Annotated in this window: 203 protein-coding genes, 5 tRNA genes and 2 pseudogenes (2 of these 210 running past the window's edge); 101 read left to right on the top strand and 109 right to left on the bottom strand. The window is 70.7% G+C overall.

Features of this window, described 5'->3' with window-relative positions; all coding sequences use genetic code 11:
- The 5 genes from ACZ4VW_RS12590 to ACZ4VW_RS12570 all read left to right on the top strand — a co-directional run.
- Positions 1-707, top strand: the 3' portion of a protein-coding gene (locus ACZ4VW_RS12590) for an endonuclease/exonuclease/phosphatase family protein (RefSeq protein ID WP_467961343.1). Its footprint begins 274 nt before the window's first position; 707 of the gene's 981 nt are visible here — the last part of the coding sequence; its start codon lies beyond the left edge, outside the window; it ends in the stop codon at positions 705-707.
- 18 nt (positions 708-725) lie between these two features.
- On the top strand, positions 726-974 hold the full coding sequence (locus ACZ4VW_RS12585) for a DUF2630 family protein (protein WP_467961342.1): 249 nt from the start codon (positions 726-728) through the stop codon (positions 972-974).
- Positions 975-1,040: 66 nt separating this feature from the next.
- Complete coding sequence (locus tag ACZ4VW_RS12580) at positions 1,041-2,999, top strand: FUSC family protein (protein ID WP_467961340.1); 1,959 nt, start codon at positions 1,041-1,043, stop codon at positions 2,997-2,999.
- 199 nt (positions 3,000-3,198) lie between these two features.
- Positions 3,199-4,671, top strand: a complete 1,473-nt coding sequence (locus tag ACZ4VW_RS12575) for an APC family permease (RefSeq protein ID WP_467961338.1) — start codon at positions 3,199-3,201, stop codon at positions 4,669-4,671.
- Positions 4,672-4,766: 95 nt separating this feature from the next.
- Entirely contained in the window at positions 4,767-5,747 is a 981-nt protein-coding gene (locus ACZ4VW_RS12570; RefSeq protein ID WP_467961336.1) for a hypothetical protein, read from the top strand.
- A 37-nt stretch (positions 5,748-5,784) separates the two neighbouring features.
- On the opposite strand, the gene ACZ4VW_RS12565 is transcribed toward ACZ4VW_RS12570, so the two are convergent.
- Entirely contained in the window at positions 5,785-7,830 is a 2,046-nt protein-coding gene (locus ACZ4VW_RS12565) for a PhoX family protein (RefSeq protein ID WP_467961334.1), read from the bottom strand.
- A 394-nt stretch (positions 7,831-8,224) separates the two neighbouring features.
- Between ACZ4VW_RS12565 and ACZ4VW_RS12560 the strand changes: the two genes are divergently transcribed.
- The 6 genes and pseudogenes from ACZ4VW_RS12560 (at position 8,225) to ACZ4VW_RS12535 (ending at position 14,759) form a co-directional block, all read left to right on the top strand.
- A complete protein-coding gene (locus ACZ4VW_RS12560) occupies positions 8,225-9,727 on the top strand; it encodes a VWA domain-containing protein (protein WP_467961332.1) in 1,503 nt (500 codons plus the stop codon).
- A gap of 166 nt (positions 9,728-9,893) precedes the next feature.
- The gene (gene metG, locus ACZ4VW_RS12555; RefSeq protein WP_467961330.1) at positions 9,894-11,501 is read left to right on the top strand and encodes a methionine--tRNA ligase; all 1,608 of its coding nucleotides are present in this window, start codon (positions 9,894-9,896) and stop codon (positions 11,499-11,501) included.
- A 182-nt stretch (positions 11,502-11,683) separates the two neighbouring features.
- Positions 11,684-12,312 (top strand): annotated as a pseudogene (locus tag ACZ4VW_RS12550) (RHS repeat-associated core domain-containing protein); the annotation flags it as partial.
- Positions 12,306-12,788 carry a hypothetical protein gene (locus tag ACZ4VW_RS12545; protein ID WP_467961328.1) on the top strand — a complete coding sequence of 161 codons (483 nt, stop codon included), beginning with the start codon at positions 12,306-12,308 and terminating at the stop codon, positions 12,786-12,788. The pseudogene ACZ4VW_RS12550 and the gene ACZ4VW_RS12545, both read left to right, overlap by 7 nt.
- Before the next feature lie 81 nt (positions 12,789-12,869).
- Entirely contained in the window at positions 12,870-13,430 is a 561-nt protein-coding gene (locus tag ACZ4VW_RS12540; protein ID WP_467961326.1) for a hypothetical protein, read from the top strand.
- A 414-nt stretch (positions 13,431-13,844) separates the two neighbouring features.
- Complete coding sequence (locus ACZ4VW_RS12535; protein ID WP_467961324.1) at positions 13,845-14,759, top strand: helix-turn-helix domain-containing protein; 915 nt, start codon at positions 13,845-13,847, stop codon at positions 14,757-14,759.
- On the opposite strand, the gene ACZ4VW_RS12530 is transcribed toward ACZ4VW_RS12535, so the two are convergent.
- Together ACZ4VW_RS12530 and aspS are read right to left on the bottom strand one after the other, a co-directional pair.
- On the bottom strand, positions 14,657-15,304 hold the full coding sequence (locus ACZ4VW_RS12530) for a Uma2 family endonuclease (protein ID WP_467961322.1): 648 nt from the start codon (positions 15,302-15,304) through the stop codon (positions 14,657-14,659). The two genes, ACZ4VW_RS12535 and ACZ4VW_RS12530, sit on opposite strands and share 103 nt — an antisense overlap.
- Positions 15,305-15,437: 133 nt before the next feature.
- Positions 15,438-17,264, bottom strand: coding sequence for an aspartate--tRNA ligase (aspS, locus tag ACZ4VW_RS12525; protein WP_467961320.1), 1,827 nt, complete (start codon positions 17,262-17,264; stop codon positions 15,438-15,440).
- Between the two features lie 135 nt (positions 17,265-17,399).
- Here aspS and ACZ4VW_RS12520 point away from each other — a divergent pair, with 135 nt between their 5' ends.
- Together ACZ4VW_RS12520 and ACZ4VW_RS12515 are read left to right on the top strand one after the other, a co-directional pair.
- Entirely contained in the window at positions 17,400-19,589 is a 2,190-nt protein-coding gene (locus tag ACZ4VW_RS12520) for a SpoIIE family protein phosphatase (protein WP_467961318.1), read from the top strand.
- A gap of 179 nt (positions 19,590-19,768) precedes the next feature.
- Positions 19,769-20,587, top strand: coding sequence for an oxygen-binding di-iron domain-containing protein (locus ACZ4VW_RS12515; protein ID WP_467961316.1), 819 nt, complete (start codon positions 19,769-19,771; stop codon positions 20,585-20,587).
- A gap of 7 nt (positions 20,588-20,594) precedes the next feature.
- On the opposite strand, the gene ACZ4VW_RS12510 is transcribed toward ACZ4VW_RS12515, so the two are convergent.
- From ACZ4VW_RS12510 to ACZ4VW_RS12500, 3 genes are all read right to left on the bottom strand, one after another.
- The gene (locus ACZ4VW_RS12510; protein ID WP_467961883.1) at positions 20,595-21,647 is read right to left on the bottom strand and encodes an AI-2E family transporter; all 1,053 of its coding nucleotides are present in this window, start codon (positions 21,645-21,647) and stop codon (positions 20,595-20,597) included.
- Between the two features lie 349 nt (positions 21,648-21,996).
- Entirely contained in the window at positions 21,997-22,959 is a 963-nt protein-coding gene (locus tag ACZ4VW_RS12505) for a pirin family protein (RefSeq protein WP_467961314.1), read from the bottom strand.
- Between the two features lie 113 nt (positions 22,960-23,072).
- Entirely contained in the window at positions 23,073-23,561 is a 489-nt protein-coding gene (locus ACZ4VW_RS12500) for an SseB family protein (RefSeq protein ID WP_467961312.1), read from the bottom strand.
- 115 nt (positions 23,562-23,676) lie between these two features.
- On the opposite strand from ACZ4VW_RS12500, the gene ACZ4VW_RS12495 reads away from it, so the two are divergent.
- The 5 genes from ACZ4VW_RS12495 (at position 23,677) to ACZ4VW_RS12475 (ending at position 29,881) form a co-directional block, all read left to right on the top strand.
- Entirely contained in the window at positions 23,677-24,108 is a 432-nt protein-coding gene (locus ACZ4VW_RS12495; protein ID WP_467961310.1) for a hypothetical protein, read from the top strand.
- Positions 24,109-24,112: 4 nt separating this feature from the next.
- The gene (locus ACZ4VW_RS12490; RefSeq protein ID WP_467961309.1) at positions 24,113-25,885 is read left to right on the top strand and encodes an alpha/beta hydrolase; all 1,773 of its coding nucleotides are present in this window, start codon (positions 24,113-24,115) and stop codon (positions 25,883-25,885) included.
- Complete coding sequence (locus tag ACZ4VW_RS12485; RefSeq protein WP_467961307.1) at positions 25,878-26,414, top strand: hypothetical protein; 537 nt, start codon at positions 25,878-25,880, stop codon at positions 26,412-26,414. Before ACZ4VW_RS12490 ends, ACZ4VW_RS12485 begins: the two co-directional genes overlap by 8 nt.
- 206 nt (positions 26,415-26,620) lie before the next feature.
- Positions 26,621-28,450 (top strand): acyl-CoA dehydrogenase, encoded by a 1,830-nt coding sequence (locus tag ACZ4VW_RS12480; RefSeq protein ID WP_467961305.1) that lies wholly within the window; start codon positions 26,621-26,623, stop codon positions 28,448-28,450.
- A gap of 141 nt (positions 28,451-28,591) precedes the next feature.
- On the top strand, positions 28,592-29,881 hold the full coding sequence (locus ACZ4VW_RS12475; RefSeq protein WP_467961303.1) for a M18 family aminopeptidase: 1,290 nt from the start codon (positions 28,592-28,594) through the stop codon (positions 29,879-29,881).
- Positions 29,882-29,972: 91 nt separating this feature from the next.
- Here the strand turns inward: ACZ4VW_RS12475 and ACZ4VW_RS12470 are convergent, their stop codons facing one another.
- Positions 29,973-31,766 carry an NHL domain-containing thioredoxin family protein gene (locus tag ACZ4VW_RS12470; protein ID WP_467961301.1) on the bottom strand — a complete coding sequence of 598 codons (1,794 nt, stop codon included), beginning with the start codon at positions 31,764-31,766 and terminating at the stop codon, positions 29,973-29,975.
- Positions 31,767-31,926: 160 nt separating this feature from the next.
- Here ACZ4VW_RS12470 and ACZ4VW_RS12465 point away from each other — a divergent pair, with 160 nt between their 5' ends.
- The 3 genes from ACZ4VW_RS12465 to ACZ4VW_RS12455 are packed head-to-tail and all read left to right on the top strand — an operon-like array spanning position 31,927 to position 34,763.
- A complete protein-coding gene (locus ACZ4VW_RS12465; protein WP_467961299.1) occupies positions 31,927-33,435 on the top strand; it encodes a hypothetical protein in 1,509 nt (502 codons plus the stop codon).
- A gap of 14 nt (positions 33,436-33,449) precedes the next feature.
- Positions 33,450-34,205, top strand: coding sequence for a bestrophin-like domain (locus ACZ4VW_RS12460; RefSeq protein ID WP_467961297.1), 756 nt, complete (start codon positions 33,450-33,452; stop codon positions 34,203-34,205).
- Between the two features lie 30 nt (positions 34,206-34,235).
- Positions 34,236-34,763, top strand: coding sequence for an LURP-one-related/scramblase family protein (locus ACZ4VW_RS12455; RefSeq protein ID WP_467961295.1), 528 nt, complete (start codon positions 34,236-34,238; stop codon positions 34,761-34,763).
- A 147-nt stretch (positions 34,764-34,910) separates the two neighbouring features.
- Here ACZ4VW_RS12455 and ACZ4VW_RS12450 read toward each other — a convergent pair whose 3' ends face one another.
- Both ACZ4VW_RS12450 and ACZ4VW_RS12445 read right to left on the bottom strand, forming a co-directional pair.
- Complete coding sequence (locus ACZ4VW_RS12450) at positions 34,911-36,113, bottom strand: trans-sulfuration enzyme family protein (RefSeq protein WP_467961293.1); 1,203 nt, start codon at positions 36,111-36,113, stop codon at positions 34,911-34,913.
- Between the two features lie 261 nt (positions 36,114-36,374).
- Positions 36,375-37,172 (bottom strand): carbon-nitrogen family hydrolase, encoded by a 798-nt coding sequence (locus ACZ4VW_RS12445; RefSeq protein ID WP_467961291.1) that lies wholly within the window; start codon positions 37,170-37,172, stop codon positions 36,375-36,377.
- A gap of 155 nt (positions 37,173-37,327) precedes the next feature.
- Between ACZ4VW_RS12445 and ACZ4VW_RS12440 the strand changes: the two genes are divergently transcribed.
- The gene (locus ACZ4VW_RS12440) at positions 37,328-38,155 is read left to right on the top strand and encodes a maleylpyruvate isomerase family mycothiol-dependent enzyme (protein WP_467961289.1); all 828 of its coding nucleotides are present in this window, start codon (positions 37,328-37,330) and stop codon (positions 38,153-38,155) included.
- Between the two features lie 106 nt (positions 38,156-38,261).
- On the opposite strand, the gene ACZ4VW_RS12435 is transcribed toward ACZ4VW_RS12440, so the two are convergent.
- The 3 genes from ACZ4VW_RS12435 to ACZ4VW_RS12425 all read right to left on the bottom strand — a co-directional run bounded on the left by ACZ4VW_RS12435 (position 38,262) and on the right by ACZ4VW_RS12425 (position 40,673).
- Entirely contained in the window at positions 38,262-39,575 is a 1,314-nt protein-coding gene (locus ACZ4VW_RS12435) for an MFS transporter (RefSeq protein ID WP_467961287.1), read from the bottom strand.
- The gene (locus ACZ4VW_RS12430; protein WP_467961285.1) at positions 39,572-40,213 is read right to left on the bottom strand and encodes a GntR family transcriptional regulator; all 642 of its coding nucleotides are present in this window, start codon (positions 40,211-40,213) and stop codon (positions 39,572-39,574) included. The genes ACZ4VW_RS12435 and ACZ4VW_RS12430 overlap by 4 nt, the downstream gene beginning before the upstream one ends.
- A 67-nt stretch (positions 40,214-40,280) precedes the next feature.
- The gene (locus ACZ4VW_RS12425) at positions 40,281-40,673 is read right to left on the bottom strand and encodes a winged helix-turn-helix transcriptional regulator (RefSeq protein ID WP_467961283.1); all 393 of its coding nucleotides are present in this window, start codon (positions 40,671-40,673) and stop codon (positions 40,281-40,283) included.
- Between the two features lie 101 nt (positions 40,674-40,774).
- On the opposite strand from ACZ4VW_RS12425, the gene ACZ4VW_RS12420 reads away from it, so the two are divergent.
- Positions 40,775-41,620 carry an NAD(P)H-binding protein gene (locus ACZ4VW_RS12420; RefSeq protein ID WP_467961281.1) on the top strand — a complete coding sequence of 282 codons (846 nt, stop codon included), beginning with the start codon at positions 40,775-40,777 and terminating at the stop codon, positions 41,618-41,620.
- Between the two features lie 98 nt (positions 41,621-41,718).
- On the opposite strand, the gene ACZ4VW_RS12415 is transcribed toward ACZ4VW_RS12420, so the two are convergent.
- From ACZ4VW_RS12415 to pdhA (ACZ4VW_RS12405), 3 genes are read right to left on the bottom strand one after another with little or no spacing between them, the layout of a single operon-like run.
- Positions 41,719-43,113, bottom strand: coding sequence for a dihydrolipoamide acetyltransferase family protein (locus ACZ4VW_RS12415; protein ID WP_467961880.1), 1,395 nt, complete (start codon positions 43,111-43,113; stop codon positions 41,719-41,721).
- 31 nt (positions 43,114-43,144) lie between these two features.
- Positions 43,145-44,125 (bottom strand): alpha-ketoacid dehydrogenase subunit beta, encoded by a 981-nt coding sequence (locus tag ACZ4VW_RS12410; protein WP_329118586.1) that lies wholly within the window; start codon positions 44,123-44,125, stop codon positions 43,145-43,147.
- Positions 44,126-44,127: 2 nt separating this feature from the next.
- Entirely contained in the window at positions 44,128-45,303 is a 1,176-nt protein-coding gene (gene pdhA / locus ACZ4VW_RS12405; RefSeq protein ID WP_467961279.1) for a pyruvate dehydrogenase (acetyl-transferring) E1 component subunit alpha, read from the bottom strand.
- A 336-nt stretch (positions 45,304-45,639) separates the two neighbouring features.
- On the opposite strand from pdhA (ACZ4VW_RS12405), the gene ACZ4VW_RS12400 reads away from it, so the two are divergent.
- The 3 genes from ACZ4VW_RS12400 to ACZ4VW_RS12390 all read left to right on the top strand — a co-directional run bounded on the left by ACZ4VW_RS12400 (position 45,640) and on the right by ACZ4VW_RS12390 (position 47,908).
- Positions 45,640-46,299, top strand: coding sequence for a response regulator (locus ACZ4VW_RS12400; RefSeq protein ID WP_467961277.1), 660 nt, complete (start codon positions 45,640-45,642; stop codon positions 46,297-46,299).
- Positions 46,300-46,459: 160 nt separating this feature from the next.
- Positions 46,460-46,876 (top strand): pyridoxamine 5'-phosphate oxidase family protein, encoded by a 417-nt coding sequence (locus ACZ4VW_RS12395; RefSeq protein WP_467961275.1) that lies wholly within the window; start codon positions 46,460-46,462, stop codon positions 46,874-46,876.
- Between the two features lie 15 nt (positions 46,877-46,891).
- Positions 46,892-47,908 (top strand): phosphotransferase, encoded by a 1,017-nt coding sequence (locus tag ACZ4VW_RS12390; protein WP_467961273.1) that lies wholly within the window; start codon positions 46,892-46,894, stop codon positions 47,906-47,908.
- Between the two features lie 12 nt (positions 47,909-47,920).
- Here the strand turns inward: ACZ4VW_RS12390 and ACZ4VW_RS12385 are convergent, their stop codons facing one another.
- Positions 47,921-49,573 (bottom strand): protein kinase domain-containing protein, encoded by a 1,653-nt coding sequence (locus tag ACZ4VW_RS12385; RefSeq protein ID WP_467961271.1) that lies wholly within the window; start codon positions 49,571-49,573, stop codon positions 47,921-47,923.
- 271 nt (positions 49,574-49,844) lie between these two features.
- Here ACZ4VW_RS12385 and ACZ4VW_RS12380 point away from each other — a divergent pair, with 271 nt between their 5' ends.
- The 7 genes from ACZ4VW_RS12380 (at position 49,845) to ACZ4VW_RS12350 (ending at position 57,526) form a co-directional block, all read left to right on the top strand.
- Complete coding sequence (locus ACZ4VW_RS12380) at positions 49,845-51,470, top strand: protein kinase domain-containing protein (protein WP_467961269.1); 1,626 nt, start codon at positions 49,845-49,847, stop codon at positions 51,468-51,470.
- A gap of 175 nt (positions 51,471-51,645) precedes the next feature.
- Positions 51,646-51,828 carry a hypothetical protein gene (locus ACZ4VW_RS12375; RefSeq protein WP_467961267.1) on the top strand — a complete coding sequence of 61 codons (183 nt, stop codon included), beginning with the start codon at positions 51,646-51,648 and terminating at the stop codon, positions 51,826-51,828.
- 274 nt (positions 51,829-52,102) lie between these two features.
- On the top strand, positions 52,103-52,378 hold the full coding sequence (locus tag ACZ4VW_RS12370) for a hypothetical protein (RefSeq protein ID WP_467961265.1): 276 nt from the start codon (positions 52,103-52,105) through the stop codon (positions 52,376-52,378).
- Positions 52,379-52,484: 106 nt separating this feature from the next.
- Positions 52,485-53,174 (top strand): PadR family transcriptional regulator, encoded by a 690-nt coding sequence (locus ACZ4VW_RS12365; protein ID WP_467961263.1) that lies wholly within the window; start codon positions 52,485-52,487, stop codon positions 53,172-53,174.
- Positions 53,175-53,293: 119 nt separating this feature from the next.
- The gene (locus ACZ4VW_RS12360; protein WP_467961261.1) at positions 53,294-54,028 is read left to right on the top strand and encodes an ABC transporter ATP-binding protein; all 735 of its coding nucleotides are present in this window, start codon (positions 53,294-53,296) and stop codon (positions 54,026-54,028) included.
- Entirely contained in the window at positions 54,025-56,883 is a 2,859-nt protein-coding gene (locus tag ACZ4VW_RS12355; RefSeq protein WP_467961259.1) for an ABC transporter permease, read from the top strand. Before ACZ4VW_RS12360 ends, ACZ4VW_RS12355 begins: the two co-directional genes overlap by 4 nt.
- Positions 56,884-56,980: 97 nt before the next feature.
- A complete protein-coding gene (locus ACZ4VW_RS12350; protein ID WP_355110654.1) occupies positions 56,981-57,526 on the top strand; it encodes a bacterial proteasome activator family protein in 546 nt (181 codons plus the stop codon).
- Between the two features lie 152 nt (positions 57,527-57,678).
- On the opposite strand, the gene ACZ4VW_RS12345 is transcribed toward ACZ4VW_RS12350, so the two are convergent.
- The 7 genes from ACZ4VW_RS12345 to pdhA (ACZ4VW_RS12315) form a co-directional block, all read right to left on the bottom strand.
- Positions 57,679-58,665: an NAD(P)H-quinone oxidoreductase gene (locus tag ACZ4VW_RS12345; protein WP_467961257.1), complete on the bottom strand. Its 987-nt coding sequence runs from the start codon at positions 58,663-58,665 to the stop codon at positions 57,679-57,681.
- A gap of 127 nt (positions 58,666-58,792) precedes the next feature.
- Entirely contained in the window at positions 58,793-59,878 is a 1,086-nt protein-coding gene (locus ACZ4VW_RS12340) for a potassium channel family protein (RefSeq protein ID WP_467961255.1), read from the bottom strand.
- Complete coding sequence (locus ACZ4VW_RS12335; protein WP_467961253.1) at positions 59,875-61,662, bottom strand: molybdopterin molybdotransferase MoeA; 1,788 nt, start codon at positions 61,660-61,662, stop codon at positions 59,875-59,877. The genes ACZ4VW_RS12340 and ACZ4VW_RS12335 overlap by 4 nt, the downstream gene beginning before the upstream one ends.
- Positions 61,659-62,522 carry a DUF6457 domain-containing protein gene (locus ACZ4VW_RS12330; protein ID WP_467961251.1) on the bottom strand — a complete coding sequence of 288 codons (864 nt, stop codon included), beginning with the start codon at positions 62,520-62,522 and terminating at the stop codon, positions 61,659-61,661. Before ACZ4VW_RS12330 ends, ACZ4VW_RS12335 begins: the two co-directional genes overlap by 4 nt.
- A 121-nt stretch (positions 62,523-62,643) precedes the next feature.
- Positions 62,644-64,026: a dihydrolipoamide acetyltransferase family protein gene (locus ACZ4VW_RS12325; RefSeq protein WP_467961249.1), complete on the bottom strand. Its 1,383-nt coding sequence runs from the start codon at positions 64,024-64,026 to the stop codon at positions 62,644-62,646.
- A complete protein-coding gene (locus ACZ4VW_RS12320) occupies positions 64,026-65,057 on the bottom strand; it encodes an alpha-ketoacid dehydrogenase subunit beta (protein ID WP_467961247.1) in 1,032 nt (343 codons plus the stop codon). Before ACZ4VW_RS12320 ends, ACZ4VW_RS12325 begins: the two co-directional genes overlap by 1 nt.
- On the bottom strand, positions 65,057-66,211 hold the full coding sequence (pdhA, locus tag ACZ4VW_RS12315; RefSeq protein WP_467961878.1) for a pyruvate dehydrogenase (acetyl-transferring) E1 component subunit alpha: 1,155 nt from the start codon (positions 66,209-66,211) through the stop codon (positions 65,057-65,059). Before pdhA (ACZ4VW_RS12315) ends, ACZ4VW_RS12320 begins: the two co-directional genes overlap by 1 nt.
- 192 nt (positions 66,212-66,403) lie before the next feature.
- Here pdhA (ACZ4VW_RS12315) and ACZ4VW_RS12310 point away from each other — a divergent pair, with 192 nt between their 5' ends.
- The gene (locus ACZ4VW_RS12310) at positions 66,404-66,937 is read left to right on the top strand and encodes an Lrp/AsnC family transcriptional regulator (RefSeq protein WP_467961876.1); all 534 of its coding nucleotides are present in this window, start codon (positions 66,404-66,406) and stop codon (positions 66,935-66,937) included.
- A 95-nt stretch (positions 66,938-67,032) separates the two neighbouring features.
- On the opposite strand, the gene ACZ4VW_RS12305 is transcribed toward ACZ4VW_RS12310, so the two are convergent.
- On the bottom strand, positions 67,033-67,626 hold the full coding sequence (locus tag ACZ4VW_RS12305; RefSeq protein WP_467961245.1) for a TetR/AcrR family transcriptional regulator: 594 nt from the start codon (positions 67,624-67,626) through the stop codon (positions 67,033-67,035).
- Positions 67,623-69,221 carry a 3-hydroxyacyl-CoA dehydrogenase gene (locus ACZ4VW_RS12300; protein ID WP_467961243.1) on the bottom strand — a complete coding sequence of 533 codons (1,599 nt, stop codon included), beginning with the start codon at positions 69,219-69,221 and terminating at the stop codon, positions 67,623-67,625. Before ACZ4VW_RS12300 ends, ACZ4VW_RS12305 begins: the two co-directional genes overlap by 4 nt.
- Positions 69,222-69,345: 124 nt before the next feature.
- Between ACZ4VW_RS12300 and paaN the strand changes: the two genes are divergently transcribed.
- On the top strand, positions 69,346-71,058 hold the full coding sequence (gene paaN / locus ACZ4VW_RS12295) for a phenylacetic acid degradation protein PaaN (RefSeq protein WP_467961241.1): 1,713 nt from the start codon (positions 69,346-69,348) through the stop codon (positions 71,056-71,058).
- Between the two features lie 22 nt (positions 71,059-71,080).
- Here paaN and ACZ4VW_RS12290 read toward each other — a convergent pair whose 3' ends face one another.
- Genes ACZ4VW_RS12290 through ACZ4VW_RS12280 form a run of 3 tightly spaced genes read right to left on the bottom strand, consistent with a single transcriptional unit; the run spans position 71,081 to position 73,922 of the window.
- Positions 71,081-71,779: a TrmH family RNA methyltransferase gene (locus ACZ4VW_RS12290; protein WP_467961239.1), complete on the bottom strand. Its 699-nt coding sequence runs from the start codon at positions 71,777-71,779 to the stop codon at positions 71,081-71,083.
- Positions 71,776-73,182 carry an HTTM domain-containing protein gene (locus tag ACZ4VW_RS12285; RefSeq protein ID WP_467961237.1) on the bottom strand — a complete coding sequence of 469 codons (1,407 nt, stop codon included), beginning with the start codon at positions 73,180-73,182 and terminating at the stop codon, positions 71,776-71,778. The genes ACZ4VW_RS12290 and ACZ4VW_RS12285 overlap by 4 nt, the downstream gene beginning before the upstream one ends.
- An 11-nt stretch (positions 73,183-73,193) precedes the next feature.
- Positions 73,194-73,922 (bottom strand): DUF5819 family protein, encoded by a 729-nt coding sequence (locus ACZ4VW_RS12280; protein WP_467961235.1) that lies wholly within the window; start codon positions 73,920-73,922, stop codon positions 73,194-73,196.
- 112 nt (positions 73,923-74,034) lie between these two features.
- Here ACZ4VW_RS12280 and paaA point away from each other — a divergent pair, with 112 nt between their 5' ends.
- From paaA to ACZ4VW_RS12250, 6 genes are all read left to right on the top strand, one after another.
- Positions 74,035-75,069, top strand: a complete 1,035-nt coding sequence (paaA, locus tag ACZ4VW_RS12275; RefSeq protein WP_467961233.1) for a 1,2-phenylacetyl-CoA epoxidase subunit PaaA — start codon at positions 74,035-74,037, stop codon at positions 75,067-75,069.
- The gene (gene paaB / locus ACZ4VW_RS12270; RefSeq protein WP_467961231.1) at positions 75,066-75,353 is read left to right on the top strand and encodes a 1,2-phenylacetyl-CoA epoxidase subunit PaaB; all 288 of its coding nucleotides are present in this window, start codon (positions 75,066-75,068) and stop codon (positions 75,351-75,353) included. Before paaA ends, paaB begins: the two co-directional genes overlap by 4 nt.
- A complete protein-coding gene (gene paaC / locus ACZ4VW_RS12265) occupies positions 75,350-76,075 on the top strand; it encodes a 1,2-phenylacetyl-CoA epoxidase subunit PaaC (RefSeq protein WP_467961229.1) in 726 nt (241 codons plus the stop codon). The genes paaB and paaC overlap by 4 nt, the downstream gene beginning before the upstream one ends.
- Positions 76,069-76,566, top strand: a complete 498-nt coding sequence (paaD, locus tag ACZ4VW_RS12260; RefSeq protein WP_467961227.1) for a 1,2-phenylacetyl-CoA epoxidase subunit PaaD — start codon at positions 76,069-76,071, stop codon at positions 76,564-76,566. Before paaC ends, paaD begins: the two co-directional genes overlap by 7 nt.
- On the top strand, positions 76,567-77,655 hold the full coding sequence (locus ACZ4VW_RS12255; protein WP_467961225.1) for a 2Fe-2S iron-sulfur cluster-binding protein: 1,089 nt from the start codon (positions 76,567-76,569) through the stop codon (positions 77,653-77,655).
- Between the two features lie 88 nt (positions 77,656-77,743).
- The gene (locus ACZ4VW_RS12250) at positions 77,744-78,877 is read left to right on the top strand and encodes an acyl-CoA dehydrogenase family protein (protein ID WP_467961874.1); all 1,134 of its coding nucleotides are present in this window, start codon (positions 77,744-77,746) and stop codon (positions 78,875-78,877) included.
- 6 nt (positions 78,878-78,883) lie between these two features.
- On the opposite strand, the gene ACZ4VW_RS12245 is transcribed toward ACZ4VW_RS12250, so the two are convergent.
- The 4 genes from ACZ4VW_RS12245 to ACZ4VW_RS12230 form a co-directional block, all read right to left on the bottom strand.
- Positions 78,884-79,228, bottom strand: a complete 345-nt coding sequence (locus tag ACZ4VW_RS12245; RefSeq protein WP_467961223.1) for a rhodanese-like domain-containing protein — start codon at positions 79,226-79,228, stop codon at positions 78,884-78,886.
- 43 nt (positions 79,229-79,271) lie between these two features.
- Positions 79,272-80,096, bottom strand: coding sequence for a hypothetical protein (locus ACZ4VW_RS12240; protein ID WP_467961872.1), 825 nt, complete (start codon positions 80,094-80,096; stop codon positions 79,272-79,274).
- 147 nt (positions 80,097-80,243) lie between these two features.
- Positions 80,244-81,692 carry a DUF2252 domain-containing protein gene (locus ACZ4VW_RS12235; RefSeq protein WP_467961219.1) on the bottom strand — a complete coding sequence of 483 codons (1,449 nt, stop codon included), beginning with the start codon at positions 81,690-81,692 and terminating at the stop codon, positions 80,244-80,246.
- Positions 81,693-81,908: 216 nt separating this feature from the next.
- Positions 81,909-83,069 (bottom strand): ABC-2 transporter permease, encoded by a 1,161-nt coding sequence (locus ACZ4VW_RS12230; RefSeq protein ID WP_467961216.1) that lies wholly within the window; start codon positions 83,067-83,069, stop codon positions 81,909-81,911.
- 90 nt (positions 83,070-83,159) lie between these two features.
- Between ACZ4VW_RS12230 and ACZ4VW_RS12225 the strand changes: the two genes are divergently transcribed.
- Positions 83,160-83,750, top strand: a complete 591-nt coding sequence (locus ACZ4VW_RS12225; protein ID WP_467961214.1) for a MarR family winged helix-turn-helix transcriptional regulator — start codon at positions 83,160-83,162, stop codon at positions 83,748-83,750.
- Here ACZ4VW_RS12225 and ACZ4VW_RS12220 read toward each other — a convergent pair.
- The 3 genes from ACZ4VW_RS12220 to ACZ4VW_RS12210 form a co-directional block, all read right to left on the bottom strand.
- Positions 83,747-84,406, bottom strand: coding sequence for a response regulator transcription factor (locus ACZ4VW_RS12220; protein WP_467961212.1), 660 nt, complete (start codon positions 84,404-84,406; stop codon positions 83,747-83,749). The two genes, ACZ4VW_RS12225 and ACZ4VW_RS12220, sit on opposite strands and share 4 nt — an antisense overlap.
- 38 nt (positions 84,407-84,444) lie before the next feature.
- Positions 84,445-86,121, bottom strand: a complete 1,677-nt coding sequence (locus ACZ4VW_RS12215; RefSeq protein ID WP_467961870.1) for a sensor histidine kinase — start codon at positions 86,119-86,121, stop codon at positions 84,445-84,447.
- Between the two features lie 267 nt (positions 86,122-86,388).
- Positions 86,389-86,475 (bottom strand) — tRNA-Leu (locus tag ACZ4VW_RS12210).
- Between the two features lie 589 nt (positions 86,476-87,064).
- On the opposite strand from ACZ4VW_RS12210, the gene ACZ4VW_RS12205 reads away from it, so the two are divergent.
- The 6 genes from ACZ4VW_RS12205 to pknB all read left to right on the top strand — a co-directional run bounded on the left by ACZ4VW_RS12205 (position 87,065) and on the right by pknB (position 95,200).
- Positions 87,065-87,931, top strand: coding sequence for an FhaA domain-containing protein (locus ACZ4VW_RS12205; RefSeq protein WP_467961210.1), 867 nt, complete (start codon positions 87,065-87,067; stop codon positions 87,929-87,931).
- A 10-nt stretch (positions 87,932-87,941) separates the two neighbouring features.
- Positions 87,942-88,466 (top strand): FHA domain-containing protein FhaB/FipA, encoded by a 525-nt coding sequence (locus tag ACZ4VW_RS12200; RefSeq protein WP_361849502.1) that lies wholly within the window; start codon positions 87,942-87,944, stop codon positions 88,464-88,466.
- Between the two features lie 176 nt (positions 88,467-88,642).
- On the top strand, positions 88,643-90,121 hold the full coding sequence (locus ACZ4VW_RS12195) for a Stp1/IreP family PP2C-type Ser/Thr phosphatase (protein ID WP_467961208.1): 1,479 nt from the start codon (positions 88,643-88,645) through the stop codon (positions 90,119-90,121).
- Positions 90,122-90,146: 25 nt separating this feature from the next.
- Positions 90,147-91,577, top strand: a complete 1,431-nt coding sequence (locus ACZ4VW_RS12190; RefSeq protein ID WP_355110682.1) for an FtsW/RodA/SpoVE family cell cycle protein — start codon at positions 90,147-90,149, stop codon at positions 91,575-91,577.
- The gene (locus ACZ4VW_RS12185) at positions 91,574-93,040 is read left to right on the top strand and encodes a peptidoglycan D,D-transpeptidase FtsI family protein (RefSeq protein WP_467961206.1); all 1,467 of its coding nucleotides are present in this window, start codon (positions 91,574-91,576) and stop codon (positions 93,038-93,040) included. The genes ACZ4VW_RS12190 and ACZ4VW_RS12185 overlap by 4 nt, the downstream gene beginning before the upstream one ends.
- A gap of 165 nt (positions 93,041-93,205) precedes the next feature.
- On the top strand, positions 93,206-95,200 hold the full coding sequence (gene pknB / locus ACZ4VW_RS12180) for a Stk1 family PASTA domain-containing Ser/Thr kinase (RefSeq protein WP_467961204.1): 1,995 nt from the start codon (positions 93,206-93,208) through the stop codon (positions 95,198-95,200).
- Positions 95,201-95,301: 101 nt separating this feature from the next.
- Here pknB and ACZ4VW_RS12175 read toward each other — a convergent pair whose 3' ends face one another.
- Genes ACZ4VW_RS12175 through ACZ4VW_RS12150 form a run of 6 tightly spaced genes read right to left on the bottom strand, consistent with a single transcriptional unit; the run spans position 95,302 to position 99,510 of the window.
- Complete coding sequence (locus ACZ4VW_RS12175) at positions 95,302-95,976, bottom strand: class E sortase (protein ID WP_467961202.1); 675 nt, start codon at positions 95,974-95,976, stop codon at positions 95,302-95,304.
- 39 nt (positions 95,977-96,015) lie between these two features.
- Complete coding sequence (locus tag ACZ4VW_RS12170; RefSeq protein ID WP_467961200.1) at positions 96,016-97,164, bottom strand: class E sortase; 1,149 nt, start codon at positions 97,162-97,164, stop codon at positions 96,016-96,018.
- Positions 97,161-97,799 (bottom strand): aminodeoxychorismate/anthranilate synthase component II, encoded by a 639-nt coding sequence (locus tag ACZ4VW_RS12165; RefSeq protein WP_467961199.1) that lies wholly within the window; start codon positions 97,797-97,799, stop codon positions 97,161-97,163. The genes ACZ4VW_RS12170 and ACZ4VW_RS12165 overlap by 4 nt, the downstream gene beginning before the upstream one ends.
- The gene (locus ACZ4VW_RS12160; RefSeq protein ID WP_467961908.1) at positions 97,799-97,966 is read right to left on the bottom strand and encodes a hypothetical protein; all 168 of its coding nucleotides are present in this window, start codon (positions 97,964-97,966) and stop codon (positions 97,799-97,801) included. The genes ACZ4VW_RS12165 and ACZ4VW_RS12160 overlap by 1 nt, the downstream gene beginning before the upstream one ends.
- 55 nt (positions 97,967-98,021) lie before the next feature.
- Positions 98,022-98,723, bottom strand: coding sequence for a class E sortase (locus ACZ4VW_RS12155; protein WP_467961197.1), 702 nt, complete (start codon positions 98,721-98,723; stop codon positions 98,022-98,024).
- Between the two features lie 19 nt (positions 98,724-98,742).
- Entirely contained in the window at positions 98,743-99,510 is a 768-nt protein-coding gene (locus ACZ4VW_RS12150) for a DUF881 domain-containing protein (RefSeq protein ID WP_467961195.1), read from the bottom strand.
- A gap of 151 nt (positions 99,511-99,661) precedes the next feature.
- On the opposite strand from ACZ4VW_RS12150, the gene crgA reads away from it, so the two are divergent.
- Positions 99,662-99,916, top strand: a complete 255-nt coding sequence (crgA, locus tag ACZ4VW_RS12145) for a cell division protein CrgA (RefSeq protein ID WP_355110690.1) — start codon at positions 99,662-99,664, stop codon at positions 99,914-99,916.
- A 283-nt stretch (positions 99,917-100,199) separates the two neighbouring features.
- On the opposite strand, the gene ACZ4VW_RS12140 is transcribed toward crgA, so the two are convergent.
- Complete coding sequence (locus tag ACZ4VW_RS12140) at positions 100,200-101,066, bottom strand: rhomboid family intramembrane serine protease (RefSeq protein WP_467961193.1); 867 nt, start codon at positions 101,064-101,066, stop codon at positions 100,200-100,202.
- Positions 101,067-101,244: 178 nt separating this feature from the next.
- Complete coding sequence (locus tag ACZ4VW_RS12135; protein ID WP_467961192.1) at positions 101,245-101,772, bottom strand: peptidylprolyl isomerase; 528 nt, start codon at positions 101,770-101,772, stop codon at positions 101,245-101,247.
- A 168-nt stretch (positions 101,773-101,940) separates the two neighbouring features.
- Here ACZ4VW_RS12135 and ACZ4VW_RS12130 point away from each other — a divergent pair, with 168 nt between their 5' ends.
- Positions 101,941-102,699 carry a DUF5324 family protein gene (locus tag ACZ4VW_RS12130; protein WP_467961868.1) on the top strand — a complete coding sequence of 253 codons (759 nt, stop codon included), beginning with the start codon at positions 101,941-101,943 and terminating at the stop codon, positions 102,697-102,699.
- Positions 102,700-102,930: 231 nt separating this feature from the next.
- Here ACZ4VW_RS12130 and ACZ4VW_RS12125 read toward each other — a convergent pair whose 3' ends face one another.
- From ACZ4VW_RS12125 to ACZ4VW_RS12115, 3 genes are all read right to left on the bottom strand, one after another.
- A complete protein-coding gene (locus ACZ4VW_RS12125; RefSeq protein ID WP_467961190.1) occupies positions 102,931-103,305 on the bottom strand; it encodes a DUF6344 domain-containing protein in 375 nt (124 codons plus the stop codon).
- A 145-nt stretch (positions 103,306-103,450) separates the two neighbouring features.
- A complete protein-coding gene (locus ACZ4VW_RS12120) occupies positions 103,451-104,716 on the bottom strand; it encodes an MFS transporter (RefSeq protein ID WP_467961188.1) in 1,266 nt (421 codons plus the stop codon).
- 178 nt (positions 104,717-104,894) lie between these two features.
- Positions 104,895-104,967, bottom strand: a tRNA-Ala gene (locus ACZ4VW_RS12115).
- Between the two features lie 128 nt (positions 104,968-105,095).
- Here ACZ4VW_RS12115 and ACZ4VW_RS12110 point away from each other — a divergent pair.
- Together ACZ4VW_RS12110 and ACZ4VW_RS12105 are read left to right on the top strand one after the other, a co-directional pair.
- Positions 105,096-105,644 carry a helix-turn-helix domain-containing protein gene (locus ACZ4VW_RS12110; protein WP_467961186.1) on the top strand — a complete coding sequence of 183 codons (549 nt, stop codon included), beginning with the start codon at positions 105,096-105,098 and terminating at the stop codon, positions 105,642-105,644.
- Between the two features lie 61 nt (positions 105,645-105,705).
- A complete protein-coding gene (locus ACZ4VW_RS12105) occupies positions 105,706-107,031 on the top strand; it encodes a serine/threonine-protein kinase (RefSeq protein WP_467961184.1) in 1,326 nt (441 codons plus the stop codon).
- Positions 107,032-107,039: 8 nt separating this feature from the next.
- Here the strand turns inward: ACZ4VW_RS12105 and ACZ4VW_RS12100 are convergent, their stop codons facing one another.
- The 11 genes from ACZ4VW_RS12100 to dnaA form a co-directional block, all read right to left on the bottom strand.
- A complete protein-coding gene (locus ACZ4VW_RS12100; RefSeq protein ID WP_467961182.1) occupies positions 107,040-108,422 on the bottom strand; it encodes a hypothetical protein in 1,383 nt (460 codons plus the stop codon).
- A 293-nt stretch (positions 108,423-108,715) separates the two neighbouring features.
- Complete coding sequence (locus ACZ4VW_RS12095) at positions 108,716-108,850, bottom strand: DLW-39 family protein (RefSeq protein ID WP_003958712.1); 135 nt, start codon at positions 108,848-108,850, stop codon at positions 108,716-108,718.
- A 245-nt stretch (positions 108,851-109,095) separates the two neighbouring features.
- Positions 109,096-109,172: transfer RNA gene (locus ACZ4VW_RS12090), tRNA-Ile, on the bottom strand.
- A gap of 96 nt (positions 109,173-109,268) precedes the next feature.
- A complete protein-coding gene (locus ACZ4VW_RS12085; RefSeq protein WP_467961180.1) occupies positions 109,269-109,856 on the bottom strand; it encodes a DUF3566 domain-containing protein in 588 nt (195 codons plus the stop codon).
- A 105-nt stretch (positions 109,857-109,961) separates the two neighbouring features.
- Complete coding sequence (gyrA, locus tag ACZ4VW_RS12080) at positions 109,962-112,595, bottom strand: DNA gyrase subunit A (protein WP_467961178.1); 2,634 nt, start codon at positions 112,593-112,595, stop codon at positions 109,962-109,964.
- Positions 112,596-112,636: 41 nt separating this feature from the next.
- On the bottom strand, positions 112,637-114,703 hold the full coding sequence (gene gyrB / locus ACZ4VW_RS12075) for a DNA topoisomerase (ATP-hydrolyzing) subunit B (protein ID WP_467961176.1): 2,067 nt from the start codon (positions 114,701-114,703) through the stop codon (positions 112,637-112,639).
- Between the two features lie 460 nt (positions 114,704-115,163).
- Positions 115,164-115,721: a DciA family protein gene (locus ACZ4VW_RS12070; protein ID WP_467961174.1), complete on the bottom strand. Its 558-nt coding sequence runs from the start codon at positions 115,719-115,721 to the stop codon at positions 115,164-115,166.
- Positions 115,722-115,725: 4 nt separating this feature from the next.
- Entirely contained in the window at positions 115,726-116,847 is a 1,122-nt protein-coding gene (recF, locus tag ACZ4VW_RS12065; RefSeq protein ID WP_467961172.1) for a DNA replication/repair protein RecF, read from the bottom strand.
- Positions 116,848-116,901: 54 nt separating this feature from the next.
- Positions 116,902-117,780: a phosphogluconate dehydrogenase (NAD(+)-dependent, decarboxylating) gene (gnd, locus tag ACZ4VW_RS12060; RefSeq protein WP_467961170.1), complete on the bottom strand. Its 879-nt coding sequence runs from the start codon at positions 117,778-117,780 to the stop codon at positions 116,902-116,904.
- Positions 117,781-117,889: 109 nt separating this feature from the next.
- Complete coding sequence (dnaN, locus tag ACZ4VW_RS12055) at positions 117,890-119,020, bottom strand: DNA polymerase III subunit beta (RefSeq protein WP_015034855.1); 1,131 nt, start codon at positions 119,018-119,020, stop codon at positions 117,890-117,892.
- Between the two features lie 977 nt (positions 119,021-119,997).
- A complete protein-coding gene (gene dnaA / locus ACZ4VW_RS12050) occupies positions 119,998-121,764 on the bottom strand; it encodes a chromosomal replication initiator protein DnaA (protein ID WP_467961168.1) in 1,767 nt (588 codons plus the stop codon).
- Between the two features lie 381 nt (positions 121,765-122,145).
- Here dnaA and rpmH point away from each other — a divergent pair, with 381 nt between their 5' ends.
- From rpmH to ACZ4VW_RS12005, 9 genes are all read left to right on the top strand, one after another.
- The gene (gene rpmH, locus ACZ4VW_RS12045; RefSeq protein WP_005482975.1) at positions 122,146-122,283 is read left to right on the top strand and encodes a 50S ribosomal protein L34; all 138 of its coding nucleotides are present in this window, start codon (positions 122,146-122,148) and stop codon (positions 122,281-122,283) included.
- A gap of 21 nt (positions 122,284-122,304) precedes the next feature.
- Entirely contained in the window at positions 122,305-122,676 is a 372-nt protein-coding gene (gene rnpA / locus ACZ4VW_RS12040) for a ribonuclease P protein component (protein ID WP_467961166.1), read from the top strand.
- A complete protein-coding gene (gene yidD, locus ACZ4VW_RS12035; RefSeq protein WP_137994568.1) occupies positions 122,673-122,999 on the top strand; it encodes a membrane protein insertion efficiency factor YidD in 327 nt (108 codons plus the stop codon). The genes rnpA and yidD overlap by 4 nt, the downstream gene beginning before the upstream one ends.
- A gap of 3 nt (positions 123,000-123,002) precedes the next feature.
- The gene (gene yidC / locus ACZ4VW_RS12030; protein ID WP_467961164.1) at positions 123,003-124,307 is read left to right on the top strand and encodes a membrane protein insertase YidC; all 1,305 of its coding nucleotides are present in this window, start codon (positions 123,003-123,005) and stop codon (positions 124,305-124,307) included.
- 13 nt (positions 124,308-124,320) lie between these two features.
- Positions 124,321-124,833 carry a Jag family protein gene (locus tag ACZ4VW_RS12025; RefSeq protein WP_467961162.1) on the top strand — a complete coding sequence of 171 codons (513 nt, stop codon included), beginning with the start codon at positions 124,321-124,323 and terminating at the stop codon, positions 124,831-124,833.
- Positions 124,834-124,948: 115 nt separating this feature from the next.
- Complete coding sequence (gene rsmG / locus ACZ4VW_RS12020; RefSeq protein ID WP_467961160.1) at positions 124,949-125,665, top strand: 16S rRNA (guanine(527)-N(7))-methyltransferase RsmG; 717 nt, start codon at positions 124,949-124,951, stop codon at positions 125,663-125,665.
- Positions 125,666-125,953: 288 nt separating this feature from the next.
- Positions 125,954-127,030: a ParA family protein gene (locus tag ACZ4VW_RS12015; RefSeq protein ID WP_467961158.1), complete on the top strand. Its 1,077-nt coding sequence runs from the start codon at positions 125,954-125,956 to the stop codon at positions 127,028-127,030.
- Positions 127,027-128,136, top strand: a complete 1,110-nt coding sequence (locus ACZ4VW_RS12010) for a ParB/RepB/Spo0J family partition protein (RefSeq protein WP_467961156.1) — start codon at positions 127,027-127,029, stop codon at positions 128,134-128,136. Before ACZ4VW_RS12015 ends, ACZ4VW_RS12010 begins: the two co-directional genes overlap by 4 nt.
- 161 nt (positions 128,137-128,297) lie before the next feature.
- On the top strand, positions 128,298-128,915 hold the full coding sequence (locus ACZ4VW_RS12005) for a GNAT family N-acetyltransferase (protein WP_467961154.1): 618 nt from the start codon (positions 128,298-128,300) through the stop codon (positions 128,913-128,915).
- 92 nt (positions 128,916-129,007) lie between these two features.
- Here the strand turns inward: ACZ4VW_RS12005 and trxA are convergent, their stop codons facing one another.
- From trxA to ACZ4VW_RS11970, 7 genes are all read right to left on the bottom strand, one after another.
- Positions 129,008-129,337, bottom strand: a complete 330-nt coding sequence (trxA, locus tag ACZ4VW_RS12000) for a thioredoxin (RefSeq protein ID WP_467961152.1) — start codon at positions 129,335-129,337, stop codon at positions 129,008-129,010.
- Positions 129,338-129,389: 52 nt separating this feature from the next.
- Positions 129,390-130,364, bottom strand: coding sequence for a thioredoxin-disulfide reductase (gene trxB / locus ACZ4VW_RS11995; RefSeq protein ID WP_467961150.1), 975 nt, complete (start codon positions 130,362-130,364; stop codon positions 129,390-129,392).
- A 123-nt stretch (positions 130,365-130,487) separates the two neighbouring features.
- Entirely contained in the window at positions 130,488-131,402 is a 915-nt protein-coding gene (locus ACZ4VW_RS11990) for an anti-sigma factor (protein ID WP_467961148.1), read from the bottom strand.
- Positions 131,399-132,103, bottom strand: a complete 705-nt coding sequence (gene sigM / locus ACZ4VW_RS11985; RefSeq protein ID WP_467961146.1) for an RNA polymerase sigma factor SigM — start codon at positions 132,101-132,103, stop codon at positions 131,399-131,401. Before sigM ends, ACZ4VW_RS11990 begins: the two co-directional genes overlap by 4 nt.
- A 23-nt stretch (positions 132,104-132,126) precedes the next feature.
- Entirely contained in the window at positions 132,127-133,836 is a 1,710-nt protein-coding gene (locus tag ACZ4VW_RS11980) for a protein kinase family protein (RefSeq protein WP_467961144.1), read from the bottom strand.
- Between the two features lie 118 nt (positions 133,837-133,954).
- Positions 133,955-136,159: a murein biosynthesis integral membrane protein MurJ gene (gene murJ, locus ACZ4VW_RS11975; RefSeq protein WP_467961142.1), complete on the bottom strand. Its 2,205-nt coding sequence runs from the start codon at positions 136,157-136,159 to the stop codon at positions 133,955-133,957.
- A gap of 45 nt (positions 136,160-136,204) precedes the next feature.
- Entirely contained in the window at positions 136,205-138,493 is a 2,289-nt protein-coding gene (locus tag ACZ4VW_RS11970; RefSeq protein WP_467961140.1) for a DUF6049 family protein, read from the bottom strand.
- A 177-nt stretch (positions 138,494-138,670) separates the two neighbouring features.
- Here ACZ4VW_RS11970 and ACZ4VW_RS11965 point away from each other — a divergent pair, with 177 nt between their 5' ends.
- Positions 138,671-140,113: a CCA tRNA nucleotidyltransferase gene (locus tag ACZ4VW_RS11965; protein ID WP_467961138.1), complete on the top strand. Its 1,443-nt coding sequence runs from the start codon at positions 138,671-138,673 to the stop codon at positions 140,111-140,113.
- Between the two features lie 83 nt (positions 140,114-140,196).
- Here the strand turns inward: ACZ4VW_RS11965 and ACZ4VW_RS11960 are convergent, their stop codons facing one another.
- From ACZ4VW_RS11960 to ACZ4VW_RS11950, 3 genes are all read right to left on the bottom strand, one after another.
- Entirely contained in the window at positions 140,197-141,456 is a 1,260-nt protein-coding gene (locus ACZ4VW_RS11960) for an MFS transporter (RefSeq protein WP_467961136.1), read from the bottom strand.
- A 77-nt stretch (positions 141,457-141,533) separates the two neighbouring features.
- On the bottom strand, positions 141,534-142,616 hold the full coding sequence (locus tag ACZ4VW_RS11955; protein ID WP_467961134.1) for an inositol-3-phosphate synthase: 1,083 nt from the start codon (positions 142,614-142,616) through the stop codon (positions 141,534-141,536).
- 49 nt (positions 142,617-142,665) lie between these two features.
- Positions 142,666-143,346, bottom strand: a complete 681-nt coding sequence (locus ACZ4VW_RS11950) for a PadR family transcriptional regulator (RefSeq protein WP_467961132.1) — start codon at positions 143,344-143,346, stop codon at positions 142,666-142,668.
- A gap of 367 nt (positions 143,347-143,713) precedes the next feature.
- Here ACZ4VW_RS11950 and ACZ4VW_RS11945 point away from each other — a divergent pair, with 367 nt between their 5' ends.
- Positions 143,714-146,428, top strand: a complete 2,715-nt coding sequence (locus tag ACZ4VW_RS11945) for a transglycosylase domain-containing protein (protein WP_467961130.1) — start codon at positions 143,714-143,716, stop codon at positions 146,426-146,428.
- Between the two features lie 123 nt (positions 146,429-146,551).
- A complete protein-coding gene (locus ACZ4VW_RS11940; protein ID WP_467961128.1) occupies positions 146,552-148,045 on the top strand; it encodes a glycosyltransferase family 87 protein in 1,494 nt (497 codons plus the stop codon).
- Positions 148,046-148,063: 18 nt separating this feature from the next.
- Here the strand turns inward: ACZ4VW_RS11940 and ACZ4VW_RS11935 are convergent, their stop codons facing one another.
- From ACZ4VW_RS11935 to ACZ4VW_RS11925, 3 genes are all read right to left on the bottom strand, one after another.
- Complete coding sequence (locus ACZ4VW_RS11935) at positions 148,064-149,095, bottom strand: alanine racemase (protein WP_467961126.1); 1,032 nt, start codon at positions 149,093-149,095, stop codon at positions 148,064-148,066.
- A 97-nt stretch (positions 149,096-149,192) separates the two neighbouring features.
- Positions 149,193-150,311 carry a lipid II:glycine glycyltransferase FemX gene (locus ACZ4VW_RS11930; RefSeq protein WP_467961124.1) on the bottom strand — a complete coding sequence of 373 codons (1,119 nt, stop codon included), beginning with the start codon at positions 150,309-150,311 and terminating at the stop codon, positions 149,193-149,195.
- A 113-nt stretch (positions 150,312-150,424) separates the two neighbouring features.
- A complete protein-coding gene (locus ACZ4VW_RS11925; protein WP_467961122.1) occupies positions 150,425-150,739 on the bottom strand; it encodes a hypothetical protein in 315 nt (104 codons plus the stop codon).
- Positions 150,740-151,023: 284 nt separating this feature from the next.
- On the opposite strand from ACZ4VW_RS11925, the gene rpsF reads away from it, so the two are divergent.
- The 4 genes from rpsF to rplI all read left to right on the top strand — a co-directional run bounded on the left by rpsF (position 151,024) and on the right by rplI (position 152,733).
- Positions 151,024-151,314 (top strand): 30S ribosomal protein S6, encoded by a 291-nt coding sequence (gene rpsF / locus ACZ4VW_RS11920; RefSeq protein ID WP_004950685.1) that lies wholly within the window; start codon positions 151,024-151,026, stop codon positions 151,312-151,314.
- A 74-nt stretch (positions 151,315-151,388) separates the two neighbouring features.
- Positions 151,389-151,973 carry a single-stranded DNA-binding protein gene (locus ACZ4VW_RS11915; protein ID WP_467961120.1) on the top strand — a complete coding sequence of 195 codons (585 nt, stop codon included), beginning with the start codon at positions 151,389-151,391 and terminating at the stop codon, positions 151,971-151,973.
- A 58-nt stretch (positions 151,974-152,031) separates the two neighbouring features.
- Positions 152,032-152,268: a 30S ribosomal protein S18 gene (gene rpsR, locus ACZ4VW_RS11910; RefSeq protein WP_005315025.1), complete on the top strand. Its 237-nt coding sequence runs from the start codon at positions 152,032-152,034 to the stop codon at positions 152,266-152,268.
- Between the two features lie 18 nt (positions 152,269-152,286).
- Positions 152,287-152,733 carry a 50S ribosomal protein L9 gene (gene rplI / locus ACZ4VW_RS11905; RefSeq protein WP_315894947.1) on the top strand — a complete coding sequence of 149 codons (447 nt, stop codon included), beginning with the start codon at positions 152,287-152,289 and terminating at the stop codon, positions 152,731-152,733.
- A gap of 87 nt (positions 152,734-152,820) precedes the next feature.
- Here the strand turns inward: rplI and ACZ4VW_RS11900 are convergent, their stop codons facing one another.
- A complete protein-coding gene (locus ACZ4VW_RS11900) occupies positions 152,821-154,158 on the bottom strand; it encodes an MATE family efflux transporter (protein ID WP_467961118.1) in 1,338 nt (445 codons plus the stop codon).
- Positions 154,159-154,583: 425 nt separating this feature from the next.
- Between ACZ4VW_RS11900 and dnaB the strand changes: the two genes are divergently transcribed.
- On the top strand, positions 154,584-156,071 hold the full coding sequence (dnaB, locus tag ACZ4VW_RS11895; protein ID WP_467961116.1) for a replicative DNA helicase: 1,488 nt from the start codon (positions 154,584-154,586) through the stop codon (positions 156,069-156,071).
- An 11-nt stretch (positions 156,072-156,082) separates the two neighbouring features.
- Here the strand turns inward: dnaB and ACZ4VW_RS11890 are convergent, their stop codons facing one another.
- On the bottom strand, positions 156,083-156,856 hold the full coding sequence (locus tag ACZ4VW_RS11890) for a dienelactone hydrolase family protein (protein WP_467961114.1): 774 nt from the start codon (positions 156,854-156,856) through the stop codon (positions 156,083-156,085).
- A gap of 163 nt (positions 156,857-157,019) precedes the next feature.
- Between ACZ4VW_RS11890 and ACZ4VW_RS11885 the strand changes: the two genes are divergently transcribed.
- On the top strand, positions 157,020-158,402 hold the full coding sequence (locus ACZ4VW_RS11885; RefSeq protein ID WP_467961112.1) for a serine hydrolase domain-containing protein: 1,383 nt from the start codon (positions 157,020-157,022) through the stop codon (positions 158,400-158,402).
- A gap of 85 nt (positions 158,403-158,487) precedes the next feature.
- On the opposite strand, the gene ACZ4VW_RS11880 is transcribed toward ACZ4VW_RS11885, so the two are convergent.
- The 4 genes and pseudogenes from ACZ4VW_RS11880 to ACZ4VW_RS11865 form a co-directional block, all read right to left on the bottom strand.
- Positions 158,488-158,940, bottom strand: coding sequence for a GNAT family N-acetyltransferase (locus ACZ4VW_RS11880; protein ID WP_467961110.1), 453 nt, complete (start codon positions 158,938-158,940; stop codon positions 158,488-158,490).
- A 31-nt stretch (positions 158,941-158,971) separates the two neighbouring features.
- Positions 158,972-159,430: a MarR family winged helix-turn-helix transcriptional regulator gene (locus ACZ4VW_RS11875; protein ID WP_467961108.1), complete on the bottom strand. Its 459-nt coding sequence runs from the start codon at positions 159,428-159,430 to the stop codon at positions 158,972-158,974.
- 79 nt (positions 159,431-159,509) lie between these two features.
- Positions 159,510-160,373: a GNAT family N-acetyltransferase gene (locus tag ACZ4VW_RS11870; RefSeq protein WP_467961106.1), complete on the bottom strand. Its 864-nt coding sequence runs from the start codon at positions 160,371-160,373 to the stop codon at positions 159,510-159,512.
- Between the two features lie 5 nt (positions 160,374-160,378).
- Positions 160,379-160,699: pseudogene (locus tag ACZ4VW_RS11865) on the bottom strand (hypothetical protein).
- A 77-nt stretch (positions 160,700-160,776) separates the two neighbouring features.
- Between ACZ4VW_RS11865 and ACZ4VW_RS11860 the strand changes: the two are divergent.
- Together ACZ4VW_RS11860 and ACZ4VW_RS11855 are read left to right on the top strand one after the other, a co-directional pair.
- The gene (locus tag ACZ4VW_RS11860) at positions 160,777-161,430 is read left to right on the top strand and encodes an HAD family hydrolase (protein ID WP_467961104.1); all 654 of its coding nucleotides are present in this window, start codon (positions 160,777-160,779) and stop codon (positions 161,428-161,430) included.
- Between the two features lie 104 nt (positions 161,431-161,534).
- A complete protein-coding gene (locus ACZ4VW_RS11855) occupies positions 161,535-162,716 on the top strand; it encodes a globin domain-containing protein (protein ID WP_467961102.1) in 1,182 nt (393 codons plus the stop codon).
- On the opposite strand, the gene ACZ4VW_RS11850 is transcribed toward ACZ4VW_RS11855, so the two are convergent.
- The 5 genes from ACZ4VW_RS11850 to ACZ4VW_RS11830 all read right to left on the bottom strand — a co-directional run bounded on the left by ACZ4VW_RS11850 (position 162,717) and on the right by ACZ4VW_RS11830 (position 166,392).
- On the bottom strand, positions 162,717-163,196 hold the full coding sequence (locus tag ACZ4VW_RS11850; protein WP_467961100.1) for an NUDIX domain-containing protein: 480 nt from the start codon (positions 163,194-163,196) through the stop codon (positions 162,717-162,719). It abuts the gene before it with no gap.
- Positions 163,197-163,231: 35 nt separating this feature from the next.
- Positions 163,232-164,128, bottom strand: coding sequence for a LysR family transcriptional regulator (locus ACZ4VW_RS11845; RefSeq protein ID WP_467961098.1), 897 nt, complete (start codon positions 164,126-164,128; stop codon positions 163,232-163,234).
- 237 nt (positions 164,129-164,365) lie between these two features.
- Positions 164,366-165,520 carry a cystathionine gamma-lyase gene (locus ACZ4VW_RS11840; protein ID WP_467961096.1) on the bottom strand — a complete coding sequence of 385 codons (1,155 nt, stop codon included), beginning with the start codon at positions 165,518-165,520 and terminating at the stop codon, positions 164,366-164,368.
- Complete coding sequence (locus tag ACZ4VW_RS11835; RefSeq protein ID WP_467961866.1) at positions 165,517-166,005, bottom strand: low molecular weight protein-tyrosine-phosphatase; 489 nt, start codon at positions 166,003-166,005, stop codon at positions 165,517-165,519. Before ACZ4VW_RS11835 ends, ACZ4VW_RS11840 begins: the two co-directional genes overlap by 4 nt.
- A gap of 9 nt (positions 166,006-166,014) precedes the next feature.
- A complete protein-coding gene (locus ACZ4VW_RS11830) occupies positions 166,015-166,392 on the bottom strand; it encodes a phage holin family protein (protein ID WP_467961095.1) in 378 nt (125 codons plus the stop codon).
- 51 nt (positions 166,393-166,443) lie between these two features.
- Between ACZ4VW_RS11830 and ACZ4VW_RS11825 the strand changes: the two genes are divergently transcribed.
- The 4 genes from ACZ4VW_RS11825 to ACZ4VW_RS11810 all read left to right on the top strand — a co-directional run bounded on the left by ACZ4VW_RS11825 (position 166,444) and on the right by ACZ4VW_RS11810 (position 168,732).
- Positions 166,444-166,761 (top strand): cupin domain-containing protein, encoded by a 318-nt coding sequence (locus ACZ4VW_RS11825; RefSeq protein WP_355110745.1) that lies wholly within the window; start codon positions 166,444-166,446, stop codon positions 166,759-166,761.
- Positions 166,762-166,893: 132 nt separating this feature from the next.
- A complete protein-coding gene (locus ACZ4VW_RS11820; RefSeq protein WP_467961094.1) occupies positions 166,894-167,112 on the top strand; it encodes a DUF5326 family protein in 219 nt (72 codons plus the stop codon).
- A gap of 276 nt (positions 167,113-167,388) precedes the next feature.
- Complete coding sequence (locus ACZ4VW_RS11815) at positions 167,389-168,159, top strand: IclR family transcriptional regulator (protein ID WP_467961092.1); 771 nt, start codon at positions 167,389-167,391, stop codon at positions 168,157-168,159.
- 138 nt (positions 168,160-168,297) lie between these two features.
- Positions 168,298-168,732, top strand: a complete 435-nt coding sequence (locus ACZ4VW_RS11810; protein WP_467961864.1) for an SsgA family sporulation/cell division regulator — start codon at positions 168,298-168,300, stop codon at positions 168,730-168,732.
- A 243-nt stretch (positions 168,733-168,975) separates the two neighbouring features.
- Here ACZ4VW_RS11810 and ACZ4VW_RS11805 read toward each other — a convergent pair whose 3' ends face one another.
- Positions 168,976-170,322 carry a YibE/F family protein gene (locus tag ACZ4VW_RS11805; protein ID WP_467961090.1) on the bottom strand — a complete coding sequence of 449 codons (1,347 nt, stop codon included), beginning with the start codon at positions 170,320-170,322 and terminating at the stop codon, positions 168,976-168,978.
- Between the two features lie 212 nt (positions 170,323-170,534).
- Here ACZ4VW_RS11805 and thiC point away from each other — a divergent pair, with 212 nt between their 5' ends.
- Together thiC and ACZ4VW_RS11795 are read left to right on the top strand one after the other, a co-directional pair.
- A complete protein-coding gene (thiC, locus tag ACZ4VW_RS11800) occupies positions 170,535-172,310 on the top strand; it encodes a phosphomethylpyrimidine synthase ThiC (protein ID WP_467961088.1) in 1,776 nt (591 codons plus the stop codon).
- Between the two features lie 164 nt (positions 172,311-172,474).
- Positions 172,475-173,869 (top strand): VWA domain-containing protein, encoded by a 1,395-nt coding sequence (locus tag ACZ4VW_RS11795; RefSeq protein ID WP_467961086.1) that lies wholly within the window; start codon positions 172,475-172,477, stop codon positions 173,867-173,869.
- A 16-nt stretch (positions 173,870-173,885) separates the two neighbouring features.
- Here the strand turns inward: ACZ4VW_RS11795 and ACZ4VW_RS11790 are convergent, their stop codons facing one another.
- From ACZ4VW_RS11790 to ACZ4VW_RS11780, 3 genes are all read right to left on the bottom strand, one after another.
- Positions 173,886-174,731, bottom strand: a complete 846-nt coding sequence (locus ACZ4VW_RS11790; RefSeq protein WP_467961084.1) for a hypothetical protein — start codon at positions 174,729-174,731, stop codon at positions 173,886-173,888.
- A 159-nt stretch (positions 174,732-174,890) separates the two neighbouring features.
- Positions 174,891-176,228 carry a metallophosphoesterase gene (locus ACZ4VW_RS11785; RefSeq protein ID WP_467961082.1) on the bottom strand — a complete coding sequence of 446 codons (1,338 nt, stop codon included), beginning with the start codon at positions 176,226-176,228 and terminating at the stop codon, positions 174,891-174,893.
- A 285-nt stretch (positions 176,229-176,513) separates the two neighbouring features.
- Entirely contained in the window at positions 176,514-177,620 is a 1,107-nt protein-coding gene (locus ACZ4VW_RS11780; RefSeq protein ID WP_467961080.1) for a LacI family DNA-binding transcriptional regulator, read from the bottom strand.
- 378 nt (positions 177,621-177,998) lie between these two features.
- Between ACZ4VW_RS11780 and hisC the strand changes: the two genes are divergently transcribed.
- Positions 177,999-179,096, top strand: a complete 1,098-nt coding sequence (gene hisC, locus ACZ4VW_RS11775; RefSeq protein WP_467961862.1) for a histidinol-phosphate transaminase — start codon at positions 177,999-178,001, stop codon at positions 179,094-179,096.
- Between the two features lie 33 nt (positions 179,097-179,129).
- Here hisC and ACZ4VW_RS11770 read toward each other — a convergent pair whose 3' ends face one another.
- Complete coding sequence (locus tag ACZ4VW_RS11770; RefSeq protein ID WP_467961078.1) at positions 179,130-179,510, bottom strand: cyclophilin-like fold protein; 381 nt, start codon at positions 179,508-179,510, stop codon at positions 179,130-179,132.
- A gap of 207 nt (positions 179,511-179,717) precedes the next feature.
- Here ACZ4VW_RS11770 and ACZ4VW_RS11765 point away from each other — a divergent pair, with 207 nt between their 5' ends.
- From ACZ4VW_RS11765 to ACZ4VW_RS11750, 4 genes are read left to right on the top strand one after another with little or no spacing between them, the layout of a single operon-like run.
- Positions 179,718-181,226: a cytochrome ubiquinol oxidase subunit I gene (locus ACZ4VW_RS11765; RefSeq protein ID WP_467961076.1), complete on the top strand. Its 1,509-nt coding sequence runs from the start codon at positions 179,718-179,720 to the stop codon at positions 181,224-181,226.
- Positions 181,227-181,244: 18 nt separating this feature from the next.
- Positions 181,245-182,249 (top strand): cytochrome d ubiquinol oxidase subunit II, encoded by a 1,005-nt coding sequence (cydB, locus tag ACZ4VW_RS11760; protein ID WP_467961074.1) that lies wholly within the window; start codon positions 181,245-181,247, stop codon positions 182,247-182,249.
- A gap of 5 nt (positions 182,250-182,254) precedes the next feature.
- Positions 182,255-185,809: a thiol reductant ABC exporter subunit CydD gene (cydD, locus tag ACZ4VW_RS11755; protein ID WP_467961072.1), complete on the top strand. Its 3,555-nt coding sequence runs from the start codon at positions 182,255-182,257 to the stop codon at positions 185,807-185,809.
- Between the two features lie 20 nt (positions 185,810-185,829).
- Positions 185,830-187,539 (top strand): sensor histidine kinase, encoded by a 1,710-nt coding sequence (locus ACZ4VW_RS11750; RefSeq protein ID WP_467961070.1) that lies wholly within the window; start codon positions 185,830-185,832, stop codon positions 187,537-187,539.
- A gap of 140 nt (positions 187,540-187,679) precedes the next feature.
- Here the strand turns inward: ACZ4VW_RS11750 and ACZ4VW_RS11745 are convergent, their stop codons facing one another.
- The 6 genes from ACZ4VW_RS11745 to ACZ4VW_RS11720 form a co-directional block, all read right to left on the bottom strand.
- Positions 187,680-188,540: a Cof-type HAD-IIB family hydrolase gene (locus ACZ4VW_RS11745; RefSeq protein WP_467961068.1), complete on the bottom strand. Its 861-nt coding sequence runs from the start codon at positions 188,538-188,540 to the stop codon at positions 187,680-187,682.
- Between the two features lie 102 nt (positions 188,541-188,642).
- Positions 188,643-189,545 (bottom strand): LLM class flavin-dependent oxidoreductase, encoded by a 903-nt coding sequence (locus ACZ4VW_RS11740; protein WP_467961066.1) that lies wholly within the window; start codon positions 189,543-189,545, stop codon positions 188,643-188,645.
- A 31-nt stretch (positions 189,546-189,576) separates the two neighbouring features.
- Positions 189,577-190,119, bottom strand: coding sequence for an RNA 2'-phosphotransferase (locus ACZ4VW_RS11735; protein WP_467961860.1), 543 nt, complete (start codon positions 190,117-190,119; stop codon positions 189,577-189,579).
- Between the two features lie 152 nt (positions 190,120-190,271).
- Positions 190,272-191,192, bottom strand: a complete 921-nt coding sequence (locus tag ACZ4VW_RS11730) for a MerR family transcriptional regulator (RefSeq protein WP_467961064.1) — start codon at positions 191,190-191,192, stop codon at positions 190,272-190,274.
- A gap of 133 nt (positions 191,193-191,325) precedes the next feature.
- Positions 191,326-193,104 (bottom strand): SDR family oxidoreductase, encoded by a 1,779-nt coding sequence (locus ACZ4VW_RS11725; RefSeq protein ID WP_467961858.1) that lies wholly within the window; start codon positions 193,102-193,104, stop codon positions 191,326-191,328.
- A gap of 128 nt (positions 193,105-193,232) precedes the next feature.
- Positions 193,233-194,075, bottom strand: a complete 843-nt coding sequence (locus ACZ4VW_RS11720) for a M24 family metallopeptidase (protein WP_467961063.1) — start codon at positions 194,073-194,075, stop codon at positions 193,233-193,235.
- Positions 194,076-194,325: 250 nt separating this feature from the next.
- Here ACZ4VW_RS11720 and ACZ4VW_RS11715 point away from each other — a divergent pair, with 250 nt between their 5' ends.
- Genes ACZ4VW_RS11715 through ACZ4VW_RS11700 form a run of 4 tightly spaced genes read left to right on the top strand, consistent with a single transcriptional unit; the run spans position 194,326 to position 197,876 of the window.
- Entirely contained in the window at positions 194,326-195,288 is a 963-nt protein-coding gene (locus tag ACZ4VW_RS11715; protein WP_467961856.1) for an ABC transporter ATP-binding protein, read from the top strand.
- Entirely contained in the window at positions 195,285-196,181 is an 897-nt protein-coding gene (locus tag ACZ4VW_RS11710) for an ABC transporter permease (protein WP_467961062.1), read from the top strand. Before ACZ4VW_RS11715 ends, ACZ4VW_RS11710 begins: the two co-directional genes overlap by 4 nt.
- Before the next feature lie 49 nt (positions 196,182-196,230).
- Complete coding sequence (locus tag ACZ4VW_RS11705; RefSeq protein ID WP_467961060.1) at positions 196,231-197,142, top strand: ABC transporter ATP-binding protein; 912 nt, start codon at positions 196,231-196,233, stop codon at positions 197,140-197,142.
- Between the two features lie 14 nt (positions 197,143-197,156).
- Positions 197,157-197,876: an ABC transporter permease gene (locus ACZ4VW_RS11700; protein WP_467961059.1), complete on the top strand. Its 720-nt coding sequence runs from the start codon at positions 197,157-197,159 to the stop codon at positions 197,874-197,876.
- 121 nt (positions 197,877-197,997) lie between these two features.
- On the opposite strand, the gene ACZ4VW_RS11695 is transcribed toward ACZ4VW_RS11700, so the two are convergent.
- Together ACZ4VW_RS11695 and ACZ4VW_RS11690 are read right to left on the bottom strand one after the other, a co-directional pair.
- Positions 197,998-199,257, bottom strand: a complete 1,260-nt coding sequence (locus ACZ4VW_RS11695; protein ID WP_467961057.1) for a CynX/NimT family MFS transporter — start codon at positions 199,255-199,257, stop codon at positions 197,998-198,000.
- Positions 199,254-200,003, bottom strand: coding sequence for a FadR/GntR family transcriptional regulator (locus ACZ4VW_RS11690; RefSeq protein ID WP_467961055.1), 750 nt, complete (start codon positions 200,001-200,003; stop codon positions 199,254-199,256). Before ACZ4VW_RS11690 ends, ACZ4VW_RS11695 begins: the two co-directional genes overlap by 4 nt.
- Positions 200,004-200,129: 126 nt before the next feature.
- Between ACZ4VW_RS11690 and lpdA the strand changes: the two genes are divergently transcribed.
- Entirely contained in the window at positions 200,130-201,533 is a 1,404-nt protein-coding gene (lpdA, locus tag ACZ4VW_RS11685) for a dihydrolipoyl dehydrogenase (RefSeq protein WP_467961053.1), read from the top strand.
- A gap of 345 nt (positions 201,534-201,878) precedes the next feature.
- A tRNA-Ser gene (locus tag ACZ4VW_RS11680) sits at positions 201,879-201,963 on the top strand.
- Between the two features lie 115 nt (positions 201,964-202,078).
- Here the strand turns inward: ACZ4VW_RS11680 and ACZ4VW_RS11675 are convergent.
- The 9 genes from ACZ4VW_RS11675 to ACZ4VW_RS11635 all read right to left on the bottom strand — a co-directional run bounded on the left by ACZ4VW_RS11675 (position 202,079) and on the right by ACZ4VW_RS11635 (position 212,071).
- A complete protein-coding gene (locus tag ACZ4VW_RS11675) occupies positions 202,079-202,891 on the bottom strand; it encodes an HAD family hydrolase (RefSeq protein ID WP_467961052.1) in 813 nt (270 codons plus the stop codon).
- Complete coding sequence (gene serS, locus ACZ4VW_RS11670; RefSeq protein WP_467961050.1) at positions 202,888-204,177, bottom strand: serine--tRNA ligase; 1,290 nt, start codon at positions 204,175-204,177, stop codon at positions 202,888-202,890. The genes ACZ4VW_RS11675 and serS overlap by 4 nt, the downstream gene beginning before the upstream one ends.
- Before the next feature lie 575 nt (positions 204,178-204,752).
- The gene (gene pheA / locus ACZ4VW_RS11665) at positions 204,753-205,688 is read right to left on the bottom strand and encodes a prephenate dehydratase (protein ID WP_467961048.1); all 936 of its coding nucleotides are present in this window, start codon (positions 205,686-205,688) and stop codon (positions 204,753-204,755) included.
- Positions 205,689-205,833: 145 nt separating this feature from the next.
- Positions 205,834-207,093 carry an iron uptake transporter deferrochelatase/peroxidase subunit gene (gene efeB / locus ACZ4VW_RS11660; RefSeq protein ID WP_467961046.1) on the bottom strand — a complete coding sequence of 420 codons (1,260 nt, stop codon included), beginning with the start codon at positions 207,091-207,093 and terminating at the stop codon, positions 205,834-205,836.
- Positions 207,094-207,098: 5 nt separating this feature from the next.
- The gene (locus tag ACZ4VW_RS11655; protein ID WP_467961044.1) at positions 207,099-209,093 is read right to left on the bottom strand and encodes a copper resistance CopC/CopD family protein; all 1,995 of its coding nucleotides are present in this window, start codon (positions 209,091-209,093) and stop codon (positions 207,099-207,101) included.
- Positions 209,094-209,118: 25 nt separating this feature from the next.
- The gene (locus ACZ4VW_RS11650; protein ID WP_467961854.1) at positions 209,119-209,574 is read right to left on the bottom strand and encodes a copper chaperone PCu(A)C; all 456 of its coding nucleotides are present in this window, start codon (positions 209,572-209,574) and stop codon (positions 209,119-209,121) included.
- 38 nt (positions 209,575-209,612) lie between these two features.
- Positions 209,613-210,341, bottom strand: a complete 729-nt coding sequence (locus ACZ4VW_RS11645) for an SCO family protein (protein WP_467961042.1) — start codon at positions 210,339-210,341, stop codon at positions 209,613-209,615.
- 28 nt (positions 210,342-210,369) lie between these two features.
- Positions 210,370-211,164, bottom strand: a complete 795-nt coding sequence (locus tag ACZ4VW_RS11640; RefSeq protein WP_467961040.1) for a YcnI family copper-binding membrane protein — start codon at positions 211,162-211,164, stop codon at positions 210,370-210,372.
- Between the two features lie 106 nt (positions 211,165-211,270).
- A complete protein-coding gene (locus ACZ4VW_RS11635; protein ID WP_467961038.1) occupies positions 211,271-212,071 on the bottom strand; it encodes a hypothetical protein in 801 nt (266 codons plus the stop codon).
- Positions 212,072-212,291: 220 nt separating this feature from the next.
- Here ACZ4VW_RS11635 and ACZ4VW_RS11630 point away from each other — a divergent pair, with 220 nt between their 5' ends.
- Positions 212,292-212,735, top strand: coding sequence for an ATP-binding protein (locus ACZ4VW_RS11630; RefSeq protein WP_467961036.1), 444 nt, complete (start codon positions 212,292-212,294; stop codon positions 212,733-212,735).
- Positions 212,736-212,944: 209 nt separating this feature from the next.
- Here the strand turns inward: ACZ4VW_RS11630 and ACZ4VW_RS11625 are convergent, their stop codons facing one another.
- Positions 212,945-214,402, bottom strand: coding sequence for an aminopeptidase P family protein (locus ACZ4VW_RS11625; RefSeq protein ID WP_467961034.1), 1,458 nt, complete (start codon positions 214,400-214,402; stop codon positions 212,945-212,947).
- Positions 214,403-214,520: 118 nt separating this feature from the next.
- Positions 214,521-216,095, bottom strand: coding sequence for a PP2C family protein-serine/threonine phosphatase (locus ACZ4VW_RS11620; RefSeq protein WP_467961852.1), 1,575 nt, complete (start codon positions 216,093-216,095; stop codon positions 214,521-214,523).
- A gap of 381 nt (positions 216,096-216,476) precedes the next feature.
- On the opposite strand from ACZ4VW_RS11620, the gene ACZ4VW_RS11615 reads away from it, so the two are divergent.
- Positions 216,477-217,157 carry a bifunctional DNA primase/polymerase gene (locus tag ACZ4VW_RS11615; RefSeq protein ID WP_467961032.1) on the top strand — a complete coding sequence of 227 codons (681 nt, stop codon included), beginning with the start codon at positions 216,477-216,479 and terminating at the stop codon, positions 217,155-217,157.
- 295 nt (positions 217,158-217,452) lie between these two features.
- On the top strand, positions 217,453-218,031 hold the full coding sequence (locus ACZ4VW_RS11610; protein WP_467961030.1) for a hypothetical protein: 579 nt from the start codon (positions 217,453-217,455) through the stop codon (positions 218,029-218,031).
- Positions 218,032-218,242: 211 nt separating this feature from the next.
- Here the strand turns inward: ACZ4VW_RS11610 and ACZ4VW_RS11605 are convergent, their stop codons facing one another.
- The 3 genes from ACZ4VW_RS11605 to ACZ4VW_RS11595 all read right to left on the bottom strand — a co-directional run bounded on the left by ACZ4VW_RS11605 (position 218,243) and on the right by ACZ4VW_RS11595 (position 221,131).
- Entirely contained in the window at positions 218,243-219,211 is a 969-nt protein-coding gene (locus ACZ4VW_RS11605; protein WP_467961028.1) for a DUF5926 family protein, read from the bottom strand.
- A 422-nt stretch (positions 219,212-219,633) separates the two neighbouring features.
- On the bottom strand, positions 219,634-220,236 hold the full coding sequence (locus tag ACZ4VW_RS11600) for an ATP-binding protein (RefSeq protein ID WP_467961026.1): 603 nt from the start codon (positions 220,234-220,236) through the stop codon (positions 219,634-219,636).
- A gap of 73 nt (positions 220,237-220,309) precedes the next feature.
- Complete coding sequence (locus ACZ4VW_RS11595) at positions 220,310-221,131, bottom strand: glycerophosphodiester phosphodiesterase (RefSeq protein ID WP_467961024.1); 822 nt, start codon at positions 221,129-221,131, stop codon at positions 220,310-220,312.
- 177 nt (positions 221,132-221,308) lie between these two features.
- On the opposite strand from ACZ4VW_RS11595, the gene ACZ4VW_RS11590 reads away from it, so the two are divergent.
- From ACZ4VW_RS11590 to ACZ4VW_RS11580, 3 genes are all read left to right on the top strand, one after another.
- Positions 221,309-222,775 (top strand): S1C family serine protease, encoded by a 1,467-nt coding sequence (locus ACZ4VW_RS11590; protein WP_467961022.1) that lies wholly within the window; start codon positions 221,309-221,311, stop codon positions 222,773-222,775.
- 126 nt (positions 222,776-222,901) lie between these two features.
- Positions 222,902-222,986: transfer RNA gene (locus tag ACZ4VW_RS11585), tRNA-Ser, on the top strand.
- A 144-nt stretch (positions 222,987-223,130) separates the two neighbouring features.
- Positions 223,131-223,574 carry a hypothetical protein gene (locus ACZ4VW_RS11580; protein WP_467961020.1) on the top strand — a complete coding sequence of 148 codons (444 nt, stop codon included), beginning with the start codon at positions 223,131-223,133 and terminating at the stop codon, positions 223,572-223,574.
- A 134-nt stretch (positions 223,575-223,708) separates the two neighbouring features.
- Here the strand turns inward: ACZ4VW_RS11580 and ACZ4VW_RS11575 are convergent, their stop codons facing one another.
- Entirely contained in the window at positions 223,709-224,608 is a 900-nt protein-coding gene (locus ACZ4VW_RS11575; RefSeq protein ID WP_467961018.1) for a bifunctional DNA primase/polymerase, read from the bottom strand.
- 257 nt (positions 224,609-224,865) lie between these two features.
- Here ACZ4VW_RS11575 and ACZ4VW_RS11570 point away from each other — a divergent pair, with 257 nt between their 5' ends.
- The 6 genes from ACZ4VW_RS11570 to ACZ4VW_RS11545 all read left to right on the top strand — a co-directional run.
- The gene (locus ACZ4VW_RS11570) at positions 224,866-225,177 is read left to right on the top strand and encodes a hypothetical protein (protein WP_467961016.1); all 312 of its coding nucleotides are present in this window, start codon (positions 224,866-224,868) and stop codon (positions 225,175-225,177) included.
- Between the two features lie 169 nt (positions 225,178-225,346).
- Positions 225,347-226,525: an acyl-CoA dehydrogenase family protein gene (locus ACZ4VW_RS11565; RefSeq protein ID WP_467961014.1), complete on the top strand. Its 1,179-nt coding sequence runs from the start codon at positions 225,347-225,349 to the stop codon at positions 226,523-226,525.
- A gap of 77 nt (positions 226,526-226,602) precedes the next feature.
- Positions 226,603-227,631: a bifunctional MaoC family dehydratase N-terminal/OB-fold nucleic acid binding domain-containing protein gene (locus ACZ4VW_RS11560; protein WP_467961850.1), complete on the top strand. Its 1,029-nt coding sequence runs from the start codon at positions 226,603-226,605 to the stop codon at positions 227,629-227,631.
- A gap of 1 nt (position 227,632) precedes the next feature.
- Positions 227,633-228,670 (top strand): acyl-CoA dehydrogenase family protein, encoded by a 1,038-nt coding sequence (locus ACZ4VW_RS11555; protein WP_467961012.1) that lies wholly within the window; start codon positions 227,633-227,635, stop codon positions 228,668-228,670.
- Positions 228,671-228,777: 107 nt separating this feature from the next.
- The gene (locus tag ACZ4VW_RS11550) at positions 228,778-229,236 is read left to right on the top strand and encodes a MaoC family dehydratase (RefSeq protein WP_467961010.1); all 459 of its coding nucleotides are present in this window, start codon (positions 228,778-228,780) and stop codon (positions 229,234-229,236) included.
- Positions 229,233-229,319, top strand: the 5' end (the start) of a protein-coding gene (locus tag ACZ4VW_RS11545) for a lipid-transfer protein (protein ID WP_467961008.1). It continues 1,080 nt past the right edge of the window; only the first 87 of its 1,167 coding nucleotides appear in the window; the start codon lies at positions 229,233-229,235; its stop codon lies beyond the right edge, outside the window. The genes ACZ4VW_RS11550 and ACZ4VW_RS11545 overlap by 4 nt, the downstream gene beginning before the upstream one ends.

Genomic DNA, 229,319 nt, shown 5'->3' with positions numbered 1-229,319 from the left:
CGGACACGACGACCGCCCGCGGACCCGTCGTCGAACGGCTCCGGGTGCTCGCCGCCAACGTCGAGTTCGGCGAGGCCACCGAGGACCTGGTGCGGGCCGTACGGCGGGAGCGATCGCGGCTCGTGTACGTCTCCGAGTGCGATCCCGCCTGTGTCCGCGTCCTCACCACCGCCCTGGTCACGAGCCACCCCCACCGGGCCGTCGTGGACGGGGCCGGGTCGAGGGGCTCGGTGATCCTGAGCGCGTACCCGCTCACCTACCGGCCCGCGATCCCGGCCGCGCTGGGGATGCCCGGCGCCACCGCGCGGATCGGCGGCCGGACCGTGCGGCTCCGGCTCGCGCACCCGCTGCCGCCGGTCCCGCGCCAGGTCCACCTGTGGAAGCGCGAGCTGCGGCGGGTGGCGGAGGCCGCCGCCGCCGACCGCGACGCCGGGCCCGTGCTCCTGGCCGGCGACTTCAACGCCTCCCAGGACCACGCCGCCTTCCGCTCCGTCCTCGACGCCGGCCGGCTGCACGACGCCGCCCGGCTCGCGGGCGCCGCGCGGACCCCGACCTGGCCGAGGGAGAAGCGGCTGCCGCCGTACGTCCAGATCGACCACGTGCTGGTCAGCGACGACTTCCGGGTGCGCGGGGTGCGGTTCCTCGACCTCGTGGGGACGGACCACCGGGCCGTGCTCGCCGACCTCGACCTGCACGCGGGCCGCTGATCCGCCACGCTGGATTACATGGACCACATGCACGACGACGAGCAGATCCTGGCGAACATCGGCGCCCTCGTCGAAGAGGAACGCGCCCTGCGGCAGCGGGTCGGCGGACTGCTCCCCGAGGAGCTGACCCGGCTCGCCGAACTGGAGGTGCAACTGGACCAGTGCTGGGACCTGTTGCGCCAGCGCCGCGCCAAGGCCGAGTTCGGCGAGGATCCGGACACGGCGGCGGTCCGCCCGGCGGCGGAGGTCGAGAGCTACCGCAGCTGAGTCCCGCCCCGGTGACCGTGGGGTCATGGGCAGGGGCTCCGGTCCGGCGCGCCGTAAGTTGGGGGCATGGCGCGCACCCCTCGGCTCTCCCCACCTCCCTGGCTGACCGCCGGACTCCGACCGGCCACCGCGCCCATCCCCTGGGCCGCCGTCGCCCGCGCCTCGATCGCGCTCGCCGCGCCCCTCGCCGTCGGCCTGGCCGTGGACCGGCCCGTCTACGGCGCCCTGGTCTCCATGGGCGCCCTCTCCGGCGTCATCGGCGACACCGCCGACGCGTACCGGATGCGGTTCTACAACATCGCCGTGCCCCAGCTCTTCGGCGCGCTGGGCGTCACCCTCGGCGCCCTCGTCTTCGGCCAGGGATGGCTCGCCGTCGCCGTCCTGACCCTGGTCGCGCTCGTCTCCGGGATGATCTCCTCGATCGGCGCCGTCGCCTCCGTCTCCGGCCTGCTGCTCCTCCTCAACGCCGTCGTCGGCGCCGGACTGCCCATGCCCGACCCCTGGTGGACGGCGCCGCTGCTGCTCACCCTCGGCGGGCTCGTCGTGCTCGTGCTGACCCTGCTCGGCTGGCCGCTGCGCGGCGGCGTCCCGGAGCGGGCGGCCGTGGCCGGCACCTACCGGACCCTCGCCGACCTCTTCGAAGCCGCCGGCACGGACGCGTACGACGAGAAGCGCCAGGCCGTCACCACCTCCCTCAACCAGTCCTACGACCTCGTCCTCGCCCGCCGCGCCCGGGAGCACGGCCGCGCGCCCACCCTGGTCCGGCTGCTGGCCCAGCTGAACGTGGTGATCCCGCTGGTGGAGGCCGCGCCCGCCGCGCACCAGGCGGCGCGGCGGTTCCACCGCCCGCTGCCCGACCGGATCCCGGAGGCCGTGCGCGAGCTGGCCGACGCGATCGAGGAAGGCCGCACGGGCACCCCCGTCCTGGACCTCCCGGTGGCTTCCCGCCCCTCCGAGAAGGCCGTCGACCAGGCCCTGCGCCACGCGGCGACGGTCGTCCACCAGGCGGAGCCGAAGCCCTTCAACGTGGACGACCGGCTCGGCCGGCCCGCCGCGCTGCGCGTACGGGCCCGCCGCGCGACGCGCGCCGTGCTGTTCTCGGGGGCGTCCTGGCGGTACGGGCTGCGGCTCGCACTCTGCATCGGCCTCGCCCAGGCGCTGGTCTCGCTCATCGACGTGCCCCGCTCCTACTGGGTCGCCCTCACCGTCACCTTCGTCCTGAAGCCGGACTTCGGCTCCGTCTTCTCCCGGGCCGTGCTGCGCGCCGCCGGCACCGCGGCCGGTCTGGTCGTCGCCGCGCTGGTGCTCGCCCAGGTGCCCCGCGGGTGGTGGGACGTGCCGGTGATGCTGGTGCTCGCCGCGCTGATCCCGGCCTTCTCCGCGAAGGGGTACGCCTTCCAGACCGCGGCGATCACCCCCGTCATCCTGCTGCTCTCCGACCTCCTCAACCGCCAGGGCTTCGACCTGGTGCTGCCCCGGCTCTACGACTCGCTCATCGGCTGCGCGATCGCCCTGGTCGCGGGATACCTGCTGTGGCCGGAGTCCTGGCACACCCGCATCGGCGACCGGCTCGCGGACGCGGTCGCCGACACGGCGACCTATGTGCGGCGGGCGTTCTGCCCGCCCGAGGAGGAGGAGCCCGCCGCCCGGGTACGGGCCCGGCGCGCGCTCTACCGCGACCTGTCGGCCGTACGGTCCGAGTTCCAGCGCGCCCTGACGGAGCCTCCCCCGACCGGCACCGTGGCCTCCGCCTGGTGGCCGCTGGTCGTCGCCGTGGAGCGGATCGTCGACGCGACCACCGCCGCCCGCGTCCGGGTCGACCACGGCGCCCCGGCGCCCGACCCGGCGGAAGTGGAGGCGGTGGAGCAGCAGTTGCGGGAGCTCGCGGACGGACTGCGCAGCAGCGACGTGCTCGTGGAGGTACGGGCGGAGCTGACCGGCGACGAGGAAGGGGCGTTGGAGCCCCTGCGCCAGGAGGTTCAGGCGGCCCGCGCCATCGCCACTCCCCGCCGCGAGAGGGACTAAACACCCGACGCGGGGCGTACGGATGCCCTTACCGGCGGTCACCGAACGGAACCCTCCATACCGCCGTTACCGGAATCCACGCATGCGACTACGATGCGCTCGATTCACCTTGATCCGTGCTCGTTCCGGCGAACAAGTGACCCGGCGACTCGGTCACTTCGTCCTGCACCACCCCCACGTGCCCCCAAGGACATCCGCCATGCGCACCGCCACCGGCAGAGGCCTTCAGCCCAATGTCCTCGGGACCTTCGACACGGTCGTCATGGCCGTCGCGGGCAGCGCACCCGCGTACTCCCTGGCCGCCACCACCGCCGTCCTCTTCGGCGCGGTCGGTCTGGCCGGACCGGCGGCGCTGCTCTACTGCGCGATACCGATGCTCGGCATCGTCCTCGCCTACGCCCGCCTCGGCCGGATCGACGTCAACGCCGGCGCCGGGTACTCCTGGGTCGGCCGCACCCTCCACCCCTTCCTCGGCTTCCTCTCCGGCTGGGCCCTGGTCGTCTCCGCCACCGTCTTCATGGTCGCCGGCTCACTGCCCGCCGGCGCGATGACCCTCTCCCTGATCGATCCGGACCTCGCCGACAACACCCCGCTGGCCGCCGCAGTCGGCGCCGGCTGGTTCCTGATGATGCTGCTGGTGGTCCTGGGCGGTGCCCGGCTCACCGTCCGGGCCCAACTGCTGATGTCGGGCGTCGAGATGCTGATCCTCTTCGTCTTCGTCCTCGCCGCCGTGCTGCACCGGGGGCACGCCACCGCCTTCGACTGGTCCTGGTTCGGCTTCGGCCATTTCGACGGACCGGCCGGTTTCGCCTCGGGCGCGCTGATCGCCGCGTTCTACTACTGGGGCTGGGACGTCACCAGCAACCTCAGCGAGGAGACCCGCGACAGCCGCCGTACGGCGGGATTCGCCGCCCTCGTCGGCGTCGCCTTCGTCTTCCTGCTCTTCGAGGCGTTCACCGTCGCGGTCAACGTGCTGCTGAGCGCCGGGCGGATCGAGGCCGCCGGGGCGAACGTGCTCGCCGTCCTCGGCCAGGAGATCTGGCCCGGGGTCGGCGGCAAGCTGCTGATCGCGGCGGTCCTGCTGTCCACGGTCGCCACCCTGGAGACCACCCTCATCCAGGTGACCCGCTCGCTGTTCGCGATGGGCCGCGACCGCACCCTGCCGGCCGCGCTCGGGACCGTTCACCCCCGCTGGAACACCCCGTGGGTGGCGATCGCCGCCGTCGGGGCCGCCGCGCTGCTGATGTTCGGCGCGGCGGCGGCCGCGGGTTCCGTGGGGTCGATCCTCCGCGACGCGGTCTCCGCGATCGGACTTCAGATCGCGTTCTACTACGGCCTGGCGGGCATCGCCGCCGTCGTCGCCTACAAGGGCATGCTGCTGACCTCCGTACGGAACTTCCTCGTCGGCGGCGCCTGGCCGCTGCTCGGCGCCGCTTTCATGCTGTGGGCGTTCGTCGAGTCGCTCGGTGAACTGTCCACGACCGCCCTGGTCATCGGCCTCGGCGGGCTGGTCGTCGGACTCGTGCCGATGCTGGTCTACTGGCGGAAGGGAAGCACGTACTACCGCCCTGCCCGGCTCGACGCGGCCCGCGCGCTGGCCGCCGCGGCACCGTTCGGACCGACGGCCCCGCGCACCCGCCGCGCGGACGAATCGCTCGCGACCGACTTCTGACGCCCGACGCCTCACTGCCGACTGCCGACTGCCGACTGCCGACCCTGACTCCTGGAATCCGACTTCTGGTATCCGACTTCTGAGGGAGGACCCGGATGGCCGCTCTTCGCCGACGGTCCCGCCCGGCGCGCTTCACCCCCGGCTTCGACCCGGACTACGGGGACCGTGCGCTCACCGAGGCGCGCCACGACATGGTCATCGGCCGCTGGCAGGGCGTACGGGACCTCCTGCGGGCCACCGGTGAGGACTGGCCCCGCCGTACGCACCGGCTGCGGCTCCTCGCGCACGCCGCCGCCGGCAGCTCCACGGTCGAGGCATGGCGGGCGGCCGAGCCGGACGATCCGGACGCGGCGGTGCTGCGCGCCGCGACCGAGGTGGTCCGGGTCTTCGACACGGCCATCGCGGCCGGCCGGGGCAGCACCGTGGACCGGGGACGGCTCGACGCGACCGTCGACACCTGCCTCGGCGCGGCCCGGGCGGCACCCGCCGACCCGATGCCCTGGGTCTCGCTGCTGTCGGTCGCCCGGCTCTACGAGGGCGGGGTCCCCCGCCGCGAGCTACGGCACTGGTTCGACGAGCTCCGGCGCAGGGACCCGTACAACACCGAGGGCCACACGCAGTTGCTCCGCTACTGGTCGGCGCGGTGGCACGGCACGCACGGCGCGATGTACGACTTCGCCCGGGACGCGGCGGGCGTGGCACCGCCCGGGTCGCCGCTGCCGGTACTCGTCCAGGTCGCGCGCGTGGAGGAGTACCGCTACATCGCGGACGGGGCGCTCGGGCGGGGCCCGGTGCGCGGCTTCGACCAGCACTGGAAGCACGAGCTCGCGGTCACGGAGCTGCGCCGGACGCACGCCCGCTGGATCGGCGGCCGCGAGCCGGGCCGCCCGGTCGCCCCGGAGGAGGTGCCGGACCTCAACTACCTCGCCCATGCCGCCTGTTACGCGGGGCAGGTCGAGGTGGCGCGGGAGGTGCTCGGCATGCTCGGGGCCCGGGCGACGTGGGCGCCCTGGTCGTACACCGGCGACCCGGAAGAGCAGTTCGTACGGTTCCGGGAGGGCCTGGGGGTGGTGTGAGGACGCCCCCCAGGCCCTCACACCACCGCCCTTCGGCTCAGACGCCGATGTCGCGTCCGTCCTTGCGCCAGACGGCGACGACCGACGGGCGGACCAGCTTGCCGGGACCGTCGGGCCACGCCGACTTCGGGTTCTCGACGGAGGCGCCGTCGAGCTCGCCCGGGTGCTGCACGGCGACGACCACGCGGCGGTCCTGGATGATCGGCCCGCAGGTCTCGGCGCCGGCCGGGACCGTCAGGAACTGCTTGAGCTCACCGCGCCGCTCGCCCTGCGTGGCGACACCGAACAGACCGTCGTGCGAGCCGAGCTGGTTGCCGTCGGTGGAGATCCACAGGTTGCCGTACGGGTCGAAGGCGACGTTGTCCGGGCAGGAGATGGGGGAGACCCGCTCCTTGGGGAAGCCGGCGAAGTAGGTGGCCGGGTCGTTCGGGTCGCCGGCGACCAGGAAGAGGCGCCAGGCGAACCCGTCGGAGGCCGGGTCGTCCCAGTGCTCGGCGAGCTCCAGGATCTGGCCGTGCTTGTTGAGGTTGCGCGGGTTGGCCTCGTCGGCGCCCGGGTTGGTGCCCTTGCCGCGGTTGGAGTTGTTGGTGAGCGCGACGTAGACGCGGCCGGAGCGCGGGGACGGCTCGACGTCCTCGGGGCGGTCCATCTTGGTGGCGCCGACCTTGTCACCGGCGAGGCGGGTGAAGACGTACACCTCCTCGGCGGTCATCCCGGGGACGTGCGAGACGTCGCCGGTGGCGAGGGGGATCCACTGGCCGGAACCGTCGAACTCGCCGTCGTTCGGGAGCTTGCCGGTGCCGTCGATGTCCTGCGGGCTGTCGCCGGTCAGCTTGGCGACGTACAGCGTGCCCTCGTCGAGCAGGGTGAGGTTGTGCTCACGGGCGGCCCGCGAGTTTCCCTTCTTCATCCGCTTCGAGGAGACGAACTTGTAGAAGTAGTCGAAGCGCTCGTCGTCACCCATGTAGACGACCGGACGGCCGTCCTCGGTCAGACGGGGCTGCGCGGCCTCGTGCTTGAACCGGCCCAGCGCGGTGCGCTTCTTGGGCGTGGAGTCCGGGTCGTACGGGTCGAGCTCGACGACCCAGCCCTGGCGGTGGACCTCGTTCGGCTCCTGCTTGAGGTCGAAGCGCTTGTCGAACCGCTCCCACTTGCGCTCGGTGGCGCCGGAGCCGATGCCGTACCGCTTGTCGGTGGGGCTGGACCCGTTGGCGAAGTACTGGTTGAAGTTCTCCTCCCCGTGGAGGGTGGTGCCCCACGGGGTGGTGCCGCCGGCGCAGTTGTTGAGCGTGCCGAGGACCGTGCGGCCGGACGGGTCGGCGGACGTCTTGAGCAGGTCGCTGCCGGCGGCGGGCCCGGTCAGTTCGAACTCGGACGTCGTGTGCAGCCGGCGGTTGAGCGGGTGGCGGGTGACCGGGGTCAGCTTGCCGGAGCGGTGCTCCTCCTGGACCACGACGACGGAGAGACCGTGGGCGGCCCAGGCGATCTCGACCTGCTCGCGGGTCGGGTTCTCGGAGTCGTACCCCTTGAACATCAGGATCTCGTCGGTGTACTCGTGGTTGGCGACGAGGACCTGACGGCCGTGCTCGCCCCGGAGGGGGAGAAGGCTCAGGAAGTCGTTGTTGTAGCCGAACTGTCCGGCCTGGGCCGCGGCGGTCTGCTTGTCGGCGTCGAAGGCCGGGGCACCGCGGAGGATCGGCTCGCCCCAGCGGATGACGACGTTCTGCTCGTAGCCGGCGGGGACGGAGACCCGGTCGGCGGTGTTGGGCGCGACGGGGGCGAAGCGCAGGCCGCGGGCGCCGTCGACCCTGCCGGGCCTCTGGCCGTGAGCCGTCCGGGCCTCGGCCACCGGCGCGTTGCCGACGACAGCGCCACCGGCGGCGGCGGCGACGGTCACGACGGCGGCGGCGCGCATCAGGGAGCGGCGGGAGTAGGCACCGGCTATGACGTCGCCGACGTACTCGTTGTCACTGGTGTTGGGCACCTCGTGGAAGCAGGCGTCGCCGCAACGGAACCGGCAGGTGAGGGCGGAACGGCCGCCTCCGTGCGGGTTGGTGCTCAGCAGGGGCAGCAGTTTGCGCACTTCGTCCTCCTCCGGCGCACAGTGCGCCGCCATGGTCCCGACATGGCGTCGGGAATCCGTCGGCGGCGACGCTATGTGCGCACTTCTGCACAGGGGCGGCGCCGGAGTGAACGTCGGATGAATGCGCGGAAACCGGGGGCATTCGGGGGGTGCTTGGGGCGCCGATGGCGACACACCCGGGGCCGCTAACCTTACGTGTCCGCCCTGGCCAGGGATGATTCCTCCCAGTACGGACATTCATCGCACCCAACTCATGCGAAAGGCCTCGCCCATGGGCATTCGGAGCTTGCTGCGCAAGGTGTTCGGACGCGATCGTGCGGACCAGCACGACGAAACTCCGGCAACCTCCGTCCCGCCCCAGGCGGACCGCGCGACGTCTGAGGAACCCCGGTCGGTGACACTCCCGTCGCCGACCCCGGCGGAGAAGACGACGTCCGAGGAGCCCCGGTCGGTGACGCTGCCGTCCCCGACCCCGTCGGAGACCGCGCCCGAGCGCACCACCCCGGACACGACCGACACGACCGACACGCCGGACGTGGCGGCGAAGCGCGCCGCGGACGACCTGGTGGCGGCGGCCTTCGACAACCCGAAGGTCCCGAACGCGAGGCCGGCGGAGCCGAAGGCGCAGAAGGCGCCGGAGGCCGTCGAGGAGGCGGAGACGGCCGAGGAGGCGAAGGCCGTCGAGGCGGAGGCAACCGACGAGGCGCCTGTCGCGGAGGCGGCCGTCGAGGCGGAGGCCGTCGAGGCGCCGGAGGCGGAGGCGGCCGAGGCGGCGGACGCCGAGGCGGCTGTCGTGGCCGAGCCCGAGGCAACCGAGCTGCCGGACACGACGGTGGAGCGCACGGACGCTCCCGAGCCAGCCGCCGAGAAGGTCACGGAGGGCGACGGCGACGCGACGCCGGAGGCGGAGGCCGACGGCGCCGTCACCGAAGCCGCCGAGGACGTCGAGGTCGCCGAGGTCGCCAACCCGGCCGAGGAGACCGAGGCCGCACCGGAGGCGACGGTCGACACCGACGCCACCGCGGCGGACGAGCCGAAAACCGAGGACGCGGACGCGTCCGACGACACGGCCGTGGAACCGGTGGCAGCCGCCGCTGCGGAGCCCGCCCCGGAGCCGGCTCCCGAGCCGGTCGCCGATCCCGCCCCCGAGCCGGTCGCCGCAGCGGCGGAGGCGGAGGCGGAGGCGGAGGCGCCGGACACGGACGCCTCCGAGGCTCAGCCCGCCCCCGCCACGACCGCCACGACCGCCACCACCCTCTCCCGGGTCAAGGCGGACGCCCCGTACCTCGTCGAGGCGTACAAGGCGGCCGGGGCCGTGCTCAAGAAGCAGGGGCTCGTCGGAGCGCGGGCCGCCGTGTACCTCGTCGTCGACCGGTCCGGTTCGATGCGCGGGTACTTCAAGGACGGCTCCGTGCAGCGCCTCGCCGAGCAGACCGTCGCCCTCGCCGCGCACCTCGACGAGGACGCCACCGTCACCGCCGTGTTCTTCTCCACCGACATCGACGGCACCGCCGAGCTCCGCCCCGCGGGCCTCGAGGGCCGTATCGAGGAGATCAACGCGGGCCTCGGCCGCCTGGGCCGTACGAACTACCACCGCGCCGTCGAAGAGGTCCTCGCCCACCACGAGAAGACCGACCCGACCCGGCCCGCGTTCGTCGTCTTCCAGACCGACGGCGCCCCCGAGTCGAAGACCGCGGCCACCCAGGCGCTCGCCGAGGCCGCCGACCGCCCGATCCACTGGCAGTTCGTGGCCTGGGGCGAGGAGGACAACAAGGCCTTCGACTACCTCCGTAAGCTCACCGCTCCCCGTACCGGCCACTTCCTGGCCGGCGCGACCCCGTCCGAGACCGCGCACTCCGCGTTCTACCGCGGACTGCTCGCCGACTGGCAGCTCTGACCCCCGATCCCGTGATCGTGGTGTGGGCGTGACCGTGGACCGACAAGGTCCACGGTCACGACCGGACCGCCCCCTCCCCCTCCCCGCGCACCGCTGTGGGCCCGCCCCGTCCCACCCCGCGTTATCGATGTGAGTGGATCTTGAACTGCCCGTTAGGATTTCGACCATGGCGGCCACTGGATCCGAGAAGCAGGGGGCGAAGGCGTTCTACGTCTCGACCCCCATCTACTACGTCAACGACGCTCCTCACCTGGGCCACGCCTACACGACCGTCGCAGGCGACGTGCTCACGCGCTGGCACCGTCAGCGCGGCGAGAAGGTGTGGTACCTCACCGGCACGGACGAGCACGGTCAGAAGATCATGCGCACGGCCGAGGCGAACGACGTCACGCCCCAGGCATGGTGCGACAAGCTCGTCGAGGAGGCGTGGAAGCCCCTCTGGGAGCACCTGAACATCGCGAACGACGACTTCATCCGTACGACGGAGAAGCGGCACACGGATCGCGTCCAGGAGTTCGTGCAGGACCTGTACGACAAGGGCGAGATCTACAAGGGCGGGTACGAAGGCCCGTACTGCGTGGGCTGTGAGGAGTACAAGCTCCCGGGCGATCTCATCGAGGCCGAGGACGGCACGAAGCTCTGCCCGATCCACAAGAAGCCGGTGGAGATCCTCAAGGAGGAGAACTACTTCTTCAAGCTGAGCGAGTACGGCCCGAAGCTGCTGGAGTTCTACGAGGCGAACCCGGGCTTCATCCAGCCGGAGTCGGCGCGCAACGAGGTCGTGAACTTCGTGAAGCAGGGCCTTCAGGACCTGTCGATCTCGCGCTCGACGTTCGACTGGGGCGTCCCGGTGCCGTGGGACGAGAAGCACGTCATCTACGTGTGGGTCGACGCGCTGCTGAACTACGCGACGGCGGTCGGCTACAACGAGAACCCGGAGAAGTTCGCGGAGACCTTCCCGGCCAACGTGCACCTGGTCGGCAAGGACATCCTGCGCTTCCACGCGGTGATCTGGCCGGCGATGCTGATGGCGCAGGGCCTGCCGGTGCCGGGTCGCGTCGCCGCGAACGGCTGGCTGATGGTCGGCGGCGAGAAGATGTCGAAGTCGAACCTGACCGGCATCAAGCCGCAGGACCTGACCTCGCACTTCGGCGTGGACGCGTACCGCTGGTACTTCCTGCGCGCGATCGCGTTCGGCAGCGACGGCTCGTTCTCGTGGGAGGACTTCACCGCCCGCTACACGAGCGAGCTGGCGAACGACTACGGCAACCTGGCGTCGCGCGTCGCGGCGATGGTCGGCAAGTACTTCGACGGCGCCCTGCCGGCGGCGCCGGCCGCCGGCGACGCGGAGACGGCGATCCACGAGGGCCTGGCGAAGGCCGTCGCCGTCGCCGACGCGAAGATCGGCGAGGAGCTGGACTTCCAGGGCGGCATCCTGGCGATCTTCGACTTCGTGAAGCAGGTCAACGGCTACATCACGGAGCAGGAGCCGTGGAAGGTCGCCAAGGACGAGTCGGAGGCGGGCCGCGCCCGCCTGGCGACGATCCTCTACACGGCGGCCGAGTCCCTCCGGGGCGTCGCGGTCCTCCTGAACCCGATCATGCCGGAGACCTCCCAGAAGCTCTGGGACTCCCTCGGCGCCGAGGCGTCCCTGGGCGCCCTCGCCGCCCAGCCGGTCCAGTCGGCCGGCGAGTGGGGCCGCCTCCCGGCGGGCACGACGGTGACGAAGGGCGCGGTGCTCTTCCCGCGCCTGGAGGAGCCGAAGAAGGACTGACCGCTTTCGGGCGTACGCACGGCCGTGGCCGCTGCCCCCTCCGGGGGGCGGCGGCCACCGTCGTACGCGCACGGACGCGGCGGACCGCGGCGTCCGGCTGCCGAACCAAGACGGTCGCCATGGCGCCCCCACCAGGCCCTTTCGCACACCAGGGCCCCGAGCCCCCGGCGTACCGCCCGCCGACCGCACGGACCCGGGTCCGCTTTCCGGGCCAGTACATCGACCCCGAATCGGGCATCCACTACAACTACTTCCGCTGCTACGACCCGGAATCCGCTCGATATCTCTCCCCGGAGCCCTTGGGCCTCAGCCCGGCCCCGAACCCGGCGACGTACGTCCACAATCCGCACACGTGGAGCGACCCGCTGGGGGATTGGGACCGTGCCCCCAAGGGGGAACGGGACAACCCCTTCGAGCACAGGGCCGACGCGGAGAAGGCCGCGTTCGAGGCAGCCGGCGTGCCTTACGGCACGACTCCTGACGCCGAGTGGATTGTCACAGGTGACGTGACCCGCGCCTATGCGCCGGGATATTTTTATTCTTCGAGCCCCACCCACTGGGGACCTTCAGGCAATTCGAAACCAGCGAGGGTTCGCGGGTCGCCGTAGAGCACACCTTCGACCGGGCCGGCCCTCACTTCCATGCGGGGCAGCCGAAGGTGGACGCAAGCGAGACCGGAGTGAACTTCGGGTAGGACAATTCATGCGGAGATGTTTTCCGCTACACCGATACATGGCGGATGCACGGAGCTATAGACAAGCCCGACGGGGATCACCACTTTTTCTACAGAGAAAGATGGGGAACATGGTGAAGCAACACGAGAACGAAGAGCACGGAAGTCCAGGATGGCTTGGTGCTCTGGGTCAGCAAGGACTGGAGGAGGTGAGCGGTGAGGTGTCCAGCGATGCGCCGCCCCCCAGGAAAGCAGCCCTCCTCGTGGCAGGAGGTCACGTGCGACCGACCGCTACGGTTCCCCATGCCGACCCGAACGCGAGAGATCGGGTCGATACCCTCTGGCATGAGGAGGCGGATCGCATGGCACTCCTTGACCAGGACGGCGAGTTCCTACTTCTCGCCACATATCCCGGAAGCTTCACCAGGGGGTGGATCAAAGTGAGGGACTCCGTCAGGGCCCGCCTCCCTTCACGAATCGCCAGCGTGACCGGGTCCCGAGATTTCATCGCAGTATCCGTGGACGGGAAGTCACTGTGTGCCATTTCGGTCGAAGAATACGAAGACTGGATTGTCACCCACTCCTTCGAGGGCGCCCGGCCAGGAGACCAGTAGTCCGGTGCCGGATACGCCTATTCAGAGGATCCGACCCATTGGGGGCACTTCAGGCAGTACGAAACTGAGCACGAATACCGGGTGATCGTGGAACACACGCATGATCCCGCCGGCCTGCACTGCCATGCAGGAATGCCCAAGTCATGGAAAGATACCTGGAAATCAACAAGGAAGGCGGAGATCATCATTTCTTCTGCACATGACCATGACGGCAGCCGACCCGAATGGCAGCAGAAGCTCGAGGCCAGCGGCCTCACGGTGGTGGATCACGCGGCGCCTACCGGGCTTCCCGATGTCATGTCCGCGATCTACGCTGTAAACGGGGTAGATGTGGAACCCACGGCGTCGATTAGCGATTCGCTTTCTGACGCCCCCGCCCAACTGGACCGCCAGTGGGCGGCTCACGCAACAGCCAATCGTCTCGTAACGAATGGAGGATTCTACATCCTGGCCCCCATTCCTCGCGGACATGAAGTTGGCTGGATCCATGTGAGGGATCCGATCGGAGAGAATCTGCCTTCCCGAATTCGCGCCGGTACCGGAAACTCGGAGTTCCTGACACTATCGGAAGACGGCCGGGTGATGTGCGCGGTCTCCACGGAAGAAGCAGAGACGTGGATCGTCGTACATCGCTTCTCATAACCGGATAGAGATGATCGGCGGCCTCGGTGAATACGCGGATACGGGGATACGCCCGATCGCGGGGGCGGTCGTATGGATAACTCGGCCCCCTGGCCGTGGCCTGCGGTAAAGCACTGGCGCACCGGAAGCCCGTCCGCTGGGCGCCGGTGGCGGGGGTGATTCCATGGACCGAGACATGTGAGGTGAAAGAACCGCGCCAAGCCCCACCCTTCCTCCCCGCAGGCCGGTCTCACTCACCAGAGTGAAAAACAGCAACTCGGCTGGCATTGGGACGGGTTGCTTGATCTACGCTCAGCGCGACACACCACCTCACCGCTGACATGCGTCGGCCCCCGCCGGGACGGCAATCCCAAGGCGAGGGCCTGACCATCAAGGAAGAAAGCCCACTTCCCGATGGATGCCCAGAACACTAGCGTGCGCCCCCACGCCCAGTCCCGTAACGGCGGGAAAAACCACCCCCACCGGCGTTCCGGTGGCGTCATCCACGACAACTCCCGCCACACCAACCGCTTCACGGTGATCGGCAACCACCTGGCCCAGCACGCCGAGTTGTCGCTGCTCGCCATCGGTCTGGCCGTCCACATCCAGTCCCTGCCCAGCGGCGCGTCCATCGACATCAGGACCCTCGCCGCCCGCTTCCCCGAGGGGAAAATGCGGATCGCCGCCGCCCTGCGGGAGTTGGAGGCCCACGGCTATCTGCGCCGCACCTGCGAACGCACCAGCAGCGGACGGATCGTCACCCGCACGGTCTCCTGCAACCAGCCGGGCCGAACGGCCGCCGACGACGACCCGAGACCGAAGCGCAAGCGCCCCGCCCGACGGGAGGACGTGCCGCAGCGGCGCGCCCTGCCCGCCGTACCGCGGCCCGCCTACGCCACGCCCGACCTGCTCCAGACCGCTCTCGGCGTCCTCTCCGGCCTCCGCCGTGAGGACCCGCGCCTGCTGCTCTCCGCAACCGACGCCGAGCACCTCGCCCCCGGCGTCGCCGCCTGGCTCGAACGCGACCTCACCCCGGAGGCCGTCCAACACGCCCTGACCACCGGGCTCCCCGCGGAACCCCTGCACCGCCCGGCCGCGCTCCTGGCCCACCGCCTCGCCGTCCAGCTCCCGCCCCTGCCACCGTTCCGCGCCCCGGTCACCAGGCACCCGCTCCAGAACTGCGACCACTGCGACCGCGCCTTCCGCGCCCCCGAACCGGGCACCTGCGGTGGCTGCGGTATGGGGGTTCAGCGCACCCAGTCCTTCAAGGGCTCGGTGTCCAGCTCGAATCCCACCGGCTCGGGGAGCGTGACGGACTTCCCGAACGGCACGGTCGCGACCAGCTCGTAGCGCTCACCGTCCGGCTGTGAGTGGATTTTGACCTCGCAGGTCGTCCGGTCGATCAGCAAGTACACGGGGATACCGGTCTCCGCATAGGCCCGGGGCTTCTCGACGCGGTCGCGGCGGCCGGTGTCGGAGTCACCGGAGGTGACCTCTACGACCATGAGCACGCCGTCGGCGCTCGCCCACTCGCCCTGGCCCACGAACGTGTCGCTCGGCGCGAGGCAGCCGTCGGGTCGCGCATTGCCTTTGCGGTACTTCTCGATTCTCAGGCCCTGGTCCGGGTAGAGCCACCAGCCCACGTCGGCCTGAATACACAGTCGCGTCAGCCACTCGATGATCCGCCCGTGGTCGCCGTCCGGCAACGCCTTCTCCCCGATCTTCCCGCCGATGAACTCCAGACGCAGCGATTCGTCCACACGTTCGCCAAGACGGGCGAGTTCCTCGAACCCCTCCTGAGACAGGACGCTCACGGCAGACTCCTCCCGGATCGGTGATGCCTCCCACGGTACGTGTTTGCCCGCCGTCTCCGTCGGTTCGGTCGCAGTCGCCATACGACGACCGTGGCATATGCCAACGCCTCCACACCGGCAGATATGTGCTTCTTCATCCCTCTGAGCGACAGCAAAAAGCCCGGGTCCGTCCGAAGACGGGCCCGGGCCCTTCAGTTGCTCAAAAGGTGCGTGACTACCGCGCCGCGTCCGGGTGGACCGCCTCCGTGATCGGGCGGGTGTCCGTCGGCTTCTCGGCGGTCTTCTCGACCGGCTTGCGCAGCTGGATGTTCAGCTCCCGCAGGCGCGCCTCGTCCAGCTCCGTCGGAGCGCCCATCAGCAGGTCCTGCGCGTTGCCGTTGAGCGGGAAGGCGATCGTCTCGCGAATGTTCGGCTCGTCCGCCAGCAGCATCACGATGCGGTCCACGCCCGGGGCGATGCCGCCGTGCGGCGGGGCGCCGTACTCGAAGGCGCGGAGCATGCCCGCGAACTCGTGCTCGACCGTCTCGCGCGAGTAGCCCGCGATCTCGAAGGCCTTGAACATGATCTCGGGCTCGTGGTTCCGGATCGCGCCCGAGGACAGCTCGATGCCGTTGCAGACGATGTCGTACTGCCAGCCGAGGACGTCCAGCGGGTCCTGGGTCTCCAGGGCCTCCAGGCCGCCCTGCGGCATCGAGAACGGGTTGTGCGAGAAGTCGATCTTGCCCGTCTCCTCGTCCCGCTCGTACATCGGGAAGTCGACGATCCACGCGAAGCGGAAGGCGTTCTCCTCGAACTGGCCGGCGCGCTTGGCGGCCTCGACCCGGACCGGGCCCATGATCTTGGAGACCTCGTCGAACTCGCCCGCGCCGAAGAAGACGGCGTGACCGGGCTGCAGGCCCAGACGCTCGGCGAGGACCTTGACGTTCTCCTCGGTGAGGAACTTGGCGATCGGGCCGGTGAGGGCGTTGCCCTCGCCGACGCGGACCCACGCCAGGCCCTTGGCGCCGAGGGAGACCGCGAAGTCGCCCAGCGAGTCGAAGAACTTGCGCGGCTGGTCACCCGTGTTCGGCACCGCCAGCGCGCGCACGTGCTTGCCCGCGAACGCCTTGAACTCGGAGTTCTCGAAGACGTCCGAGATGTCGACGAGCTCCAGGTCGGTGCGCAGGTCCGGCTTGTCGTTGCCGTACTTGAGCATCGACTCGCGGAACGGGATCCGCGGGAACGGGGACGAGACGTGACGCCCGCCGCCGAACTCCTCGAAGATCTCCGTCATGAGCTTCTCGATCGGCTGGAAGACGTCCTCCTGCTCGACGAAGCTCATCTCGACGTCGAGCTGGTAGAACTCGCCCGGCGAACGGTCCGCGCGGGCGTCCTCGTCGCGGAAGCACGGCGCGATCTGGAAGTAGCGGTCGAAGCCGGAGATCATCAGCAGCTGCTTGAACTGCTGCGGCGCCTGCGGCAGGGCGTAGAACTTGCCCGGGTTCAGCCGGGACGGGACCACGAAGTCACGGGCGCCCTCGGGGGAGGTCGCGGCCAGGATCGGGGTCGCCATCTCGTTGAAGCCGAGGGCCACCATCTTGGAGCGGATGGCGGCGATGACGGCCGAGCGCAGCATGATGTTGCGGTGCATGCGCTCGCGGCGCAGGTCGAGGAAGCGGTACTCCAGGCGCCGCTCCTCGTTCACGCCGTCGTCGGTGTTGACGGTGAACGGGATCTGCTTGGCCGCGCCCAGGACCTCGACCTCGGCGGCCTCGATCTCGATCTCGCCGGTGGGCAGGTCCGGGTTGACGTTCTCCGCGCCACGCGAGACGACCTTGCCGTCGACGCGGACGACGGTCTCCTTCGTCAGCTTGTCGAGCACCTCGGCGGCGGCCGTGCCGGGCCGGGCGACGAGCTGCGTGATGCCGTAGTGGTCGCGCAGATCGATGAAGAGGATGCCGCCCAGGTCGCGCCGATTGTGCAGCCAGCCGCTCAGCCGGACGTCGGTGCCGACGTCAGAGGCGCGGAGCTCGCCGCAGGTGTGGGACCTGTACCGATGCATCGTCGTTCATCCAGTCTTCGGAATCGGTGGGGAGCCCGGACGTATCCAGGCCCATCAAGGGTACCGGCCCGGCCAAGATCCCTTTTCGAATACTCTCAGTGGCGACCTGGAGTCCGATATTCATAAAGTAGGGCAATGCGCACCGAGGACGTCCTGGCCGCGATCGCGACCGGCCTGTGGCGCTGGGACAACGCTTCCGGGATCGTCACGCTCGACGCGGAGGCGGCCCGGCTCCTCGGGCTGCCCGCCGAACCCGTCCAGCTGACGGAAGCGGCCGTACGCTCGCGTTTTCATCCCGTCGACTGGAACGAGATCGACGGGGTCGTCAACCTCGCCGTGGCCGAAGGGACCCTCGCCGAGGCCCGGCTGCGGATCATGGACGGGCACGGACGGGTGATCCGTACCGTACGCAGCAGGTCCAAGCCGCTCATCGAGGGGGACGACTACCAGCTGGTCGGCACCCTCCAGGAGGTCGCCGAACCCCAGCCCGGCACCGCGGCCCGTACGCCCATCACCGGCGACTGGCGCCGCTCGCGCGAGGCGTTCCTGCTGGACGCGGGCCGGGCGCTGGCCGAGGCCCGGTCCACGGCCGAGGTGCTGCGGGTGGCCGCCTCGCTCTCCATGCCGGGCTTCTCGCCCGACGGACTCGCCGTCTTCGGTGTCGCCGGCGACCGGCTGACGATCATCGGCCACCACGGACACAGCGCGGGCGACGAGGGGCCGTTCACCTCGATCTCGGTGGACACCGACTACCCGGCGGCGGAGGTCGTACGGACCGGGCGGGCGATCTATCTGCCGACGCCCGAGGAGTACCTGCGGCGCTTCCCGGTGACCTGGCCGCTCGCACAGCGCTTCGGCCGGCAGTCCTGGGCGTACCTTCCCCTCATCGTCGCCGGCCGCACCATGGGCGCCTGGATGGCCGCCTTCAAGCACCCGGTCGCCTTCACCCCCGACGAGCGGTCCGTCCTCACCACCGTCGCCCGGATGCTCGCCCAGGCCCTCGCCCGGGCCGGGGTGGCGGAGTCCGAGCGCGAGCTGTCGCTCGGCCTGCAGCGCACGATGATGCCGGTCCTCGGCCCCGGGATCCCCGGCCTGCACGTCGCCGCGCGGTACGTCCCCACCGGCGGAGGGCTGCAGGTCGGCGGTGACTGGTACGACATGATCCAGCTCCCAGGTGGACGCATCGCCCTCGTCATCGGCGACGTCCAGGGCCACGACGTCCGCGCCGCCGGGCTGATGGGCCAGCTCCGGATCGCCCTGCGCGCCTACGCCTCCGAGGGCCACCGGCCGGACGCCGTCCTGTCCCGCGCCTCGCGCTTCCTGTACGGGATCACCGACGGGGACGGCGAGGGGGACCGGGACGCGGGCGTGAGCGCGGGCCCGGGCGCGGATGCGGGCATGAGCGTGGGTGTGAGGAGCGGTGGCGAGGGGGTGCACCGGGGCGGCGGGGACGTCGTGGGCAGTGGTCCGCGCTTCGCGACCTGCCTGTACCTGGAGATCGACCCGGTGACCGGCGTCGTGGACCTCGCCCGGGCCGGACACCCCGACCCGGCGGTCCGGATGACCGACGGAACGGTTCTCCTGCGTCCTACCGCCGGCGGGCTGCCCCTCGGCATCGTCCCGGACACCGACTATCCGACCACGCGGTTCACCCTGGAGCCCGGCGAGACCCTGATGATGTGCACCGACGGGCTCCTGGAGACCGGAGGCCACGACCTCGACACCGGCTGGGACCGCGTCCGCGCGCTGCTCGAAGGGCACGAGGGGGACTCTCTGGAGGACCTCGCCGACAGCCTCGTCGAGGCGGTCCACGGCCCCGGCTCCCACCACACCACCGGACCGCTCGCGGACCGGCGCGAGGACGACATCGCGCTCCTGCTCCTCTCCCGGCAGGGCGCGGCCGTCCGCGAGGCGCCGCGCCGCACGATGATGACCGTCGCCCAGGCGGAACCGGAGCGGATTGCGGCGGCCCGCCAGCACCTGCGCCAGCTGCTGCACGACTGGACCGACGGGGACCAGGTCGACTCGGCGGTCCTGATGGTCTCCGAGATGGTCACCAACGTGCTCATCCACACGGACGGCGACGCCCTCATCGTCGCGGAGGTGACCTGCGACGACGCCGCCCGCCGCCTGCGGGTGGAGGTCTCCGACGGGAGCGACGAGCTGCCGCACAAGCGGCATCCGGGCGAGATGGCGTCGTCGGGGCGCGGCCTGGTGCTGATGGAGATGCTGGCGCACGCGTGGGGCGTGGACCCGCGGGGCGAGGGCAAGTCGATCTGGTTCGTACTGAACGAACCGGCGTCGGGGCAAGGCTGCTGCGCGTGAGGCGGCGGCGGTAAGGCTCCCTGCGGAGGGCTGGATGGGGCGCAGAGAGGACGCCTGCCGGTGACGGAGCACCCCGAGCCGCCGCAGGGCCGGGGCGGGCCGCGGGGCCGTCTCGCGGGGCGTGCGGCGGCGGAGGAGACTGGTGTCGTACGGCCGCCGGGGGGAGCATGGAGCTTGCCATGGACACCCACAAGGTCGGGAGCGACACCACCGTCCTGGCCGACAGCCTCGAAGTGCCGGGAATCGGCCACATCCCCGCCAACGCGTACGTCCTCACGGCCAAGGAGCCGGTCGTCGTCGACACCGGACTCTCGGTGTCCGACCGGAACTTCGTGAACGCGCTCGGCGCGGTCATGGACCCCGCCGACGTCCGCTGGATCTGGCTCACGCACCCCGACCGCGATCACACCGGCGGCCTCTTCGACCTGCTGGTGGCCGCGCCCCGGGCGAAGGTCGTGACCACCTTCATCGGCGCCGGGATCATGTCCACCGAGCGTCCGCTGCCGATGGACCGCGTCTACTTCCTCAACCCAGGCCAGTCCCTGGACGTCGGTGACCGCATGCTGCGCGCCTTCAGGCCGCCGCTCTTCGACAACCCCGCCACGGTCGGCTTCTACGACGAGAAGACGCGCATCTGCTTCAGCTCCGACTGCTTCGGCGGGCCGATGCCGACCGGGGAACTCGCCGAGAGCGGGCACGCGAACGACCTCAAGCCCGAGGAACTGCGGCAGGCGCAGCTGCTGTGGGCGACCGTGGACAGTCCGTGGGTGCACGTGGTGGACCCGGTCAGGTACCGGGCGACGATCGCCCCGCTGCGGGAGATGAATCCGGAGATCGTCCTGTCCACGCATCTGCCGCCGGCGGTACGGATGACCGATCTGATGATCGACACGATCACGATGGCCCCGGACGCGGACCCGTTCGTGGGCCCGGACCAGGTGGCCCTGGAGCAGATGCTGGCCTCCTTCGAGCCGGGTGGCATTCCGGCGGCGACCTGAGGACCGGTCAGACCGGTTCCGGACCGGGGCCTGGACCGGTGTCGGGCGGTGCCGGTGACGTTCCCGTGCCCGTGCCCGTGCCCTGGGTCTCGTAACGGCTCCGCAGCTCGCCGACCACGCCGAAGAACGCCGCCGTCACGGGGACGGCGAGCAGCATGCCCAGGATCCCCGCGACGGACGCCCCGGCCGTGAGGGCGAGCAGGACGACGGCCGGGTGCATCTGCACGGTCCGGCTCTGGATCATGGGCTGGAGGACGTTGCCCTCGATGACCTGGACGGCCAGGACGACACCCAGGACCCACAGCGCGATGACGAAGCCGCGGTCGGCGAGGGCGACGAGGACGGCGACGGCTCCGGAGAGGAAGGCGCCGAGGTACGGGATGTACGCCGTGACGAAGACGAGCGCGCCGAGCCCGACGGCGCCGGGCACCCGCAGGATCAGCAGTCCGAGGGTGATGAGGACGGCGTCGACCAGGGCGACGATCGTCGTGCCCCGCATGAAGCCCTCGACGGCCTCGAAGGCCCGGCGGCCCATGGCCTCCAGGGTGTCGCCGGTCGAGCGGGGCGCGAGCGAGCGCAGGACGCCGACGGCCTTGTCGGAGTCGCGGAGGAAGAAGAAGATCAGCAGCAGGGCGAGCAGGGCGGTGGCCGCCACCTCGCCGACGACGCTCAGCCCCGAGATCACCCCGGAGGCGGCGGTCCCGCCGAACTTCTCCAGCAGCCGCCGCGCGTTCCTGGCGATGTCGTCGATCGAGGTGCCGGCCGCGCCGAGGTGCTGGGCGATGTCGTCGGCGGCCTGCCGCAGCGAGGCGACGATCTGGTCGCCGGTCTCGATGAGCGCGACGACCACGATGTAGGTGGCGCCGCCGACGAAGGCGAGCACGGCGAGGACGGTGAGTCCGGCGGCGAGCGATGTGCGCACCTTCATCCGTTGCAGGCGCCGGTGGAGCGGCCCGAGGAGCGCGGTGCCGAGGATGGCGAGCAGGACGGGGGTCACCACCGTCTTGAACACGACGCACAGCCAGATGCCGACGGCGGCGACCCCCGCGACGAGCAGCAGGGCGGCGCACCATGCGGCGACCCGGCGGACGGGCTCGGGGAGGAACGGACGGTGCGGGCTCGGGGGGCCCTGCGCGCTCCGGGGCTGCGGCGGTGGGGGCTGCACCCGTCCACCGGATCACGCCGTCCGGTGTGTCGTCCTGCAGGACGGGCCGGACGGGTGACGCTCCGTCAGGCTCGAATGCGCAGAAGGCCCGACCGCGGTGCGCGGAGAAGGTCCTCTCGCGGTGCGCGGAGAAGGTCCTCCCGCGGTACGCGGAGAACGCCCGCCCGAGCGTACGGGCGCGACGACGGGGCCGGGCGTGTGCCCGGCCTCGTACCCGTACCTCTCCCGACCGCTCCGGCGTCCGTTACTCGCCCATCCCGTGGACCGCCGGGATCGTGCCGAGCCGGCCCGCCTGGAAGTCCTCGAACGCCTGGCGCAGCTCGGCCTGGGTGTTCATCACGAAGGGGCCGTAGTGGGCCATCGGCTCGCGGATCGGCCGGCCGCCGAGGACGACGACCTCCAGGTCGGGCGTGTGCCCGTCCTGCGTCTCGTCGGCCCGGACCGTCAGCGCGCCGCCCTTGCCGAAGACCGCGGTCTGGCCGTTGTGGACCGGCCGCCGTTCCGCGCCGACGGAGCCGCGCCCGGCGAGGACGTAGACGAGCCCGTTGAAGTCCTCGCGCCAGGGCAGGGTCACCTCGGCACCCGGCCGGACCGTCGCGTGGATCATCGAGATCGGCGTGTGCGTGATGCCCGGGCCGGCGTGGCCGTCGAGCTCACCGGCGATGACGCGCAGGAGCGCGCCGCCGTCGGGAGAGGTCAGCAGCTGCACCTGGCCGCCGCGGATGTCCTGGTAGCGGGGGGCCATCATCTTGTCGGAGGCCGGCAGGTTCACCCACAGCTGGAGCCCGTGGAAGAGCCCGCCGCTGACGACGAGGTGCTCCGGCGGGGCCTCGATGTGGAGGAGTCCGGACCCGGCGGTCATCCACTGGGTGTCACCGTTGGTGATGGTGCCGCCACCGCCGTTGGAGTCCTGGTGGTCGAAGACGCCGTCGATGATGTAGGTGACGGTCTCGAAGCCGCGGTGGGGGTGCCACGGCGTCCCCTTCGGCTCGCCGGGGGCGTACTCCACCTCCCCCATCTGGTCCATCATGATGAACGGGTCGAGGTACTGGTAGTTGATCCCGGCGAACGCGCGGCGCACCGGGAAACCCTCGCCCTCGAAGCCGGAAGGTGCCGTGGTCACGGCGAGCACGGGGCGGGAGACGGCGTCGGCCGGGGCGGCGACGCGCGGCAGGGTGAGCGGGTTCTCGACAGTCACAGCGGGCATGGCGGGACCTCCTTGTGCGACCAGTTTAGTTGAACAATGAACTTCCTGCCACCCGGAACGCCGAGCGCCCGGGAGGAATTCCTCCCGGGCGCTCTCCCACGTACCAGCGTGGGTCAGCCGTACATCCGGCGCATCGCGAAGTCGACCATCTGCTCGACGGCCTTCGCGTCGAAGACCATCCGGTGGTCGCCCTCCATGTCCAGGACGAAGCCGTAGCCGGTCGGCAGCAGGTCGATCACCTCGGCCCCGGTGATCACGAAGTACTTCGACTCCTTGCCCGCGTACCGCCGCAGCTCCTTCAGGGAGGTGAACATCGGGATGACCGGCTGCTGGGTGTTGTGCAGTGCGAGGAAGCCGGGGTTGTCCCCGCGCGGGCAGTAGACCTTCGAGGTCGCGAAGATCTGCTGGAAGTCCTCGGCCGCGAGGGAACCGGTCGTGAAGGCCCGCACGGCGTCGGCGAGCGACGGCGGCGACGGCTCTGGGTACAGGGGAGGCTGCTGGGCGTAGCCGGCCTGCGCGCCGCCCTGCATGCCGCCCTGCATCGGCTGCTGCGGCGGGCCGTAATGCTGCCCGGCACCCGGAGTCTGGTCATAGCCGTACATGCGACCAGACTATCGACCCGCGAGGCGGCCGCGGCACCGTCCGCACTCCTCTTCGCACCGTACGGCCTCTCTTGCTAGGTTCGCGGAAGCAATCCGGCCACCACGGGGGTGAAAGATGGCGTTGAACGCCGCTTGGCAGGAACTCATCGGGGAACGACCCGCCGGCATGAACCTCGCGGGACTCCCCGACGAAGGCGGAGGCGGCGGAGGCGGCCCCGACCTCAAGGCCGACGTGGGTCCCTGGCACAGCGCGGGCAACACCGCCGGCGAACTGCGCGTCTCCACGTCGACCTCGCTGACCGACCTGGAGACGGCGAACGAGGGCGTGAGCGGCGGCACCGCCGGCTTCACCTCCGCCGCGGCCCTCACCGAGATCCTCGGCACCTGGAAGACCCGTCTCACCAACGTCCGCGAGGAGTGCGGCCGCCTGGAGGGCGCCCTCAAGGCCGCCGGGCGGGACTTCGGCGAGCGCGAGGCGGACACGAAGCGCAAGGTCGCCGCGGCGGACCCGGCCGGCGCAGGACCGGCCGTGAAGAAGGAGAACTAGTCCCGTGCCCACCTGGCAGCAGCTCCGGGACGTGAAGCTCTCGGAATTCACCGACGCCGCCGACGGCTGGGGGAAGGTCAGCTCCCGGTCGAACGCCGACAAGGACCGCGTGGACAACGGCATGTTCGCCAAGATCCACGACACCCAGAAGGGCGACGCCGCCGAGAAGGCGACCGCCGACGTCCAGCAGCTCTCCCGCAACTACCAGTACCTGCACGCGGAGTGCGGCCTCGTCCGTACGGCGCTGAACGGTCTGGCCAGCGAACTGGCCGGTCCCCAGAAGAAGCTGAAGCAGGCCCTGGAGGACGCGGAGAACCTGAAGTTCACCGTGAAGCCCGACGGCTCGGTCGAGTACCCCACCGACTCCTTCGTCCTGGCGCCCGGCACGAACACCGCCCACGAGGGCGCGCCCGTGCCGTACGCCCCCGGCAAGGGTGAGGGCGTCGGTTCCGCCGACGCCAACAAGGGCAAGGCCGAGGACATCGCCGAGCGCATAGGCCAGGCCGTCCGCGAGGCCAACGAGATAGACGGCCGGTACGCCGCCGTCCTGCGCGAGCTCAAGGCCGAGCCGGGCCTCACCGTCAGCGACGCGACCCTCGCCGACGCCGCCAGGGACACCAGGGCGATGCAGCAGGCGGCGGGCACGTACGCCGACGACGGCAAGATCCCCCAGGGCAAGTCTCCCAAGGAGAACGCCGACTGGTGGAACAGCCTCACCCCGGAGCAGCGCGACGAGTACGCGACGCTCTACCCCGCCTCCATCGGCGCCCTGGACGGCATCCCCTCCACCGTCCGCGACGACGCCAACCGCCTGGTCCTGGCCGAGACCCGGGCCCAGGCCCAGCTGGACTTCAACGCCATCCCGAAGCCGCCGCAGGAGTACATCCAGAACCCCAGCGGCCAATACCCGGCGGTCATCAAGAACCCCGCCTTCCTGCAGTGGGACAAGCAGCACGGCGACCGCTACGCCCACCTCGAAAGTTCGCTGAAGGGCATGAACGCCATCGAGGCGCGCTTCGCGCAGACGGGCAAGGAGGGGCTGCCCGAGGCCTATCTGCTGGGCTTCTCCTCGGAGGGCAACGGCCGGGCGATCATCGCCAACGGCAATCCGGACACCGCGAAGCACACGGCGGTGTACGTGCCCGGCACGACGTCGAACCTCGGCAGCATCGGCGGGAACATCGACCGCATGGTCGACCTCTGGCGCTCCACGGACCGCCTGCCCGGGGACGACTCCGTCTCGACGATCACCTGGCTGGGGTACGACGCCCCGCAGGACATCGTGAAGGACGCCCCCTTCGAGCACTACGCGACCGACGGCGCGCCGGCCTACAACAAGTTCATGGAGGGCCTGGAGGTCGCCCAGGGCGGCCCCGACAAGAGCCATACGACCGCCGTCGGCCACTCGTACGGCACGACCCTTCTCGGCGCCGCCGCCCGCGACGGGCATCTGCGCGCCGACGACATGATCGTGGCCGGCAGCCCGGGCGTCCTGGTGGGCTCGGCGGAGGAGCTGGACGTGCCGAAGGGGCACGTGTGGAACCAGGAGGCGGACGGCGACGCCGTACCGGACATCGGCCGGTGGGGTCACGGCGGCAGCCAGTGGCGGCTCGGCGGCGGCGTCTTCCTGATCCCCAGCGACGAGGTGTTCGGGGCCAACCAGATGTCGACGGACACCGAGGGCCACAGCGACTACTGGAAGCGGGACAGCCAGAGCCTGAACGACCAGGCAGCGGTTGTGGCCGGTCAATACGGCAAGGTGAAGCACGATGAATAGGCTCCGGGCCGGCGCCCTGGTGGTGGCGGCGGCACTTCTCACACTCACGGGATGCAGCATGGACGAGTCCAGCGGAACGAAGGTGGTCGGCGTCCGCGACCAGGAGGAGACGAACGCCGAGACCAAGAGGGTATCGAGCGAGATCTACGACCTGATCGGGGTCAAGGGCACCCCGTCCAAGGGCGGCGCGGGGGTCATGTCCTGCGAGGGCAAGGACACCGAGAAGTTCTACGCGATCAAGCACCCGTGGAGCCTCACGGCCGGCACCGACGAGGAGCTGGCCGGGGCCATGGAGCGGCTGAAGACGGAGCTCCCCGAGCGGGGCTGGAAGATCGTGAAGTACGGTCCCGACTCCAGCCCCTCCAAGAACCTCGAGCTCACCGCCGACAACGACGAGCGGAAGTTCGGCGTCCACATCAGCTTCTGGCGCAAGAACAGCGGCGGGGACACCAACCCGCCCTCATTGATCATCGACGTGATCTCGGGCTGTTACGAGGTCCCGGAGGGCCAGAAGGTCGAGCACTACTGAGCCGCACCGTGCCTGCACGGAGAAGGGCCCGGGCGCGCCGCGTCCCGGGCCCTCCCGCGTGCGGCCCGTCACAGAGGGCCGGATAGGGGTTGCTCTTATTACCGGTGGGTAGCATCATCGTAGAGAAGCGTGGGCTACTCACGGGTAGCCGGAGCGCGCTCGCATACCAGGACATCCGCCTCCCCGAGCCTTACGGAGCCGTCGCCATGGGGCACTACAAGTCGAATCTCCGCGACATCGAGTTCAACCTCTTCGAGGTGCTCGGGCGCGACAAGGTGTACGGCACCGGTCCGTTCGAGGAGATGGACGTCGAGACCGCCAAGAGCGTCCTGGAGGAGCTGACCCGCCTCTCCGAGAACGAGCTGGCCGAGTCCTTCGCCGACGCCGACCGCAACCCGCCGGTCTTCGACCCGGAGACGAACACCGCCCCGGTCCCGGCGAGCTTCAAGAAGTCGTACAAGGCGTTCATGGACTCCGAGTATTGGCGCCTGGGCCTGCCCGAGGAGATCGGCGGCACCACCTCCCCGCGCTCCCTCATCTGGGCCTACGCGGAGCTGGTCCTCGGCGCGAACCCGGCCGTCTGGATGTACTCCTCCGGCCCCGCCTTCGCCGGCATCCTCTTCACCGAGGGCAACGAGGCGCAGAAGAAGGTCGCCCAGATCGCCGTCGAGCGCCAGTGGGGCTCCACCATGGTCCTCACCGAGCCCGACGCGGGCTCGGACGTGGGCGCCGGCCGCACCAGGGCGGTCCAGCAGGAGGACGGCTCCTGGCACATCGAGGGCGTGAAGCGCTTCATCACGTCCGGTGAGCACGACATGGAGGAGAACATCCTCCACTACGTCCTCGCCCGCCCCGAGGGCGCCGGCCCCGGCACCAAGGGCCTGTCCCTCTTCCTCGTGCCGAAGTACCACTTCGACTGGGAGACCGGCGAGCTGGGCGAGCGCAACGGCGTCTACGCCACGAACGTCGAGCACAAGATGGGCCTCAAGGCCTCCAACACCTGCGAGATGACCTTCGGCGACCAGCACCCCGCCAAGGGCTGGCTGATCGGCGACAAGCACGACGGCATCCGCCAGATGTTCCTCATCATCGAGTTCGCCCGCATGATGGTCGGCACGAAGGCGATCTCCACCCTCTCCACGGGCTACCTCAACGCCCTGGAGTACGCCAAGGAGCGCGTCCAGGGCACCGACCTGGCGAACTTCATGGACAAGACCGCCCCCAAGGTCACCATCACGCACCACCCCGACGTCCGCCGCTCGCTGATGACGCAGAAGGCGTACGCCGAGGGCATGCGCTCCCTCGTCCTCTACACGGCCTCCGTGCAGGACGCGATCCAGCTCAAGGAAGCGGCCGGCGAGGACGCGAAGGCCCTGCACGGCCTGAACGACCTGCTGCTCCCGATCGTGAAGGGCTACGGCTCCGAGAAGGGCTACGAGCAGCTCGCGCAGTCGCTCCAGACCTTCGGCGGCTCCGGCTTCCTCCAGGAGTACCCGATCGAGCAGTACATCCGGGACGCCAAGATCGACACCCTCTACGAGGGCACCACGGCCATCCAGGGCCAGGACTTCTTCTTCCGCAAGATCGTCCGCGACCAGGGCGCGTCCCTGAACGCGCTCGCCGAGGAGATCAAGAAGTTCCTCGCGGTCGGCACCGGCGGCGAGGAGCTGGCCGGCGCCCGCGACGCGCTCGCCAAGGCGGCCGTGGACCTGGAGGGCATCGTCGGCACGATGCTCACCGACCTCACCGCGACCGGCGAGGACGTCAAGAACATCTACAAGGTCGGCCTCAACACCACCCGCCTGCTGATGGCCTCCGGTGACGTGGTCGTCGGCTACCTGCTCCTCAAGGGCGCGGCCGTGGCCGCCGAGAAGCTGGCCGCCGGCGCCTCCGCCAAGGACCAGGCGTTCTACCAGGGCAAGATCGCGGCCGCGAAGTTCTTCGCCGCCAACGTCCTGCCGGGCGTCGGCACCGAGCGCGCGCTCGCCGAGGCCGTCGACGGCTCCCTGATGGACCTGGACGAGGCCGCGTTCTAGCACGCACCGCGTCCACCGAGGAACGGCTCGCTCCCGGGGAGGGGAGTGGGCCGTTCCGCCTTTTCCGGAGCCTGCCGGGAGTCGTGGTTCCGTCTTCCGGGGTCGCCCGGCCGCATTCCGGGGCGTGCGTAAGGTGAACCCATGACGAGCACCGCCCGCTTCGACCGCGGCCACACCGATGACCTCATGACCTTCCTGGCGGCCTCCCCGTCGCCGTACCACGCCGTGGCCGACGCCGCCGAGCGGCTGGAGAAGGCCGGCTTCCGGAAGGTCGAGGAGACCGCGGCCTGGGACGGGACGTCCGGCGGGAAGTACGTGATCCGCGGCGGCGCGATCATCGCCTGGTACGTGCCCGAGGGCGCCGCCGCCCACACCCCGTACCGGATCGTCGGCGCCCACACCGACTCCCCCAACCTGCGGGTCAAGCCGCAGCCCGACATGGGCGCGCAGGGCTGGCGGCAGGTGGCCGTGGAGACGTACGGCGGGACGCTGCTCAACACCTGGCTGGACCGCGACCTCGGCCTCGCCGGCCGCCTCACCCTCCGGGACGGCAGCCACCACCTGGTGAACGTGGACCGCGCCGTGCTGCGCGTCCCGCAGCTCGCCATCCACCTCGACCGGCAGGCCAACGACGGCCTCAAGCTCGACCGCCAGCGTCACATGCAGCCCATCTGGGGCCTCGGCGAGGTCCACGAGGGCGATCTGATCTCCTTCGTGGCGCAGGAGGCCGGCGTCGACGCCGAGGACGTGGCCGGCTGGGACCTCATGGTCCACTCCATCGAGGCCCCCTCCTACCTCGGCCGCGACCGCGAGCTCGTCGCCGGCCCCCGCATGGACAACCTGCTCTCGGTGCACGCGGGCGTGGCCGCCCTGGCCGCCGTGTCGGCGCGGCCGGACCTCGCGTACATCCCGGTCCTCGCCGCCTTCGACCACGAGGAGAACGGCTCCGAGTCCGACACCGGCGCCCAGGGCCCGCTGCTCGGCCAGGTCCTGGAGCGCTCGGTCTTCGCCCGCGGGGGCGCGTACGAGGACAGGGCCCGCGCCTTCGCCGGCACGGTCTGCCTCTCCTCCGACACCGGCCACGCCGTCCACCCCAACTACGCGGAGCGCCACGACCCGACGCACCACCCGCGCGCCAACGGCGGCCCGATCCTCAAGGTGAACGTCAACCAGCGCTACGCCACCGACGGCAGCGGCCGGGCCCTGTTCGCCGCCGCCTGCGAGAAGGCCGGCGTGCCGTGGCAGACGTTCGTGTCCAACAACGAGATGCCGTGCGGCACGACGATCGGCCCGATCACCGCCGCGCGCCACGGCATCACGACCGTCGACATCGGCGTCGCGATCCTCTCCATGCACAGCGCCCGCGAACTGTGCGGCGCGGAGGACCCGTACCTGCTGGCGAACGCGCTGGTGGCCTTCCTGGAGGGCTGAGCCCTCGACGGGCCCGGGACGCGCGTTCCCGGGCCCGGGGCCGCCCCCTACGGGCCCGGGGGCGAATCCCTACGGGCCCAGGGGCGAACCCCTAGGCGTCCATGCCCGCGAGGATGAGAGGCAGGCGCGAGGCGCCCGCGTCCGTCAGCTTCACCGGGACGCCCCAGTCCTGCTGGTGGACGTGGCAGGCCGGGTACTCGTTGGCCGGGTCGTCGTCGCAGGACGCCGCCATCGCCGAGACGTGCAGCACGCCCTCCGTGATCTCCGGGTTGAGGTCCAGCTCCCGGAAGAGGTCCGAGCCGGTGCCCTCGCCGGTGAGCAGGAGCTCGGGCGGGGTCGCGGAGACGAGCAGCCGGGTCGAGGGGCCGTAGCGCTCGTCGAGCTTCTGGCCCGTCGGCGCCTGGAAGACGACGTCGAGCCGGAGCCTGCCGGGGGCGACCTCGGTGGCCTCGCGCCGGGTGCGGTGGGCGACCGCCTCCACCTGGACGGCCTCCTCGGGCAGCCGCAGCCGGGTCAGCCGGTGCCGGGCCGACTCGACGACGACGATCTCGTCCTCGACGAGCACGGCGTCGCTCGGCTCGCGCAGATCGGTGGCGAGGGTCGTCACCTCGCCGGTCGCCGGGTCGAAGCGGCGCAGGGCGTGGTTGTACGTGTCGCTGACGGCGACCGACCCGTCGGGGAGGGCGGTCACGCCCAGGGGGTGCTGAAGGAGCGCCAGGGAGGCGGCGCCGTCGCGGTGGCCGAAGTCGAAGAGCCCCGTGCCGACGGCGGTGTGGACGACGCCCTCGGTGTCGATCCAGCGCAGGGCGCTGGTCTCCGAGTCGGCGATCCACAGCCGGTCCTCGGTCGCGGCGAGCCCGGACGGCTGCGCGAACCACGCCTCGGCGGCCGGTCCGTCGACGAGCCCCTCATTGGTCGTGCCGGCGGCGACCTCGACGGTCCGCGTGGCGGGGTCGTACGTCCACAGCTGGTGGACGCCGGCCATGGCGATCCACACCTTCCCCTGCCACCAGGCCACGTCCCACGGCGAGGACAGGTCCACCTCCAGGGCCGGGCCGGAGGTGGGGGAGCCCTGCCACCACTGCTTCCCGGTGCCGGCGAGCAGCTCGATCGCGCCGCTCTCCGGGTCGTACGCGCGCAGCGCGTGGTTCACGGTGTCGGCGACGACGACCGTGCCGTCGGGGAGCAGGGTGAGGCCCTGAGGCTCGCGGAACTCGCCGTCCCCGATCCGCCGCACCACGGTCTCCCCGTCCGCCGCGAGCTCCACGAGCTGGTGGCGGGTGGTGTCGGAGACCAGGAAGGTCCCGGAGGGCAGCAGGATCGCCTTGCCCGGGAAGCGCAGATCGGTCGCGACCGGCTCCGGCGGCACGTACGGCCCGTCGCCGCGCCGCAGCGTCCCCTTGGCCTCGTGCTCGGCCTCCAGCTCCTCGACGAGCGTCCGGATCGCGTTGGCGTGTCCCTCGCCCGCGTGCTGGGCGACGACGTATCCCTCGGGATCGATGACGACGAGCGTGGGCCAGGCACGGACCGCGTACTGCTTCCAGGTCGCGAGCTCGGGGTCGTCGAGGACGGGGTGGTGGACCTCGTACCGCTCGACGGCGTCCACGACGGCCCGGTGATCGGCCTCGTGGACGAACTTCGGGGAGTGCACACCGATGATCACGAGCGTGTCGCGGTGCTGCTCCTCCAGTTCACGGAGCTCGTCGAGCACATGCAGACAGTTGATGCAGCAAAACGTCCAGAAATCGAGCAGAACGATCTTTCCTCGCAGATCGGCGAGGGTCAGTTCGTCTCCGCCGGTGTTCAGCCAGCCACCCTTGCCGATGAGCTCGGGGGCGCGGACACGGGCGCGGGCGCGGGGTGCGGCGGGCGCGGAGTCGTTCATGGTTCAAGGGTGCCGTACGGGGAGCGGTGTGGCGGGACCGGGAGGGTGAAACCGGGGGGCGCGGGGTGAGCGGAGGCGTGTCTTGCCACCGGCATGTGACAGAAGGCTGGCAAGCATGGCGGGACGATCATCCGATTTTCGTCTCCGAGTGTGAGGTCTCATGCGCCGTCGATACGCGGTGTCGTTGCCGCTCCTGGCGGCGCTGGGCGCTCTGCTGCTTCCCGGCCCGGGCGCCCGGGCCGGCGGAACGGGGGACGGGGCGCTGCGGCTCACGGTCACCGTCAACACGCGCGGCGGCAGCGGGGCCCGGCCGCCGGAGGTACGGGTCGGGGACGCGGTGGTGAAGCGGTACCGGCTGGTGAACAGCGGGGAGGCGCATCTGTACGGGGTCCGGGTGAGCGAACCGGGAGTCACCGTGCGATGTCCGGCCAAACCGCTGGCCGCGCTCTCCTCGACCGAGTGCACGGCCCGGTTCCCGGCCCGGGCGGGGCACCACGGCGGGACGGCGACGGCCGTGGGGGAGGTTCCGTCGCTACGGATACGGCTCACGGCGACCGCCCGCTCCGGGTACACGGGGGTGGGCGGGGCGCTGGAGCTGACCGAGACGGTACGGGTGGGGCCGGGCCGGACCGCGGCCGTTCAGTACGTCGTCGCCAACCGGGGCGACCGACCGGTCCACGCGATTCGGCTCACCGACACCGCCCTCGGTCTCACGGCGGACGGCATCGACTGCGCGGGGCGGGCCGGCACCGTGCCCGGGCTCGCGCCCGGGGCCTCCGCCCGCTGTACGGCGACCGTCCGCCGCCCCCCGGGTACCCACCACAGCAGCGGACTGGCCTCCGGGAGCGACCGGGTCACGACGGTGAGCGCCTCGGGCAGTCCGGTGGCCCCACCGCTCCTGACGGCCCGCGCCTCGGCGACCTTCACCCTGCGGGCACCGATCGGGACTGATGCGGGAGCGGGGGCTGGAGCGGGAGCGACGGCAGGAACCGGAGCGACGGCAGGAACGGGAGCGGGAGCGGGGGTTACCGCGGGGGCAGGGGCGAGTACGGGCGCGGCGGCAGGGGCGAGTACGGGCGCGGCGGCGGCAGGCGCGGGGAGCGGGGTGCCCGGGGCCGCCGCTGGGGGCCCCGGCACGACGGGCGGGGCAGGGGCGGCCGGAGCGGGAGCGGCCGGAGCCGGAGCGGTGGCGGGAGCCGCTGCTGGAGCTGCGGGAGTCGCCGGGGCCGCTGGGGCGGCCGGGGCGGCCGGGGCCGGCGGCGTCCTTGCCGCGCCCGGGGCCCCGGGGGCGTACGTCATGCCCCTCGGCCCACCTGTCGGCGCGGGCCCGGATGCCGCGGTCGCCGTACCTCCTCCCGTAGCGCCCGTAGCGCCCCCTCCCGTACCCGCGCGTCCGGTACCGCCGGCGCGCGTACCGCCCGCCCTCGTACCGCCCGCCCTCGTACCGCCCGGTCGAGTGCCGTCCGTTCCCGTGCCGCCCGGTCGTGTGCCGTCCGTTCCCGTGCCGCCCGACACCACGACGGCCGTCGACGACGGCGCGGAAGGCGTTCTCCCCCGCCTGCGCCGCCGCGCCCGGGAACTGTCCGAAAACGGGATCGCCCTGACGCTCCTTCTGATCCTGATCCCGGCGGCGGTCGCCGCCGCCCTCCTCGGCTCCCGCATTCGCTGACCACGGAAGAGACCATGGCCCTGCTGGAAACCCTCGTCGTCGTCCTGGGAGTCGCACTGGCCTCCGCCCTCGCCGTGGTCGTCAAGACCAGGCTGTTCCCTGCCAAGGAGGACGAGGAGCCGCGCGAGGACGTCGCCGAGTACATCGCGATGATGGTCTCGGTCCTCTACGCCGTCGTCCTCGGCCTGTGCCTGGTCTCGGTCTGGGACAACCGTTCCTCGGCCGCCGAGCACGTCCAGGCCGAGGCGAGCGCCCTCCACCAGACGTACCTGCTCGCCGACGCCCTCCCCGCCGACCGGCAGCAGCCCGTGCGCGACGCCGCCCGCGCGTACGCCACCCATGTGGTCGACGTCGAGTGGCCCAGGATGGCCGAACGCGAGCCCCTGGGACCCGCGGGCTGGCAGCTCCTCGAAAGACTCCGGGACGCGGGCGAGGCGCACGCCTCGGACCCGATGCCCGACCAGCTCACCGCACAGGAGGTCCTCGCCCAGCTCGGATACGTGGACGAGGCGCGGCGCGGCCGCGAGGCGGCGGCCCAGGACCGGCTGTCGCCCGTGCTGTGGGCGGGTCTGATCCTGGGCGGTGTGCTGACCCTGGCCTTCATGTTCCTCTTCGGCATCAAGCGGAACTTCACCCATGTGGTGATGGTGATGGGCCTGTCGGGCTTCATCGCCTTCACGGTCCTCCTGATCCACCAGCTCGACGCCCCCTTCGGCGCGCTGCTGGGCGCCACCGCCGAGCCCTTCACCCGTTACTTCGCGCCTGCGTGAACGGCGGCCTGCCGGGGAAGCCCTGATCACATGTCGCATCATTCCGGAAGAGAACCCCTGAGCCCCCACAAGTACCTCGTACGGGACAAGATCTTCGCCATCGGCGACGACTACTGGATCGAGGACGAGCACGGCCGTCACGCCTTCCTCGTCGACGGCAAGGCGTTGCGCCTGCGCGACACCCTGGAGTTCAAGGACCCGGAGGGGCGGGTCCTGGTCACCCTGCGACAGAAGATGTTCAGCCTGCGGGACACGATGACGATCGAGCGGGACGACCGCCCGCTCGCCACGATCCGCAGGAAGCGGCTCTCGCTGCTCCGCAACCACTTCCGGGTCACGCTGGTCGAGGGCACGGAGCTCGATGTCAGCGGCCGGATCCTGGACCGGGAGTTCACCGTCGAGTACGACGGCGAACTCCTCGCCCACATCTCCCGGCAGTGGTTCCACGTCCGGGACACCTACGCCGTGAACGTCGTCCGGGAGGACGCGGACGCGGCGCTGCTGATCGCGGTCGCGGTGTGCGTGATCCGGATGTCGGAGCGGGAACGCGAGGACTAGAGGACCGGGCGCCGGCGTTCACCCGACGGGCCGGGGCTCCGGGCCCGAGCCGCAGGCCCGAGCCGCCTACCCGAGCCGCAGGCCGGAGCCGCAGGCCCGAGGCTCGGGCTTCCCGAAGCCGGGCGCCGCGCTCGCTTCACCGCGGCGTCAGGCGGCCTTCGCCGCCGCCTCCAGGGCCTGTTCCAGGTCCGCCCACAGGTCCTCGACGTGCTCGATGCCCGTCGAGAGCCGTACCGTCCCCGGGCCGATGCCCGCCGCTTCCAGGGCCGCCGCGTCCAGCTGGCGGTGGGAGGTGGAGGCCGGATGCATCACCAGGGTCTTCACATCGCCGAGCGAGGCGCTCAGCGAGGCCACCCGGACCGCCCCCACGAAGGCACGGCCGGCCTCCCGGCCGCCCGCGAGGTCGAAGGAGATCACCCCGCCGCCGCCCTTCGGCAGCAGCCGCCGGGCGACGGCCTCGTCGGGGTGCCCGGGCAGAGCCGGGTGGCGCGCCGCCGAGACCGCGGGATGCGCGGCGAGCCGGCCGGCCAGGTCGAGGGCGGTCGCGCACTGCCGCTCGATCCGCAGTGGCAGGGTCTGCAGGCCGCGCAGGGTCAGCCAGGCCGCGAACGGGTCGGTCGAGGCACCCAGTTCGACCGCGTAGTGGCGGACCCGGTCGTACAGCCCGGTGTCCTTGAAGACCGCGATGCCGCCGAGGACGTCCGCGTGCCCGGCGAGGTACTTGGTGGCCGAGTGGACCACGATGTCGGCGCCGTACTCGATCGGCCGGAACAGCAGCGGGGAGGCGAAGGTGTTGTCCACGGCGCTCGGCACGCCCGCCTCGGCGGCGACGGCGATCAGGGCGGGCAGGTCGCCGACCCGGGTGGTCGGATTGGCGATGGTCTCCAGGTACAGCAGGCGCGTCTCGGGGCGCAGGGCGCGGCGCACCTCCTCCGGGTCCGTCCCGGAGACGTACGTGACCTCGACGCCCCATCGCTCGCTGAGGTCGTTGAGGACCGCGTAGGTGCCGCCGTAGAGGCAGCGCTGGGCGACGACATGGCCGCCGGCGGACAGCAGCGCGAGCAGGACGCCGTTGATGGCGCCCATGCCGGAGGCGTACGAGAGCCCGGCGACCCCGCCCTCCAGGCGGGCGACGGCGTCCTCCAGGGCGCGGACGGTGGGGTTGCCGAAGCGGTTGTAGAGGAAGGTGTCGGGCGCGTGGAAGGCGTCCGCCATCGCGTCGGCGCTGTCGAAGGAGAAGACGTGCCCCTGGTACAGGGGGACGCTCATCGGCCTGCTGCCGGTGATCTCCGGCTGCGGCGGGTGGACGGCGAGGGTCTCGGGACGGAGGGCTCCGGTGTCTTCACTCATGGCGTCAGTGAACAGCGGCGGCGCCCGCGGTCCCAGAACCAATCCCGGCGGATTGGTCCGCCGGACGGGCCGCCCTCTCGCCCTGTGGACGACGACCGGCGGCCGCACGGCCGTGGGTGAAGACGGCCCGTCCGCCCCGTGAGCCCGTCCATGCGCCGGCGGCCCCGTCCATGCGCGGGCAGGCCCGTCCGTCCCGTGAGCCCGTCCATGCGCCGGCGGCCCCGTCCATGCGCGGGCAGGCCCGTCCGTCCCGCAGCCCTGTCAGGCCCGTTCGGGCCGTGCCACGCCCAGCATCCGGTCCTTCAGCGCGGGGAACTGCTCCCGGGTCGTCGTCACCTTCGCGGGATCGAGTTCGACGCGCAGGATCTCCTCGTCCGGACCCGCCTCGGCCAGGACCTCGCCCCAGGGGTCGACCACGATCGAGTGTCCCGCCTGCTCCACGCCCGCGTGCGTGCCCGCCGTGCCGCAGGCCAGCATGTACGCCTGGTTCTCCACGGCCCGTGCCCGCGCGAGCAGCGTCCAGTGCGAGCGCCGGCGGGCGGGCCAGCCCGCCGGGACGACGAACGCCTGGGCGCCCGCGTCGACCAGACCCCGGAACAGCTCCGGGAAGCGGAGGTCGTAGCAGGTGCCGACGCCGACCGTCAGCTCCGGCAGCGCGACCGTCACCAGCTCGTCCCCCGCCGCCATCATCACGGCCTCGCCCTTGTCGAAGCCGAAGCGGTGGATCTTCCGGTAGGTGGCGACCGGCTCACCCGCCGGGGAGAAGACGAGCGAGGTGTTGTAGAGGGCTCCGCCGGCCGCCTCGACGATGGATCCGGCGTGCAGCCAGACCTCGGCGTCCCGGGCCGCCGCCGCCATCGCCTCGTACGTCGGGCCGTGCACCGGCTCGGACTCCGCCGCGAACGACTCGTACGCGAACGCGCCCATCGGCCACAGCTCCGGCAGGACGACGAGGTCCGCCGCGCCGCGCTCCTGGCGGATGAGACCGGCCACCCGCACCCGGCGAGATTCGACCGATTCGTCCGGTTCTACTGCGATCTGGATCAGCGAGGCGCGCACACTACCACCGTCCTGGCATTCGAGCCGTCAACACGGGCCTACGATCGTCACACGAAAGCACTGCCGGGGTGCCTTCGGGCAGCGTAACTTAGCGTCCGAGCCTCCCACGCAGTCTTGTTTTCAGCCCGCGCACCGCAGAACCGCCGAGGGGTCCCGTGACCGTCCATCCCAGCCTTCAGACCTACGCCGACGCCTGGACCCACTCCATCGAAGCGATATCCGAGCTGGTTCAGCCGCTCGTGGAAGGCGAATGGAACCGCGCCACACCGTGCCCGGGCTGGTCGGTGCGCGACATCGTGTCCCATGTGATCGGCATGGAGTGCGAGATGCTCGGCGATCCGCGCCCCATCCACTCGCTGCCCCGCGACCTCTACCACGTACGCAGTGAGTTCGCCCGCTACATGGAGATGCAGGTCGATGTGCGGCGGCACCACACCGGCCCCGAGATGACCTCGGAGCTGGAGTACGTCCTCATCCGCCGCGCCCGCCAGCTGCGCAACGAGAACCGCAAGCCCGACCACCTGATCCGCGCCCCGCTCGGCGCCGAGCAGACCCTGGAACTGGCCTACCGGATGCGCGCCTTCGACGTCTGGGTCCATGAGCAGGACCTGCGCCACGCGCTCGGCCGCCCGGGCAACCTGGACTCCCCCGGTGCCCACGTCACCCGTGACGTCCTGCTGCAGGCGCTGCCGAAGGTGGTGGCCAAGGGCGCGGGGGCCCCGGCGAGTTCGGCGGTCGTCTTCGACGTGCACGGGCCGGTCGAGTTCCTGCGGACGGTACGGGTGGACGCGGACGGCCGCGGAACGGTCGACGGAGCGCCCTCGCTGGGCCCCCTGGCGACGCTGGCGCTGGACTGGGAGACGTACGTGCGCCTGGCCTGCGGCCGGGTCCGGCCGGCCGAGGTGGCCGACCGCGTCAAGACCGAGGGCGACCTCGACCTGGCGCAGGCGATCCTCGACAACTTCACGGTGACGCCCCGCTGATCGCCGGCAGGCCGGTTCCGACCGTGCGGTCGGCCCCGTCGGTCCCGTCGGTTCGGCCGGTTCAGCCGGCGAGGCGGGTTCGGCCGGTTACGCCGATCGGGTCCCGCTACGCCGGTACGTGGACGGCCTCGACGCGGCTGGCGACGAGGCGTTCCTTCTCCCGGCGGGCCGTACGGGCCTTCAGCCGCAGGATCTGTACGACGCCGAGCGCCTCCAGGACGAAGACGGAGGAGAAGGCGATCCGGTAGTTGTCCCCGGTCGCGTCGAGGAGGACGCCGACCGCGAGCAGGGTGGTCATCGAGGCGGTGAAACCACCCATGTTGACGATTCCCGAGGCCGTTCCCTGACGCTCCGGCGGGTTGGCGGGACGGGCGAAGTCGAAGCCGATCATCGAGGCCGGGCCACAGGCGCCGAGGACCGCGCAGAGGGTGATCAGCAGCCACAGCGGAGCCCGGTCACCGGGGTACGCGAGGGTGGCGGCCCACAGCAGCGCGGTCGACGCGACCGTGCCGAGCGCCAGGGGGGCCCTGGCCGTGTGGTGCCGGGCGATGATCTGCCCGTACGCGAGCCCCACCACCATGTTGGAGAGCACCACGAGGGTCAGCAGCTCGCCGGCGGCCCCCCGGGACAGGCCCTGGTTCTCCACCAGGAACGGCAGGCCCCACAGCAGCAGGAACACCATGGCGGGGAACTGGGTGGTGAAGTGCACCCACATACCGAGCCGGGTGCCGGGCTCGCGCCAGGACTCGGCGATCTGACGGCGGACGTAGGTGGCACCGGCGTGCGCGACGGGCTGGGGCTCGTGGCCCTCGGGGTGGTCCTTGAGGAAGAGCAGCAGCAGGACGAGGACGACCGCGCCGGCTACGGCGCTGCCCGCGAAGGCGGCGGTCCACCCGACACCGTGCAGGAGCCGGGCGATGACGATCGTGGAGACGAGGTTGCCGGCCATGCCGACCAGACCGGCGAGCTGGGCGATCAGCGGGCCGCGCCGGGCGGGGAACCAGCGGTTGCCGAGCCGCAGCACGCTGATGAAGGTCATCGCGTCGCCACAGCCGAGCAGCGCGCGAGCGGCCAGCGCCATGCCGTACGAGGGGGAGAGCGCGAAGCCCAGCTGCCCGACGGTGAAGAGCACGACGCCGAGGGTCAGCACCTTCTTGGTGCCGAGCCGGTCGACCATGAGACCGACGGGTATCTGCATGCCGGCGTAGACGAGCAGTTGGAGGATGGAGAAGGTGGACAGGGCGGAGGCGTTGACGTCGAAGCGGTCGGCGGCGTCGAGTCCGGCGACGCCCAGCGACGTACGGAAGATGACGGCGACGAAGTAGACGGCGACGCCGACGCCCCAGACGAGGGCGGCGCGCCTGCCACCGGGAGGGTCACCGGGCAGGGTGACGGCCGATCCGAAGCCGCGTCCGCTCACCGGGCCTCACCCCTGACCAGGACCTTGACCCAGCTGAGGTGCTGCCGGACGCAGTGCGCCGCCCCTTCGGCGTCACCGGCGCGGATCCGCTCCAGGATCTCGGCGTGCTCGGTGATGTTCTTGGTGATGCGGTCGGGCTGGGACTGCATCACGGCCACGCCCATCCGCAGTTGTCGGTCGCGCATCTGGTCGTAGAGGCGGGCGAGGATCTGGTTGCCGGCGTGCTTGACGATCTCGGCGTGGAAGCACCGGTCGGTGACGGCGACCTCGGCGAGGTCTCCCGCCTCGGCCTGGCGCTTCTGCTCCTCCAGGAGCTCTTCGAGCCGCTCGATCAGCGCGGCCGGCGCGGGCACGGCGCGGCGGACGGCGAACTCCTCGACGAGCAGCCGGGTCTCGACGACGTCGGCGATCTCCTGGGCGGAGACGGCGAGGACCAGGGCGCCCTTCTTGGGGTACAGCTTGAGCAGCCCCTCCATCTCCAGCTTGAGCAGCGCCTCCCGTACCGGAGTGCGGGACACCCCCACGGCCAGGGCGAGCTCGCCCTCCGTGAGCAGGGTGCCTCCCTCGTACCGGCGCTCGAGGACGGCCTGCTTGACGTGCATGTAGACACGGTCGGCTGCTGGGGGTGCGGATGCCATGCGCACAGCTTAGATACAACAGGGGTGCAACAGCAGGCCCCGTCCGCGATACGGACGGGGCCTGGCTCTAGTGAGCCGGGTCGGAGTCGTAGACCTGGCGCGCCTCGTCGACCTTCTCCAGGTTGTCGGCGGCCCATTCGGCCAGGTGGGCGAAGAGCGGAGCGAGGCTGCGGCCCAGCTCACTGATCTCGTACTCGACGCGGGGCGGCACCTCCGGGTGGTACGTCCGGACGACCAGGCCGTCGCGCTCCAGCTGGCGCAGCCGCTGGGTCAGCACCTTCGGGGTGATCCGGCCGATCGCCCGCTCCAGCTCCACGAACCGCTGCCGGCCGCGGGCGTTGAGGGTCCACAGGATCGGTGTGGTCCACCGGCTGAAGACGATGTCCACCACGGGAGCGACCGGGCAGGCGAGCTCCGGGTCGGTGTCCGGCGGAACCGTCCGTATCGTCTCGGCAGCCATGCGCTCCCCCTCGGGCATAGTCACTTTCCTCTAGGTACCTACTATATCGAGGCTGTTAGCGTCCTCGACATCAACCGCTCGACCTCACAAGGGAGTTGTCCATGCTGGTGGTGACGGGGGCGACGGGTAACGTCGGCCGATCGCTCGTACAGGTGCTCGCGGCGGCCGGGGAGCAGGTGACCGCGACGTCCCGGGGCATTTCGGACGCGGAGGTGCCGCCCGGTGTCCGGCAACTGCGCTCGGACCTGACGGACGCCGACACTCTGCGGCCCGTCCTCGACGGAGCCGACGCGCTGTTCCTGCAGGACGGCGGAACCAGTGCGCATCTGCTGCGTCCGCACGACATCCTCGACGCCGCGAAGGCCGGCGGCGTCCGTCGGGTGGTCCTGCTGTCCTCCCAGGGCGTCGCGACCCGGCCGGAGTCGGCCTCCCACGGGGAGACGGCACGCGCCATCGAGGACGCCGTCCGGGAGTCCGGCATGGCCTGGACGATCCTGCGGCCCGGCGGCTTCGCCTCCAACGCCTTCGCCTGGGCCGAATCGGTCCGTGCGCGCCGGGAGATCGCCGCTCCGTTCGCCGACAGGGGGCTGCCGGTCATCGACCCGGACGACATCGCCGAGGTCGCTGCCGTCACGCTCCGGGAAGACGGCCACGAGGGGCGGATCCACGAGCTGACCGGTCCGGCCCTCAGCACGCCCCGGGAACGGGCCTCGGCGATCGCCGACGCGCTCGGCGAGCCCGTGCGGTTCGTGGAGCAGTCCCGCGAGGAGGCACGGGCGCTGATGCTGCGGTTCATGCCGGAGCCGGTGGTCGAGACGACGCTGAGCATCCTCGGTGAGCCCCGCCCCGCCGAGCAGCGCGTCAGCCCCGACGTCGCGCAGGTGCTCGGCCGCGCGCCCCGGACCTTCGCCGACTGGGCGCGGCGCTACGTCGCCGCGTTCCGGTAGGAGAGGGAGGGACGCGCCGGTAGGAGGCGGGCGGGAACGCGAGAACGCCCGACCGGGGAGCCCGGTCGGGCGTTTCACGTGAAACGGCGCCTTGGCCGTTACGACCAGGTGATGAGGCGCTTCGGCTGCTCCAGGATCGCGGCGACGTCCGCCAGGAACTTGGAGCCCAGCTCGCCGTCGACCAGTCGGTGGTCGAACGACAGCGCCAGGGTGGTGACCTGACGCGGCTTCACCTTGCCCTTGTGGACCCACGGCTGGAGTTTGATCGCTCCGACCGCGAGGATCGCGGACTCGCCCGGGTTGAGGATGGGCGTACCGGTGTCGACGCCGAAGACGCCGACGTTGGTGATGGTGAAGGTGCCGCCCTGCATCGCCGCCGGGGTGGTCTTGCCGTCGCGGGCGGTGGCGACCAGCTCACTCAGGGACCGCGACAGCTCCGGCAGGGTCTGGGCGTGCGCGTCCTTGATGTTCGGCACGATCAGACCGCGCGGGGTGGCCGCGGCGATGCCCAGGTTGACGTAGTGCTTGAGAACGATCTCCTGGTTGGCCTCGTCCCAGGCCGCGTTGATCTCCGGGTTGCGCTTGACGGCGACCAGGACGGCTTTGGCGATGAGGAGGAGCGGGTTGACCCGCAGGCCCGCCATGTCCTTGTCGGACTTGAGCTCCTCGACCAGCTTCATCGTGCGCGTGATGTCGAAGGTCACGAACTCGGTGACGTGCGGCGCGGTGAAGGCCGAGCCGACCATCGCCGCCGCCGTGGCCTTGCGTACGCCCTTGATCGGGATACGGGTCTCCCGGACGCCCGCGCCCACACCAGCACCCGCCGAGGCCGGTGCCGAAGCGGGGGCCTCGGCCGCGGGGGACGGCACGCTCACGGGAGCGGTCACCGGCGCGGGTGCCGCGACGGCTGGCGCCGGGGCGGCCGCCGCGTGGACATCCTCGCGGGTGATGATCCCGTCCGGTCCGGTCGGGGTGACCGTGGCGAGGTCGACCCCGAGGTCCTTGGCGAGCTTGCGCACCGGCGGCTTGGCCAGCGGGCGTGCGCCCACGGGACCATGACCGTTGAGCTGCTCCGGTACGGAGACGGGCGCGGCGGTGACCGGGGCCTCGCCCGTGGACTTGCGCGCCCGGCGCTTGGTGGAGGTCGCGGCGACGCCGTAACCGACCAGGACCGGCTGCCGGCCCTGGGGCTCGGCCTCCTCCTCCGGGGCCTCCACGGTCGCCTGGACCGGAGCGGCCTGGGCGGGGGTCTCGGCCGCGGCCGGAGCGTCACCGCCCACGTTCACCGAGATGATCACCTCGCCGACGTCGACCGTCGTGCCCTCGGGGAAGCGCAGCTCGTGCACCACACCGTCGAAGGGGCAGGGCAGCTCGACCGCCGCCTTGGCCGTCTCGACCTCGCAGACGACCTGCCCGTCGGCGACCGTGTCACCGGGCTGGACGTACCACTTGAGGATCTCGGCCTCGGTGAGGCCCTCGCCCACGTCGGGCATCTTGAATTCGCGGATCGTCACGATGCTCTCCTCAGTACGCCAGCGAGCGGTCGACGGCGTCGAGCACGCGGTCCAGACCCGGCAGGTACTCCTCCTCCAGGCGCGCCGGCGGGTACGGCGCGTGGTAGCCGCCGACCCGCAGGACGGGGGCCTCCAGGTGGTAGAAGCAACGCTCGGTGATCCGGGCGGCGATCTCCGCGCCCGAGCCGTAGAAGACCGGGGCCTCGTGGACCACGACCAGGCGGCGGGTCTTCTCGACCGAGGTCTGGATGGCATCGAAGTCGATCGGGGACATCGAGCGCAGGTCCAGGACCTCCACCGACTTGCCCTCCTCCTGGGCGGCCGCGGCGGCCTCCAGGCAGACCTTCACCATCGGGCCGTACGCGGCGAGCGTGAGGTCGCTGCCCTCGCGCGCCACCCGTGCCTTGTGCAGCTCGCCCGGGATGGCCTCGGTGTCGACCTCGCCCTTGTCCCAGTAGCGGCGCTTGGGCTCGAAGAAGATGACCGGGTCGTCGCTCTGGATGGCCTGCTGGAGCATCCAGTACGCGTCGGAGGAGTTCGACGGCGAGACGACCTTGAGGCCCGCGACGTGCGCGAAGAGCGCCTCGGGGGACTCTGAGTGGTGCTCGACCGCGCCGATGCCGCCGCCGTAGGGGATGCGGATGACGACCGGCAGCTTGATCTTGCCGAGCGCGCGGGCGTGCATCTTCGCGAGCTGGGTGACGATCTGGTCGTACGCGGGGAACACGAAACCGTCGAACTGGATCTCGACGACGGGCCGGTAGCCGCGCAGGGCCAGGCCGATCGCGGTGCCGACGATGCCGGACTCGGCGAGCGGGGTGTCGATGACCCGGTCCTCGCCGAAGTCCTTCTGCAGCCCGTCGGTGACGCGGAAGACACCGCCGAGCTTTCCGACGTCCTCGCCCATGATGAGGACCTTGGGGTCGGTCTCCAGGGCCTTGCGGAGCGACTCGTTGAGCGCCTTGGCCAGGGGAAGCTTCTGTACGGCCATGGTTACTTGCCCTCCTCGGCGCCGGAGTCGGCGAAGGACGCCTGGTACGCGGCGAACTGCACGCGCTCCTCGTCGACGAGCGCGTGCCCGTCGGCGTAGACATTCTCGAAGATCGCCATGTGGTCCGGGTCCGGCATGGCACGGACGGCCTCGCGGACACGCTTGCCGAGCGTCTCGCTCTCCTCCTCCAGGGCGGCGAAGTAGGCCGCGTCGGCGAGCCCCTCGCGCTCCAGGTACGCCTTGAGGCGCAGGATCGGGTCCTTCGCCTCCCAGGCCTCGCGCTCCTCGTCGGCGCGGTACTTGGTCGGGTCGTCGGAGGTGGTGTGGGCGCCCATGCGGTAGGTGAACGCCTCGACCAGCGTCGGGCCCTCGCCACGGCGGGCACGCTCGAGCGCGGACCGGGTCACGGCCAGGCACGCGAGGACGTCGTTGCCGTCGACGCGGACGCCGGGGAAGCCGTAGCCCTGCGCGCGCTGGTAGAGCGGGACGCGGGTCTGCCGCTCGGTGGGCTCGGAGATCGCCCACTGGTTGTTCTGGCAGAAGAAGACGACCGGGGCGTTGTAGACCGCGGAGAAGGTGAACGACTCGGCGACATCGCCCTGGCTGGACGCGCCGTCGCCGAAGTACGCGATCACGGCGGAGTCCGCGCCGTCCTTGGCGACACCCATGGCGTAGCCGGTGGCGTGCAGGGTCTGCGAGCCGATGACGATCGTGTACAGGTGGAAATTGTTGGTGTTGGGATCCCAGCCACCGTGGTTCACACCACGGAACATGCCGAGCAGATTGGTGGGGTCGACACCCCGGCACCAGGCGACACCGTGCTCGCGGTAGGTCGGGAAGACGTAGTCGTCGTCCCTCAGCGCACGGCCCGAGCCGATCTGAGCGGCCTCCTGGCCGAGCAGCGAGGCCCACAGCCCCAGCTCGCCCTGCCGCTGCAGGGAGGTGGCCTCGGCGTCGAAACGCCGGGTGAGGACCATGTCCCGGTAGAGCCCGCGCAGCTCGTCGGCGCTCAGGTCGATGTCGTACTCGGGGTGCTGGACGCGCTCCCCTTCGGGCGTCAGCAGCTGAACGAGCTCGGGCTCTGCGCCCTGGCTCTTCTTGACGCTCGCGCTAGCGGTGCGCTTGGTGCCGCTGCTGCGTCGCGTCGTCTTGCGCGCGGCAGTGCTTTCCACGGTCACGTGCGTGCTCCTCCGTCGGTCCGGCCCCCGGGTTCGCCGGGTGGGCCAGTGCGGCTCCGCCTGTATCCGTACCCGCGCACGGGGTGGGTGCGACGCGGCCGGGGTCAGGCGTGACAGGTGCCCCGGCGAGCGCCCTGTCATAGGCACGTTACCCAGTGCGCCGCATTCCTGCGAAACCCCATTTGACCTGCGATTTTGCTTGGATTTCCAAGTAAATCGAGAAATGCGGGAACACAGCTGGTCAGCGCGGTGCAACGGCCATGAGGCCGCCGGAACACGGGCACGGTATCCCGCCACCCCCGGGCACGGGAAGAGCCAATATGTGAGACTGACCGCGTGCGCGAAGAGGGAAAAATCCGGGTATTTCTGTTGGACGACCACGAAGTCGTCCGGCGCGGCGTCCACGAGCTGCTCACCGTGGAGGACGACATCGAGGTGGTCGGCGAGGCCGGCACGGCGGCAGATGCCCTGGTCAGGATCCCGGCGACCCGTCCCGACGTGGCCGTGCTGGACGTGCGGCTGCCGGACGGCAGCGGTGTCGAGGTCTGTCGCGAGGTCCGTTCGCGGAATGAGGACATCAGGTGCCTGATGCTCACCTCGTACGCCGACGACGAGGCGCTCTTCGACGCGATCATGGCCGGGGCCTCGGGATACGTCCTCAAGGCCATCCGCGGCAACGAGCTGCTGTCGGCGGTACGGGACGTGGCGGCCGGCAAGTCGCTGCTCGACCCGGTCGCGACCGCCCGGGTCCTGGAACGTCTTCGCGAGGGAAACAGTCCGAAGGGTGACGACCGGCTCGCCAACCTGACGGAGCAGGAGCGCAGGATCCTGGACCTGATCGGGGAGGGCCTGACCAACCGGGCGATCGGCGAGCGGCTCCACCTGGCGGAGAAGACGATCAAGAACTACGTCTCCAGCCTGCTGTCGAAGCTGGGCATGGAGCGGCGCTCGCAGGCCGCGGCGTACGTGGCCCGGTTGCAGGCCGAGCGGCGCTGACGGAAGCGCTCCGGCGGGAGCGGCAGGAGCCGGCGGGACGGACCGGCGGGACCGACGACGACCGGCGAGCCGGACGGGGAGCGATTCGGGACCTACGTCCCTCCCGACCGGGGCATGGGCCCCTTTTCGGACTTGGTTCCGGTGACCGAGAGTGGACGCCATGTCCACCGAGGAGATCCGCGCCATCGAGCTGCTGAACCGCGTGTCGTACGGCTGGGTGGCGACGAGCATGCGCGCGATGCCGTTCGTCGCCCCCGCCCGGCACGTCGTGGACGACGGCGGCGTGCTGCTGCGGATGCACCGGGGCCTCGGCTACCACCGCGCCTGCGCGGGCAGCGTGATCGCGTACGGCGCGGACAACTTCGGCTCCGGCGTCGACTCCCTCTGGTCCGTGCAGTTCACCGGCACCGCGGAGATCGTCGAGCCCACCAAGGAGCAGCTGGCGGCGTTCGGCCCCGCCCCGCGCGTCGTGGACGGCGAGCCCTTCGACCCGATCCACCTGCGCCTCGCACCTCGGTTCGTGACCGTGCACCGGCTGGACTACTCCATGGGGCGACAATTCCACCACGTAGCGTGATCTAACATCTGGGGAGTGCCGCGCTCATCTGAAACGCTCGCTCCGCCCGTCGGCGCCCTGCTGCGCCGCTACCGGGAGGCCGGTGAGCCGCTCTCCTGCGAACCGGTCACCCAGGGCCTCCTCAACCGCGGCTACCGCCTCGCCACCACCCGCGGCGCCTACTTCCTCAAGCAGCACCTCGACGCCCCGACCGCCGACCGGGACACCATCAGCCGCCAGCACCGCGCCACGCAGCGCCTGCATGCCCTCGGGCTGCCCGTCGCCCCACCGCTCGCCGACTCCACCGGCCGCACCGTCGCCGTCATCGGCGGCCACTGCTACGCCCTGCACCCCTGGATCGACGGCCGCCACCGCGACGGCGCCCAGCTCTCCGCCGGCGGTTCCCGGCGCCTGGGCGCCCTCCTCGGCCACGTCCACACCTGCCTGGAGCAGGTGATGGAGTGCCCGCCGCCCGGCGCGGAACACGAGAGCGCCCGCCCGGAGGACACGTTCCGGCTCATCGACGAGCTGCTGCGGCTCGCCCGCGCCGGCCGCCCCCGCACCTCCTTCGACGCGCTCGCCGAACACCGGCTGCTCGAACGCCGGGTGCTGCTCTCCGAGCACGCCCACCGCCGCCCGCCGCCCGCCGCCGCGGCCGGCTGGGTGCACGGCGACTTCCACCCGCTGAACCTGCTCTACCGGGGCGCCGAGCCGGCCGCGATCGTCGACTGGGACCGCCTGGGCGTCCAGCCGAGGGCGGAGGAGGCAGTAAGGGCGGCCGCCATTTTCTTCGTACGCCCCGCCGGTGAGCTGGCCCTGGAGAAGGTGCGGGCCTACGCGCGGGCCTACCGGCGGGCGGTCGGCGCGGACGCGGCGGAACTGGCGTCGGCGGTGCACCGCGTGTGGTGGGAGCGGCTGAACGACTTCTGGATACTGCGCTGGCGGTACCAGCTCCACGACCGAAGGGCCGACCCGCAGTTCCCTGCGGCGTCGGCCCTGGCGGTGTGGTGGACCCGTGAGTACGAGGCGGTGCGCGACGCGTTCACGGGGTGAGTCCCGGGTCGGTCAGGGCGTGGTGCCCGCCGTCGTCCCCGTGGTGCTGCCCGCCGCCGTACCGGTGGACGTGCCCGTCGTCGTGCCCGTGTTGGTACTGCCGGTCGACGTGCCCGAGCTGCTCGTGCCGTCCGTGGTGCCCTCGGTGGTGCCTTCCGTGGTGCCCTCCGTGGTCCCCTCGGTCGTGCCCTCCGTGGTGCCCTCGGTGTCCGTGCCACCGGTCGCCGGATCCGTCGACGGCGACGAGGGGTTGTCCGACGGCGTCGACGGGGTCGACGGCCGGTACGACGGCCGGTACGTCGGGGTCTTCCAGGAGTCCTGGGTGCCGCCCGTCGAGGTGTCCGGCTCCTGCGTCTGCTGGGACGGCTCCTGCGAGGGCTGCTCGGACGGGGCCTGCGTCGACGGGGTGTTGCTCACCGTCGGCTTGTCGGTCGTCCCGCCGGACGTGCCGCTCTGCCGGTCCAGCGCGTAGACGACGCCCGCGACGATCGCGATCATCGCCAGCGCCACGAACAGCAGGAGCTTGCCGCGACCCCCCTTGCCGTTCCTCTGGCCGTACGGGCCGGGGTGGCCGGTGCCGTCGTACCCGCCGACGCCGCCGTCGTCCGGGTTCATCGGCGGAAGGATCGGGCGCTGCGCCGTCTCGTGGTGCATGGGGTGACCCATCGCCGTCGTCGCGGCCATGCCGCCGACCGGCGTGTGCCCGCCCTCGTGGACCTCCACCGGGCCGGTGTTCCACGTGCCGGTGTGGCCGCCCTGCTGCTGGAGCATCTGCAGGCCGTACTGGATCAGCCCGCGCATCTCCTCGGCGCTCTGGAACCGGTCGTCCGGGTCCTTCGCGAGCGAGCGCATCACCAGACCGTCGAGCTCCGGCGGCGCCGCCTGGGCCACGTCCGACGGCGGTACCGGCATGTCCTGGACGTGCTGGTAGACCACCGAGAGCGGGGTCTCACCCGTGAACGGGGGCCGCGACGCGAGCAGTTCGTAGAGCAGACAGCCGGTGGCGTAGAGGTCGGACCGGTGGTCCACGGCCTTGCCGAGCGCCTGTTCGGGGGAGAGGTACTGCGGCGTGCCCATGACCATGCCGGTCTGGGTCATCGTCGACTGCGCGCCGTGCAGGGCGCGGGCGATGCCGAAGTCCATCACCTTCACCGCGCCGGTGTGCGTGATGATGACGTTCGCCGGCTTGATGTCCCGGTGCACGATGTTGTGCTGGTGCGAGTACGCGAGCGCCTCGAGCACGCCCGAGACGATGATCAGGGCCTGCTCCGGACCCGGCGCCTCGGCGCTGATCAGCAGGTCGCGGATGGTGCGGCCCTCGACCAGCTCCATCACGATGTACGGCACGGAGTGGCCGCTCACGACGTCCTCGCCGGAGTCGTACACCGCCACGATCGCATGGTGGTTGAGGCCGGCGACCGACTGCGCCTCGCGTGTGAAGCGGGCCTTGGAGACGGGATCCTCGGCGAGGTCCGAACGGAGCAGCTTGACGGCGACCGTGCGGCCCAGGCGGACGTCCTCGGCGGCGAACACCTCGGCCATGCCGCCTCGCCCGAGACGGTGTGTCAGGCGGTAACGTCCGTCACCGACCACTCCGCCGACGCCCCAGGACTCCGCGGCGGCGCCCGACAGGCCGCCGCCGCCTGCTTCGGATTCGGGTGCCATCAGTCCTCGCCGTCGTATGTCTACCGTGCAGTGCCGTACCGCCGTCACGCTACAGGCTTCGTCCGACACCACGGTTCGAGATGGACCGGCCATCCAACCCCGTCCACGTACGCCTGTGCAAATTCCAGGCAGTTCCTGTAACGCTTGCGAGACGCTTCTTGCCAGGAGGGTCACGGAACGGGCACCTGGCTTGACGTGTCACTGCCCTGGGGCAGACTTGGCCAGGAAAATCCGGTGACAGCGCCGCCACGCGCGCGTAGGGGGAGCACGAATGAGCCAGGACGGCGCACAGGGCCGCTATGCGGGCGGTTCGGTCGCGAACGGCCGCTATCAGCTTCGCGACCTGCTCGGCGAGGGCGGCATGGCCTCCGTCTACCTGGCGTACGACAGCGCGCTGGACCGGCAGGTCGCCATCAAGACGCTGCACTCGGAACTCGGCCGGGAACAGTCGTTCCGCGAGCGGTTCCGGCGTGAGGCGCAGGCGGTCGCGAAGCTGTCGCACACCAACATCGTCTCGGTCTTCGACACCGGCGAGGACACCCTCGACGGCGCCGTCATGCCGTACATCGTCATGGAGTACGTGGAGGGGCAGCCGCTCGGCTCCGTGCTGGCCTCCGACGTGCAGCAGTTCGGCGCGATGCCGGCCGACAAGGCGCTGAAGGTGACGGCCGACGTGCTGGCCGCGCTCGAGACCAGCCACGAAATGGGCCTGGTCCACCGGGACATCAAGCCCGGCAACGTGATGATGACCAAGCGCGGCATCGTCAAGGTCATGGACTTCGGCATCGCCCGGGCCATGCAGTCCGGTGTCACCTCGATGACGCAGACCGGCATGGTCGTCGGCACGCCGCAGTACCTCTCCCCCGAGCAGGCCCTCGGCCGCGGCGTGGACGCCCGCTCCGACCTTTATTCGGTCGGCATCATGCTGTTCCAGCTGCTGACGGGCCGTCTTCCGTTCGACGCGGACTCGCCGCTGGCCATCGCGTACGCGCACGTCCAGGAGGAGCCGGTCGCGCCGTCCTCCATCAACCGCTCGGTGACTCCGGCGATGGACGCGCTCGTCGCCCGCGCGCTCAAGAAGAACCCGAACGAGCGTTTCCCGAGCGCGGCGGCGATGCAGGACGAGTGCCTGCGCGTGCTGTCGGCGGGCCAGACCGGCGCCCCGATGATCGTGGGCGGCGGCCCGGTCAGCAGCGGGGCGGGCGTGGGCTCGGCGGTCTTCCCGCCGGTCGGCCAGACCCCGCAGCCCTCGACCCACGGCGTCCAGCAGCCGTACCAGGCCCCGACGCCGCAGCCGGGCCCGTACGGTCCGCCGACGCCGGCCCCGTCCTACGGCTACCCGCAGCAGGCCCCGACGCCCGCCCCCGCTCCGGCGTACCAGACGCCCGCACCCGGGCCGTACACGATGTCGCCGCAGCACTCGTCGGTGGCGACGAGCGGCGGCTCCGGCGGGTCGAAGCGGAACACCCCGATGCTCGTGGGCGCGGTCCTCGTGGCGCTGATCGTGATCGGCGGTGTGATCACGGCGCTCTCCCTCAAGGAGGACGACCCGGGGAACACCGCGGGCGGCGACCCGAGCCAGAGCCAGTCGGCGGCGCCGGGACACAAGGGACCGGATCTCACCAAGACCATCGCGACGAAGAAGTGCACGGAGCCGGTCGAGTCGAGCGACGACCCGTCGAAGTTCGAGATCCCGAACTTCACGTACAAGAACATCCAGTCGGTGAAGGACTGCATCCACGCGGCCGGCTGGAAGATCAAGACGCAGACGCCGGTGGACGAGAACACCTACGGCGAGGGCACGATCCTCAGCCAGTACCCGCCGGCCGGTGAGGACGCGTCCAAGGACGACGCCGAGTTCACGCTCGAGATCTCCACGGGCAACCCGCCGCAGTAAGCACCCTCCGGGCGCCCCGGAACCCGCGCTCTCACCCCCTCCCTTGCACCCGGGATGCCGGATATACCCCGCTGTGTGACGCTGGGCCGACAACGGCGGCTCGGCACGGGAGGGGGTCATCGGTGACTCCAGGACTCCGCGGTACGCGGACGCGGGCCCTCGGCCCGGTCGTCGCGTGCTGGCTGGCGGTGGCTTCCGCGCCGGTGGCGTACGGGGCCGGGACCGGGCCGACGGCGGAGCCGAGGGCCCAGGCGGCGACGGGCTCCCCCGGGGCCTCGGCGGGCACGGCGTCCCGGCCGACGAAGCCGTCACGACCGTCGAAGCCACCGACGTCGCCAGATCCGCGGGAGTGGCGTGATCCGCGGGAGTGGCAGGGGCCTCAGGGGCCGAACGGGCAGCAGGGGCCGTGGGGGCCGTCGTCCTCGTCCGGGAGACCCGGCGACACCGTCATCCCCGGAGCCTCCGGCCCTCCCGCCGCGCGCCCCTCGGCCCCCGCGAAGGCGCCGGGGCGGCCCGGGGTCACCCGTACCGCCGAGCCCTCTCCCACGAGCTCCCTGGCGGGGCGACCCGCCGCCGTGGGACGAGAGCGGCCCGGTCGGCCGCCCTCACCGCCCGGAGCGAGCGCCTCCGCCGTGCCGGAGGACTCCTCACGTACCAAAACGGCAACAGGCGACGACCCCTCCGTCGAGGAGGGCGCGGCGGACGAGGTGCTCGAAGGGGTACCCGAGACGGACCCCCCGGGCGCCACGCGCGCACCCGCGTCCGCACCCGCCGCGGCTCCCCGGCTCCACCCCCGGGCCGGGGCCACCGCCGCTGACCGGCAGCTTCCCGTGCTCACCCTGGGGGCGGGGCTCACGATGATGGGGCTCGGGATCGGTTTCCTCGGCCTCCGGATGCGCCGCCGCTGAGCGGTCCGATCCCTGCGGAACCCCGCCTCGTCCCCCTTGAGACGGACCCGGAGGCTCCGTCTCAGGTCGCTTGTGGGCTCCGGCATACCCGGTATACATACTGAGTATGTCGATCCGCCACGGGCTCCTCGCCCTCCTCGAACGCGGGCCCCGCTACGGCTCGCAGCTCCGCACGGAGTTCGAGTCCCGCACAGGCTCCACCTGGCCCCTCAACGTCGGCCAGGTCTACACGACCCTCAACCGTCTCGAACGGGACGGCATGGTCGCCCAGGGCGGGGAGGACGAGGCCGGCCACGCCCTGTACGCGATCACCGACAGCGGTCGGGAGGAGCTCAGGAACTGGTTCGAGAAGCCCGTGGACCGCTCCAGCCCGGCCCGTGACGAGCTCGCCATCAAGCTCGCCATGGCCGTCGGGGCGCCCGGCGTCGACATCCGCGCCGTCATCCAGTCCCAGCGCCGGCACACCGTCCAGGCGATGCAGGACTACACCCGGCTCAAGGTCCAGGCACTCGCCGCCCTGGAGAGCGGCGGATCCCGGGAACGCGACGACGTGGCCTGGCTCCTCGTCCTGGAGCAGCTGATCTTCCGGACCGAGGCGGAGGCCCGCTGGCTGGACCACTGCGAGGCCCGGCTGATCCGGCTCTCCAGGGCCGCGACGGCCACTTCCACCGCGCCGAACCCGGCCGCCGGGGACACGCGGCCGCCCGAATCCGCCGGCACGTCCTCCCAGGACACCCGGCCGCCCGAATCCGCCGGCACGTCCTCCCAGGACACCCGCCCGGCCCCGCTGCGCTGACCCCGCGGCCCCAGATCCCGCACCACCTCTTCGACCGCTCCGTACCAGACCGCACCGGGCGCGCGCTGACCACACGTCACGCGGCCGTCCGTCGGCGTACGCCCAAGGGGGACCCCTCCATGTCCACACAGCAGCCCGTGCTGCAACTGCAGAACCTGACCCGTGTCCACGGCTCCGGCGAGACCGAGGTGCACGCCCTGCGCGGCATCGACCTCGACGTCTTCCCCGGTGAACTCGTCGCCGTCATGGGCCCGTCCGGCTCCGGCAAGTCCACGCTGCTCACCATCGCGGGCGGCCTCGACACCCCGACCTCGGGCCGGGTCGTCGTCGAGAACACCGACATCACCACCGCCGGCCGCAAGGCGCTCGCGGCCCTGCGCCGCCGCAGCATCGGGTACGTCTTCCAGGACTACAACCTGATACCCGCCCTCACCGCCGCCGAGAACGTCGCCCTGCCCCGCGAGCTGGACGGCACCTCCGCCCGGAAGGCGCGCGGCGAGGCCCTCGCCGCTCTGGAGGAGATGGAGCTGGGCCACCTCGCCGACCGCTTCCCCGACGAGATGTCGGGCGGTCAGCAGCAGCGGGTGGCCATCGCCCGCGCCCTCGTCGGCGACCGTCGCCTCGTCCTGGCCGACGAGCCCACCGGTGCTCTCGACTCCGAGACCGGAGAGTCCGTCCTCGCCCTGCTCCGCTCGCGCTGCGACGCCGGCGCCGCGGGCGTCCTGGTCACCCACGAGCCGCGGTTCGCCGCCTGGGCCGACCGCGTCGTCTTCCTGCGGGACGGGGCCGTCGTCGACCAGACCGTACGCAGCGAGGCCGACTCGCTCCTGACCGGCCAGGCGGCCGAGCGGTGAACAACTGGTTCCATTCCTGGCGCGCCGCGATCCGCATCGCCCGCCGCGACGCCTGGCGCTACAAGGGCCGCAGCTTCCTCGTCCTGGCCATGATCGCCCTTCCCATCCTGGGCGTGAGCGCCGCCGATCTGACCCTGCGCAGCTCTGAGCTCTCCACCGAGGAGAAGCTGGACCGGACGATGGGCGGGGCCGACGCCCGGTTCAGCGACGCCGGCGTGGGCGGCGTGCCGATCCTCCAGTCTCCGGACGGCGAGATGCACGCACCGGCCAAGGACTACGAGGACACGGTCTGGCCGAGCGGTTCGACCGATGTCACCAAGGCCCTGCCGGCCGGCGCCACCGTCCTCACGGACAGCTCCGGAAGCGCCAAGCTCACCACCGTCCATGGCCTGCTCCAGACCGAGATCCGCGAGCTCAAGGCCGCCGACCCGATGGCCCGGGGCATCCTGACTCTGCTGGAGGGACGCTTCCCCGAGAAGGCGGACGAGGTCGCCGCGACCACGCACTTCCTGGAGAGCAGCGGCCTGTCGCTCGGTTCGACCCTCTCGGCGCGCGGTTCCGACCGCACCTACCGGATCGTCGGCTCGTACGAGCTCCCCAACGACCTGAAGACCGACCAGGTCAACGCCCTGCCCGGCGCCTTCCTCGCCCCGTACGCCAAGGTGGCCGAGAAGGCCGGTATGGCCGCGGGAGGAGTCACCACCGTCCACCTGGTGAAGGTCCCCGGTGGTTTCACGTGGAACACCGTCCAGCAGGTCAACACCAAGGGCGTGGTCGTCACCTCGCGCGCCGTGCTGCTGAACCCGCCGGCCGACTCGGAGGTGCCGCTCTACCAGAAGGACGGCTGGGCCAACTTCGGGTCCGGCCGGGGGGCCCAGGCCGCCGAACTCGCCGCCGCCGGCACGGTCGTCGGGCTGGCGATGCTGGAGATCTGCCTGCTGGCCGGACCCGCGTTCGCCGTCGGCGCCCGCCGCTCGCGCCGCCAGCTCGGGCTCGTCGGCGCCAACGGCGGCGACCGGCGCCACATCCGGGCCATCGTCCTCGGCGGCGGCCTCGTCATCGGCGTCGCCGCCGCGGTCACCGGCACGGTCCTCGCCCTCATCCTGACCTTCCTCCTCCAGCCGGTCCTCGAGAACTCGTTCGGGCAGCGCTTCGGCAGCTTCGACGTACGCCCCCTGGAACTCCTCGGGATCGCGCTGCTCGCCGTGCTGACCGGCCTGCTGGCGGCGATCGTCCCGGCCGTCACCGCGTCCCGGCAGACCGTCCTGGCCTCGCTGACCGGCCGTCGCGGAGTTCGCCGCAGCAGCCGTGTGCTGCCGCTGATCGGCCTCGCGGCGCTGCTCCTGGGCGCGGCGATCGCGCTGTACGGGTCGGTGTTCTCCGACCAGTTCGTCATCGTCGCGGGCGGCAGCGCCCTCGCCGAGCTCGGCGTCGTCGCCATGACCCCCGCCCTGGTGGGTCTCTTCGGCCGGGCCGGCCGCTGGCTGCCGCTGTCGCCCCGCCTCGCCCTGCGGGACGCCGTGCGCAACCGGGGTCGTACGGCCCCCGCCGTCGCCGCCGTGCTCGCCGCGGTCGCCGGAACCGTCGCCGTCTCCACGTACGCGGCGAGCAGCGAGGCACAGCAGCGGGCGGAATACCGGGCGAGCCTGCCGCACGGCGCGGTCTCCGCCCTGGTCGTCGAGGAGGGTGGCCGGGACGTTCCGGCCGTCCGGGACGCCGTCCAGCGCCACCTTCCCGTCGACACCCGCGCGGACGTCGACCGGGTGCACGTCGGAAAGCCCGGCTGTTCGCCCTACGAGGAGACCCCGGGCTGCGGCAGGTACGAGATCGTCGTTCCGCGGGCCAACGAGTGTCCGCTGTGGTCCACCTCCGAGCGCGGCGAGGACCCCGCCGCGAAGTTCTCCAAGGAACAGCGGCGCAAGCTCGCCGAGGACTGGCGCTGCAAGCAGGAGGACGAGGGCGGCATCTACGTCGACGGCGGGCTGATGATCGGCGACGCCAAGGTCCTGAAGGTCCTCGGGATCAAGGACCCGGGCGCCGAGAAGGCTCTCGCCGAGGGCAAGGTCGTCTCCTTCTCCAAGGCCCAGGTCGACCGCAGCGGCACGATCGGCATCAAGCTGATCCCCGACACCCTGAAGGCGAGCGAGGCCGAGCAGGCGGGCAAGCCCGCACCGGGCGAGACCAGGACCCTGCCCACCTACCTCGCGCCCGACGAGGAGAAGTCGTACGGCGTCCAGGCGCTCCTCAGCCCGGCGGCCGCCAAGGCGGCCGGACTCACGACGGTGCCGATGGGCTCGCTGTTCTCCACCGACACGATGCCGAGCACCGAGCAGCGCCAGAAGCTCGACGGCGAGATCGCCAAGATCGGCAGCAATGTCGAGCTGCGCGTGGAGGACGGCTTCGTCAACGACAGCAGCATCGTGCTCCTCTCGCTGGCCGTCTTCGCCGGCCTGGTCACCATCGGCGCCGCCGGTATCGCCACCGGTCTGGCGCAGGCCGACGCCGAGGCCGACCTCAAGACGCTCTCGGCCGTCGGGGCGCCCCCGCGGGTCCGCCGCACGCTCAGCGGCTTCCAGTGCGGGGTGGTCGCCGCGATGGGTGTGGTCCTCGGGTCGGCGGCGGGTGTCCTGCCAGCGATAGGTCTGCGGCTCACCGAGGAGCGCCAGCAGCTGCGCTTCTACCAGGAGGCCCTGGACGAGGGCTGGGGCGGGATGTCCGCGCCGCCGTACGTGCCGGTCGTCGTCCCCTGGGAGACGCTGGTGGGGCTGCTGGTGGTCGTGCCGATCGGCGCCGCGCTCCTGGCCGCTCTGGTGACCCGCTCGCGCGGGGCCCTGGCCCGCCGCGCCGCGATCTGACCGGATTCGTTGCCTTGTCGTGCCCCTGGAGGAGGGTGGATCACTCTCCTCCAGGGGCACACCGTGTGGTGAGGCATGCGTGCGAGAGAATGGCGGCATGGAGATGCCGAGGAATGAACGGTCGCAGGAGAGCCCCCAGGTCCTCATCGTGGGACAGGACGGTATGGCGCTCGGCGGCACTCAGGGTGACGACGAATCCCGCGAGGTCCCGGTGACGGAAATGGTCGAGCAGCCTGCGAAGGTCATGCGCATCGGCAGCATGATCAAGCAGCTCCTGGAAGAAGTACGCGCGGCACCTCTCGACGAGGCCAGCCGGGTCAGGCTCAAGGACATCCACGCGAGCTCCGTGAAGGAGCTGGAGGACGGGCTCGCACCCGAGCTGGTCGAGGAACTGGAGCGCCTCTCCCTGCCGTTCACGGACGAGGCGATCCCCTCCGAGGCCGAACTGCGCATCGCGCAGGCGCAGTTGGTGGGCTGGCTCGAGGGCCTCTTCCACGGCATCCAGACGGCGCTGTTCGCCCAGCAGATGGCGGCCCGTGCCCAGTTGGAGCAGATGCGCAGGGCCCTGCCGCCCGGTGCGTCGCACGACGATGACGACGACCAGGGCCCCGGACACGCGGTCCGTTCGGGGCCGTACCTGTAGGCCGTCCACTCGGTACGTACGGAAGGGCCCGGGTGCACATGCGTGCGCCCGGGCCCTTCCGTGTGGCGGAGCCGGATGGTGAGGCGGGGTCAGGTACCGGACGGCGGCCGTGCGGGCCGTGCGGGCCGTGCGAGCCGTGCGGGCCGTGCGGGTCAGACCTCGGGGGCCAGCAGGAGCACCTTGCCGACGTGTGCGCCCGAGTCCAGCGCCCGGTGGGCCTCGGCGGCATCGGGCATCGGCACCGTACGGTCGACGACGGGGCGTACCGTACCGGCGCCGATGAGCGGCCAGACGTGCTCGCGCACCGCGGCGACGATCGTCGCCTTCTCCTCCAGGGGGCGGGACCGCAGCGTGGTCGCCGTGATCGCGCCGCGCTTGGCGAGCAGGGCGCCGAGGTTCAGCTCGCCCTTGACCCCGCCCTGCATCCCGATGATCGCCAGGCGCCCGTTGACCGCGAGGGCCTTCACATTCCGGTCGAGATACTTGGCCCCGACGATGTCGAGGATGACGTCCGCACCGGCCCCGTCCGTGGCCTTGTGCAGCTCCTCGACGAAGTCCTGCTCGCGGTAGTCGATCAGGATGTCCGCGCCCAGCTCGGCGCAGCGCGCCAGCTTCTCGGGGCTGCCGGCGGTCACCGCGACCCGCGCGCCGACCGCCTTGGCCAGCTGGATCGCCATCGTGCCGATGCCGCTGGCGCCGCCGTGCACCAACAGCGTCTCCCCAGGACGCAGATGGGCGATCATGAAGACGTTCGACCAGACGGTGCTGGTCACTTCGGGCAGCGCCGCGGCCGTGACCAGGTCCACCCCGTCCGGAACGGGAAGCAGCTGGCCGACGGGGACGACGACCTTCTCCGCGTAACCGCCGCCCACGAGCAGCGCGCACACCTCGTCGCCGACGGACCAGCCGGACACCCCCGGCCCGAGCGCGGCGATCCGGCCCGAGCATTCGAGACCGGGGTACGGGGACGTGCCCGGCGGCGGGTCGTAGAACCCCTTGCGCTGGAGCAGATCGGCTCGGTTGACGGCGCTCGCCACCACCTCGACGAGCACTTCGCCCTGTGCGGGCACGGGATCGGGCACCTCGGCCCAGACGAGGGCCTCGGGACCACCGGGTTCCGGAATCGTGATCGCATGCATGGCGGCGAGGCTACTCCGCGGCGAGGGCCTGCCTCTCGGGTCAGGCCCTCGGTGTCTTGTCGATCAGGCCGGATCAGTGAGCGGGGCATGGGCACGCGAGCCCGGCAAGATCGGCAAGACACCCTCTCTAGTCGGAGGGAGGGGTCGTCAGCGGAGTGAGGGGTGCCGCGCGCACGATCGTGATCACACGGTCCGTCAACTGCAGCGGGCTTGCGGCAGGGTCGTCGTATCCGAGGAGCCGGTGGCCGCGCAACACGCTCACCACGAGGTCCTCCGTCTCGCGCACGCTCTTGCCCACCTCGGCCTTTATGACCGGCCGTTCCACCAGGTCGAGACCCGAACCCTGCTGGATCAGGTCCTCCATGACCGTGCCGGCGCTGGGGCTGAGCACCGAGAGGCCCAGCAGCCGTCCGGCGGCGCTGGCGCTGGTGATCACGGCGTCCGCACCGGACTGGCGCAGCAGCGGGGCGTTCTCCTCCTCGCGCACGGCGGCGACGATCTTGGCGCCCCGGTTGAGCTGGCGCGCGGTCAGCGCGACCAGGACGGCCGTGTCGTCGCGCTGGGTGGCGATCACGATCTGACGGGCCTTCTGCACCTCGGCGCGGATCAGCACATCGCTCCGGGTCGCGTCACCGACCACGCCGACGAAACCGTCCGCGTTCGCCGTCTCGATCACCTTCGTGGACGGGTCCACGATGACGATCTGCTCCTTGCGCAGCCCGGTCGCGCAGAGCGTCTGGATAGCGGATCGGCCCTTCGTGCCGAAGCCGACGATGACGGTGTGGTCGCGCAAGGTGGACCTCCAGCGGTTCAGCCGCCACTCCTCCCGGGTCCTTTCGGTGAGGACCTCGAGAGTGGTGCCGACCAGGATGATCAGAAACAGCACGCGCAACGGCGTGACCACCAGGATGTTCACGAGCCGCGCCGAGTCGCTGTACGGGACGATGTCGCCGTAGCCCGTGGTGGAGAGGGTGACGGTCGCGTAGTAGGCACAGTCGAGGAAGTCGAGCGACTCGTCGGAGTTGTCGTGGTAACCGCCGCGATCCAGATAGACGATGACGGTCGTGAGGACCAGCACGCCCAGCGCCATCAGCAGCCGCTTGCCCACCTGCCACAGCGGCTTCTCGACGACCTGCCGGGGCATCCGCACCTGGGAGGGCGAGGTCCTCTCGTCCGCGTGCCGGGCCATGACATCCCGACTGGGAAGTTTCACGTGAAACACGCTCCTTGGTCCGTCGCGCCGAGAGCCGGGAACCCGGACCAGGGCAGGTCGAGGATCTCCAGCACGTCGCCGGGGCGGGCGCCTCCGGGCGGGACCACCGCCATCCCGTCCGCGGCGGCGATACCCCGGAGCATCGCCGGGCCGTTGTAGTGCAGCGGCACGAGCTCGTCGCCCTGGTGGACGACGGGTACGAGCCGGGTGTCGTGCGGATGACCGTGGATGCCGTCGCGTACGGGCATCCGGTACGGCGGCGGAGCCGGTGCTCCCGCCAGGGCGCGGAGCAGGGGCTCGGCCAGGGTGAGCAGCCCCGAGACCGCGGCGAGCGGGTTGCCGGGCAGGCCGACCAGGTGCCGGCCGCCGTCGAGGCGTGCGAGCAGCATGGGGTGGCCCGGGCGGACCTTCACACCGTCGACCAGGAGGGTGGCACCCGCCTTGGCGAGGACGGGGTGGACATGGTCGACGGGCCCGGCGGCCGTGCCCCCGGTGGTGATCACCAGGTCGGCGTCGGATCCGGTCACGGCGGTGTGCAGGGCCTCGGCGTCGTCGCCGATCCGCCGGGTGGCGAGCACGTCGGCCCCGAGGGCGTTCAGCCAGGGGCCGAGCATGGGGCCGAGGGCGTCACGGATCAGACCGTCGTGGGGGAGCCCGGACGTGAGGAGCTCGTCGCCGAGGACGAGAACTTCCACACGGGGGCGGTGCGGGGTCGGCAGTGCGTCGTACCCGGCGGCCGCGGCGAGGCCGAGGACGGCGGGGGTCACCGCCGTGCCGGCGGGCAGCAGCCGGTCGCCGGAGCGGCACTCCTGCCCCCGGGGGCGGATGTCCTGGCCGGGCACGACCTCGCGGCGGGCGTGCAGATGGCCGCCGGTGTCCGTGCGGGAGTGCTCGCTGCGGATGACCGCCGTGGTCTCGGGCGGTACGCGGGCGCCGGTGGCGATCCGTACGGCGGTCCCGTCCTCCAGCGCGGGGGCGGCGGCGTGTCCTGCGAGCACCGCTCCCTCGGTCCGGATCTTCCAGGGGCCGGGGCCGGCGACGGCCCAGCCGTCCATGGCCGAGGTGTCGAAGGACGGCAGATCGGTGAGCGCGCGGAGCGGCTCGGCGAGGACCTGGCCGAGCGCCTGCGCGAGAGGCGTACGGCGGGGTTCGCGCGCCGCCCCGGCCGCGGCTCCGGCACGGCCGGCGACCTCCCGGGCGGCGGGCCAGGCGGTGGCGCGGTGGGCCTCGGCGGGGCGCTCGGCGACACGGGGGTCGCTGGGGTGGGCGTCGCCGGGGCGGGACTCGGCGGGGCGGGACTCGACGGGGTGGGAGTCGGCGGCGCGGGGTTCGCCGGGGCGGGACTCGTGGGGGCGGGACTCGTGGGGGTGGGGGTCGGCGGCGCGGGGGTCGCCGGGGTGCCGGTCTCCGGGGCGGGCGTCGCCGGGACGGGCGTCGCCGGGGCGCGGGTCACCAGGGCCGGCGTCGGACCGGGCGCTGCTGCCTCGATGGGACGGGGTGGGCCGGGGGGCGCCCGGCCGGGGTCGGGCGGCACGCGGCCGGGCGACGAGGGCGAGGGCTTCGTCCACGCCGTCGCTCTCGGGTACGGGGGCGCTCTCGGGCACGCGGGCGCCCGCAGTCCCGGTGGTGAGCGCTGCCTCCGGCCCGGTGGCCGGCGCGATGCCCGACCCCGTGGCCAGCTCGATGTCGGGCGCGGTGCCCGAGCGGGTGGCCGGCTCGGTTTCGGTGCCCGTCCCGTGGCCCGCCACCGTGCCGGGCTGGGCCGCGCGCTCCTGCGGTGTCATCCGGCTTCGCCCTGCTCCGTCTCGGCTGCCCAGCGGTTGGCGAGGGCGGCGGCCTTGCGGGCGGCCTCGGCGACCGCCTCGGGGCCGCCCTCTCCACCGGCGGCGCGCGCCGCCGCGTACCCGACCAGGAACGTGGTCAGCGGCGCGGCGGGGCGGGCGACCCCGTGAGCGGCGTCCCGGGCCAGATCGAGCAGGACGCCGGTGTCGACGTCGATCTCGATGCCCAGTTCGTCCTTGACTGCGGTGATCCATTCATCCAGCACGTTCCCATGCTCCCTGATACGGGTCCGGGCCGCGGCAATGTCCTCCCAGGTGTCGCAGTCGAAGGAGGCGAGGGGGTCCGCGGCGACCCGGACGATGCGGAGCTCCCGCGTGATCAGACGCAGCGGGAGGCCGTCGAGGGTGCCGTGCGCGGCGGCGATGAGATCCACCTCACGCCGGAGCGCCTCGGTGCGGTAGGCGGCGACGAGTGGCTGGTCCCGGCCGTCGGGGTCGACCAGCAGCGCGGCCTCGGCGTCCGGCGCCCCGGAGAGGGCTTCGAGAAGCTGCCGGCCGGTCCCTTCGTCGAGGAACGGCAGGTCGGCGGAGAGGACGAGCACCGTGCCGGCCTCCACCGCGCGCACCCCGGCGTCGAGCGCGGCCAGCGGCCCTCCGCCGGGCGGTTCCTCCCTGGCCCACACCACGGGGCGCGCGGTCGTCCGGCGTCCCCCGACGACCACGGTGCGGCCGGCACCCCGGCAGCCCGTCAGGACCCGGTCGAGCAACGCCCGGCCCCCGACCCGTACCCCGGGTTTGTCCGCGCCGCCGAGGCGCTTCGCGGCGCCCCCGGCGAGCACGATGGCGTCATACACGGTCGTCATGCCAGCAGTATGATCCGCGCCCGCCCGGTCCGGCCCGGAGATCGCCGCCCGTCTCATCCATGGAGACGGACGGCGACGGGGGACAGGGCCGGGCGGGCGCGGGCCGGGCCGGGCCGGGCCGTCAGAGCGTGCGGAGCAGGACCGCGGGGTGTTCGACGCAGTCCGCGACATAGCGCAGGAAGCCGCCCGCCGTGCCTCCGTCGCAGACCCGGTGGTCGAAGGTCAGCGACAGCTGGACGACCTTCCGAACGGCCAGTTCGCCCTCGTGGACCCACGGCTTGGGGATGATCCGGCCCACCCCGAGCATCGCCGCCTCCGGGTGGTTGATGATCGGCGTCGAGCCGTCGACCCCGAACACCCCGTAGTTGTTCAGCGTGAACGTCCCACCGGTCAGCTCGGCGGGCGTCAGCGTGCCCTGCCGGGCGGACTCCGTCAGCCGCGCGAACTCCTCCGTCAGCGACTCCGCGGTCCGCGTGCCCGCGTCCCGGACCACCGGGACGACCAGGCCGCGCGGGGTCTGCGCCGCGAACCCGAGGTGCACGGACGGCAGCCGGACGATCTCCCGGGCCGCCGTGTCCACGGTGGAGTTGAGCTCGGGGAACCGGGCGAGGGCGTGGGCGCAGATCCGGGCGAGCAGCGCGAGCAGCGAGATCTTCTGCCCGCCCGCCGCGTTCATCGCGGCCCGCGCCGCCATGAGTTCGGTCGCGTCCGCGTCGACCCAGCAGGTCGCGTCCGGGATCTCCGTACGGCTGCGGGAGAGCTTGTCCGCCACGGCACCACGGACTCCGCGCAGCGGGATCCTCTCGCCCCCGGCCGCGGACGCCGGTGCGGCGGCCGGAGCCGGACGCGCGGCGGCCGACTCGGCGGCGGCCAGGACCGACTCAACGTCGGCCCGCAGGATCAGCCCGTCCGGACCGGACCCGCGCACCTCCCGCAGATCGAGCCCCTTGTCCCGGGCCAGCTTCCGCACGAGCGGCGAGATGACCGGGACGGGACCTTCGGCGGCCGCCGGCTTCACGGGCATGTGCCGGGCGGGCGCCGTCTCCCTGGCCGTCGACTGCGCGGGCGCCGCCGTCACCGGGGTCGCGGCCGCGGGAACGGTGTCCCGGCGGACTCGGCGCCGGCGCGCCGCCGGCCCCGCCGTCCCGTAACCGACCAGCACGTTGCCGGAGTACTCCGAGGACTCGGCGTCCCCGGCCGACGCGGCGGACTTCACCGAGGACGCGGTCGACGCGGGCGCTGTCCCCGTGGCCTCCGCTCCTCCCACGGCGACCGTCAGGAGCGGCGCCCCGACGGGCAGTTCGGTGCCCTCCTCGCCGAAGCGGGCGGTCACCACCCCGCCATAGGGGCACGGGACCTCGACCATCGCCTTGGCGGTCTCGACCTCGACGACCGGCTGGTCGATGGCGACGACGTCGCCGACGTCCACCAGCCAGCGCACGATCTCCGCCTCGGTCAGCCCCTCGCCGAGGTCCGGCAGCTTGAATTCGAGTACCTGGGCCATCAGCTCCCCGCCTCCCACTGGAGCCGCGCCACCGCGTCGAGCACACGGTCCACGCCCGGCAGATGGTGCCGCTCCAGCATCGGCGGCGGGTAGGGGATGTCGAACCCGGCGACGCGCAGCACCGGCGCCTCCAGGTGGTGGAAGCAGCGCTCGGTCACCCGCGCGGCGATCTCCCCGCCCGGTCCACCGAACCCGGCCGACTCGTGGACGACGACCGCCCGCCCGGTGCGCCGCACCGACGCGCAGACCGTCTCGTCGTCGAACGGCACCAGCGAGCGCAGGTCGACGACCTCCAGGTCCCAGCCCTCGGCCCGGGCGGCCTCGGCCGCCTCCAGGCAGACCGGTACGGACGGTCCGTACGTCAGCAGCGTGGCGCTGCTGCCGGGGCGCCGCACCACGGCCTTGCCGATGGGCTCCACCGCCGTCGGCGCCTCGGGCGACCAGTCGGACTTCGACCAGTACAGCCGCTTGGGCTCCAGGAAGACGACCGGGTCGTCGGAGGCGATCGCCGCCCGCAGCAGGCCGTACGCGTCCTCGACCGTCGCCGGGGTGACGACATGGAGACCGGGGGTCGCCATGTAGTACGCCTCGGAGGAGTCGCTGTGGTGCTCGACGCCGCCGATCCCGCCGCCGTACGGCACCCGGATCACCATCGGCATGGGCATCGCGCCGCGCGTGCGGTTCCGCATCCGCGACACATGGCTGATCAGCTGCTCGAACGCCGGGTAGGCGAAGGCGTCGAACTGCATCTCGACGACCGGCCGCAGCCCGTACATCGCCATGCCGACGGCCGTGCCCAGGATGCCGGCCTCGGCCAGCGGGGTGTCCGTACAGCGGTCCTCGCCGAACTCCTTGGCGAGGCCGTCCGTGACCCGGAAGACACCGCCGAGCGTGCCGACGTCCTCGCCCATGACGTGGACGGTCGGGTCCTCGGCCATCGCGTCGCGCATGGCCCGCTGCAGCGCCTGTGCCATCGTGGCCGGCTTGGCCGCGGCCTTGGTTCCACTCCGGGCCGCTGTGCTGGTCGTCATCACGCCTCGCTCTCGGCGTCGAGCTCGGCCCGCAGCTGCGCCGCCTGCTCGCGCAGCTGTGTCGTCTGCTCGGCGTAGACGTGCGCGAACAGGTCCATCGGGTCGAGGACCGGGTCGGCGTTCATCCGCTCGCGCAGCGCCGCCGCCATCGTCTCGGCGGCCTCGGCCGCCGCCCGCCTTCCGTCCTCGTCGAGCATTCCGCGCTCCGTCAGTTCCCGCTCGAGGAGCAGGATCGGGTCATGTGCCTTCCATGCCTCGACCTCGCTGTCGCCGCGGTAGCGGGTGGCGTCGTCGGCGTTGGTGTGGGCCTCGATGCGGTACGTGACCGCCTCGACGAGCGTCGGCCCGCCACCGCGTCGCGCGCGTGCCACGGCCTCGCTCAGCACCTGGTGGACGGCGACGGCGTCGTTGCCGTCGACCAGCCGGCCCGGCATGCCGTACCCGACGGCCTTGTGGGCCAGCGAGGGCGCCGCGGTCTGCTTGGCGAGGGGCACGGAGATCGCGAAACCGTTGTTCTGGACCAGGAAGACCACGGGGGCCTGCCAGACGGCCGCGAAGTTCAGCGCCTCGTGGAAGTCGCCCTCGCTGGTGCCGCCGTCGCCGACCATGGCGAGCGCGACCACGTCGTCGCCCTTGAGCCGGGCGGCGTGGGCCAGGCCCACCGCGTGCGGCAGCTGGGTGGCGAGCGGCGTGGACAGCGGAGCGATGCGGTGCTCACGCGGGTCGTACCCGGTGTGCCAGTCGCCGCGCAACAGCGTCAGCGCCTGGACCGGGTCCAGGCCGCGGGCGACGGCCGCGAGGGTGTCGCGGTAGGAGGGGAACAGCCAGTCCCGGTCCTCCAGGGCCAGCGCGGCCGCGACCTCGCAGGCCTCCTGGCCGGTCGTCGACGGGTAGACGGCGAGCCTGCCCTGCTTGGTCAGGGCCGTGGCCTGCGCGTTGTACCGCCGGCCGCGCACCAGCTCGGCGTAGAGCCGCCGCAGCAGGTCGGGGTCGGCGTCGGCCACCGCGTCCGTACCGAGGACACGGAACGGCTCGGCGTCGGGCAGCAGCGGCGCGGCTTCGGTACGCGGCTTCCACGCCGGGGGCGGGGTGGGCCGGTAAGCAGCGGCGGGCGGCTCTTGGACTGTCGAACTGCGCTGTTGCAACGAGTCCACCTCCTCGTGGGAGCGGGCATAAGACCCGAAGGCGGGTGGCGCGGGTGTGGCGCGCCTCACCTACCGATTGTTCGGTCGTGGAGGCATTTTGGCTACAGGCGCCCTCAGCCTGTGGACAATCGGTTCTCCACAGCCTGGGATAGGAGCATGTCGTCCATGGGAGAGAGGCGGGGGGACATGGCGGATGAACAAATGGCCGAGGGTTGGGAGAGGGCGCTCTCCACGGGCCCGGGCCTGACGGCCGACGGGACGTCCCAGGAGTCCCAGGGGGCCCCGGCGCGCCCGCTGGACGCGATCGACCGCGACATCCTGCGCATCCTCCAGACGGACGGCCGCGCATCGATACGTTCCGTGGCCGAACGGGTCCATGTGTCCCGGGCCAACGCCTACGCGCGGATCAACCGGCTCATCGACGACGGGGTGATCCGGGGCTTCAGCGCGCGGGTCAACCACGAGCGGGCGGGCCAGGGCGCCTCGGCCTACATCACGCTCAAGATCGTCCAGAACTCCTGGCGCACCGTGCGCGAACAGCTCCAGGCCCTGCCCGGCGCCGCGCACATCGCGCTGGTCAGCGGGGACTTCGACGTACTGCTGCTGGTCCACACGCCCGACAACCGGACCTTGCGCGAACTCGTGCTCACCAAGATCCAGTCGATCCCCGAGGTGCTCTCCACCCGCACCCTGCTGGTCTTCGAGGAGACGGACCTCGACCCGGACCACCACTGACCGCTCTCTGAGGCCGCTGCGGGGCGGCCACCGGTCCAGCAAGGCCACCGGTCCAGCAAGGCCACCGGCGCGCCCCAGGGCGCGCCGGAGCGTTCTCAGCGGGCCGTACGCAGCCCGTCGAAGGCGAGATGCACGACGGTGTCGGCGAGCTGCTCGCGCACCGCGTCGGCGCCCGGCAGCGGCCGGTACCACTCCACCAGCGAGTTGATCATGCCGAAGAGCAGACGGGTGGCCAGCTTGATGTCCACGTCCGCCCGCAGGTCCCCGTCGGCCACGGCCGCCTTCAGCAGCTCGGCCACCTTGTGGTCGAACTCCCGGCGCCGCTCCATCGCCCACCGCTCGGTGTCGGTGTTGCCCCGGACCCGCAGCAGCAGCGTCACGTACGGCAGCTCCGCCATCAGCACCTCGACGGTGCGCCGGGTGACGTACTCGACCCGCTCGATGGCCCGCCCACGTCCCGCGCCCGGCTCGTCGAGGATCCCGAAGAGTCCGTCGATCGCCCGGCTCACGGCCCGCCGCAGCAGTTCCTCCTTGCCCGCGACGTGATGGTAGATCGAGGACTTGGAGATCCCGGCGGCCTTGGAGAGGTGCTCCATGGACGTGCCGTCGTAGCCGCGTTCGTTGAAGACCCGCACGGCGACGGAGAGCAGCGTCTCGGGGGTGTACGTGTCGCGCTTCGCGGTGGTCATCGGCCGCCCTCCTGCTCCCCGGCGGCGTACGAGTGACGGAAGAGCGCCAGCGAGGGCGCGTACGGTCCGCTCGGGTCGCGCTGGTGCAGCTCCTCGAGGAGGCCGAAGGCCCAGTTCTTCCCGAGCCGCCGGCTCCATTCGAGGGGGCCGAGCGGGTAGTTGACGCCCAGCCGCATCGCCGTGTCGATGTCCTCCTCGGTGGCCACGCCCTTGGCGACGGCGTCGTGCGCGAGGTCGATGAGCCGGGCCACGGTCCGGGCCACGATCATGCCGGGGACGTCGCCGATGACGCTGACCTTCTTGCCGAGCGCCTGGAACAGCCCGGTCGCCTGGGCAAGCGTCTCGGGCGGGGTGTCCGGCCCGGCGGAGAGGGCGATCCTGGTCGCCTCGCGGTAGTCGAGCGCCAGGTCGAAGTAGACGACGTCGCGGAACTCGACCGAGGTCTGTCCGTCCGCGGGCACGAGCTGGCCACCGCTGGGCAGCACCAGTCGGCTGCCCCTGTCCTCGGGCTCCTCGCGCACCGTGATCCCGGCCTCGCGGATCATGGCCAGCAGCTCGGTGCCGACCGCTCCGAGGTCGCCCTCGGCGATGACATGGGCCGGCGGTTCCGCGGGGTCGGCGGTGTGCGGTTCGGGCCGGTGCGCGCCTTCCTTGTACGTGTACCAGCCACGGCCCGTTTTGCGGCCGAGCATCCCGGACTCGACCAGGCGCCTCTGGGCGAGCGACGGACGGAACTTGGGATCCCGGAAGAAGGCCTCCCACACGGAGTGGGTGACGGCCTCGTTGACGTCGTGGCCAATCAGGTCGGTCAGCTCGAAGGCGCCCATGCGGAAGCCGCCCGACTCGCGCAGGACGGCGTCGATGGTGGCGGCGTCGGCGCCTCGGTCCTCCAGGACCGCGAAGGCCTCCGCGTAGAAGGGCCTGGCTATCCGGTTCACGATGAAGCCGGGGGTGTCCGCGCACCGCACCGGCGTCTTGCCCCAGCCCTTCACCGTCTCGTACGCGCGCGTGGCGGCGGAGGCGTCGGTCGCGAAGCCGCTGACGACCTCGACCAGCGGGAGCAGCGGGGCGGGGTTGAAGAAGTGCAGTCCGACGAACCTGCCGGGCAGCCGCAGCCCTCCCGCGATCGCGGTGACGGAGAGGGAGGACGTGTTGGTGGCAAGGAGGGTGTCGTCGCCGACGATCTTCTCCAGCTCGGCGAAGAGCTGCTGCTTGACCTGGAGGTTCTCGACGATCGCCTCGATGACGAGGGCGGCGTCGGCGAGCTCGGACGGATCGCTCGCGGCGTGCAGGCGGGCCACGGCGGCGTCCCGCTCCGCCCGCTCCATCCGGCCCTTCTCGACGAGGCGGTCCAGGCGGGCGGCAAGGGTGGTCACGGCCTCTTCGGCCCGGCCGGGGGCGCTGTCGTAGAGCCGTACGGGGTGGCCCGCGATGAGGGCGACCTGGGCGATGCCCTGGCCCATGGTCCCCGTGCCGACGACGGCGACGGTCCGGCTCGGGTCGATGACATCGGCGGCAACGGTGCCCTCGGCGCCGGGCCGCGGCGCGGGATCCGGCACGGCGTCCGGCGCGGAGTCGCTCACATTGGCGGTCATACGACTGATCCTCCCCGATGGGTTGTCCACAGCTTCGACAGACCCCCTTGTCCCGACCGATCGTTCGGTTACTCTAACTCTGTCAGTCACTCCCTGCCCAGCTCGACGAGGAGTTGGTCCTGCAATGGCCACCGCTCAGCTGACCACCGACGCCCTGGCCGAGAAGCACCGGTCCACACTCGACCAGGCTCTCGACACCATCCGCACCCGTGCCTACTGGTCGCCCCACCCCGAGCACCCGAAGGCGTACGGAGAGAACGGCTCGCTCGACGCGGCCGCCGGTCTCGACGCGTACAAGGCACTGCTCGACACCCGCTTCGAGCTGGACCAGCCCGGCACCGACGGCTGGACCGGTGGCGAGATCTCGCCGTACGGTCCGGCGCTCGGCGTGGAGTACCCGCACGCCGACATCGACGTCCTGCTGCCCGCGATGCGCGCGGGCATGGGCGCCTGGCGCGAGGCCGGCCCCGAGGGGCGCGCCCTGGTGTGCCTGGAGATCCTCACCCGGATCTCCGCCCGCACCCACGAGTTCGCGCACGCGGTGATGCACACCAGCGGCCAGGCATTCATGATGGCGTTCCAGGCCGGCGGCCCGCACGCGCAGGACCGCGGCCTGGAGGCGGTGGCGTACGCGTACGCGGAGCAGACCCGCACTCCCGGTGGCTCCGCCTCCTGGTCCAAGCCGCAGGGGAAGCGCGACCCGCTGGAGCTGACCAAGGAGTTCACCCCGGTCGCCCGCGGCATCGCGCTGATGATCGGCTGCAACACCTTCCCGACGTGGAACGGCTACCCCGGCCTGTTCGCCTCCCTGGCCACCGGTAACGCCGTCCTGGTCAAGCCCCACCCCCGGGCCGTGCTCCCGCTGGCGCTCACCGTCCGCGTCGCCCGCGAGGTCCTCGCCGAGGCCGGCTTCGACCCGAACCTGGTGGCGCTGGCCGCCGAGCGTCCCGGCGAGGGCATCGCCAAGACCCTCGCCGTCCGCCCGGAGATCCGGATCATCGACTACACCGGGTCGACCGCCTTCGGAGACTGGCTGGAGGCCAACGCCCGCCAGGCGCAGGTCTACACCGAGAAGGCCGGCGTGAACACGGTCGTCGTCGACTCCACCGACGACTACAAGGGGATGCTCTCCAACCTGGCCTTCTCGTTGTCCCTCTACAGCGGGCAGATGTGCACGACCCCCCAGAACCTGCTGATCCCCCGCGACGGCATCACCACCGACGCGGGCCCGAAGTCGTACGACGAGGTGGTCGCCGACCTCGCGGCGGCGGTGGGCGGCCTGCTGGGCGACGACGCCCGGGCGAACGCCCTGCTCGGCGCGCTGGTCAACCCTGACGTGAAGGCGCGCCTGGAGGCCGCGGCCGAGCTGGGCGAGGTGGCGCTCGCCTCCCGCGAGGTGGCGAACCCGGACTTCCCCGGCGCCGTCGTCCGTACGCCGGTCATCGTCAAGCTGGACGGCTCACGGAAGCACTGGGAAGGGGCCGACACGGAGGCCGCGTACTTCTCCGAGTGCTTCGGCCCGGTGGCCTTCGCCGTCTCCGTCGACTCGACCGCCGACGGGCTCGACCTGCTGCGGCGCACGGTCCGCGAGAAGGGCGCGATGACGGTCGGGGCGTACACCACCTCGGCCGACACCGAGCGCGCCGTCGAGGAGGTCTGCCTGGAGGAGTCGGCCCAGCTCTCGCTGAACCTGACGGGCGGGGTCTACGTCAACCAGACGGCGGCGTTCTCCGACTTCCACGGCTCCGGCGGAAACCCCGCCGCGAACGCGGCGCTGTGCGACGGCGCGTTCGTCGCGAACCGCTTCCGCGTGGTGGAGGTCCGCCGCCAGGCGTGAGCCACCCGGCGTCGCGGAGGTCCTACGGGGCCTCCGCGGCAGCTCCGGCCTCCGCGATCGCCCCGGGCTCGCCGATCTCCGCGTACCGCTGCACCCACGCGTGCATCGCGATGGCGGCCGCGGCCCCCGCGTTGATCGACCGGGTGGAGCCGAACTGGGCGATCGAGCACACCATCTCCGCGTGCTCACGGGCCTCCTCGGTGAGGCCCGGCCCCTCCTGGCCGAACAGCAGCACACAGCGCCTCGGCAGCACGGTCCGCTCCAGCGGCACCGCGCCCGGCAGATTGTCGATCCCGATGATGGGCAGACCCTCGGCCGCGGCCCACGCGGTCAGGGACTCGGTGTCCGGGTGGTGGCGCACATGCTGGTAGCGGTCTGTGACCATCGCCCCACGCCGGTTCCACCGCCGCCGGCCCACGATGTGGATCTCCTTCGCCAGGAAGGCGTTGGCGGTCCGCACCACCGACCCGATGTTGAAGTCGTGGCCCCAGTTCTCCACCGCGACGTGGAAGTCGTGGCGGCGGGTGTCCAGGTCGGCGACGATCGCCTCCCGCGTCCAGTACCGGTACCGGTCGACGACATTGCGCCGGTCCCCACCGGCCAGCAGCTCGGGGTCGTAGCGCTCGCCGTCCGGCCAGGGCTCCGGATGCGGCCCGACACCGACCTCGGGGGCGTACCCCTCGTCGTACTGGATCGGCTCGGACTGTTCAGCGATGCTCACCCCACGAGGGTACGGGGGGCCGGTTCCTCACCCGTACGGCGATGGTCGGGCACATCCCCGCGCCCTCGCGACAGCAGCCGGTCCCGGCCACGCACCACCCGTGCGCCCAGCCACACCAGGAACGCCGTCGGAAGGAACACGGCGTCCGCGGAGATCATCGCGAGCGAGAAGAGGGGCAGTCCGAGGAGCACCGCGATCCCGGCGTGCTCCAACATCATCGCCACCAGCAGGACGTTCTTGACCTTGCGGTTGAACAGGGCGAAGGGGAAGGCGACCTGGATCAGCACGGTGCCGTAGGTCAACAGCATGACGATCACGCCGTTGGAGCCGAGGAGATCGGACAGCGCGGGCCACGGCGCGAAGTAGTCCAGCTCGAGCGGGTAGTACAGCGCGGTGCCGTCCTGCCAGCGCGAGCCCTGGATCTTGTACCAGCCGGCCGTGGCGTAGATCAGACAGACCTCGGCCATGATCACGACGAGCGCCGCGTTGTGGGCCAGGTTGGCGAACACGTCGAGGAGGGTGCGCGGCTCGCCGGGGGCGTAGCGGCACACCACCCACCACAGCGCCTGCGACAGCCACAGCACCCACATCAGCACCAGCAGCCACAGCGATCCGGTGGCGTCGAGGAAGGCCGTGGCGGGGATCAGGAAACCGCCGCACACCACCCACAGCAGCGGCCCGACGGCGTCGCGGCGGGGCGGCAGCCCGTCGGAGGCCCGCCGTGCCTCTCTGGCGGCCCGCCGGGCGTCCAGGGACCACACCTGGCCGCAGCGGGTCAGGACGAGGTAGATCGCGGCGAGGTGGATGACGTTGTCGCCGCCGTCGCCCATGAAGACGGAGCGATTCTGCAGGGACAGGACCCCGACCATGAAGACCACCGACACGGCGCGGGTGCGCCAGCCCACCAGGAGCAGGCCCGCGGACAGCACGGCGACCGCGTAGACGATCTCGAACCAGAGCCCGCTGTCCGACCACATCAGTGCCGTGAAGGCGCTGTTGTCGGAGATCAGCCGTCGGCCCATCTCCCACGACCAGGGGCCGTCGGGGCCGTACAGCTCATGGCGGTGGGGCAGCTCGCGGAGCAGGAAGAGCAGCCAGGTGAGCGAGAAGCCGATGCGGATGATCGCGCTCTGGTACGGGCCGAGGGCGTGGGCCGTGACCTGCTGGACGGCCCGGGCGAGCCGCCGGTCGAACGGTTCGCGGGCACGACCACGGCCGGCGGGCCGGTCGGAAGGGCGGTCGGAGGCCCATGCGGAGGCGTGGTCCGGGGCCCGGTCGGAGGCGTGGTCCGGGACGTGGCCGCCAGTCCGGTCGGGGGTCCGGCCCGGGCCGCGGTCCGACGCCCGGTCGGACGTCCGCTCCGGTGCCTGCTCGGGGGGCTGTTCGGCGGATGGCTGGTTCACGAACGGCTGATTCACCGGGCCGCCTCCGTACGGTCGTCCTCGGAGCCGCCGGGCAGATCGGCGGCGGTCACCTTCCACCACGGGAACTCCCGGTGGACGGGCCCCGTGTCGGTCTTCTCGTTGCTCCACGACGGGGGCTGGACGGCGCGGGCGGCGGAGCGGAGCTGAATCTGCTCCACGGTGCCGCCAAGACGCCGCTCGTCGAGGCGGAGCATGACGATCCGGCGCATGTACAGCTCGGAGAGCTCCCCGCGCAGACCGTTGGGCCGGTGATCATCGGTGTGGGAGTTCAGATAGAAGTCCCACGCCCGGCGCAGCTCGTTCTGCTCCGTATGGCTGGGGATCAGGCTGCCGCGGATGGCCTCGACGTCCTGCCCGCTCAGATCGATCCAGCCGGTGGTGCGCCGGGTGCCGTCGTCACCGGTGACCTGCGCCCGGACGTGGACGGCGATGTTCTGCTGCAGCGGGTTGGGCGCGAAGAGCTTCCAGTTCTGTTCGAACTCGGGGTAGATCCAGTCGTCGACGGCCGCTCCGTGCTGCTTGGTCAGCGTGTTCGACGGCGCGACGTGCAGAAACACCATCGCGAGGTGGACGCAGGCGAAGACCCCCACGACAGCGAGCGCGACGGCCGCGGCGACCTGGTAGGGGAGCGAGAGCGAGGCGATTCCGGCGCCTTCGTGTGCCCCCGATCCGGTGACTGGGCGCCCCTCGCGCCCCCTCACGCCGTCGTACGAGTCCATCCCGCCCCGATCCCTATCGGTCCACCCCGGTTATCCACAGGGTTGACACCATACGGGCCGTCGACCGACCATTGAAGTCATTCAACCGAACGATCGGTCGGTAGGGGGTTCGATGACCACAGGGACGTCAGCGACAGCGGTGACCACGGACGCACAGGACGCACCGTCCGCGCGGGACGCGGCCACGGCGGCGACCCAGGCCGCCTACGAGGCGGTGTTCGACGCCGCCGTCGCCGCCGACGAGCGCATCGAGCCACGGGACTGGATGCCGGACGCCTATCGGGCGTCCCTCGTCCGCCAGATCGCGCAACACGCGCACTCCGAGATCATCGGCATGCAGCCCGAGGCCAACTGGATCACCCGCGCGCCCTCACTGCGCCGCAAAGCGATCCTCATGGCCAAGGTCCAGGACGAGGCCGGCCACGGGCTGTATCTGTACAGCGCCGCGGAAACCCTCGGCACCAGCCGCGACGAGCTCCTCGACAAGCTCCACTCCGGCCGCCAGAAGTACTCCTCGATCTTCAACTACCCCACGCTGACCTGGGCCGACGTCGGCGCGATCGGCTGGCTCGTCGACGGCGCCGCCATCACCAACCAGGTCCCCCTCTGCCGCTGCTCCTACGGCCCGTACGCCCGGGCGATGGTCCGCGTCTGCAAGGAGGAGTCCTTCCACCAGCGCCAGGGTTACGAAGCCCTGCTCGCGCTCTCCCGCGGCACCGACGCCCAGCACGCCATGGCCCAGGACGCGGTGAACCGCTGGTGGTGGCCCTCCCTGATGATGTTCGGCCCCCCGGACGACGAGTCGGCGCACTCCGCCCAGTCCATGGCCTGGAAGATCAAGCGCCACTCCAACGACGAGCTGCGCCAGCGCTTCGTCGACATCGCCGTCCCCCAGGCCGAAGCCCTCGGACTCACCCTCCCGGACCCGGACCTGCGGTGGAACGAAGAGCGCGGGCACTACGACTTCGGACCCATCGACTGGGCCGAGTTCTGGGACGTGCTCAAGGGCAACGGCCCCTGCAACGAACAGCGGCTCGACCGACGGCGCCAGGCCCACGAGGACGGCGCCTGGGTCAGAGAAGCCGCCGCGGCATACGCCGACAAGCACGCACAGCACCAGACGAAGGACGGGGAGGCAGGCGCATGACCACCGACGGATGGCCCCTGTGGGAGGTGTTCGTGCGCTCGCGCCGCGGACTGTCCCACACCCACGCCGGCAGCCTTCACGCACCGGACGCCGAGATGGCCCTGCGCAACGCCCGCGACCTGTACACCCGCCGCAGCGAAGGCGTCTCCATCTGGGTGGTGCCCTCCGCCGAGATCACCGCCTCCTCGCCCGACGAGAAGGACCCCTTCTTCGAACCGTCGGCCGACAAGCCCTACCGCCACCCCACCTTCTACGAGATCCCCGAGGGAGTGAAGCACCTGTGACCGCACAGACCACCGTGCCCGCGGCCGCCGCACTCGCCCTCGGAGACGACGCGCTCGTCCTCTCCCATCGGCTGGGCGAATGGGCCGGCAACGCCCCCGTTCTGGAGGAGGAGGTCGCCCTCGCCAACATCGCGCTCGACCTGCTCGGCCAGGCACGCATCCTGCTCTCCCTCGTCGGCGACGAGGACGAGCTCGCCTACCTCCGCGAAGAACGGGCCTTCCGCAACACCCAGCTCGTCGAGCAGCCCAACGGCGACTTCGCCCACACCATCGCCCGCCAGCTCTACTTCTCCACCTACCAGCGCCTCCTCTACGCCCGACTCGCCACCGGCGACGGACCGCTGACCGGACTCGCCGCCAAGGCCGTCAAGGAAGTCGCCTACCACCAGGACCACGCCGAGCACTGGACCCTCCGCCTCGGCGACGGCACCCCCGAGAGCCACGACCGGATGCAGCGCGCCTGCGACGCGCTCTGGCCCTACACCGGCGAGCTGTTCCAGCCCGTCGACGGCCTCGACGTGGACCACGAAGCGATGGAAAGCGCCTGGCTCGACTCCGTCACCACCGTCCTCGAAAAGGCCACGCTCACCGTCCCGAACGGGCCCCGCACCGGCGCCTGGGCCGCCGGAGCCGGCCGACAGGGCCTGCACACCGAGCCCTTCGGACGCATGCTGGCCGAGATGCAGCACCTGCACCGCAGCCACCCGGGGGCGACATGGTGACCATGACGGACCTGGAGCGGGAACTGAGTCGGATCGCCGGCGCCGTCCCCGACCCCGAACTGCCCGTCCTCACCCTCGAGGAACTGGGTGTCCTGCGCGGCGTCCAGGTCCTCGGCCCTGGCCGCGTCGAGGTCGAACTCACCCCCACGTACACCGGCTGCCCCGCCATCGAGGCGATGTCCAGCGACATCGAGCGCGCCCTGCACGAGCACGGCGTGCCCGAGGTCTCCGTCGTCACCGTCCTCGCACCCGCCTGGTCCACGGACGACATCAGCGAGGAAGGGCGGCGCAAGCTCGCCGAGTTCGGCATCGCCCCGCCCCGCCCCCAAGGCCCCGCCGGCGGGCCCGTCCCCCTCACCCTGGCCATCCGCTGCCCGCACTGCGGCTCCACCGAGACGGAACTGCTCAGCCGGTTCTCCTCCACCGCCTGCAAGGCGCTGCGCCGCTGCACGGCCTGCCGCGAACCGTTCGACCACTTCAAGGAGTTGTAGATGCCGTCCTCACAGGCCGGACGGGCTGGATTCCATCCGCTCCGGGTGAGCGAGGTCGAGCAGCTCACGGACGACTCGGTGGCCGTCACCTTCGCGGTCCCGCCCGAGCTGCGCGAGACCTATCGCCACACCCCCGGGCAGCACCTCGCCCTCCGCCGCGCCGGGCGGGACGGCGACGAGATTCGCCGCACCTACTCGATCTGCGCCCCCGCCGCCCCCGCCGGCCAGGAGCCCGTCCTGCGCGTCGGCATCCGGCTGGTCGACGGCGGTGAGTTCTCCACCTACGCCCTCAAGGAGCTGGCCGTCGGCGACACCGTCGACGTCATGGAACCGATGGGCCGCTTCACGCTCACCCCCCGCCCCGGCCACTTCGCCGCCGTGGTCGGCGGCAGCGGCATCACACCCGTTCTGTCGATGGCGGCGACCCTCCTCGCCCAGGAACCGGACGCCCGGTTCTGCCTCGTACGGAGCGACCGCACCGCGTCCTCCACGATGTTCCTCGACGAGGTCGCCGACCTGAAGGACCGCTACCCCGACCGCTTCCAGCTCGTCACCGTGCTCTCCCGCGAAGAGCAGCAGGCGGGCCTCCCCTCAGGGCGCCTCGACCAGGAACGGCTCACCGGCCTGCTCCCCGCCCTCCTGCCCGTCACCGACATCGACGGCTGGTTCCTGTGCGGGCCCTTCGGCCTCGTCCAAAGCGCCGAACGCGCCCTGCGCGGACTCGGCGTCGACCGGACCCGCATCCACCAGGAGATCTTCCACGTCGACGACGGCTCCGCGCCCGCACCCGCGGCCGGCGTCCGCGCCCCCGTCCACGCCACCCTGACCGCGACCCTGCACGGCCGCTCAGGCAACTGGCCCGTGCAGGAAGGCGAGACGCTCCTCGAGACCGTCCTCCGCGCCCGCGCCGACGCCCCCTACGCCTGCAAGGGCGGAGTGTGCGGCACCTGCCGCGCCTTCCTCGTCGACGGCGAAGTGCGCATGGACCGCAATTTCGCCCTGGAGCCGGAAGAGACCGAGGCCGGATACGTCCTGGCCTGCCAGTCCCGTCCCGCCACCGCGGAAGTGGAGCTCGACTTCGACCGCTGACCGCCCCCGCGGCACCACGGCCATTCCCTTCCCCTAGAACCTGTTCTATCTTGACGTCCCGTCAGATGAGCAATGGGAGGGCATGGCCGTGGACTTCACCTTCACCGAGGAACAGCAGGCGGCCGTCGAGGCGGCCAAGGCCGTCTTCGCCGACGTCACACCCGACGGCGTACCGAGCCCCGCGCTCACCGCCCGCGCCGTCGCCGACGACTTCGACCGACCCCTCTGGTCCCGCCTCGCCAAGGCCGACCTCCTCAGCCTCGTCCTCGCCCCCGAACACGGCGGCGCCGGCCTCGACACCATCGCCCTCTGCCTCGTCCTGCGCGAATCAGCCCGCGTCCTCGCCCGCGTCCCCATCCTGGAGACCAGCGCGGTCGCCATGACCATCCAGCGCTACGCCACCGACGACACGGCAGCCGCACTCCTGCCCCGCATCGGCCGCGGCGAACTCGTCCTCACCGCCGCCTCCAACGGACGCACCGGCCACGACCCCGCCGAACTCGCCGTCACCGCCGACCGCGACGACACCCACTGGATCCTCGACGGCCTCCAGAGCGCCGTCCCCTGGGCCCACGGCGCCGACCGCATCGCCGTCCCCGCCCACACCGCCGACGGACGCACCGTCCTCGCCCTGCTCCCCCGTAACCACCACGGCCTCACCCTGGCCGAGCAGTACTCCACGAACGGCGAACTCCTCGCCGAGCTCCACCTCGACTCCGTACGCCTCGACCCCACGGACGTCATCGACTCCGACGTCGCCTGGGAATGGCTCCGCGGCGTCCTCGCCACCGGGACCTGCGCCCTCGCCCTCGGACTCGGCGAGAACGTCCTCGCCATGACAAGCCGGTACACCGGCGAACGGGAACAGTTCGGCCACCCCGTGGCCACCTTCCAAGCCGTCGCCGTCCAGGCCGCCGACCGCTACATCGACCTGCGCGCCATGGACGCGACCCTCTGGCAGGCCGCCTGGCGCATCAGCACCGGAGCCGGCGGCCCCCTGCCCCCCGCCGCGGACATCGCCGTGGCCAAGATCTGGGCAGCGGAAGGCGTCCGCCGCGTCGTGCAGACCGCCCAGCACCTCCACGGCGGCTTCGGCGCGGACACCGACTACCCCCTGCACCGCTACCACGCCTGGGCCAAGCAGCTCGAACTCGCCCTCGGCCCCGCCGCCGCCCACGAGGAAGCCCTCGGCGACCTCCTGGCCGCCCACCCCCTCGGATGAACCGCCCTACAGGACGAAGCCCGGGCTGCCGTCGTTCGACACGACCGGCCGCCCGGCACCGTCCCAGGCGAGCATCCCGCCGTCGACGTTCACCGCGTCGATTCCCTGCTGCACCAGATACTGCGTGACCTGAGCCGAACGGCCACCGACCCGGCACATCACATACGCGCGGCGCCCCTCGGCCACCGCCTCGGTCACCTCACCGAAACGCGCCACGAAGTCGCTCATCGGCACATGCAACGCGTCCACGACATGACCGGCCGCCCACTCGTCGTCCTCCCGGACATCCAGCACCAGGGCATCGGCCGGCACGGAGGCCGCGTCCACGGAGGGAAGCGGGGAGAAATTCATGGAACAGGCCTTCTCTCATCAGAACCGTGGTCTCGCAAAAAACCTACTGCACCAGCGAAGCCAGTTCCGCCTCCCGATCGGAGACCTGCGCCAGCAGCTGCTCCGCGATCTCCTCCAGCAGCCGGTCCGGGTCGTCGGGCGCCATCCGCAGCATCGCGCCGATCGCACTCTCCTCCAGCTCCCGCGCCACCAGCGTCAGCAGCTCCTTGCGCTGTGACAGCCACTCCAGACGCGCGTACAGCTCCTCGCTCTCGCTGAGCCGCTCCTCCTCCGGAACGGGCCCGGCGGCCCACTCCGCGGACAGCTCGCGCAGCAGCGCCACGTCACCGCGCGCGTACGCGGCGTTCACCCGCGTGATGAACGCGTCACGCCGCTTCCGCTCGTCCTCGTCCCGCGCCAGATCCGGATGGGCCTGACGGACCAGTTCCCGGTACAGCTTCCGGGCCTCCTCGCCGGGCCGGACGCGCTTGGGCGGCTGCACCGGCTGCTCGGTCAGCATCGCGGCGGCCTCGGGGGACAGCCCGTCGGAGTCGATCCAGTCGTGGAAGAGTTCCTCGACGCCGGGCATCGGCATGACGATCGAGCGCGCTTCCTCCGCCCGCCGCAGATCCTCCGGATCCCCGGTCCTGGCCGCCCGCGCCTCAGCGATCTGCGCGTCCAGCTCGTCGAGCCGGGCGTACATCGGGCCGAGTTTCTGGTGGTGCAGCCGGGAGAAGTTGTCCACCTCGACCCGGAACGTCTCCACCGCGATCTCGAACTCGATCAGCGCCTGCTCGGCCACCCGCACGGCCTTCTCCAGCCGCGCCTCGGGCCGCTCCGCCCCGGCCTCGCCACCCGCACCCGCGCCCGCGCTCGCGCCCGGGTCCACGTCCTGGTCCACGCCCACGTCCTCGCTCCGGTCCGTCACCCCACCAGCCTACGATCCCCCGGGGGCCCTCCCCCCTCCCTCCCCCGCCCCCATCCCCCCGTGTCCTCCGTGGCTGTCGGCCGCCCGGTGGTGGGCAGGCGTCGGCCTTCACACTCCGAGCTCGGCCGCTATCCGGCCGGTGCGCACCGCCGCGACCAGGTCGGCGTGGTCCGCCGTGGTGCGGTCCGCGTACGCGACGGCGAAGGCGGCGATCGCCTCGTCGAGCTCTTCGTTCTTGCCGCAGTAGCCGGCTATCAGGCGTGGGTCGGCGCTGTGGGCGTGCGCGCGGGCCAGCAGGGCGCCGGTCATGCGGCCGTAGTCGTCGACCTGGGCCGGTGTGAGGGCGGCCGGGTCGACGCTGCCCTTGCGGTTGCGGAACTGACGCACCTGGAAGGGGCGCCCCTGCACCGTTGTCCAGCCGAGGAGGATGTCGCTGACGACCTGCATGCGCTTCTGTCCGAGGACCACGCGCCGTCCCTCGTGTGCCGGTTCGTGGGCGGTGAAGCCGACGGCCGGCAGGTGGGGGAGCAGGGCCGAGGGCCGTGCTTCCTTCACCTGCAGCACCAGGGCCTCGCCCCGGTGGTCGAGGAGCAGTACGACGTAGGAGCGGGTGCCGACGCTTCCGGTTCCGACGACGCGGAAGGCGACGTCGTGGACGGCGTACCGGGCGAGCAGGGGCAGGCGGTCCTCGGAGACGGTGGTCAGGTATTCGCCCAGGGAGGCGGCGACGGCCGCCGCTTCCTGGTCGGGGACGCGCCGCAGTACGGGTGGGGCGTCCACGAAGCGCCGGCCTTCGCCGTCGGTGTCGGTGACGGGCTCGGTCGATCTGGCGGCAAACCGTGCGCTGGTGTTGTTCCTGGCCTTCTCCGAGACCCGGTCGAGGGTGCCGAGCAGGTCTCGGGCGTCGGTGTGCGAGACGAGTTCCTCGTCCGCGATGGCGTTCCAGGCGTCGAGGGCGGGGAGCCGGGCGAGCAGGCGCATCGTGCGGCGGTAGGCGCCGACGGTGTCGAAGGCGGCGGCCCGGCAGGTGTCCTCGCTCGCTCCCGCCTCCCGTCCGGCGAGCACGAGTGAGGTGGCGAGCCGCTTGAGGTCCCATTCCCAGGGGCCGACGACGGTCTCGTCGAAGTCGTTGAGGTCGATGACGAGGCCGCCGCGGGCGTCGCCGTAGAGGCCGAAGTTGGCCGCGTGCGCGTCGCCGCATATCTGGGCGGCGACGCCGGTGACGGGGGAGCCGACGAGGTCGTGGGCCATGAGTCCGGCGGAGCCGCGCAGGAACGCGAAGGGGCCGGCGGCCATTCTGCCGACGCGTATCGGTGCGAGTTCCGGCACGCGGTCGCGGCTCGATTCCTCGACGGCCCGGACGGCGTCGGGCCGGTCGGGGGCGAGTGTGAGGGTGTCGTGGGCGGTGCGGGGGACACGCTCGCGCAGCCGCTTGCCCTGTTCCTTGGGGGTGTTCGTCGCCCCTGCGGCTGCCCGCTGCGCGAACCCGGCCACGTGCGGAACGCGTCCGCCGGCCGTGTCTCGCTGTTCTGGTACCAGTGCGCGGATCTCGCCCATGGGACATCCTCCCCCGACCTCGTGTGACGCTGTGCAACATCAACTGGGCATGACGGTACCGCCGGGCTCGGCGGCCCGTCTTCCCCTGTGGACAACGGGCTGTGGACAACGGGTGCGGCCCGCCGACGCCCGTCGTGCACAGGGCCTCCGCGGACTGGAAGCTGCTGTCGGCGACGGGCGGAGCGGGCTGAGCGGGTGGGGCGGGCTGCCAGGGGCTCAGACGCCTACGGCCTCTTCCATCTCCTCCTCCGTCTGCTCCTCGGCCGGGCCGGCCGCCAGCGAGGGGACGGCCGCCGGTGAGGGGACGGCCGCCGGTGAGGGGATGGCCGCCTGCCGCCGGCGTGCTTCCGCCACGGCCGCGAGGGCCGTCACGGCGACTCCCGCGAGGAACCAGAGCGCGAGGACGAGGAGGTGTCCTCCGAGTGCGTTGTCGTCGAAGTAGACGTGGCTGCGGACGCCTTCGACGAATCCGGCGCCGTTCCAGAAGGCGTGCAGTGCGGCGAAGAAGCCGGGCTGGAGTTCGGGGCGGTAGATGCCGCCGGAGCTGGTGAAGTTGAGCATGACGAACAGCACCATCACGCCGAGGGTGGTCCAGCGGCGCAGGAAGGTGTGGAGGCCGACGCCGATCAGCAGGATGCCGGCCGAGTACAGCCAGGACATGGCCCAGACTCCGCCGAGCCCTCGGTCGACGAGGTGGAACATCGGTCCGGCGAAGACGGTGCCGATGAGGCTGACGACGAGCGACATTCCGGTGGCGAGCAGGGCGCGGATCCTCATGGGGAGGACGGCGCCCGCGCCGCCGATGACGGCGACGGATGCGTAGGAGCCGATGCTGAGGGCGACCAGGAGGAAGAAGATGCCCTGCCCGGTCGGGTCACCGTGGGAGACGGGGGCGACGTCGGTGACCTTCAGGGGCGCGTCCTGTCCGGCCGCGATCTTGGTGAAGACCTTCTCGACGGCCATGGCGCTGGTGTCCGAGGAGGCGGAGGCGACGAGCAGTTCGGGGTGGGCGCCGGGGATGTAGGCGCCGTAGGTGGACTGGTCGTGCAGTGCGGAGACGGCGGTCTCGCGGTCGGTGACGGTACGGACGTCGAGGGCGCCGGCGCTCTTGTCGTGGAGGGTCTGGGCGAGGACCTGAGCGCTGGGCCCGGATCCGACGATGTCGACGCGTAGGTCGTGGGGGTGGGGGGCGTGGAAGGCGCCGAGGTAGGCGAGTCCCATGCCGAGGCACATGAGCAGCGGGGTGAGCAGGTGCCCGAGGACGTGCCGTAGCGCCGTCGCCGGGGGTGATCCGGCCGGTGCCTGTCGCTTCCCTACGGACGGCTCCGGTCCCGCCGATGCCGGTTTCGGCGGTGCCGATCGCGTTTCTGCGGACATGAGCGCTCCATGGTTGGCTTTTACAACTAAACAACCGTTGTACTATACAACTGAAAAGCGCCCAGCACACCCGGGCCCAGAGGAGCGCACATGACCGACGCCCCGACCGACTTCCCGCCGGACGCCCCGATTGGCACCCTCGCCGACACCGCGGCCCGCACCCCGACCGACACCGCGGCCCGCACCCCGACCGACACCGCGGCCGGCAACTCGATCGGCGCCACCCGTGAGACATCGGTCGAGACCATCCAGCGGGAGCTGACGGCGTTCGCCCGTCGGGCCCGCGCCGCGGCCGCCCGGCTCCATCCGGAGCTGCCACTCGTCTCGTACACGCTGCTCGCGCACATCGTGGACCAGCGGGGCTGCCGCGCCACCGACCTCGCCGCCCACTATCTGCTGGACAAGTCGACGGTCAGCCGCCAGGTCGGCGGCCTGGAGAAACTCGGCCTGGTCGAGCGCCGCCCGGACCCCGACGACCACCGCGTCCAGGTGCTGCACCCGACAGAGGCGGGCACCCGCCTGCTGGCCTCCACCCAGGCGAGCCGCCTCGCCGCCTACCAGGAACGCCTCAAGGACTGGCCGGCCGAGGACCTCGCCCGGTTCGCCGCGTACCTGCTCCGCTACAACGCGGCCGGCACCGCCGGCCTCTCCGACGGCCCCACCCCCACGGCCGACCGCTAGAGCCTGGCGTCACGCGCCAGCAGCGCCGCCTGCACCCGGTTCTCGCACCCCAGCTTGGCCAGGATCCGGCTGACGTACGTCTTCACGGTGGCCTCGCTCATGTGCAGGCGCCGCCCCGCGTCCGCGTTCGACAGTCCCTCCCCGAGCACGGCGAGCACCTCGCGTTCCTTCTCGCTCAGCCCCGCCACCCGCCCCCTCGCCTGTTCGGCGCGCGCCACCTCCCGCCCCGAGGCCAGCTGCTCCACCACATGCCGGGTGGCGGCGGGCGAGAGATAGGCGTCGCCCGCCGCCGCGGCCCGTACCGCCCGGATGAGTTCGGCGGGCGCCGTGTCCTTGAGGAGGAAGCCCACGCCGCCGTGCTCGAGGGCGCGCAGCACGTTCTCCCGCTCGCCGAAGGTCGTGAGCACGATCACCTTCGTGGAGGGCGCCGCGCGGCGCAGTTCGGGCAGCGCGGAGAGCCCGTCGAGAACCGGCATCTGGATGTCGAGGAGCGCGACGTCGGCGGCATGGGCCCGCGCCTGCTCGACGGCCTCCCGGCCGTTCGCCGCCTCCGCCACCACCTCGATGTCCTGGTCCGAGGTGAGGATCATCCGGATCCCGGCCCTGATCAGGGGCTCGTCGTCGGCGATCACGACCCTGATGCGCTGCCCTGTCACAGCTTCTCCCCCACGGCTACCGATTCGGGCGGGTCACGCTAGCGCTTGACCTCGTACGACTTCTTCTCGATCAGCTTGCCGTCCTTGAAGCAGAACCGGAAAACCGGCTCGGCCTCCATGGCGTCGCCGACCTCCGAGGACATGAGGACCAGGCACTTCGAACCCTCGGGCTCCTTGGGCCCCTTGCCGTGCAGCCCGGTGGTCGCGATCGTGTCGCCGGAGGGCAACTGGCCGCGCACCTCCTGCTCGGGCGCGCCGACCTGGACGCTGTCGTACTGAGCGGGTTCGATCATCCCCTCCCGCATCGACCCCATGAGGAAGTAGATGCCGAAGCCCCCGGCAACCAGCAGCAGCACCAGCGCGGCGAAGGCGATCCCGCATCCCAGCGCGACCCCGCCACTCTTGCCCCTGCCCCCGCGCAACGCCATCGCCAGCTCCCGTTCCGTGAACGTCCAGTCGGCCGGTCCGACCGTGACCGGACCACGGTCGCCCACCAGGGGCTGCGTCGACTGCTGCCGGAAGTCGTCGGCCGCATCGACCAAAGGCGCTGCTTCCACCACCCCGTAGGGCAGTACGCCGGCCACCCGGAACCCGCCGCCGTCGGCCGGGCCGGCGTGGACCATGCCGCCGACGAGCCGGGCCCGCTCGTACAGCCCGGTCAGCCCCTGTCCGCCGCTCACCACGTCCCGCGGCGGGGTCGCGACGTCCTCGTTGACGATCTCGATGACCAAGGAGTCCGGCTCGTACCGCACTTCGACGTCGATCGGCGCGCCCGGCGCGTACTTGTAGGCGTTGGTGAGGGCTTCCTGGACGATCCTGTACGCGGCGTGGTCGGCGGCCGGTGGCAGGGGCTGGTACTCCCCGCGCCGCCGCAGCTCCACCCGGTTGCCCGCGGCCCGCGCCGCCTCGACGAGCCCCTCGATACCGGCGGTCCCCCGCGCCGCCCGTCCCGATTCGTCGCCGGCCCGCAGCGGTGCGGCGAGCTCCACGGCCGGTGCCTCGACGCCGTCGCGCAGAATGCCGACGACCTCGCGCAGCTCGTGCATCGCGGTCACCGAGGCGTTCCGCAGGACCCCGACGACCTCCCGCTGCCGGTCGGTCAGCTCGCGGTCGACCTCCAGGGCTCCGGTGTGCACGGAGATCAGCGCCAGCTGATGGCCGAGGCTGTCGTGCATGTCCTGGGCGATGCGCTGCCGCTCGCGGAGCCGCGCCTGCCCGGCCACCATGGCACGCTCCCGCAGCAGCTGGGCGTTGCGCTCCTGCAGCGCGTGCAGGAGGCTCCTGCGCTGCGTCCAGTACCGGTTGGCGAGCCCGGGGGCCAGCGTCGTGGCGAGGTAGTACAGCGTCGTGATGAACACGACGGTCAGGGACCGGTGCAGGTCCCCGATGTCCAGCAGGCTCGTGGCGATGTTGAGTACGTACGCGACGGTGAACGCGATCAGAGCCCGCCCGGCACCGGCGATGTACCGGCCGGCCGACCAGCCGACGAGTATCAGGAGCACCAGGAAGCCGGGGACGAGAGGGGCGAGTCCGCCGGTGACGATGAGGACGGTCGAGGGGAGCCTGCGGCGCAGCAGCGACAGCACGGCGGCGGCCGACGCCACCCCGACGAGCTGCCAGCCCTCTCCGCCGAGCAGTTCTTCCGTACCGGCGGCCAGCAGCGCCATGACGACGGCGAGCACCACCTCGCCGGCGGTCCGGCGCCGCGACCACATGACGGGCGTCGCGAACCATGTCCAGCCGGCGCCGATCCGGGCCCTGATCTTCGAAGTCGCGTCCACGCTCGCACCCTAGGCAGCGCCCGGCCCGGCCCGCGGCTCTCTTTCGTCTCGTCCCACCGCGACGAAGGTCTCACCCCCCACCACCGGCACCGTGCCCGCGCCCAGCACCCACCACGCGCGCACCCGCGCCCCCTCGCACGATTCAACGCGCACGCACATACGCGGAAGCCCCGTAGGTCGATGACCTACGGGGCTTCCGTCTGGTGCGCGAGGGGGGAGTTGAACCCCCACGCCCTTTCGGGCACTGGAACCTGAATCCAGCGCGTCTGCCTATTCCGCCACCCGCGCATTGGGTGTGCTCCGGGCTTCCTCACCTTTTCGGTGCGATCGCCTGGCGACATCTGAAGATTAGCACGCCGCAGACCGTGGATTCACATCCGTTTGTTTGGGCGCCTCCCCGAGCGACAAGGACGAGGAGCGGGCCGACGCACCACCGGACCACAGGACGACCGGACCGCCGCGAGGGCCGGACCGCCGGACCGCCGCGAGGGCCGAGGGCGAACAGCGAGACGAACGGGCGGACGAACAGAAGGATGAACGGACGGGCGACCAGAAGCACGGACAGGCGGACGGACGGACAGACGGAAAGACGCACAGACGGACGGACGCACAGGGAAGGAAGGCAGACTCGGCGTGAACGACGAGCCCATGGGTAACGGGAGGAACGGGACGGACGACGCCCGCCGTCCTGCCCCGCTCCCCCTGCTCGCTCCCCGGGTGCGGGACACTGTCCAGGGGCCCCCTCTACGATCCGTGGGGAAGGCTTGTGAGAGGTGACACTCGTCCACAGGGCAGAGAAGGGGAACCAGCCGATTTCCCGACGCGTGGATACGATCAGTAAGCAGTACCAGGACGACAACGACGGAGGAGGTGCCCCATGGGAGTCCTGAAGCGTTTCGAACAGCGGCTCGAAGGTCTGGTCAACGGCACCTTCGCCAAGGTCTTCAAGTCCGAGGTCCAGCCCGTCGAGATCGCGGGCGCTCTCCAGCGCGAGTGCGACAACAACGCGACGATCTGGAATCGCGAGCGGACCGTCGTCCCCAACGACTTCATCGTGGAGCTGAGCGCGCCGGACTACGAGCGCCTCAGCCCGTACTCGGGCCAGCTCGGCGACGAGCTCGCCGGCCTGGTCAGGGACTACGCCAAGCAGCAGCGCTACACCTTCATGGGCCCCATCAAGGTCCACCTGGAGAAGGCCGACGACCTCGACACCGGTCTGTACCGGGTGCGCAGTCGCACGCTCGCGTCGAGTTCGTCACAGCACGCCGCCGCCCAGCCGTCCCCGGTCGCCGGTCCCCAGCCGGGCCGTGCTCCGGGTGGATACGGCTATCCTCCGGCCGGTGCTCCGCCGATGCCCGCCGCCCCGCCGCCGGGTGCGGCCGGTGCGCCGCGGCCCGGCCAGCCGCCCGTCGCGGGCCGACCCGCGGCCGGTGGTCCCGGCCCCATGCCTGCCTCCGGCGCCCAGGTGCGCCGGTGGATCGAGATCAACGGCACCCGCCATCAGATCTCACGCCCGACCCTGGTCCTTGGCCGCAGCACCGACGCGGACGTGAGGATCGACGATCCCGGCGTCTCCCGCCGGCACTGCGAGATCCGGACCGGAACGCCCTCGACGATCCAGGATCTCGGATCCACCAACGGCATCGTGGTGGACGGGCAGCACACCACCCGCGCTACGCTCCGCGACGGCTCGCGGATCGTCGTGGGCAGCACCACCATCGTTTACCGGCAAGCCGAAGGGTGAAGCGGGGGCAATGTCAGAGCTGACCCTGACGGTCATGCGGCTGGGTTTCCTGGCCGTTCTGTGGCTGTTCGTGATCGTGGCCGTCCAGGTCATCCGCAGCGACCTGTTCGGCACGCGTGTCACGCAGCGCGGTTCGCGCCGCCAGGACGCCCGTCCGCAGCAGAACGCACGCCAGGCGGCCGCCGCGCCGCCTCAGCAGCGCGGACAGCAGAACGCGGGCGGTGGGCGGCAACGCCGCGGCGCCCCGACCAAGCTGGTCGTCTCCGAGGGCACCCTCACCGGCACGACGGTCGCCCTGCAGGGGCAGACCATCACGCTGGGCCGGGCGCACGACTCGACGATCGTGCTGGACGACGACTACGCGTCCAGCCGCCATGCCAGGATCTACCCGGACCGGGACGGGCAGTGGATCGTCGAGGATCTCGGGTCCACCAACGGCACGTATCTCGACCGGACCCGCCTCACCACCGCCACGCCGATTCCGCTGGGCGCGCCGATCCGCATCGGCAAGACCGTCATCGAGCTGCGGAAGTAGTGCTACGTCATGTATGAGTGCGAGCGGAGCGAGCGGGCCGGGGCGGTCGCCACGGCGGGCCGCGCGGCGGATCGCCAGGTCCCGGCCGCGTCCCGGCACGGGCTCCCGACCGGAGGGTGGGCAGTGTGGCTCGAGACCGGCTGTACCCCGAGGCGGCGTCGACGGGGCAGGTGCGCATGAGTCTGTCACTGCGCTTCGCCGCCGGGTCGCACAAGGGCATGATCCGCGAGGGCAACGAGGACTCCGGTTACGCCGGTCCCCGGCTGCTCGCCATCGCCGACGGCATGGGCGGCCAGGCCGCCGGTGAGGTCGCCTCCTCGGAGGTGATCTCCACGCTCGTCACCCTCGACGACGACGTCCCCAGCTCGGACATCCTCACCTCGCTCGGTGCCGCGGTGCAGCGGGCCAACGACCAGCTGCGGATGATGGTCGAGGAGGACCCCCAGCTGGAGGGCATGGGCACCACGCTCACCGCCCTGCTGTGGACGGGCCAGCGCCTCGGCCTGGTGCACGTCGGCGACTCCCGGGCGTACCTGCTGCGGGACGGGGTGCTCACGCAGATCACCCAGGACCACACGTGGGTGCAGCGGCTCGTCGACGAGGGCCGGATCACCGAGGAAGAGGCCACGACCCACCCGCAGCGCTCGCTGCTGATGCGCGCGCTGGGCAGTGGCGACCATGTCGAACCGGACCTGTCGATCCGTGAGGTCCGGGCCGGCGACCGCTATCTGATCTGCTCCGACGGGCTGTCCGGAGTCGTCTCTCACCAGACGATGGAGGACACCCTCGCCAGCTACCAGGGCCCGCAGGAGACCGTGCAGGAGCTGATCCAGCTCGCGCTGCGCGGTGGCGGCCCCGACAACATCACGGTGATCGTGGCCGACGTCCTCGACGTCGACGGCGGTGACACCCTGGCCGGTCAGCTCAGCGACACCCCGGTGATCGTGGGCGCGGTCGCCGAGAACCAGGTGCAGCCCGCCGACGGCGGGGCGATGCAGACCCCGGCCGGCAGGGCTTCCGGGCTCGGCCGTCCCGCGCCGCACCAGCAGCCCCCGGCGGGCGGATTCGGCCCGCCCGGCAGCGGCGACGACCACGGCTACGGCGGGATGCCGCCGCAGGGCTCCTTCGGGTCCTACAGCGACGAGGACTTCTCCAAGCCGCGCACCGGCCGCAAGTGGCTGAAGAGGAGCTTCTTCCTGCTCCTGGCGCTGGCCGTGCTCGGCGGCGGCGCGTACGGCGGCTACCGCTGGACGCAGACCCAGTACTACGTCGGCTCCAAGGACGAGCACGTGGCGCTGTACCGGGGCATCAGCCAGGACCTGGCGTGGGTCTCGCTCTCGGAGGTGGAGAAGGACCACCCCGAGATCGAACTCAAGTACCTCCCGCCGTACCAGCGCAAGCAGGTCGAGGACACGATCGCCGGCGGCAGCCTCGGCAAGGCGCAGACGAAGATCGCGGAGCTTTCCGCGCAGGCGTCGGCGTGCAAGAAGGCCGAGCAGCGCCGCGAGGCCGCCGACAAGGCCGCGGACCAGGCGAGCAAGCCGCCCGCCGACGGTTCCACCCCCGACTCCAAGCCCACCACAGCCGCTCCCTCCCCGGGCCCCACCCTCACGGAGGACGAGCAGAAGCTGGCCTCGAACTGCGGCAAGCAGTAAGCACCCGTAGGGGGCCTTCACCACCATGAGCGTTGTCACCAACACGACCACCATCGGCGCGATCGAGGCGCCGAGCCGGCGCAACACCGAGCTGGCGCTGCTGGCGTTCGCCGTCGTCATCCCGGTGTTCGCCTACCTCAACGTGGGCCTGGCGATCGACGGCGAGGTGCCCGCGGGCATGCTCGGGTACGGGCTCGGCCTCGGCCTGCTCGCGAGCGTCGCGCACCTCGTCGTGCGCAAGTTCGCCCCGTACGCGGACCCGCTGCTGCTGCCGCTGGCGACCCTGCTGAACGGCATGGGCCTGGTGCTGATCTGGCGCCTGGACCAGTCGCCGCGCATCATCGCCCGCTACAAGACGTTCAGCCCGGACGCCCCGAGCCAGATGTTGTACTCGGCGATCGCGGTCGCGATGTTCGTGGGTGTCCTGCTGATCCTGAAGGACCACCGGGTCCTCCAGCGCTACACGTACATCTCGATGGTGGCGGCCCTCGTCCTGCTGCTGCTGCCGCTGGTGCCGGGCCTGGGCGCGGACGTCTTCGGCGCGAAGATCTGGATCAACGTCGGTGGTTTCTCCATCCAGCCCGGTGAGTTCGCCAAGCTGGTCCTGGCGGTGTTCTTCTCCGGCTATCTGATGGTGAAACGGGACGCGCTGGCGCTGGCCAGCCGCCGCTTCATGGGCCTCTACCTGCCGCGTGGCCGTGACCTCGGCCCGATCCTCACGATCTGGGCCGTCAGCCTTCTCATCCTGGTCTTCGAGAACGACCTCGGTACGTCGCTGCTGTTCTTCGGCATGTTCGTGATCATGCTGTACGTGGCGACGGAGCGGACGAGCTGGGTCGTCATGGGTCTGCTGATGTCCACCGCGGGCGCGGTCGTCGTCGGCTCCACCGCCACCCACGTCAAGTCCCGTGTGGCCGCCTGGCTCGACCCCTTCGAGTGCCTGAAGACGGCTCCCGAGGGATCGAACATGGCCGCCGCCTGTGACCAGATGACCCAGGTGCTGATGTCCTTCGGCTCCGGCGGCATCCTCGGCACCGGTCTCGGCCAGGGCAACTCCGACCTGATCGGCTTCGCCGCCAACTCCGACTTCATCTTCGCCACCGTCGGCGAGGAGCTCGGGCTGGCCGGTGTGATGGTCTTCCTGCTCCTGTACGGCCTGATCATCGAGCGCGGTGTCCGCACCGCCCTCGCGGCCCGCGACCCGTTCGGCAAGCTGCTCGCGATGGGCCTGTCCGGCGCCTTCGCCCTGCAGGTCTTCGTCGTCGCCGGCGGTGTGATGGGCCTGATCCCGCTGACCGGTATGACCATGCCGTTCCTCGCGTACGGCGGTTCCTCCGTGATCGCCAACTGGGCCCTGATCGGCATCCTGATCCGGATCAGCGACACCGCGCGCCGCCCGGCGCCCGCCCCCGCCCCGTCCCCCGACGCCGAGATGACCCAGGTGGTCCGTCCGTGAACAAGCCCCTGCGCCGGGTCGCCGTCTTCTGCGGCCTGCTGGTCCTCGCCCTGCTGCTCCGCGACAACTGGCTCCAGTACGTCCGCGCCGACGAGCTCAACGCGCACCCGAAGAACCGCCGCGTCACGATCGAGCGGTACGCGAACGAGCGCGGCAACATCATCGTGGACGGCAAGCGGATCACCGGGTCGGTCGACTCCCAGGACCCGTACTACCGGTTCAAGCGGACCTACATCGACGGCCCCATGTGGGCGCCGGTGACCGGCTACGCCTCGCAGGCGTACGACGCCAACCAGATCGAGAAGATCGAGGACGGCATCCTCACCGGCAACGACGACCGGCTCTTCTTCGACCGGACGCTGGCGATGTTCACCGGCGACAAGAAGAAGGGCGGCGACGTCGTCACGACGCTGAGCGGCGCCGCCCAGAAGGCCGCCTTCGAGGGGCTCGGCAGCAAGACGGGCGCCGTCGTCGCCATCGAGCCCAAGACCGGCAAGATCCTCGCGCTCGCCTCCACTCCGTCGTACGACCCCTCGACCTTCGCCGGCTACTCCGCGAAGGACGAGAAGGCGTGGATCGCGCTGGAGAAGGACAAGAACAAGCCGAAGCTCAACCGCGCGCTGCGCGAGATCTACCCGCCCGGCTCCGTCTTCAAGGTGGTCACGGCGGCGGCGGCGCTGGAGAGCGGCAAGGTCACCGACATCAACGCGGCGACGGACACCCCGGAGCCGTACAAGATCCCGCTGTCCACCAAGCCCATGGTCAACCACGCGAGCGGGTGCGAGAACGCCAGCCTGAACAAGGCGCTGGAGGTCTCCTGCAACTCCGTCTTCGCCAAGCTCGGTGACGACGTCGGCCGCGACAAGATGGTCGAGACGGCCGAGAAGTTCGGTTTCAACGCCGAGCAGTTCACCCCGGTCCGCTCGGCAGCCTCCGTCTACGACAAGCAGATGGACCGCGGCGGCAACGCGCTGTCCTCCATCGGCCAGTTCAACACCGCGACCACCCCACTCCAGATGGCCATGGTCACGGCCGCGATCGCCAATGACGGCAAGCTGATGAAGCCGTACATGATCGACAAGCTGCAGGCTCCGAACCTCGACGTGATCAAGCAGAACGAGCCGGAGGAGATGAGCCGCCCGGTCTCCGCGCAGACCGCGCAGCAGCTCCAGCAGATGATGGAGAACGTCGTCTCGAACGGCACGGGCGGCAAGGCCGACCTGAACATGGATGGCGTGAAGGTCGGCGGCAAGACGGGTACGGCCCAGCACGGCGAGAAGAACGCCAAGCGTCCCTACGCCTGGTTCATCTCCTACGCCAAGACCGACCAGGGCTCTCCGGTCGCCGTCGCCGTGATCGTCGAGGACTCCGCCGGCACGGACCGTGAGGACATCAGCGGTGGCGGCCTCGCCGCCCCGATCGCCAAGGCTGTGATGAAGGCGGTTCTGAAGAGCAGGGGCTGACCTTCAAAGGGCGGGCACTGGCCAGTAGCGGCCAGGTACCGGTCCTGTATCAGGTGGCGGTCGCGGGCGGAACGCCTTCCCGTGGCCGGTAGCGTATGCGCGAACAGCACACCGCCGGACCACACACGGGTGCGGTCGGGACAGACGGAGAGGGCTGGATCAGTTATGGAAGAGCCGCGTCGCCTCGGCGGCCGGTACGAGCTGGGCTCGGTGCTCGGCCGTGGTGGCATGGCGGAGGTCTACCTCGCCCACGACACCCGGCTCGGCCGCACCGTCGCCGTGAAGACGCTGCGGGCCGACCTCGCCCGCGACCCGTCCTTCCAGGCCCGGTTCCGCCGTGAGGCCCAGTCGGCCGCCTCGCTCAACCACCCCGCGATCGTCGCTGTCTACGACACCGGCGAGGACATGGTGTACGACAGCGCGTCCGGCGGGGGTTCCGGGGTCTCCATCCCGTACATCGTGATGGAGTACGTCGACGGCTCGACCCTGCGTGAGCTGCTGCACTCCGGGCGCAAGCTGCTGCCGGAGCGCACGCTCGAGATGACGGTCGGCATCCTCCAGGCGCTGGAGTACTCGCACCGGGCCGGCATCGTGCACCGTGACATCAAGCCGGCGAACGTCATGCTGACGCGGACCGGTCAGGTCAAGGTCATGGACTTCGGCATCGCGCGCGCCATGGGCGACGCGGGCATGACGATGACGCAGACCGCGGCGGTCATCGGCACGGCGCAGTACCTCTCGCCGGAGCAGGCCAAGGGCGAGCAGGTCGACGCCCGCTCCGACCTGTACTCCACCGGTTGTCTGCTGTACGAGCTCCTGACCGTCCGGCCGCCCTTCGTGGGCGACTCGCCGGTCGCGGTCGCGTACCAGCACGTGCGGGAGGAGCCGCAGCCGCCGAGCAACTTCGACCCCGAGATCACGCCGTCGATGGACGCCATCGTCCTGAAGGCGCTGGTCAAGGACCCCGACTACCGCTACCAGTCCGCGGACGAGATGCGGGCCGACATCGAGGCCTGCCTCGACGGGCAGCCGGTCGCGGCCGCGGCGGCGATGGGTGCGGCGGGGTACGGCGGCGGTTACGGGAACGGTTACGGCGGCTACCCGGACGACCAGCCGACGACGGCGCTGCGCCAGACCGACCCGGCCGGCCAGACCTCGATGCTTCCGCCGGTGAACCCGGACGACGGCGGCTACGGCTACGACGACCGCCCGGCCCGCCGACGCCAGAAGAAGTCGAACACCTCGACGATCCTGCTGGTCCTCGCGGGCATTCTGGTGCTGGTCGGCGCGGTCCTCATCGGCCAGTACCTGTTCAAGAGCAAGGAAGGCGCCGACCAGGTGCCCGTGCCGCAGCTCGTCGGCCACACGCTCAAGGAAGCCGAGGGCCTGACGACCAACGCCCAGGTGAAGCTCGTCAAGGCGGGCTCCGAGCGCTGTGCCCAGGACGCGGGCAAGATCTGCAGCCAGACCCCGGTGGCCGACGGCGTGGCCAAGATGGACATCGGCGCGACGATCTCCGTCATCGTCTCCGAGGGCGCCCCGCAGGTCGAGGTCCCTGACGTCACCGAGAAGTCCCAGGAGAGCGCGGAGCAGTCCCTCAAGGACAAGGGCTTCAAGGTCAAGATCGAGTACGAGGAGTCCGACGAAGAGGTCGGCCGGGTCCTCAAGCAGAACCCGACGGGCGGCTCCAAGGCGGAGCAGAGCGCCGAGGTCACGATCACGGTGTCGAAGAAGAAGCAGACACCGCTTCCCGACGTCACGGGCCGGGACGTCAACGTCGCCATCCAGCAGCTCAACGCGCTCGGTTTCACCAACATCGCGCGCCAGGAGGTGGACTCGGAACAGCCTGCCGGCCTGGTCATCGAGCAGAGCCCCAAGGGCAACACGGACCAGCCCAAGGACAGCCAGATCACGCTGAAGGTCTCCAAGGGCCCGCAGCAGACCCAGCAGCCCGTTCCGAGCCTCTTCGGTCTGACCGTGGACCAGGCCCGCGCCCAGCTGGCCGCGACGGGCTACCAGCTCGGCAATGTGGACGGCTCGGCGGACGGCAACGCCCGTATCAAGGAGCAGGACGTCGCGGCCGGCACGGTGGGTCAGCCCAACCAGGCGATCAACGTGAAGACGTTCGGCGGCGGCGACGGCGGCGGCTTCTTCGACTGACCACCGGCCGCACCGGCAGGACCACGTGAAGAGCCCCGGCATCCTCCTGGATGCCGGGGCTCTTCACGCTCGGGGCGGCCCGCCCCGTCAGAGGGCGGCCGTCACCGCAGCTCCGCCGGCGGCGTGCGTGCCGCGTCCACCTTCTCCGTGCGCTCCAGTTCGCCCCACACGATGTACCGGTAGTCCGACGTGTACATCGGCGTGCACGTCGTCAGCGTGATGTAGCGGCCGGGCTTGGTCCTGCCCGACTCCTCGGGGACCGGCTGGAGGACGTCCACGTTGTACTTCGTCGTCTGTGGCAGGGACTTGTAGACCTTGTAGACGAACCAGGTGTCCTTGGACTCGAAGACGATCGAGTCGCCGTTCTTCAACTTGTGGATGTTGTGGAACTTCGCCCCGTGCCCGTCGCGGTGCGCGGCGAGCGTGAAGTTGCCCTGCTTGTCCTGCGGGAGGGCCGACTTGACCGGGTCGAGGTAGTAGCCGGCGACACCGTTGTTGAGCGTGTCGGAGTCCGTGCCCTTCTTGACGAGTATCTCGTCGCCGCCCATCGCCGGGACGTGCAGGAAGCCGATGCCGTCCTTGGTGTCCAGGGCGCCCGGGCCGCCCGCCCAGCGGTCGCGGACCTGGTCGCCCTCCTTGTCGGCGGCGCGGTCGGCGAGGACGTTGGTCCACCACAGCGAGTAGACGACGAAGAGGCCGAGGACCAGGCCCGCGGTGATGAGGAGCTCACCGAAGACACTGATGACTCCGGCGATCCGGTTGCGCGCACGTGCCACTGACGTCGTCCCGTTCTGAGGTGTGGGGGTCGTAGGGTCTCAGCCTACGAGCGCGTCCGGCTTTCCCTTGCTCCGCGGGCGTTCCTCGACCATCTTGCCCCACACGATCATGCGGTACGTGCTGGTGAATTCGGGCGTGCAGGTGGTCAGCGTGATGTACCGCCCGGGCTCCTTGAAGCCCGACTGCTTCGGCACCGGATCGATCACCGACACGTTCGACGGCGCGGTCTGGGGCAGGATGCTCGCCATCTCGTACGTGTAGTACGCGTCCCGCGTCTCGACGACGATCGGGTCGCCGGGCTCCAGCCGGTTGATGTAGCGGAAGGGCTCGCCGTGCGTGTTGCGGTGACCGGCCACCGCGAAGTTGCCCTGCTTCTCGTGGGGCATCGCCGTCTTCAATGAGCCCTCGGAGTAGTGACCGACCATGCCCCGGTCCAGGACCTTGGGCTTGTTGATGCCCTCGGCGACCGGGACGACCACGTCCAGCTTGGGGATGTACATGATGGCGAACCCCTCGCCCGGCTCGAACGCGCCCGGGGCGCGGCCCTTGGCCCAGGCGTCCTCGATCTGCTCCTTGGCCCGGTCGGTCTGCTGGCCGGCGCGGACGTTCGTCCACCACAGCTGGTACGTGACGAACAGCAGCATGACCACGCCGAAGGTGATGAACAGCTCGCCCACCACGCGGCTGGCGACGACACCGACGCTTTCCTTGCGGGCCCGGGCGGCCCGGCGCGCCTCGACGCGCGAGAGCGGGGCGGCGGGGACCTCGGAGACCGGCTCCTGCGCTCCTCTGCGGCCCTTGCCCCTGCCCTTGGCGGCCCGGCGGCGTTCGGCCCTTCCCGGGCCGGGAACGGGCGCGGGAGAGGGCTCCACGGTGCGCAGGGCCATCGTCTCGTCGTGCGTGTCGTCCGGCGTCACGGCGGAGGTGCGCGTCTCCTCGGACGGGATGGCGTAGGTGTCGTCGTGCGTCGCGAACGCGGGCTCAGGTGCCGCCATCGGCTCGTAGGCCGCAGGCTCGTACGCAGCCGTCTCGTACCCCGGTGCCTCGTACTGCGGCGCCTCGTACTGCTGCGTCTCGTACCGCGGTGGCACCTCGTACCGCTGCGGCGCCGGCGCCGGTATCGGCTCGGGCTCCGGCTCCGGGTCCGGCACGTTCGTCGCCCGGAACCACGGCGACCCCGCCGTCACGCGACGGCCTTGCCCACCACCGGCGCGAGCCCCGCCGACCGGCCCACCGCCCCCTTGTCGCCGCACTGCTCCAGCCAGTTGGCGAGCATCAGGTGGCCGTGCTCGGTGAGCACCGACTCGGGGTGGAACTGCACGCCTTCGACGGGCAGATCACGGTGGCGCAGCCCCATGATGATGCCGTCGTCCGTCCGCGCGGTCACTTCGAGCTCGGCCGGGAGCTCCGCGGGCTCGGCGGCCAGCGAGTGGTAGCGCGTCGCGGTGAACGGCGAAGGGAGACCGGCGAAGACGCCCTTGCCCTCGTGCGTGACGAGCGAGGTCTTGCCGTGCAGCAGCTCGGGGGCGCGGTCGACGACACCGCCGTACGCCACCGCCATCGACTGCATCCCCAGGCAGACGCCGAACACGGGCACGCCGGTCGTGGCGCAGTGGCGCACCATGTCGATGCAGACGCCGGCCTGTTCGGGCGCGCCGGGGCCGGGCGAGAGCAGGACGCCGTCGAAGCCGTCCTGTGCGTGGTCCGGCCGGACCTCGTCGTTGCGCAGCACCTCGCACTCGGCGCCGAGCTGGTAGAGGTACTGGACGAGGTTGAAGACGAAGCTGTCGTAGTTGTCGACGACGAGAATCCGCGCGCTCACTATCGGTCCACCGTCACATCGTTGAACGGAAGCAGTGGCTCCGCCCAGGGGAACACGTACTGGAAGAGGGCGTAGACGATCCCGAGGACGAGGACGAGCGAGAGGACCGCCCTGACCCACGCGTTGCCCGGCAGATGCCGCCAGATCCAGCCGTACATGACGTCCACTGCCCCTTCCGTTCGTTACGGGCACCAGAGTACGGGGCATCGGCGCCGTGAGGGGTCAGCCGGCCAAAGCCGGTGGCTTGCCCTGCGTCACAGGCAGGGTGGTGTCCAGGCGCGCCCAGGCGATCAGCCGGTGGCTGCTGCCCCACTCGGGTTCGCAGGTGGTGAGGGTGAGGTAGCGGCCGGGCCGGTCGAAGCCGGCGGCGTTCTTCCTCAGGGGGCTCGGCACGGGGTCGATCACGCCGATGTCGGTGGGCACGGTCCGGTACGGCTTCGTGGTGACGCGGTACGTGTACCAGGTCGTGCCGTCGGTGAGGACCACCGCGTCACCCGGGCGCAGCCGGGGGAAGTCCTTGAACGGATCTCCGTACGTGCGCCGGTGGCCCGCCACGGAGAAGTTGCCGGTCTCGCCGAGGCGGGCGGTGCCGGCGTAGTGGCCGAGGCCCTTCTTCAGGACGGCCGGGGAGGTGCCTTCCAGGACGGGCCACTCCCAGTTCCGGCCGAGGCGGGGGATGTACATGACGGCGATGCCCCTGCCCGGTGCGTACGCCTTCGGGGGCGGTGTGGCCGTCGCCGTGGGGCCGGGTGCGGGTACGGGCTGCTCGACCCACTCGCGCTGGAGGGTGTCGATCTGGCCGGCCGTGGCCCCCTCGGCCCGGACGCCGGTCCAGAACATCACGTAGACGACGAAGAGGACGATCAGGGCCCCGACGGTGATGCACAGTTCGCTGAACGCCCTGACGATCAGTCGCACCGCCACCGGCCGGGCCTCCCCGCAGTCAGCTCACAGGCTTCGCGTAGTGGAGATCCACTGTGCCGGAGTAGCCGGGGAGAGTCACTGCCCTGTGCTCGTCCACTTTCCAGCCGAGCCCGTACGCCTTCACGTACAGCTGGTAGTTCTGGACGGCGGGCGAGTCGGCGAGCGCCTTGTTCAGCTTTCCCCGGTCCCCCACAGCGGTGATCTTGTACGGGGGTGAGTAGACGCGGCCCTGGAGGATCAGGGTGTTGCCCACGCAGCGCACGGCGCTGGTGGAGATGAGCCGCTGGTCCATGACCTTGATGCCCTGGGCCCCGCCCTTCCACAGGGCGTTCACGACGGCCTGGAGGTCCTGCTGGTGGATGACGAGGTCGTTGGCCTGCGGTTCGGGGTAGCCGGGGGCGGCCTGGGCGTTCGGCGGAGCGTCGTTGAGGGTGACGGTCAGGCCGGATCCGGAGGTCGGGGTGGTCCCGGCGGCCGTCTCCAGGGCGCGCAGCTTCTCGTCCTCGGCGCGGGTGGAGCCGTCGTCGCGGGCGGCGAGGGCGTCGACCTGGCCGCGCAGGGTGGCGGTGGACTCGTCCAGGCCGGCGTTCTTGTGGCTGCGTTCCTGGATCAGGTCGGAGAGCCTCAGCAGTGAGGCGTCCGTACGGATGTTGGTGCCCTTCGCGGTGTTGAAACTGGTCACGAAGATCAGTCCGGCGAGGGCGAAGACGGCAGCGGTCAGCACCCGGACGGGGCGCCACCTGGCGGGTCGGCCCGGCCCGGGGGCGGAGTCGGCGGAATTGCTCAACGTACCCTGATCCCCTTCGGTGCCGTGGAACCACTACGCTAACGGACGCCCGGGGGACGCAGTGGTCCTCCTACGTCACCCAGCCGTCCCGCCCCGGCGCCAGCCACAGTTCTCTGCGCGGTCACGCAGCGCATCGACAGGAGAGTCCCTCGTGCCGAAGTCACGTATCCGCAAGAAGGCCGACTTCACGCCCCCGCCCGCCAAGCAGGCCACCAACATCAAGCTGACCAACCGCAGCTGGGTGGCTCCCGTGATGCTGGCGCTGTTCGCGATCGGGCTGGTGTGGATCGTCGTCTTCTATGTCACCGACGGCACGCTGCCGGTGAAGTCCCTCAACAACTGGAACATCGTGGTGGGCTTCGGCTTCATCGCGGCGGGATTCGGCGTCTCCACCCAGTGGAAGTAGCCCTCCCGCGTCCCGCTCGTCAAGCCCTGCCCTGAACTTATCCACAGCGTTGTGCACAGCACTGGATAACTTACGAAGATCTGTGGATAACTCCAGGGCAGGTTGACGCCGGTGTGACTGCCGCGCCTCTTCCGAATGAGCACCCCGCCCCTCGCCGCGCTGGAAAAGCCCAGCTCAGCGGCGGGGGGCGCAGTCGTTTCCCCCGGCCTGCACACATCCCGCCACGCGCTGTGGATAACTCTGGGGAAAGCTTTCCCGGCAGCTCGTCCACAGCCCTTGACGCTCAGGTGAGCGCGGCCGAGCGGGCCAGCACCATGCCGAGGTCGACGAGCAGGACCAGTCCGCAGGCCGCGTACTGGATCACGTTCCGCCGGGCCCTCGGCGCGTGCAGCAGGCCGTAGGCCACCAGGGCACCACCGACGAGGCCGCCGATGTGCGCCTCCCAGGAGATGCCGGGGCGGGTGAAGGTCAGCAGCAGCGACAGGCCCACGAAGAGGATCACCGGCCGCATGTCGTACCGCTGCCTACGGGTGAGCACCGCCCAGGCGCCGATCAGGCCGAAGACGACGCCGGAGGCCCCCAGGGAGGGCTGGTTCGGCGCGGCGAGCAGATAGGCGAGCGCCGAGCCGGAGAGGCCCGAGAGCAGGCAGAGCATGGCGTACCGGATCCGGCCGAGCTCCGGTTCCACGATCCCGCCGATGACCCACAGTCCCAGCATGTTGAAGACGAAGTGCGCGACCTCCTGGTGGAGGAAGGCCGAGGTCAGCAGCCGGTACCACTCACCGTCGGCGACGCCGACCACCTCGCCGAGCCCAGGACTGTAGGCGAATCCGATCAGCGTCAGCTCGTCCACGAGCCGGTCGCCGGCCACCTGGACGGCGATGAAGAGGGCGAGGTTGACGGCGATGAGGATCTTGGTGATCAGCCGCCCGTCGGACGCGACGCGGCCACCCGCGAGCGTACGGGGCTGGTTCGCGTCGGGCGCGTGGCCCGTGCCGGAGCCGTTCCGTACACAGTCCGGGCACTGGAAGCCCACGGAGGCGGAGACCATGCACTGCGGACAGATCGGCTTGTCGCAGCGGGTGCAGCGGATGCCAGTCTCGACGTCCGGGTGGCGGTAACAGCGCGGCAGGCCGGACTGCGGCTCCATGGAGATCCCTCCCGAGGAGATGGGGCGGCGAGGCAGCGCCCCGCCCTCCTGATACGGACGGACGGGGCGGAAAGGTTCCCACGGGAACCGGCTGACGGTCGTGCGGGACCGGCTGACGGCCCGATGGCGCCGGACCGGCTGACGGCCCGATGGCGCCGGACCGGCTGACGTCGTGCGGTCAGCGGGTCTCGATGACGACGGACTCCAGGACCACGTCGTCGAGCGGGCGCTTGGTGTTCGCGTTGACCGGCGTCGCGGCGATCGCGTCGACGACCTTCTTGCTCGCCGCGCCGACGACCTCGCCGAAGATCGTGTGCTTGCGGTTCAGCCAGGTCGTCGCCCCGAGGGTGATGAAGAACTGCGAACCGTTGGTGCCCGGGCCCGCGTTGGCCATCGCCAGCAGGTAGGGGCGGTCGAAATAGAGCTCCGGGTGGAACTCGTCGGCGAACTCGTACCCCGGACCGCCCGTGCCGTTCCCCAGCGGGTCGCCGCCCTGGATCATGAAGCCCTCGATCACCCGGTGGAAGACGGTGCCGTCGTACAGGCGGTCCGCGGCGACATTTCCGGTGGCCGGGTGCGTCCACTCCCGCTCGCCCCGCGCGAGCTCGGTGAAGTTTCTGACCGTCTTCGGGGCGTGGTTCGGCAGCAGCCGAATCTCGATGTCGCCCAGGCTGGTCTTGAGAGTGGCGTAGAGCTGCTCGGCCACGGTCCGCCTTCCGTAAGTCTCCACTGACGCGCATCGCATCCTCGCACGGAAGAGACAGGGGTATGCCCCGGATGCCCGCCCCGCATGCCGGACCGCGTCAGGGCAGGCATGATTTCGAAATGGGTGGAAAGGCGAAAAACCGATAAGGCCACCGACGAGGAGGATCCCGTGACCCGGATGGACAGCGTGCGCGCCGCGACCGATTCGGCCAAGGACAGCGTGCTGCACGCCGCGGACGTGGTGGCGCCCTACGCCGGCACGGCCAAGAACCAGGCCGTGCAGTACGCCGGCACGGCCAAGGACCACGCCACGCACTATGCGCACGAGGCACGCGTCCGGCTCGCGCCGAAGGTCTCGAAGGCGGCTCGGCGGGCTCGTAAGCAGGCTCGTAAGCAGTACGCCTGCCATGTCGCCCCGCATGTACCGCCGCGGGTCGACGAGGCCGCGCAGCGCGCCGCGAGCGTCACCCGCAATGCCGCCCGTCAGGCGGCCGACTACACCGTTCCGCGTGTCGAGCACGCGGTCGCCGCGACCGGTCCCGTCCTCGACGAGGCGGGTTCGCGTTCGGTGGCCGCCTGGGCCGCGCTGCGCGGACAGGTGACACCGAAGGAAATTCGGAAGATCGTGAGGAAGCACGAGCGTCGGGCCAGGGCCGGACGCCTCGCCAAGGGCCTCGCGGTCCTCGGCGTACTGGCCGGCGGCGCCTTCGCCGCCTGGAAGTGGTGGGACAAGCAGGCCAACCCGGACTGGCTGGTCGAACCGCCCGCTCCCACCGAGGTCGATGAGGGCATGTCGGAACCGTCGTCCCTGACGCCGCCGCTGTCGTCCGTCGACGGCAGTGGGGCTCTCGATCCTGAGGTGGAGGCCAAGGAGGCCGAAGCCGGAAGCGAGGCCGAGACCGACACGGATCGCGACGATCGTCGCTGACCGCGGGCTGCCTCCGGGTGGTGCGGTGGGGCGTTGTGCGCTGGGACCTCGTACGGCGGGACCTCGTGTGAGGGAGCCTCGTACGGCGGGGTCCCGGGCGGTGAGACCTCGTACGACGGAGCCTCCTGCGGGAGGGCCTCGTACGGCAGGGTCCCGTGCGGTGGCGTCTGCTGCGGTGCGGTCTGCTGCGGTGGTTCGTGGGGCGCGGGGAGCATGTCGACTCCCTGCGCCCTACTTCGCCGTCGCGGCGAGTGCGAGCTCCGACAGCTCCTCCGTCGGGTCCGCGAGAGCGGTCTCGACCGGGGGGTCGGCGCGCAGGTGACGGACGGAGGGCGAGGAGTTGTGCGCCTCGGCCCGGATGCGCTGCTTGATCGTGGGCGGCAGCGCACGGTCTCGCGCGGCGGGCCATTGAGAGGCCCTTCGCTGTGCCGGTACGGCGGCGAGGGTGCGCGCGCCGGTGGTGGCGGAGGAGGCCGGCTCCTCCGGCTGCTGGACGGCGGGAGCCTGAGCGGCGGTGGCGGTGCTCGCCAGGCCGACGGAGGCGAGCAGGGCGAAGAGTACGGAGATGAAGGCGGTCCAGAACTGCTTGACCTTGGCGGTGGCCATGGCCCCTCGCTTTCGTGACGTTCTCGGATGGTTCAATTCGAATTGCGCGCTTTTCGTACCTTCCTCATGATGTGGACGAGCGCCCCGATTTCTCGGAGCGACGCCATCCCCGCGCAGTTCTTCCGATGAACACCACTCGTCCGGCTCAGTGGGCGCCGACGACCTCCGTGACTCCGCCGGTGGCGGGCGCCTGCGCGCGTGTTCTCTCGGCCCAGCGGACGGCGGGCTTCGTCGCCACAGCGGCCACCAGGAAGATCCCGCCGAGAACGAGCCAGCCGGGCATGCCCCAGCTCACCAGGAGCGTCGTGACCAGCAGCGGACCGAGGGTGCGGGCGACCGGGACACCGGTGCCGTAGAAGCCCTGGTACTGCCCGATCCGGCCGGCCGGCGCGAGGGCGAAGCCGATCTGCCAGGACCCGGCGGAGTGGCGCATCTCGGCGGCGACCTGGAGCGCGGCGCCGAGCGCGAGGACCGCGACGGTCGTCCAGGGCCCGAGGCCGGCCCCCGTCACCGCGAACACGGCGCAGGAGGCGAGCATGACGGCCCCTGAGCGGCGCACCGCGCGCGTGGCCTGGGGAAGTCCGGTCACCGCCCTCGCGGTCCGTACCTGGAAGAGCATCACGGCCGCCGTGTTGAGCACGAACAGCGCCGAGACGATCCAGCCGGGCGCCGAGGTCCGCTCGACGATCCACAGCGGCAGGGCGAGGCTGAGCAGCGGGAGCCGCAGGAGGAGCAGCGCGTTGAGGAGGGTGAGCAGCGCGTAGGGGCGGTCGCGGAGCACCGCGAGGCGCGGTTCGCCGCCGGTCACCGCCGGGGCGGCGGGCACGGACGGCAGGCCGCGCAGCACCAGGGCGCAGAGGAGGAAGCCGGCCGCGTCCAGCGCGAAGACGGACAGGTACGCCTGACGCGTGCCCGCGTGCAGGGCGAGGCCGCCGATCCCCGCGCCGACGGCGAGGCCGGCGTTGAGGATGGACTGCAGGCGGGCCAGCACCTCCGTACGGGCCGAGGGCTCGACCAGGCCCGCCAGCAGCGCCTGGCGTGCGGCGGCGAGTCCGCTCTGGGCGGTGGCGTACACCGCTGCCGCGATCAGGAACGGCACGAAGGAGCGGATGAAGAGGAACGACGCGACGGCCGCCGCGGTCGCGAGCGCCAGCAGCACGGCGGTCCCGCGGGGCCCGCGCCGGTCGGCGAGGTGGCCGAGCCAGACGCCCGCGACGGAGCCGACGGCCCAGGCGAGCGTGAGCCCGAGGCCGATCTGCGCGGCGGACAGGCCGACGATCCGGGTGAAGTAGAGCGCCGAGGAGACGTAGAAGGCGCCGTCGCCGATCGCGTTGCTCAGCTGGGCGTGGAGGAGCGCTCGCGGAGCCCGTGAAGCCAGCGGGGCCCCGGCTCGGTGGAGGGGGTTCGGCATGTCCACGACGCTAGGGCGGTATGGCCCAGGCCCACAGGTCCATTGAGCGCCCAGGGATCTGGGCCACTTGCAGCCCCGCGCCCGGCCCGGCGGGGCGTCCACCGGCCGCCGGCCCGCGTCCGAGAACGCAGAAAGCCCCTCCGATCTGCGTTTCCACAGACCGGAGGGGCTTCTCCGGTGGAGCCTAGGGGAGTCGAACCCCTGACATCTGCCATGCAAAGACAGCGCTCTACCAACTGAGCTAAGGCCCCGGAACGAGAACAGAGTACCGGGTCACACCCTCTTTCCCGCAAAAGGATTGGGACTCCCGGTCGGCGACCACGCTCCGTAAGATGCTGACGAGGTTCGCAGTGGCGAACCGCAGGGATGGGGAGAAGTAATGGACGCAGTGCAGCAAGAAGCCACGGCCAGAGCCCGCGAGCTTCAGCGCAGTTGGTACGGGGAGCCGCTGGGGGCGCTCTTCCGTCGCCTGATCGACGATCTCGGGCTGAATCAGGCGAGGCTCGCCGCTGTGCTCGGGCTGTCGGCGCCCATGCTCTCCCAGCTGATGAGCGGCCAGCGGGCCAAGATCGGCAACCCGGCCGTCGTGCAGCGCGTCCAGGCCCTTCAGGAGCTCGCCTCGCTGGTCGCCGACGGTAGCGTCAGCGCCGCCGAGGCCACCGACCGCATGGACGAGATCAAGAAGTCCCAGGGAGGCTCGGTGCTGACCGGCACCAGCCAGACCGCCACCAGCTCGGGCGCGCCGACCGTCCGCCGCGTGGTGCGCGAGATCCAGTCGCTGCTCCGCTCGGTCGCCGCCGCCGGCGACATCATCGATGCGGCCGACTCGCTCGCCCCGGCCCATCCGGAACTGGCAGAGTTCCTCCGGGTGTACGGCGCCGGGCGGACCGCGGACGCGGTCGCGCACTACGAGTCGCACCAGAACTGACGCGGAACAGCAGCCGGTCCGTCGGAGCGGACTCGGGACGACGGGGAGCGGGCGCAGCGCAATGGGTGAGGTCTTCGCCGGTCGGTACGAGCTGATCGACCCGATCGGCCGCGGTGGCGTCGGCGCGGTGTGGCGTGCGTGGGATCACCGGCGCCGCCGCTATGTGGCGGCCAAGGTGCTCCAGCAGAGCGACGCGCACACCCTGCTCCGCTTCGTCCGGGAGCAGGCGCTCCGGATCGACCACCCGCACGTCCTCGCCCCGGCCAGCTGGGCCGCCGACGACGACAAGGTGCTGTTCACCATGGATCTGGTGGCGGGCGGGTCGTTGGCGCACGTCATAGGTGACTACGGTCCGCTGCCGCCGCGCTTCGTCTGCACGCTGCTGGATCAGCTGCTCTCCGGTCTGGCCGCGGTGCACGCGGAGGGGGTCGTGCACCGCGACATCAAACCGGCGAACATCCTGCTCGACGTCACCGGAACCGGGCGGCCGCATCTGCGGCTGTCCGATTTCGGCATCTCGATGCGCAAGGGAGAACCCCGGCTCACCGAGACCAACTACGTGGTGGGGACGCCCGGTTACTTCGCGCCCGAGCAGATGATGGGAGCGGAACCGGACTTCCCGGCCGACCTCTTCGCGGTCGGCCTGGTCGCGCTCTATCTGCTCCAGGGCCAGAAGCCCGACTCGCGCGCCCTGATCGAGTACTTCATGGCGCACGGGACGCCCGGAGCCCCTGAGGGCATTCCGGAGCCGCTGTGGCAGGTCATCGCGGGTCTGCTCCAGCCGGACCCGCAGGCCCGTTTCAAGACGGCGACGGGCGTACGCAAGGCGCTGACCTCGGCGGTCGAGATGCTCCCCGAGGCCCGCCCGGACGAGGAGCCGGTCGAGGTCTTCGACCAGATCGGCCCGCTGCCCCCCGGTTTCGGCCCGAACGGCCCGGAGTCCCCGGCCACCTCCGCCCCGGCCCCCGTACAGCCCCGGACACCGACGCAGCCGCAGCCCCAGCCGCAGCAACAGCAGCCGGTGCCGAGCCCCTCCGAGACGGGCAGCTTCCATCTGCCCCCGCCCCCACGGCCGGTCGCCGCCCCCACGCAGCCCCCGGTCCCCGCCCCCTCCGCGCACACGGCCTCCCCCCATCCCGCCGTCGCGCCGGAATTCGCCCAGGTCCCGACGGCCGCGGTGCCATATCCACAGGCCCCGACGCATCAGTACACCGCTCAGGCCGGACAGGTTCCCGCCCAGGTGACGCCTGCCGCCCCGACGTCGGCGACCGCCCCGGCGCCGGCCCCGGCGAAGCGACCGGGACCGCCCCCGAAGGTGGCGATCCCGGTCCTGGCCGTCGCGCTGATCTGCTTCGCGGTCGGCATCTGGGCGCTCACCCAGATCTGATCCGGGGCCTACCAGGCCGTCGGCGGGCCGAACTGCGGCGGACCGTCCTGCGGCCCGTGGGGCGTCTGTCGCGCCGCCCGGCGCCGCCCGGCGAACGTCCACAGGCCGAGCCCGACGATCAGTACCGTTCCGGCGCCGAGCCCGGCCGCCGCGACCACGACCATGCCCGCGTTCTTCTGTGCCTGCGCCCCGCTCGCTCCACTGGCCGCCGCGTCCCGGTCGTCGTCGGTGACCTTGAAGATCCCGGCGTCCCCGGCGTACGCGGGAGCCGCCTTCGCCGTGCCGGTGACGTTCACCCGCAGCGTCAGCGGCACCGGCTTGTCCCCGTACGCCTTGGTGATCTCCGGGCTGAGCGTGGCCGACAGGTAGTACCAGCCCGCGAACCGCATGGCGTTCGTGTAGCTGTTGGAGGCGTACCGGTTCTCGAAGGCGACCGGCCGGTGCGGGTCGAGCGCCAGCGTCGCCGGCTTGCCGTCGTAGCTGACGGTTTCCTGGTCGACGTGGCCGCGGGCCGGGTTGTCTAGCGACAGCACCAGCGCGTTGCTCACGTACTCGGTGGCACCGGTGGGGCTGCTTCCGAGCTCCGCCGTGGCGAAGATCTGCTGCCCCCAGTCGACGGGCACCCGGTAGAAGAGCGTCTGCCCGGGCTTGATGTCGGCGCGCCACTCTCCCTGCTTCAGCGAGGTGGCGTCGTGGAAGCCCGCGCCGCCCTGCCGCTTCTGCGGGCCGCCGGAGGGCGGCGGAGGTGAGGAGGAGGGCCAGTTCTCGGGCAGCGCCGTGGGGCCGGTCTGCTGCACCCCCGGCTCGGTGAGGTACCGGATCTCCAGCTCCCAGTCCTCGGGCGTGGAGAGGGCCTTGGAGGTCCGCTCGACCAGTACGTAGTAGGCGCCGGCACGCTGGCAGGTGGAGCGGTCGGGCTCGATCGTGCGGTGGGCGTACGCGGTGATGGGCCGGGTGAAGCCGGCGGACTCGAACGACGCGTCCTGGTAGCCGCACTGGGAGCCGGAGCCGTCCTGCAGGCTGACCTTGATGCCGTCGCCGTACTCCGCCTCGCCGCCGGGCCTGGGCACGGCGACCACCGACACGTACGCGTTCTGCTGCGCGTCGAGATCGACCCGGTAGTAGAGCTTGCCGTCCTTCTCGATGCTGTCGCGGTAGCTCTGACCGGCCTTCAACTGCTGCGCGTCCAGGCTCGATGCGGCCCCCTGGACCGGCGTGGCCCCGTCGTCGAAGGTGTACGGGTTCCCTTCGGCCGCCCATGCCGCACCGGGCAGCGCCGCGGCCGTGAACACCGCCGCCGCTGCCAGCGCGGCCACCGCCGTACCCGCCGCCGCGGCCCGGGACCCGGCCGCCCGCAGCCTCCCGCTCCGCCAGTTCACGCGCTTCCTCACGCGCCTCTCCTCGTGTCCGTAGCCGTCCCGCCCCGTGCGGCCGCAATGACGGTCCATCCTGCCCCGCCCGCCCCTCCGCTGTCTGCGCGGGTGGACGATTCGCCCGGCTCGCCGGATCCGAGCCCGACCGACTCCACCCCTTGACCGAGGTCACTCAATTTTGCTCTCGCAACCTCATCATTCGCGGGGGTGAACCCAGGAGGGGGGTGTCACGTGCGGGACGGAGGCCCCTGAACGGCATGAAGCCCCGGCCGCGATCGCGGCCGGGGCTTCACCCTTGGACAAGCTGCGTCTCAGACACCCGAACCTGCGGGCACGGAGTCGGTCGCCTCCGTCCACAGATCCTGCTCGGCGCGATCCGCCTGGATCTGGCGGTACACGAGGAGCCCGCCGATGGCGGCCAGTGCGACCAGGAGAAGCTTCTTCACCGCGCGACCTCGTCTTTCGTTGACGTAGGAGACTTCTGACGCCCACTCTACACACCGACCGATACCGATCGGTGACCTCCCCGAGCAGCCGTTCCCCCGCACAAACCAATCGGCCGCACGACGAACCCTCGCCGGCCGCGCCGCCCCCGACGGAGGGGGCACGCGATCACAGTCGGGACCTACCCCCGCGGACGACCCGTACATGCCGAAGACCCCCAACCATGATCGGTTGGGGGTCTTCGTGCTGGTGGGGCTAACAGGATTTGAACCTGTGGCCTCATCCTTATCAGGGATGCGCTCTAACCAACTGAGCTATAGCCCCGCCGCGCTTTTGCGAGGTGTCCCGCGCGCTGACTCCTGAAGATTAGCGCACGTGGGGGCCAGTCCCAAAATCGGTTCCCCGAGGCCCCCACGCAGCTCATTCGTCCTCCGCCAGCGTGAGCTCCACACCGCCCACGAAACCGGCCGACAGGTTGTAGATGAACGCCCCGAGGGTCGCCAGCGCGGTCATCAGGACCACGTCGATCACGGCGATCACCGAGGTGAACATGAGCACCCGCGGCAGCGAGAGGAACGACTGCAGGTCGAAGCCGTTGGACTCGTTCGAGCCCGTCGCCTCGCTGATCGTTCCGCCGACGGTCGAGAAGACGCCCATGGCGTCCATGACCATCCACAGCACCGACGCGGCCACGACCGTGCAGATGCCCAGCGCGATGGAGAGCAGGAAGCTCACCTTCATCACCGACCACGGATCGGCCTTGGCCACCCGCAGCCGCGCCTTGCGCGTACGGGGCGTCGTGCGGGCCCCCGTGCGCGGGCGACGCACGGCGCCCGTGTTCTGGCCGGCCGTGCCGGCTCCACCGCCCGCCGCGGCGGCCGGCGCCTGAGCGCCGTACGCCTGTGGCGGGTGGTACGGCCCGCTCGGCTGCTGCGCTCCCGCGCGTTCGCCGGGCAGCGGCCCGTTGTACGTCTCGTACGAGGGCTTGGGCCCTCGGGTGTCCGTCACCGCAACCCCCTGGGAGTCCGTGGCGGAACCACGGGCACCGTTCGCTCCAGCACCAGCAGAAGCTCCGGCAGCCGCCGATCCGGCGCCCGTGGCTCCACTCACGCTCTACTCCTCGTGCTCCCCGGCCGAGGACTGCATGCCCTCGGCTGCCTCGGTCGCGGTCGCGACCTCGACGCCTTCCTCGACATCGGCGACGCCGTCGACGTACTCGGCACCGTCGACCTCTTCGGCCTCGCTGCCCGCCTCGGCGTTCCGTGCGATGCCTACGACGGCATCACGCTTGCCCAGGTTGATCAGCTGGACGCCCATGGTGTCACGGCCGGTCTCCCTGACTTCGTTGACTCGCGTACGAATCACACCGCCGGACAGCGTGATGGCGAGGATCTCGTCCGTCTCCTCGACCACCAGCGCGCCCACGAGCGAGCCGCGGTCCTCCACGATCTTGGCGGCCTTGATACCGAGGCCACCGCGACCCTGGACGCGGTACTCGTCCACGTTGGTCCGCTTCGCGTACCCACCGTCGGTGGCGGTGAAGACGAACGTACCGGGCCGGACGACATTCATCGAGAGGAGCTCGTCGCCCTCGCGGAAACTCATCCCCTTGACGCCGGACGTCGCTCGTCCCATCGGACGCAGCGCGTCGTCCGTCGCGGTGAAGCGGATCGACTGCGCCTTCTTGCTGATGAGCAGCAGATCGTCCTCCGCCGACACCAGCTCCGCGCCGATCAGCTCGTCGTCGCTGCCGTCCTCCGTCTCCCGGAGGTTGATCGCGATGACGCCACCGGAACGCGGCGAGTCGTAGTCCTTCAGCGCGGTCTTCTTCACCAGGCCGGCCTTCGTGGCGAGCACCAGGTACGGCGCGGCCTCGTAGTCGCGGATCGCCAGGATCTCGGCGATCTGCTCGTCCGGCTGGAAGGCCAGCAGATTGGCGACGTGCTGGCCGCGCGCGTCCCGGCCGGCGTCCGGAAGCTCGTACGCCTTGGCCCGGTAGACCCGGCCCTTGTTCGTGAAGAAGAGCAGCCAGTGGTGGGTCGTGGACACGAAGAAGTGGTCGACGATGTCGTCCTGCTTCAGCTTCGTGCCGCGCACGCCCTTGCCGCCGCGCTTCTGCGAGCGGTAGTCCTCGGTCTTCGTACGCTTCACATAGCCGCCACGCGTGATGGTGACGACGATGTCCTCCTCGGCGATCAGGTCCTCGATGGACATGTCACCGTCGAAGGGCACCAGCTTGGAGCGGCGGTCGTCGCCGAACTTCTCGACGATCAGCGCCAGTTCCTCGCTGACGATGGCGCGCTGACGCTCCTCGGAGGCGAGGATCGCGTTGTAGTCGTTGATCTTCGCCTGAAGCTCGTCGTGCTCGGCGACGATCTTCTGGCGCTCCAGGGCGGCGAGCCGGCGCAGCTGCATCTCGAGGATGGCGTTGGCCTGGATCTCGTCGATCTGGAGCAGGCCCATCAGGCCCTCGCGCGCGACGTCGACCGTGTCGCTGCGCCGGATGAGCGCGATGACCTCGTCGATCGCGTCCAGCGCCTTGAGCAGACCGCGCAGGATGTGGGCGCGCTCCTCGGCCTTGCGCAGCCGGAAGCGGGTCCGGCGGACGATGACCTCGATCTGGTGCGTCACCCAGTGGCGGATGAACGCGTCCAGCGAGAGGGTGCGCGGCACGCCGTCGACGAGCGCCAGCATGTTCGCGCCGAAGTTCGTCTGCAGGTCGGTGTGCTTGTACAGGTTGTTGAGGACGACCTTGGCGACGGCGTCGCGCTTGAGCACGATGACGAGCCGCTGGCCGGTACGGGACGAGGTCTCGTCACGGACGTCGGCGATGCCGCCGATCTTGCCGTCCTTGACCAGGTCGGCGATCTTCTGCGCGAGGTTGTCCGGGTTCACCTGGTAGGGCAGCTCCGTGACCACGAGGCACTGGCGGTTCTGGATCTCCTCGACCTCGACGACCGCGCGCATCGTGATGGAGCCACGGCCGGTGCGGTACGCCTCCTCGATGCCCTTGCGTCCCACGACCAGAGCGCCGGAGGGGAAGTCCGGGCCCTTGATCCGCTCGATGAGCGCGTCGAGCAGCTCCTCGTGCGTGGCCTCCGGGTGCTCCAGCGCCCACTGGGCTCCGGCCGCGACCTCGCGCAGGTTGTGCGGCGGGATGTTGGTCGCCATACCCACGGCGATACCGGCCGAGCCGTTGACCAGCAGGTTCGGGAAGCGCGCCGGCAGGACCGTCGGCTCCTGGTTACGGCCGTCGTAGTTGTCCTGGAAGTCGACGGTCTCCTCGTCGATGTCCCGGAGCATCTCCATCGACAGCGGCATGAGCTTGCACTCGGTGTACCGCATGGCGGCCGCCGGGTCGTTGCCCGGGGAGCCGAAGTTGCCGTTGGAGTCGACCAGCGGCAGGCGCATCGACCACGGCTGGGCCAGCCGGACCAGGGCGTCGTAGATCGAGGAGTCGCCGTGCGGGTGGTACGTACCCATGACGTCACCGACGACACGGGCGCACTTGTAGAAGCCCTTCTCGGGCCGGTAGCCGCCGTCGTACATGGCGTACAGCACGCGCCGGTGGACGGGCTTGAGACCGTCCCGTACGTCCGGCAGCGCACGCGACACGATGACGGACATCGCGTAGTCGAGGTACGAGCGCTGCATCTCGGTCTCGAGCCCCACGGGCTCCACGCGCATGCCCACGCCCGGAACCATCGGCTCCTCTTCGGGCATCACAGGGGTGTTCTCGTCGGCCATTGCTGGTCTTCAGTCCTTTCGTACGGTCAGCTGAGGCCGACTCAGATGTCGAGGAAGCGAACGTCCTTGGCGTTGCGCTGGATGAACGAGCGCCGTGCCTCGACGTCCTCACCCATCAGCACCGAGAACAGATCGTCGGCCTGCGCCGCGTCGTCGAGGGTGACCTGGCCGAGCACGCGGTGGTCCTGGTCCATGGTGGTGATGCGCAGCTCCTCCGCGTTCATCTCACCGAGACCCTTGAAGCGCTGGATCGAGTCCTCGCGGATCCGCTTGCCGTTCTGCTTGCCCAGCTCGACGAGCGCGTCGCGCTCACGGTCCGAGTACGCGTACTCGAAGTCGTCCCGGCCCCACTTGATCTTGTAGAGCGGCGGGCGCGAGAGGTAGACGTGGCCGGCCTCGACCAGCGGGCGCATGAAGCGGAAGAGGAAGGTCAGCAGCAGGGTGTTGATGTGCTGGCCGTCGACGTCGGCGTCCGCCATCAGAATGATCTTGTGATAGCGAAGCTTCTCGATGTCGAAGTCCTCGTGGACTCCGGTACCGAAGGCCGAGATGAGCGCCTGGACCTCGGTGTTCTGCAGGATCTTGTCGATCCGGGCCTTCTCGACGTTCAGGATCTTGCCGCGGATCGGCAGGATGGCCTGGTACATCGGGTTGCGGCCGGACTTGGCCGAACCGCCGGCGGAGTCACCCTCGACGATGAAGATCTCGCACTTGGAGGGGTCGTTCGACTGGCAGTCGGACAGCTTGCCCGGCAGCGAGGCGCTCTCCAGCAGGCCCTTGCGACGCGTCAGGTCGCGGGCCTTGCGGGCCGCCACGCGCGCGGTGGCCGCCTGGATGGACTTACGGATGATGTCCGTGGCCTCGTTCGGGTTCCGGTCGAACCAGTCGTTGAGGTGCTCGTGCACGACCTTCTGCACGAAGGTCTTCGCCTCCGTGTTGCCCAGCTTGGTCTTGGTCTGGCCCTCGAACTGCGGCTCGCCCAGCTTGACGGAGATGATCGCCGTCAGACCCTCGCGGATGTCCTCACCGGTGAGGTTGTCGTCCTTCTCGCGCAGCAGCTTCTTGTCGCGCGCGTACCGGTTGACCAGACCCGTGAGCGCGGCACGGAAGCCCTCTTCGTGCGTACCGCCCTCGTGGGTGTGGATCGTGTTGGCGAAGGAGTAGACACCCTCGGTGTACTGCGAGTTCCACTGCATCGCGATCTCGACCGAGAGCATGCGCTCCTTGTCCTCGGCCTCGACGTCGATGACGGTGGGGTGGATCAGCTCACCCTTGCGGGAGTTGAGGTACTTCACGAAGTCGACGATGCCGCCCTCGTAGTGGTACTTCACCGTCCTCGCCGGCTGCTCCTCCGCCGCCTCGGCGTCGGGGTCGTCGGCGCCGACCGTGGCCTTCGCGGAGTCGCGCTCGTCGGTGAGCGTGATCGTCAGGCCCTTGTTGAGGAAGGCCATCTCCTGGAAGCGGCGCGACAGCGTCTCGAAGGAGTACTCGGTCGTCTCGAAGATGTCCGGGTCGGACCAGAACGTGACCGAGGTGCCGGTCTCGTCGGTCGCCTCGTGCTGCGCGAGGGGCGCGGTGGGGACGCCCATCTTGTAGTCCTGCGTCCAGCGGTGGCCGTCGGTCTTGACCTCCACCGAGACCTTGGTGGAGAGGGCGTTGACGACGGAGACGCCGACGCCGTGCAGACCGCCGGAGACCGCGTAGCCGCCGCCGCCGAACTTGCCGCCCGCGTGCAGGACCGTCAGCACGACCTCGACGGCCGGCTTGCCCTCGGACGGGACGATGCCGACGGGGATACCGCGGCCGTTGTCGACGACGCGGACACCGCCGTCGGCCAGGATCGTCACGTGGATGGTGTCCGCATGACCGGCCAGGGCCTCGTCGACCGAGTTGTCGACGACCTCCTGCACCATGTGGTGCAGGCCACGCTCACCGGTGGAGCCGATGTACATGCCGGGGCGCTTGCGGACCGCGTCCAGACCCTCGAGCACGGTGATCGCGCTGGCGTCGTACGACGCAGCGTTGGCGGACTGGGGGTTCTCGTTGGGGTTGCCGGAATCGGCCACGAAGCGCCCTTTCTGGCACAGCACAGGCCGTTCTCCGGGCATACGGGAGCGGCTGCGTCGTTCGACATGTTCCGCAGGGTGGCGGGATTGTCTTCCAGTCTACCGGTAGCGCTGACACTCATGGGGGTTTGCCGGTACCTGAGTCCGCATGTGCCGCCCTGAGCGGGAGCGAGACGACTCCCCATATCCAGGGAGGGGCTCCAAAGGGCTCTGACGGCCACCCAGCGCTTCGGGCGGTGACGCCCCGCTGTGGGCGATCGGTCCGCCGGGAAGGTCAGGGTGAAGCCCTGGGGAAAGCACCGCGCGGGCACCGCGGAACGGCGCCTTCTCGGGCGCGCTCCGCACCGGTACTCACCGGTACTCGCCTTCCACCACGTGCGCACGCGCGCGTGACCCCTGACAGCCGTGGGTGCGCGTGCGCCCGCGCAGGCGCGCGTGGCCCTCGACCCGGCCCTGCACCCCGTGCGCACGCGCGCGTGGCGCCCGAACCCACCCGGGCGTCCTACCCGTACGTGTCTCCCGGGCCGACGGACCCAGGCGCCCGCAGGGGCCCGTACCCCCGCCGGGGCCCGGCCGACGGCCCCAGGACCTTGATCACCCGTACCGTCCCGTGCCCGAGGTCCTCGTTCAGCCGGGCCACCAGCCTCGGCGCCAGCAGGCGCAGCTGCGTCGCCCACGCCGTCGAGTCGCACTGCACGGTGAGCACCCGCTCCTCCGGCGCCTCGTCGTACTTCAGAGGCACGCAGTGTTTCGCCAGGTCCTCGCCCACGATCTGCGGCCAGCGCCCCATGACCCCGCCTACCGCCGCCGGCGTCTCCCAGCCGCGCTCGGTGATGAGCCGGTTGATCGCGGCACCGAGCCCGACCGGGTCCCGCCCGTCGGCGTGCGCGCCCGAGCGCAGCCCGCCGCCCCGCCGGGCCTGCTTCTTCTGCTGGGCCGCGGCGCCCCGCGCCTTCGCCTGCTCCTTGGCGGCCCGCAGCGCGACCCGCGCGAGGTCCACCCCCGAAGGTTCGGGGGCCTTGGGGGCCGGGGCGGCCTGGGGGCTCTCGTTCTCGCTCACGACCTCACAGCCTCTCCACCGAACCCCCCGCGACCGTGTACCGGGCGCCCGCCAGCACCCCCGGCACGTCGTCGTCGACCGCCGCCGTCACGAGCACCTGCTCGCCCGGGGCCACCAGCTCCGCGAGCCGCTCCCGCCGCCGCGCGTCCAGCTCGGCGAAGACGTCGTCGAGGACCAGCACGGGCTCGTTCCCTTCCGCCCGCAACAGGTCGTACGAGGCCAGCCGCAGTGCCAGCGCGTACGACCAGGACTCCCCATGACTCGCGTAGCCCTTCGCCGGCAGCTCACCGAGTTTGAGCAGCAGCTCGTCCCGGTGCGGCCCGACCAGCGTCACGCCCCGCTCGATCTCCTGCTTGCGCACCTCCGCGAGCGCGGCGATCAGCTGCTCGTACAGCTCCTCGCGCGTGTGCCCGGGGCCCGGGGCCGACGGCCGGTACTCCAGCAGAATCGGTCCGCCTGCCGGCGCCAGCTGCTCGTACGCCTTGTCGGCCAGCGGCTGCAGAACGGCGATCAGGTCCAGCCGCTGCGCCAGCAGCTCGGCACCCGCCCTCGCGAGGTGTTGGTCCCACACGTCCAGCGTCGACAGGTCCATGCCACGGCCGCCGTGCCGTCTGGCCATGGCGGCCGACTTCAGCAGGGTGTTGCGCTGCTTGAGCACCCGCTCGTAGTCGGAGCGGACACCCGCCATGCGCGGTGAGCGCGCCGTGATCAGTTCGTCGAGGAAGCGCCGGCGTTCTCCGGGATCGCCCTTGACCAGGGCCAGGTCCTCCGGCGCGAACAGCACGGTCCGTACGATCCCCAGCACGTCACGGGGTCTGACCTGCGAGGATCGGTTGATACGAGCACGGTTGGCACGGCCCGGGTTGAGTTCGAGCTCGACGAGCTGCGAGCGCTCGCCCTGGGTGACGGCGGCCCGGATGACCGCCCGTTCCGCCCCCATCCGTACGAGCGGGGCGTCCGACGCGACGCGATGGCTGCCGAGGGTGGCGAGATAGCCGACGGCCTCGACCAGGTTGGTCTTGCCCTGGCCGTTCGCGCCCACGAACGCCGTGACGCCCGGGTCGAGCGGGACCTCGACCCGGGCGTAGGAGCGGAAGTCGGCCAGCGACAGATGCGTGACATGCATGGTGGGCGCCGACCTCCCCCGGCCGCTGTGCACCGAGGATGCACAGCCTGTGGATTACTTCTTGGACTCGACCGCGTGGCCACCGAACTGGTTGCGCAGCGCGGCGATCATCTTCATCTGCGGGGAGTCGTCCTGACGGGAGGCGAACCGCGCGAAGAGCGACGCGGTGATCGCGGGCAGCGGCACCGCGTTGTCGATCGCCGCCTCCACCGTCCAGCGGCCCTCACCGGAGTCCTGCGCGAAGCCGCGGAGCTGGTCCAGGTGCTCGTCCTCGTCCAGCGCGTTGACCGCCAGGTCGAGCAGCCAGGAACGGATGACCGTGCCCTCCTGCCAGGAGCGGAAGACCTCGCGCACGTCGGTGACGGAGTCGACCTTCTCCAGAAGCTCCCAGCCCTCGGCGTACGCCTGCATCATCGCGTACTCGATGCCGTTGTGGACCATCTTCGCGAAGTGGCCGGCGCCGACCTTGCCCGCGTGGACGGAGCCGAACTCGCCCTCGGGCTTGAGGGCGTCGAAGATCGGCTGGACCCGCGCCACGTTCTCGGCGTCGCCGCCGTACATCAGCGCGTAGCCGTTCTCCAGGCCCCAGACGCCGCCGGAGACACCGCAGTCGACGAAGCCGATGCCCTTGGCGGCGAGCTCCTCGGCGTGCTTCTCGTCGTCGGTCCAGCGGGAGTTACCGCCGTCCACGACGATGTCGCCGGGAGAGAGCAGTTCGGCCAGCTCGTCGATGGTGGACTGGGTCGCGGCGCCCGCCGGGACCATGACCCACACGACGCGCGGACCCTTGAGCTTGCCCACAAGCTCTTCGAGGCTGTGGACATCGGCGAGGTCCGGGTTGCGGTCGTATCCGATGACGGTGTGGCCTGCGCGGCGGATGCGCTCACGCATGTTGCCGCCCATCTTGCCGAGACCGACGAGACCGAGCTCCATCAGAGATTCCTTAAGCGTCGTGTGCGGTTTACCCGGGTCCGAGCCTACGCCCGGACCCGGGTGCACACCTGTGGGGTCAGCCGCTCAGTCGACGCCTGCCCGCGGGCGGTCAGCCGCTGAGGCGCACCGGCATGATCAGGTACTTGTACGCCTCGTCCGCCTCGGCGTCCAGAGCCGGCTTTCCGCTCAGCAGCGCGGGCTTGGTGGACGTGGTGAACGAGAGCTGGGCGACCGGGGAGTCGATCGCGCTCAGGCCGTCCAGCAGGAACGTCGGGTTGAAGGCGATCGAGATGTCGTCACCCTCCAGCTGCGCGTCCACACGCTCCACAGCCTGTGCGTCGTCGCTGGAGCCTGCCTCCAGGATCAGCACGCCCTGCTCGAAGCTGAGCCGGACCGGGGTGTTGCGCTCGGCCACCAGGGCCACACGCTTGACGGCCTCGACGAACGGGGCGGTCTCGATCACCGCGACCGAGTTGAACTCGGTGGGGAAGAGCGTGCGGTACTTGGGCAGGTCGCCCTCGAGCAGCCGCGTGGTGGTGCGGCGGCCCGCGCCCTCGAAGCCGATCAGGCCCTCGCCCTTGCCGGAGCCCGAGAGCGCCAGGGTGACCGTGTCGCCGCTGGTGAGTGCCTTGGCGGTGTCCAGGAGGGTCTTGGCGGGCACCAGGGCGACGGCGGAGGCGTCCGGGGACTCCGGCTTCCACAGGAACTCGCGGACGGCGAAGCGGTAGCGGTCGGTGGAGGCCAGGGTGACCGTGTCGCCCTCGATCTCGATGCGCACACCGGTGAGGACGGGCAGCGTGTCGTCGCGGCCGGCGGCGATGGCCACCTGGGCGGCCGCGGAGGCGAAGACCTCACCGGGGACCGTGCCGGTCGCGGTGGGCATCTCCGGAAGCGCCGGGTACTCCTCCACAGGCAGGGTGTGGAGGGTGAAGCGGGAGGAGCCGCAGACCACGGTCGCCCGTACACCGTCTGTGGAGATCTCCACCGGCCGGTTGGGCAGGGCGCGGCAGATGTCGGCGAGCAGGCGACCGGAGACCAGGACCGTGCCGTCCTCCTCGACCTCCGCCTCGACGGACACCCGGGCCGAGACCTCGTAGTCGAAGCTCGAGAAGCTCAGTGCGCCGTCCTCGGCCTTCAGCAGAAGGCCCGCGAGTACGGGCGCCGGCGGACGGGCCGGGAGGCTGCGGGCCACCCAGGCCACCGCCTCCGCGAGTACATCGCGCTCCACCCGGATCTTCACCGGAACCGCCTCCTGCTGTTGCTGGCTCTTCGTCGACTGCGGGAACCAGTCTGACGTACGCCGCCGACACTCGGTGCGGCTCGGGGTCAAGTCGCGACAAGAGCCCGCCGAGGCTCCGGCGCCGAGTTGTGCACAGGTCCCACTTCGAAGCGGATTCCGGGCTAACTCTAAGTGGGAGTAGTAGTAGGGCCTGTGGAAACCGTGGATAACCCCGTATGCGCAGGTCAGGGTCGGTTTTTTGTCCACCGCCCCTGTGGGCGGACCCGGTGGACAACTCAGGGGTTCTGTGGACACCCGAAAGTTCTGCACACCCGGTACACAGGCAGGGCTGAGTTCTCCCCAGTGCTGTCCCCAGCTTTACCCGTGTTCCCCACAGCCCAATCGTCTCCGTTGGTGTGACCGCTTTCACTCGATGCCGTGAGCACGGGCGATTCGTTGCCGAACAGTGGACAGCGGTGTGGAGAAGCTGTGGGCAACCGACAGCCCCCTGTGGGTTGCCGGTGGACAACCGAGAAGGGGCCCTGTGGACGAAAGATTCGTCCACAACCTGTGGATCAAGGTTGCCAACAAATCCACACCCATCTGACCTGGGGTGATGGCCTCGCGGCCGCCGCGCCTGTGGACGCGATCCGGATAACTCCGCAGTCCCCACCCTGTGGACGGAAGATCATCCCCCAATCTGTGGAGAACTGACCACCCGCCCCGCGTATTCGAACACCGCCGTCACGCACAGACGGGCGAGGAGCCGTGCACAGGTGACCGGGAAGCTGTGCAGAGGCGGGGCGGAGGCCGCGAACGGCTGACGGAGAGGACGTACGGAGGCGTCGCGGAGGACGTGCACAGGCGGCGGAGAAAGACGTACACAGGCGACGGTCAGGGCGGGCGCAGCCGTCCTGGAGACGCGAAGGGCGCCCCGGGAGGTGTCCCGGGGCGCCCTTCAGAGGTGTGCGTCGGCTCCTGGCCGCTCGGCCTCGTCCTCAGCCGTTCTTGATGCGGTTGGTCAGCTCGGTGACCTGGTTGTAGATCGAGCGCCGCTCGGCCATGAGCGCGCGGATCTTCCGGTCCGCGTGCATCACCGTCGTGTGGTCGCGGCCGCCGAACTGCGCACCGATCTTCGGCAGCGACAGGTCGGTGAGCTCCCGGCACAGATACATGGCGATCTGGCGGGCGGTCACCAGGACCCGGCTCCGTGAGGAGCCGCAGAGGTCCTCCACCGTGAGTCCGAAGTAGTCCGCCGTCGCTGCCATGATCGCCGGTGCCGTGATCTCGGGCGCCGAGTCCTCCCCGCCCGGGATCAGGTCCTTGAGGACGATCTCGGTGAGCCCGAGGTCCACCGGCTGCCGGTTGAGGCTCGCGAACGCCGTCACGCGGATCAGCGCGCCCTCCAGCTCACGGATGTTCCGCGAGATCCGGGAGGCGATGAACTCGAGCACCTCCGGCGGGGCGTTGAGCTGCTCCTGCACCGCCTTCTTGCGGAGGATCGCGATGCGCGTCTCCAGCTCGGGCGGCTGCACATCGGTGGTCAGGCCCCACTCGAAGCGGTTGCGGAGCCGGTCCTCCAGGGTCACCAGCTGCCGGGGCGGCCGGTCCGAGGAGAGCACGATCTGCTTGTTCGCGTTGTGGAGCGTGTTGAACGTGTGGAAGAACTCCTCCTGCGTCGACTCCTTGCTCGCGAGGAACTGGATGTCGTCGACGAGCAGGATGTCCACATCCCGGTAGCGCTTGCGGAAGGCGTCGCCCTTGCCGTCGCGGATCGAGTTGATGAACTCGTTGGTGAACTCCTCCGAGCTCACGTACCGCACCCGGGTGCCGGGGTAGAGGCTCCGCGCGTAGTGCCCGATGGCGTGCAGCAGGTGGGTCTTGCCGAGGCCCGACTCCCCGTAGATGAAGAGCGGGTTGTACGCCTTCGCCGGCGCCTCGGCCACCGCGACGGCGGCCGCGTGCGCGAACCGGTTCGAGGAACCGATGACGAAGGTGTCGAAGAGGTACCTGGGGTTCAGGCGCGCGTGCTGCTCCCCGGGGGCACCGGAGCCCGGCCCCTGCCCGGTGGAGGAGCCACCGCCCATGGAGCCCGGGGCCTGACCACCCTGGCGGGGGCCGGGGCCGCCGCCAGGACGCGGTCCGTCGGGCAGCTCTCCCCGGTCCGGCCGCTGCGGCTGGTCGTAGGCGGACGGCCGCTCGTCGTACCGCGGCTGCTGGGACTGCTGCCGAGGGCCGGCGTACGGGTCGCGCTCCTGGAACGAACCGAGCCGCGGCTGCTGCCAGGAGAGGTCCTCCTGGGTACGCGGCCAGGAGCCCGGGTCGGGTCGCTGCTGCTGGTAGTCCGGGTAGGCGGGGCGCGCGGTGGGCAGGCCGTCGTCGGGCATGGGCCGGTGGCCGTAACCGTCGTACTTGTCGTACGGCTCCGCGGTCGGCCGTTCGTCGTACCGCGGCTGCTGCTGGGCCGGGGGCGCGAGGGGCGACGGCTCGCCGACGGAGTCGTCGACGGTGATCGCGATCCTGATGGGGCGGCCGCATTCGCGGGTCAGGGTTTCGCTGATCAGTGGCGCGAGGCGGCCTTCGAGGACACGCTTGCCCCATTCGTTGGGGACGGCGAGCAGTGCGGTGTCGGCCACCAGTGCGAGAGGCTGGCAGCGCTCGACCCACTGCTTGTCCTTGGGCTCGATGCCCTGCTGGCCTTCTCCGAGGAGTTGCTCCAGCACGCGTGGCCACACTGCGGCAAGATCGGCAGGTACGTCAGCCACAGGGCACGCTTTCTCGCAGGTCCCACGAATGTGTGGTTCTCGGGACGGTTGGTCGAAGTCCGTCAGGACAGGTGAGGACAGAACGGAAAAAGATTGAGGAGTCCAGCCACGGTAGTCGTGGCGGCTGACCTCGTTCAAGTTGTTGTCCACAGCCTGTGCACAATGGACCCCGCTGATCGGTCGGTTTGACCGGATGGCGTAGCCGCGCGTACCGTAACCAGGTCGAGTTGTCGATGGCTGCTGCCGCCTGCCTCCGATGGGCAAAGATCACGGTCTGTGATCGTGAAGCGGTGCACTCGGGCGTATTGCGAGCTACTCGTGGGCGCACGGTGACAGCCAGGCGATGTCCCGCCACCAACGAATCATTTCTGGAGCCCCCGAGTGAGCAAGCGCACCTTCCAGCCGAACAACCGTCGTCGTGCCAAGACCCACGGCTTCCGCCTGCGGATGCGCACGCGCGCCGGTCGCGCCATCCTGGCGAACCGCCGTTCCAAGGGTCGCGCGAGCCTGTCCGCCTGATCCGCATCAACAGGTCATGACGTGCTGCCTACCGAGAATCGGCTGAGGCGGCGCGAGGACTTCGCAACCGCGGTACGCCGAGGGCGCCGGGCCGGTCGCCCGCTCCTCGTCGTCCACCTACGCAGCGGTGCAACGGACCCGCACGCGCCTGGGGAGAGCGCTTCCCCGACGCGTGCGGGTTTCGTCGTGAGCAAGGCCGTGGGCGGCGCCGTCGTACGCAACAAGGTGAAGCGACGCCTGCGCCATCTCGTCCGCGAACGACTGTCCGAGCTGCCCCCCGGTAGCCTGGTGGTCGTACGGGCATTGCCCGGAGCCGGCGACGCCGATCACGCACAGCTGGCCCAAGACCTGGACACCGCGCTTCAGCGGCTCCTGGGAGGGGGCACGCGATGAAGTACCCGCTGCTGGCTCTCATCAAGCTGTACCAGTGGACGATCAGCCCGCTCCTCGGGCCCGTCTGCCGGTACTACCCGTCGTGTTCCCACTATGGATTCACGGCCATCGACCGGCATGGCGCGATCAAGGGCACAGCCCTGACCGCCTGGCGCATCCTGCGGTGCAATCCGTGGTCGCCCGGCGGCGTGGATCACGTGCCTCCGCGCAAGCGTCCTCGCTGGCACGAACTGCTGCGGAACGCGCTGCGCGGCGACAAGGGCGGGTCCACCGCCGAGACGAGCCCGGCCGCAGAGACTTCGCCCAATGCTCAAGGAGCCTGATTAGTGGACACGATTGCCAGTTTTTTCAGCTTCATCACCACACCCGTCTCATGGGTGATCGTCCAGTTCCATACGTTGTACGGGGCGATGTTCGGCCCTGACACGGGCTGGGCCTGGGGCTTGTCGATCGTGTCCCTGGTGGTGCTGATCCGGATCTGTCTGATCCCGCTGTTCGTCAAGCAGATCAAGTCGACCCGGAACATGCAGGCGCTCCAGCCGAAGATGAAGGCGATCCAGGAGCGCTACAAGAGCGACAAGCAGCGTCAGTCCGAAGAGATGATGAAGCTGTACAAGGAGACGGGCACCAACCCGCTCTCCTCGTGCCTTCCCATCCTGGCGCAGTCGCCGTTCTTCTTCGCTCTCTACCACGTGCTGAGCAAGATCGCCGATGGCAAGGAGATCGGTGTCCTCAACCAGGACCTGGTCAACAGCGCCCGTGAAGCCCATATCTTCGGTGCTCCGATCGCCGCGAAGTTCATGGACGACCCCGCGAAGGTCGAGGCTCTCAACGCCTCCCTGACCGATGTCCGCATCGTGACCGCGATCATGATCATCCTGATGTCGGCCTCGCAGTTCTTCACCCAGCGCCAGCTGATGATGAAGAACGTCGACCTCTCGGTGAAGACGCCGTACATGCAGCAGCAGAAGATGCTCATGTACATCTTCCCGTTGATCTTCGCCGTCATGGGCATCAACTTCCCCGTCGGTGTTCTCGTCTACTGGCTGACCACGAACGTGTGGACCATGGGCCAGCAGATGTACGTGATCAACCAGAACCCGACCCCGGGCAGCAAGGCCCAGGACGCCTACCTGCAGCGCCTGCTGAAGAGCGTCACCCACCACAGTGAGGTCCGCGGCCGTCGTCGCAAGAGCGTCGTCAAGGCGATCGTCGCCAAGGGCCCCGACCGCAACGAGAACGAGCGCCGCTTCTTCTCGGGTCTGGCCAAGGCCGGCTTCGCGCCCCAGGCCGACGGCACCGTGATCAAGAGTGACGCCGTCGCCGCCGAGGTCGAGAGCGGCGCCGCGGCCAAGCGTCAGCAGCCCAAGCGTCAGACCAAGGCGAAGCGTCAGGCCGCGGCTCAGCACTCCACGGTCAAGAGCGCCGAGGACGCCGCGTCCGACGTGTCCGACGTGTCCGACGAGAAGCCCACCACCTCGCTGGAGAAGAAGCCGCAGGGCGAGGCGAAGGATGCAGGACAGGGCGACAAGCCCGCGCGTCCGAGGGCCAACTCCGGGGGTTCCCGTCAGGCCAAGTCCGGTCAGCGCAAGGGCCAGCAGCGCCCCAAGCACCCGTCGTCCAAGAAGTAGAAGGAGTCCATCCGTGTCGGAAGGCACCATCTCCGCCGCCGCCGAGGGTGGCGACACCCTGACCCGCCTGGAGCAGGAGGGTGAAATCGCGGCCGACTACCTCGAGGGTCTGCTCGACATCGCCGACCTCGACGGCGACATCGACATGGACGTCGAGGCGGACCGGGCCGCGGTCTCGATCGTCAGCGACTCGAGCAGCCGTGACCTGCAGAAGCTCGTGGGGCGCGACGGCGAGGTGCTGGAGGCGCTCCAGGAACTGACCCGCCTGGCGGTGCACCGGGAGACCGGCGACCGCAGCCGGCTGATGCTCGACATCGCCGGGTTCCGCGCTCAGAAGCGCTCGGAACTCGCCGAGATCGGCGCCAAGGCCGCGTCCGAGGTGAAGTCGACCGGTGAGCCGGTCAAGCTGGACCCGATGACCCCGTTCGAGCGCAAGGTCGTGCACGACGCGGTCGCCGCGGCCGGTCTGCGCAGCGAGTCCGAGGGCGAGGAGCCGCAGCGCTTCGTCGTCGTTCTCCCTGCCTGACCCCTCTCGCAGTGTCGGCCCCGTCTGCTCGCAGGCGGGGCCGATCTTGTCAGCCTGATAGTCAGCCATCACAGTGCGCTCGCACCTTTGTGTGCGGTGCGGAAGGACGGTTCCCGTGACGGAGGCAGCGGAGCTCCCCCCTGCGCCCGAACAGGCGCGGACGGTATTCGGTGAGTTCTTTCCGGAGGCCGTCCGGTACGCGGAGCTCCTCGCGGACGCGGGCGTCAAGCGCGGGCTGATCGGCCCGCGTGAGGTTCCCCGGCTGTGGGAGCGACACCTGCTGAACTGCGCGGTGCTCTCCGAGGTGGTGCCCGAGGGCGTCACCGTGTGCGACGTCGGTTCGGGTGCCGGGCTGCCCGGTATCCCGCTGGCCCTGGTGCGGCCGGATCTGAAGATCACGCTCCTGGAGCCGCTGCTCCGCCGTACGAACTTCCTCCAGGAGGTCGTGGAGCTGCTCGGGCTGGACCACGTCACCGTGGTCCGTGGCCGTGCGGAGGAGATGCTCGGTAAGGTCCCGCCGGTGCATGTCGTCACCGCCCGCGCCGTGGCGCCGCTGGACCGGCTGGCCGGCTGGGGCGTTCCACTGCTGCGTCCGTACGGAGAGATGCTGGCACTCAAGGGCGACACGGCCGAGGAGGAGATCGCCGGCGCCCGCGCCGCGCTCTCCAAGCTCGGTGTGGTGGCGGCCTCCGTGCTCCAGGTCGGCGAGGGCATTGTGGACCCTCTGTCGACCGTTGTGCGGGTGGAGGTCGGGGAGAGCCCGGGTGGTGTGAGGTTCGCCGCCAAGCGGGCCAAGGCGGCCCGCCCCAGCCGGACGCGGCGTCGCCGCTGAGCGTCAAGGCGGCGGGAGCGAGCCGTCAACGTGGCGCAACTGATCCGTACAAGCTGCCATACGTACGTATTTCGGAGTGTCGAGCGGTCCTGAGTGGGCGGCGCGTGCATCGTGTTTCACGTGAAACGTCGCTCACTGCTGCAGGGGATCATCAGCCGCGGTCGCGCGGCTGCCGCGCCCCGGGACCGCACACCCCTCGCGAAGCCGCTCGCGAGGGGTACGGGATTGTCCACATCGGTGGATTCATCCACAGAACCACGGGCCTCGCTGGTTCATGACCCCGAAAGCATGGCAGGCTCTGTTCATCGCGAGCCTGAAGCCGAGGAGAGTGAATCCTTGCGGTCCGACGCCAACATTGCGGGACCGATGACCGAACCGGTCCCCGGTCCCCGAACCGAATCGGTGGGGGAGGATGTTTCACGTGAAACACCGCCCCCCATGGACGACACCCCCATTGGTCGTGCTGCCCAACTGGCAGTAGAGGCACTGGGGCGTGCCGGTGAGGGCCTCCCTCGGCCGGCCCAGACACGCGTGATGGTGGTCGCCAACCAGAAGGGCGGCGTGGGGAAGACGACCACGACGGTCAACCTTGCCGCCTCCTTGGCGTTGCACGGGGCCCGCGTCCTGGTCATCGACCTCGACCCCCAGGGCAATGCCTCGACGGCCCTGGGTATCGACCACCACGCCGACGTTCCCTCGATCTATGACGTCCTCGTGGAGAGCAAGCCGCTCTCCGACGTGGTGCAGCCGGTCCAGGACGTCGAAGGCCTCTTCTGCGCCCCTGCCACCATCGATCTCGCCGGTGCGGAGATCGAGCTGGTGTCGCTGGTGGCGCGGGAGAGCCGACTGCAGCGAGCGATCCAGGCATATGAGCAGCCGCTGGACTACATCCTGATCGACTGCCCGCCTTCGCTCGGACTGCTGACGGTCAACGCCATGGTGGCGGGGGCCGAGGTGCTGATCCCGATCCAGTGCGAGTACTACGCGCTGGAGGGCCTGGGCCAGCTCCTGCGGAACGTGGACCTGGTGCGTGGGCATCTCAACCCCACGCTCCATGTCTCGACGATCTTGCTCACCATGTACGACGGCCGGACGAGGCTCGCCTCGCAGGTGGCCGATGAAGTGCGCAGCCACTTCGGCGAGGAGGTGCTGCGGACCAGCATCCCGAGATCCGTGCGCATCTCTGAGGCGCCGAGCTACGGACAGACCGTCCTCACGTACGACCCGGGCTCCAGTGGTTCGCTGTCGTATCTCGAGGCGGCCCGTGAGATCGCGCTGAGGGGCGTCGGTATGAGCTACGACCCGCAGCACGCCCATGTGGGTCACCAGAACAGCCAGCGAAACATGTCGGAGGGGATCCAGTGAGTGAGCGACGTAGGGGTTTGGGGCGTGGGCTCCAAGCGCTGATCCCCGCTGCTCCCCAGGAGCGGCAGGTGCCGGCGGTCGGCGTAGGGACGGGCTCCCCTTCCCCGGGGGCCGTTCCGGCTCTGCCTTCGGAGCGAGGTGGGGCGGCCGCGAAATTGGCGACCCTGCCGCAGAGCCCGCAGTCCCCGGACGCGGTGACGCCCCCCGGGGCGGTCTCCGAGGCCGGACCGGTCGGGGAGCCGGAGGCTCCCGCCGTGGCGCACTTCGCGGAGCTGCCGCTGGACTTCATCACGCCCAACCCCCGGCAGCCGCGCGAGGTTTTCGACGAGGACGCGCTGGCGGAGCTGGTCACCTCCATCAAGGAGGTCGGTCTGCTGCAGCCCGTCGTCGTACGGCAGCTGGGTGCCGAGCGCTATGAGCTCATCATGGGCGAGCGGCGCTGGAGGGCGTGCCGTGCGGCCGGTCTGGAACGGATCCCCGCGATCGTCCGGGCGACGGAGGACGAGAAGCTTCTTCTGGACGCCCTCCTGGAGAACCTGCACCGGGCGCAGCTGAACCCGCTGGAAGAGGCGGCCGCCTATGACCAGCTGCTCAAGGACTTCAAGTGCACCCATGACCAGCTGGCCGACCGCATCGGGCGCTCGCGCCCGCAGGTCTCCAACACGCTGCGTCTGCTGCGGCTGTCGCCTCCGGTGCAGCGGCGCGTCGCGGCCGGTGTGCTGTCGGCCGGCCATGCCCGTGCCCTGCTCTCGGTGGAGGATCCGGAGACACAGGACAAGCTGGCGTACCGGATCGTGGCCGAGGGTCTCTCGGTGCGTGCCGTCGAAGAGATCGTGAACATGATGGGCCCGGAGCCTGCCTCCACGGCCAAGCCGAAGGGTCCGCGGGCGGGGGCGCGTGTCTCCCCCGCACTGTCGGATCTGGCTTCCCGGCTTTCCGATCGCTTCGAGACCCGGGTGAAGGTCGACCTGGGGCAGAAGAAGGGAAAGATCGTCGTCGAGTTCGCCTCGATGGACGATCTGGAGCGGATTCTCGCAACCCTCGCTCCGGGTGAGGGCCGCGTCCTGGACCAGGGGAGCTCCGAGCAGGACGACGCCGAGAGCTGAGCTTCTCGACGCTTCAGGGCCTGAAGGGCGGGTCGTGTGCCGGTGAAACCGGAACACGGCCCGCCCTTTGCTTGCGCACGGTATCGCCCTGATCGCCCCATCGATACGATTCTGTGAGGGCGTATCCGTACTGCGATGGCCGTGGGAAGCGAGGAACAGCCGTGGGGCGTCGGCTCGTACCGCTCACTCTGGACAACCTTCCGGACCTCCCCAAGCGGTGTCGCTCCTGCGTCTTCTGGGAGCTGGACCCCGTGAGTGGGGAAGCGGCGGTGAAGGCGGGCCGGCCGGAGTTGGAGAAGGAAGCATGGATCTCCGCAGTGCTGCTGGAGTGGGGCTCCTGCGGGCGGGTGGTCTATCTGGACGAGGTCCCGGTCGGCTACGTGCTCTACGCGCCACCCGCCTACGTGCCGCGCTCCACGGCCTTTCCCACGAGCCCCGTCTCCGCGGACGCGGTACAGCTGATGACGGCCTGGATCATGCCCGGCTACCAGGGGCAGGGCCTCGGCCGGACCATGGTGCAGACCGTCGCCAAGGACCTGTTGCGGCGCGGCTTCAAGGCGATCGAGGCGTTCGGTGATGCCCGGTCGAAGGAGCCGGCCTGTGTGCTGCCGGCAGACCATCTCACGGCGGTGGGCTTCAAGACCGTACGCCCCCATCTCACCTATCCGCGGCTGAGGCTGGAGCTCCGGACGACGCTGTCCTGGAAGGAAGACGTCGAGCTGGCACTGGACCGGCTCCTGGGCGCCGTCCAGAAGGAGCCCGCGCTGCGGCCGCTCTGAAGAGACTGAAGAGACTGAAGAGACGACAACGGCCCGCCTCCCTCAGGAGGCGGGCCGTTGCTTGTTTCACGTGAAACGTGAAACGGCGAAGATCAGGCCGTGGGCGTGACGAAGTCCGCGAGGTCGCGGAGGATCGCGGCCTTCGGCTTGGCGCCGACGATGGTCTTCACGACCTCGCCGTCCTTGTAGACGTTCAGCGTCGGGATCGACATGACACCGTACTTGGCGGCCGTGTCCGGGTTCTGGTCGATGTTGAGCTTCACGATCTCGATCTCGCCGTGCTCGGCGGCGATGGCCTCCAGCGACGGGGCGATCTGGCGGCACGGGCCGCACCACTCGGCCCAGAAGTCCACCAGGACGGGCTTGTCGCTCTTGAGAACGTCCTCTTCAAAAGAAGCGTCAGTCACGGTCTTCAGGGCCACAGCGGCCTCCTTCACTTCGCGGGGTGTGGGTGGGGTGGGGAAAGGCGGTCGGTCAGACCGCGGGGGTCTTCTCAGGCTCGGCGAGCTTGTCGCTGTCGGCGAGCGCGGCCAGGAAGCGCTCGGCGTCGAGGGCGGAGGAGCAGCCCGTACCGGCGGCGGTGATCGCCTGGCGGTAGGTGTGGTCGACGACGTCACCGGCTCCGAAGACACCGGCGAGGTTCGTCCTCGTCGAGGGGGCGTCGACCTTGAGGTAGCCCTCCTCGTCCAGCTCCAGCTGACCCTTGAAGAGCTCCGTGCGCGGGTCGTGGCCCACGGCGATGAACAGACCGGTCACCGGCAGCTCGCTGGTCTCGCCGGTCTTCGTGTTCCGCAGCGTCAGACCGGAGAGCTTCTGGTCACCGTGGATCTCCGCGACCTCGCTGTCCCAGGCGAAGGAGATCTTCGGGTCGGCGAAGGCGCGCTCCTGCATGGCCTTGGAGGCGCGCAGGGTGTCACGGCGGTGGACGATGGTGACGGACTTGGCGAAGCGGGAGAGGAAGGTGGCCTCCTCCATCGCGGTGTCGCCGCCGCCGACGACGGCGATGTCCTGGTCCTTGAAGAAGAACCCGTCGCAGGTGGCGCACCAGGAGACGCCGCGTCCGGAGAGCTCGTCCTCCTTGGGCAGCCCGAGCTTGCGGTGCTGGGAGCCGGTGGTGACGATGACGGCCTTCGCGCGGTGCACGGTGCCGGCGGTGTCGGTGACGGTCTTGATCTCGCCGGTCAGGTCCACGGCGACAACATCGTCGGGCACCAGCTCGGCGCCGAAGCGCTCGGCCTGGGCGCGCATGTTGTCCATCAGGTCCGGACCCATGATGCCGTCACGGAAGCCGGGGAAGTTCTCCACGTCGGTCGTGTTCATCAGGGCGCCACCGGCGGTGACAGCTCCTTCGAAGACCAGCGGCTTCAGCGACGCACGCGCCGTGTAGAGCGCAGCGGTGTAACCCGCGGGCCCGGAGCCGATGATGATCACGTTACGGACGTCGCTCACGGGTTTCTTCCTCGTCTCTGCAGACTGCCTACTGCCTACGGGGTCGGTCGGTGACTCTCACCCCACCCAACGGATCCTACGGGGCGAGCATTCCCGAGACCGCCGCGCGGCACGGCGACGAGGTCAGGAGCGGGGGTACGTCTGCGTCATGAGTACCTCGGCCTTGGTCTGTCCCCCGCCGTCGGCACAGGAGGCGTCCAGGACGAATGCCTGTACCCGAGTGCCGTCGGTGCCCTCGGGCAGGACGACGAGGTAGGCCGGAGTCCCCTGGAAGTCGCCCCTCTGGAAGGCGAGGACCGCGTCGGGCCGCCCCGTACCGGCCTTGACGCAACTGGGCAGGGATTCGGCCATGCCCCGCTTCGGGGTATTGCCCGCGTCCTCTGCGGCCAACGACTCCGGATGTGTGCCCTTGGGAGACGTGAGGCTGGCTCCTTCATGCAGAAGTCCCTCGACCTGAGCTTCCACCGGCCGACCGTCGAACTGGCCCGCGGCGAGTCCGCTGGCGGCGCTGTCGGTCTTCTTGTCTCCCGACTCGCCACTGAGTGTCTGTACACCGCCCTGGACGAAGAACAGGCTCATACCCAGCGCTGCGGCGCCGAAGGCCGCGCCGAGGGCAGCGATGCGGCGACGCCGGGGCCGAGAGCGGCCCGGCCCGGTCGCGGCGCGAGGACGGCCGGCAGGACGGTCCGCGGCGGGGGGCGGGGTGCTGGGCTGCGTATCGGGGCGGGGGCTCACCGTTTCACGTGAAACATGAGCGTCGACGTCCGGCGTGGTGGCGTCCAGGAGCGCTTCGGCGGCCAGAGCGGCATCGATGCGACCGGCGATCTCAGCGGGCATGCGCGGCGGCCCGGGAAGGGTGCCGAGCAACCCCCGGATCTCCTCCAGAGAGGTCCGTACCTCCGCGCACAGTGAGCAGCCATCGAGGTGCCGTCGCACGGCTGCGGTGCGGGAAGGGGAGAGCAGCCCCTCGGTGAGGTCCGAGATCTCCGAGACGTCCGGGTGCTGTGTTGCGTCGGCCCTGCCGGTCGTGGAAGTCACGCGCGCCCACCTCCGCCCTTCACAGCAGCCGGACCATTCGATCCGTTATCCGTTGGCCCCGACACCGGTGGGACGGATGTCCCCGGCGTCCGGTTCCTTCCCCGGTCGGGGGCTTCGTTACCCCCAGCGTCGGCGCGCAGATGGATGAGCATCGGCAGCAGCCGGGCCCGCCCGCGTGCACAGCGGCTTTTCACCGTTCCGGTGGGGACATCCAGGATGCGGGCGGCCTCGGCGACCGGATACCCCTGCATGTCGACCAGGACGAGAGCGGCCCGCTGATCCTGGGGAAGCTTGGCGAGGGCCGCCAGCAGCTCACGGTGGAGGTCCTGGCGCTCGGCGGGCGCCTCGGCGGACTCGGCGGGCTCGAGGAGCTGCTCGAAGCGCGCCGGGTCGTCCATGGGGGAGGTCTTGCGGGAGGCGGTCTTGCGGGCGCGGTCGAGACAGGCGTTCACCGTGATGCGGTGGAGCCAGGTCGTGACCGCCGAGTGACCACGGAAGGTGTGCGCGGCCCGGAACGCGGAGACAAGGGCGTCCTGGACGGCGTCAGCGGCCTCCTCACGGTCTCCCAGCGTCCGCAGGGCCACGGCCCACAGCCGATCGCGGTGACGGCGTACGAGCTCACCGAAGGCGTCGGGGTCGCCGGCGACGTGACGCGCCAGAAGATCCTGGTCGCTGATGCCGCTGCCTATGGCTTCGTCCAACGGTGAGCCCCCTCCCCATGCCGTCAGCTGGTGATCTTGATTTCCGAGATCTTGCCGCGGTAATCGGCGCCATTGCCCGGCAGGTCGGTGAGCCAGACCAGGACGTAGCGCGTCATCACGGGCTTGGTGGCGGTCAGTGGCACCTGGGTTCCGGACCCCGATGCCACGGTGGCGAAGTCATCGGGCGCCGTGGGCTGGGACGAGACGTTCTCAGGCGCCGTCCGCAGCTGCACCGCGGTGGTGCCCTCGAAGGTGACGTCCACCTTGGAGACCTGTTGCACCTTGCCGAGGTCCAACAGAAGACCCACGCCCTCCTTCAGCCTGCCGAAGTTCGAGTAGCCCTCGTACCTGGCCGTCTGCCAGGCAGTGGCGGGGTTGCCATCGTAGGCATTCCCTATCAGGGACGGAGACTCCGAGCCGTCGCCGAGCGGGTCGAAGTCGTGCGCGCTGACGATCGTGACGGGCTTCCCGCCCGTCGGCGGCTTCTTGTCGTCCTCGGTGTCCTGCGGCTGAGTGTTCTGCGGGGGCTCGGTCGCGCTCTTCTGGTCGAGGAGCCGGTCCGCGATCTGCCAGCTGCCCAGACCCAGTGCGGCGATGAGCAGCGCCGACACAGCCCACTTCAAGGCCCTGCCGGTACGACTCTCCAGCGGGGCGGGCGGCGCGATCACCGTCTGGGTGGCAGCAACGCCGGGGCGCTGCTGCGGGCGACCGTAGGTGCCCTGCTGGTAGGTCGTGCGCTGGTACTCGGGCGGGGTCGGGAACTCGGGCTCCGGCGGACGGATGCGGGGCATTGCCGCCACCGCCTTGGCGAGCTCGTCCGGGGTGGTGCAGGGCGGCTCCTGGCGGGAGGCGGTGGCCCCGTCGTTGGCCAGGGCCCGCATGGCGATCTCGGACAGGCCGCGGTGGACGCCGGCACGCACCTGGTCGGGAGGGAGCAGGCCCACTCCCTTGGGGAGGCCGGAGAGCCCGTAGGCGTCGCTGTCGTACGGCCAGCGCTGGGTGAGCGCCGCGTACAGCAGAGCGCCGATCGCCTCCGTATCGGTGCGCTGCGGGCGCTCGGCGCTGATGCCCCGCAGAGCGGCATTCACGGCGAGGCCGCGGATCCGGTACTGGCCGGTGGAGCTGCGCAGTACGGCGCTGGGGGTGAGGCGCAGATGGGCGAGGCCTTCGCGGTGCGCGGCGGCCATGGCCTGGGAGACCTGGCTGACGAGCTGATAGGCGTCGTGCGGCTCCAGTGGGCCGGCGGCGAGCAGAGTCGTCAGCTCGGTGGAGTCGGGAAGCCACTCGTGCACGACGTACACGAGGTCGTTCTCCTCGACGGCGTCGAGGACCTGGACGAACCGGGGGTCTCCGAGCAGCGCCGAGGAACGCGCCGCGGCGAGGACCGAGCGGGCTCGAGGGTGGTCGGCGGGCAGGAGATGGACACCGACGGCACGTCGCAGTTTCTCGTCGACGGCGCGCCAACTGCTGAAACCGTCCAGACGAGTGACGCACTCCTCCAGTCGGTAACGCCTGGCCAGCTTGTGCCCGCTGTGCAGTTCGGGAGTCTCGATGGGGGGCTGTTCGCCGTTCTGCCGGATTCCGGCCTTGTCCTCTGCGACCTCGGCGGACTTCTCCGCCGTGTCCTGCGCTTCCGCCACCCCGTCGGTCGCGGCCTTGTCCGCCTTGGCGGTCAGCGGGTTGTCACCGCTGTTGTCGGCCACGTCGACGGCAGCCGTGCTACGTTCCGCCACCGTCGTTCCTGCCTCCCCATCCGTTGCGCCACATCCAACAGCCATGCCAATTGTGCCCACAGTCGGCCGCTCTGCACGACACGCGGCAGCCGACGATGGTTGTGCGGGACCGGTTTCCTTACCGACCCAGGCGTCCACGGACCATACCGACCAGGGAGTTCAGCTCCTCGATCCGCATGCGCTTGGCGGCCACGAAGAAGACGCCGAGCAGCACCGCTCCGCCGACGAGCAGGGCCACGAGAGAACCGAGAGCGCCGTCCCCGACGGTCTTCAGCAGACCGAATCCCACCGCGCCGGCCACGATCGCGGCGGGCAGGGAGGCGAGGCAGAGCCGGGCGTAGGTGCGCATGACGTGCGCGCCGTCGAGGTCGCCGCCCAGCCGGTTGCGCAGACGTCGCCAGGCGACGCCGACGCCGACGGCGTACGCCAGACCGTAGGAGGCGGCCATACCGACGACGGCCCACCGGGCGGGGAGCACGAAGTAACACGCCGCCGACGCAGCCGCGTTGACGGCGGCGACGATGACCGTGTTGTAGAACGGCGTCCGCGTGTCCTCGTAGGCGTAGAAGCCGCGCAGGACGACGTACTGGACCGAGTACGGGATGAGGCCGAGCCCGAAGGCCATCAGGATGAAGCCCATGCCCTGGGCCGCCTCGAAGCCGCTGGAGGCGTAGAGCAGGGTGCTCATCGGGACGCCGAGGGCGAGGAACGCGAAGGCGACCGGGACGATCGCGACGGCCGAGTTGCGCAGACCCTGCGAGATGTCGTCGCGTACGGCGCCGGGGTCGTTGTCGTGGGCCGCGCGGGAGATGCGGGGCAGCAGTGCCGCCATGACCGAGACGGTGATGATGGCCTGCGGCATGCCCCAGATCAGCTGGGCGTTGGAGTAGGCGAGGAAGCCCGCGCCGTCCCGGCCGGACTCCTCGCCCGCCGCGGTGGCGAGCTGGGTCACGACCAGCACACCGGCCTGGTTGGCCAGCACGAACAGCACGGTCCACTTGGCCAGTTTGACCGTCTTGCCGAGGCCGTGGCCCTTCCAGTCGAAGCGCGGGCGGAAACGGAAGCCGGTCTCGCGGAGGTAGGGAATCATCGCCAGGGCCTGGACGACGAGGCCCAGCAGGGTGCCGATGCCGAGCAGCCGGATGCCGTCGTCCGGGATGGTGTCGACCCCCATGTGGGACTCGCCGGACGTGCCGTACACCCAGATGAACAGGCCGAACGTGACGATCATGACGATGTTGTTGAGGACCGGGGTCCACATCATCGCGCCGAACTTGCCGCGTGCGTTGAGGATCTGACCCATCACCACATGCACGCCCATGAAGAAGATCGTGGGCAGGCAGTAGCGGGCGAAGGTGACGGCGACACTGTTGGCCGCCGCGTCGTCGGCGATGGTGTTCGACATCAGGCGGATCAGCACGGGGGCAGCGAAGACGGCGATGATCACGATCGCGCCGAGCGCCACCATGACCAGGGTCAGCAGCCGGTTGGCGTAGGCCTCGCCGCCGTCCTCGTCGTTCTTCATCGAGCGGACCAGCTGCGGCACGAACACCGAGTTGAGACCGCCGCCGACCGTCAGGATGTAGATCATCGTCGGCAGGGTGTACGCGATGGTGAAGGTGTCACCGAGCAGTGCGGCACCCAGCGCGCCGGTGATCACGAGGCTGCGGAGGAAGCCGGTGAGGCGGGAGACCAGGGTGCCGGCCGCCATGACCGCGCTCGACTTCAGCAGCCCGGAGGCGCGACCGGGCTTCTTCGGGGCTGGGGCGGGCATCGGATTCGGCTCCGGGGCGGGCGAGGGCACCTGACCGGGGGTCTGCTGGTCCCGGTAGAGGTGCGCGAAGGCGTCCGGTTCGGGCTTCTCGTCCCCGGCCCGGGTCACCAGGTCGTCCACGCCGGTGAACTGGACGGTGCGCGGGTCGTCGCCGTAGGGGAGATGCCGCGAGGGACCGTCCGGTTCGGGCGCCGGGGTCTGGGCCCAGACCCGGGGGTCAGGGGCGTGCTGGGGAGCGGGCGGCTGCTGGTAGAGCGGCTGAGGCTCCTGGTAGGTGCCCGGCGGAGGCGGCGGGTGGGCGGCGCGGTCGTAGAGCGCCTCCGTCACCGGGTCCTGTGACGACAGGTCCTGCGCACGGTAGGGATCGTGCGTGTACGCGTCCTGGACGTAGGGGTCCTGGGCGTACTCGTTCTGGGCGTACGGGTCAGGGGCGGGCTGCTGCGGCGGGCCCGGCGCCTGGCCGGGTCCCTGGGGCGCCGCGGGCGTTCCACCGGACGGCCCGGTGCCGCCCACGTCCTGGCCGCGGTCACCGTCGTACGGCGCGTTCATGGTTACCCCACCTCATCGTCCCCGGCCGACCGGCCACGACATCGCTCAACGGTCCACTTTCTCACTCGCGCCCGACGGGTCGCCGCTTTCGGGACCGGTGTCCGGGGTCGGGTCACTCGGCTGCTCGGGATCGTCGTCCTCCGCGGCCTCCGCTTCGGCGTTCCTGGCCGCCGCGCGCTTGCGCTGGGTGTACATACGGGCTCCCGCGAGGACGAGGAGCAGCACGCCGCCGGCGATGACGAGCATCACGGTCGCGGTGATCTCGGAGACCTTCACGGTGAAGGTCATGGGCTCTCCGTACGGAGTGCCGTCAGCGGTGAACAGCTGGGCCGTCATCGGCACCGGCCCGTTGGCATTGGCCGAGGCGGTGAACTTCACCGACTGGCTGTGGCCGCCGTTGATCTTGACCGGCAGTTCGGCGACGGCATCACCGCCGTTGAGCTTCAGGCGGGTCTTGTTGCCGGAGGTCAGCCGCAGGACCAGGTGGTCCACGCCCTGCAACAGCTTGTTCTGGACGGTCACCGGGATGGTGGCGCTGCGGCCGGAGAGCGTGAGATCCGACTTGTCGACCAGCTGGACGCCCTTGGTGAGGCTCTTCAGGTACTGCTGCACCGTGATCCGGTAGAGCGACGCAGCGGGCGCCTGTCCGCGCCAGGACGTGGACATCTCGCGGCTGATCGCGTTGCCGAACGGCGTCACCACACGGTCCGGCTGGGTCAGGATGACCTTGAAGTCGTCCAGCTGCCTCCGGGTGTCCCGCATGTCGCGGAATGCCTGCACCGGCAGTTCCTGCTTGCGCAGCGCCTGCGGATAGCGGGAGGCGCTGGGCACCGCGGTGGCCGCGTCCGGGTCCGGCTTGACCGCGGCGGCCGCGATCAGGTCCAGGGACTGCGTCCAGCGCTGGGCCGCAAGGCCGCGCAGCGCCGTCGCCATGGTCTGTGCCTGGGCCGTGGTCGGCATCCGCTGCGGAGCGACCACGATGCTGCGCTGCCGGTCGGGCTGCTCCAGGGTCACCGCGAGCGACTGGGCCAGGAACTTCTGGACGGCGAGCGTGGAGTTCCCGGCGGTGAGCATGTCGCCCTCGAACGCCGTCGACAGGTAGGCGTCGCTGACGACGGCGGTGGTGCCGCCACCGATGGGCCGCGCCGCCGTCGGAGAGTACGGGAGGTCGTCCTGGAAGCTGTCCGAGCGGGCGATCACCTTGCGGGCGCCGGCCGAGGTCGCGACGGCCATGATCGAGGGGTCGACGGCTCCGTCGACGGGCCAGGCGAAGTCGGTGGACGGCTTCACATGGAGGATGGTCTCCACGGTCGACCCGGCGAGTTCCGTCGCGGGCCGGAGGTGGCTCAGGGAGCCGGGGACGTCCTTGCCCCGGTGGGCGAGGGAGGCGATGTCCGGGTCGGCGAACGGCAGAGCGACGACCTTGCGCCCCGCCACTGCCTTCTCCAGCGCGTCCAGCCATCGCTCGGCGACGGCCTGGTTCCTGCCCGGCACGGTCTCGGCGCCGTTCTTGACCTGGTAGCTCTTCGTCATCGCGTCGACGGTGGCCAGCAGGTCCGGGTCGATCACCCAGGTGACGGGGAGTTCCTTGCCGAGCGTGACCATGTGGTCGAGACGCCCGCCCGGAGCGAGCTCCGCGGCCAGGTCGTCGTTCTCGAAGACCGGCGTCTGCTGATCGTCCGTGCCCGTCTCCGCCGACACATGGGCCGAGGAGATCAGTGGCCAGAGGTAGGTGAGCTGCGTCTTCTTCTCCGCCGCCTCCGGCTGGTACGGCAGGAAGGTCCGCTCGATCCCGAGAACCTGCTCCCCCGCTTGCGGCGACGTCTGCCCCGAGAGGGAGACGCCCAGCTGGTAGACACCGCCGTCGTCGAGTCCGAGTTTGGCCACCGGTACGGAGAGCTTGAAATCGGTGCTGACCCCGGCTGCCAGCCGAGGGATCTGGACCTTGTAACCGCCTTCCAGGGGCGCGGGATCGCTGCCCGGGAGGAAGCCGGTACGGCGCGAGACGGCATCGATCTCACTCCGGCTCGTCATCCGAGGCCCGACCCGGACGTTCACCGTGGCGTCGGTGACCGGCTGCTTGCTCTGGTTGGTCACCGTCCCGGAGACGGTGAGCGTGTCACCCTCCACGGGCGCGCTCGGGCTGAGCGTGTCGAGAGACACATCGACGGTGCGGGAGTCGAGGACGGTCTCGGCGGCCGCTGCCGACGGGGCCACGGCCCCGTGCAGGAGGCCGGCGAGCAGGGGCGCCCCGGCGAGCACCGACGCCGCGCGCCGCAGCCAACGACGGGCAGGTGAGGGATGGGTCCCCTGGATGTCTGCCGCCTCGGCCACGCGTTCGCCCGTCCTCGTCGTATCAGTGGTGTCGGTGGTTGCCCGTTGCTGTGTCCACGCATGGTAACGAGGCACGCTGGGGCCAAGTGCCGGGGACTGCTCCAGCTGATGTGACGAGCGAGAGGGAAGGGAAAACGGTGACGCCGCCGTGAGTGCGGGCACGTACCCTTTTCTGTTGTGCCGAACGCCAACGAAGACACCCCGACTGCACTGAGCCAGGTGCAACGCCGCGCAGTCAGTGAACTACTGCGCGTATCCCCCGTCGCCGACGACCTCGCCGTCCGTTTCCAGGAGGCCGGGTTCAGCCTCGCGCTGGTCGGTGGCTCGGTCCGGGACGCCTTGCTCGGCCGGCTCGGTAATGACCTCGACTTCACCACCGACGCCCGTCCCGAGGATGTCTTGAAGATCGTTCGCCCGTGGGCGGATGCGGTCTGGGAGGTCGGGATCGCCTTCGGCACGGTCGGTTGCCAGAAGAGCGGCTATCAGGTCGAGGTGACGACGTACCGCTCCGAGGCGTACGACCGGACCTCGCGCAAGCCCGAGGTCTCCTACGGTGACTCCATCGAGGAGGACCTCGTCCGGCGTGACTTCACGGTCAACGCCATGGCCGTGGCCCTCCCGGCGAAGGAGTTCATCGACCCGCACGGCGGTCTCGACGACCTCGCCGCACAGGTTCTGCGGACGCCCGGCACCCCGGAGGAGTCCTTCTCCGACGATCCGCTGCGCATGATGCGTGCCGCACGTTTCGCTGCCCAGCTCGACTTCGAGGTGGCTCCCGAGGTCGTTGCGGCGATGACCGACATGGCAGGCCGTCTCGAGATCGTCTCCGCCGAGCGGGTCCGTGACGAGTGCAACAAGCTGCTGCTGTCCGCCCACCCTCGGAAGGGTCTCGGCCTCCTGGTGGACACCGGCCTCGCCGAGCACGTCCTGCCCGAGCTGCCGGCGCTGCGGCTGGAGAGCGACGAGCACCACCGTCACAAGGATGTCTACGAGCACTCGCTGACCGTCCTGGACCAGGCGATCGATCTGGAGGAGGACGGGCCGGACCTCGTGCTGAGGCTCGCCGCCCTGCTGCACGACATCGGCAAGCCGCGTACCCGCCGCTTCGAGAAGGACGGTCGGGTCTCGTTCCACCACCATGAGGTGGTCGGCGCGAAGATGACCAAGAAGCGCATGACGGCGTTGAAGTACTCCAACGAGATGATCAAGGACGTCTCGCGCCTCGTGGAGCTGCACCTCCGCTTCCACGGATACGGGACCGGCGAGTGGACCGATTCGGCGGTGCGCCGCTATGTGCGTGACGCCGGCCCCTTGCTCTCGCGGCTGCACAAGCTGACCCGGTCGGACTGCACAACGCGGAACAAGCGCAAGGCCGGGGCTCTCTCGCGTGCCTATGACGGGCTGGAGGAGCGGATCTCGCAGCTGCAGGAGCAGGAGGAGCTGGACGCGATCCGGCCCGACCTGGACGGCAACGAGATCCAGGAGGTTCTGGGAATCCGGCCAGGACCGGCCGTCGGTCAGGCGTACAAGTTCCTGCTGGAGCTGCGCCTGGAGAACGGGCCGATGGAGCGCGAGGCGGCTGTCGCGGCACTCAAGGAGTGGTGGGCCACGCAGAGCTGAACCGACTGCGTCGATGTTTCACGTGAAACATCGACGGACCGGGGCGGGTTCTACTGCCGAGGGGTGATGTTTCACGTGAAACATCACCCCTCTTCGTTTCGGCGCACGAGGAACAGCGCGGTCGAGGCGTAGAGGACGGCAACCAACACGATGAGTGGCGCCGAACGGCCGTCCGGCGGGAGCATCAAGGCCGCGACCGCGGCGGCGCCGACGAAGGCGACGTTGAAGAGCACGTCGTAGAGCGCGAAAACCCGTCCGCGATAGGCGTCGTCCACCGACGTCTGCACCACCGTGTCCGTGGCGATCTTGGCCCCCTGTGTGGTGAGCCCCAGTACGAAGGCAGCGATCAGGAGAGGGGTCTGCGCGAAGGGCAGCCCCAACGTGAGCTCCAGAACAGCGGCCGAACCCGCACACGCGGCCATCCAGCGGAAGGGACCGAACCGCCCGATCGCCCAGGGGGAGAGGACGGCGGCCGCGAAGAATCCCGCTCCCGAGAAGGCGACGGCCAATCCCAGCAGCGCGAGTCCCTCCGACTCCGTGGAGCTCCAGGCGTACCGGCAGAGCATGAGGACGGTCACCGTCAGGGCGCCGTAGCAGAACCGCATCAGGCTGACCGCGGCCAGCGCGCGGACCGCAGGCCGCCGCTCGGCCAGATGGCGCAGGCCGCTCGCGAGACCGTGGGCCGTCGAGGCCAGTGCGGCGCGCAGCCGGGGCTGGATCACGTCCGGGTCGGGGCCGAGGAGCTGGCGTGGCATCCGCAGGGAGGCGAGGGCGGAACACAGGTACAGGAGAGCGCCCAGCAGGACGACCGCGGCGTCGGAATCCTCGGAGATCAGACGTACGCCGAAGGCCAGTCCCCCACCCGCTGTCGCGGCCACGGTGCCGGCGGTCGGCGAGAGGGAGTTCGCCACGACCAGTCGGTCGGCGTCGACGACCCGGGGCAGCGAGGCGGAGAGCCCCGCCAGGACGAAGCGGTTGACGGCGGTCACCGAGAGGGCCGAGGCGTAGAAGAGCCAGTCGGGCACAGAGGCCAGGATCAGCACTGCCGTCCCGCAGGCGAGGAGCGCCCTCAGGAGATTCCCGTAGAGGAACACCTGCCGTCGCTGCCAGCGGTCCAGGAGGACGCCGGCGAAGGGGCCGACGAGGGAGTACGGGAGCAGGAGGACGGCCATGGCCGAGGCGATGGCGGCAGGGGAGGTCTGCTTCTCGGGGGAGAAGACGACGTACGTGGCCAGCGCCACCTGGTAGACGCCGTCGGCGCACTGGGAGAGCAGACGCACGGCGAGGAGGCGGCGGAAGTTCGTCAGGCGCAGGAGTACGCGCAGATCACGTACGACAGGCATGGCAGCAAGACTCACATACGAAGAGGGCCCCCGGCCTGTAGACCGGGGGCCCTCTTCGATGAAGTCGATCAGCGCCTTTAGCGCTCGACCTCGCCCTTGATGAACTTCTCGACGTTGGCGAAGGCCTCGTCGTCGAAGTACTGCACCGGCGGGGACTTCATGAAGTACGAGGACGCCGAGAGGATCGGGCCACCGATGCCCCGGTCCTTGGCAATCTTCGCGGCGCGCAGGGCGTCGATGATGACACCGGCCGAGTTCGGGGAGTCCCACACCTCGAGCTTGTACTCCAGGTTCAGCGGAACGTCACCGAAGGCGCGACCCTCCAGGCGGACGTACGCCCACTTGCGGTCGTCCAGCCAGGCCACGTAGTCCGACGGGCCGATGTGGACGTTCTTCTCGCCCATCTCGCGGTCGGGGATCTGCGAGGTGACGGCCTGCGTCTTCGAGATCTTCTTCGACTCGAGGCGGTCGCGCTCGAGCATGTTCTTGAAGTCCATGTTGCCGCCGACGTTGAGCTGCATGGTGCGCTCAAGACGGACACCGCGGTCCTCGAACAGCTTCGCCATCACACGGTGCGTGATGGTCGCGCCGACCTGGGACTTGATGTCGTCACCGACGATCGGGACACCGGCCTCGGTGAACTTGTCCGCCCACTCCTTGGTGCCGGCGATGAAGACCGGCAGAGCGTTGACGAACGCGACCTTGGCGTCGATGGCGCACTGCGCGTAGAACTTCGCGGCGTCCTCGGAGCCCACGGGCAGGTAGCAGACGAGGACGTCGACCTGCTGGTCCTTGAGGACCTGGACGACGTCGACGGGAGTCTCGTCGGACTCCTCGATCGTCATGCGGTAGTACTTGCCGAGCCCGTCGAGGGTGTGGCCGCGCTGCACCGTGACGCCCTTGTTCGGGACGTCGCAGATCTTGATGGTGTTGTTCTCGCTGGCGCCGATGGCGTCCGAGAGGTCGAGGCCGACCTTCTTGGCGTCGACGTCGAAGGCGGCGACGAACTCGACGTCACCGACGTGGTAGTCGCCGAACTGGACGTGCATCAGGCCGGGCACCTTGGCCGCCGGGTCGGCGTCCTTGTAGTACTCGACGCCCTGCACCAGCGAGGCGGCGCAGTTGCCCACGCCGACGATGGCTACGCGAACCGAACCCATTTCCGGTTGCTCCCTGTGTGATCGTGGAAGCCCTGCGGGATGCAGGGTTTCACTTGGCGGTGTCGTCGGACGGATCCGGCCGGGTGCTGCCCCCGTGCCGGGGCAGGCCGCCCGTTTCTCCAGAATCGTTGTCGTGCTGAGCGGTGTCGTCGGGGCCGGATCGCTGATCCCGCCCCGCTCGCTCGCTCTCGATGAGCTCGTTCAGCCAGCGCACTTCGCGCTCCACGGACTCCATGCCGTGGCGCTGCAGCTCAAGCGTGTAGTCGTCGAGGCGCTCGCGAGTACGGACCAGAGAGGCGCGCATCTTTTCCAGGCGCTCCTCCAGCCGACTGCGGCGTCCTTCCAGCACTCGCATCCGCACCTCGCGCTCGGTCTGACCGAAGAAGGCGAAGCGGGCGGCGAAGTGTTCGTCCTCCCAGGTGTCCGGGCCGGTGTGGGAGAGGAGCTCTTCGAAGTGCTCCTTACCTTCGGCCGTCAACCGGTAGACGATCTTGGCGCGGCGCCCTGCGAGTGAAGCGGCGAGAGCGTCCTCGGGGGCGCTTCCCGGCTCTTCGATCAACCAGCCGTTGGCGACCAGCGTCTTGAGGCAGGGATAGAGGGTCCCGTAGCTGAAGGCCCGGAAGATGCCGAGCGAGGTGTTGAGCCGCTTCCGCAGCTCGTACCCGTGCATCGGGGCTTCCCGGAGCAGGCCGAGGACGGCGAACTCGAGGATTCCCGAGCGTCTGCTCATCCGCCTCCTCCTCCGTCTTCAGGTGCTTATGCCGTGCTGATGTATCGACTCGATACATCATGACGATAGAACGCGCGCTCTCCTGCGACAAGTGGGACCACAGTGACCGGCGTCACATCATCAATTCACAGCAATGGAGTTGCCTGATTTGGGGTGAACTTCGGCCCTAGGGAGGTTTTGACCGTGCGTAGTCTGTGCGGCATGCAGAGCACCGGGAACCGAGCGACGCCGCGAGGCGTCAGTGCTGCGGGTGACCGGCTGCGGTACGGAGGGGTCTTCGACAAGGCTCAGCCGTCCGTATTTCGGGGGGACCGGAACTCAACTGCCGCTTCCAGGCGTACGCGCCTGCCCGAGGAGTAGTCGTTCGATGAGCGAGCACCGTCGCAAAATGCCGCAGTCGCAGCCGCCCAGTGGCGGCCGCGCGGCGGCCCGACGCGCTGCCCAGCAGCCCATGGGCCGCAGGTCGGCCCAGGCGCGGGATGTCGGTACGGGATCCCCTTCGTCCGGGTACGAAGAGGAGCGACCTTACGGAGGCCGGGCCGAGGCCCGCCGCGCGGCACAGCGCGGCGGCGGCCGTCGGCGTGCCCCTGACGGAGGCGGCGGCGCCGGCGGTCACGGCGGCGGCCGTCGTGGCGGCGGAAGCGGGGGCCAGGGAGGTCCGGGCCGTGGCCGCGGTGGCGGCATGCCCCCGGGCAAGAAGAGGCTGATCGACTACCCGCGGTACGGCAAGTACGGCTGGCGCCGCTGGGTGCCCTCGTGGAAGCTCGTCACCGGCCTCTTCCTGGCGTTCATGGGCAGCCTGATGGGCGCGGCGACGATCGCGTACTCCCAGGTGACGATTCCCAAGGAGGACGAGGCCGCCAAGGCGCAGAACAACGTCTACTACTGGGCCGACGGGACGCAGATGGCCGCGACCGGTGGTGAGGTCAACCGCCAGATCATCAAGTTCGAGCAGATCCCGAAGGACATGCAGAACGCGGTGATTTCTGCCGAGAACAAGACCTTCTGGGATGACTCCGGCATCGACCCGATGGGTATCGGGCGGGCCGTGTGGAACATGGCCAAGGGTGAGGACACCCAGGGCGGCTCGACCATCACCCAGCAGTACGTGAAGAACAACATCCTCGCCGACCAGTCGCAGACGCTGAGCCGGAAGGTGAAGGAGCTCTTCATCTCCATAAAGGTCGGCGCCCAGCTGGACAAGCCCGACATCATGGCGGGCTACCTGAACACCGCGTACTACGGGCGTGGCGCCTACGGCATCCAGGCCGCCGCTCGTACGTACTACGGCAAGGACGCGGGCGAGCTCAACGCCAGCGAGTGCGCTTTCCTCGCCTCGCTCCTCAAGGGTGCGACCTACTACGACCCCGCGGGTTCCCCCGAGATCGATTCGAAGGCGACCGCGGCAGATAACACCAGGCGGGCCACGATCCGGTGGAACGCGATCCTTGACGCGATGGTCGAGCAGAAGCATCTCGACGCGGCCGAGCGGGCGACGTTCAAGGACTTCCCGATGCCGGATCCGCCCAAGAAGAATGCGGCGTTGTCCGGGCAGACCGGCTATCTGGTGAGCCTCGCCAAGGCGTACTTCATCAACAACAACGACAAGGGCTACGACGCGGAGGATCTCGCCCGCGGCGGTTTCGAGATCTACACGACCTTCGACAAGAAGAAGGTCAACGCCCTCGAGAAGTCCGTCCAGAAGATCTACAAGGAGCACATCGACCCGAAGAAGCGCCCGAAGGAGGACACTCACGTCCAGTTCGGTGGCGCTTCGGTGGACCCGAGGACCGGGGCGATCGTCGCCATCTACGGTGGTACGGACGCCACCAAGCACTTCACCAACAACGCGGACCAGACCGGTGCGCAGGTGGGATCGACCTTCAAGCCGTTCGTGCTGGCCGCGGCCATGCGGGACGGCGTGCAAGATCCCAGAGATGCCTCCATCCGCAGGATCGTCGACCCGGACAAGAGCCGGTACAACGGCAAGAACAAGCTGAAGATCAAGAACTACGACGGCTCGATCTGGCGCAACGAGAAGGGCGAGGAGTGGCTGCAGGTCAATGACGACGACGCCGACTACGGCCCCATCAGCCTGCGCTACGCGATGGTCAGGTCGGCCAACTCCCCGTACGTGCAGCTCGGCATGGACGTCGGTATCAACAAGGTCCGGCAGGCTGCCGTGGACGCGGGCCTGCTGAACAGCTCGCTCGTGCAGTCGAACGTGCCGTCGTTCTCCCTCGGTATCTCCGACCCGAGCGCGATCCGCATGGCCGGCTCCTACGCGACCTTCGCCAACAACGGTGAGCGCAACGACCCATACTCCGTCACAAAGGTGGAGGAGAAGGGCGAGGAGATCTACACGCACAAGGCCGCCCCCAAGCGGGCCTTCTCCACGGCCGTCGCCAGCAACGTCACCGACGTCCTTCGTGACGTGGTCGAGCACCCGAAGGGCACCGGCCGGAAGGCCGCCATCGACGGCCGCGAGGTAGCCGGCAAGACGGGTACGACCGACGGCAACAACTCCGCGTGGTTCGTGGGATACACCCCCCAGCTGTCGACCGCGATCGACATGTACCGCTTCGACGACAACGCCAAGAACACCAAGCGCAAGTTCGAGTCGATGTTCGGCACCGGCGCTCAGCCGAAGATCCACGGTTCGTCGTTCCCGTCCCAGATCTGGAACGACTACATGACCGACGCGCTCGACGGCGCCAAGGTCATCCCCTTCCCGGAGCCCGAGAAGCTCGAGGACGCCGAGCCCGTCTTCGGCGGCGGCGCCCCCAGCCCGACCCCGACTCCGACGGAGACGCCGTCCCAGACGCCCTCCAGCACCCCGTCGTCGCAGACGCCTTCGACGACGCCCAGCAGGACGCCGGGCAAGCCGGACAAGAGCTGTGGCGTGTGGGACTGGGACTGCACCACCGACGGAGGCCAGGACGGTGGCGCCACCACGGGCAACGACAGCGGTGGGACCACCGAAGGCGGTTCGACACCGACGCCGACGTCACCCACACCGACGAACACGGACGACGGTGGGGGCAGACCCAACGGTGGGACAGGCTGGCTGAGCGGCGGCTGACCCGCCCACCGGGCCCCGCCCGGAACGGCCCCGAGGGCCGCCGTACCCGACACGTACCCCAGGTGCGTCGCCGGGTACGGCGGCCCTCACCGTTTCCCGGGGCCGTACGGCAGGATGTCCCCCATGCCGAGCCTCCACAAGACGAGTCCGCCTCCGGACCGGCCGCAGGACCCGCCGGTGGTCTGCCCCACCCACCGCGACGAGGTCGCGGCGGCCGGCAGCGAACTGATCGGTGGGCCGGTCGGCCGCCGGGCGCTGCTCGGCACGAGCCCCCTGACCCCCGTGCGGGTGGTCGCCTTGGTGGCCATCGGGATGTTTGCCCTCGGAATGGTGCAGAAGATCCCCTGTTACGACTGGGCATGGTTCCGGGGCACCACGTCCCAGTACACCCACGCCTGCTACTCCGACATCCCGCACCTCTTCGCCGGACGCGGCTTCGCCGACGGCATGGTGCCGTACTTCGACCGCCTGGGCGGCGACATAGAGTTCCTGGAGTACCCGGTCCTGACCGGGCTGTTCATGCAGGTCACGGCCTGGCTCACGCCCGGTGGCGGCGACCTGATGCACCGCGAGCAGATGTACTGGATGGCGAACGCCGCCCTGCTGATGGTCTGCGCCGTCGTCATGGCCGTGTGCGTGGCGCGCACCCACCGCCGCCGCCCCTGGGACGGACTGCTCGTCGCCCTGGCGCCCGCGTTCGCGCTCACCGCGACCGTCAACTGGGACCTGCTGGCCGTCGCCCTGACGTCCGCCGCCGTGTTCATGTGGTCGCGCGGCCGGCCTCTCGCGTTCGGCCTCCTGATCGGCCTGGCGACCGCTGCCAAGTTCTACCCGGTACTGCTCCTCGGCCCGCTGCTGCTGCTGTGCTGGCGTGCCTGGCGGTGGCGCGACTACGGGGCGGCCCTGCTCGGCGCCGCGGGCGCCTGGCTCGCGGTGAACCTGCCGATCATGCTGCTGGCGCCCGAGGGATGGAAGCAGTTCTACACCTTCAGCACCGAGCGGAACATCGACTTCGGTTCGTTCTGGCTGCTGATCAGCCAGCGCAGCGGAGAGCCGATCCCGCCGAGCATGGCGAACGTCTTCGCGATCCTGCTCATGCTGCTCGCCTGCGGGGGCCTCGCGGTCCTGACGCTCACGGCACCCCGCCGGCCCCGTTTCGTCCAGCTCGCGTTCCTGGTCGTGGCCGCGTTCGTGCTGACCAACAAGGTGTACTCGCCGCAGTACGTCCTCTGGCTCATCCCCCTCGCCGCGCTGGCCCGGCCGAAGTGGCGCGACTTCCTGATCTGGCAGGCCTGCGAGGTCGCGTACTTCCTGGGCATCTGGATGTACCTGGCCTTCACGATGAGCGGCAACAAGCAGGGGCTTCCGACGGACGGCTACCACTTCGCCGTCGTCCTGCACCTGGCCGGCACGCTTTACCTGTGCGCGGTCATCGTGCGGGACATCCTCGCGCCCGAGCGGGACGTGGTGCGGCAGGACGGCTCGGACGACCCCTCGGGAGGCGTCCTGGACGGCGCGGAGGACGTCTTCGTACGGGGCAGGGCCGCGCACCCGGTCAGGCACGCGGCGATGGCCCTGGACGGGCCACGGGTGGAGTGGGGAGTCCCGCGCGAGTAGTGCGGGACCCCCGGCGGCTCAGCGCTCGACGAGGCGGTCGAACTGCGTGGTCGTGTGGCGCAGGTGGGCCACCAGTTCGTCGCCGACCTTCGGCTCCTGGGCGTCGGCGGGGACGAACAGGATCGACACCTGCATGTGCGGCGGCTCGGCGAACCAGCGCTGCTTGCCGGCCCACACGAAGGGCGAGAGGTTCCGGTTGACGGTCGCCAGGCCCGCCCGGGCCACGCCCTTCGCGCGGGGCATCACCCCGTGCATCGCCTTGGGAGCCTCCAGGCCCACTCCGTGCGACGTTCCGCCCGCGACGACCACCAGCCAGCCGTCGGAGGCGGCCTTCTGCTGGCGGTAACCGAAGCGGTCGCCCTTGGAGACACGAGTGACGTCCAGGACGGCGCCCCGGTACTCGGTGGCCTCGTGGTCACCCAGCCAGAGCCGGGTGCCGATCCGGGCGCGGAACCGGGTCTGCGGGAACTGCTGCTGGAGCCTGGCCTGCTCCTCGGCCCGCAGATGGCTCACGAACATGGTGTGCAGCGGCAGCCGGGCGGCCCGCAGGCGGTCCATCCAGGCGATGACCTCCTCGACCGCGTCGGTGCCGTCCGTGCGGTCCAGGGGCAGGTGGAGGGCGAAGCCCTCCAGCCGTACGTCCTCGATGGCGGCGTGCAGCCGGCCGAGGTCCTCCTCGAGGATGCCATGGCGCTTCATCGAGCTCATGCACTCGATGACGACGCGAGCGCCCACCAGGGCGTGCACGCCGTCCACGGACGACACGGAGCGCACCACCCGGTCCGGCAGCGGCACCGGCTCCTCGCCCCGCCGGAAGGGGGTCAGGACGAGCAGGTCGCCGCCGAACCAGTCCTTGATCTTCGCGGCCTCGTACGTGGTGCCGACGGCGAGCATGTCCGAGCCGAAGCGGGCCGCCTCGTCGGCGAGCCGCTCATGGCCGAACCCGTAGCCGTTCCCCTTGCAGACCGGGATCAGTCCGGGGAACTGGTCGATCACGGTCTTCTGGTGCGCCCGCCAGCGAGCGGTGTCGACATAGAGGGAGAGCGCCATGGCCGGCCCGGAACCTTTCTGATGGCTGCGGTGAATCAAGGGTGTGTACGAGACCTACGAGATTACGTACGAGATTACGGGCGAGACTACGCAACCGTCAGCGGCGCGACATGTAGATGTCGAGAGCCTTGTGCAGGAGCTTGTTGAGCGGGAAGTCCCACTCGCCGACGTACTCCACGGCCTCGCCGCCCGTGCCCACCTTGAACTGGATCAGTCCGAAGAGGTGGTCGGTCTCGTCGAGCGAGTCGGAGATGCCGCGCAGGTCGTAGACGGTCGCGCCCATCGCGTAGGCGTCGCGCAGCATCCGCCACTGCATCGCGTTCGAGGGCCGGACCTCACGGCCGATGTTGTCCGATGCTCCGTACGAGTACCAGACGTGCCCGCCGACGACGAGCATGGTGGCCGCGGACAGGTTCACCCCGTTGTGGCGCGCGAAGTACAGCCGCATGCGGTTGGGGTCCTCGGTGTTGAGGACGGTCCACATGCGCTGGAAGTAGGAGAGCGGGCGGGGGCGGAAGTGGTCGCGGACGGCCGTGATCTCGTACAGCCGCTGCCACTCGGCGAGGTCCTCGTAGCCGCCCTGGACGACCTCGACGCCGGCCTTCTCGGCCTTCTTGATGTTGCGGCGCCAGAGCTGGTTGAAGCCCTTGAGGACGTCGTCGAGGGAGCGGTTCGCGAGCGGGACCTGGAAGACGTAGCGGGGCTGGACGTCACCGAAGCCGGCGCCGCCGTCCTCGCCCTGCTGCCAGCCCATCTTCCGCAGCCGGTCGGCCACTTCGAAGGCACGCGGCTCGATGTGCGTGGCCTCGACGTCCTTCAGGCGCTTGACGTCCGGGTCCTGGATGCCGGCCTTGATGGCGGCCGAGTCCCAGCGCCGGATGACGACGGGCGGGCCCATCTTCACGGAGAAGGCACCCTGCTGCTTGAGATGCGCGAGCATCGGCTGCAGCCAGTCGTCCAGGTTGGGGGCGTACCAGTTGATGACCGGGCCCTCGGGCAGATAGGCGAGGTACCGCTTGATCTTCGGCAGCTGGCGGTAGAGCACGAGGCCCGCGCCGACGAGTTCACCGGACTTGTCGAACCAACCCAGGTTCTCCGAGCGCCACTCGGTCTTCACATCAGCCCATGCCGGGACCTGGCAGTGGCTCGCCGCGGGCTGACTCTGGATGAATGCCAGATGCTGCTCACGGCTGATGGTCCTCAGGGTCAGGCTCATGCGGGGCGCTCCTCGGCAGGTGTGTCCCCATCGGTACAGGGGCTCCGGCTCTCGCGCCGAAGCCTACTGCGACCGGGGAGCGCCCCGATTGGCATGTGGACCTTGGCGTGTGGCTAGCCGATCACGCCTCCGAAGAGACCGCCGTGGGCCATGCCGAGGAAGAAGCCCACCGCCGCGGCGCCGAGACCGACGATCAGTGCGAAGCGTTCCCTGGTGGTGACGGAGATGAACTGTCCGTAGGCGCCCGTGATGATCCCGATCAGACCCGCCCAGGAGCTGAGCAGGTGCAGGTTGTGGAACATCGCGGTGACGAAGGCGAGGACGCCCAGGACGAGCGTCAGCCCGACCAGGGTGTCCTGGAGCGGGTGGGGCTTGCCGTCGGTGGCGAGAAGGGAATGTCCGGGGTCGGGTCGCATTGCCTGTGCCATGGGGCACCTCCTGGCGTGCCTGCCGGAAGGCGGCGCATCTTAGCGCCGCCCACTTCCGTTGTGTACAGATTGCGTCCCCCCACCACCGGATTTCAACCGGAAGCCGGTGTGCGGGTAGTCTGTACGGTCTGCACCGGTGTCTGCCCAGGTCCGTCCAGGATCTCGACGCCCCCCTCGCTCGCCGAGGGGGATTGTCAGTGGTGGCCGATACCGTTGCTCACGCATCACGACCCTCCTGCCACGGAACGACCGTGGCCGCTGAGTCCAAAGGAGGTGGGTTCCACATGCGTCACTACGAGGTGATGGTCATCCTCGACCCCGATCTCGAGGAGCGCGCTGTCTCCCCGCTGATCGAGAACTTCCTTTCTGTTGTCCGTGAGGGCAACGGAAAGGTCGAGAAGGTCGACACCTGGGGCCGTCGTCGTCTCGCCTACGAGATCAAGAAGAAGCCCGAGGGCATCTACTCGGTCATCGACCTGCAGGCCGAGCCTGCGGTCGTCAAGGAGCTCGACCGCCAGATGAACCTGAACGAGTCGGTCCTCCGGACCAAGGTCCTCCGTCCCGAGACCCACTGAGCACCTAGCTCAGAGGTCATCGGGTTCGAGTAGCAGCAAGCAGCCAGAAGCAATCCCGCCGAGAGGTTCACCCAATGGCAGGCGAGACCGTCATCACGGTCGTCGGCAATCTTGTCGACGACCCCGAGCTGCGCTTCACCCCGTCCGGTGCGGCGGTCGCGAAGTTCCGTATCGCGTCCACCCCCCGCACCTTCGACCGTCAGACCAATGAGTGGAAGGACGGCGAGAGCCTGTTCCTGACCTGCTCGGTCTGGCGTCAGGCGGCGGAGAACGTCGCCGAGTCGCTTCAGCGAGGCATGCGCGTCGTCGTGCAGGGCCGGCTGAAGCAGCGGTCCTACGAGGACCGCGAGGGCGTCAAGCGCACGGTCTACGAGCTGGACGTCGACGAAGTCGGCCCCAGCCTCAAGAACGCCACGGCCAAGGTCACCAAGACCACCGGCCGCGGTGGCCAGGGTGGCTTCGGCGGCGGTGGCGGCCAGCAGGGCGGCGGCAACTGGGGCGGAAGCTCCGGTGGCGCTCAGCAGGGTGGCGGCGGTGCTCCCGCCGACGACCCGTGGGCGACCAGCGCGCCGGCCGGCGGCAGCCAGCCGCAGGGCGGCGGAGGCGGCTGGGGTGGAAACTCCAGCGGCGGCGGCTACTCGGACGAGCCCCCCTTCTAGGGCGCTCCCCTCGAAGAGGGCTCGTACCCCCACTTCTTGATCACACAGGAGAAACACCATGGCGAAGCCGCCTGTGCGCAAGCCTAAGAAGAAGGTCTGCGCGTTCTGCAAGGACAAGACCGCGTACGTGGACTACAAGGACACGAACATGCTGCGGAAGTTCATTTCCGACCGCGGCAAGATCCGTGCCCGCCGCGTGACCGGCAACTGCACGCAGCACCAGCGTGACGTCGCCACGGCCGTCAAGAACAGCCGTGAGATGGCGCTGCTGCCCTACACGTCCACCGCGCGATAAGGGAAGGGTGACCGAAAAATGAAGATCATCCTGACCCACGAGGTCTCTGGCCTCGGTGCCGCCGGCGATGTCGTCGACGTCAAGGACGGTTACGCTCGCAACTACCTGGTCCCGCGTGGTTTCGCGATCCGCTGGACCAAGGGTGGCGAGAAGGACGTGGCGCAGATCCGCCGCGCCCGCAAGATCCACGAGATCGCGACCATCGAGCAGGCCAACGAGATCAAGGCCCAGCTCGAGGGCGTGAAGGTGCGTCTGGCCGTTCGCTCCGGCGACGCCGGCCGCCTCTTCGGCTCCGTGACCCCGGCCGACATCGCCACGGCGATCAAGTCCGCGGGTGGCCCCGACGTCGACAAGCGTCGCGTCGAGCTCGGTTCGCCGATCAAGACCCTGGGCTCGCACCAGGTGTCCGTGCGTCTGCACCCCGAGGTTGCCGCGAAGCTCGGTGTCGAGGTTGTCGCCGCGTAACGCTGCTCTCAGCAGTACGGAAGGGCCGCACCCCTCGGGGTGCGGCCCTTCCGCCGTTCGCCCTTCCGCCGTTTCACGTGAAACACGTCAGCGCGTGGCTCCTGTGACGATCCACCGACCGGAGCGCGAACGCAGCCAGAGCGTCAGCATCCGTACGGTCATCATGAGCGTCATCGCCCACCACAGGGCCGTCAGCCCACCGCCGAGAGCGGGGATCAGCAGGGCGACGGGAGCGAAGACGGCCAGCGTGAGCAGCATCGCCCAGGCCAGGTAGGGGCCGTCGCCCGCGCCCATGAGGACGCCGTCGAGGACGAAGACCACGCCGGAGATCGGCTGGGACACCGCGACGACCAGCAGGGCCGGGAGCAAGGTGTCCTGGACCGTCGTGTCGCTCGTGAACAGGGGGATGAACAGCGGGCGGGCGAGGACGATCAGCGCGCCTAGCACGATGCCCGAGACCACCCCCCACTGGACCATCCGTCGGCAGACCTGTCGTGCCCCTTCGGCGTCGTCGGCGCCGAGGTAGCGGCCGATGATGGCCTGACCCGCGATGGCGATCGCGTCCAGGGCGAAGGCCATGAGGGTCCACAGGGAGAGGATGATCTGGTGGGCGGCGACCTCGGCGTCGCCCAGCCGGGCCGCTACGGCCGTGGCGATCATCAGAACCGCTCGCAGGGAGAGCGTACGGACGAGGAGCGGGGCACCGGCCTGGGCGCTGGCGCGTATGCCGGCCACGTCCGGACGCAGAGAGGCACCGTGGCGCCTGGCACCTCGGACGACCACGACGAGATATGCGGCGGCCATGCCGTACTGGGTGATCACGGTGCCCCAGGCGGAGCCAGCGATGCCCATGTCGGCGCCGTACACCAAGCCGACATTGAGGATCGCGTTGGCCGCGAAGCCGCCGATGGCCACGTACAGCGGCGTACGGGTGTCCTGCAGGCCGCGCAGGACACCGGTGGATGCGAGAACGACGAGCATGGCGGGGATGCCGAGGCTGGAGATGCGGAGGTAGGTGATGGCGAAAGGGGCAGCGGTGTCGGAGGCGCCGAACACGTCGACCAGCCAGGGTGCGGCGGGCAGCGTCAGGGCGACGACGGCTCCCCCCAGAAACAGCGCGAGCCAGATGCCGTCCATGCCCTGGCGGATGGCGGCCTGAAGGTCTCCGGCTCCGACGCGGCGCGCGACGGCGGCCGTGGTGGCGTAGGCGAGGAAGACGAAGACGCTGACGGCGGTGGCGAGCAGGGCCGCCGCGATGGCCAGACCGGCGAGCTGAGGGGTGCCGAGGTGGCCGACGATGGCGCTGTCGACCATGAGGAAGAGTGGCTCGGCGACGAGTGCGCCGAAGGCGGGGAGGGCGAGCGAGATGATCTCTCGGTCGTGCTGCCGACGGGCGGCCTTGGGGGTCGGGGGAGCCTCGGTCATGGAGGCCAATCTAATCTTCCACAGGTAAGAGATGCAATGGAGTATGGCTCCTTACATTTCTCCAGCGTGGAGCTTCGGGTGTGGGCCGTTTGTTCTGATCTTGATCCGGAGTGAAAAGTTTTTCTCCCCCACAGGCCGTGGATGGAAAAAGAGCAGGTCAGAGGCGCGTGCGAGGGTGGGGTATGAGTTTGTCCACATGGCTGTCCCCTGGTCCGTGCACAGGTTCTGGAGAGTTCTCCACAGCATCTGGTCGTTCACCCACAGGCCCTGTGGATAACCAGATTGGCTGAAGGTGCCCGCGGGCCTACCGTGGTCCGGCGCCCCACGAGCCAGAAGCGGAGTCAAAGCCTCTTGTTTGTCCGAGCCGTGGCGTAAGAAAGAGTGGCACGGCTAGGTCCGCGGAGCGGACGGGAGGAGGTGGCTTGATGAGCATTCCCGAGCCGTTGGACGACCCCTGGGCAGACAGCGGACCGAGTGACCGGCTGCCTGTCGCACGACCCCGCGGGGAGAGCCGTGGGCGCGGCCGGGGGCGTGAGGACCAGCATGACCGCGGCAGCGACAGCGGCCCGTGGGACAGCGGTCTCTCCGGCTTCGAGCGGGTGCCCCCGCAGGACCTCGACGCCGAGCAGTCCGTCCTCGGCGGCATGCTGCTCTCCAAGGACGCCATCGCGGACGTCGTGGAGATCATCAAGGGCCATGACTTCTACAAGCCCGCCCACGAGACGGTCTACGCCGCGATCCTCGATCTGTACGCCAAGGGCGAGCCGGCCGACCCGATCACGGTCGGCGCCGAGCTCACCAAGCGCGGCGAGATCACCCGCGTCGGCGGTGCCTCCTACCTTCACACGCTCGTCCAGTCGGTGCCGACGGCGGCCAACGCCGCGTACTACGCGGAGATCGTCCACGAGCGCGCTGTGCTCCGCCGCCTCGTGGAGGCCGGCACCAAGATCACGCAGATGGGATACGCGGCCGACGGAGACGTCGACGAGATCGTGAACTCGGCCCAGGCCGAGATCTACGCGGTCACCGAGCAGCGCACCACCGAGGACTATCTGCCGCTCGGCGACATCATGGAGGGCGCCCTCGACGAGATCGAGGCGATCGGCTCGCGCAGCGGCGAGATGACGGGCGTGCCGACCGGTTTCACCGACCTCGACCAGCTCACCAACGGGCTCCACCCAGGTCAGATGATCATCATCGCCGCCCGTCCCGCCATGGGTAAGTCGACCCTCGCGCTGGACTTCGCCCGGGCCTGCTCCATCAAGCACAATCTGCCGAGCGTCATCTTCTCCCTCGAAATGGGCCGCAACGAGATCGCGATGCGCCTTCTCTCGGCGGAGGCCCGGGTCGCGCTGCACCACATGCGCTCCGGAACCATGACGGACGAGGACTGGACCCGGCTGGCCCGCCGGATGCCCGACGTCTCGCAGGCCCCGCTCTACATCGACGACTCCCCGAACCTCTCGATGATGGAGATCCGCGCCAAGTGCCGTCGGCTCAAGCAGCGGGCCGGCCTCAAGCTCGTGGTGATCGACTACCTCCAGCTGATGCAGTCGGGCGGCTCCAAGCGGGCCGAGAGCCGACAGCAGGAGGTCTCCGACATGTCGCGAAACCTGAAGCTCCTGGCCAAGGAGCTGGAGCTGCCGGTGATCGCGCTCTCTCAGCTGAACCGTGGTCCCGAACAGCGCACCGACAAGAAGCCGATGGTCTCCGACCTGCGTGAATCCGGCTCGATCGAGCAGGACGCGGACATGGTGATCCTGCTGCACCGCGAGGACGCCTACGAGAAGGAGTCACCGCGCGCGGGCGAGGCGGACATCATCGTGGGCAAGCACCGAAACGGTCCGACGGCGACGATCACCGTGGCCTTCCAGGGTCACTACTCACGCTTCGTGGACATGGCGCAGACCTGATCGCCACGCCCTCACGCGGGAGCTGATCCGGCCTCGCCATAGGGGCTGAGCCGGGTGTCGACGTCCGTTACGGGCACGCATTCGGCGAGCAGGCCGACGATGTCGCGCCACGCCCGCTGCGCGTGCAGCGGGTGGTGGCCGATGCCGGGGAGCACGGTTTGGTCGACCGGCGGGTGGTGGAAGGCGTGGAGGGCTCCGCCGTAGACCACGAGGCGCCAGTCGACGCCCGCGGCCTGCATCTCGGCGGCGAAGGCGTCCCGTTGCTCAGCGGGCATGATCGGGTCCTCCGATCCGACCCCGGCCCACACAGGGCAGCGGATGCGCGCCGCCTCGCCCGGACGGCCCGTGATGAGGCCGTTGACCGTGGCGATCGCCCGCAGGTCGACGCCGTCCCGCCCGAGTTCCAGCGCGATCGCGCCCCCGGTGCCGTAGCCGATGGCGGCGATCCGTTCGAAATCGGTCCGTGGTTCGGCGCGCAGCACATCGAGTGCCGCGTGGCCGATGTCCCGCATCCGCTCCGGGTCGGCGAGCAGCGGCATCGCGCGCGCCAGCATCTCCTGGGGATCGGTGAACCAGCGCCCGCCGTGGAGGTCGAAGGCCAGTGCCACGTACCCCAGTTCGGCGAGGGCGTCGGCCCGGTCGCGCATGACGTCGTTCAGGCCCGGCCCCTCGGGGCCGAGCAGGACCGCGGGCCGGCGGCCGGTACCGGCGGGGAGCGCGAGGTGCCCGATCATGGTGAGGCCGTCGGCGGGGTAGGTGACCGTACGCGTGGTGACTGTCGTCATGGGACGGGACCGTAGTGACGGTCGGGCCCGGTCGGGCCGGTCTTCACTGTCGGCAGAACGCCACGGTCCCGCCGATGCCCCGGAGAGTCCGCCGCCGCCCTGGAGAGTCCGCCGCGGGCGAAATATGGTCGACTCCGGCGGGGGTTGGGCGTTGGATCAATGCATGACGCCACCCTTCGATGTTCTGCTTCCCAGCACCGAACGCGCTCTGTCGCACCGTGTAGCCGTCGCCCAGTCCGAGGGGAGGGCGCCCTCCTTCGTCGGTGCGGTGGCCCGCGACGGGGCGATGGTGTGGAGCGGATCGCGCAGTTGCGTCGACGGCCATGCCCCGGACGCGGACACGCAGTACCGGATCGGTTCTCTCACCAAGGTGTTCACCGCCGTTCTGGTGATGCGGCTCCGGGACGAGGGGCTCCTGGACCTGAACGACCCCTTGGCGAAGCACCTTCCAGGGACGGGCGTCGGCGAGGTGACCATCGCGCAACTCCTCGGACACACCGCCGGTCTCGCGGCCGAGACGCCGGGGCCGTGGTGGGAACGGACTCCTGGGACCACGCGCCCTGAGCTCGCCGACGTCCTGGGCGAGGACCCCCTCCTCCACCCCGTGGGGCGCCGGCATCACTACTCCAACCCCGGCTACACCCTGCTCGGTTCGCTGGTCGAGGAGGTCCGCGGAGTGTCCTGGGAGGAGGCGCTGCGCCGCGAGGTCCTGGAGCCCCTGGGGCTGACGCGTACGACCGTGCAGCCGGTGGCGCCCCAGGCCGGTGGCTGGGCCGTGCACCCATGGGCCGATGTGATGATGCCCGAACCGACCGAGCACCTGGGGGTGATGGCGCCGGCCGGACAGCTCTGGTCGACGGCTGAGAATCTCTGTCGCTTCGCCGGTTTCCTCGCGCGGGGTGACGACCGTGTATTGAGTGCGGCTTCCGTGGAGGAGATGCGGACGCCGGCGGCGCCGCCGGGAGCGGGTGACTGGGAGGGTGGCTACGGCCTCGGTGTGCAACTGCTGCGCAGGGACGGCCGGACGCTGATCGGCCACACCGGCTCGCTGCCGGGCTTCGTCGCGTGCCTCTGGGTGAGTGTGGAGGACGGGGTGGCGGCGGTGGCGCTCGCCAACGCGACCTCGGGGCCGCTGACGTCGGTGGTGGCCGCGGATCTCGTACGGATCGTGGCGGATGCCGAGCCCAGGTTCCCGGAGCCGTGGCGGCCGTTGCCGGAGGCCGAGGTCGATCAGGAACTGCTGGAGCTGACCGGGCCCTGGTACTGGGGGACGTACGCGTTCGGGCTGCGTCTGGGACCCGACCGGAGCGTCGTCCTCGAGCCCTTGCGGGGTGCCGGACGGCGGGCGACCTTCCGGGCGCTGCCCGACGGCGGGTGGATCGGTCTGAACGGTTATTACGCGGGGGAGACCCTGCGCGCGGTGCGGCGGCCGGACGGCTCGGTGAGCCATCTGGATCTCGCTTCCTTCGTCTTCACCCGAGAACCGTACGAGCGGGGCGATGCAATCCCCGGCGGAGTCGACGAGGCGGGCTGGCGCGGCCTCTGAGCACGTGTTTCACGTGAAACAGGACGTCGAGGGCCACGCGCCTCGGCGTCCTGCGGTCCTTCGGTGGCTGTAGCGGCCCTGGGCCTCAGAGCGCCATTTTGAAGCCGAGGTGGGAGGCCTCGAACCCCAGCCGCTCGTAGAAGCGGTGGGCGTCCGTACGGCTGGCGTCGGAGGTCAGCTGCACCAACTGGCAGTCCTGCCGTCGGGACTCCTCCACGGCCCACTCGATGAGCTGGGTGCCGAGGCCGCTGCCCCGCTCCTCCGCGTGGATGCGGACGCCTTCGATGATCGACCGGGTGGACCCGCGCCGGGAGAGACCGGGGATGACCGTGAGCTGCAGGGTGCCGACGACCTTGCCCTCGCGCACAGCGACGACGAGATGCTGGTTCGGGTCCTGTGCCAGTCGTTCGAGGGCCGTGGTGTACGGCGTGAGGTCGTCCGGGGACTCGCGCTGTGCCCCCAGGGGGTCGTCGGCGAGCATCGCGACGATGTCCGGAAGGTCCTCGGCGGTGGCGGGCCGTATGTGAAGATCGCTCATGGGCCGCAGACTACGCCCGGGGCTGTGCGGGCTAGGCCGGGACGCGCAGTCCCTCGACGACGCGGACCAGGGGAGCCAGCTCGGGGTTCTTCGCCGCCTCGTCGAGCGCTTCGCGCAGCGCCCCGTCATTGGTGGGCCGTGCCTCGTCGAGGAGCTTCATGCCGGCTTCGGTGACGTCGGTGTAGATGCCGCGCCGGTCGGTGGCGCAGAGGTAGCGCGTGAGTAGGCCGCGGTCCTCCAGGCGGGTCACCAGGCGAGTGGTGGCGCTCTGGCTGAGCACGACGGCGTCCGCGACCTGCTTCATCTGGAGATGCCCACCGGGACCGCTGTGCTGGCGGCTGAGGACATCGAGCAGCGAGTACTCGCGCATGCTCAGGCCGTGCTTGGCCTCCAGCGCGCGCTCGATGTGGGACTCGATCCTGCCGTGCAGCAGCGAGAGAGCGCACCAGCCCTGGGAGAGGGCGGTGAGGGCGGGGTCGGTCGCGGTCATGGTGTCTCCTCGGTCCGGAGCGGCTTCTCCCAGAGTAGACGATGACTGCAATAGTCCGCGTCTGCAACTATTGAGACTTTCATCCTGCCGCGACCGTGAGGGGCGCGAACCTCCGGCTCCAGTCGCCAGGGAGGGTGGTCAGTGAGCGCACCATGACCGTGTTGAACGCGACAGGGGCGAGACCGTTCGTCTTGAGCCAGCGCAGCAGCGACTCGTGGCGTACATCGATGTCCGTGCGCAGGGGGCGGTCCGTGGCCGCGGCCAGGGAGGCGACGAGGGCCTGCGCCGTCGCCGTGTCCCGGGCGATCAGGGGGCCGATGACATGGGTGTCCATGTTGGGCCAGGCCGCCGCGAAGCCGGTGATCTCGCCGTCCACCTCGGTGACGCGGAGCTGGTCCGCAAAGGCGGGCAGGCGGGTGATCATATGCGTCCGGTCCAGGCCGAAGATCTCCGTGTCCAGGCGCAGGATCGCCTGGAGGTCCTCCGCGGTGGCGGGGCGGGTGGGGACGTCGGGAGCCGGCTCCTTCGCGGTGAAGCAGCCTTTCACCATCTCCGCGCGGCCCGTCCGGACGAAGCCGAGCTGCTCGTAGAGCGGCTGGCCGTTCGGGGTCGCATGGAGCGTGAGCGGGGTGTCGCCAGCCTCGTCCAGCACATGGAGCATCAGGCGGCGCCCGACGCCCCGGCGGGCGTACCTCTCGGCGACCAGCACCATCCCGATCGCCGCCAGCCCCGCCCCGTACGAGGTGACTACGCAGGCCGCGATGAGACCCTTGCCGACCGGATCGTCGATGCCGTAGCCGGTCCCCGCAGTGAGCAGCAGGCTCCACTTGTGCTCCTCGCGGGGCCAGCCCCGGTCTTCGGAGAGATCGGCGCAGGCGATGAGGTCGTCCGCCGTGAGACGTCTGAAGGGGAGCTGGTCGAGCGGAGCGAGCGAGGTCGGCATGGGACTCAGGCTGTCTGACGTACTGATCGTCCGTCCACCGTTTTACGGGAACCGGCCTGCGCCCGTAGGCGCCAGCCCCTTCGGGTCAGCCCCCATGGCTTGAGTACCGAGACTGCCGTCATGAAGGGATAGGCCGTCGTCGACACCATCGGCGCCGCCACGAGGCTGAAGAGTCCCCAAGGACAGCACCAGGCCGCTCACCAGGGTGGTCACGGCGACCGGTGCCAGGAGCCAGTCGGTGAACGCCTTGAGCCCGAGCCACGCCGCGGAGACAGCGAATGGGTCACGAGGAGGGCCCGCCGAGCGGGTCGCTTGAGATGTTTCACGTGAAACACCGTGCCGCCCGGCGTTCTCCTCCCGCGTCCGACCGCGGGAGTAACCGCGCGTACTAGCCTCGGCGTACATGACGACGTTCCAGGGCCGAGGCAGACTTCACCTCTTCGATCTCGACGGGACCCTGATCCGGGGGTCGGCCGCAGCTGTGGAGATCTCTCGGCAGCTGGGTGTCACTGAGGAGATCGCAGCCCTGGAACGGGGATTTCTTCTGGCGGGGCTGACTCCCGACGAGTTCGCCGTTCAAGCACGCGAACTCTGGTCCGCTCTGACTCCCGAGCAGGTCACAGCCGCCTTCGACGGGGCTCCCTGGCTGGCCGGTATCCGCGAGGTGTGGGCGGACATCCGGGCCCAGGGAGGTCGCTGTGCGGTCATTTCGCTCTCGCCGGACTTCTTCGTCGAGCGCCTTCTCGACTGGGGGGCGGACGCGGCGCACGGTTCGCGATGGCCTGCGGTTCCCTTCACGGCGCCCATCCACCGCCCGGGAATCCTCAACGCCGCGGCGAAGGTGAGCATCGCGCGGCGACTCTGCGAGGAGTACGGGCTGGGCTTCGAGGACTGCGTCGCCTACGGCGACTCGATGTCCGATGCGCAGCTCTTCGCCGCGGTTCCCCTGGCAGTGGCGGTGAACGCGGACCGCCATCTGGCCGGGCTCTCCCGCCATGCCTACGTCGGAAACGATCTGCGAGAGGCGTACGAGCTGGTCCGAAAGGGCGCAGCCTAGCCGTACCCGAAGGGCTAATGCCCGAGAATTGCACTTTCTGTCCGAACCGGTGGCCGAACCTGCCACGCTGCCGCGACAAGAGCCGCTTGCGCGAGGCGAGGCAGATGATGGACGCTCCGACCCCCCAGTCGGTCGCTGAGGGCGATGCACCACCACCCCGAATACCTTCGGAGCCCTCTCCCGATGCCGCTCGCATCCGCCGCACGCTGGCGGAGATCGGCCCTGTGGCCGACAAGGTCACCTCGTACTTCTACGCCTTGCTCTTCGTCCGCCATCCCGAGCTGCGTTCCATGTTCCCCGCGGCCATGGACACCCAGCGGGACCGGCTCCTCGCGTCGCTGCTGACGGCGGCCGAGCACATGGACAACGCCCCGGTGCTCACCGCGTACCTGCGGAATCTGGGCCGGGGCCATCGCAAGTACGGCACACAGCCGGCTCACTACCCGGCCGTCGGCGAGGCCCTGATCGGGGCGCTGACCCGGTACGCCACGGTGACGTGGGACGAGGAGGCCGAAGCCGCCTGGGTCCGGACGTACACCACGATCTCGCAGATCATGATCGACGCGGCGGCTGAGAGCGAGCAGCAGGCGCCCGCCTGGTGGCAGGCAGAGGTCGTCTCGCACGATCTGCGGACTCCGGACATCGCGGTGATCACCCTCCGCCCCGACCAGCACTACCCCTTTCTCGCCGGCCAGTACACGACGCTGGAGACACCGTGGTGGCCGCGGGTATGGCGGCACTACTCCTTCGCCTCCGCGCCGCGCGCCGACGGACTGCTCTCTCTGCATGTGAAGGCGGTTCCGGCAGGCTGGGTCTCCAACGCCCTGGTGCACCATGCGCGCCCCGGTGACGTCCTGCGTCTCGGGCCACCGGCCGGGTCGATGACGGTCGACCACTCCACCGACAACGGGCTGCTCTGCCTGGGGGGTGGCACCGGGATAGCCCCCATCAAGGCGCTGGTCGAGGATGTCGCCGAGCACGGGGACCGGCGCCGGGTGGAGGTGTTCTACGGGGCGCGCAGCGGCGATGACCTCTACGACATCGACACGATGATGCGACTCCAGCAGACCTTCCCCTGGCTGTCGGTGCGGCCGGTCACCGAGGACCGGGCGCGGCTGCTGGACGAGGTGCGCCAGCACGGCCCGTGGAACGAGTACGAGGCGTATCTGTCGGGGCCGCCCGGCATGATCCGTCGCGGGGTCGACACCCTGCGCGGGATCGGGATCCCCGCCGAGCGGATACGCCACGATTCCCTGGAGGATCTGGTGGTGGTGGGCGGCGGGTAGTCAGCCCAGGTCGGGAGCGTGCATGGCGCGGACCCCCTCGATGTTGCCGTCCAGGTAGTGACGCAGGGACAGCGGTACGAGATGGACCGCGGCGATACCGACCCGCGTGAACGGCACCCGGACGATCTCGTACTCGCCGACCGGCTCCTCGACCTCCGGTCCGTGGCGCAGCGAGGGGTCCATCGACTCGAGCCGGCAGACGAAGAAGTGCTGGACCTTCACCCCCGAGACGCCGCCGTCGACGATGTGCTCCACGGTGTCGACGAAGCACGGGACCACATCGGTGATCTTGGCGCCGAGTTCCTCGTGCACCTCGCGGTGGAGGGCCTGGACGACGGTGGAGTCCGATGCCTCGACCCCGCCGCCGGGTGTCACCCAGTAGGGATCCATCCCCGGCTTGGTGCGCTTGATGAGGATGAGGTCGTTTCCGTCGAGCAGGATGGCGCGTGCGGTGCGCTTGACCACAGGGCGTTCGGTCATGGGAAGAAAATGGCCCGCCACGGGTGTCCTGAAACTCACCAGTCTCCAGAGGCGCCCAGGAGCCGCTCGTGGGCCCGCGCGATGTGCGGCAGCGCGAGGGTGCCGGCGCGGACGACGAGGAAGTACGTCCGCAGCGGCGGGACCGGCGGATCGAGGAGCGCCACGAGGCGTCCCCGCTCCAGGGCCTCCTCGCACAGATAGCGCGGAAGGACGGCGAGACCGGCTCCCGAGGCCGCCGATTCCAGGACCGCCCGCAGATCGGGAGCTATGACCGTGGCGGCCGAGGCCGGCTTGGTCTCGAAGACGGCCGCCCAATAGCGGGAGACGAACGGCAGCGACTCATGGACCTCCACCACCGGCAGCTGCTCCAGGACGACGGCGCCTTTCCGGAGCAGCACCTCCGGTGCGAGCCGGGCGGCCCAGCGCGGGGCGGCGACCAGCACGTGCTCCTCGTCGCAGAGCGGGGTCGAGGTGAGCAGGCCGCCGCGCGGGCGGGCGGTGGCGATGGCCAGATCGTGATGGCCCGCGGCGAGGCCCTCGAGGACCTCCTCGGTGTTCCCGGAGAAGGAGGTCCGTACGGCCAGTCCCTGGGAGACGAGGGGTGTGAGGGCGGGCAGGGCCCGTAACGAGGTGAACTCGGGAGGCCCGGCGAGATGGAGCGTACGGATCCCGCTCTCCTCGCCCGGGCCGGTCTCGGCGATCTCGACGAGCGCGTCCAGATGCGGGGCGGCGCGGTGGGCCAACTCGTCGCCGATGGTGGTGGGGGTGACGCCACGGGCCTGTCGGAGGAAGAGCGGGCGGCCCAGCTGTCGTTCCAAGGTGCGGATCTGGCTGGTGACCGCCGGCTGGGACAGCCCGAGAAGCGCCGCGGCGCGGGTGAAGGAGCCGGCCCGGTGCACCGTGACGAATGTGCGCAGCAGGGCGAGATCCATGTCCGCCCCCTCCCGGCCGTGCGGCCGTTCGACTCAGGCGGCCGGCTGACGGCGCCTCAGGACCGTCCAACTATAAATAAGTCGATAGGCCTCTGTCGCTACCGTGATTGGACACTGACGCAGAGTCAACTAGCCTGGGTCAGGCGGTTCTCCGCGCGTGGAACCGGGGCGTTCCGAGCCATGAGGGGGGAGGCTCGGAGCGCCCCGTTCCGTGTGCCGAGCTGCGGCGGCCGTGCGTCAGCAGGCGGCCTTCTCGGCCTCGTCGAGGGCGCGCAGCACGTCCGCGACCAGGTCCTCCGGGTCCTCCGCGCCGACGGAGAAGCGGATGAAGCCCTCCGGGACGGAATCGCCTCCCCACCGCCCACGTCGCTCGGCGGTGGAGCGCACACCGCCGAAGCTGGTCGCGTCGTCCACCAGGCGCAGGGCGTCGAGGAACCGCTCCGCCCACGGCCGGTCGGGAAGGACGAAGGACACCACGGGCCCGAAGCGCCGCATCTGCCGTGACGCCACCGCGTGCGAAGGATCGCCGGGCAGCCCCGGGTAGCGCAGTCCGGCCACCTCGGCGCGCGCATCCAGGGCCTCGGCGAGGGCCAGGGCCGAGGCGCACTGCCGGTCGATGCGGAGGTGGAGCGTGGCGAGGGAGCGGTGGGCGAGCCACGCCTCCATCGGGCCGGGGATCGCGCCGACGATCTTGCGCCAGCGCCGTACCTCCGCCGCCAGGCGCGGATCGCGGCAACTGACGTGGCCGAGCAGGATGTCGCCGTGCCCGGTCATCCCCTTCGTGTCGCTCGCGACGGAGAAGTCCGCGCCGAGCTCCAGCGGCCGCTGGCCGAGCGGCGTGGCCAAGGTGTTGTCGACCGCGACGAGCGCCCCGCCCTCGTGCGCCGCGCGCACCAGGCGACGGATGTCGCAGACGTCGAGCCCGGGGTTGGAGGGCGTCTCGATCCACAGCAGCCGCGCGCCGTCCAGCACGGACAGCTGGGCGTCGCCGCCGGTCGGCGCGGTGCGGACCTCGATGCCGTACGCCCTGAGCTGCTCGTGGAGCAGCGGCAGCGCCTGATAGCCGTCGTCCGGCATGACGACCGTGTCGCCCGCCTTCAACTGGGAGAAGAGGACGGCGGAGATGGCGGCCATGCCCGAGGCGAAGACGAGCGTCTCGACGCCCGGCTCCCCCGGCGCCTCCAGCTGCCCGATGGCGCGTTCCAGATGGGACCAGGTGGGGTTCTCGTCCCGCCCGTACGTGTAGGGGCCGGAGGGATCACCCGGCAGGTGGAAGTGGGCGGCGAACACCGGCCCCGGCAGGGTGGGCTCGTACTTGACCGGCTCGGGAAGCCCGGCGCGCACCGCCCGCGTGCCCTCGCCGAGACCGTCGCCCACTGCGTCCATGCTCATGCCGCTCGTTCCTCCACCCTCTCGCGCACCGCGGCGAGCAGTCCCTCGCTCGCGGCCTCCACCATTTCCAGGCACTCCTCGAACCCTTCCGCCCCGCCGTAGTACGGGTCGGGGACGTCGGGATCGTCGGCCACCGGGTCGTACGAGCGCAGCAGCCGTATCTTCGCCGCGTCTTCCACGGTCGGGGCGAGCCGCCGGAGTTCCCGCAGATGCCCCTCGTCGAGGGCGATCACCAGATCGAGCGCCGGGAACCACGAGGCACGGAACCGGCGGGCCGTGTGCGCGGAGGCGTAGCCGTGGTCCTCCAGGACGGCGACCGTCCGCGGATCGGCACCGTCGCCCTCGTGCCAGCCGCCGGTGCCCGCGCTGTCCACCTCGACCGCGCTCGCCAGGCCGGCCTCCTCCACGCGGGCGCGGAAGACGGACTCGGCCATCGGCGACCGGCAGATGTTGCCGGTGCAGACGAAACAGATGCGGTATGTCATCGTCCGCACTCAGTCCCCGTCGGGGAGAACGATGTTGAGCGCCCAGGAGACCACGGAGATGATCAGGCCGCCGAGCACGGCGGTCCAGAAGCCTTCGACATGGAAGCTGAGGTCGAGCTGGTCGGCCAGCCAGGAGGTGAGCAGCAGCATCAAGGCGTTGATCACCAAGGTGATCAGGCCGAGGGTGAGGATGAACAGCGGAAGCGAGATCAGCTTGACGACCGGCTTCACCAGGAAGTTCACCACGCCGAAAACCAGGGCGACGAGGATGAGTGTCCAGGCCTTCTTGCCCGTGCTGTCACCGGTCAGGGTGATGTCCTGGAGCAGCCAGATGGCCACTCCGAGAGCGCCCGCGTTCGCGAGCGTCTTGACTACAAAATTCTTCATGTGTCTGATCGTGGCAGACATGATCGGGCCAAGGGCAGGGGCGGACGCACGATGAAGGCATTCCGACTGGACGAGCTGGAGGCGGAGCGCGCCGCCAACGACGGCGCGTACCTCCAGTTCCTGCGGGAGCGGAACATGTCGGTGGGCCTGTACGCGCTCGACGCGGGCTCCCTCGACCCGCAGCAGCCGCACGGTCAGGACGAGGTGTACTTCGTCGTGAGCGGCCGGGCCGCGATCACGGTCGGGATGGAGACGACGCAGGTCGCGCGCGGCAGCGTGGTCTACGTGCCGGCCGGGGTGGCCCACAAGTTCCACCACATCACCGAGGATCTCCGGGTCATGGTGGTCTTCTCCCCGCCGGAGTCCTGAGCTCCCCTAGGGGTCGGATCAGGGGACAGCAAGGGCTGCGAGGCCCCCGCGGGCCCCGGTGCCGCGCCTAGCATCGAGGGTGTTCGGCGCAGATCGCGCGGAGCGGAGTCTTCGGGAGAAGAGGTAGGCGCGATGGCGGTACGAGAGATTCTCGCGGGGATGCCCTGGTGGGTGAAGTGGGTGGCCATACCGGTCATCGCCCTGCTTGTCTTCGGTGGCCTGATCACCAGCATCGCGATGTTCGTGATCGGTCTGCTCTTCAAGGTGCTGGTCTTCGTCGCCCTCGTCGGTGGACTGATCTACGTCGTGCGGAAGTTCACCGCCTCGTCGTCCTCGCGCGAGGATTGGTAGCACAAGCTACCCGCCGGTATGAACCACTCCTGGGCTGTTAGCCCGGCCGAGGGACGCGGTGGTTGAAACCGCGCCGACGCCCGGGGCCTGCCCCTAGAGTGGAAGCTCTGCCGCCCCGGGGAAACTGGCGTAGACGACAGCGCTGACCAGCCATTCTTCACCTGTCCCGGGCGGGTCCGCCACCGGACCCCACCGGTTCCCAGGCCGCGGCGGGCGCGCGGGGGCGGCCCCCGCGGGCGGGTGCACAACACCCGTCGTCATGCCTGGGGGTGACCTTTGGCCACGGCTACGCAGTCTGCTGTTCCTACCCTGATCGGCTCGGTGCAGCGGGCGCTGAGACTCCTGGAAGCCGTGGGCTCCCACGAGGACGGAGCCCCCGCCAAGCAGCTCGCGCGCGAAGCGGGTCTCCCGCTTCCCACCGCGTACCACCTGCTCCGCACCCTGACGCACGAAGGCTATCTGCGCCGCGAGAAGGGGGTGTTCCTGTTCGGCGACGCAGCGGGCCGACTGGCCGGCGGTGGAGTTCTGCAGAATCGTCGCACCAAGATCGAAGACTCGCTCGCGCACTGGCGCGACGAGATCGGCGTCCCCGTCTACTTCGCGATCTACCGCGAGGGCGAGATCGAACTCGTCGCCGTCGCCGACACCCCTTCCGCTCCCGCCGTGGACGAATGGGCGGACTTCCGCGAGACCGGCCACGCCCATGCGATCGGCCAGTGCCTGCTCAGTCAACTGGATCTGAGAAGTCGTCAAGACCACCTCGACCGCCATCCGGTGGAATCCATCACCCCGTATACGGTGCGTAACCGACGGGCGCTTTTGGAGCGTTTGGGAGGTATGGGGCGAATGGAACCCCTGGTGGAGCGTCAGGAGTATGCGTTGGGCACGGTTTGTGCCGCCGTCCCCATCACCGCGGGGTCCACGGCGGCCGCCATGGCGATTTCGCTGCCCCTCCACCAGGAAGAACGGTTGCTGCCCGCAGTCGATCAGCTACGCAATGAGATCGGAAGGCTCTTCAGTTCCTTCGCTTTCTCTATCAGTATCTGAAAAATCACTCCTTGTGATCTGCTAGCGCTTCCAGCACGATTGCGTCAAGAGGGCCATGGGGGATCATTCCTGGCCGTTTTGATCACAGCTTTCAGCAGCCGTGTCTACACAACTGCTTCATCTACTGCGGGGTACATGATGCGAGAGTCGGTTCAGGCCGAGGTCCTGATGAGCTTCCTCGTCTCCGAGGAGCTCTCCTTCAGGATCCCTGTGGAACTCCGGTACGAGACTGGAGATCCCTACGCGGTGCGGATGACCTTCCATCTCCCCGGAGACGCGCCCGTGACCTGGGCCTTCGGACGGGAATTGCTGCTGGACGGGATCAACCGGCCGAGCGGGGACGGCGATGTGCACATCGCGCCGACAGGCCGCGAGACACTTTCGGACGTCTCCATCCGGCTCCAGGTCGGCAGCGAACGGGCCCTGTTCCGGGCCAGCGCTCCGCCGCTCGTCGCCTTCCTCGACCGTACGGACAGGTTGGTTCCGCTCGGTCAGGAACGGACACTGGGCGACTTCGAGGGCCATCTGGAAGCTGCTCTCGGCCGCATTCTGGCCGAGGAGAACGCCGGCTGAGAACGCCGGCTGAGAACGCCGGCTGAGGACGCAGCCTCAGAAACGCGCCTCAGAACGCGCCTCAGAACGCGCGCGCCCCACAACGCAGCCGCAGAACGCAGGCAGCGCTGGTCCCGGCGCTCCGTCTCGCTCGTCCGGCCCGTCTCGCCCGCCCCACCCGTCTCGCCCGCCCCACCCGCCCCGGGCGTCTCTTCCGCCCCGGGCGTCTCTTCCGTCGCAGGGAACGACGCCCGAGGCGGTCGATCACTTCGCCCGGCGGCGGCGCCCACCCCTGGCCGCGCGCTTCTCCGGCGCGAGGCCGCCCGGCCGGTCGGCGGAGACCACGAGGGCGGCCAGCGCGGTGGTCACCGGGACCGACGCGACGAGACCGATCGATCCCACCAGCGTCCGTACGATCTCCTCCGCGACCAGCTCGCTGTTGGCCACCGTCCCCACACTGCTCTGCGCGATGGAGAAGAGCAGCAACAGAGGCAGGGCCGCACCGGCGTAGGCGAGCACCAGCGTGTTCACCACGGACGCGATGTGGTCGCGGCCGATCCGGATCCCGGCCCGGTAGAGCGCGCGCGGGCCCATCCGGGGGTCGGCCTGGTGCAGCTCCCACACCGCCGAGGTCTGGGTCACCGTCACATCGTCGAGGACACCCAGCGAGCCGATGATGATGCCCGCGAGCAGCAGGCCGGACATGTCGATCTCCGGGTACAGGCCATGGATCAGGCCCGTGTTGTCGTCCGTGTTGCCGCTCAGCGACGCCCAGCCGATGAAGACCGAGCCGAGCAGCCCGATCAGCAGCAGTGAGATCAGGGTGCCGAGCACCGCCACCGAGGTACGGGCCGACAGGCCGTGGCACATGTAGAGCGCGATCAGCATGATCGCGCTCGATCCGACCACCGCGACCACCAGCGGATTCGAGCCCTGAAGAATCGCCGGCAGGATGAAGAAGGTCAGGATCAGGAAGCTCAGGGCGAGCGAGATCAGCGCCATCACGCCGCGCATCCGGCCGACCAGCACGACCACGATCGCGAAGATCAGGGCGAGGACCGTCAGCGGAACCTTGCGGTTCACGTCCGTCACCGAATACTGCAGATCGCGCGGGGCGTCGGGGGCGTACGCCACCACCACGCCCTGCCCCTCGTCCAGTTGACGCGGCGCGTCCGGCTGCACGATCTCCGTGAACGTGCGGCCCTTGTCGGGGCCGTCGGTGACCTCGACCGTCGCCTTCTCGCACGTCGCCTGCTGGGCGTTGACGGCCTCCCGGCCCTGGGGGGTGGACGTGTCCCCGGTCGGCGGGACCTGGGCGGCGTTCACGTCCTTGCAGTCGACCTGCTCGACCGCGACGACCTTGCCCTGGAAGGTCTGCCGGTCGAAACCGACTCCGGTGCGCTCGTGCTCCGGGGCGCCTCCCGGCCACAGGACCGCGAGACCGACCACCACGGCCGTGGCGAACGGGATCAGGACGGCGGCGATGACTCTGCGCAGATGACGGGAGACAGGCGCGGCAGGCCCGTGGCTGTGGGCGTGGCCGTGCCCGTGGCCCGCGTCGCCGTGTCCGCCGTGGCCGTCGGGTTCTGGGGTCTGCTGCGAGGAAGTCACCGACCGATCATCGCAAGAACGATGGGGGCCCACTGTTCAGCACGGCCGGATTGACGCTAGCGTGGTGGCACCTTTGCACACGCGGGAGCTCGGAGCACCGGGCTGAGAGGGCGCTGATCACCGTACGCGCGTACTGGACGTACGTACGGGAGGAGGCTGCGCCGACCGCCGAACCTGTTACCGGGTAATGCCGGCGTAGGGAGATCGGTCTCATGACCATTCAGGATGCACGCACGCCTGCCACCAGCCAGGACGAGCGCAAGCCGGGCTGGCACAAGGGGTACATCGAGGGCTCGCGCCCCGACCTCCGGGTGCCCGTCCGACAGGTGCACCTCACCAACGGCAAGGACGTGACGCTCTACGACACGTCCGGTCCGTACACCGACCCCACCATCGACACCGACGTACGGCGGGGCCTCCCGCCGCTGCGCGAGAACTGGATCATCGGCCGCGGCGACACCGAGGAGTACGCGGGCCGGCCCGTGCGCCCCGAGGACGACGGCATCAAGCACACCTCGCCGCGCGGTGGTGGGCTGAAGAACCTCGACGCGGTCTTCCCCGGCCGGCCCCGGCTGCCCCGCCGGGGCCGTGACGGCCAGGCGGTGACCCAGCTCGCGTACGCCCGCCGGGGCGAGATCACTCCGGAGATGGAGTACGTCGCGATCCGGGAGAACGTCTCCCCCGAGGTTGTACGGGAGGAGATCGCCGCGGGTCGCGCGGTGCTCCCGGCGAACGTGAACCACCCGGAGATCGAGCCGATGATCATCGGCAAGCGGTTCCTGGTGAAGGTCAACGCCAACATCGGCAACTCCGCGGTCACGTCCTCCATCGAGGAGGAGGTGGAGAAGATGACCTGGGCGACCAAGTGGGGCGCGGACACGGTCATGGACCTCTCCACCGGCCGCAACATCCACACCACCCGCGAGTGGGTGCTGCGCAACTCCCCCGTGCCGATCGGCACCGTGCCGCTCTACCAGGCGCTGGAGAAGGTCGACGGCAAGGCCGAGGAACTGACCTGGGAGATCTACAAGGACACGGTCATCGAGCAGGCCGAGCAGGGCGTCGACTACATGACGGTGCACGCCGGCGTGCTGCTGCCGTACGTCCCCCTGACCGCCCGCCGCAAGACCGGCATCGTCTCGCGCGGCGGTTCGATCATGGCCGCCTGGTGCCTCGCGCACCACAAGGAGAACTTCCTCTACACGAACTTCGAGGAGCTCTGCGAGATCCTCGCGACGTACGACGTGACGTACTCGCTGGGTGACGGCCTGCGCCCCGGTTCGATCGCGGACGCCAACGACGCGGCGCAGTTCGCGGAGCTGAAGACGCTCGGCGAGCTCAACACGATCGCGAAGCGCCACAACGTGCAGACGATGATCGAGGGCCCGGGCCACGTCCCGATGCACAAGATCAAGGAGAACATCGACCTCCAGCAGGAGATCTGTGAGGAGGCGCCGTTCTACACCCTCGGCCCGCTGACGACGGACGTCGCTCCGGCGTACGACCACATCACCTCCGGCATCGGCGCCGCGATGATCGCCTGGTGGGGCACGGCGATGCTCTGCTACGTCACGCCCAAGGAGCACCTGGGCCTGCCCAACCGCGACGACGTGAAGACCGGCGTCATCACGTACAAGATCGCGGCGCACGCGGCCGACCTGGCCAAGGGGCACCCGGGGGCGCAGGAATGGGACGACGCGCTGTCGGACGCGCGGTTCGAGTTCCGCTGGGAGGACCAGTTCAACCTGGCGCTGGACCCGGACACGGCCCGTGAGTTCCACGACGAGACGCTGCCGGCGGAGCCCGCGAAGACCGCGCACTTCTGCTCGATGTGCGGTCCGAAGTTCTGCTCGATGAAGATCTCGCAGGACATCCGGCGTGAGCACGGCGGCGATCTCGCGTCGGAGGAGATCGAGGCCGGGATGGCGGAGAAGTCCGCGGAGTTCGCGGCCGCGGGCAACCGGGTCTACCTGCCGCTGGCGGACTGACCGGGAGAGTGAGCTGACCGGCCGACGGCTACGGGGGCGTCGTCGGCCGGTCGCGTTCGGGGCTGCCGGTCGGCACGGCCGGTGAGCCGAGTCGGCGGATCCGCCGTTCCGGATGAGGGGGCGAATGAGGTCCCATGGCGCCGCGGACTGGGCAGACTGGCGTCATGACAGCGAGTTCCCTCAGCAAGGGCGCCAATCTTCCCGTCGGCTCTCCCGTGGTGCGTGCCGTGCTCTCCTGGACGGCGGGGCGGGGAGTACCGGACAGCGACGCCTCGGCGCTGCTGCTCACCGAGGCCGGACGGGTGCGGGACGACGGTGACTTCGTCTTCTACAACCAGCCGAGACACGCTTCCGGGGCCGTACGCCATCTCGGGAAGCGGCAGGCCGTGGGCGGGACGTCCCGGACGGCCGACGAGACGACCGACACGATCGAAGTGGATCTGGGGGGACTGGAGCCCGCTGTCGACCGCGTCGTCCTGTGTGCGTCGGCGGACGGCGGGACGTTCGGGCAGGTGCCCGGACTGACTCTGCGGCTGGTCGACGCGGGCACGGAGAGCGAGATCGCCCGGTTCGAGATGACCGCCACGACGGAGACCGCGTTCATCGGCGGGGAGTTGTACCGCCGATCGGGGCAGTGGAAGTTCCGCGCCGTCGGGCAGGGGTACGCCTCCGGACTGGCCGGACTCGCCACCGACTTCGGGATCAGCGTCGACGAGGAACCGGAGCCTGAGCGGCGGCCGGCTCCCGCATCCGTTCCGGCCGTCCCAGCAGCTGCGCCCGCGGCTTCCGGGCCGCGTTTCGAGAAGGATGTGGAGCGCCTGCCTGTCGACATGCGCAAGCGCTTGTCGCTCCGCAAGGAACAGGTCGCGGTGAGCCTGCGCAAGCACGGTGCGGAGGGGATCACGGCCCGCGTCATCCTCGTCCTCGACGCATCCGGCTCCATGGCGTCCTTGTACTCGAGGGGTGTGGTGGCCGATGTCGTCGAGCGCATGGCCGCCGTCGCCGCGCAACTGGACGACGATGGCGAGATGCAGGCCTGGACCTTCGCTTCGAACGCGGTGCGGCTGCCGGATCTGCGACTCGGCGAGCTGCCCGACTGGCTGCGGCTCCATGTCCGGGCGGGAGCGGTGGGCCTCTTCCGCCGCAGGAAGCCGCCGAAGGGGCTGGAGGCCGGCCAGATCGACATGCGGGACGTGGGCATCCAGAACGAGGAGCAGAAGGCGATCGCCCAGGTCCGCGCTTACGTCCGGGAGAATCCGGCGGCCGCCCCCACGCTCGTGCTGTTCTTCTCCGACGGCGGGGTGTACCGCAACGCGGAGATCGAGCGGGAGCTTCGGGACGCGGCGGCGGAACCGATCTTCTGGCAGTTCGTGGGCCTGGGGCGGGCCCAGTACGGAGTCCTCGAACGGCTCGACACCTTGGCGGGCCGGCTCGTGGACAACGTCGGCTTCTTCGCCGTCGACGACATCAGCACGGTTCCGGACCCGGAGCTGTACGACCGGCTTCTCTCCGAGTTCCCGTCCTGGATCACCGCCGCGGGCCGGGCCGGGGTCCTCTGAGCCGACCGGCCGGAGATCACTCCGGCCGCGGCTCCGGTGAGCTCAGGTCCGGCCCGGTGAAGTCGGGGCCGGTGAAGTCCGGGCTGCTGAACCGTGGGCGGGTGCCCGAGGCGCCCTCGCTCGGGCTGGAGAAGTTCGGTCCGCTGTAGCCGATCTTCGGGATGCGGTCCGTACGCTCCGTGCGCTGTGGGGGCAGGGGCGGAGCCGGGCGTGCGGCGGGGTCGGCCAGGGCCTCGCGGAGGAACGGCAGGATGCCCCGTTCCAGCAGGGCGGTGCGCCAGGCCTCGCGGGCCCTGGAGAGCTCGTCGTCCTGCCCGCCCGAGGCTCCCGCGGCCACTTCCGTGGAGCGGTTCCGCAGCGCGGTCATGAGGAGGCCGGCCGCCGCGCAGAGCAGACCCGCGGCGGCGACGGCCCCGAAGAACCAGCCCGCCGTCAGCAGCGTGTCGGCGAACACGAGCGTGGGGGAAAGCACCTTGAGAACGGCGCCGACCAGCAGGAATATCACTGCGGCCGTGCCCGAGAGCACGGGAGCGAGGACGGTGACGACCGCGACGATGCCCGCGCCCGGGCCTCCGGCCGCGCCTTCTCCGTCCGCCGCGAGAACGGCGTCCATCACGCTCGTACCGCTCGACGAACGGCCCTCCGCGCGGACCTTGACGAAGTGGTCGTACTCCACCGCCGCCGCCGCGGTGATCAGCGCTGTCGCGCTCAGGGCCATCGTGCGCAGCTGTTCGGACGTGAGCCGTTTCCCGATCTCGGCGAGATCCGGCCGGTCGTGCGCGTGACGCAGTGCATCGTCGAGGACGCGCTCGTACTCGGCACGGTCCTCGGTCAGCAGGTGCGGAGCCACGTTCATGTGCATCCCCCGATGCTCCGTAAGGCCGCGTTGTCCGTGGATGACGGGCAGTTGGGCGGAAACGGAGGAGAGCCTGCTACGGATGAGCCGATGGTATTGCGGTTACGGCACAGGGTGACAGGGGGTTTCCTGAAATCGACTTCCCCGGATGCGGAGGGTTATGCGTCAGCCATGCAGGGGGAGTTGGACGACCAGTAGCTTTCCGGCCATGGTCACTCCGCCGTCCATCGCGATCGCCAGACCGTCCGCGTACACGTGCGGGCCGTCGACGACCGGACCGGAGGTCTCCTCGCCGTCCTCGGTCCCGACCTGTCCCAAGAGGTACGGGATGGGGCTGTGGCCGTGCACGATCCGGCGGCCGCCGTAGGTGGCGAGCAGCTCCTGGACGGCCTGGGGGCCGCCGTCGTCGCGGAAGGCGAAGCGCTTGGTGAACTTCCGGAACAGGTCCCAGACCTCGTCGGCGTCGTTCCGGTTGATGATCTCGTGGACGGTCTCGTTGACGTCCTCGATCGTGCTGCCGTAGTCGAGGTAGGCGGTCGTGTCGGAGTGCACCAGGAGGTGCCCGTCCTCCTCCACGACGGCGTCGAGCCGGGACATCCACTGCAGGTGGACGTCCTGGAGGCGGTCCATGTCGTGCTTCTGGCCGCCGTTGAGCAACCAGGCGGCCTGGAAGGTGGCGGTGCCCGCGCCGGAGTTGACCGGGGTGTCGGCGAACCGCTTGGCCCCGATCAGGAGCAGTTCGTGATTGCCCATCAGGGCCTTGCAGTAGCCGCCGGCGGCCGCGGCCTCGGCGGACAGCCGCATGACGAGATCGATGACGCCGATGCCGTCGGGGCCGCGGTCGGTGAAGTCGCCGAGGAACCAGAGGCGGGCGTTGCCGGCGGCCCAGGAGCCGTTCTCGTCGATGAGGCCCTGCGCGTGCAGGGCGGCGAGGAGCTCGTCGAGGTAGCCGTGGACGTCGCCGACCACGTAGAGCGGCCCGGGGCCTTCGCCTGCGGGGCTCGGCGCGGGAGCCGGGACCGCGACCGGGTCGACCCGCACCTGCACCGTGTCGCCCCGGTTGATGACCGGCAGATCGCGCTCGGTCGGGGTGTAGCCCTCGGGCAGGTCCTCCTCGGGGAAGGCGTTGCCGGGGTGTCCGGTGGCGACGGCGACGATGGAGGACGCGCCGCCCGCGAGGGGGAGGTGGAGGGTGGGATCGAGCGGCCCGGCGGACGCGCCGTGCGCGGGGAGTGCGCCGGTCGGCTCGCCGAAGGTGCCGGTCGGCCCGGTGGGGCCGCCGGGAGTGCCGAGCGGCCCACCGGGTGTGCCCGGTTCGAAGAAGGTGCCGGCCGGACCGGCGGGGGCCTCGGGTTCGAGGTGTCCGCCGACCGGGCCACCGGGGGCCCCGGAAGGAGGCTCGCCCGCGTGGCCCTGCACGGGCACCCGGGCGTACGGCGGTACGCGGAAGTCACGCAATGTCGCCGTGCGCACCACGGGTTCCTGCCCGGCCCCCTGAGTCATCGACCCCTCCACCACCGTCGCGATGCCCTGCACATCGCGGACCGGCCTGGTCGGGGTGGTCCGCGGTGTCGTGCGCCCATCATAGGAATGAGGGTCCGCCTGTGTGACGCACCAGGGGTGGTGAATCCGGGTCCACTCCGGGTTCACCGGTTGTTTCGCCCGAATTGAGAAGGTCTAGGCCAGGGTCGAGGCCGGGCTCGGACCGGGTTTGTGCCCGGTCCGAGCCGGGCATCCGGCGCGTACCGGTCCTTCGCTGGTCCTCGCCGGCCCTTCGCTGATGCTGCGCTAGTCCTTCGAAGGTGACCTGGGCGGGCTGACTGTCGTGCGCGGCGAACGCCTCTGGGAGGACGTCCGCACGATGAGTTCGGTCGGTATGACCTGCTCGACCGGTCCGTCGGTGTCGTTCCCCTCGATGGCGTCGATGAGGAGCTGGACGACGGCCGTGCCGATACGCCGGGGTTTGAGCGAGAGTGTCGTGATGGGTGGTTCGGTGGTGGCGTAGACGGTCGACTCGCTGCAGCAGACCAGCAGCAGATCCTCGGGGACGCGCAGTCCGTAGCGGCGGGCGGCCGCCAGCAGATCGGTCCCGTTGGGGTCGAAGAGTCCGTAGACGGCGTCGGGTCGGTCGGGGCGGGCGAGCAGCCGGTCGGCCGCGACGGCGCCCGCGCACGGATCGTGCGCCGGATAGGCCTCGTAGACGGGGTCCTGTCCGACCCGCTCGCACCAGTTGAGGTACGCGGTGGTGGACAGGCGGGTGTACGTGTCGGTGGTCGTGCCGGTCAGCAGGCCGATCCGGCGGGCGCCGGCGGCCGCGAGATGGTCGAGGAGGTCGAGTACGGCGGCTTCGTGGTCGTTGTCGACCCATGCGGTCACCGGGAGGGTGCCGGCGGGGCGTCCGTCGGAGACGACGGGGAGGCCCTGGCGGACGAGCTCGGTGACGACCGGGTCGTGGTCGGAGGGGTCGATGACGACGGTTCCGTCGAGGGCGACGTTGGACCAGACGTCATGGCGGGAGGTGGCGGGGAGGATGACCAGGGCATAGCCGCGCGCGAGTGCGGCCGATGTGGCGGCTCTGGCCATCTCCGCGAAGTACGCGAATTCGGTGAAGGTGAAAGGTTCATCCCCGTAGGTCGTCACGGTCAGGCCGATGAGGCCCGATTTGCCGGTACGGAGCGTGCGGGCCGCTGCGGATGGGCGGTAGCCCAGCCGGTCTGCGACCTCGCGGACGTGGCGGCGGGTGGCGTCCGGGAGCCGGCCCTTGCCGTTGAGCGCGTCGGAGACAGTCGTGATGGAGACTCCGGCGGCTGCGGCCACGTCCCGGATGCCCGCTCGGCCCTGCCGGCTTCCCCGGGTCTGTGCCCGGCTCACCTGGTGCTTCCCTGCTGCTGTCATGGCGAGCCGATAGTAGGGCGAGGGCGGGTGGTTGGGCCGGTCGCATATGCACGCGTTGACAGGCACGTTTCTGCATGATCGAAAACACTCAATTGCCTTGGAAATCAAGGTAGTTGGGGGTGTGCAGGTGTGATCTATGGTTGTCGACGCGCATGGGCCTGCCTAGGGGGCGATGTCTCGAAGAGGTCTCAACTCACCTCTACGGGGGATGCGCGCCACGGCGCCCGCCACCGGCGCGCGCCACCCAGCCCCGCGCTCCCTCTCGTGTCCACAGCTTGTCCCACCTGTTGTCCACAGCCCATTCGCAGCGGAGGGGAATCCTCATAAGGTGAGGAGTATTGGTGGTACGGACGGTCGAGGAGGACCACAGTGAGCTCAGTGAGCGAGACCGGCGGGACGAGCGCGGGCAGCCCGAGGCTGCGCGCCGTGCTGGACGGCATCCCCACGTACAAGCCGGGCAAGCCGGCCGCCTCGGGTGGCCCGGTCGCCTTCAAGCTGTCCTCCAACGAGAACCCGTACCCGCCGCTGCCGGGGGTCATGGAGAGCGCGCTGGCCGCGGCCGCGACCTTCAACCGCTACCCCGACATGGCCTGCACCGGTCTGATGCAGGAGCTCGCCGACCGCTTCGGCGTCCCTCTCTCGCACCTGGCCACCGGCACGGGCTCGGTGGGCATCGCGCAGTCGCTCATCCAGGCGACGGCCGGCCCGGGCGACGAGGTCATGTACGCCTGGCGGTCCTTCGAGGCGTACCCGATCATCACGCAGATCAGCGGGGCGACGCCGGTGCAGGTGCCGCTGACCGAGGGCGAGGTCCACGATCTCGACGCGATGGCCGAGGCGATCACCGAGCGGACCCGGCTGATCTTCGTCTGCAACCCGAACAACCCCACGGGCACGGCGGTGCGCCGGGCCGAGCTGGAGCGTTTCCTGGACCGGGTGCCCTCCGACGTCCTCGTGGTGATCGACGAGGCGTACCGGGAGTTCGTCCGCGACACCGACGTGCCGGACGGCATCGAGCTCTACCGCGATCGCCCGAACGTGGCGGTGCTGCGGACGTTCTCCAAGGCGTACGGTCTCGCGGGGCTGCGGGTCGGCTTCGCGATCGCCCACGAGCCGGTGGCGGCGGCGCTGCGCAAGACGGCGGTGCCGTTCGGAGTCAGTCAGGTCGCCCAGGACGCGGCGGTGGCCTCGCTGCGGGCCGAGGACGAACTGATCGGGCGGGTCGGCTCGTTGGTGTGCGAGCGCGAGCGGGTCCACGCCGGGCTCGTGGCCCAGGGCTGGACCGTGCCGGACACCCAGGCGAACTTCGTCTGGCTGCGGCTCGGTGAGCGGACGATGGACTTCGCGGCGGAGTGTGAGCGGCACGGTGTCGTGGTGCGGCCGTTCGCGGGCGAGGGCGTGCGCGTCACGATCGGTGAGTCCGAGGCGAACGACCTGTTCCTGAAGGCGGCGGAGGGCTTCCGCCGGGAAGGCTGACCGACCGGGTGGAGCGTTGTCGGGGGCGGCCGGTCAGCCCTCGACGAGCTCGACGCGGATCGGGTCGCCGTCCCTGACGGTGGCCAGGACGCGCGGATCGCCGTCGAGCGAGCCCAGGAGGTTGCACGGGCTCGCGAGCCGGCATTCGGAGCCGCGCGATATCGGGGTGGGGCCGTAGGGGAGCGCGAGGGCGTCGCCCTCGGTCCAGAAGGCGACCGTGCCCGGCTCCACCACCTGCTGCGCGTCGGCCTCGACCGCAGTGGAGACCGGTGTGTCGAAATAGACCTCCTCGCCCCAGGTCCGGGCAGTGGAGGAGATCGGGAGAGCCCCCGCGAGCGCCTTGCTCGTGGGGGTTTCTTCGAGGGTGGCCGTGGTGTGCCCGGCCGGCCAGGAGATACGCATCCGAAGGGTCATGCCCCAGATTCAACAATATGTTGAAGGTCTGGGGAAGAGGTGACCTTCGAGTAGGGGACCCCCGGTCTTACGTACGGATTTCGTATGAGCCATAATGCTTGTGAATGTGAACGCGTTCACAAGCGTGTCACAGTTCATCCCGGGATGGGTGGGAATGAAGGGGCAGGCTGCCCCGCTGTGACCACGGCGATGTAAGGAGAAGACGACGTGGACCTCGCTCTGGCGCCAGAGACTCTGGCGCGCTGGCAGTTCGGCATCACCACCGTCTACCACTTTCTCTTCGTCCCTCTGACGATCTCCCTCGCCGCTCTCACCGCCGGCCTGCAGACCGCCTGGGTGCGCACGGAGAAGGAGAAGTACCTCAGGGCGACGAAGTTCTGGGGCAAGCTCTTCCTGATCAACATCGCGATGGGTGTGGTCACGGGCATCGTGCAGGAGTTCCAGTTCGGCATGAACTGGTCCGACTACTCGCGCTTCGTCGGCGACGTCTTCGGCGCCCCGCTGGCCTTCGAGGCGCTGATCGCCTTCTTCTTCGAGTCCACCTTCATCGGGCTGTGGATCTTCGGCTGGGACAAGCTGCCCAAGAAGATCCACCTGGCCTGCATGTGGATGGTCTCGATCGGCACCATCCTCTCGGCGTACTTCATCCTGGCGGCGAACTCCTGGATGCAGCACCCGGTCGGCTACCGCATCAACGAGGAGCGGGGCCGGGCCGAGCTCACCGACTTCTGGCTCGTGCTCACCCAGAACACCGCCCTCACCCAGTTCTTCCACACCATGACGGCCGCGTTCCTGGTCGGCGGCGCGTTCATGGTGGGCATCTCCGCCTTCCACCTGGCGCGCAAGAAGCACGTGCCGGTGATGCGGACCTCGCTGCGGCTGGGCCTGATCACGCTGATCATCGCCGGGCTCGGCACGGCGATCAGCGGTGATCTGCTCGGCAAGGTGATGTTCAAGCAGCAGCCGATGAAGATGGCCGCCGCCGAGGCGCTGTGGGACGGCGAAGCCCCCGCACCCTTCTCGATCTTCGCCTACGGAGATGTCGAGAAGGGCCACAACAAGGTCGCCGTGGAGATCCCGGGCCTGCTGTCCTTCCTCGCGAACGACGACTTCAGCTCGTACGTCCCGGGCATCAACGACGTCAACAAGGCCGAGCAGGAGAAGTTCGGGCCCGGTGACTACCGGCCGAACATCCCGGTCGCCTACTGGGGCTTCCGCTGGATGATCGGTTTCGGCATGGCCTCGCTGACACTCGGCATGCTCGGTCTCTGGCTGACCCGGAAGAAGTTCATGCTGGCGCCCGGGATGCGGACCGGTGACGACGAGGTGCCGAACCTGGTCCTGTTCAGGCGGCAGGCGCTCAGCCCGCGCCTGGCGAAGTGGTACTGGGTCGTGGCCCTCTGGACCATGCTCTTCCCGCTGATCGCCAACTCCTGGGGCTGGATCTTCACCGAGATGGGCCGCCAGCCCTGGGTCGTCTACGGCGTGCTGCGTACCCGGGACGCGGTCTCCCCCGGCGTCTCGACGGCTGAGGTCCTCACCTCGATGACCGTCTTCACCCTGCTCTATGCCGTGCTCGCCGTGATCGAGGTCAGGCTGATGATCAAGTACGTCAAGGCCGGACCGCCCGAGCTCGGCGCGGACGACCTCAACCCGCCCATGAAGATCGGCGGGGACCACCGCGACCCCGACCGGCCCATGGCCTTCTCGTACTGAGGCTCAGGAGATCGAGGCATGGAACTCCACAACGTCTGGTTCGTACTCATCGCCGTCCTCTGGATCGGCTACTTCTTCCTCGAAGGATTCGACTTCGGCATCGGCGTCCTGACCAAGCTGCTCGCCCGTGGGCGCTCGGAGAAGCGGGTGCTGATCAACACCATCGGTCCCGTCTGGGACGGCAACGAGGTGTGGCTGCTGACCGCCGCCGGCGCGACCTTCGCCGCTTTCCCCGACTGGTACGCGACGCTCTTCTCCGGCTTCTACCTGCCGCTGCTGATCATCCTGGTCTGTCTGATCGTGCGCGGCGTCGCCTTCGAGTACCGGGCGAAGCGGCCGGAGGAGAACTGGCAACGCAACTGGGAGCAGGCCATCTTCTGGACCTCCCTGATCCCCGCCGTGCTGTGGGGCGTCGTCTTCGGCAACCTCGTGCACGGCGTGAAGATCGACGCGCAGAAGGAGTACGTCGGCACCTTCGGGGACCTGTTGAACCCGTACGCCATCCTCGGCGGCCTGGTCACCCTCGCGCTCTTCACCTTCCACGGGGCGGTCTTCGCCGCGCTCAAGACGGTCGGCGACATCCGGGTACGGGCCCGGGCGCTCGCACTCAAGCTCGGACTGGCCACGGCCGTGCTCGCCCTCGGATTCCTCACCTGGACCCAGGCCGACTCGGGTGACGCCGGGAGCCTGGCCGCGCTGCTTGTCGCCGCCGTGGCGCTGGTCGGTGCGATCGGCGCGATCAAGGCGGGCCGCGAGGGCTGGTCGTTCGCGCTGTCGGGCATCACCATCGCGGCGGCGGTCGCCATGCTGTTCCTGACGCTCTTCCCGAACGTCATGCCGTCGTCGCTCGACCCCGCGTGGAGCCTTACCGTGACGAACGCGTCGTCGAGCCCGTACACGCTGAGGATCATGACCTGGTTGGCGGCGATCGCCACTCCGTTGGTGCTGCTCTACCAGGGGTGGACCTACTGGGTGTTCCGTAAGCGGATCGGCACCCAGCACATCGCCGAAGCCGCTCACTAGGAGGGATGTTTCACGTGAAACCGATCGACCCGCGTCTCCTCCGGTACGCCCGGGCCACCCGTCTCTTCCTGACGGCAGTGGTGGTTCTCGGCCTGGCCGGGGCGGCGCTGGTCGTCGCCCAGGCGATGCTCATCGCCGAGGTCGTGGTGGGGGCCTTCCAGAAGGGCCTGTCGGTTTCCGATCTGACCACGCCCCTGCTGCTGCTCGCCGGAGTGGCGGCAGGGCGGGGGCTTGTCTCCTGGCTGACCGAGCTGGCCGCCCACCGGGCGAGCGCGGCGGTCAAGTCCGAACTCCGGGGCCGACTGCTGGCGCACGCGGCCACCCTGGGTCCTGGATGGCTCAGTGGGCAGAAGGCCGGCTCGCTGGCCGCGCTCGCGACGCGGGGAGTGGACGCGCTCGACGATTACTTCTCCCGCTATCTGCCCCAACTGGGGCTCGCGGTGGTCGTGCCCGTGGCGGTCCTGGCGAGGATCGTCACCGAGGACTGGATCTCGGCGGCGGTCATCGTCGTGACCCTGCCGCTGATCCCCCTCTTCATGATCCTCATCGGCTGGTACACCCAGGCCCGGATGGACCGTCAGTGGAAGCTGCTGTCCCGGCTCTCGGGTCACTTCCTCGATGTCGTGACCGGGCTGCCGACGCTCATGGTGTTCGGCCGGGCGAAGGCGCAGGCCGAGTCGATCCGCGCCATCACGTCGGAGTACCGGCAGGCGACGATGAGGACACTGCGCATCGCGTTCCTGTCGTCCTTCGCGCTGGAGCTGCTGTCGACGCTGTCGGTGGCGCTGGTCGCGGTGGGCATCGGGATGCGGCTGGTCCACGGGGATCTCGATCTCTACACCGGCCTGGTGATTCTGGTGCTCGCACCGGAGGCCTATCTGCCGATCCGGCAGGTGGGGGCGCAGTACCACGCGGCGGCGGAGGGACTGGCCGCCGCGGAGGAGATCTTCGACGTCCTGCAGACTCCGGCGCCGGAACGCGGCGCGGGAGCCGTGCCGTCGACGGCGCGCATCGAGCTCGAGAACGTGACCGTGCGGCACGCCGGGCGCACGGAACCCTCGCTCGACGCGGCCTCGCTCGTCGTGGAACCGGGCGAGACGGTGGCCCTCGTGGGACCGAGCGGCGTGGGCAAGTCGACGCTGCTCGATGTGGTGCTGGGATTCGCGCCACCGACGGAGGGCGGCTCGGTTCGCGTCGGAGGCGTGGAGCTCGGTGCGCTGGACGTGGAGGAATGGCGCTCGCGGATCGCCTGGGTGCCCCAGCGTCCGTACCTCTTCGCGGGCACGATCGCCGAGAACGTCCGCCTGGCCCGGCCGGACGCCTCGGACGAGGCGGTACGGGAGGCCCTGCGGGACGCCGGTGCGGACGGGTTCGTCGCGGACCTTCCGGAGGGCGTCGGGACGCTGCTGGGCGAGGACGGCGCGGGCCTCTCCGCGGGACAGCGCCAGCGGCTCGCCCTGGCGCGTGCGTTCCTCGCCGACCGGCCGCTGCTTCTGCTGGACGAGCCCACGGCCGCGCTGGACGGTGAGACGGAGGCGGGCGTGGTCGACGCGGTCCGTCGTCTCGCCGTCGGACGCACGGTGCTTCTGGTCGTCCACCGTCCGGCGCTGCTCGCGGTCGCCGACCGTGTGGTGGAGATCGGGCGGACCGGGGCCGTGGACGCGACGGACACGGAACAGGCCGGCGGTTCCTCGTGGTCTCCCGCCTCCTCGGTGCCTGCGGTCGCGGTCGCGGTGACCGGCACGGAGGTGGCGGACGAGGAACCGGCCATGGCCGGACGTTCCGTCTTCGGGCGTGTCCGGGCCATGGCGGGGGAGCTCAGGGGGCGGATGGGGCTCGCCCTGCTGCTCGGGAGCCTGGCGCTGGGCTCCGCCGTCGGACTCATGGCGGTGTCCGGCTGGCTCATCTCACGGGCCTCCGAACAGCCGCCGGTGCTCTATCTGATGATGGCCGTCACGGCCACGCGCGCGTTCGGCATCGGGCGGGCGGTGTTCCGGTACGCCGAGCGGCTCGTGTCCCACGACGCCGTCCTGCGGATGCTCGCGGAACTGAGGGTGTCCGTCTACCGCCGCCTGGAGCGCATCGCCCCCGCGGGGCTGCGCGGCGCGCGCCGGGGCGACCTCCTCTCCCGGCTCGTCCAGGACGTCGACGCCCTCCAGGACTACTGGCTGCGGTGGCTGATGCCCGCGGGCGCCGCGGTCGTGGTCGGGGCCGGCTCCGTCGGGTTCACGGCCTGGCTGCTGCCCGAGGCCGGGGCCGTGCTCGCCGCGGGCCTGCTGGCCGCCGGAGTGGCGGTCCCGCTGCTGAGCGGCACCCTTGCGCGCCGGGCCGAACGACGGCTCGCCCCCTCCCGGGGCGCGCTCGCCGTCACGGTCCTGGACCTGCTGCGCGGCTGCGCCGAACTGACGGTCGCCGGGGCGCTGAAGGACCGTATCGAGCGGGCCAGGGCCGCCGACCGTGCGCTCACCTCCATCGCCTCCCGGCAGGCCGCCGCCACCGCGCTCGGGGCCGGGCTGTCCGCGCTCGTCTGCGGTGTGACGGTCGCCGCCGCCGCGCTCGTCGGCGTCCAGGCCGTACGGGACGGGCGCCTCGACGGTGTGGCGCTCGCCGTCGTCGTTCTCACCCCGCTCGCCGCCTTCGAGGCCGTCACCGGTCTTCCGCTGGCCGTCCAGTACCGCCAGCGCGTCAGGCGCAGTGCCGAGCGGGTGTACGAAGTGCTCGACGCCCCCGTACCCGTGCGGGAACCCGCGCGGCCCGCCGCACCGCCGCAGAGCCCCTTCCCGCTGGAGGTCGTCGGCCTCGCCGCCCGCCACGCGGGGCAGGAGCGGGAGGCACTCGCCGGTTTCACCCTCACCCTGGAGGCCGGACGCCGGGTCGCCGTCGTCGGCACCTCCGGCTCGGGCAAGACCACCCTGGCCCAGGTGCTGCTGCGCTTCCTGGACGCCGAGGCCGGAACGTACCGGCTCGGCGGGGTGGACGCGGCGGAGCTCGACGGCGACGACGTCCGTCGCTTCGTCGGCCTCTGCGCCCAGGACGCCCACACCTTCGACAGCACCCTCCGCGAGAACCTGCGCCTCGCGCGGCCGGGCGCCGACGACGACGAACTGCGGGCGGCCCTGGACCGGGCCAGGCTCCTCGACTGGGTGAACGGGCTGCCGGACGGCCTCGACACGCCGGTGGGCGAGCACGGCTCCCGGCTCTCCGGCGGTCAGCGGCAGCGCCTCGCGCTCGCCCGGGCGCTCCTCGCCGACTTCCCCGTCCTCGTCCTCGACGAACCGGCCGAGCACCTGGACCTGGCCACGGCGGACGCGCTCACCGACGACCTGCTGCGGGCCACCGAGGGCCGCACCACCGTTCTGATCACGCACCGGCTGCGCGGGCTCGACGCCGTCGACGAGGTGGTGGTCCTGGACGAGGGCCGGACCGTTCAGCGCGGTCCGTACGCCCAGCTCGCGCGGGCCGAGGGCCCCTTGCACCGGATGCTGGAGCAGGAACGCGAGAGCGACCTGCTCCTCGGCACGGGGAGAACGACACAGCGCCCGACTTTTCTCGCGAAATAGGACTTACTAGGCTCAACGTCATGACCGCCGCCGTGCCCGATCTCCCCGACCCCGTGGAAGCCGCGACCGAGGCCACCCGCAGCCTCCAGGGCCTGTCGACCGAGCTCACGGCACGGGTGCCGCAGCTTCTCGAAGCCATGCGTTCCGTCGGCACGGGCCTCGAACTCCACTCCACCCTCGACCGCATCTGCGAGACCGCGGCCGAGCTCACCGACGCCCGCTACGCCGCGATCGGGGTGGTCGACGAGGACGGCGAAGGGCTCTTCGACTTCGTCACCTTCGGCGTCGGCGAAGAGGTCGCCCACCGGATCGGGAGGCGCCCTGACGGGCATGCGGGACTGCTCGGCGCGCTGATCCACGAACCAGGGACGATCCGGCTGGCCGACCTGACCACCGACCCGCGCTCCGCCGGTTTCCCGCCGGGACATCCTCCGATGCGCACCTTCATCGGGGTCCCGATCCGGGTCCAGGGGGAGAACTTCGGCAACCTCTATCTCGCCGAGAAGAACGGCGGCGAGTTCAGCGACTACGACACCCACGTGGTCCGGGTCCTCGCCACCGAGGCGGGGATCGCCATCGGCAACGCCCGCCTCTACGAGGCCGCCCGCCAGCGAGAGCGCTGGATCGACGGCTCGGTCGCGGTCACCACCGCCCTGCTCTCCGGTGGGGACGCGGACGACGCCCTCGCGGTCGTCGCCGAGCAGGCCCGCAGACTCGCCGACGCGGCCGCCGGGATCGTCCTGCTTCCGGCCCGGGACGGCGGCCTGGAGATCGTCGCCGTCTCCTCCGACCGCCCGAGCTCCTCGCTGGGCGTGGTGATTCCGCCCGAGAGCGCGGTGACGGAGCGACTGCTGGAGGGCGAGGCGGTCTTCGTGGACGACGCCTCCGACGATCCGCGCATGATCAGCCGGCTGGCTTCCCCGTACGGACCGTGCATGCTGCTGCCCCTGCACAGCGGCGGCAAGGTGCTCGGCGCCCTCGCCATGCCGCGCGCCCGGGAAGGCAGGCAGTTCACGGAGACGGAGCGGACCCTGGCCACCCAGTTCGCGTCCCAGGCGGCGCTCGCGCTGATGATGGCCGACGCGCAGCGCGACCGGGAGCGGCTCGCGGTCTACGAGGACCGCGACCGGATCGCCCGCGACCTGCACGACCTCGTCATCCAGCGGCTCTTCGCCACCGGGATGATGCTGGAGAGCGCACAGCGCACGTCGGTCGTCCCGGCGGTGCGCGAGGGTGTCGGCAAGGCCGTGGACGAACTGGACGTCACCATCCAGGAGATCCGTACCGCGATCTTCGCGCTTCAGCAGGAGCCCGCCGAGGCGCCGTCCGGGCTGCGCACCCGCGTGCTGCGGGAGATCAACATGGCCGCCGTGCCGCTGGGCTTCACCCCCGCGCACCGCTTCCTGGGCGCGATCGACTCGACGGTCGGCGACCTCACCGGCAAGAACCTGATCGCCGCCCTGCGCGAAGCCCTCTCCAACGCCTTCCGGCACGCCGCGGCGAGTCGGATCGAGGTCGTCGTCGACGCGGGGGCGGAGCTGCCGGACGGCGCCGCCGGGGTCCGGCTGTCGGTGGCCGACGACGGCGTGGGCCTCCCGGAGGGCGGGCGGCGCAGCGGGTTGCGGAACCTGGCGCGGCGCGCGGAGTCGCTCGGCGGGTCGAGCTGGTGCGGCCCGGGGATCGGCGAGGACGGCGGCGGTACGACGGTGGTGTGGCAGGCCCCGCTGTAAGCCCTCGGCGGGGCGGGCAGGCCCCGCTGTAAGCCCTCGGCGGGGCGGGCAGGCCCCGCTGCAGGCCGCCCGGCGGGGTGGGCCCGTCGGGTGCCGGCCCGCCCGGGGCCTCGGTCGGGCGTGGTCTCCGGATCGATGCGTCAGTCGTCGTCGATCGTGCCCGCGAGGATGCGCTCGATGACGACGGCCACGCCGTCCTCGTTGTTGGCGACCGTACGGCCGGAGGCGGCGGCGATCACATCCGGGTGGGCGTTGCCCATCGCGTACGAGCGGCCGGCCCAGCCGAGCATCTCGATGTCGTTGGGCATGTCGCCGAAGGCGACGACCTCGTCGGCGGAGATGCCCCGCTCGGCGCAGCAGAGCGCCAGGGTGGACGCCTTCGAGACGCCGAGGCCGCTGATCTCCAGAAGCGCCGTCGGGCTGGAGCGGGTGAACGAGGCCAGATCGCCCGCGGCCGCGCGGGCCGTGGACAGGAAGGCGTCGGGGTCGAGATCCGGGTGCTGGGCGAGCAGCTTGAGCACCGGCGCGGCGGCGCCGGGCTCCTCCTCGAAGAGCAGCTTCTCCGCGGTGGCGATGGTCGCCCCCGGGTCGAGGAAGAAAGGCGGGTACTGCGGCTCGTAGTGGATGCCCGAGGTGAGCTCGACCGCGAACGAAGTGCCGGGCGCTGCGGCGCGCAGTGTCGTCACGACCTCGAGCGCGACGGCCCGGTCCAGCGGGCGTACCTCAAGGAACGTTCCCCCCGCGTGCAGATCGACCACGGCCGCACCGTTCGCGCAGATCGCGAGGCCGTGGCCGTGGACGTGGTCGCTGACGACGTCCATCCAGCGCGCCGGGCGGCCGGTGACGAAGAAGACCTCGATTCCGGCCTGCTCGGCGGCGGCGAGCGCCGCGACCGTGCGCTCCGAGACGGACTTGTCGTCGCGCAGCAGTGTGCCGTCGAGGTCGGTGGCGATCAGCCGGGGGGCCGGGGCGGCGGGGCGCGGGGAGTGGGGTGAGGTCACCGATCCATTCTTCCGTACCGCGTGCACGGGCGTGCGAGGGGGCGCACATCTGAGAGCGGCGTTTCCGCCGCCCGCTTTCCCGCCGCCCCGTCCCTCGCCGGATCAGCCGAGCTGCGCGACGGCCTCGGTGGCGATCTCCTCGAAGACGGCCTGCTCGGCGGCGAAGTCCGAGTCGGGGATGGGCCAGTGGAGCACGATCTCGGTGAAGCCGAGCTCCTGGTGGCGGCCGGCGAAGTCGACGAACGCGTCCAGGGACGTCAGCGGTCGTCCGCGGTCGGGGGTGAAGCCCGTGAGCAGGATCTTGTCCAGCTCGGTCACGTCGCGGCCGGTCTCCGCGCATGCCTTGCCGAGCTTCTCGACCTGGCCGCGGATCGCCTCGACCGACTGCTCCGGCGTGCCCTCCGCGTTCAGCTTCGGGTCGCCGGTGGTCACCCACGCCTGACCGTGGCGGGCGGCGAGCTTCAGGCCGCGCGGGCCGGTGGCCGCCACGGCGAACGGCAGGCGCGGGCGCTGGACACAGCCGGGGATGTTGCGGGCCTCGTCGGCGGAGTAGTGGGTGCCCCGATGGGTCACCGCGTCCTCGGTGAGCAGCCGGTCGAGCAGGGGCAGGAACTCGCCGAACCGGTCCGCCCGCTCCTTGGGGGTCCACGGCTCCTGGCCGAGCACGGTGGCGTCGAAGCCGTTGCCGCCGGCGCCGATGCCGAGTGTGATCCGACCGCCCGAGATGTCGTCCAGGGAGATGAGTTCCTTGGCGAGCGTCACCGGGTGGCGGAAGTTCGGGGAGGTGACCAGGGTTCCCAGGCGCAGGCGATCGGTGGCCGTCGCGGCGGCGGTGAGGGTGGGGAGGGCGCCGAACCAGGGGCCGTCGCGGAAGGTCCGCCAGGACAGGTGGTCGTAGGTGTAAGCGGCGTGGAAGCCGAGCTCCTCCGCACGCAGCCAGCGCTCGCGGCCGCCGTCGTGCCAGCGGTGGACGGGAAGGATCAGGGTGCTCAGGCGCAGGGTCATGCACTCGACCATACGACGGCCCGCAGGAGTCTCAGCCGGGGAAGCGGAGGAACCGCGGGGGGACGGTGTCGGTCAGCCAGACCCCGTTCGCGCTGACGTGGAAGACGTACCCCGCCCGGTGCATCGCGCCCGCGTCCACGCTCAGGACCACCGGGCGGCCACGGCGTGCGCCGACCCGGGTCGCGGTCTCGCGGTCGGGCGAGAGGTGGACGTGGTGGCGGGACATGGGACGCAGGCCCTCGGCCCGGATGGCGTCCAGCTGGGCGGCGACCGTGCCGTGGTAGAGGTACGCGGGGGGTTCGGCGGGCGGAAGGTCCAGGTCCACGGTGACGGTGTGGCCCTGGCTGGCCCGGATCCGTGTTCCGTCGATCGCGAAGCGCTTCTTGTCGTTGGAGGCGACGACATGGTCGAGCTCGGCGCGACTGATCGGGAAGCCGTGCTCGGCCGCCGCTCGCAGGAGCGCGTCGATCTCGGTCCAGCCGTTGGCGTCGAGAACCAGCCCGATGCGCTCGGGCTGATGGCGCAGATGCTTCGAGAGGTACTTCGACACCTTCACGGTGCGTCTCTCGTCCATCGGTCTGTTCATGGCGCCAGGATGCCGGAGGGCCGTCCGACGAGCCATTGAATTGCGGCACAGATGTTTGATCCACAACCAAGTCGAGTTATCCACAGGGGAATTGGCGATTCTGTGGACAACCGGCCTTCAATGCAGGGCTTTTGTGCTACTCAGCTGCGTTCGGAGCGATTTAGGGTCAGTGCGTCCAATGTCCGGGACTGTACCTCCCGTTCAGCAGCGGCCGCGATGAACGCCGTCACGTTCTCCGCTCCAACGAGCTGCTGCACGGCACGAATCGTTGCCGACGGGAGCGCCACCGGACGCGGCTCGTCGTCCCGTACCGGCGGTGGTTCGGCCGCCAGATGATGCTGGAGGTGCCGAGTGGCGAACAGGCGCATCGCGCGCGCCAGTTCCGCGTCGACGGTCTGCTGGGCGAGGGGCCTGAGCCGGCGCACCATCGTCGCCGCCGCGGCCGCGTCCGCGTCTGTCGGCGGCCGGTGCTCCAGATAACGCGCGAAGACGTGCTCGGTGGTGAACTCCAGGAAACGCGAGGCGATGTGCTCGACCTGGACGCGAAGTTCCCTCAGATGGCCCGAGATCGCGGAGAGCGGCACACCCGCCTCGTACAACTCGGCCGCCACCGCCAGCTCTTGGGGGCTCGGGACGAGGAACTCGTCCTCCCGGCCCGGGACCCGCTCCAGGACACCTAGCTCGATCGCCTCCCGTATCGCGTCCTCGTCGGGCGTGCCGCCGAACGTGGTGTCGAGCTCCTCGCGGGAGATCCGGTCGGCCTTCTCGTCCGTCCACGGGCCGTCGACCTCGGCGACCAGCCCGAGCACGCCGCCCAGACCGCGGCCGGCGTCCCATGCCTCCAGCAGCTCCTTGATGGAGGCCAGGGTGTAACCCCGGTCCAGCAGGTCCGCGATCTGCCGCAGCCTGGCCAGATGCGTGTCCCCGTACACGTTGGACCTGCCCCGGCGCTCCGGCCGGGGCAGCAGGCCGCGGTCCTGGTAGGCGCGGATCGTCCGGACCGTGGCACCGCTGTGGTGGGCCAGATCCTCGATCCGGTACTCCGTTGGCTGCTCCGACAAACCCGCTCCCACCCGCTCTTCCGGCCAAACGCTTACGGCGCGACCGACCGCGCGCCCTCCGCCCGCGCCCCCGTGCCCCTGGAGGCACGGGAGGGATCGTACGGCCGCCCGAAGTCCGGCTGCTTCTTGGCACTCACGCCGGCGGCTCCCACCGGGCTATCGCCCGCAGCGCCCTGGGGGCGAAGCGGGACAGGAAGTGGGCACCGCGCGCCTCCGGAGTCACGGGGACGACGGCCTGGTTGCGCACGACCGCACGCAGGATGGCGTCCGCGACCCTCTCCGGCGGATAGTTGCGCAGACCGTAGAGGCGAGAGGCCTCCTTCTGGCGCCGCTTCTGCTCCTCCTCGCCGAGTCCGGCGAACCGGGCCGTCGCGGTGATGTTGGTGTTCACGATGCCGGGGCAGATCGCCGAGACGCCGATGCCCTGGCCGGCCAGCTCGGCGCGCAGGCACTCGCTCAGCATGAGCACGGCCGCCTTCGAGGTGCCGTACGCGGGCAGGGCCCGGGAGGGCTGGAAGGCTGCGGCGGAGGCGGTGTTGACGATGTGCCCGCCCTGGCCGCGCTCGGCCATCTGACCGCCGAAGATCCGGCAGCCGTGGATGACACCCCAGAGATTGACGTCCAGGACCTTCTTCCAGTCCTCGGTGGTGGTCTCGAAGAACGAGCCGGACAGCCCGATGCCGGCGTTGTTGACCAGGACGTCGACGATGCCGTACTCGCTCGCCACCTTCACGGCGAGCTTCTCCATGGCCTGCTCGTCACTGACGTCGACGGTCTCCCCCCACGCCTCAGGCGCACCGATCAGCCGTGACATCTCCGCCGTGCGCGACGCCCCCTCGGCGTCCCGGTCGACGGCGACGATCCGCGCGCCCGCCTCGGCGAAGGCGAAGGCGGTGGCCCGCCCGATGCCGCTCGCGGCGCCGGTCACCAGCACCAGCTGACCACCGAACCGCTCGGCGTACTCCGGCTTCGCCGGGCTCTTCGCCGCCGGCGCAGGCGCCTTCACCGCCGGGTCCTCGTTCCTGTCCACGAACTCGGTGATCCAGGCGGCGAGCTGGTCGGGGCGGGTCCGGGGCACCCAGTGCTTGGCGGGCAGGGAGCGCCGGGTCAGGTCCGGCACCCACGTGGCCAGGTCGTCGTAGAGCCGCTCCGAGAGGAAGGCGTCACCGGTCGGCGTGATCAGCTGGACCGGCGCGTGGGCGTACGCGTCGGCGCGCGGACGGCTCAGTCGTGCGCGGACGTTGTCCCGGTAGAGCCAGGCGCCGTGCGCCGCGTCGTCGGGCAGGGACGGCGTCGGATAGTCGCCCGCGGGGATCTTCTCGATCCGCTGGAGCAGCTTCGGCCACTGCTTGCCGAGCGGGCCGCGCCAGGCCAGCTCGGGCAGGACCGGGGTGTGCAGCATGTACACGTACCAGGACTTGGCGCCCTGGCCGAGGAGCTGACCGACCCGGCGCGGGGTGGGCCGGGCCATCCGCCGCTTGATCCAGTGTCCGAAGTGGTCCAGCGAGGGGCCCGACATCGAGGTGAAGGAGGCGATGCGGCCCTCGGTGCGCGGGACGGTCACGAACTCCCAGGACTGCACCGAACCCCAGTCGTGCCCGACCAGGTGGACGGGCCGGTCCGGGCTGACCGCGTCGGCGACCGCCAGGAAGTCGTCCGTCAGCTTCTCCAGGGTGAACCCGCCCCGCAGCGGGGCCGGCGCCATGGACCGTCCGTGGCCCCGGACGTCGTACAGCACCACGTGGAACCGCTCGGCCAGCCGGTGCGCGACCTCCGACCAGACCTCCTTGGAGTCCGGATACCCGTGCACGAGCAGTACCGTCGGCCGGCTCGCGTCACCCATTTCGGCGACGCACAGCTCGATCCCGCCCGTACGGATCCAGCGCTCCCGCGCGCCCTTCAGCCCGGCCATCACACCAGCCCCTTCGTCCGTGTTCTCCCCCGGAGCAGTCGCCCGGGCGGTGCCCTCGTCTCCGGACCCGACGCGCGGAGACGCGGCGGCCGCCGCGGCCCGCGGCCCGGCGGCCTCGTGTGCGTCGCTCACGAGGACTCGTTCCAGCGCCGCACGTGCGGCAGGTCGTCGTCCAGCCAGAACGCGCTCTGCTCGGGGTCCCGCGAGTCGGTGACGACGAGGATCTCCTCGAACTTCGCGCCCGTGCCCCGGAAACCGAGGTGCGGTTCGACCGCCCACAGCCCCGGCCGGGGCGGGTGGTCGGAGAACTTGTACGGGGACCAGAGCGGCGACCAGCCGTCGCGGTGGCCGTGGATCGCGTCGCTCGCGAGCCCCTTCAGCGACTGGGTGCCGAAGCCGAAGAGCGTCGGCGACCAGCGGCGCTCCTTCACCCGGTCGATCTTGTGCGCGATCACGCCGAACGGATAGGCGCGGTGCCGGTTGGCGTACCCCTGGCGGACCATGAGCCGGTCCACGCTCGCGTAGATCTCCCGCAGGGGGCGGCGCTCGCGCACCTCGCTCAGGATCAGCTCGCGGTGCGCCTTCAGATCGGCGAGCAGCCTGTCGTGCACCGGGTTGAGGCCCAGGCAGCCGGAGTAGCCGATGTCCGAGGTGTAGCCCTTGTGCACGGGAGCCATGTCGAGGATGAACGGCATCCCCGCCTCCAGGCGCCGGTTCGTGGGAAAGAACTGCAGCGGGATCTTGAAGTCGACGAAGGCCGTGCGGTCGCCGAACCAGGCGAAGGGCCGGTGGAACCAGTCCCGCACGCCCCGCTCGTACAGCCAGTCGCGCTGCATCTTCGCGGCCTCGCGCTCGGTCACACCCGGCCTGAGCTGGGCCGCGACAGCTTCCGCGCACTCGTAGGAGAGGCGCTGAACCTCCCTGAATCCCCGCAGTTCCGCGGTCACTTCGCTTGCCACTGCTGAGGTCATGCCACCCGCCCGTCCGGTGTGATGCCTTGCGTGCGCTACGTGTTAGTAACCTGACACTGATGAATGTGACAATGCCCGGCGGCTGCGTCAAGGGGCGTGCGCGAGCCTGTGGAGAAGCCGCGGCGCGAACCTGTGGAAAAAGACTTTGGTCTCGGCTCCCCTACGGGTTCGTACACCTGGAGTCGGATACGGAACGAGCCGTTGGGCTGACGACTGCTGTGGTGTGCGCCACTACCGTCGAACCGTGACTGTGATCGCCACCGAAAGCCTCAGCATGCGGTTCCCCCGGGTGACCGCTCTCGACCGGCTCTCCCTGGACATCGGGCCCGGTGTGACCGGACTTGTGGGTGCCAACGGAGCCGGTAAGTCCACGATGATCAAAATCCTGCTCGGTCTGTCCCCCGCCACGGAAGGCCGCGCCGAGGTGCTCGGCCTGGACGTCGCCACCTCCGGCGCCCAGATCCGTGAGCGCGTGGGGTACATGCCCGAGCACGACTGCCTCCCGCCGGACGTCTCGGCCACCGAGTTCGTCGTCCACATGGCGCGGATGTCGGGCATGCCCGCCACCGCCGCCCGGGAACGGACGGCCGACACCCTGCGCCACGTCGGTCTGTACGAGGAGCGCTACCGCCCCATCGGCGGCTACTCGACCGGTATGAAACAGCGGGTGAAGCTGGCCCAGGCCCTGGTCCACGACCCGCAGCTGGTCCTCCTCGACGAGCCCACCAACGGCCTCGACCCGGTGGGCCGCGACGAGATGCTCGGCCTCATCCGCCGGGTCTGGACGGACTTCGGCATCTCGGTCCTCGTCACCTCCCACCTCCTCGGAGAGCTCGAGCGCACCTGCGACCACGTCGTCGTCATCGACGGCGGCCGGCTGCTGCGCTCCAGCTCCACCAGCGACTTCACGCAGACCACCACGACCCTCGCGGTCGAGGTCACCGACTCCGACACCCACCCCGACGGTGCCCACGCCCTGCGTGCCGCGCTCGCCGCGGCGGGCGTCACCCTCCACGAGGGTGTGGAGGACGGGCTGCCGGGCGCCGGTCACGTCCTCCTCCTGGAGGCCGCCGGCGAGGAGACGTACGACCTCGTGCGGGACACCGTCGCCGACCTCGGCCTCGGTCTCGTACGGATGGAACAGCGGCGCCACCACATCGCCGAGGTCTTCCGCCCCGACGCCCAGAAGCAGGAGGAGGTGCCGGCGCGATGAGCTCCCAGGCCCCCGAGACCACCCAGATCCACAACATCGGCTACCGCAGCTACGACGGGCCGCGCCTCGGCCGCGCGTACGCGCGCCGCGCGCTGTTCTCGCAGTCGCTGCGCGGTGCGTACGGACTGGGCCGCAGCGCCAAGTCCAAGGTGCTGCCGATGATCCTCTTCGCCGTGATGTGCGTTCCGGCGCTGATCATCGTGGCGGTCACGGTCGTCACCAAGGCGACGAAACTGCCGGTCGACTACACGGCCTACGCGATCCTGCTGCAGCTGGTGATCTGCATCTTCCTCGCCGCCCAGGCCCCTCAGTCCGTCTCCCGCGACCTGCGGTTCAGGACGGTGCCGCTGTACTTCTCGCGGCCGATCGAGCGGATCGACTACGTCCTCGCCAAGCTCGGCGCGATGGCCTCGGCGCTCTTCATCCTCACCGCCGCGCCGCTGGTGATCCTCTTCGTCGGCTCGCTGCTGGCGAAGCTGGACTTCGCCGATCAGGCCAAGGGGTTCGGCCAGGGGCTCGTCTCCGTGGCGCTGCTGTCGCTGCTGTTCGGCGGCATCGGCCTGGTCATGGCCGCGCTCACCCCGCGGCGTGGCTTCGGCGTCGCCGCCGTCATCGCCACCATGGTGATCTCCTACGGTGCGGTCTCCACGCTCCAGGGCATCGCCTACGGCACGGACAACCTCGACGCCATCCAGTGGATCGGCCTGTTCTCGCCGGTCACGCTCATCGGCGGGGTGCAGAGCGCCTTCCTCGGCGCCTCCACCTCCTTCCCCGGCGGCGAGGGCGTGGGCCCGGGCGCCGGAGTCGGCGTGGTGTACCTGCTGGTCGTCCTCGCGCTGATCGCCGGCTCGTACGGAGTCCTGATGCGCCGCTACCGAAAGGTGGGGCTGTGATCATCCTTCCGTCGCCCACCACCACCCTGCCAAAGGATGGGCCGCGCCCATGAGCACACTTTCCATCGACCACGCCTCGCGGTGGTTCGGCAACGTCGTCGCCGTCAACGACGTCACCATGACCGTCGGCCCGGGCGTCACCGGCCTCCTCGGCCCCAACGGCGCCGGGAAGTCGACCCTCATCAACATGATGGGCGGCTTCCTCGCCCCCTCCACCGGCACGGTCACCCTCGACGGCGAGGCGATCTGGCGCAACGAGTCCGTCTACCGGCAGATCGGGGTCGTCCCCGAGCGGGAGGCGATGTACGACTTCCTCACCGGGCGCGAGTTCGTCGTCGCCAACGCCGAGTTGCACGGGCTGGGGGCCACGGAGGCCCAACGCGCGCTCGCCACGGTCGAGATGGAGTACGCGCAGGACCGCAAGATCGCCACGTACAGCAAGGGCATGCGGCAGCGCGTGAAGATGGCCTCGGCCCTCGTCCATGACCCGTCCGTGCTGCTGCTCGACGAGCCGTTCAACGGCATGGACCCGCGCCAGCGCATGCAACTGATGGACCTGCTGCGCCGGATGGGCTCGGCGGGCCGCACGGTCCTGTTCTCCTCGCACATCCTGGAGGAGGTCGAGCAGCTCGCCTCGCACATCGAGGTGATCGTGGCCGGGCGCCATGCCGCCTCCGGTGACTTCCGCAAGATCCGCCGGCTCATGACGGACCGGCCGCACCGCTATCTCGTACGGTCCAGCGACGACCGGGCGCTCGCGGCCGCGCTCATCGCCGACCCGTCCACGGCCGGCATCGAGGTCGACCTCGCCGAAGGCGCCCTGCGCATCCAGGCGGTCGACTTCGGGCGGTTCACGGAACTGCTGCCCCGGGTCGCCCGGGAACAGGGGATTCGGCTGCTGACGGTCTCGCCGTCGGACGAGTCCCTCGAATCGGTCTTCTCGTATCTCGTAGCGGCCTGAAAGGAGCCTGACCGATGTACAACCCCACAGTCGCCCGGCTCACCTACCGGGCCCTGCTCGGCCGCCGGCGGGCGCTGATCCTCTTCGCGCTGCCCGCCCTTCTGCTCGTGATCGCCGCCGCGGTACGGGCGTTCAACGGCGCGGACGACCAGATCGCCGCCGACGTCCTGGGCGGTTTCGCGCTCGCCACGATGGTCCCGCTGATCGGCGTCATCGCCGGAACGGGCGCGATCGGCCCGGAGATCGACGACGGTTCGATCGTCTATCTGCTGTCCAAGCCGGTGAAGCGCCCCACGATCATCTTCACCAAGCTGATCGTCGCGATCGCCGTGACCATGGTCTTCTCGGCGGTCCCGACCTTCCTCGCCGGTCTGATCCTCAACGGCAACGGCCAGCAGGTGGCGGTGGCGTACACCGTCGCGGCGCTGGTGGCCTCCATCGCGTACAGCGCGCTCTTCCTGCTGCTCGGCACCGTCAGCCGCCACGCGGTGGTCATCGGGCTGGTCTACGCGCTGGTCTGGGAGGCGCTGTTCGGCTCCCTGATCTCCGGGGCGAAGACCCTCAGCGTGCAGCAGTGGGCGCTCGCGGTGGCCCAGAAGGTCAGCGGCGAGGGCCTGGTCACCTCGGACGTCGGCCTGTCGACGGCGGTGGCGCTGCTGGTCGGTGTGACGGTCCTGGCGACCTGGTACGCGGGCCAGAAGCTGCGGACGCTGAAGCTGGCGGGCGAGGAGTAACAGCGGGCGGGGCGGGGCGCCCGGCGGGGCGGGGGCGCCCCGGCCCCCGGGCCCTCGCCCCTTGGCCCCAGGTCCTCGGCCCCGGCCCTGGCCCATGGGCCCCGGCTCTGAGCCGGAAAGCTTAGACCTTGGTGTCCCTGGCCGCCAGCAGGCCGACGGCCAGGGCGGCCGCGCAGGCGCCCAGCACCAGCGCGATCGGCACCGTCCAGGAGCCGGTCGCCTGGTGGACCGCGCCGGCGGCCAGCGGTCCGGCCGCGGCGAGCAGATAGCCGACGGTCTGGGCCATGCCGGAGAGCCGCGAGGCGGTGAGCGCGTCGCCCGACCGCAGCACGATCAGGGTCAGGGCGAGGCCCACCGCCCCGCCCTGGCCCACGCCGAGCAGCGCCGCCCAGAGCCAGGCCCCCTGCACCGGGGCGGTCATCAGCCCCGCGTAGCCCGCCGCGACCAAGGTGGTGACGAGGACGACCAGCGGGCGCTGCGTCCGCATCCGGCCCGCGAGCAGCGGCACCGCGAACGCGCCCGCCACCTGGATCAGGTTGTTGAAGGCGAAGATCACGCCGGCCGTCGAGCGGCTCATCCCATGGTCGGTGAAGATCGTGGGCATCCAGGCGATCAGGACGTACGACCAGAGCGACTGCAGTCCCATGAAGAGCGTGACCTGCCAGGCGAGCGCCGAGCGCCAGACGCTTGTGGCGGGCGCCGCGGTGACGGCCCGTACCTCATGTCCCGTACGGCCTCTGGCGACCATGACCTGCGGCAGCCAGGCCAGCGCGGCGAGCGCCGCGAGCAGCGACCAGAACCCCAGGGACGCCTCCCAGCCGCCGCCGAGGGCCTCCTCCAGCGGCACCGAGGCCGCGGCCACCACCGTCGCGCCCGCGATCATCGCGCCCGTGTAGAGCGAGGTCATCGACGCGGCCCGGTCGGGGAAGTCCCGCTTGATCAGGCCCGGCATCAGGACGTTGAGCAGGGCGATCGCCGTACCGACCAGGACGCCGCCGCCGTACAGCGCGTACACCGAGGGCAGGACGCGTACGAGGATGCCGGCGCCGAGCAGGACGAGTGCCGCGAGCAGTACCGGTTCGGCGCCGAAGCGGCGCCCGAGCCAGGGAGCCACCAGCGCGCCGAGGCCCAGGAAGAGCACGGGCACCGACGTCACCAGCGAACTGCCCGTCGACGAGAGGCCGAAGGCCGCCGCGATCTCGCCCACCAGCGGTGACACACTCGCGAGCGCGGCTCGCATGTTGAGCGAGGCCAGCACGATCCCGGCCATCAGCAGGGCGGGGTGGGCGAGCGACCCCCTTCGCCCGGCGGCCGATCGGGACGGGCGGACGACACCGGCCTCCGCGTCGAGGACCGGCGGCGCCTGGGACTCGGTCCTCACAGGTCCTCGCCCGTCCCCACCACGCCCGTCCCCACCGCGCTCGGCCGCGCCTCGCCGACCGCCTCGTCCCCCGCCCCGCTCGTCAGCGCGGTGATCGTCTCCATCGGTACCCGCAGCAGCTCCCGGGCCCCGGCTTCCGCGCTCTCCGCGTCCGCCGCCTCGATCGCCGTGACCAGCGCCTCGTGCGCGTCGATGTCGACCGGCGGCATCTCCCGGTCGCCGAGCGCCTCCACCAGCACCTCGTGCACCTGTGTGGAGAAGAAGCGGTACACCTCGATGAAGGCCGTGTTGTGCGTGGCCTCCACGACGGCGAGGTGGAAGGCCATGTCCGCGTCCGCGTCCCGGTCGCCCTCCTCGCGGAGGGCCGTCAGCACCGCCCGCAACCGCACCAGGTCGTGGGCGTCCCGCCGTACCGCCGCGAGGCGCGCCGCCTCCGTCTCCAGGGCCATCCGCAGCTCCATGACGTCCCGGGCGCCCGCATGGCGCACTCCGCGCAGCACGGCGGCCGGGTCGGCGGTCGACCTGACAAAGGTGCCGTTGCCCTGACGGGACTCCAGGAGACCGGCGTGGACCAGCACCCGTACGGCCTCGCGGACCGTGTTGCGCCCCACGCCCAGCTGCTCGGCGAGTTCGTGTTCGGTCGGGATGCGGTCCCCGACCTGCCACTCGCCCTCCGCGAGCTGCTCGCGCAACTGCTGCACCACGGTGTCCACCAACGAGGTACGCCCCGCCGCCTTCAGCGCCATCACCACTCCAGGAAGAGATATTCGCCCAGTTGCCCAGTCATCCTACAACTGACCGGGCGAGGGGCACCGGACTACTGTGGGCCCGTACGCGGACACGAACACCCTCACCACCTTCGGGAGTCAGTCATGTCAGACCGCTTCGACGTCGTCGTACTCGGAGCTGGCCCCGGCGGCTACGTCGCCGCCATCCGCGCCGCCCAGCTGGGCAAGCGGGTCGCGGTCGTCGAAGAGAAGTACTGGGGCGGTGTCTGCCTGAACGTCGGCTGCATCCCCACCAAGGCGCTGCTGCGCAACGCCGAACTCGCCCACATCTTCCAGCACGAGGCGAAGACCTTCGGCATCAAGGTCGACGGCACGGTCTCCTTCGACTACGGCGAGGCGTTCCGCCGCAGCCGCACGGTGGCGGACGGCCGCGTCAAGGGCGTCCACTTCCTGATGAAGAAGAACGGGATCACCGAGTTCGACGGGCGCGGCACCTTCGTCGACGCGAACACCCTGCAGGTGGCCGCGGCCGACGGTTCCTCGCAGACGATCACGTTCGACCACTGCATCATCGCCACCGGTGCCACCCCGCGTCTGCTGCCCGGCACGGCCCGCAGCGAGCGCGTCGTGACGTACGAGGAGCAGATCCTCGCCGATGACGTGCCGCAGTCGGTCGTCATCGCGGGGGCCGGCGCGATCGGCATCGAGTTCGCGTACGTGCTGCACAACTACGGCGTGAAGGTCACGATCGTCGAGTTCCTGGACCGGATCGCGCCGCTGGAGGACGCGGACGTCTCCAAGGAGCTGGCCAAGCAGTACCGCAAGCTCGGCATCGACGTCCTGACCTCGACCCGCGTCGAGTCGATCGACGAGTCCGGTCCGCAGGTCCGCGTCACCGTCACCGGCAAGGACGGCGCGCAGAAGGTTCTGGAGGCCGACAAGGTCCTGCAGGCCATCGGCTTCGCCCCGAACGTCTCCGGCTACGGCCTGGAGAACACCGGCGTGGCACTGACCGAGCGCGGCGCGATCGAGGTCGACGGCCACTGCCGCACCAACGTGCCGCACATCTACGCCATCGGTGACGTGACCGCGAAGCTGATGCTCGCGCACACCGCCGAGTCCATGGGTGTCGTCGCCGCCGAGACCATCGGTGACGCCGAGACCATGGAGCTGGACTACCCGATGATCCCGCGCGCCACCTACTGCCAGCCGCAGATCGCCAGCTTCGGCTGGACGGAGGCGCAGGCGCGGGAGAAGGGCTTCGACGTCAAGGTCGCCAAGTTCCCCTTCACGGCGAACGGCAAGGCGCACGGCCTCGGCGACTCGACCGGCTTCGTCAAGATCATCAGCGATGCGAAGTACGGCGAGATCATCGGCGCCCACCTGATCGGCCCCGACGTCACCGAGTTGCTGCCCGAGCTGACGCTGGCGCAGCAGTGGGACCTGACGGTCCACGAGGTCGCGCGGAACGTCCACGCGCACCCGACGCTGGGCGAGGCCGTCAAGGAAGCGATCCACGGCCTTGCCGGGCACATGATCAATTTCTGAGGGCTCTTCCCCGAGGGGTGACGGGCGCGGAGAGCGCCGAGGGAACCCCAGGTGGTGCACCGGGTGACGAACCGTCCCGGCCGATCAGGTCGTGGGCGTGTTCGTCACCCGGTTCGCATGTCCGCGGCTTCGCGGGCCGGTAATTCGGTGGCGACGGGACGAGGCGCGGGCGCACAGTGGTCGTGCGGGGGACGCCCGCCAGGAGACCGGGGAGGAGCGCGACGATGACCGACACCAGTTCGAGCCGGAGTTCGAGTCCGTCGAGCTCCCTGCAGGGCGGCGCCCCCTAGCGCCGCCGGGGCGGCCGCTTCGAGCGCGCGGCACCTTCGCGCGGGCCGCCCACCCGGAGGATTGGCCGAGTGGTAAGGCACGGGCTTGCTAAGCCCTGGTCGGGGTCATCCCCGCGCGCGTTCGATCCGCGCATCCTCCGCATGTGGCGCCTGTGGCGCCTGTAGCGCCCGTGGCACCACGCCCGTGACGCCCATGGCGCTCGTGGAGCCGGTGGCCCGTACCGCGCGTACCCCCAGCTCCGCTCCCTTACAGGGCTATCGCGCGAGCAGACGCTCCAGGGCGACGGCGATGCCGTCCTCCTCGTTCGAGGCCGTCACCTCGTCCGCGACCGCCTTCAGGGCCTCGTGCGCGTTCGCCATCGCCACGCCCCGTGCCGCCCAGCCGAACATCGGGATGTCGTTCGGCATGTCGCCGAAGGCGATCGTGTCCGCCGCCTTCGCACCCAGCCGGCGCGCGGCGAGCGACAGACCGGTGGCCTTGGTCAGACCCAGCGGAAGGATCTCCACGATCCCCGCGCCGGCCATGACCACGTCCACCAGGCTGCCGACCGTCTGCCGGGCGGCACTCGCCAGTTCGTCGTCCGACAGGGTGGGGTGCTGGATGTAGAGCTTGTTCAGCGGGGCGGACCACAGCTCCGTCGGGTCCTCGAAGAGAACCACCGGCAGTGGTCCCTCCTGGAGCCGGTAGTCGGAGCTGACCAGCACCTCGCCGTCCAGGCCGTCGCGGCTGGCGGCCAGGGCCAGCGGCCCGACCTCGGCCTCGATCTTCGACAGCGCCAGACCGGCCAGCTGCCGGTCCAGGGTCACCGACGTCAGGAGCCTTCGCTCACCGGCGTGGTAGACCTGCGCGCCTTGACCGCACACCGCGAGCCCCTCGTAGCCGAGGTCCTCGAGGATGTGGCGGGTCCACGGCACGGAGCGGCCGGTGACGACGATGTGCGCGGCCCCCGCCGCCACCACGGCGGCGAGGGCGTCACGCGTACGTTCCGAGACCGACTCGTCGGACCGCAGCAGCGTGCCGTCGAGGTCCGTCGCGACGAGCCTGTACGGGAACGAAGACGGGCTCACTTGGAGATCGGCTCCAGGACCTCGCGGCCGCCCAGGTACGGCCGCAGCGCCTCCGGCACACGCACCGAGCCGTCCGCCAGCTGGTGGTTCTCCAGGATCGCCACGATGGTGCGCGGCACGGCGCACAGGGTGCCGTTCAGCGTCGCCAGCGGCTGCACGACCTTCTTGCCGTTTCGTTCGTCCCGCATCCGCACGGACAGGCGGCGCGCCTGGAAGCCGTCGCAGTTCGACGCCGAGGTGAGCTCGCGGTACTTGCCCTGGGTCGGGATCCACGCCTCGCAGTCGAACTTGCGCGAGGCGGACGCGCCCAGGTCGCCGGTGGCCACGTCGATGACCTGGAAGGGCAGCTCCAGGCTGGTCAGCCACTGCTTCTCCCAGTCGAGGAGCCGCTTGTGCTCGTTCTCGGCGTCCTCCGGAGCGACGTACGAGAACATCTCGACCTTGTCGAACTGGTGGACCCGGAAGATGCCCCGGGTGTCCTTGCCGTACGTGCCGGCCTCGCGGCGGAAGCACGGCGAGAAGCCGGCGTAGCGCAGCGGGAGCTTGTCCGCGTCGATGATCTCGTCCATGTGGTACGCGGCGAGCGGCACCTCCGACGTACCGACGAGGTAGTAGTCGTCCTTCTCCAGGTGGTACACGTTCTCCGCGGCCTGGCCGAGGAAGCCGGTGCCCTCCATGGCGCGCGGGCGGACCAGCGCGGGCGTCAGCATCGGGATGAACCCGGCCTCGGTCGCCTGCGCGATCGCCGCGTTGACGAGGGCCAGCTCCAGGAGGGCGCCGACGCCCGTCAGGTAGTAGAAGCGCGAGCCGGAGACCTTGGCGCCCCGCTCGACGTCGATGGCGCCCAGTGCCTCGCCCAGCTCCAGGTGGTCCTTGGGCTCGAAGCCCTCGGCCGCGAAGTCGCGGATGGTGCCGTGCGTCTCGAGGACGACGAAGTCCTCCTCACCGCCGACGGGGACGTCCGTGTGGACGATGTTCCCGAGCTGGAGCAGGAGGGCGCGGGCGGTCTCGTCGGCCTCGTTCTGCTCGGCCTCGGCGGCCTTGACGTCGGTCTTGAGCTGCTCGGCCCGCTGCAGGAGCTCGGCGCGCTCCTCGGGAGTGGCCTTGGGGATCAGCTTGCCGAGCGCCTTCTGCTCGGAACGGAGTTCGTCGAAGCGGACGCCGGACGACCTGCGCCGCTCATCGGCGGAGAGCAGGGCGTCGACGAGGGCGACGTCCTCTCCACGGGCGCGCTGGGAGGCGCGAACACGGTCGGGGTCCTCACGGAGCAGGCGAAGGTCAATCACCCCACCAGGCTACCGGTGCGGGCTCATGACACCTCAACCGGATATAGCCTTGCGTGTCGCTTTGCCCTAATTGCCGGTATTGAGATTTGCTGGGGCCCATTCGTCAATAAACCGGCTGCGAGCCCCCGAAAAGGGGCGGATCGGCGTGCGCGGCTTGACTGAACCGCCGTGTGGATGAAGGGACTTCCTCCGGCTTCTCCACAGCACCCCGCGGCCCGCGAAAAGTTTTCCACAGACTGTGTGGAAGATCTGTGGATCGTGAACCCATTCCTGGGGCAACCGTGATCAAACCCGCCTCGCGCACTCTTCCGAGTGGAAATTGCTCGCTCTAAAGGGTTGATCGAGAGAATAGGGGTGACGCCGGGCGTGGCTGGCCCGCCTGGGCTCTGTGGGTGAACGCGAGGCGACCGTGGTGATTTGTCGACCTTGCCCCTGCGCGATATCGACTTGTCCCCAGGCCGCGGCAACAGCCTGTGGATAACTATGAGATCAAGCGGAAAATATGCAGGTAGGACAAGTGGTTCACACCTGTGGACGACCGCGCCCGCCGTATCGGGCGAGAGGCCACCATCGGATCAGGCCCGACCGTCCTGGGCCCTCGCCAGCCAATCGGAGGCCGCCATGAACTCCGCGTCCGAGGTCCCGCGCCGCAGCGCCCGGACATCCTTCACCGCGACGCCCGCCCGCGGGTACGACCCGAGGAACCGCACCTTCGGGCAGATCCGCTTCAGCCCCATCAGGGCCTCGCCCACCCGGCGGTCGGAGATATGGCCCTCGGCGTCCACGGCGAAGCAGTAGTTGCCGATGCCGGCGCCCGTCGGGCGGGACTGGATCAGCATCAGGTTGACCCCACGCACCGCGAATTCCTGCAGCAGCTCGAGGAGGGCACCCGGATGGTCATCGCCCAGCCACAGCACGACCGAGGTCTTGTCCGCACCCGTCGGCGCGGCCGGCCGCGCCGGCCGGCCCACCAGGACGAACCGCGTCTCGGCGTTCTCCGCGTCGTGGATCTCCGTGACCAGGGCCTCCAGGCCGTAGGTCGCCGCCGCGAACTCCCCGGCGAAGGCCGCGTCGAACCGGCCTTCCTGCACGAGCCGGGCCCCGTCCGCGTTCGAGGCGGCCGACTCCCAGCGGGCGTCGGGCAGATGCGCCCGCAGCCAGTTCCGGACCTGCGGCTGGGCCACCGGGTGACCGGTGACGGTCTTGATCGCCGCCAGTTCGGTGCCCGGGCGGACAAGCAGGGCGAAGGCGATCGGCAGGACCACCTCGCGGTAGATCATCAGGGGCTCGCCGGAGGCCAGCTCGTCCAGGGTCGCGGTGACCCCGCCCTCCACCGAGTTCTCGATCGGTACGAGAGCGGCGGCGGCCTCTCCGTTGCGTACGGCGTCGAGCGCGGCCGGGACGGAGACCATCGGGACGAGCTCCCGGGTCGCGGCCTCGGGCAGCGTACGCAGCGCGGCCTCCGTGAAGGTGCCTTCGGGACCGAGATACGTATACCGGGTGGCTGACATACGGTCACCCTAATAGGCGCGGGAGCCGTCGACCCGTCGCCCGCCGCGGGTCACGATTTCGGGCCGGGGTCGCGACTCCGGACCGGGCTCGGGACTCCCGCCCGGGGTCAGGACTCCGGCCCGGGGTCGCGACTCCCGCCCGGGGTCAGGACTCCAGCAGCCGCTGGCCGACGTACTCGCCCTCCGCGGCCCCACCCGGCACGGCGAAGAGGCCACTGGCCTCGTGACGGATGAAGGCGGACAGCGCGTCGCCCCGGTCGAGCTTGCGCTGCACGGGCACGAAGCCCTTGAGCGGGTCGGCCTGCCAGCAGATGAAGAGCAGCCCCGCGTCGGGTGTGCCGTCCGGCCCGATGCCGTCGTGGAAGGAGAAGGGCCTGCGGAGCATCGCCGCTCCGCCGTTCTGTTCGGGGGCGGAGATGCGCGCGTGGGCGTTGTCAGGGATGACCAGCTTCCCGTCCGGTCCGACCTTGTGCAGATCGGGCTCGGTCGTCTCGCTCCCGCCGGTGAGCGGGGCTCCGTCCGACTTCCGTCGGCCGATGACCTTCTCCTGCCTGGCCAGGGAGAGCTCGTCCCAGTCGTCGAGGAGCATCCGGATCCGCCGTACGACGGCGTACGAGCCGCCGGCCATCCACTCCTGCGCGCCCGAGGCCCCCGCCGGGACGAAGACGCGCTGGTCGAAGTCGGGATCGGTGGGCTTCGGGTTGCCGGTCCCGTCCACCTGGCCCATCAGGTTCCGGGCGGTCATCGGCGTGGCGGTGGCGCCGGCGGACCGGTTGAAGCCGTTCATCTGCCAGCGGACCCGCGCCGCCGTGCCCGCGTCCTTCTGCAGGGCGCGCAGAGCATGGAAGGCGACGAGCGCGTCGTCCGCGCCGATCTGTACCCAGAGGTCGCCCTCCGACCTCTTCGGGTCGAGCGCGTCGGAGGAGAAGGAAGGCAGCGGATCGAGCTGCGCCGGGCGGCGCGCGGTGAGACCGGTCCGGCCGAAGAAGGAGTGGCCGAAGCCGAAGGTGACCGTCAGGGAGGAAGGGCCCGCGTCCAGGGCGATGCCGGTGTCGTCGGTCGACGGCTCGCCCGCCATCAGCGCCTTGGCTGTCGCCGACCAGCGGCGCAGCAGAGCGGCGGCCTCCTTGCGGCCCGCTCCGGGGGCGAGGTCGAAGGCGATCAGATGACCGCGCGACTGAAGCGGAGTGGTGATCCCCGCTTGATGTTTCCCGTGAAACATCACCTCCGTCGCCCCGACCGTCGTCAGCGCCTCCGCCTCGGTGGCCGAGGCGCCGGAGTCGGCGACCGCCGCGTACACCCCGGCTCCGCCGGCGGCACCGAGCGCGATCCCGGCCGCGCCCGCCGCGCCCACCGTGCCGAGCAGCCGTCGCCGGGAGATCTCAAGGTTGTCGTCGTCGCTCACGTGCGTCAGCCGATCTTCACGTTCTTGTCGATGGTGGTCTGGTCGATGTCGGAGGTGCGGACCGTCACCTGGATCTCCCATTCGCCGGCCATCGGGATCTGGACGCCGGTCGCGCTCCAGTGCCCGGTCTGGATCCGGTCGGGAAGGACGGGCAGGGGGCCGACGTTCTTCTCCTTCAGGGTGAAGGCGACCTTGATCTCGGGGACGTCCAGCGGGCGACCGTTGGGGCGGTCGACATAGAGGTGCAGGGCGTTGGCGCCGGTGCGGCCCGGGTCGAGGCTGAGCCGTACCGTCCCCTTGCCGTCCACGCCCCCGGTGTCGAAGGGCAGCCGGATGTCGACGGGCCGCTCGGGCACGGCGGCCGAGCCGGCCGCGGACGTGGAGCGCCCGGCCTCCTCCTCCGTACGACCTGGTTCGGTCGAGGTCAGGACGGTGGTCACGGCGAGCAGGGCGACGGCGACGACGGCCTCGGTGAGGACCGAGCGGCGCAGACCGCTGCGTTCCGGGTCGGCGTCGCGGTCGCGCTTCTTGCGGGCGGTGGCGACGGCGGCCCGTTGCCGCGCGAGCTGGGCGGCCCGTACGGGGTCGACGTCCTCCTCGACGCTCCGATCCCCGGCGCGATCCCCGGCGCGGTCCCCGGCGCGGTCCCCGGCGGTGCCGCTCTCGGTCTCCCTCTCCTCCCCGGACTCGGACTCATCGGACCCCCCGGACTCCTCTGACTCCTCGCTGGCGTCGGTGGTGTCGGAGCCGTCCGGCGCCGGTGCGGCGAGTCGCCGGGTCCATCGGCGGGAGATCCAGGCGACACCCACGAGCACGGCCACGAGACCGACCTTGACCAGCAGCAACTGCCCGTACGCCGTGCCGGTCAGGGCCGACCAGGAGCCGACCTGCCGCCAGGACTGGTAGAGCCCGGTCGCCGCGAGGACGACCACGGACCCGAAGGCGACCTTCGAGAAGCGTTCGACCGCCGCCCGCTCGATGTCGGGCGCCCGGTACAGCGCGACGAGCAGCGCCGTCAGGCCGCCCAGCCAGGCGGCCACGGCCAGCAGGTGCAGGATGTCGACGGGCATCGCGATGCCGGGCTGCAGGCCGGTCGAGGCGTGTTCGGCGAGTGCCCAGGTGCCCGCGATGCCGGCGGCCACCACGGTGCCGCCGATCGCGAGTCCGAAGGTGAGGTCCTTCTTCTCCTTCTCGTCGGTCCGCTTCGTGTACGCCCCGAACAGCACGGCGACGAAGAGGGCGGCCGCCCCCAGGAGCATCAGCCGGGAGATCAGCGCGGCGCCGGTCTTCGTCTCCAGGACGGACTTCAGTCCGCCGAGGTCGAAGGCATCGGCGAGTTCGCCGGAGCCGGTGTACGGGTTGCGCAGCAGCAGCATGAGCAGCGTGGCCGCGGTGAGCGTCAGCCAGCCCCGGACCACGAGCCGCTGCACGGGACGCACGGAGGCGCCGCGCGGCCAGCAGGCGAGGACGAAGGCGCCGCCGCCGACGAGGACGACGAAGCCGGCGTAGGAGAGGTAGCGGGCGATGCCGTACAGCGTGCCGACGAGTCCGCCGCCGGCCTCCTGGTCGGGCAGGGCGACGGAGGTCTGGGACGGGGCGCCGATGGAGAAGGTGAAGGCGCCGGCGATGGGGTGGCTGTCGGCGGAGACGGTCTGCCAGGCGACGGTGTAGGTGCCTTCCGGCAGGCCGGAGCGGAGCCCCACCCCGTACTTGACGATCGATCCGCTGCACAGGTCGCGGATCTCTCCGGTGTCGACCCGCTTCCCCGCCGGGTCGAGGACCCGGATGGAGTCGCCGCTCATGGCGACCTGTTCGGAGAAGGTGAGGTTGACGTCCTTGGGGGCGGTGGCGACCACCGCCCCGTCCTTCGGGTCGCTGCCGGTGAGCGCGGCATGCGCGGACGCGGGCGCGGCGCCGGCGAGCAGTGTGCCGAGGAGCGCGGCCGTGACGAGCAGGAGCCGGGCCAGGGCGGTTCCGAGGCGCGGGGCGGTGGCTGGCATGAGTGTGGTCAGTCCCTCACGTAGCTCAGTGCTGCTTCGGGTTGTGGGTGGCGGCCTCGACGGGAAGCTCGACCTTGAGGGGGTCGGCCTTCTCGAAGTGCAGCTCGATGCTGACGTTCTCGCCCTGCTTCGGCTTGGTCTTCAGACTCATGAACATGATGTGGTTGCCGCCGCGTTCGAGCTTCAGCTCGCCGTGGGCGGGGATGTCGAAGGACTTCACCTCCTGCATCTTCTGGTTCTTCGTCTCGTGGATCGTCACGTCGTCCGAGAGCGGGCTGGTGACGGAGGTGAGCTTGTCGGCGGTGTCGCCGTCGTTGGTGATCGTCAGGAACCCGCCGGCCATGTCCGTCGCCGGCTGCGGCATGAAGGCGCCGGAGACCTTGAGTTCGGGCGCGCTGTCGGACGAGCAACCGGCCAGCGCCGTGCCGGAGACGAGGGCGAGGGCGGCGGCGAGGGCGCGGGTGGTGCGGGTGGTACGGATGGTGCGGGTGGTACGGGTGGTGCGGGTGGTGCGGCGGTTCACGGGTTCTCCCCCTTGATGATCTTCGGCAGGTCCTTGGCGTAGTCGTCGACGGTGGTGTCCTCGCCGTACAGGACGTAGCCCTGGTCGGTGACGGGCGAGAACGCGATCACCTGGGCTCCGTGCATGGAGACGACCGAGCCGTCCTTCTCCTTCTTCGGCGGGTCGATGCCGATGCCGATCTGGCGGGCGCCCGCCTGGATCGTGGAGAAGTCACCGGTGAGACCGGTGAAGGAGGGGTCACCGGCGGCCGGCAGCCACTTGGCCAGTTCGGCCGGGGTGTCCCGCTCCGGATCGGTGGTGACGAAGACGACCTGGAGCTTGTCCTGGTCCGCCTTGGGGAGCTGCTTCTTGGCGATGGCGATGTTGCTCATCGTCAGGGGGCAGACGTCGGGGCAGTGGGTGTAGCCGAAGTAGATCAGCGTCGGCTTGCCCTTGGTCCGCTCGCGCAGGTCGAACGGCCGGCCCTTGGTGTCCGTGAGGACGAGGTCGGGCTTGGTGAACGGCCGGTCGAGGACCGTCGCCGCCTTGGTGCTGTCGTCGGCGGAGACCTCGGCGACCGGTCCGTTGCCGGCGCCGGTCTCCTTGGAGTCGCCTCCGCCGAGACCGACGAAGGCCGTGACCACGAGGGCGGCGGCGACCACGGCGGAGGCGGCGATCAGAGGGGCGCGGCGGCTCGGCCGGGCCTGCTCATCGGTCTTCGGGTCGGTCGACTTCTGGGCTGACATGAGTGGCGTTCTTTCTACGGAAGGGGGTTCAGGCCGAGCGGCGGCGGCCGGCGAGCACACCGAAGGCGACGCCCGCGATGCCGACGAGGATGCCGATGACGCCGAGCACGCGCGCGGTGGTGTCACTGGAGGCGGAGGCGGAGCCGGAGTCGCCGTGGGAGCCGGCGGCCTCGGTGTGCGACTTCTTGTCGTCCGCCTCGTCCGCCTTGTCGTCGGCCTTCGCGCCGGCGCCGTGGTGGTCGTCGGTCGCCGCGGAGAGCCGCAGCACGGGGGCGGGGTTCTGCGGCTCGTCCCCGCCTTCCTTCGGCTCCTCGATCCAGCGGACGACCTCGTCGTTGTCGTACGTCTGGATGGCCTTGAGGACGAGCTGGTCGGCGTTCTCCGGCAGCCGGCCGAGCGAGAGCGGGAACTGCTGGAACTGGCCGGGTCCGATCTTCGAGCCGTCCGCGGTCCAGGTGACCTTGGAGACGGCCTCGTTGATCTTCTTGCCGTGCAGCTCCAGCGGCTTGGCGAGCTTCGCCTTGGTGACCTCGGCCTTCCAGCCCGGTACCGGCTGCGGCATCACGGACGCGAGCGGGTGGTCGGTCGGGAAGTTGATCTCGACCTTGACGGTGGAGGCGTTGTCGCGCTCGTTGGGGACCTTGACGTTGACGGTCGCGTAGCCGCCCTTCGCCGCCTCGCCCTGGGGCTGCACGCTGACGTGCGCGAAGGCGGTGCCGGAGAGCAGGGCGACGGAGGACACGGCGATGCCACCGGCGACCGCGACACGGGAGACGGCGGTACGGGAGACGGCGACACGGGAGACGGAAGTGGAAACGGTCATGGCAGAAGACACTCCAGCTCGGGAGAGAAGGTGCGAGGCAGGCACGCCGGGCGCGCGGAGGGGCGCGCGCGGACGATCGCGGCCCGCTCCCGGTGAGCGGTCCGCGTCAGGCTGCGAGGACGCAGTCGGCGACCGGCGGGCCGCGCCGGATGACCGTGTGCTGGAGTGCCGCCATGTCGGGCGGCGGGGTGTCGTCGGCCGCGGTGCGGGCGGGGCGGCGCGGGCCGGCCGCCGGGAGCCCGGGCAGGCCGGAGAGCAGGGCGCGTACGAGTGCCAGTGCGGCGCGCAGGGAACGGACGAGGGCGCCTTCGGCGAGCTCGGTCGCTCCTTGGGAGGAGAGCCGGACGAGCCGGACGAGGGCGAGGTCGCCCCGGCGCAGCAGCCAGCCGGCGGCGAGCGCGGCCAGCAGGTGGCCGAGCATCATGGGCAGGTCGGGCAGCAGGTCGGCGCTCCCCCCGGCCCCGGTCGCCAGATGCGCGGCGTGGGTGGGGTGCGCGTGTGCGGCGGCGGCCGGGTCCAGACCGGCGTCGGTGATGATCCGGGTCGCCTCGGCGGGGCTGAGCGACGTGGCGCCCGCGCCGCAGACGAGCTTGGCGGCCATCCGGATCAGTGCGTCCTCGGAGGCCGGGCCGAGGGCGGAGGCCGTGAGGGGTCGCTGCCCGAGGCCGAACAGGACGTGCAGCGCGAGCTGCCCGCCGGTCAACGTGCCGACGATGACGGGCAGCGAGCGCTCGCGCCCGGCGAGGAGCACGGTGATCCCGAAGAGCCCGAGGAAGCCGGCGACCACGGCCCACGGCGCGATGCCCGCGCAGGCGGCGAGGGCGTGTCCAAGCCCGGACAGCACGACGCAGACCGCGGTGAACACCGCGGCCCTCAGCAGGCGTGGTCCGAGCGCGGGGGCAGACATGGCGGGCCCATCATCGCACCAGGCCCGGAACTGCCGTACGGCAGGTCCGGAAGATCACCCTTTGACGCCTTCGGGCCGGACATACACCGGCCTCCGGCGTGCCGACATCCGCCGAACGAGCGCTCTTGCGTTCCCCCTGGGCTTACGGGCTCCTTCGGAGGGCAATAGGTATCGGTATGTCGCGCCGCAGCATGTCGAGCCGCAGCCAGGAGGCTGAAGCATGAGCATCTGGTGGTCTCTCCATCTCCGGCGCGAGGCTGCGAGCGTGCCGCTCGCCAGGCGACTTCTTCTGGGCACGATGGAGACCGCGGGCGTCGATCCGGACGTGTCGTACGACCTGTCGGTCGCCCTGACCGAGGCGTGCGCCAACGCCGTCGAGCACGGCGGCTGTGGCGACACCGGTTCCGGCGTGGGGTCGGAGGCGTACCGCGTCACCGCCTATCTGGACGGCGAGACCTGCCGGATCGAGGTGGCGGACGCGGGCCCGGGCTTCCCGGGCACCCCGCTGCCCGCCGCCCCGGACGCGGAGAGCGGCCGGGGGCTGCGGTTGATCGCGGAGCTCGCCGACCACGTCCATTTCGGCCGTACGGGCCGGGGCGGAGCGCTCGTCTCCTTCGACAAGATCGTCAAGTGGCGGACGGACGCGCCTCTCGCACTGACCTGAACTCCCGTACGAGCCCGCACGAGCCCGCACGAGCCCGTACGAGCTCGAACGAGATCCCGTACGAGCTCGAACGAGATCCCGTACGAGATCGCACGAGACCCCCGAACGAGATCTGGTGCGACATGGGCCCGAGAAGCGCCCCGCGCCGGGATACGGGAAAGCCCCCGCCGATCGTGTCGGCGGGGGCCTTCCACGGGTGGGTCCGCGGGTCAGCCCTTCAGGCCGGCCATCCATGCCTCGACCTCGTCGGAACGGCGCGGCAGCGAGTCGGAGAGGTTCCGGTTGCCGTCCTCCGTGACGAGGATGTCGTCCTCGATGCGGACGCCGATGCCCCGGTACTCCTCCGGCACGGTCAGGTCGTCGGCCTGGAAGTACAGGCCCGGCTCGACGGTCAGGCACATGCCCGGCTCGAGCGTGGTGTCGACGTACGCCTCGGTGCGCGCGGCGGCGCAGTCGTGGACGTCCATGCCGAGCATGTGACCCGTGCCGTGAAGGGTCCAGCGGCGCTGGAGGCCGAGCTCCAGGACGCGCTCGACCGGGCCCTCGACGAGGCCCCACTCGACGAGCTTCTCGGCGAGCACGCGCTGGGCGGCGTCGTGGAAGTCGCGGTAGGCGGCGCCCGGCTTCACCGCGGCGATGCCCGCCTCCTGCGCCTCGTAGACGGCGTCGTAGATCTTGCGCTGGAGCTCGGTGTACCGGCCGTTGATCGGCAGGGTGCGGGTCACGTCGGCGGTGTAGAGCTCGGTGGTCTCCACCCCGGCGTCGAGCAGCAGCAGGTCGCCGGAGCGGACCGGGCCGTCGTTGCGCACCCAGTGCAGGGTGGTGGCGTGCGGGCCGGCGGCGCAGATGGAGCCGTAACCGACGTCGTTGCCCTCGACGCGGGCGCGCAGGAAGAAGGTGCCCTCGATGTAGCGCTCGCTGGTCGCCTCGGCCTTGTCGAGGACCTTGACGACGTCCTCGAAGCCGCGGGCGGTGGAGTCGCAGGCCTTCTGGAGCTCGGCGATCTCGAAGGCGTCCTTCACGAGACGGGCCTCGGAGAGGTAGACGCGCAGTTCCTCGTCGCGCTCGGCCGTGACCTTGTCGGTCAGGGCCGCCTCGATGCCGGCGTCGTGGCCGCGCACGACGCGGACCGGGCCGGTGGCCTCCTTCAGCCGCGCGGGCAGCTCGCGGACGTCCTTGGCCGGGATGCCGAGCAGCTGCTCCGCCTCGGTGAGGGAGTGGCGGCGGCCGACCCACAGCTCGCCCATGCCGTCGAGCCAGAACTCGCCGTTCTCACGGTCGGAGCGGGGCAGCAGGTAGATCGTGGCCCGGTGGCCGCTCTTCGTCGGGTCCAGGACGAGGACGCCGTCGTGGGTCTGGTCACCGGTGAGGTACGCGTACTCGGTGGAGGCGCGGAAGCTGTATTCGGTGTCGTTGGAGCGGGTCTTCAGGTTGCCCGCGGGGATGACGAGACGCTCGCCGGGGAAACGCGCGGACAGGGCGGCACGGCGCGCGGCGGTGTGCTCCGCCTGCGCGATCGGCCGCAGGTCGTGCAGCTCGGTGTCGGCCCAGCCGGACTTCATGTTCTCGGCGAGCTCGTCGGAGACGCCCTGGTACAGGCCGTTCTTGCGCTGCTTGATCGGCTCTTCAGCTTCTTCCGGGGTCTCCGGGGTGAGCTCCTCGGCCACGGGTCTGCCTCCTCTTGGTACGACACTGAACCCCCACCATCGTACGGTCGTACGGAAGGGGGCCCAGGGCCGGAAGACCCATTACCGCTGAGTCACATGGCGCTCACTCGAAGCGGGCTCACTCGAAGCGGGCCGCGAGCAGGACCACGTCCTCTCCGTCCGCGGCGGTGTCCAGTCCCTCGGGCAGCAGGGTCCGCAGGATGTGGTCGGCGATGGCGCCCGGATCCGCCCGGTCCGCCCTCGGCACGCTCGCGGCGGCGGCGTGGAGCCGGGCGAAGGCCCGGTCCATGGGGTCGCCGGTCCGGCGCAGCAGCCCGTCCGTGTAGAGCAGCACCGTTTCTCCGGGCGCGGGGGCGATCTCGACGCTCGGCGCCTCCCAGCAGGCGAGCATCCCGAGGGGCGCGGACAGCGAGGTCTCGACGAACTCGGTGCGCTGCTCACCGATGATCAGCGGTGGGGTGTGCCCGGCTCCGGCCAGGACGAGCTTGCGCTGCTTCGGCTCGGAGTAGGCGAAGAGCGCGGTGGCCGAACGGGCGGGCTCGGTCAGCCGGAGCAGCAGTTCCAGGTCGGAGAGGACGGCGACGGGGTCCTCGCCCTCCATGACCGCGTACGCCCGCAGGGAGGCGCGCAGTCGTCCCATGGCGGCGAGGGCGCTCGGGCCGGTCCCGGAGACGGAGCCGACGGCGAGCCCGAGGGCGCCCTCGGGCAGCGGCAGCGCGTCGTACCAGTCGCCGCCGCCCCGGGGGCCGGTGCGGTGGCGGGCGGCGAGCTGGACGCCGGGGACGCGGGGGAGGCGGCTGGGCAGCAACTCCTCGGCGACGGTGGCGACCTGGGCGCGGGCGCGCTCCAGCTCGAGGAGCCGGGCGAGGTGTTCGGTGGCGTACCGGCCGTAGAGGCCGACGAGATGGCGCCTGCGTTCGGCGGGCTCGGCGGGCTCGTCGTACAGCCAGACGACCGCGCCGAGTCTGCCGGCGGTCTCGGTGGCGAGCGGGAGGGTGTAGCTGGCGGCGTAGCCGAGCCGGGCGGCGACCTCGCGGTGGCGGGGGTCGAGCCCGGCCTGGGCGAGGAGGTCGGGGACCGCGATCGGGCCGGGGACCGTGCCGGCACCGGCACCGGGGACGGGGACGGTGCTCGGGCCGGGGACGGGCCGGGGGCCGGCCGGTTCGGGAAGGCCGTCGAGGATGCGGCCGTAGGAGGTGGCGCTGCGCGGGACGGTCTCGATGGTGCCGAGTTCCGCGTGGGCGAGTCCGAGGCCGATGGTGGAGGCCGGTCCGAGTCCGTCGGCGGGTTCGAGGACGGCCATGCCGCGGCGGGCGCCGACGAGGGAGGCGCCGGCGCGGAGCACCTCGTGCAGTGCCTCGTCGAGCGAACCGGTCGTGACCAGGCGTTCGATGAGTTCGTGGAGGGTGGTGAGGTCGGAGACCCAGCCGGCCAGGCGGTCCTGGATCAGCGAGCCGGGGATGCCCGGGAGGGCGGCGGCGGAGGGGATGACGGACGGGATGGGCGCCGCAGTGTGCGCGGGTGCGGGAACCGTGGAATCGATTCCGGCCACTTTCGGCAGGTGTGGGGCGCTCATGTCGATCGGCTTTCCGACCGGTGCGTTTCGCTCTTTAGCATCGCAAACCCCCATGTCAATCTGCGCCGCTAGCAATGCATCCACATGTACACGCACAAGAGGAGCGATGTCCAGCATTGTCCCCACGGGAGTTGTGGTGTCTGTGGGGTTTGGCAGAAGGGTTGAAGTGCAGGCCAAGTTGGCCGAAAATTGCCCCCACCGCGCACCATTCGCGGTCGACTGGCGTCGTTTGATAGCGCGTTGATTTGAACGTGATGGGTACGTAAACGGTGATGGCCAGGGGCAGTTGAAGCAGCCCCGGAACCTGGCAGGGTGCCTGGGCGTCCTCACCGCCGCAGGCCGCGCCCCTCGAGTGGACGACGAGCCTCAGCTCGGCCCCTCCCGCCCCACCGCACGGGGCGGTGATCCGCCGATCTTGTACGCGCTGATACGCACGGTGAAGAGATCTACACGTGGTGTGATGTGGATTCGGCGTTCAACGGAAAGGAACGAGCGCTCATGCGCGAGATCCTCGGAAGGCGACGCAGGTTCCGGTTCCGGCGCAAGGAGAGGACCATCCAGCTCGACGCGGCGCTCGTCTGCGCCACCGAGTGGGACTGGCCCGTACTGCCCGGTGTGGGGCTGAAGACGACGACCCGTACGACCAGAGGGGCCGGCTGCGCCTGCCCCGACCCGCAGTGCGTCGTACCCGGCGCCCATCCCTTCGACCCAGGACTCCTCGCGGCCACCACCGACGAACGCATGATCCGCTGGTGGTGGGCCAGGCGTCCGGAGGCCCCGATCGTCCTGGCCACCGGCGGCACGGCGCCCTGCGCGGTGAGCCTTCCCGCCACCGCGGGCGAGCGCGCTCTCGAAGCCCTCGACGCGATGGGCATGCGGCTCGGCCCGGTGGTGGCGACGCCGACCCGCTGGTCGCTGCTGGTCGCCCCGTACAGCCTCGAACGGCTCGGCGAACTCCTCTACGCGAAAGACAGCGTGCCCAGCTCGCTGCGCTTCCACGGCGAGGGCGGCTATCTGCTGCTGCCGCCCTCGGTCGCGGGGACGGGGCAGGTGCACTGGGAGCGCGCGCCGCTGGAGGGCTCGGCCCGGCCGTGGCTGCCGGACGTGGAGGCTGTGGTGGACGCGTTGGTGGAGGCGAGCACGGGAGCGCCGGGGGGCGGCAGCAGACTCGCGTACTAGACGGAGGCGCCGCGGGTGCGGGGCGGGCGGGACCAGGGTGTGATGTCCGCAGCCCCGTCCTGCGTCTCCCCGTCCGGCGCCCCCGTCCCGTGTCTCGGCGGCCGGCGCCTTCATGTCCCACCTCTCTGCGCCCCGCGCCCGCGCCAGCCCCCGCCTCACCCCACCCTCACCCGAACGGGTGTGAGGCTGCCCGACTTGTACGGGAAATGGGCGCGCGGGGTGCTGTGCGCCACCGATCCGCCGATATCTTCGGCCCACCGTTCACGAGTCGCAGCCAGCCGGGCAGGTGGGTCCCATGAATCTCCGCATGATCGGGCTCGGGGCCGTCGTGGTGTGCGCCACGCTGCTGCCGCTGGCCGCGTCGGCAGGTCCCGCGGCGGGTCCGGGGCCCGGCGGCGCCGCCGAGCCGAGGCCGAGGACGGACGGTGGACTGCTGCCGGGGCTCGGCCTCGGCACTCCCGCGGACCAGCCGGCATCCCCGCCTCCGTCCGCCGCCCGGCCCTCGCCCTCGGGCCTCCCCGGTCGCGCCTCGCACTGCGGCCCCGAGCTGACCTCGCCCGACGGGATCGAGGCGCAGACCTGCGTCCTCACGGAGGGGCCCGACACCTGGGCGCGTACGTACTACCGAAACGCCACGGGCCAGCGGCTGGACTCCGTGCTCACCCTCATGGGACCCGGCGGGCGGACCGTACAGGTGCGCTGCGCCGTTCCCGCGCAGGACGAACCGGGGGCCTGCGAGACGCCTCGGGAACGCGCACGGGGAGCGGCTTCCGCGTATTCGGCGGTGGCGGAATTCGCGGGCGCGGGAGAGGGAGACAGTACGCCGCTGCTGCTGCGGTCGGGGAGCAACGCGGCTGGCGCGGGCGGTAGTTGAGCCACGGACGGGATCCGTCCGGGTACGAAAAGGCCCGATCGCTGGCGACGGGGGATGCACCAGCGACCGGGCTTCTAGAACGGTAACAAGAGATCTGCGGTTCGCAAATTCGATCTCGGTTATTCGGACAGGGATTTACCTGACCATGACGGGGAGTTGTGGCAGAAGTCACCGACTGACCGGTCTGTCAGTCACCACGGTCACCCAGGTGTCAGCTGAGCGTCACCTGACGGTTGGTGAGACCACCGCGCGCCCGGCGCTCCTCCGGCGTGAGCGGGGCGTCGGAGGCCAGCGCCGCGGCCAGCCGCTCGGCGAACTCGGCGGCCGGCTTCTCGCAGTCGTCGGCGGTCATGGACGTCGGCAGGTCCCAGACGGGGACCATCAGGCCGTGCGCCCGGAAGGAGCCGACCAGGCGGGTGTCGTCGCCCAGGGAGGAGGTGCCGGCGGCGTGCAGACGGGCCAGCGCGTCGAGGAGCTTCTCCTCGGGGTGCGGCATGACCCAGCGCAGGTGGTTCTTCTCCGGGGTCTCGCACCAGTACGAGGAGTCCACACCGGTCAGCTTGACGGTGGGGATCGCGGCGGCGTTGGCGCGCTCCAGGGAGGCGGTGACCTCGGGGTCGGAGGCGGCGGCGGACTCCGGAATCCAGAATTCGAAGCCTTCGTGCACGACCGGCGCAAAATCGCTGTTCGGGTCGAGCAGTTCCTGCAGGCGAGGGCCCTCGGCGGGCACGCGGCGGGGAGCGACCGGCGTGCCGGGCTCCGCCTCCAGGGCGCGCTGGAGGGTGTCGGCGAGATCGCGGGCGAGGTCGCCGGAGGAGGAGTCGTTCTGCAGGGCGAGCAGCACGGAGCCGTCGTCGCGGCGCAGCGCCGGCCATGCCATCGGCAGCACGGTCGCGAGCGTCACGGACGGCACGCCCTCGGGCAGCCCGTCCTTGAGGGTGAGCGGGACGGTGGCGGCGGGCACCAGCTCGCGCAGCGCGACCCAGTCGCACTCGCCGGGCAGCCCCTCGAAGGGGCGCTGGACGAGTTCGGTCACGGCGTGTGCGGCGGCCCGGCCGTGACACGCCTTGTAGCGGCGGCCCGAACCGCACGGGCACGGCTCGCGCGCACCGACGACCGGGATCTCCCCGTTCGTGACCTGTGCCTTGGTGGCCTTCGTCTGGGGGCGCTTCTTGGCCATGGTGTGGCTTTCTCCCGATAGCGGCAGTGCGGTGGCGACAGGGCCGTGCTCGGTGCACGGCTCCGTGTCGGGCGAGCCTAGCCGTACGGAAGCGATCAGGGGCTCAGGCCGGGTCGATCGGTGCGGGGCTCGGTGCGTCCCCCGCTGGCGGCGCCCCGGCCGGGGGTGCGCGCGTGTCCGCTCGGGCGAGGGTGCTCGGCCCGGGGGTGCGCGCGTGTCCGCTCGGGCGACGGTGCTCGCCCCGGGGGTGCGTACGTATCCGCTCGGGCGACGGTGCTCGCCCCGGGGGTGCGTACGTATCCGCTCGGGCGACGGTGCCCGGCCCGGTGATCGGTGCCCCGCGCGAGGTGCGGCCGACCGCGCGCCGCCCCACCGGAGTCCCGCTCCCGACCGCCGCCCGCCCGGCTCACCCCCGCCTGCCGTCAGTCCAGGTCGTCGTACGTGTCCAGGAAGTCGAAGCCCGAGCCGCCGCCGACCCTCGCCGCGAAGTCCTCGCGCCGATGGCCCTCGGTGACGATCACCCAGACCGTGACCTCGCCGGTCGCGCTGTCCCGTACGCCCCAGTCCTGAGCCAGCGCGCTGATGATGTTCAGCCCACGGCCGCCGCGCGCGGTGACCGAGGGCGTCGACGGGACAGGACGCGTCGGACCACCGCCGTCCGTCACTTCGACCGTCAGGCCCCCCGACGCGTCGATGCGCCACGCGGCTCGGACGTCCCCGTCGCCCACCTCGGCCCGCCCCAGCGGCCTGCCGTGCCGGCAGGCATTGCTGAGCAGTTCGGAAAGGATCAGTACCGCATCGTCGACGACCGATTCGGACATCCCGCTGCGGCTCAACTGCTCCCGCATCCGGTGTCGCGCCTCACCCACGCCCGCAGGGCCATGGGGTACGGCCATGCTCGACGACGTGGGCACCTCCTGTGCCACCACCAACGCCACCCCCGAGACCTCCTTTGCCCCACGCCACGGTGTGAATGCCCCAATGGCCTGGACCGGAAACCGGCCAATGAGCCTCCGGTGACGCACTCGTGACGATCGCGTACGGGCTGAACGCGCCGTCGCACTCCCTGTGAGCCTCGATACGGGTGGGGAGAACGGGTCAAAGGCGGCCCAACTGGGACAGCACCTGCTTCGGCCGGTTGGTGATGATCGCGTCCACTCCGAGCCGCTCGCACAGCTCCACGTCCTCCGGTTCGTCCACCGTCCATACATGGACCTGGTGTCCGGCCCTTTGGAGCCGAAGGATCACGGTGGGGTGGTGGCGGACGATCCGGATCGACGGTCCGGCGATCCGCGCACCCCCCGGCAGCCGTCCGTCCCGCAGCCGCGGGGTGAGGAACTGGGACAGGGAGACGGTGGGGAGGGTCGGCGCGGCGGCCGCGATCCGGCTGAGGGAGCGGCCCGAGAAGCTCATGACGCGTACGGGAGAGTCCTCCGGGGCCGCCGGCTCCGCGAGGTCGAAGCGCTTGAGAAGCTCCAGCAGGCGCTCCTCGACCTGGCCCGCCCAGCGTGTGGGGTGCTTGGTCTCGATGGCGAGCTCGACGCGCCGGCCGGCGTCGGAGACGAGCTCCAGCAGGCGTTCCAAGGTCAGTACGGAGGTGAGTCCGGCGTCCTTCCAGTCCGGGCTCTCGCCGGCCTCCTCGCGTCCCCTCCAGACGCCGAAGTCGAGGGCGGCGAGGTCCGCGAGCTCGAGGGCGGAGACGGCGCCGCGACCGTTGGAGGTGCGGTTGATGCGTCGGTCATGGACGCAGACGAGGTGGCCGTCGGCGGTGAGCCGGACATCGCACTCGAGGGCGTCGGCGCCGTCCTCGATGGCTTTCACGTAGGCGGCCAGGGTGTGTTCCGGGGCGTCCTCGGAGGCGCCGCGGTGGGCGATCACCTGGACGGGGACGCGGTTCGTGTGCTGCCGTGCGTGGGTCACCGCGTCATGGTGCCATTGGCGCGGCGGCCGCACCGGATGGTGTCCATTCTGTCCGCATATAAAGAATCCGACGCGAACACACAGGTCCGGCTTACAGTGGCCTGACGCCTTGTGGGAAAAGCTGTTCGCAGCACCCTAGCGAGGGCATCCACCCGTGCAGTGAACGAGGAGAGAGCTGTGAGTACCGAGAACGAGGGCAGCGCGGTTCCGGCGGACCCGAACGCCCCGTCCGCCCCTCCCGCCCCTCCGACGCCTGCCGCGCCTGCCACGCCCCCTGCCGCAGCCCCTTCCGTACCCCCCGCTGCGGACGCATCCGGGCCGGCGGCGGCGCCCGGGCACTCCCCCCGGCCCGAGCCCGCCACCGCGCCGCTGCCCGTGACCCCTCCGGCGGAGGCCCCGGTCGGCGCGGGTGCCCCGGCGGGCGCGGGGGGCTGGCCCCCGCCTCCGCCGGCCGTGCCGTCCTGGGGCGAGCCCGTCCCTCCGGTCCCGCCCGCCCCGGGGGCCCCGCGGAAGAGGGCCGGCGGTCTCGTGGCGGCGGTCCTCGCGGCCGCGCTCGTGGCCGGCGGTGTGGGCGGCGGCATCGGCTACTGGGCGGCCGAGCGCGGTGACGAGAGCCCTCGCTCGACGACGATCTCCGCGGGCGACTCCCCGGCGGCGTTCAAGCGGGACCCGGGGACGGTCGCGGCGGTGGCCGACAAGGCGCTGCCGAGCGTCGTCACCATCCAGGCGAAGTCCGGGGGCGGCGGCGCCGACGACAGCGAGGGCGAGGGCGGTACGGGCACCGGCTTCGTCTACGACAAGGAAGGCCACATCGTCACCAACAACCACGTGGTGGCGTCGGCGGCGGAGGGCGGCACACTCTCGGCGACCTTCTCGAACGGCAAGACGTACGACGCGGAGGTCGTGGGCCGGGCGGAGGGCTACGACGTGGCGGTGCTGAAACTGAAGAAGGCGCCGGAGGGGCTGACTCCGCTGCCGCTCGGCGACTCCGACAAGGTGGCGGTCGGCGACTCGACGATCGCGATCGGGGCGCCGTTCGGGCTGTCGAACACGGTGACGACCGGCATCATCAGTGCCAAGAACCGCCCGGTCGCCTCGGGCGACGGCTCCGGCGGCAAGAACTCGTACATGAGCGCCCTGCAGACGGACGCCTCGATCAACCCGGGCAACTCCGGTGGCCCGCTGCTCGACGCGAGCGGCGCGGTGATCGGCATCAACTCCGCGATCCAGTCGACGGGCAGCGGTTTCGGCCAGTCCCAGGCGGGCTCGATCGGCCTGGGCTTCGCGATCCCGGTCAACCAGGCCAAGAACGTGGCCGAGCAGCTGATCAAGACGGGCAAGCCGGTGTACCCGGTGATCGGCGCGACGGTGAACATGACCGAGAAGGGCGAGGGCGCGACGATCGCGGACGAGGGCGCGGGCGGCACGCCGTCCGTCACCCCGGACGGCCCGGCGGCGAAGGCGGGGCTGAAGGCGGGCGACGTGATCACGGGCTTCGGCGACCGCCAGATCGACAGCGGCCCGACGCTGATCAGCGAGATCTGGACGCACCAGCCGGGCGACGCGGTGGAGATCACGTACGAACGGGACGGCAAGACGGCGAAGACGACGGTCACTCTCGGCGAACGCACGGGCGACAACTGACGGACCGGGCCGGGGTCCGGGCCGGGGCCCGGGCCACGGGCCTCCCCCGGCCTTGCCGGCCCTTCCCCGCCCCGAGCGGTCAGCCGGTAGGCTGTAGCCGCTCCGCAGCAGGTGAGGCGGGGCGTGGGTGGGTTGCCCGAGCGGCCTAAGGGAACGGTCTTGAAAACCGTCGTGGCGCGAGTCACCGTGGGTTCAAATCCCACACCCACCGCTTGCAGGTCAGAGAAGTAGCAGGTCAGAGGGCGGGCCCCGGATTCCGGGGCCCGCCCTCTGTGTTGCCAGGTTCGCGCGGGAGTGTCAGTGGCCGCTGTTAGCTTTCCCGGCGTTCTGGCAGAGCTGCGTGGGAGGGGCAGGTATGGGTGCGTCGGGGTGGGACTACTCAACGTCGTATCAGGAGGATCTCGTCGGGGCGTTCGAGGGGCTGCGGCGGAAGGTGTTCCAGGAGCGGGACTACCACTGGGTCCCCGGCGGCGAGTGGCGGCCGGAGGAGGAGCGGCTGCCGTGGCCGGAGACCGAGGAGGAGTTGTGGGAGCACGAGGTCGTGCAGCACGACGGGACGCACTCGATCCTCGACATCTTCCGGATCATCGGGCCCGACGAGGAGCCGGACTACCACACGGTCAAGCAGGTGACCGAGGAGGAGGCGCTGCGCGTCCTGGGGACGCGGAAGCTCACCCGGGCGCACGTGCCGCGGTTCGAGGAGTTCGATCACTGGCGTTGGTACGGGCGGTGCGCCGTGCTGCACGACGACCAGGGGGAGCCGCAGGAGATCTACTTCTGGGGATACTCCGGGGACTGAGCCGACCCGGTGGGCGGCGATCTGCTCGCGGGGTGGGGAACGCGCATGTCAGGCCCGGGATGGTCGATCCGTAGGTCGTCAGATCGCCGGGTCGCCGGGTCGCCGGGTCGCCGGGTCGTCAGGTCGTCAGGTCGCTACGTCGCCGGGCAGCGTGGGCCCGAGAGGCGGGACGCCGAGAGGATCGTGGCGCGGGCCTCGCGTTCGGTCAGGCCCGTGCGGACCGCCGCCGTGGTGAGGGCGTCCGCGAGCGCGTCGCCGAGGCCGTTCTCGTACGCCCGGCAAGCCGCCCAGAACAGGCGCGTGTTGCGCTGTCCCTCGTGGGCCGTCAGGACGAAGTGGACCAGGCCGCGGCCGTGGCGGGGGCCGGTGAGGTCGTCGTGGGGGCGGCGGGGCGGTGTGGGGGGCGCGATCAGGCGCAGGAGGGCGCGGGGGCAGGGTGCCGGGTCGAGGGCCGCGCTGCCCGGAGCGAGCCGGTACGCGCCACGGGCCGTCACCGAGCCCGGTCCGACCAGGTAGCCACCGGCGCCGCGGATGTCGATGCCGGGGGCGAGGCGGCCGGCGGAATTGGGGACCACGACGTCCGGCGGACCGGTCAGCCACAGGTGGCGGCCGCCGCTCGGTGTGAGGACCGTGACCGTGGGCGGGAGGCTGAACAGATGCCGCAGCGCCAGGTGGCGCAGTTCGGCCGTGGCGTCCGGCGATGCCCCCGCGGGCGCGTCCGCCGGTGTGACGTCGAGGTCGACGCCGATGAGGTGGTGGGGCGGGCGGCCGCAGGCGATGCCGTAGCCGGTGGCCCAGGGAGCGGCGGCGAAGAGGGCCCGCACGGCCGCGGGATCGGTGGTCGCGTCGTGCACGCCGTGACCCGGCCGGCCGCACTCCCCGTGGCAGGGGTACGGGAGCGGCTCGTCCCGGTGCGGTGAGCGCAGGCCGGGGAGCTTCGTGGCCGACAGGGGGATGACGGGGAGCCCACGCTCTGCCGCGGACAGCGCGTGGGCGAGGGCCAGGGTGGCGGAGCGCCGGTCGGAGGTGGCCATGCCTCTAGTTTCGTACACGAGTTCGAATAAAGGAAGAGGGGAGGTGAGGGCGGGAAAAGGTTTATCGACTTGTCCTCACGCTTGAGGGGGAATGGGCCGCTGAGGGATGGTTCGCCGGGGATTGCGTGGGCAACTCTGGAGTCGCGACGTCGAGCACAACGACCGGGGTGGTCGGCCAACCGCCTTGGAAACAGGGGCACTTCAGTGCTCTAGCACTTCAGCACTTCAGCCGCAGTTCCGTTCCTGGAGGAAAATACATGGCAAGCATCCGTACCGCCCGCGCTCTCGCCGCTGCTGCCGCCGCCCTGCCCCTGGCGGCCGCGCTCTTCGCCGGCGTGGCGCAGGCCGACAACGGCGGCTTCGCGGACAACGGCTCGAACACGAGCGTCGCCACCATCATCGGCAGCGGCGCGGGTGGCGACAACTTCGGCAACTCGACGACCACGCAGCAGGTGGCCACCGGCTCCGGTGCCTCCAACCAGAACAACACCGCGAGTGTGAACGGCTCCGGGTTCACCTCCATCGACCAGTCGAACGTGGTGGTCAACTTCTCTCCGTGGTGGTACTAGCCGACAGTTGAGGCCCGGCCCGACGGGGGGATGACCGAGGGGTGAACGACGGCCCGCACGAAGGCACTTTGGTGTCGGCGTGCGGGCCGTTTCTCGCGCGACCTTGACACGGCGGCGATATCTGACGGACAGTCAGAAACCGCAGCCGTCACCCCGGGAGGCCGTCGCCGTGCATCTCGCCCCGACCGAGCGGCAGCTACGGCTGCGCGCCGAGCTCCGCGCGTACTTCCGCGATCTGATGCCCGACGGCCCGCCCTCCCCCGCCGACACCGCCGGCCAGCGCGCCCTCCTCCACCGGATCGGCGGCGACGGACTCCTCGGGCTCGGCTGGCCGGAGGAGTACGGAGGCCAGGGGCGTGGCGCCGACGAACAGTTCGTCTTCTTCGACGAGGCGTACCGGGCCGGCGCGCCCGTCTCCATGGTCACCCTGAACACCGTCGGTCCGACCCTGATGCGGTACGGCACGGAGGAACAGAAGGCGTACTTCCTCCCCCGGATCCTGCGCGGCGAGATCGTGTTCGCCATCGGGTACAGCGAACCGGAAGCGGGCACCGACCTGGCCTCGCTCCGTACGAAGGCGGTACGGGAAGGGGACTCCTGGCGGATCGACGGGCAGAAGATCTTCACCTCTAACGCCCAGAACGCCGACTGGATCTGGCTCGCCTGCCGGACCGACCCGGAAGCCCCCAAACACCGGGGCATCTCCATCGTGCTCGTCCCGACCGACGCTGCGGGCTTCTCGTGGACGCCGATCGAGACCGTCGGCGGACTGACGACGACGGCGACGTACTACGACGGGATCCGCGTCCCCGCCGCGTATCTGGTCGGGGAGGAGAACGGCGGCTGGGGACTGATCACCAACCAGCTCAACCACGAGCGGGTGGCGCTCGCCGCGATCGGGATGCAGGCCGAGGACTTCTTCACGTCGGTGCTCCGCCGCGCCGCCACACCCGATCCGGTGACGGGGCGGTGCCGCATCGACGAGCCGTGGATCCGCATTCGTGCCGCCGAGGCGCATGCCCGGCTCGCGGCGACACGCCTGCTCAGCTGGCGACTGGTGGCGGATGTGGGGGCGGGCCGGCTGGCTCCCGGTGACGCGAGCGGGGTGAAGTTCGCCGGGACCGAGTCGGCGGTGGAGGTGTACCGCATATGCCAGGAGATCGCCGGAGAGGCGGGATTCGTGAGGGCGGGGTCGCCGGGGGAGTGCGACGGCGGTGAGCTCGAGCGGATGAACCGTGCCGCGCAGATCAACACCTTCGGTGGAGGGGTGAGCGAGGTGCAGCGCGAGATCGTCGCGACGATGCGGCTCGGGATGAGCGGTACGAAGAGGGATCGGGGGCGGCGGTGAACGACACCCAGGGCGAGCTGAGGACGTACGGCACTCAGGGCGGGCCGACGGCGTACGGCACTCAGGGCGGGCCGACGGTGTACGAGATCCATGACCGGCTGAAGGCGTACGAGGGGCGAGCGGCCGCCACCGCCGGCGTCGGCAAGGACCTGGTCAACGAGCCGATGATCAGGCACTGGTGCGAGGCCATGGGGGACAGGGACCCGGCGTACGCCGGGCCGGACGCCGTCGCCCCGCCGACCATGCTCCAGGCCTGGACGATGGGCGGCCTGTCCGGGCACACCGACCGCTCCGGGGCGTACGACGAACTGCTCACCCTCCTCGACGGCGCCGGATACACCTCCGTGGTCGCCACCGACTGCGAGCAGGAGTATCTGCGACCGCTGCGACCCGGTGACGAGATCACCTTCGACGCGGTGATCGAGTCGGTGTCGGAGCGCAAGACCACCAAGCTCGGGACGGGGTACTTCGTCACGACCCGGATGGACGTCCGCGCGGCCGGCGAGCTCGCGGGCACCCACCGCTTCCGGATTCTCAAGTACGCCCCGGGAGGGGTACGGAAGCCGGATACGGAGCCGCAACGGGAGCCGAAGCCGGAGCCGCCGCTGGAGTCGAAGCGGAAGCGGCCGCGGCCCGTGATCAACCGGGACAACGCCGGGTTCTGGGAAGGCGTCGCCGCGCACCGGCTGCTCGTCCAGCGCTGCGGCGCGTGCGCGACCCTCCGCTTCCCCTGGCTGCCGGGCTGCGGTGCCTGCGGGTCGATGGACTGGGACACCGTCGAGGCGAGCGGAGCGGGGACCGTCTTCTCGTACGTCGTGATGCACCACCCGCGCTTTCCCGCCTTCACCCTGCCCGATCCCGCCGCGGACGCGGCCGACCCCGACGCGGCGACCTCCGACGCGGGTTCCGAGGCGGGTTCCGACGCGGGGGGGCCGTACGCCGTCGGCCTGATCGAACTGGCCGAGGGCGTCCGGATCGTCAGCAACGTGGTCGGTGTGCCGTACGGCAAGGTCCGGATCGGGATGCCGGTCCGGCTGGAGTTCCTCCGGGTGGACGAGGAGCTGGAGCTGCCGGTGTTCCGGGCGCAGGACGGGGGTGAGGGCTGACATGGACTTCACGCCGACGGAGGAGCAGGTCGCGGCCCAGGAGCTGGCGGCGCGGATCTTCGGTGATCTCGCCACGCACGAGCGGCTCACGGCGGCCGGCACGGGCACGGACGCCGAGCTGTGGAAGGCCCTGTGCGCGGCCGGGCTGCCGGGCGCGGTCGAGGAGACCGGGCTGCTCGGACTGGTGCTGCTGGCCGAGGAGCAGGGCCGTACGACGGCCCAGGTGCCGTTCACCGCGAGCTGTGCGTACGGTCTGCTCGCCGTCGCCCGGCACGGTACGGACGAGCAGCGGGAGAGGCTGCTGCCCGGGATCCGGGACGGCTCGACGGTGGTCACCGGGGCGTTCCCGCCCACCGGACAGGTCCGCGTCGGAGGGGACGGCGGGCTCACCGGGGCCGTGGAGTGGGTGGCCTGGCTCAGGGACGCCACGCATGTGCTCGTACCGGTGGTGGAGCCGGAGGGGGTCACACTCCGGCTGGTCCCGACGGCCGAGTGCGCCGTAGGGCCCGTCGAACTCACCGCCCCTTGGGCCGCCGGACGGCTCGTCCTCGACGGTGCCCGCGGCGAGCGGATCGGCGGTGCCGGCGCCGGAGCGGACGTGCTGACGGCGGCCCGGATCGCGTTCGCCGGGCTCCAGGCCGGGGTCTGTGCCGGGTCGCTGGCCCGGGCCGTGGCGTACACCTCGGTACGGGAGCAGTTCGGGCGCCCGCTCGCGACCCGCCAGGCGGTCCAGCTCCGCGCCGCCGACGCCTACATGGACACGGAGGCGATACGGGTCACCGCCTACGAGGCGGCCTGGCGGTACGACCAGGGCCTGCCGGCCGTCGAGCACGCGTTGACCGCCGCCTGGTGGGCGTCCGAGGCGGGCAAGCGGGTCGTCCACGCTGGGCAGCATCTGCACGGGGGCATGGGCGCCGACCTCGACCACCCCGTCCACCGGCACTTCCTCTGGGGCAGGCAGCTCGACGCGTACCTCGGCTGCGGCACCGAACTCCTCGCCGAACTGGGCGACCTGCTCGCGAACGGGGACCTGTCGTGAAGGCGGGGGAACGGATACCTGTCGGGCAGGCCGGGGAACGCACACCTGCTGTCGCGACGGCCGGGGAACGAACACCTGCCGTGCGGGCCGGGGAACGGAGACCTGTCATGAAAGCCGGCGAACGGACATCTGTCGTGCGGGCCGGGGAGGAGCTGCCACCGCTGACGATCCCGATCACCCGCACGCTGATCGTGGCCGGGGCGGTCGCCTCCCGCGACTACCAGGACGTCCACCACGACGCGGAACTGGCGAGGGCGAAGGGCTCTCCGGACATCTTCATGAACATCCTGACGACCAACGGCCTGGTGGGGCGGTACATCACCGACCACTTCGGCCCGGGCGCCGTGCTCCGGAAGGTGGCGATACGGCTCGGTGCGCCCAACTACCCGGGGGACACGATGACGTTGACGGGCACGGTCACGGAGACCGACGGCGTCACTGCCCAGGTACGGGTGATCGGTGCGAACGGCCTCGGTCACCACGTCACGGGCACGGTGACGCTCGACCTGCCGGACCGGAAGCCGCGTCAGGGGTCGGAGCCGCTGCCGAGGGGGGCGGGCGCATGAGTATCCGCGGGGCCGACCGTCTCGGCGGCCGGGCGGCCGTCGCCGGGATCGGGGCGACCGAGTTCTCCAAGGACTCCGGCCGC

The sequence above is a fragment of the Streptomyces sp. NPDC029139 genome (genome assembly GCF_055564335.1).
Note: the sequence above shows the minus strand (reverse complement) of the source record. Positions and strands in the feature narration are given on the sequence as shown.

Coding starts and splice junctions, on each gene's coding strand:
- ACZ4VW_RS12585 (WP_467961342.1), top strand. CDS start 726: ATGGACCACATGCACGACGACGAGCAGATCCTGGCGAACATCGGCGCC.
- ACZ4VW_RS12580 (WP_467961340.1), top strand. CDS start 1,041: ATGGCGCGCACCCCTCGGCTCTCCCCACCTCCCTGGCTGACCGCCGGA.
- ACZ4VW_RS12575 (WP_467961338.1), top strand. CDS start 3,199: ATGCGCACCGCCACCGGCAGAGGCCTTCAGCCCAATGTCCTCGGGACC.
- ACZ4VW_RS12570 (WP_467961336.1), top strand. CDS start 4,767: ATGGCCGCTCTTCGCCGACGGTCCCGCCCGGCGCGCTTCACCCCCGGC.
- metG (WP_467961330.1), top strand. CDS start 9,894: ATGGCGGCCACTGGATCCGAGAAGCAGGGGGCGAAGGCGTTCTACGTC.
- ACZ4VW_RS12545 (WP_467961328.1), top strand. CDS start 12,306: ATGGTGAAGCAACACGAGAACGAAGAGCACGGAAGTCCAGGATGGCTT.
- ACZ4VW_RS12530 (WP_467961322.1), bottom strand. CDS start 15,304: ATGGCGACTGCGACCGAACCGACGGAGACGGCGGGCAAACACGTACCG.
- aspS (WP_467961320.1), bottom strand. CDS start 17,264: ATGCATCGGTACAGGTCCCACACCTGCGGCGAGCTCCGCGCCTCTGAC.
- ACZ4VW_RS12520 (WP_467961318.1), top strand. CDS start 17,400: ATGCGCACCGAGGACGTCCTGGCCGCGATCGCGACCGGCCTGTGGCGC.
- ACZ4VW_RS12515 (WP_467961316.1), top strand. CDS start 19,769: ATGGACACCCACAAGGTCGGGAGCGACACCACCGTCCTGGCCGACAGC.
- ACZ4VW_RS12505 (WP_467961314.1), bottom strand. CDS start 22,959: ATGCCCGCTGTGACTGTCGAGAACCCGCTCACCCTGCCGCGCGTCGCC.
- ACZ4VW_RS12500 (WP_467961312.1), bottom strand. CDS start 23,561: ATGTACGGCTATGACCAGACTCCGGGTGCCGGGCAGCATTACGGCCCG.
- ACZ4VW_RS12495 (WP_467961310.1), top strand. CDS start 23,677: ATGGCGTTGAACGCCGCTTGGCAGGAACTCATCGGGGAACGACCCGCC.
- ACZ4VW_RS12485 (WP_467961307.1), top strand. CDS start 25,878: ATGAATAGGCTCCGGGCCGGCGCCCTGGTGGTGGCGGCGGCACTTCTC.
- ACZ4VW_RS12480 (WP_467961305.1), top strand. CDS start 26,621: ATGGGGCACTACAAGTCGAATCTCCGCGACATCGAGTTCAACCTCTTC.
- ACZ4VW_RS12475 (WP_467961303.1), top strand. CDS start 28,592: ATGACGAGCACCGCCCGCTTCGACCGCGGCCACACCGATGACCTCATG.
- ACZ4VW_RS12470 (WP_467961301.1), bottom strand. CDS start 31,766: ATGAACGACTCCGCGCCCGCCGCACCCCGCGCCCGCGCCCGTGTCCGC.
- ACZ4VW_RS12465 (WP_467961299.1), top strand. CDS start 31,927: ATGCGCCGTCGATACGCGGTGTCGTTGCCGCTCCTGGCGGCGCTGGGC.
- ACZ4VW_RS12460 (WP_467961297.1), top strand. CDS start 33,450: ATGGCCCTGCTGGAAACCCTCGTCGTCGTCCTGGGAGTCGCACTGGCC.
- ACZ4VW_RS12455 (WP_467961295.1), top strand. CDS start 34,236: ATGTCGCATCATTCCGGAAGAGAACCCCTGAGCCCCCACAAGTACCTC.
- ACZ4VW_RS12450 (WP_467961293.1), bottom strand. CDS start 36,113: ATGAGTGAAGACACCGGAGCCCTCCGTCCCGAGACCCTCGCCGTCCAC.
- ACZ4VW_RS12430 (WP_467961285.1), bottom strand. CDS start 40,213: ATGGCATCCGCACCCCCAGCAGCCGACCGTGTCTACATGCACGTCAAG.
- ACZ4VW_RS12425 (WP_467961283.1), bottom strand. CDS start 40,673: ATGGCTGCCGAGACGATACGGACGGTTCCGCCGGACACCGACCCGGAG.
- ACZ4VW_RS12420 (WP_467961281.1), top strand. CDS start 40,775: ATGCTGGTGGTGACGGGGGCGACGGGTAACGTCGGCCGATCGCTCGTA.
- ACZ4VW_RS12415 (WP_467961880.1), bottom strand. CDS start 43,113: ATGCCCGACGTGGGCGAGGGCCTCACCGAGGCCGAGATCCTCAAGTGG.
- ACZ4VW_RS12410 (WP_329118586.1), bottom strand. CDS start 44,125: ATGGCCGTACAGAAGCTTCCCCTGGCCAAGGCGCTCAACGAGTCGCTC.
- ACZ4VW_RS12395 (WP_467961275.1), top strand. CDS start 46,460: ATGTCCACCGAGGAGATCCGCGCCATCGAGCTGCTGAACCGCGTGTCG.
- ACZ4VW_RS12385 (WP_467961271.1), bottom strand. CDS start 49,573: ATGGCACCCGAATCCGAAGCAGGCGGCGGCGGCCTGTCGGGCGCCGCC.
- ACZ4VW_RS12380 (WP_467961269.1), top strand. CDS start 49,845: ATGAGCCAGGACGGCGCACAGGGCCGCTATGCGGGCGGTTCGGTCGCG.
- ACZ4VW_RS12365 (WP_467961263.1), top strand. CDS start 52,485: ATGTCGATCCGCCACGGGCTCCTCGCCCTCCTCGAACGCGGGCCCCGC.
- ACZ4VW_RS12360 (WP_467961261.1), top strand. CDS start 53,294: ATGTCCACACAGCAGCCCGTGCTGCAACTGCAGAACCTGACCCGTGTC.
- ACZ4VW_RS12350 (WP_355110654.1), top strand. CDS start 56,981: ATGGAGATGCCGAGGAATGAACGGTCGCAGGAGAGCCCCCAGGTCCTC.
- ACZ4VW_RS12345 (WP_467961257.1), bottom strand. CDS start 58,665: ATGCATGCGATCACGATTCCGGAACCCGGTGGTCCCGAGGCCCTCGTC.
- ACZ4VW_RS12335 (WP_467961253.1), bottom strand. CDS start 61,662: ATGACACCGCAGGAGCGCGCGGCCCAGCCCGGCACGGTGGCGGGCCAC.
- ACZ4VW_RS12330 (WP_467961251.1), bottom strand. CDS start 62,522: ATGACGACCGTGTATGACGCCATCGTGCTCGCCGGGGGCGCCGCGAAG.
- ACZ4VW_RS12325 (WP_467961249.1), bottom strand. CDS start 64,026: ATGGCCCAGGTACTCGAATTCAAGCTGCCGGACCTCGGCGAGGGGCTG.
- ACZ4VW_RS12320 (WP_467961247.1), bottom strand. CDS start 65,057: ATGACGACCAGCACAGCGGCCCGGAGTGGAACCAAGGCCGCGGCCAAG.
- ACZ4VW_RS12310 (WP_467961876.1), top strand. CDS start 66,404: ATGGCCGAGGGTTGGGAGAGGGCGCTCTCCACGGGCCCGGGCCTGACG.
- ACZ4VW_RS12305 (WP_467961245.1), bottom strand. CDS start 67,626: ATGACCACCGCGAAGCGCGACACGTACACCCCCGAGACGCTGCTCTCC.
- ACZ4VW_RS12300 (WP_467961243.1), bottom strand. CDS start 69,221: ATGACCGCCAATGTGAGCGACTCCGCGCCGGACGCCGTGCCGGATCCC.
- paaN (WP_467961241.1), top strand. CDS start 69,346: ATGGCCACCGCTCAGCTGACCACCGACGCCCTGGCCGAGAAGCACCGG.
- ACZ4VW_RS12280 (WP_467961235.1), bottom strand. CDS start 73,922: ATGGACTCGTACGACGGCGTGAGGGGGCGCGAGGGGCGCCCAGTCACC.
- paaA (WP_467961233.1), top strand. CDS start 74,035: ATGACCACAGGGACGTCAGCGACAGCGGTGACCACGGACGCACAGGAC.
- paaB (WP_467961231.1), top strand. CDS start 75,066: ATGACCACCGACGGATGGCCCCTGTGGGAGGTGTTCGTGCGCTCGCGC.
- paaD (WP_467961227.1), top strand. CDS start 76,069: ATGGTGACCATGACGGACCTGGAGCGGGAACTGAGTCGGATCGCCGGC.
- ACZ4VW_RS12255 (WP_467961225.1), top strand. CDS start 76,567: ATGCCGTCCTCACAGGCCGGACGGGCTGGATTCCATCCGCTCCGGGTG.
- ACZ4VW_RS12245 (WP_467961223.1), bottom strand. CDS start 79,228: ATGAATTTCTCCCCGCTTCCCTCCGTGGACGCGGCCTCCGTGCCGGCC.
- ACZ4VW_RS12235 (WP_467961219.1), bottom strand. CDS start 81,692: ATGGGCGAGATCCGCGCACTGGTACCAGAACAGCGAGACACGGCCGGC.
- ACZ4VW_RS12230 (WP_467961216.1), bottom strand. CDS start 83,069: ATGTCCGCAGAAACGCGATCGGCACCGCCGAAACCGGCATCGGCGGGA.
- ACZ4VW_RS12225 (WP_467961214.1), top strand. CDS start 83,160: ATGACCGACGCCCCGACCGACTTCCCGCCGGACGCCCCGATTGGCACC.
- ACZ4VW_RS12215 (WP_467961870.1), bottom strand. CDS start 86,121: ATGTGGTCGCGGCGCCGGACCGCCGGCGAGGTGGTGCTCGCCGTCGTC.
- ACZ4VW_RS12205 (WP_467961210.1), top strand. CDS start 87,065: ATGGGAGTCCTGAAGCGTTTCGAACAGCGGCTCGAAGGTCTGGTCAAC.
- ACZ4VW_RS12200 (WP_361849502.1), top strand. CDS start 87,942: ATGTCAGAGCTGACCCTGACGGTCATGCGGCTGGGTTTCCTGGCCGTT.
- ACZ4VW_RS12195 (WP_467961208.1), top strand. CDS start 88,643: ATGAGTCTGTCACTGCGCTTCGCCGCCGGGTCGCACAAGGGCATGATC.
- ACZ4VW_RS12190 (WP_355110682.1), top strand. CDS start 90,147: ATGAGCGTTGTCACCAACACGACCACCATCGGCGCGATCGAGGCGCCG.
- pknB (WP_467961204.1), top strand. CDS start 93,206: ATGGAAGAGCCGCGTCGCCTCGGCGGCCGGTACGAGCTGGGCTCGGTG.
- ACZ4VW_RS12140 (WP_467961193.1), bottom strand. CDS start 101,066: ATGGAGCCGCAGTCCGGCCTGCCGCGCTGTTACCGCCACCCGGACGTC.
- ACZ4VW_RS12125 (WP_467961190.1), bottom strand. CDS start 103,305: ATGGCCACCGCCAAGGTCAAGCAGTTCTGGACCGCCTTCATCTCCGTA.
- ACZ4VW_RS12120 (WP_467961188.1), bottom strand. CDS start 104,716: ATGCCGAACCCCCTCCACCGAGCCGGGGCCCCGCTGGCTTCACGGGCT.
- ACZ4VW_RS12110 (WP_467961186.1), top strand. CDS start 105,096: ATGGACGCAGTGCAGCAAGAAGCCACGGCCAGAGCCCGCGAGCTTCAG.
- ACZ4VW_RS12105 (WP_467961184.1), top strand. CDS start 105,706: ATGGGTGAGGTCTTCGCCGGTCGGTACGAGCTGATCGACCCGATCGGC.
- gyrA (WP_467961178.1), bottom strand. CDS start 112,595: ATGGCCGACGAGAACACCCCTGTGATGCCCGAAGAGGAGCCGATGGTT.
- gyrB (WP_467961176.1), bottom strand. CDS start 114,703: ATGCCCGGAGAACGGCCTGTGCTGTGCCAGAAAGGGCGCTTCGTGGCC.
- recF (WP_467961172.1), bottom strand. CDS start 116,847: ATGCATGTCACGCATCTGTCGCTGGCCGACTTCCGCTCCTACGCCCGG.
- gnd (WP_467961170.1), bottom strand. CDS start 117,780: ATGGAGCTCGGTCTCGTCGGTCTCGGCAAGATGGGCGGCAACATGCGT.
- yidD (WP_137994568.1), top strand. CDS start 122,673: ATGAAGTACCCGCTGCTGGCTCTCATCAAGCTGTACCAGTGGACGATC.
- ACZ4VW_RS12015 (WP_467961158.1), top strand. CDS start 125,954: ATGGCAGGCTCTGTTCATCGCGAGCCTGAAGCCGAGGAGAGTGAATCC.
- murJ (WP_467961142.1), bottom strand. CDS start 136,159: ATGAACGCGCCGTACGACGGTGACCGCGGCCAGGACGTGGGCGGCACC.
- ACZ4VW_RS11960 (WP_467961136.1), bottom strand. CDS start 141,456: ATGCCTGTCGTACGTGATCTGCGCGTACTCCTGCGCCTGACGAACTTC.
- ACZ4VW_RS11955 (WP_467961134.1), bottom strand. CDS start 142,616: ATGGGTTCGGTTCGCGTAGCCATCGTCGGCGTGGGCAACTGCGCCGCC.
- ACZ4VW_RS11950 (WP_467961132.1), bottom strand. CDS start 143,346: ATGAGCAGACGCTCGGGAATCCTCGAGTTCGCCGTCCTCGGCCTGCTC.
- ACZ4VW_RS11945 (WP_467961130.1), top strand. CDS start 143,714: ATGAGCGAGCACCGTCGCAAAATGCCGCAGTCGCAGCCGCCCAGTGGC.
- ACZ4VW_RS11940 (WP_467961128.1), top strand. CDS start 146,552: ATGCCGAGCCTCCACAAGACGAGTCCGCCTCCGGACCGGCCGCAGGAC.
- ACZ4VW_RS11935 (WP_467961126.1), bottom strand. CDS start 149,095: ATGGCGCTCTCCCTCTATGTCGACACCGCTCGCTGGCGGGCGCACCAG.
- ACZ4VW_RS11930 (WP_467961124.1), bottom strand. CDS start 150,311: ATGAGCCTGACCCTGAGGACCATCAGCCGTGAGCAGCATCTGGCATTC.
- ACZ4VW_RS11925 (WP_467961122.1), bottom strand. CDS start 150,739: ATGGCACAGGCAATGCGACCCGACCCCGGACATTCCCTTCTCGCCACC.
- rpsF (WP_004950685.1), top strand. CDS start 151,024: ATGCGTCACTACGAGGTGATGGTCATCCTCGACCCCGATCTCGAGGAG.
- ACZ4VW_RS11915 (WP_467961120.1), top strand. CDS start 151,389: ATGGCAGGCGAGACCGTCATCACGGTCGTCGGCAATCTTGTCGACGAC.
- rpsR (WP_005315025.1), top strand. CDS start 152,032: ATGGCGAAGCCGCCTGTGCGCAAGCCTAAGAAGAAGGTCTGCGCGTTC.
- rplI (WP_315894947.1), top strand. CDS start 152,287: ATGAAGATCATCCTGACCCACGAGGTCTCTGGCCTCGGTGCCGCCGGC.
- ACZ4VW_RS11900 (WP_467961118.1), bottom strand. CDS start 154,158: ATGACCGAGGCTCCCCCGACCCCCAAGGCCGCCCGTCGGCAGCACGAC.
- dnaB (WP_467961116.1), top strand. CDS start 154,584: ATGAGCATTCCCGAGCCGTTGGACGACCCCTGGGCAGACAGCGGACCG.
- ACZ4VW_RS11890 (WP_467961114.1), bottom strand. CDS start 156,856: ATGACGACAGTCACCACGCGTACGGTCACCTACCCCGCCGACGGCCTC.
- ACZ4VW_RS11885 (WP_467961112.1), top strand. CDS start 157,020: ATGACGCCACCCTTCGATGTTCTGCTTCCCAGCACCGAACGCGCTCTG.
- ACZ4VW_RS11880 (WP_467961110.1), bottom strand. CDS start 158,940: ATGAGCGATCTTCACATACGGCCCGCCACCGCCGAGGACCTTCCGGAC.
- ACZ4VW_RS11875 (WP_467961108.1), bottom strand. CDS start 159,430: ATGACCGCGACCGACCCCGCCCTCACCGCCCTCTCCCAGGGCTGGTGC.
- ACZ4VW_RS11870 (WP_467961106.1), bottom strand. CDS start 160,373: ATGCCGACCTCGCTCGCTCCGCTCGACCAGCTCCCCTTCAGACGTCTC.
- ACZ4VW_RS11860 (WP_467961104.1), top strand. CDS start 160,777: ATGACGACGTTCCAGGGCCGAGGCAGACTTCACCTCTTCGATCTCGAC.
- ACZ4VW_RS11855 (WP_467961102.1), top strand. CDS start 161,535: ATGATGGACGCTCCGACCCCCCAGTCGGTCGCTGAGGGCGATGCACCA.
- ACZ4VW_RS11850 (WP_467961100.1), bottom strand. CDS start 163,196: ATGACCGAACGCCCTGTGGTCAAGCGCACCGCACGCGCCATCCTGCTC.
- ACZ4VW_RS11845 (WP_467961098.1), bottom strand. CDS start 164,128: ATGGATCTCGCCCTGCTGCGCACATTCGTCACGGTGCACCGGGCCGGC.
- ACZ4VW_RS11840 (WP_467961096.1), bottom strand. CDS start 165,520: ATGAGCATGGACGCAGTGGGCGACGGTCTCGGCGAGGGCACGCGGGCG.
- ACZ4VW_RS11835 (WP_467961866.1), bottom strand. CDS start 166,005: ATGACATACCGCATCTGTTTCGTCTGCACCGGCAACATCTGCCGGTCG.
- ACZ4VW_RS11830 (WP_467961095.1), bottom strand. CDS start 166,392: ATGAAGAATTTTGTAGTCAAGACGCTCGCGAACGCGGGCGCTCTCGGA.
- ACZ4VW_RS11825 (WP_355110745.1), top strand. CDS start 166,444: ATGAAGGCATTCCGACTGGACGAGCTGGAGGCGGAGCGCGCCGCCAAC.
- ACZ4VW_RS11820 (WP_467961094.1), top strand. CDS start 166,894: ATGGCGGTACGAGAGATTCTCGCGGGGATGCCCTGGTGGGTGAAGTGG.
- ACZ4VW_RS11810 (WP_467961864.1), top strand. CDS start 168,298: ATGCGAGAGTCGGTTCAGGCCGAGGTCCTGATGAGCTTCCTCGTCTCC.
- thiC (WP_467961088.1), top strand. CDS start 170,535: ATGACCATTCAGGATGCACGCACGCCTGCCACCAGCCAGGACGAGCGC.
- ACZ4VW_RS11795 (WP_467961086.1), top strand. CDS start 172,475: ATGACAGCGAGTTCCCTCAGCAAGGGCGCCAATCTTCCCGTCGGCTCT.
- ACZ4VW_RS11790 (WP_467961084.1), bottom strand. CDS start 174,731: ATGCACATGAACGTGGCTCCGCACCTGCTGACCGAGGACCGTGCCGAG.
- ACZ4VW_RS11785 (WP_467961082.1), bottom strand. CDS start 176,228: ATGACTCAGGGGGCCGGGCAGGAACCCGTGGTGCGCACGGCGACATTG.
- ACZ4VW_RS11780 (WP_467961080.1), bottom strand. CDS start 177,620: ATGACAGCAGCAGGGAAGCACCAGGTGAGCCGGGCACAGACCCGGGGA.
- ACZ4VW_RS11770 (WP_467961078.1), bottom strand. CDS start 179,510: ATGACCCTTCGGATGCGTATCTCCTGGCCGGCCGGGCACACCACGGCC.
- cydB (WP_467961074.1), top strand. CDS start 181,245: ATGGAACTCCACAACGTCTGGTTCGTACTCATCGCCGTCCTCTGGATC.
- cydD (WP_467961072.1), top strand. CDS start 182,255: ATGTTTCACGTGAAACCGATCGACCCGCGTCTCCTCCGGTACGCCCGG.
- ACZ4VW_RS11750 (WP_467961070.1), top strand. CDS start 185,830: ATGACCGCCGCCGTGCCCGATCTCCCCGACCCCGTGGAAGCCGCGACC.
- ACZ4VW_RS11740 (WP_467961066.1), bottom strand. CDS start 189,545: ATGACCCTGCGCCTGAGCACCCTGATCCTTCCCGTCCACCGCTGGCAC.
- ACZ4VW_RS11735 (WP_467961860.1), bottom strand. CDS start 190,119: ATGGACGAGAGACGCACCGTGAAGGTGTCGAAGTACCTCTCGAAGCAT.
- ACZ4VW_RS11725 (WP_467961858.1), bottom strand. CDS start 193,104: ATGGCCGGGCTGAAGGGCGCGCGGGAGCGCTGGATCCGTACGGGCGGG.
- ACZ4VW_RS11720 (WP_467961063.1), bottom strand. CDS start 194,075: ATGACCTCAGCAGTGGCAAGCGAAGTGACCGCGGAACTGCGGGGATTC.
- ACZ4VW_RS11710 (WP_467961062.1), top strand. CDS start 195,285: ATGAGCTCCCAGGCCCCCGAGACCACCCAGATCCACAACATCGGCTAC.
- ACZ4VW_RS11705 (WP_467961060.1), top strand. CDS start 196,231: ATGAGCACACTTTCCATCGACCACGCCTCGCGGTGGTTCGGCAACGTC.
- ACZ4VW_RS11700 (WP_467961059.1), top strand. CDS start 197,157: ATGTACAACCCCACAGTCGCCCGGCTCACCTACCGGGCCCTGCTCGGC.
- ACZ4VW_RS11690 (WP_467961055.1), bottom strand. CDS start 200,003: ATGGCGCTGAAGGCGGCGGGGCGTACCTCGTTGGTGGACACCGTGGTG.
- lpdA (WP_467961053.1), top strand. CDS start 200,130: ATGTCAGACCGCTTCGACGTCGTCGTACTCGGAGCTGGCCCCGGCGGC.
- pheA (WP_467961048.1), bottom strand. CDS start 205,688: ATGTCAGCCACCCGGTATACGTATCTCGGTCCCGAAGGCACCTTCACG.
- ACZ4VW_RS11655 (WP_467961044.1), bottom strand. CDS start 209,093: ATGCCAGCCACCGCCCCGCGCCTCGGAACCGCCCTGGCCCGGCTCCTG.
- ACZ4VW_RS11645 (WP_467961042.1), bottom strand. CDS start 210,341: ATGTCAGCCCAGAAGTCGACCGACCCGAAGACCGATGAGCAGGCCCGG.
- ACZ4VW_RS11640 (WP_467961040.1), bottom strand. CDS start 211,164: ATGACCGTTTCCACTTCCGTCTCCCGTGTCGCCGTCTCCCGTACCGCC.
- ACZ4VW_RS11635 (WP_467961038.1), bottom strand. CDS start 212,071: ATGTCTGCCCCCGCGCTCGGACCACGCCTGCTGAGGGCCGCGGTGTTC.
- ACZ4VW_RS11630 (WP_467961036.1), top strand. CDS start 212,292: ATGAGCATCTGGTGGTCTCTCCATCTCCGGCGCGAGGCTGCGAGCGTG.
- ACZ4VW_RS11620 (WP_467961852.1), bottom strand. CDS start 216,095: ATGCTGGACATCGCTCCTCTTGTGCGTGTACATGTGGATGCATTGCTA.
- ACZ4VW_RS11615 (WP_467961032.1), top strand. CDS start 216,477: ATGCGCGAGATCCTCGGAAGGCGACGCAGGTTCCGGTTCCGGCGCAAG.
- ACZ4VW_RS11610 (WP_467961030.1), top strand. CDS start 217,453: ATGAATCTCCGCATGATCGGGCTCGGGGCCGTCGTGGTGTGCGCCACG.
- ACZ4VW_RS11605 (WP_467961028.1), bottom strand. CDS start 219,211: ATGGCCAAGAAGCGCCCCCAGACGAAGGCCACCAAGGCACAGGTCACG.
- ACZ4VW_RS11580 (WP_467961020.1), top strand. CDS start 223,131: ATGGGTGCGTCGGGGTGGGACTACTCAACGTCGTATCAGGAGGATCTC.
- ACZ4VW_RS11575 (WP_467961018.1), bottom strand. CDS start 224,608: ATGGCCACCTCCGACCGGCGCTCCGCCACCCTGGCCCTCGCCCACGCG.
- ACZ4VW_RS11570 (WP_467961016.1), top strand. CDS start 224,866: ATGGCAAGCATCCGTACCGCCCGCGCTCTCGCCGCTGCTGCCGCCGCC.
- ACZ4VW_RS11555 (WP_467961012.1), top strand. CDS start 227,633: ATGGACTTCACGCCGACGGAGGAGCAGGTCGCGGCCCAGGAGCTGGCG.
- ACZ4VW_RS11550 (WP_467961010.1), top strand. CDS start 228,778: ATGAAAGCCGGCGAACGGACATCTGTCGTGCGGGCCGGGGAGGAGCTG.